The organism is Bacillus sp. AR2-1, from assembly GCF_008368755.1.
In the GTDB taxonomy this organism is placed as follows: domain Bacteria; phylum Bacillota; class Bacilli; order Bacillales; family Bacillaceae_G; genus Bacillus_A; species Bacillus_A wiedmannii.
In genome coordinates, this window is record NZ_QORY01000006.1 from 173,015 (window position 1) to 395,118 (window position 222,104).

Below are 222,104 nucleotides of genomic sequence, written 5' to 3' on the forward strand. Positions count from 1 at the left end.
AGGGAAAAAAAGCGAAAGAAATTGCTAGAGAACTTGTACTAAAATCTACAAGTCAAAAAAACGAAGCACTTGCTGCACTTGCTGAAAGGCTAATAGTAGAAACAGCCTATATTTTAAAGGAAAACAAACGGGATATTGAAGAAGGTAAGGCGAAAGGATTTTCCGATTCTCTCATTGATCGACTTATGCTAACTGAACAACGAATTGTTGATATGGCAGAGGGGATTAAGCAGTTAATCGAATTACGTGATCCAGTTGGAGAACGTGTAAGTGAATGGGAGCGACCAAATGGACTATCTATTCAGGAGATGCGTGTACCACTTGGTGTTGTTGGGATGATTTATGAGGCAAGGCCAAATGTAACAGTAGATGCTGCTACGATTTGCTTGAAAACAGGAAACGCAGTTATATTACGTGGTAGTTCTTCTGCTATTAATTCTAACAAAGCTATTGTTGAAGTTATTCACCGAGCGCTTAAACAAACAAGCTTGCCAGAAGAAAGTGTACAGCTTATAGAAGACACAACACGGGATAGCGCAAAGCAGTTGTTTACAATGAATGATTACCTAGACGTTCTTATTCCAAGAGGTGGCAAACAATTAATTGATACGGTAGTGAGAGAAGCTTCTGTTCCAGTACTTGAAACAGGTGCGGGAAATTGTCATATTTTCATTGATGAAACAGCGGATAAGCAAATGGCAATTGATATTATTATAAATGCAAAAACGCAGCGTCCATCTGTATGTAATGCCATTGAAACGATTGTACTTCATGAGAAGTGGGCGCATCAATTTGGTAGCGAGCTGTTTTCAACTTTGAAGGAAAAAGGTGTGGAGCTACGCGGTGATCAGAGAGCATTGGCTATTGATTCTTCAATTGTACTTGCTTCAGAAGAAGACTGGGAAACAGAATTTTTATCTCTCACACTGGCAGTGAAAGTAGTTTCTTCTATAGAAGAAGCGATTCATCACATAAATACGTATGGTTCTATGCATTCCGAAGCGATTATTTCAGAAAACGAGGAAAACGTCAATAAGTTCTTCACATCTGTTGATGCGGCTGCACTGTATCATAATGCATCCACTCGTTTTACTGATGGATCTGAATTCGGATTCGGCGCAGAAATTGGCATCAGTACACAAAAACTACACGTAAGGGGACCGATGGGACTTCCTGCATTAACTTCTACAAAATATGTGATTCGTGGAAATGGTCAGATTCGAAAATAATAATAAAAGACACTCAATTCGATTGGGTGTCTTTTATTTTAAAGAATATTTACCATACAAATAGTCCAACAAGCATAGCGCTTAATAAGGAAACTGCCATCCCGCTAACGAGAAGCTTCCACACATTTTTACCGATTATGGCTGATTTTTCTCCGCCAAATAATGAATTGTAAGTTCCGTAAATCATACCTACTGTACTAAAGTTAGCAAAAGAAGCTAGAAATGTAGTTGCAACTGCAACTGTATGTGGTTGTAAAGACTTTAGGTTCGATTTTAAATCCATCATTGCAACAAATTCATTCGTCGTTATTTTGATCCCCATTAATTCAGCTACATACATCGCATCACTGCCCGATAAACCGAGTAAAAAAGCAAAGGGGCTAAAGATAATGGAGAAGATTTTTTGAATTGTTAAACCTGTGACGAAAAAGCCTAAAATTCCATTTAAACATGCAGTTAATGCCACATAACCAATTACCATAGCTAAAATAACGATAACCATATTCATCCCGACTAACATACTGTTTGAAATAGTAGAAAAGAAATCTTTTTTTTCATCTTTTGAAGGTGTATATATGACATCTTCTTCTTTCGTAATTTCTACAGGATTTAAAACATTGGCTAAAATTAATGCGTTAATACAGTTTAAAGGGATTGCGCTGAAAATATATGTTGCTGGAACCATAGATAAATAAGCGCCAAGAATGGAGCCGCTAACGCTACTCATACTCATAATTCCAAAAGTTAATAAACGATTATCTTTTAAAACAGATAACTGATCACGAACAACCGCAAGTGCTTCGGTGTTTCCTAAAAACATCATTTGAATCGAAAAGAAGCTTTCTAACTTTGGTAAACGAGAAATCTTTGAAATAACTGCACCTACTTTATCAATAATCCAAGTTAAGATTCCGAAGTACGAAAGAATATCAAAGAAGGTGATAACGAAAATGATAGGAAGTAATGCGCTAAAGAAGAAATCAATTGTTTGATTTTCCATAGCGGAAGGAAAGGCAAACCGAATACCTTCATTCGCGCATGACAGTAGCCAACTGAAAAATGACGCAATTTTATTAATGATAATACTACCGAGCTTCGTACCTAACATAAACCACGTAATAAAGAGCTCTAATATGATTAGAATAACGATTGGTCTCCATTTTATATGTTTTTTATTAGGCGAACAGAGGAAAACGATTAAGATTACAATGAAAATCCCTAACATATTTAATATAAAATACATGTCAACAACTCCTTGAAAGTTATTATTTGTATATAAAAAAGCTCCTATTCTTCTTAATTTAGAATGAATGTATTTCAACTTAAATTTCATTAATTCTAAAAATATAGAAGGTATAATTCGATAAAAATAGAATTTAATATATAGTAAACAGGGAGGGGATAAAATGGAGGTCTATCACATAACGAGTAGAAAGAGGGAAACTTACCATGTTCAAGTGAAGTATTCGATACTTTTCGAATGCGCACTTGGCATTGCGGCAATCACTCATAAAAGGTTAATCGATACCCTTGAAAAGAGTCAAAATGAATGGGAAGAAATTAAGGAATCATTAACAGAAGAAATGAGAGAGCACTTACAGTTTGTAGAAGAACATAATACGTGGAAAGCGTTACTTCAGTTGTTGTATAAAGAGGATTTTCAGGACTTAGCACAGTTTTATGCTAAAATCGATTCGCTTTCAGAAGTAGATTTGAAATATATATGCTTACCGTTTTTAGGCGAGAAGTATGAAAAGAAAAGATATTTAGCAGCAAGTGGAGACGTAACTGCAATATATGAACTAGAGGAGCTGACACAAGATCATCAGTTTTTCTCTACGTATCTTCGTTTTATATGTAATATCGATGTGCAAAAACTAAAGGACCATTTAGTAGCCGTTATGACAGGGTGGTATGAGAGTGTTATTCAGAAAGAGGAGGAGCAAATACTTTCTATATTACAAAGAGATTATGAAGCGAAAAATGAAATGAATAAAAAGATGAAACCAGAAGAGTTTGTCGAGTGGGCGACTGGCGGTGTGAACTATATGCCAGAACCAAGTGTTCATTATGTACTTCTTATCCCGCAAATGACGTACAGACCGTGGAACATTGAGGCGGATATTGAAGATACGAAAGTATTTCATTACCCAGTCGCAAACGAAAGCATCCATCCTGAAGATCTATATGAACCGAATTATTTTTTAGTTCAAAAACATAAGGCACTTGGGGATGAAGCGAGGTTACGCATTGTAAAAATGTTGTTCGAACAAGAACGGACTTTGCAGGAAATTACAGAAAGACTGCAACTCGGTAAATCGACTGTACACCATCATTTGAAATTGTTACGTGCAGCGAAGTTAGTAGATATACATGACGGGAAATATGTATTGAGAAAGAAAGCAGTACAGTCGTTAGCGAAAGAATTAGATGCGTTTTTAAATAGATAATATGCAACTAGAATGCACATAGAGGGAGGAATCTAGTAGAAAAGTTGGTGTGTGAAATTGAAAAATGTATTGAAAAACCGTTCGTTCTTTTATATGTGGATTGGCAGTGCAATTTCAGAGTTAGGCGGGGCTTTCGGAACGTTATGTAATTCGATTCTTGTTTACGAATTAACAGGATCAAAAACAGCATTAAGTAGTATGTGGCTACTATACTTTATCCCATCTCTTATACTACAACTAATAAGTGGCCCATTTATTGATAAATGGAGCCGGAAGTGGATTATGATTTTTTCGCAATGGATGCGGGCTTCGGTTTTCTTACTGCCGTTAGTCATGTTACTTACTAACAGTATAGAAGTATGGCATGTGTATGTCGTACAAATAATAATCGGGCTTATTACGCCGCTGTATACACCTGCAAGTCAAGCAATTACACCGAGTATTGTAAGTAAAGAACAGCTTCAAGACGCAAATGCGTATATTGATGGAATGGCTCGTCTTATGATGTTTCTTGCGCCCGTATTAGCCGGAGTAATCATTCATTTGATTGGAACAGAACTTACATTATCTTTCGTATGTATTTGTCTATTTGTTAGTGGCGCATTATTACTTAATATAAAAGAAAAGAGAACAAAACAATCTATTCGGAAAACGTGGTTAGAACAGTTTCTTCACGGTTTTACATATTTTTTTACAAAACCAGTTATCGTTTGGCTCGGTATTTTTCTTACTTTCGTGCAATTTGGAGTTGGGGTTACGCTAGTTACAAATCTTCCTTATATAAAAGACGAGCTGTCAGCCGAGTATGCGGAATTTGGTTATTTTATGGCCGGATTCCCATTTGGCTATGTAGTTGGATCTATACTAGTCGGAAAAGTAACATATAAAAGCCGGCGTATACTTATGCTTGGTGGATTGTTTATAGGAGGACTCACATATATTTCTCTAGCATTCAATCATAGTATAGTAATTGCAGTGTTCATTGAAGTTGTTGCAGGCATTTGCATTGCCTTTTTCAATGTTCATAACACGACAATAAGCCAACAAACAGTACCAAACAATATGATAGGGCAAGTATTTTCAGTGCGGTTATTTTTCATACGATCCGCTATGCCGTTAGGTGTGTTATTAGGAGGCATACTGAGTGAAATGTGGGGAGTGAGAGCACTATACTTTATCATCGGTGCGATTATATGTACCACTTCTTTAATAGGAATATTACTTCCGTATTTCAAATTTTTAGATGAGGCGATAGAAGAGAAATCAGCATAATTCAAATAATTATAACTTTTTAATTGAAAATAATTATCATAATCAACTATAATAGAAGAATACTAGTATTCGTATTACAAAGAGGGAGTGGGATTATATGTTTATCGAAACGAAAACATTTACAGTAAAAGAAGGTACATCAAATATAGTTGTAGAACGTTTCACTGGAGAAGGTATTATTGAAAAATTTGAAGGCTTCATCGACTTAAGCGTTCTTGTGAAAAAAGTAAGACGCGGCGACGAAGAAGTTGTCGTTATGATTCGCTGGGAATCTGAAGAAGCATGGAAAAACTGGGAAACAAGTGAAGAACATCTAGCAGGACATAGAGCGAGTCGTGGTAAACCAAAACCAGATCATATCATTAAAGTGGATCACGCAGTTTATTATGTAAAATCATCGAAAGCGGCTTATCAGCAGTCGTAAAATATAATTAAAGGTAGAGGATATTTGTTTATTAATAAACAAATATCCTCTTTTTTTGACTTATAGTAAAATATGGATGTGATATATGTTTTATTGTTTCGTTATAAATGGAGGTAAATGAAGTGAAAAAAATGTTTGGAGGTTACAAATGTTAGAAGCACAAATATCTGTTAAACATGAACAACATAAAAAATTAGTGCAAACCATAGTAGCTGAAATCTTATCTATAAATAAGATAACTGGATGTATGCTTATCGGATCTGTCGCAAGAGGTGATGCATATCCTGATTCGGATTTAGACTTCTATGTTCTTTTAGAAGACGGACAAAATAAGAAATTTCATTCTGAAACGAGAGAAGAAATTTTAGTTGAATATAAGTATGCAGACGTTAATCAAATACTAGAAAACTTCAAAAACAATCCGATGGAATTATACTCATTTTTAGAAGGGAAAATTTTATTTGATAAAAGCGGCGAGTTGAAAAAGTTAAAGGAAATAGCTACATATGAATTTGAAAACTATCGTGTTTCTAGTGACAAAGTGAAAGGCATTTCTCATTGGTTGCATAGTTCGCTCATTAAAATTCAGTCTGCTTTAAAAGCAAATGATGAGTTAAAAGCTTCATACATTGTTCATACGTCAACTTGGACATTGTTAGAAGGGATATGGGCTATTAATAACAAGCCTACACCGCCAGCGGGATCTGTTTTAAGGTATATACAAGTGTTGCCTAATAAACCAATTCATTTGGAGGCATTACTTCATAAACTATTTGTAGGGGATACAATAGAACGTACCTCTTCAGCAATTTTCTTGATTGAGTGGATTTTACACAATTTGAAAAGTAAATAATTTGACCATTTTATATAGGTAAATTAAAATTTCATGTCGAATGATTCATGTAATTGCATGCATTAAAAAAGCGTTCTAAGCTATAGAGAAAAGTATTAGACTATAAAGCATAGTCTTAGACGGAACGCTTGAATATCTTGCTTTACATATTTAGGTGTTATGGATATGAGTCTATATAACTTCTGTTTAATAGGAGATGAGTAAATGAAGTTAAATCATTTGAATCTATGTGTTGATGATTTATCAGAAGCGAGACATTTCTTTGAAACATTTTTTGATTTTCAATTTTTGGAGCAAAAGGGGAAGGCACTAGTAGTGATGAGTGATGAGAGTGGATTTATACTTGTGCTAAGCGATCCAAAAGCATTTAAGGGAAATAAGGAAGTTATGTACCCTGAAGCTTTTCATATTGGTTTTTTAGTGGATACTTCAAGTGAAGTTGATCAAACATATAATCGTTTAGTAGCTGGTGGCATTGAAATAGACAAGGAACCGTATGCAATGAGAGGTAGTAGTTACGGTTTTTATTTTTCAATGTTTAATGGATTGTTAATTGAAGTGTCCTGCCTTGACTATAAAGATGGTAAGAAAATTTAATAATAAATTTACAATAGTAATTGCATGAAGATGTAACTATACCCCTTATCCAGTTTGGAAAGGGGCTTAATTATTTTAAGGGACATAAAAGTAAAAATAAACGAATTTTAGTCAGGAAAAGGGTTTGTGAGACAGCCTTTTTATTAATCTATCTGAATCTCAAATTCAATCACAGCTTGATCTTTCCTAAACGGTATATTAAGTTCTTTAAATCGTAATCTAATTCCAGACGAATTATCAGGAAGGGCAGGAGATACAACGAAATGATGACTCAAATGTCCATCAGTACCGCCACCACCTTCAGGCCAGCAGTCATATGTATCATCTATTGATAATTGGAAGAAACTATGAGGCTTATTTTCATTAAAAACTTTATCAGTGGAATCCCAATCGCTATATAAATAAACTACACTAGCATTTGCATATTGCCGAATAAAAGTTACGGTATACATGATACCATCATGTTCATAAGATTTAAAAACAGGTAAATGTTTTTTGAATGTAGTTGGTTCGACGCGAGGTTTAAATTCACCTTCGTCCATCATGGAAGAGAATAGTGAATTTAAATAGTCTGGATAGAATCCGTATTGCTTTGCCCATTTATAAATGGCTTCATCATGTGGAAAACCTGGATCACCATCTGAAAGTTCTTTTCGTTCTTTTAATAGGGCACAAATTTTTTCATCGATAGTATATAACCTTTCATCGTAATAATCAGTAGGCCGTTCAAAACCCATTCGTTTCATAATCATTCCTCCTTTTCTTTATTTTAACAAAAAAGAAAGTGCGATACATTTTTAAATGTAAATTTAAACTCATTCATAAATCAAATATTGTAGACTTAAAATGAAGTTTGATAACAAGGTCTATTTAGCAGAGGAATTGCTTATGCATAAAATAATAATAATGTATGAATCAAGCAGGTTTCCCATATGGTAAAGTACGAAACTATTATAAGTAGTACAGTGAAATCAATAGGAGGTTACCGCTATGACAGCTGTTTTTAAAGATATGGCGTTCCAGTTAAAAACGGAACGACTCGATCTGAATATGTGGGAGGAATCTGATGCAGTCTGGCTGAGACAATTAATTGGTGAACGTGGTGTGGACATGCCAACCATTGAATCTGTTCGTAGCTCTCTTATCGAAATGCGCAAGAAAGCAACTGAAAATGGTATTTCTCTTCTTACTATACGTAGGCGAGAAGAAGGGGATTTCATCGGATACTGTGGTTTAATCATCGGTCGTTCCACGCTTGAAGAGCCAGAGATTGCATATGAGTTGTTCCAAAGTGCTCATAGAAAAGGTTATGCGACAGAGGCAGCATCAGCAGTGCTTGAGGCCGCGATCGCTACGGGGCGCCAAAGACTTTGGTCAACTGTAGGTGCTTGGAATACAGCGTCTTTCCGGGTATTAGAAAAGATAGGGTTTCATCGGCATCACAGTACGTGGGGGGAGCGCGGTGAGATTGTTTGGAACGTACGCGATCTGTAGAAATCTGACTAAATCCGGAACAAAAAAATGTAAAAGAAAACCTCTATGCTAGGTTACTTAGTAATCTAACATAGAGGTTTTTCTTTATAGTAAATATTAATTTTGTATATATTTAAGAGTAATAGTCTGTCGTTTATTTTAATTTTTTACATCGTCGAATAATTGGAGTGCCTCTTTCACATTCAATCTATTCTTCACAATGCCATGAATCGCTTGAATCATCGCAGCAGGATGTTCAGATTGCCATATGTTTCGCCCCATATCTACGCCGATTGCGCCTTCTTGCAGTGCATTGTACGTAATGTTTAATGCGTCTTCAATTGAATCGAGTTTTGGACCACCAGCGATTACAACTGGGGCAGGGCAAGTGCTGGTGATTTTTTCGAATCCTTCGCAGTAATACGTTTTAATAATGTCAGCACCCATTTCAACACATACGCGGGAAGCGAGTGCTAGAAAGCGTGCTTCACGTTTTTGTAATTCTTTCGCAACAGCGGTAATACCGAGTACTGGTAGACCGTAATCGTGAGCTTCTGAAACTACATTTGCGAGATTTGAAACAGTTTGTGTTTCATAGTCTGATCCGACGAAAACAGAAACACCGACGCCAATTGCGTTTTGTTTTACTGCTTCTTTTACTGGTGTAACAATTGTTTCATTCGCTAAATCTTTACCGACGACAGTAGCTCCACCTGAAACACGCATAACCATCGGTGTGCTGCAGTTTTCAGGAATACAGGAGCTAAGTACACCTCGAGTTAAAAAGAGGGAATCTGTGTAAGGAAGTAAGTTTTTAACTGTTTCAAGTGGCTGTTCTAGCCCGTGAATGGGTCCTAAAAAGTAGCCGTGATCTATCGCTAACATAACCGCTCTTCCATCAGGCAAAATTGTATTTAATCGATTTTTAAATCCCCAAGTCATTAGAAATCACTCCTTCGTTAATGTTGGATTTCCCGTTTGTACCGTATCTTTATTTGGTAAATGTGGTGACTTAATAAAAACTGCTTTAAAAGGTTTGTCAGAATGGTTAATAAGATAGTGAGATTCATGAGGGCGAACTTGCAATACATCGCCTTGTTTAATCGGAACTTTTTCGTTATTCACATAGAAATCAATTTCACCTTCTAATGCATAAAAGACTTCCTCGCACGTCGTATGGTAGTGATTTTGAAACTCTTGCCCAGGCTGAATGACAACAAGGCCAAGATCAATATTCGGACCTTGTATTAAATATTTCGGCCCATTATCACCGAAGCGATAGGAGAAGTCATTTTCATTCGCTTTTAACATACTTTTTCACTCCTTTATGTAATGTGTTACAGAGCACCAGGCGCAATCCACATATGTGAGGTGAGCCCTTTATCAGCTAAAGCGAGTTGACTGTTATACACAGTTTTCCATGTTTCATAGAATTCTTTATATAGTTCATGATTTTCAGTAACTGGTTCAAATGTGTGCTCCCACTGTACAAACTGTTCAGCAGTTTCTTCCATAGCTGAATATATGCCAGCGCCAACTCCAGCAGCAATCGCAGTTCCTAAAGCAGCTGCTTCTTTCACAACAGGTACTTTTACAGGAATGCCAAGGACGTCCGATAAAATTTGTGGCCATAGTTTTCCTTTAGCAGCACCGCCAGCAAAAATGACTTCAGAAGGGAATGTCCCTGTTAGATTTTCTATTAATTTTAAGTTGCCAAGTGTAACGAAGGCAGCATTTTCTTCAATAGCACGGAACAGTTCTTTTTTTCCGCATTTGTCTGCATCTAAACTTAAATTTAAAAAAGAAGGTGCGGCATGACGCCAAGAAATGTAGTTCATAACATTTGAAAAGGTAGGGATAATGCCATGTGAACCAACAGGTACGTCTTTCGCTTGTTCTTCTAATAATGTATAAGCATCTACACCGAGTTTGTCAGCAAGTTTCTTTTCCTCATGGCAAAAAGCGTCTCGAAACCAGCGCATAACAAGGCCTGGGAAAAAGGCAATCGTTTCATATTGCCAAAGGTTAGGTACGACGTGACAATTTACCCGAATGGAAGCATGTGGATCTGTTTTTGGTTCTGTAACATTGACTTCTTGTTGCCAAAAACTACCTCCGCATATTAACGTTTGATTAGGTTTCACGACTCCTGTTCCAAGTGAGGCCATTTGTGCATCTCCGCCCCCGGCGACGACAGGAATTCCTTCACATAATCCAGTTAATGCTGCACACTCTTTTGTGACGTTGCCAATTACTGTACCCGCTTCATTTACTGTTGTTGAAAATGGTAACGTTAAACCGCACTCGATAGCGACATCGTTATCCCATACTCTATTTTGCAGGTCAAAAATACCGGACGTACATCCATTTGATGGATCGATTTGCAGCACGCCGCTTAATTTATATAAAATCCAATCGTTTAACATCGTAAAAGAGTGAATAGCATTATAGACGTCTGGTTCATGTTTTTTAATCCAAAGTAGGCGGGGTAAAGCACCTAATGAAAAAGTTTGACCAGATCTTGTATATAATTCTTCTTCAAGATGTGACCGAATTTCTTTTAGTTCACTAACTTCGGCGGATGCGCGCCCATCAACATTTGCACAAGCCCAAATTTCTTGCCCATCTTTATCATATAAAACAAAACCTTCTCGCATACTAGTAGCGCTAATAGCTTGAATAGAAGAGGGCGAGACATTACTTCTTTGTAAAACTTCTTTCGTGCATTGTTGTACAAGTTGCCAGTTTTCTTTTACATCAAAATTCATAGAGCCTGGATAACAAGGATCCGTTTTATGAACCCATTCTTTTTGACTGACCGCAATTTGATTACCTAGTAAATCAAAAAGAACAGCTCGAATGCTTCCTGTACCAGCATCAAAAGCTAATAAATGAGACATTAACAATCACCATCCTTTCGTAATAAGGAGAGGGCCGTTTCCTCATCGGTAATTAATGTATGAATGAACTTTCCTTTTAAGGCACCATAAATTGCATCTATCTTTTCTATACCTCCAGCAACACCAACGACATGTTTCATTTTGCGCAGAATCGAGAGCGGCGTACCAATTAGTCGATTATGATGTGGGAGCTTTAATAAATCACCATTCGTATTATAAAACTGCCCTAAAATATCGCCAGCACCGTTTTGACTACGAATATATGTCATCTCACGTAGTGTTAATTTTTCTTCTTTTACAATAGTTGCGTCTTGGGATAGCCCGCCAATGCCAACAACTGCTGTATGAGCAAGTGAAGCGACATGAAGCATATCTTTTACACTCGGTTCTGATAGAATACTTTGTGCCATTTCGGTTGTAGATGCTAGAAACGGCGTAGGGATAATGTGAAAATCGCCTTGCATGTAGTGAAAATAGTTTTGTTTTCTCGGGAGATAGTGATTTACTCCGCCTGTTAGCGTTACAATTGAAAGATTAATAGAAGTTTCAAAATGAATGTTTTCTAGCATTTTGCTAATCGTTTCACCCCAGCCAATGCCGAGTAAATCGCCTTGTTGGAGCTGAGTTTCTAAATACTGTGCAGCAGCTTTTCCGAGAGAAGCGTGATAATTGTTTATTGGAGTAGGGATAATGAAAGCATCTTTTAAATGGAATTTTTTCATTAGGTCACGCTCAATACTTAAACAGTGTAAACCAGTCCCTTTTACGTGAAATGTAACGATACCTTCACTGCGCGCCTTATCTAATAATCGGACAACTTTATTTCTTGAAATGTGAAGAAGTGAAGCAATTTCCTGTTGTGTTAATTGGTCTTTATAATAGTACCAAGCTACTTTAGTTAATAAATTCTCTTCAAAGTTCAGCTGTGTCATACGCGTCATCCCTTTCAACAATTGACCACTGCTTAAACATATGTGCCATGTATTTTGTTTATTCCAGTTGAAACGATTAATTGTCTGATGAAAAAAGTGTTCTAGATATGAAAAAAGAAATATACAATGCTACAAAACAAGTAGAACAAATAATCATTTTCTCAAAAAATGTTCTGGATGAAGGCAGGTGACATCATGTGGAGAACGTACCTTTATTACATGTAAAGAAAATGAGTAAGGCGTTTTCAAATCAACATGTGTTAAAAGAGGTGAACTTACAAGTAGAGCGTGGCGATATATACGCTTTAGTTGGAGGAAATGGTGCTGGAAAATCAACATTAATGAAAATATTAACGGGGTTATATTCGTATGATAGTGGAGAAATGTATGTAAAAGGAATGAGGAAACAGTTTGTAAATCCGGAAAAAGCACACCGAGAAGGGATTTACTTAATACCACAAGAACCACTCATTTTTCCGCATATGACCATTGAAGAAAATATATGTATCGGACTAAAAGGGAAGAAAAAGGAATTAAAAGTAAAGATTCAGCAATTGATTGACAGTTTAAGATGGGATATTGACCTTAAAGAATTAGGAGGATCACTATCCATTGCGCAGCAACAGTTAGTAGAAATCGTTAGAGGATTAATACGGCAAGCCGAGATTCTTATTTTAGATGAGCCAACATCGACATTAACAACTCACGAAATAAAGAGTCTTTTTGTGCTGATGAAAAGTTTACAAGAAAAAGGAATTGGAATGATATATATTACGCATCGCTTTCCAGAAATCTTTGAAATTGCCAACAAAGTAGCGATATTACGTGATGGAATGATTGTAAGCCAAGGTGATGTATGTGACTATACATATGACATGCTAATGGAGGGGTTATTGCCGAAAGGGTATAAACAAGAAGAGAAAAGAGAAATAGTGCAAGAGACAAAAGAAACGAAAAAAATATTAGAAGTAATTGATATAACGAGTCACGCATTCGAAAATATATCATTTACTGTACATGCTGGAGAGATTGTAGGAATTGCTGGCATTGTTGGATCAGGCAGAACGGAATTAGCAGAAACCATATTTGGATTGAAGTCTATAAAATCAGGTTCTATTTTATTAGAAGGAAAATCAATTGATTCATGCTCTTTGCATAAAAGACTTAGCGAGGGATTAGTTTATGTGCCAGAGGATAGAGCAAGAAATGGTATTTTCTCAATTGCATCGGTTAAAGAAAATATGACTGCAGCAAGTTTACATCAGAATAGTCGATTTTTCATTAACCAAGAAAAAGAAAGCGCTTTATTGAAGGCGTATATAGAACAGTTTCGAATTGTTGTACGAAGCATGGATGAAGTTCTAGCATCTTTATCGGGAGGTAATCAGCAAAAAGTCGTGCTTGCAAAATATCTTGCGTGTAATCCAAAAATTATTATTCTTGATGAACCGACTCGCGGAATTGATGCGAAAGCAAGGATTGAAGTATATGAGACGATAGAAAAAATGAAAAGGGAAGGACTCGCAATATTATTAATCTCTTCCGATGTTGAAGAAATTGTTCAATTAGTAAATCGTGTATATGTAATGCGAAATGGACAATTTGTTTCTCATTTAGAGAAACAAAATATGACTGTAGATGAAGTTACACGTCTTGCATACGGAGGTGTAACGGAATGAAACGTATGTATAAAATGCACGAAACATCTATCATACTATTATTACTCATTTACATTGCCATTGTCGGAATGATAAATCCAAGTTTCGTTCAGCTTAACTCGTTATCTTTAATGATGAAATCAAGCGTTATTTTAGTTGTGCTAGCAATTGGCCAATCGTTCGTCTTATTTACGAAAAATATAGACGTATCAGTCGGTTCAATTATGGGATTAAGCGCAGCTGTTTGCGGGATGTTGTTAACGGATGGATATCATGCATTTTTGTCCATACTTGCTGCTATTTTACTTGGCGCTATTCTCGGTTTTATAAATGGGATTGGCGTTGCGAAGTTTCGGGTACCAGCTATTATTATGACATTAGGTATGTTAGGGATCATTAGAGGTGCGATGTTAATTTTCACAGGCGGAAAGTGGATTGAAGACATACCAAACAATTTTAAGCAACTGTCATCGATCGTCATATTTGGTTTGCCGATAATTGTATGGGTTGTTCTTATTATTTTACTACTACTATACTTCTTTTTAAGGAAAGTGCCATTCGGAAGATACTTCTATGCGGTAGGTGATAATGAAGATGGCGCGAGACTCATTGGTATACCAGTTAATAAAGTGAAGATATATGCGTTTATTATATCTGGCATAAGCGCTGCTCTCGCTGGTTGCATATTTGTCATGAATATCGGGTTCGTACCAAATCAAACAGGTACCGGGATAGAACTACAGGTTATCGCAGCTGCTGTACTAGGGGGAATTCATTTAAAAGGAGGAACGGGTTCTATAGTTGGAGCTGCATTAGGAGCAGTATTTTTAGAGGCGATTAGTAGTTCACTTGTCTTTTTAAAAATACCTGCGTTTTGGAATAATGCTATTTCAGGGTTTTTATTATTAGTAATCGTTATATTAGATAGTGTTATGAAAAAGTGGAAGGCGGAAAGGAGGATGAATCTATGAAGTATTTGTACAGATGGGAAGGTGTTCTAATTGTATTACTTTTTATAGAATTCATTCTCTTTAGTTTTATAAGTAGTGATTTCTTAAATATTAGTAATCTCCTTTTTAGTACAAATGATTTTCTATTTATAGCAATCGTAGCGATACCAATGACTTTCGTTATTGTAACAGGAGGAATTGACGTTTCTGTAGGATCTATTATGGGGTTAACTTCGATTATAATTGGTGTACTTTGGATGAATGGAATACCTATTTTGCTAGCGGTCATATTAGCTCTTTTAATCAGCTGTTTAGCAGGAGCTTTAAACGGATTCATTATAAAAATGACAGACGTAGAGCCACTTGTCGTTACACTCGGAACAATGTTTTTATACGGCGGAATTGCACTCGTCATTTCAGGAGGGGCAGGTGCTTCTGGATATGAAGGGATAGGTGGTTTGCCTGACGCATTTGTACAACTGGCAAACGGTAGTTTTATAGGGATACCGAATTTATTATGGTTATTGATTATATTAACGATTTTATGCACTGTATTGTTTCACCGTACTATTTATGGGCGCCACGTCAAATTAACTGGTGCAAACGAAAATGCAGCAAAATACACTGGGATCAAAACGAAAAAAGTAGTCATCATCGCTTACATACTTTCCGGGTTAGGAGGTGGATTAGGAGGCGCTTTCTTAACTGCATATTTCAGCTCCGCACGTGCTGATATGGGAAGTGAAACGATTTTACCAATCATTACAGCAGTCGTATTAGGCGGGACACTTATTACAGGGGGAAAAGGAAGTATTATCGGTACTGTACTGGCGAGTATTTTTATTGGGTTAATGCAGTATGGCTTGCAAATGACGGGTTTAACAAATGAACAATCTAACGTAGTTATTGGTATTATTCTTATTCTTTCAGTTATTATGAGACATTTCAAATTACATCAATTCACACCGTGGAAAAGAAAGAACTTGCATAAGGGGGAAATGTCATGAAGAGAAAACTGGGGATTGTATTCATTGTATGCATTTGTTTAATCGGTTTAATCGCTTGTTCTAGTCAAACGGCAGATAAGAAAAGGGCAGATGATGTGAAATTTGCATTCATTCCGAAATTAACTGGAGTTGGCTTCTTTACATCGGGCGGTGAAGGAGCAAAAGAGATGGGAGATAAGTTAGGCGTACATGTGAAATATGATGGACCGTCTGAAGCAAGCGTATCAGGGCAAGTGAAATATATAAACAACTTTATTAATCAAAACTATGATGCACTTATGGTCTCATCTACTTCAGTAGATGGTCTATCGCAATCATTGCAACGAGCTAAGAAAAAAGGAATGACTGTTTTAACGTGGGATTCTGATGTGAATCCGAAAGACCGATCATTTTATATAAGCCAAGGAACACCAGATCAACTTGCTAATTTATTAATTGAAATGACTTCCAAACAAATTGGAGATAAAGGAAAAGTAGCTTTCTTTTATTCTAGCCCAACAGTAACGGATCAAAACCAATGGGTAACGAAAGCGAAAGAAATTATTAAAAAGAAATATCCAAGCTGGGAAATTGTAACGACGCAGTATGGTGAAAATAATGCGCAAAAATCTTTATCTGTAGGAGAGAACATTTTAAAAACATATCCAGATATTAATGCAGTCATTTGCCCGGATGCAACGGCACTACCAGCGATGGCACAAGCAGCTGAAAACTTAAAAATGGATAAAAAAGTAGTCGTAACTGGTTTTTCCACACCAAACGTTATGCGTGATTACGTAAAACGTGGAACAGTACAACAATTTGGATTATGGGATGTAAAACAACAAGGTGCACTCGCAACGTATGTAGCAAATGAAATAGTAGTAAAAGGGAAGAAGTTAAAAGTAGGGGATAGTTTCGAAGTAAAAGGAATCGGAAAAGTGAAAGTAGAGCCAAACTCCATCCAAGGTTATGATTATGAAGCAGAAGGAAATGGAATTATAGTATTACCAGAGCGGGTTGTATTTACGAAAGAGAATATTGATAAATATAATTTTTAGTAACAAAAAAACGTCCGAATAAATCGGACGTTTTTTAATAACTTCTTTAATTATGAACCGTTTCTTTTTCATTTAATCCAAGCGTACGACCTGTAGAAGTGTGAAGGTCTTGGAACAATCTTGGATTTTCAGTTAGTGAAATGCCATAAGAAGGAATCATTTCTTTTATTTTTTCTTCCCATTCTACCATGCGGCTCGGGAAACATTTTTCTAATACTTCAAGCATGACGTGAACGGCAGTAGAGGCACCTGGTGAAGCACCTAGTAATGCAGCGATTGAGCCGTCAGCTGCACTAACAACTTCAGTACCGAATTGAAGTGTACCTTTACCGCCAGCATCAGTATCTTTAATTACTTGTACACGTTGCCCAGCAACTACAATATCCCAATCTTCACTTTTCGCGTTCGGAATGAATTCGCGTAATTCTTCCATACGTTTTTCGTGAGATAACATAACTTGCTGAATTAAGTATTTTGTTAATCCCATTTCTTTTACACCAGCAGCTAACATCGTTAAGACGTTATTTGGTTTTACAGAACCAATTAAGTCAAGGTTTGAGCCAGTTTTTAAGAACTTAGGAGAGAACCCTGCGAACGGTCCAAATAGTAAAGCTTTTTTATTGTCTATATATCTCGTATCAAGGTGAGGTACAGACATTGGCGGAGCGCCAACTTTAGCTTTACCATATACTTTCGCATGATGTTGCTCGACAACTTTTTGGTTTTTACATACCATAAATAGTCCACTTACAGGGAATCCACCAATATGTTTTGATTCAGGGATACCAGTCTTTTGTAGTAGAGGTAGACTACCGCCACCGCCGCCGATAAAGACGAATTTTGCAGTGTGATGCTCAATTTTACCACTATTCATATCGTGTACTTTTACTTCCCACAAACCATTCTTTGTGCGTTTAATATTTTCGACACTATGTTTGTAGTTTAGCTCGACATTTTTCGTTTGTAAGTAATCAAACAACATACGTGTTAATGCACCGAAGTTAACATCTGTTCCAGAATCAATCTTCGTTGCAGCCATTGGTTCGTTAGGTGTACGTCCTTCCATAATGAGTGGAAGCCATTTTTTTAATGTTTCAGGAGCATCGGAAAATTCCATACCTTGAAACAGTGGATTTTTTGAAAGCGCTTCAAAACGGTTTTTTAGAAACTCAACATTTTTTTCACCTTGTACTAAACTCATATGAGGTAGAGGCATAATGAAATCTTGTGGATTACGAATTAATTTACTTTTTACAAGATATGCCCAAAATTGTCTTGAAAGCTGGAATTGCTCATTCACTTTTACAGCCTTACTAATATCTATAGATCCGTCAGATTTTTCGGAAGTATAGTTCAGTTCGCATAGCGCAGAATGCCCTGTACCTGCATTATTCCATTCATTAGAGCTTTCTTCCCCGGCACTTGCGAGTTTTTCAAAAACTTTAATTTCCCATTCAGGTGCTAATTCTTTTAGTAATGAGCCTAACGTTGCACTCATAATTCCTGCACCAATTAAGATAACGTCTGTTTTTTGCTGCATGTTGCTCATGATAATCTCTCCATCCCCTATATTGGCAAAAAAGAGTAGGTGTTTTCTATGTCTAAGCCGTAAAAGAGAAACACCGCCTAGGCCCCACCTAGGTATTTACCTTTTTTGTCTCAATTGTATAACCATCTCATACTCTATTATAATAATTAATAGACTAAAATATCTAGTGTTATCTGATAATTTTAAACTATTTAACGTTTTATTCGCCAAAAATCTTATTTAACAAGCTCTTTTAAGGTGATAAATAGAAAAAAATTACAGTTTGAAATTATCCCGAAAAAGCTTACGTATCGTAGAATGGGTAGAAAAGATACCTTTTTATGGAATTTTACCTCTGATAATAGTATGGTTATTCTGTAAAATGAAAAGGAGGGATACCAATGCGTACACAAGAACAAATCGCAAACTTATTTCGAAATTTTTCAATAAAGGAATGTAAAGGGTCAAGTGATTTATATGAATACTTATCAATAAAAATTGCTGAAGATGAGGAAGTACTTACACTATCTTCCTACGCTCAAGTAGGCCAACCAATTCCAAACTTATTATTAGGTGCTGTACATTATTTATTACTATCAGGGAAAGAACATCATTTAAAAATGTATTACAGTAGCTTAGTTGAAAATGCTAATACGGATTTAAATCAAGCTTTTGATTATTTTAAAGATTTCTGTAAAACGTATCGAGAAGAAATCATTACCTTATTACAAACGAAACTCGTTCAAACGAATGAAGTAAGGCGATGTGCGTACTTATACCCAAGTTTTTGTTACATATTTAATAAAGTGAAAAAACAATTAGCGTTAATTGAAATTGGGACAAGTTCTGGATTACAACTGTTCTGGGATCAATATAGCTATTCGTATGGAACAGATGTAACATACGGAAATATAAACTCGAATGTGCATGTAACTTCTGAAATAAGAGGAGAGAATGTGCCTCATTTTCTAAAAGAAAGTCCATCTGTCGCAGAAAGAATAGGACTAGATTTACATGTAAATGATTTACATAGTAATGAAGATTATTTGTGGCTACGTGCACTCATTTGGCCAGAGCATAAAGAAAGACTTGAAATGTTTGACCAAGCAGCATCTTTAGTGAAAACTGAATCTGTTCAATTAATAGAAGGAGACGGTGTGGAGCTATTGCCATCTATCATCGAACAAATAAGTAAAGATGCTATAATCTGTATTTTCCATACACACGTCGCAAATCAAATACCTGAACAAGTAAAACGTAAGTTAGAAAAACAAATCCAAGAAATCGGTGCAAAACGTGATGTATTCCACCTATATAACAACATGTGGGACCGGGACCTTCATATTGATTATTATATTAACGGAAACGAATATCGTGAAACGGTTGGAGAAACCGAAGGGCATGGGAGATGGTTTAGCTGGAAAATTGGAGACCGAACTTTATGCTAAAGGAAACCTAACAATTATGGGTTTCGTCACCAATATTCGTAATAAAAACAGTTGACAGAAGGTAATCCGTCAACTGTTTTTTATTTTTATTAAACTTGCTTTATGTATCCAATTAAGTGTTAAACATGTCCCTGCTGCATGTTGCAAATAGCCCATGAAATAATCTTCTCTCAAAAGAAGCTAAAGAAAGTAGATTATAAAACTCTTGCTAGTGCCAAAAAAAGAAGCCACTGGTTAATGGGCTATATTACTAGTTTAATAATTTATAACTTCAAATGGAAAAACCAAGGGAAAGTAAATATTTAAAATGAATATATAATACATGCGAGAACGAGCGCAATTGGATAGGGGGCTTTCAAATGCATATGGACGAACGAATGAATTTGCAGGTAACTAGTCAGGCTCTTCAGGTAATGAATAACGGAATTGCTGTTATAAGTCATGATGGAATCATCACATATAGCAACAAACTATTCTGTAGCATGCTACAGAAAAAAGAAAATGAAATAATAGGTGAGCATATATCAACGATTATTCCTGATCGTAAAAAGTTAGTAGTGAATCAAAAGGATAGTTTGTACAGGTATGAATGTAGGAGTGGCAACCAAGTTTTAATTGTGAATGAATCCCATGTATATCGGAATGAGACAGAATACGGATCAATTGCCATTCTGGAAAGTAAGGGGAAAAGTATACAGTCTTTGGAAAGCATCATAAGTCGATATGAAAGTGCCCTAAATTTACTGTCTGAATGCATTCTAGGGGTAAATGAACAAGGAATTGTCAATTTTTTAAGTGGTTCTTATGCACAATTTTTAGGGATTGATGATCCGAAGGAAGCGATTGGTAAGCATTGTACGGAGGTTGTTGAGAATACGAGGATGCATATTATCGTAAAGACGGGACAGATGGAAATTGGGCATATCCAGCGTATAAGTAATCGGAATATAATCGCAACGCGCATACCTATCATCAAGGAAGGCAAGATTATTGGAGCAATTGGTAAAATTATGTTTCATGATATACAGCAGTTTAAAGCTTTGGGAGATCAAATTAGTGAAATGGAATCAAAGTTATCTTACTATCAAACTGAATTACAGCGGCTGCAAGAAAGGCGACTTTCCTTTCAAAGCATTATAGGAGAGAGTGCAAAAATGAAAGAAGTCAAAATGATGGCTTTAAAGGTTTCTAAAAGTCGGTCTACCGTTTTGATAAGAGGAGAAAGTGGTACAGGAAAAGAGCTCTTTGCACATGCGGTACATCGTGCAAGTCCGCGTGCTAGTGGCACATTTATTCGCTTGAATTGTGCTGCGATTCCGAGGGATCTTTTGGAGGCTGAATTGTTTGGATACGAAGAAGGGGCTTTTACAGGAGCAAAAAAAGGCGGTAAGCCTGGGAAGATTGAGTTAGCTCATAAGGGAACATTGTTTTTAGATGAAATTGGTGATATGTCATTGGACATGCAGGTGAAGTTGCTTCGTGTATTGCAAGAGAAAGAGATTGAAAGAATTGGAGGTACAAAAATTCAAAAGATTGATGTCCGTTTCATTGCGGCTACACATCGAAATCTCCGTGAAATGGTGCAAAGTGGGGAGTTCAGGGAGGATTTATATTATAGGCTGAATGTGTTTGAAATTGATATCCCTCCGTTGCGAGAGAGAAAAGAAGATATGATACATATAACGGAATTTTTAATTAAGAAATTGAATGGTGAGCTAGGTAGTAACGTTATTTCATTGGATGAGAGAGTAAGAGATTTATTTATGGAGCATGATTGGCCAGGGAATATTAGGGAGCTAGAGAATGTATTAGAACGAGCGATGAATGTTATAGAAGGAATGATTATTCAAGTGCATCATCTTCCTGCCTATTTACGAAAAAAAGATTTGGAAGAAGAGTTAATCCATGAAATATTTACGATGGGCCATGAGAACCATGAGATGAGTTATTTACTGAAGGCGGAAGTGGAATCCGCTGAAAAACGTGCGATTACGAGAGCTTTGGAAAAAACAGTTGGAAATGTAAAAGAGGCAGCCGAGCTTTTAGGAATTCATCGGGCCAGCTTATATCGAAAAATAGAGAAATACGAAATATCGTGAAGGAAAGTAAAGGGCAAATAGGCCCTTTTTTTGTTTGTAGTAATAAACACTGTCTCTTTTTTGCGACATTTTCTTATAGATGCGACATGGTTGCTAATGTTTGTAGCGCAAATGCGACATGTGAGGTTAGAAAAGTAAGGGAGATTACGAAGGAATAAGGGAATAGGTAATGAGTCGATTTTTGGCATGTTTCTTGCTATATAAATAAAAAAAGATTTTAGTAGGAAGGGGATGGAATTAAATGCTAGAAAATCATAGCTTACCGCATTTTATTATGCAAAGTATCGAAAAAACACCAAGTAAAGTATATTTACAATTTGAAGAACAAAGGGTTACATATGAGGAACTTTATCATCGAATTACAAGAGCTATAGCGGGGTTTTGTGAGCTCGGTATTCAAAAAGGAGACAAAGTTTGTATTATGCTTCATAACACTCCTGAATATCTGGATGTATGGTTTGCTTTATCTTTTATGGGAGCAATTGCGGTGCCTCTGAATGTGCATTTAAAAGGAGAAGGCTTGCAGTATATTATATCTCACTCTGATTGTAAGTTAATTATCGTTGATAAGGAATTTGTTCCTCAAATTGCCTCTTGTTTGTCATTTATACATAGGGACATTCAAATTGTTGCTTACGGAAAAAATGAAAGCGTAGTCATTGCAGGTGATGGCAAAGAGTGGTTAGTAATCGAATTGAAAGATGTACTAAATACAAATAATCATCACCTTCCAACTGCATTTGTTTCCTCCACTTCTATTAACAGTATCCTCTATACCTCTGGGACGACTGGTTTACCTAAAGGGGTTATGTTAAGTCATTCTGCTTATGTAAATTCTGCGCAGTCATTTGCCAACTATATGGTTGGCGCAAGTTCAAAAGATGTCTTATTTACAGCGCTTCCGTTATTTCATATAAACGCCCAGGCCCATACAGTACTTGGATCCATTTCTTCCAATGCTACGATTGCTCTAGGTAAGCGGTTTAGTGCTTCTAGATTTTGGTATGAAATTCGCAGTCATGGCGCAACCATTTTTAATTCTTTAGGATCTATGATTCCTATTCTCTGTAAGCAGCCGGAAAAGGAAGATGATAATGAAAATTTAGTAAGGGTGACAGCTTGTGCTGCTACGCCTAAGGAATTTTGGAAGCCGTTTGAGGAGAGGTTTGGCGTTCGGATTGTAGAAGGTTACGGATTAACGGAAACAACGGGTTTTTGTGTAACGAATCCATTGTATGCCAATAAGCCACCTTCTATAGGAAAACCATATTCTTACGTAGAGACGAAGATTGTTAATGAGGATGGAAATGAAGCACGGACTGGTGAAATTGGAGAGATTTTTATTCGTTCCTTACAGAGACAAGCATTCATGGAAGGTTATTATAAAATGTTTGATAAAACAGAGGAGGCAATGAAGGAGGGATGGTTCCATACAGGAGATCGAGGTTATCTAGATGAGGAGGGTTACTTATATTTTTGTGATCGAATTAAACAGTGTATCCGAAGACGTGGTGAAAATATCTCCTCTTGGGAAATCGAAAAAGTTGTGAATAATCACCCGAAAGTACTTGAATCGGCGGCCATCGGTGTCCCATCAGAAGTGGGAGAGGAGGATGTTAAATTATATGTGATTGTAAAGAAAGATGAAACGATGTCCCATGAAGAGATTATAGATTGGTGTCAAGAACGTATGGCTTATTTTATGGTACCTCGATATGTTCAGTTCAGTGAAACCTTCCCAAAAACAGCGACGGAACGGATCCAAAAGTTCAAGCTGAAGGAGGAAGGGATTGGTAGCGCTTGGGATCGCGAACAGGCCGGTTATGTAATTAAAAGAACGAGTTGATGTGCTGATTTTACTTTATTACATATTAGAAAGAAGGGATTGAATTGGAAAATAAGCGGGTTGTTACATGGTCCAAAGAAAATGGAGTCGCAACGATTATCATTGATAATCCTCCTGTGAATGTACTGAGCAGTGTTGTGATAGATCAACTGACGGTAGTAGTCGGTGAAATAGAACAGGATGATGAAGTAATTGTTGTACTTCTAACTGGAGCTGGAGAAAAGGCTTTCGTTGCAGGAGGAGACATTAAGTCGTTTCCGGAATGGATTGGAAAAGGGAGTGAATATGCAGAGGGAAAATCAATGTGGCTTCAGAATCCGTTAAATAAAATAGAAAGATTGCCCAAGCCTGTAATTGCTGCTATTAACGGATTAGCGCTTGGGGGCGGGTGTGAATTAGCTTTATCATGTGATTTACGGATTATAGAAGAACACGCCCAAATCGGGCTTCCAGAAGTGAAGTTAGGTTTGTTTCCAGGTGCAGGAGGAACGCAACGTTTACCGCGATTAATTGGAACTGCAAGTGCGAAAGAAATGATGTTTACTGGTGAACCACTCACTGCCGAAGTAGCTTGGCGAGTTGGTTTGGTGAATCATGTTGTTCCGCGTGGCGAATCGCTGAATAAGGCGAAGGAACTAGCTGTGAAGATGGCTCGGTTTTCTCTTCCTGCTTTATCCTTGATGAAGCAATCTATCAATAAGGGATTATCTGCTTCTCTTGAGGAAGGATTAAAAATAGAAGCTGAGAATTTCGGACATGTGTTTCAAACAAGTGATGTAAGAGAGGGAGTGGAGGCCTTTATAGAAAAGAGGGCACCAATCTTTCATCATAAATAAAAAGCTATAACTATAATATGCAAAAAAGTAATGCCTGCCTCCGGCAGGCATTACCAAAATATATACAAACAGAAAAGGATACAAAGTTAAAAAATCCATATTATTGAGGGGGATTGGGGTTATGGATTTATTGATTGTATTGTTAGCGCTTGGCTTGCTTATTTTTGTTGCTTACCGAGGATTCTCAGTCATTTTATTCGCTCCGTTATGTGCGTTGCTCGCTGTGTTTTTAACAGAACCGGCAAATGTTTTACCATTCTTTTCTAATGTTTTTATGGCGAAGATGGTCGGATTTATAAAATTATATTTTCCTGTCTTTTTGCTTGGAGCGATATTTGGTAAAGTGGTAGAAATCACTGGAATAGCAGAAAAAATCGCGAAAATTATTATCCGCTTTATAGGCGTGAAAAGAGCAATTCTTTCCATCGTATTAATGGGAGCGATTCTTACATACAGTGGTGTCAGTTTATTTGTCGCAGTATTTGCGATTTATCCATTTGCAGCGCAATTATTTCGTGAGGCGGATATTCCGAAACGTCTCATTCCTGCAACAATCGCATTCAGCGCATTTACGTTTTCGATGGATTCACTTCCTGGATCGCCTCAAATTCAAAATGTTATTCCAACTACGTTCTTTAAAACAGATATTTATGCCGCTCCTACATTAGGAATTATAGGAGCACTGTTTATCTTCATATGTGGTATGTTGTATTTGGAAAGATGTAGGAAGAAGGCTGCTGCTAAGGGGGAGGGGTACTTCGGAAAAGGCGATGCTACTTCTGAGATGGCTGCTACAACTAGCGCGCAATTGGTGCAAAATCCGATTGCTTCGGGCGATGTAATTCCAATTAGTTACTGGATAGCATTTCTTCCGCTTGTACTGGTTGGAGTGATGAATAAAGTCTTTACAGCATTCATTCCTGTTTGGTATACAAAGGGATTTGATTTTGCATCCATAGGTTTGAAGGAGTACGGAACAATTGATATGGGACAAGTTGTGGGGATTTGGTCAGTGGAAATGGCACTTCTTATCGGAATATTATCTGCTATATTATTAAACTTCCAAGCGGTAAAAGATCATTTTCAATCAATTACAAGCGTTGGTGTGAGTGGTTCAATCTTAGCAGCTATGAACACTGCAGCCGAGTATGGATTTGGTGCCGTTATAGCAGCTTTACCTGGATTTGTCATGATTCAAAACTATTTAACGGGGACTTTCTCAAATCCATTAATTAGCGGAGCGGTCATGACGAATATATTATGCGGGCTGACGGGATCAGGCTCGGGTGGAATGAGTATTACATTAGGTTTAATGGCTGAAAAATATATTGAAGCGGCAGCGAACTTTGATATTCCGTTAGATGTGCTGCATCGTGTAATTGCAATGGCGGCAGGAGGGATGGATACTTTACCTCATAACGGAGCAGTTATAACTTTACTTGCGGTTACAGGATTAACGCACCGGGAAGCTTATAAAGAGATATTTGGTATTACGATAATTAAGACCCTTGCCGTATTCTTCGTTGTTGGAGTGTATATGATGTTTTCTATTGTATAATAGGTAACTTGATCGTCAGTTAAAAAGAATGTATCTATCAATTAATTATGAATAATAGTAATCAGAAAAAGCCGTCATTCCATGAAATGATGGCTAAGAGAAAAAGGCAATACTACTAGTAGTATTGCCTTTTATTTAGTTAAATATATATACTCAAAACCTCCCTAGGCAATCCATCAATCTCACAAACTTTTTCAGAGGTAAAACCGACGTTTATTAAAATTTTGCGAGAGGGGATATTATTTGGATCAATAATTGCTTTTAGTACCTTTATATCTGTCTGCTTCGCTATATTCATTAGTTCCTTTGCAATCCTACTACTATACCTTTTTCCCCAGTGCTCTGGCAAAAGCATATAACCAATTTCAGCCTCTTTAACATTATCCTCGTTTACCGTAACATGTCCAAGATTGATATACTCATTTGTAATAGAATCATATACTTTATAAGAGCCGAATAGTTGATGATTTTCATTGCGCTTTACCAGCCTTGTAAAGTCATTTTTCGCTTCATCTAACGGAATAGCGCGTTCGGTAATTTGCGCCATTACTTCTTTATTGAATACGAGTTGGAAATATAAATTAAAATCTGTTTCTTCAAATTTAGCTTTTGTATAATATTCCTCCAAACTAATTTTCATTTGTTCTTCAGAAAAAAGATAAATTAAATCGTAATTTCAATTTGATTACCTTCAGGATCGCTTATCACACTTTCGTAATAGCCATCTCCAGTGAAACGTGGTCCATTTAATAAAGGATAACCATCATTTTTTAATGTTGTAGTTAATTCATTTACACGTTCTTCACTACCGACAGAGAAAGCCATATGAGCATAGCCAGTTATGTTGGGGTTCGGCTCTTTTTCTATACCTTTTTTACGCATAATTTCAAGTCTTGCACCAGATTCGAACGTAATAAAATAAGATTCAAATTGTTTTGCTTTATTATGATATAAAGAGTTCGCTTTACCATTAAAGTACTTTGTATAAAAAGAACGCATTAATTCTAAATCATTTACCCATATTGCAATATGTTCTATTTTCATAGTTTTCACCAATCCTTACTTAACTAATTTGGCTTTCACTTTATAAAAATTGTTTTTGCATTGCAAGAATTTTGATTGGGTGTTAAAGGTGTTATTAATTTTTGGTTATTTGTGAGCATACAATATGTAATTAAGTAAAGGAGAAGCATAGTAATTAAAGAAAAAGGTGAATGAAGCATATGAATCCATTTGAGCAAATGATGTACGTTGGTGTCATTATGTCTATTGTACTATCTGTAATGATTTTAGGATCTTTATATTATAATCCTCGTCTTTCGTTAACTGAATATCCGAAAGATATTCAAAAGGTAGTTTTTCCAAAATCGATTCATGAAAAAAAGCAAACAATCTACTTTAATATTGCATATAATGCTATTCTTTTCGGTACGCCTGTCGTTTCTACATATATACTACATAAACATGAAAAATTATTATATGTTGATGCCTATTTACATACTTTTGGTATTTTAATGATTTTCAATTTAGTAGATTTGTTTATAATTGATTGGCTAATCTTTTGCTGGATTACCCCAAGATTTGTTGTTATTCCTAGTACAGAAGGCATGAAGGGATATAAAGATTATAAGTTTCATTTAAGAGGGGCTATAGTCGGCACAAAATTTTTAGCAATCGTAAGTTTGTTTTTGGCAGGAATTGTGACAACTATTTAGTATGAAGAGTTTATAGAAGATAGTGAGATTTATCCCGCGTTAACGGACAGTAAAACTCCCACCTCAAAATTCAGTTGGAGCAAAGAAGTTAGGTGGGAGATCAACTGTCCGTAAACGTCCGATTGGTTCAACTAACAATCATTGGGGGATGAACAAAACCCCCAATGATTAAAGTTTCACTTTATAATATATAGAATTAAAAATGAGAATTTGATAGTATTGGAGTAAGGAGTTTTAATAGCAGTATATTAAGTCGTATTAATATACTGTTACAAATGCTTTCCTAATTTTATGGAAGTATTTGATAGAATTCAAAAAAATAATGGAGGCTAATATGAAAAAAATAATTGGCGCAGCAACAGCAACTGTTTTTGGATTGGGAGCATTTACTACAACTGCTACCGCAGAAACAATCGTAACAGCAGATGTACTCAACGTACGTGAAAAACCGACTACTGAATCAAAAGTTGTCAAAAAAGTAAAAGAAGGAGAAAAGTTAAAGGTTATACATACGGAAGAAGGATGGTCCAAAATTGATTTAAATGGTAAAGAAGTGTTTGTAAGTGCGGAGTTTACAAAAGATGTGTATTATGTAACAGCGAATTTGTTAAATGTCCGTTCTGATGCAAGTACAGAATCAGAAATACTTGGCAGACTAAAAACAAATGATGTAATTGAATCAACGCATCAAGTAAAAGACGGTTGGTTACAATTTGAGTATAAAGGAAAAACAGCTTATGTTAATGTTTCTTTCCTATCAAGTACAGCACCAGTTGAAAAAACAGCTAAAGAGAAAACGAAGCAAGTAGCGAAAGTATACAAAACAGCTAAAGCTAAGGATGAAGTTAAAGCACAAAAGATAGCAAAGCCTAAGGAAGAAGCGAAAGTACAAAAAGTAACAAAGCCTAAGGAAGAAGTGAAAGTACAAGAAGTAGTAAAGCCGAAGTGAAAATACAAGAAGTAGTAAAGCCTAAGGAAGAAGTGAAAGTACAAGAAGTAGTAAAGCCAAAAGAAGAAGTGAAAGTACAAGAAAGAAAAGCCAAAAGAAGAAGTGAAAGTACAAGAAGTAGTAAAGCCAAAAGAAGAAGTGAAAGTACAAGAAGTAGTAAAGCCAAAAGAAGAAGTGAAAGTACAAGAAGTAGTAAAGCCTAAGGAAGAAACGAAAGTACAAGAAATAGTAAAGCCTAAAGAAGACGTGAAAACCCAAGAAGAAGCAAAAGCTAAGGAAGAGGCCGAAGCAAGGGAAATAGCAAAGGCTAAAGAAGAAGAGAAAGCAAGGGAAATAGCAAAGGCTAAAGAAGAAGAGAAAGCAAGAGAAATAGCAAAGGCTAAGGAAGAAGCAAAAGCAAGAGAAGAGTCTAAAAATAACATACAGTCTGCTAAACGTGAATTAACGGTAGTTGCGACAGCATATACTGCTGATCCAAGTGAAAATGGTACATATGGTGGACGTGTTTTAACTGCGATGGGGCATGATTTAACGGCTAATCCGAATATGAGAATTATCGCAGTAGATCCGAAAGTAATCCCATTAGGATCTAAAGTATGGGTAGAAGGTTATGGCGAAGCAATTGCTGGTGATACTGGAAGTGCTATTAAAGGAAATCGTATTGATGTTTTAATGGGCTCAAAAAGTAAAGCTATGAATTGGGGAAGACAAACTGTTAAAGTTAAAATTCTTTAATAAATAAAGTTATCTAGATAGAAGTCAGTTCTCTTTATTGAGACTGGCTTTTATTTTTGTATCGCAACATCAGTAAGAATCGCATTAAATATATCTTTTTGCGTGAATGTATCTGTAAAAATAGTTTCTCGAGCAACTTCAATTGTATCGTGCGGATTATACCATTTTTGTAGGGAACCCTCACCAAATTCATATCGTTTGTCCCTTGTGTTATGTCGTCGAATCGTTTCTTTTAATGATAAATCAAAGTAATATGTATATGCCTTTCCTTCAAAAAAATGTATTAACTCTTTTAGCATTTCACCGTATCTACGACTGTTTAAAATACCTTCTAAAATAACAAACTCACACTTTCCTTTTCCGTACTTCGTAATTTCAAATAGTAGATCATGAGATAAGTTCCCCATCGTATCATGTACGCTAAGCATATCTCTACGTACAACATCCTGCGATACTAAAAGTGTACCTTGTCCGAAATGTTCTTGTAGTTGCTTTGCGATTGTTGTTTTACCACTTGCGGAGTTTCCTCTAAGAATGATTAAAGTTGATTTAAGTATAGAATTAGACATAATGTATTCCTCCAACACGAATGATTATATAGAAAATTTTAACAAATGAAGTAAAGAAAGTGTATACTCAATATGATGGATATTTAAAGGAGGGGGCTAGATGGAAGATACATTAAAGAATACACACCCTATATAGAAACGGACATGGTTTCGTTATTTAGGGGCATTTATAATTGTTCAATTACTATTTATTATGTTTGAGAGTACAGGATGTGCACCAAACTTTAAACCTAGTGGGAAAATTTCAAATAGAATTTTACATTCCCAATTTTTCACGGAATGGTTCACTCCATATGAAATCCCTCATTTTAATGTGTTTACAGCTCTTTTTGCGATTACATTGTTACCATACGCACTAATAGGTGTAATGAAAGATTTCACAACAAGAAAAAATATAAATAATTAAAAAGAGGTATTATATGCTATTTCAAAAAGATAATATATCGATTAGATACGTAAAAGAAGAGGATGCACCAATCATTTCAAAATGGCTAACAGACCCAGAAGTCTTGCGGTATTACGAAGGACGCGATAATCCGCAATCTGTAGAAATGGTACTGAATCATTTTATACATAATCCAAATAGTCATGAAAAAAGATGTTTAATAGAGTTTGATGCTGTTCCAATTGGTTACATACAAATGTACCCAATTGATTCTGAGTGGAAAACATTATATGGCTATGAAGAATCACAAAATGTATGGGGAATGGATCAATTTATCGGAGAGCCGACTTATTGGGGAAAAGGAATTGGAACGAAACTCGTTCAGGCTGCAATTACATATATTATGGAGAACACGAGAGCAGAAGCAATCGCAATGGATCCGAAAGTAAATAATGAACGTGCGATAAAATGTTATGAAAAATGCGGCTTTAAAAAAGTGAAGATATTAAAGGAACATGAGCTGCATGAGGGGAAATTAGAAGATTGTTGGATGATAGAATACAAACAAAGGGAGCTGCGCGAAATGAAAAAAGCTTTATTAGTAATTGATGTGCAAGCAGGTATGTATACAGCGGGAATGCCAGTACATAACGGGGAAAAGTTTTTAGAAATATTGCAAGAGCTTATTGGGGAATGTCGTTCTAATGATATTCCAGTTATTTATGTACAACATAACGGACCAAAAGATCATCCGTTAGAAAAAGGTACAGAGGGCTGGAAAGTGCATGAGGCGATTGCTCCGCAAAAAGGGGATCGTATCGTTGAAAAGACGACGCCAGATTCTTTCCATAAGACAAACTTAAACGAAGTATTACAAGAAAAAGGCATTGAACACGTTATTATTTCAGGAATGCAAACAGAGTACTGTGTGGATACGACAACGCGAAGAGCGTTTAGTGAAGGTTATAAAGTAACGTTAGTGAGTGATGCACATAGTACGTTTCATACAGACGTGTTACGTGCGGAAGACATTGTAAAGCATCATAATGTAGTGTTTGGAGCGTTTGCTAATGTTGTTGCGTTAAAAGATTTGAAAGTGACTGCCTCTAAATAAGAGGCAGTTTTTTATTATAAGATATATTAAAAAAATTGTTCGTATAATTTCACATACCATAATGAAAATACACAAAAGGAGCACCACATAATTAAAAGAGGCGCTCCTGCATCAAAATGTTACTTCTTCTTATCTTTATCCAACACATTCTGCTCTTCAGCAAATTCCGTACCATATGCAAAGCGGCGATTAATATGAATGTTATCATTGTTGTGCCTTGTGTGTGAGTGAGAGAAGCGATGAACGATTACTTCAGATAATGTAAAGACAGTAGCGGAAAGGAAACTCCCCCATGCAATTTGCATGTAATTGTCTAATAAAATATTACCGAAAATCCATACGCTTAAATACGTTAGTAAGAAATCCGACATAATGGCACCGGTATTACCTATTCGGTTTAATATGATTTTATCGACGAACATATAGGAAACGATTGTAACAAAGAGACTAAATGAAATAATTTGGACGAACGTTGCAGGGAAAAATAAAGCGAGTCCAATACTAAATGCGATAATGCACGATATAAATTTGATAAGTACTACAGTAAAACCATTCAATATTTACACCTCCGATTTATACATAGTTTTACAATAAATTTAGGAGTTCATACATTGTAACGAATATATTTACATAAAACTTTTTCATGTTCGTTTTTTTGTCTAAATATTAAAAAAACAAAGAAAAAATGTTATAGTAAAATGAGAGTATATGACATTTTTAGGTAAGGGGGAATCCATGATGTGGATTACTTCAGAAGTAGAAATTCCAGAGGAGTTAATTGATCATCTTGAACAAGGAAAGTTAGTACTATTTGTTGGAGCGGGAGTTTCTATGAAAGGGAAATCAAACTTACCGAATTTTGATGATCTAGTTGATGAGATTGCGAAAACGTTATATGTAGAAACGCGTGAAATAACAGAACCTCATGATTATTATCTTGGTAAAATTGCGAAAACAAAAGATATACATCAAGTTGCAAGAGATTTAGTTCATATTGAAAAATCAAAGCCGAATCCGCTTCATTATGCGATTCCGAGGTTGTTTCCTTTAGATACGGAAGTCCGCATTGTCACGACAAATTTTGATCGGCATTTTACAACTGCGATGAAAGAAATGAATAGAGAATTAAACGTATATTACGCACCTGCGTTACCTACAGGTAGAGCGTTTAAAGGACTCGCTTACATACATGGCAATATAGAACAAGAGAAAGAAGCTTTAATTTTAACAGATGGTGATTTTGGAAGGGCTTACTTGACCGAAGGCTGGGCAAGAAGGTTTTTAGTTGATTTATTCTCGAATTATACTGTTTTATTCGTTGGATATAGCCATAATGACCCAGTAATGAAATATTTGGCTACTGGTTTACCGCCAAGTACAAGGCGTTATGCATTTGTTGCACAAGGGGAAAATACGTACCATTGGGAGCATTTAGGAATACGGCCGATTGTATACCCGAATAAAGGTAATAATCATCAATCTCTTGTTAAAGCAGTGAAGCGATGGGCAGAATTAATGGGAGATAATTATATTACAAAACGAATGCGAATTCGTGACATAGTAACAGTTCCACCGTCAGTAGAGCAGGAACAATTATCATACATAAAACAATCCATAAAAAAAATTGAAACAGTCCGCTACTTTGTTGAATTTGCTCATGATTATGAATGGGTGGAATGGCTTGAAGCAGAAGGGAAATTACAAAATTTATTTTTAGTTACATCAAACGATAATGAGGTAGATGAATTACTTGCAGAATGGTTGGTGGAACAATTTCTTTTTAGTCATCAAAAAGAATTATTTCAATTAATTTTTAAAAATCATTCTAAAATATCTCCGTTATTATGGAGAACAATTTGTAGCTACTTATACGAAACGAAAATTAAAATGGACCCGTTGTTGTTTGCAAGATGGACACTTCTTTTATTAGAAACAGCTGAAAAAGATAGTAAATCTATTGAAAAAATTTCTTGCTTACTGCAAAAATGTTCTTTTCCTGAGCATAAAGAAATTGCTTTATTATTACTAACGTTTATTTTGGACGGAAAACTGAAATTGAAGCGGGAAAGAAAATGGGGAAATGATACGCAAGAATCAATAGAACTTGAGGAATCGAGTCGTTTACCAGTGTCTACATTTTCTTATGTGGAGCAAATTTGGAATGAGAAGATGAAACCTCATATTTCCTATTACGCCGTACCAATTATGATGATGGGAATAGAGAAGATGCGAATGTTATCACTACGACAAACGGCACTGAAAAAAAAGGATAAGGAAAATGTTGAAAAAGAGTTTCAGCAAAATGATCTTGCATTTTTAATTCAAATTGTAAAAGAGTGTTTAGCTTATTTGTGTGAAAATAATGAAAAAAAAGCAAATTATTATATTACAGAAATGATAGAAGCAAACAGCATGCTTCAGAACCGAATTGCAATTGATGCGATGAATAAAAATAGATTCGTTAGCGCTGATGCCAAAATGAAATGGTTGTTACAGGAAGGACTTTTTTTAGATATCACGTATAAACACGAAGTTTTTCAACTTATAAAAAATCATTTCGCACTCTCTTTGGAAAAAACAAAGGAAGAGGTTATTCAAATTGTATTGAAGGACCTTGCAGAGGAGAGAGCATTTGATGCTTGTTTAGTTTTAGATTTATTATTCACTTGTGATTCGAATAGTCCATCTACAGCAAAAGGTTATGAGTTAATGAAGAAAAAACATCCTCACTTTCATTCTGATCGATATAGTGTACAAAAGAAAGAGACGGCAGATCAAAGTATTACTTGTAATGTAACTGCTGATGGATTATTGCAGTTGAAAGACGATGAAATTATGAAGCAAGTTCGTCAATTTTCTCAAGATGGTGTTTTTGAACAACGCCATTTTTTAGAGATGTTATCGAAAGCATGTAAGTTGAATACAGAATGGAGTATTTCATTTGCCTATCAATTAGTTGGTATGCACGAAATAAGTAATGAAGTATGGTTTGTTTGTATTAGAGAGTGGCGAAATAATCGAGGATTGACAAATGAACAAATCCAAAAAGTAATTCCGCTATTACAGAAATTTGTTAGAAATACTTCTTTTCATTGGTTAATTAGTAGCTTTCTATATGAAATTAGTAATCGATTAGAAGAGTTAGAGGAAAATAGTATACGCAGTGTGAAACGTTTTGCTTTTTCGGTATTCCCTCAAGTAATGAAAAGTGATACAGATTTTAAGCTTGGAAAACAAGACTTTTACAATGAATCGATCCAACATCCTGTTGGGAAAATGACAGCTGTATTATTAAAACTGTTATCATATGATCATTTATACGATCGTAATGTATATGAATATTTATTTTTATTTGAAGAACAAGTAAGAGTTAGTAAAGTACGGACAAATTTTATGTTAGCTCGTTTAGTAGCAGATGTTACATTTCTTTATCATATTGAGAAGCAATGGTGCCGAAAATATTTGTTGCCATGCTTAGATTTAAAGAAAGAAAATGAGATTACGAAATATGCATGGGCAGGCTTATGTTACACGCAAATCAATTTACCTTTATTTACAGAAATGAAACGATTTATTAAGTATGCAGTAGAACATTTGGAAGTATTACATCCGCATACGAGGGAAGCTTTCTTGAAATGGCTCAGTTTTGTATTTATTAAATGTGTACTGTATTGGGAGCAAAAAACAGATTGGTTATACCCGTTACTTATACAAGAAAATGAAGAAAATAAAATTAAATTTATGCAGTTTTTATGCTATTACGTCAAAACGTTAAGTGCAAAAGAACAACAAAAATTTTGGGCATCTTGGCTCAGTGTATTTTTGCGAGAGCGACCGAAAATGGGTGAAATCACAGCTAGAGAATATGTAATGCTTTTGCGTATTATTTTATTTATGGATGAAATAGTAGAAAGAGGATTATCTATAATAAAAACATTTTCAGGTTTGGTTGGAAAAGGGAATCAAACGGAGTTAAAACAGTTGTTTAATGAAATACTTGAAAAGACAGAGAGTATAAAAATGTATAAAGAATTGTATGCAAATGTATTTTTCACTTTACTACAAACGCTTCAAGAAGCCGATTTACTTGAAACTGAAATCATTCAAATAAAAGAAATATTAATCCAGTATGGAGTAGAAAAATATGTATTAAATGCAATAGATAATGAGATAATTCGCATCGGAATTGTTATGGAGAATTTACAAGAAGAAATGTAGGGCGGAAGTGGAATTTTAAAAAAAATATAAAAAGTTGTTGACAGTGTTTTGAAAAGCGTTCTATAATACGAATCATACTTATTCAATTTCAAAAACATTTGAATAAACAAAGTGCAATGAAGAGATCACAGTAGTGGTTAGTCTTACTGTAACAGAGAGCTGGTGGTTGGTGTGAACCAGTACAGGGATAATCATGAATTACAGTCTTGGAGCATCTTTTTCGTAGTAAAGATAGTATTGTCTTTATGAAGAAAAAGCGGTCAATTGATCGTTAACAGTGAAGAGAGGTAGACGGAAAGTTAGTCTACAACTAGGGTGGTACCGCGATAAATATCGTCCCTACTGATTTATTCAGTAGGGACTTTTTGTATTTTAGTGGTCTAACTTGAAAATTAAATATATATGCGTTGAAAGGAAAAGCAGTAGTTGTTGTTTCCCTGTAACAGAGAGCTGGTGGTTGGTGCGAACCAGTACAAAAACAAGAGCGAATTACAGTCCTAGAGCATCTTTTTCGTAGTAAAGATAGTATTGTCTTTATGAAGGGAAAGACGGTCAGATGATCGTTAACAATGAAGAGAGGTAGACGAAATAAGTCTACAACTAGGGTGGTACCGCGATAAATATCGTCCCTACTGATTGAATCAGTAGGGATTTTTTGTACAAAAAAGTGGGTTTTGATTGAGTTGATAGTGTCCTTATAGTAAGTATTCGTTTAAAATAAGAAGAGGTATCGATTCCACTTAAATTTTGTATAATTTATCAGTTCAGAAAATAGAGAATTTTTCATTCTCTTACTATACTTTTAAAACATTAGAGGAGGATTTCCAAATGGCAAATCATGAATTAGATCAATTACGTAAACAGGTAGATGAAATTAACTTACAACTATTACACCTTTTAAACAAACGTGGTGAAATCGTTCAAAAAATTGGGGAGCAAAAGCAAGTACAAGGTACGAAACGTTTTGATCCAGTACGTGAGCGTGAAGTACTTGATATGATCGCAGAGCATAACGAAGGACCATTCGAAACGTCAACAGTTCAACACATTTTCAAAACAATCTTCAAAGCTAGCTTAGAATTACAAGAAGATGATAACCGTAAAGCATTACTAGTATCACGTAAAAAGAAACAAGAAAATACAATCGTTAATGTAAAAGGTGAATTGATTGGAAACGGAACACAAACGTTCATCATGGGACCTTGTGCGGTAGAAAGCTTAGAGCAAGTTCGCCAAGTAGGGCAAGCGATGAAAGACCAAGGTCTAAAATTAATGCGCGGTGGTGCTTTCAAACCAAGAACATCTCCATACGATTTCCAAGGTTTAGGAGTAGAAGGATTACAAATTTTACGCCAAGTAGCAGATGAGTTCGACTTAGCGATCATTAGTGAAATCTTAAATCCGAACGATGTTGAAATGGCGCTAGACTACGTTGATGTAATTCAAGTCGGTGCACGTAACATGCAAAACTTCGATTTATTACGAGCTGTAGGTAAAGTTAACAAGCCAGTATTATTAAAACGTGGATTAGCAGCAACAATTGATGAGTTCATTAACGCAGCTGAGTACATCATTGCACAAGGTAACGACCAAATTATTCTATGTGAGCGTGGTATCCGCACATACGAAAGAGCGACACGTAACACATTAGACATTTCAGCAGTACCGATTTTAAAGAAAGAAACACATTTACCAGTAATCGTTGATGTAACGCATTCAACTGGACGCAGAGATTTATTATTACCAACAGCGAAAGCAGCACTTGCAATTGGCGCAGATGCAGTAATGGCTGAAGTACACCCAGACCCAGCGGTTGCATTATCAGATTCTGCACAACAAATGGATATTCCAGAATTCCATAGATTCATGGATGAGTTAAAAGGTTTCAAAAATAAATTATCTTAATTCCATATCATATATGCGCTGAAGAGGAAACAGTAGTACTTATCTCACTGTTAAAGAGAGCTGATGGTCGGTGTGAATCAGTACAAAGATAAGTATGAATTACAGCCTTGGAGCATCTTTTCCGCCAACTTTTGGAGGGAAAGACGGTCAAACGATCGTTACAGAAGAAGAGAGGTAGACGATAGTTGTCTACAACTAGGGTGGTACCGCGATAAACATCGTCCCTACTGAGCGCTCAGTAGGGACTTTTTTGTACAAAAAAATAGTAAAGGGGCAAGAGAAATGAGATACATTACAGCTGGAGAATCACATGGACCGCAGTTAACAGTTATTTTAGAAGGCGTACCAGCAGGTTTAACATTAACATCGGAACATATTAATAAAGAATTACTAAGAAGACAAAAAGGGCACGGACGCGGAAGACGCATGCAAATAGAAACTGATACAGTTGAAATTGTAAGTGGTGTTCGTCATGGGATGACACTTGGCTCACCAATAACGTTAATCGTTAAAAATGATGATTTCAAACATTGGACGAAAGTAATGGGTGCAGAGCCAATTTCGGAAAAAGAAAGTAAAGATATGAAACGTACAATTACAAAACCACGTCCAGGACATGCAGATTTAAACGGTGCAATTAAATATGGACATCGTGATATAAGAAACGTATTAGAGCGCTCATCTGCAAGAGAAACGACAGTTCGTGTAGCTGCTGGTGCAGTTGCGAAACAAATTTTGAAAGAATTAGGCGTAGAAATTGCAGGGCATGTTCTTGAAATTGGTGGGGTACAAGCGAAACGAATTTCAAACTTACCAATAGAAGAAATTCAAACGATTACTGAAAATTCACCAGTTCGATGTTTAGATAAAGAAGTAGAACAAGAGATGATGGATGCGATAGATAACGCTAAAAGTAGTGGGGATTCAATCGGCGGTATTGTTGAAGTCATTGCAGAAGGTATGCCAATTGGTGTTGGTAGTTACGTTCATTACGATCGTAAATTAGATGCAAAACTTGCTGGTGCAATTATGAGTATTAATGCATTTAAAGGTGCTGAAATTGGCGTTGGTTTTGAAGCAGCAAGACAGCCAGGAAGTAAAGTACACGATGAAATATTATGGGATGAAGAAAATGGATACACGAGAAAAACGAATAATGCCGGCGGTTTAGAAGGCGGTATGACAACAGGAATGCCAATTGTCGTAAGAGGTGTTATGAAGCCAATACCTACATTATACAAACCGTTAGCAAGCGTTGATATTGATACGAAAGAAGCATTCCAAGCGAGTATTGAAAGATCTGATAGTTGTGCAGTACCAGCAGCAGGTGTAGTAGCTGAATCTGTTATAGCATGGGAACTTGCACATGCACTAGTCGAACAATTCGGAAAAGATCGTATGGATTTAATTCAGCAAAACATTACGCAACATAATAAATACGCAAAAGAATTTTAATAAAAAGGTGGTTTTAACATGCAAGTAAAAGATCAACTATCATCATTACAACCATATAAACCAGGTAAATCACCTGAACAAATGAAAGAAGTGTACGGAGATCATTCATTTGTGAAATTAGCATCAAATGAAAATCCATTCGGCTGCTCACCACGTGTTTTAGATGATTTGCAAAAATCGCGTTTGGAACATGCTTTATATCCTGACGGAGGTGCTATAGCGCTTCGTCAGACAATTGCAAATAAGTTACATGTTCAAATGGAACAAATACTTTGCGGTAGTGGTTTAGATGAAGTCATTCAAATAATAAGCCGTGCAGTACTTAGAGCAGGAGATAACATCGTAACGGCTGGTGCAACATTCCCGCAGTACCGTCATCATGCAATTATTGAAGGTTGTGAAGTGAAAGAAATCCCTTTAAATAACGGTGTATACGATTTAGACGAAATTTCGTCAGCAATAAATAATAATACGAAAATCGTATGGATTTGTAATCCGAACAACCCGACAGGCACATATGTGAATGATCGAAAATTGACTCAATTTATTGAAGGTATTAGTGAAAATACGTTAATTGTCATTGATGAAGCGTACTATGAATACGTAACAGCAAAGGATTTCCCAGAGACATTACCGCTTTTAGAAAAACATAAAAACATTCTTGTACTTAGAACATTTTCTAAAGCGTACGGATTAGCTTCTTTCCGCGTTGGATATGCAATTGGACAGGAAGAGCTAATCGAGAAATTAAATGTCGTACGTTTGCCATTTAACGTATCTTCATTAGCGCAAAAAGCAGCGACGATTGCTTTTGGTGATGACGAGTTTATTGAGGAAATAGTTCGTGTGAATACAGAGGGATTACAACAATACGAAAGCTTTTGTAAGGAAAATGAAATTCCGTTTTATCCATCGCAAACAAATTTCATCTTCTTGCCAGTTGAGAATGCTGGGGAGATTTATGAAGCTTGTGCACACGCAGGATTTATTATTCGTCCGTTCCCAAATGGTGTCCGTATTACAGTCGGAACAAGGGAGCAAAATGAAGGAGTGATTTCAGTGTTAAAACAACACTTTGAAAATAAAAAAAGAAAGTCTCGAGATGAGGAAAATGCGTAAAAAGGTAGTTTTAATTGGAACTGGTTTAATCGGAGGCTCTCTCGCATTAGCAATTAAGAAAGAGCACGATGTAACGATAACAGGTTATGATATATTTCAAGAACAAGTAGAGCGTGCAAAAGAATTACATGTAGTAGATGAAGTAGCAGTAGATTTACAGCATGCATGTGAAGAGGCGCATTTAATTGTGTTTGCTTCTCCAGTTGAAGAAACGAAGAAGTTATTACACAAATTAGCGTCATTTCATTTACGAGAAGATGTTATTGTAACAGATGTTGGTAGTACAAAAGGGACGATCATGAATGAAGCGGAAGCTTTATTTTCAAAGGAAGTTTCTTTTATTGGTGGACATCCGATGGCAGGTTCTCATAAAACGGGAGTTGAAAGTGCAAAAGCACATTTATTTGAAAATGCATTTTATATTTTAACGCCGATGAATCATGTGCCAAATGAACATGTGGAAGAACTGAAGCGTTGGTTACAAGGAACAGGGTCTCATTTTCTCGTTCTAAATACGGAGGAACATGATTATGTAACAGGGATCGTTAGTCATTTTCCGCATCTTATCGCAGCTGGATTAGTAAAGCAAGTGGAGAAACATGCAGGAGATAATCCGCTCATTCATCAATTAGCTGCCGGAGGGTTTAAAGACATTACACGTATCGCATCTAGTAGCCCAAAAATGTGGAGTGATATTGTTAAGCAAAATCGCGAGCATTTAATGGTATTATTAAAAGAGTGGATCTCTGAAATGGAAGATTTATATGATACAGTTTCTACCGGAGATGCAGGCGAGATTCAAAACTATTTTGCAGACGCGAAAGAATACCGTGACTCTTTACCAGTACGAAAGAGAGGGGCAATTCCTGCCTATCACGACTTATACGTCGATGTTTTAGATAAAGTAGGGGCATTGGCTCATATTACGAGTATTTTGGCACGTGAAGAAATTAGTATTACGAACTTGCAAATATTAGAAGCACGTGAAGGGTTGCTTGGGGTATTACGTATTAGCTTCCAAAGAGAAGAAGATCGTATGAAAGCAAAGCTAGCGCTTAGAGAAGAAAAATACCAAACTTATGAAACAATTTAAATGAGAAGGTGAAAACATGAAGGAAAGAACAATAGAACCTGTTAATAACGGATTAAATGGTATTATTACAATTCCAGGAGATAAATCCATTTCACACCGCGCTGTCATGTTCGGCGCGATTGCAGAAGGAAAAACAACAATTAAAGGTTTCTTGCCCGGTGCAGACTGTTTAAGTACAATTTCTTGCTTTAAAGAAATGGGAGTAGAAATCGTGCAAAATGGTGATGAAGTCACTGTAGTTGGTAAAGGATTAGAAGGCTTACAAGAACCGAAAGCAGTATTAGATGTTGGTAATTCTGGTACAACAATACGTTTAATGTCAGGAATTTTGGCAAATACACCATTTTTCTCTTGCGTACAAGGTGATGCATCTATCGCAAAAAGACCGATGAAACGTGTTACAAATCCATTAAAACAAATGGGTGCAAACATTGATGGCCGCGAAGAAGGGACGTTTACACCGTTAACAATACGTGGTGGAGATTTAAAAGCAATTGAATACACTTCACCTGTAGCAAGTGCGCAAGTAAAGTCAGCTATTTTACTTGCAGGTCTTCGTGCAGAAGGTGTAACAGCTGTTACAGAACCACATATTTCGCGTGATCATACGGAAAGAATGCTTGAAGCATTTGGTGTTAACGTAACTCGCGAGGGAAAAACAGTGAAACTTGCAGGTGGACAGAAGTTAACAGCGACAGACGTTCAAGTACCAGGTGACGTATCATCAGCAGCATTTTTCTTAGTAGCAGGTGCAATTATTCCAAATAGTAAACTAGTATTACAAAATGTAGGAATGAACCCAACTCGTACAGGTATTATTGATGTTTTAGAGAAAATGGGTGCTACTTTTATTGTAGAGCCAATTAACGAAGGAGCATCAGAACCAGCTGCAAATATTACAATTGAAACATCTTCATTAAAAGGAATCGAAATTGGCGGAGATATTATCCCAAGATTAATCGATGAAATTCCTGTTATCGCCTTAGCGGCAACGCAAGCAGAAGGAATTACAGTAATTAAAGATGCGCACGAATTAAAAGTAAAAGAAACGAACCGTATTGATACAGTCGTTGCGGAGTTAACGAAACTAGGAGCGCACATAGAAGCAACTGATGACGGGATGATTATTTACGGGAAATCAGCACTAAAAGGCAATACAGTAAATAGTTACGGTGATCACCGCATCGGAATGATGCTTGCAATTGCCAGCTGTCTAGCAGAAGGAAAAACAACAATTGAAGACGCAGAAGCAGTAGGCGTATCATATCCTACATTCTTCGAAGAACTTCAAAAGTTAGCCAAATAAAGTAATAAAAAGCAGATACGGGATGTATCTGCTTTTTATATTGGATTCGTGTCGTTAAGTCCATATAATTTCATTCACCGCACTGGAATATTGAGAATTATGGTACAATTCAAACAAGGAATGGAGGAGAAATATATGAACGTTATACGATTAAAAGAAGATATATTTAGAGAAGCATTACGCTTATCGGAATACGCTTTTCAATATAAAGTTGATGAGGAACGATTGCAACAACAACTTACAAAGATGAAAGAAAGTCATGAAATATACGGTATTATGGAAGGGAAAGATTTAGCAGCAAAACTGCATCTTATTCCGTTTCATATATACATAGGCAAAGAAAAATTTAAAATGGGAGGCGTTGCAGGGGTAGCGACGTATCCAGAGTATAGAAGAAGCGGGTATGTAAAAGAATTGCTTCAACACTCACTTCAAACCATGAAACATGAAGGATATACAGTATCAATGCTACATCCATTTGCTGTTTCATTTTACCGTAAATACGGCTGGGAACTTTGTGCGAATCTCTTTGTATGTCATATGACAAAGAGTGATTTAGTTATGAAAAAACAAGTAAATGGTACTGTAAAACGTTTCAATAAAGAAAATCACCCAGAAGAGGTCGAAAAGATTTATGAAACATTTGCAGAACGTTTTTCCGGTATGCTAGTTCGCGATGAAAAATGGTGGTTACAAGCTGTTTATGATGATTTAACATTAGCGGTTTATTACGATAAAAATAAAACGGCAGCTGGCTACATGCTATATAAAATAGAAAACTATAAAATGACAGTAGAAGAATTTGTTCCACTGCATAATGAAGCGCGAAATGGTCTGTGGAACTTTATTTGTCAGCATGATTCTATGATTAAAGAATTTGAAATGACAGTAAGTGAAAATGAACCGTTATTATATACACTAAAAGAGCCACGCGTGAAAGCAGAAATAAAACCATATTTTATGGGCAGAATTGTAGATGTGGAGCAGTTCTTAAAACAATATGAGTTGAATTGGAACAATGCACAGCAAGAAGTGATTTTACATATTATAGATTCATTTGCACCGTGGAATAACGTTACAGTGAGGCTTGCAAATCATGAAATAACAATTATAGAAGAAGAAATAAAGGATAAAGGAATTAGGCTAGATATAAATGCATTATCTACTATAATGTTTGGATACAAACGTCCGTTAGAACTTAATGAACTAGAATTAATTAGAGGAAGTGAAGAGGAAATACGAGCGTTTGAGAATATAGTTCCGGTACGTAAAGCATTTATTTATGATTTCTTTTAAAAAATAGGGCTGTCCAAAATCAAATTTTGGGACAGCTTTCTCTTTGGTTGTCGGTTTTTGTCGGTAAGTCGATATATTTTGAAAAACGCTGATATAATTGGAGATGCGCCGATATATCCTGAGAATCGCTGATATAATTAGATTTGCGCTGATATATTCTAATAATCGTTGATATAATTTTTTCACTAAAACGCAACCATACTTTGTCACGCACTTGACTTTTATTCCCTGTAATTTATAATTAAAAACGGAATGAATTTTCATTCCTGGAAATAGAGGTGGAAAAAATGGCTAAAAACAAACAAGAGGATATTTTTGATGCTGCGATGCAACTTTTCGCAGATCGTGGTTACGATGGTACGACAATTCCAATGATCGCTGAAAAGGCAAAAGTCGGTGCGGGTACTATTTATCGCTATTTTGAAAATAAAGAGGCACTTGTTAACTCATTATTTTCAAAAAGTATGTTAGAGCTTTCTGAAATGATAAAAACGGATTTTCCTGTTGAAGCAAATATTCGTGAACAGTTTAGTCATACGTACAACCGTTTATTTGAATTTGCGCGAAACAATGTGGATGCTTTTTTATTTACAAATTCTCACTGTGATAGTTATTTTCTTGATGAACAGAGTAAGAAAATATTTGATGATTTTATAGGCTTCTTTATGAAGATTATTGAAGATGGAATCGCAAAAGGTTTTCTTCGTCCGTTGCCTCCAGTTGCTTTAATTATTATTGTATATCAACCGCTAGAAAAACTAACGAAGGTAATTGCAACGGGGCAATTAGAATACTCAAAAGAATTAGTAAAAGAATTGGAAGAAAGTTCTTGGAACGCTATTAGAATCATTTGATTCTATAGCTTATAAGTATAGGAATGAATATTCATTCCTGAATATATTTAAAACATGTGAGTAGGAGAGGATATTTGTGTAACAATAGGAATGAACATTCATTCCGGAAAAGTCAGTTTAATAGGATTTAAAAAATAATATAATAGAATGATAGGAATGAATATTCATTCCTTTTAAATTTTCAAAACGGGAGATGATTAAAATGAGTAAGCTGAAAAATTGGAGAAGTTTATCTTTTCTATTATGGATAGTTATTACTATTACAATGATCGTAACGATGCCTAATATGGATAAATTAGTGAAAGAAAAAGGGCACATTACGATTCCTAATACAGAACAAAGTAGTATTGCTGACAAGATGATAAAAGAGATGGATAAAGACGGGACTGAAAAGTATGAAATTATAGCTGTTTTTAATAGTGGAAGTAAAACACCTTTAACAACTGAGCAAAAAGAGGAGATAATAAAAACAATCAATGCTTTACAAAATGAAAAAGTGAAATTAGGAATTAAGGAAGTTGTTTCACATTTAGATAATAAAGATTTGGAAAAACAATTGATATCTAAAGACAATACGACCATTATAACGCAAATCTCTGTAGATAAAAAAAATGGTGAAATATCAAAAGTTGCAAATGGGCTTCATAAAAAAGTGCAAACGAAAGGGGTAAAAACGTACTTAACAGGAAGTGATTTAATAGCGGGTGATTTTCTTACTTCCTCTCAAGAGGGAGTGAAGAAGACAGAAGTTATTTCTATCATTTTCATTCTAGTTGTATTAATCATTGTATTTCGTTCACCAATTGTTCCGATTGTTTCCCTTCTTACTGTTGGTGTATCATATTTAGTTTCAATGGGGATTATTGCCCATTTAGTAGATCAATTTAATTTTCCGTTTTCTAACTTTACACAAGTGTTTGTAGTTGTTGTCCTGTTTGGAGTTGGAACAGACTATAACATTTTATTATATACAAGATTTAAAGAAGAATTAAGTAAACAAGAAAATGCATTTTTGGCTACGAAAGAAACGTTTAAATCAGCAGGGAAAACCGTTTTATATAGCGGGATAGCAGTACTAATCGGTTTTGCATCTCTTGCTTTAGCAAGTTTTAAATTATATCAATCTACTTCAGCAGTAGCAATTGGTGTCGCAGTATTATTACTCGTATTAACTACGTTAAATCCATTTTTCATGGTGCTTTTAGGAAAAGGAATGTTTTATCCAGTTAAAACATTTAAAGGTCATGAGGATAGTCGATTATGGGGATTTCTTGCGAAAAACTCAGTAGCAAGACCATTTGTCGCTTTAATCATTGTATTTGTGATATCGATTCCTTTCGTAATGAAATACTCTAACACACTAAATTACAATGATTTATTTGAAGTAGATAATAAATATGAGTCGAAAATGGGGATTAACGTAATAGAAGAGCATTTTCCACCAGGTTTTTCTTCACCAAGTACGTTAGTCATTCAATCAGATAACAAGTTAGATGAGGCGAGTTCGCTTCAAACTTTAGACGAACTAACTGATAAGATTTTGAAAGTGAAAGGTGTTTCAGAAGTATATTCACCGACGCGTCCAACCGGTGAAAGGATAAAAGAACTATATATAAATAAACAAGCGGGAGAACTAAATACAGGATTAGGAGATGCCAATGGTGGTATAAAGGAAATTAATGATGGATTAACTACTGCGAAAGATAAAATGGGTAGTAAAGATTCAAATAGTCTTGCAAACGTTCAAAAATTAATTGATGGAACAACGGAAGCGAAAAATGGTGTAACAGCATTAGGAACAGCTTTAGATCAACTTTCAAATGGCATAAATGACGGAGCACAAGGTGCGCAGCAAATTGAGAGTGGGTTAACTTCAGTAAATGAAAATATTAGTGTATTATCTAATGCAACTTCACAACTTCATGCTGGTTATTCGCAGTTAGAAAAAGGTTTAAGTTCTTACGATCAATACTTCGGAAGTATTTCTCAAGCGATTGATGGTGCGAAAAAAGGCTATGAACAAATTGAAATGTTAATGACGAATTTCATTCAAACGAAACCAGAATTAGCAAATGATCCGAACATACTGCAAACGATAGGGATCGCTAAAGAGGCTCAAAAGCAATTAGGTGAGCTTTCAAATGAATTAAATAAATTAGCAACGCAACATAAAGCGGCAATGGGTTCATTTAAAGAAGCGAATCAAGCGTTATCGAAAGTGGATAACGGCTTAAAAGGCATGAGCGATGGAGTTACTAAGTTACAAAAAGGAGCAGCTGATCTTAAAAATGGATTAAATGAAGGTGCTACAGGTTCAAAACAAATTGCGAACAAGTCATCTGAGTTACAAACCGGATTAACAAAAATAAACGACGGGCAAGGTCAGCTATTAACCGGGCTGAAAGACTTGCAAGAACAGATGGGGCAATTACAATCAGGATTATCTAAAAGTACAGAAGGGCTTGAAAAGGTAAGTAACGGCCTAGGAGATGCTCAAAAATATTTAGGGGAACTAAATGAATCAAAAAGCTCTGAGAAATTTTATATCCCAAAAGAAGTGTTAGAGGGAGAAGATTTCCAAAAAGCATTGAATACGTACATGTCACATGATAGAAAGACTGCCAAAATGACAATCATTTTAGACGTAAATCCATATTCAAAAGAAGCGATGCCAATCATTGAAGAAATTAATAAAACGATAGACGGTACGTTAAATGGTACAGAATTAAAATCGACGAAAAAAGCAATCGGCGGCACAACAGCTAGAAACGTTGATTTAAAAGAAGTAACAGGCCAAGATTTCTTACGTACAGCTACAATTATGTTAATTGGAATTGCGATTGTATTAATCATTATTACACGGTCATTTTTAAATACAATCTTTATTATTGGATCTTTAATATTAGCTTATTTTGCATCACTTGGCATAAGTGAACAAATTAGTACACACGTATTAAACGTAGAGTCATTAAGCTGGAATGTGCCATTCTTTAGTTTTATTATGATTGTCGCTTTAGGTGTGGATTATAGCATTTTCGTAATGATGCGATACAATGAGTTAGAAGGGGATCCCGCAACGAAAATTGTAAATGCATCTGGTCACATAGGAGGAGTTGTATTATCGGCGGCACTTATTTTAGGCGGTACATTTGCTGCATTAATCCCTTCAGGTGTATTGACGCTTATACAAGTAGCATCTGTTGTTGGTGTTGCACTGTTACTACTAGCTATCATTGTGATGCCAATATTACTACCTGCTTTAATAGGATTAACGAGTAAAATGAAGAATTATACGAAGAAATTAAGTAAAAGAAAATAAGAAGAATCCCCTTTTAAAAGGGGATTCTTCTTATTTAATAAACTTTTCCATCACGTCTTTATATTTTGCAAACTTTTCATCTTTCATTTCGCCATTTATTTGTATAGGAAGTGAGCGATAAACATTATGCTCCAATTATAAATATTTTGTTCAAAATAACTCCTCTTTAAATTGTGAAATTTGCTTCTATATAATATTGTTTCGTTAAAAAACAAACATTTTATTCAAGGTAGAAAAGGGATGAATAGCAATCAACCGTTGCTATTCATCCATCTTCTACTATATAATAGCTATAGTCTACAATAATTGAGTCGTAATATGCGATTTTTTAAGACAATCGGTGAGAAAACGCTGAAATAAGCGGTATTAGTAGGAGGACACAAATGATTACAGTAAGTAACGTTAGTTTGCGTTTCGCGGATCGCAAATTGTTTGAAGATGTTAACATAAAATTCACGCCAGGTAACTGCTACGGTTTAATCGGAGCAAACGGTGCGGGTAAATCAACATTTCTAAAGATTTTATCTGGAGAAATCGAACAATCAACAGGTGATATACATATTACGCCAGGTGAGCGTCTAGCAGTGTTAAAACAGAACCACTTCGAATATGAAGAGTTCCCAGTATTAGAAACAGTAATTATGGGTCACACGCAACTTTATAAAGTAATGCAAGAGAAAAATGCCATTTACATGAAAGAAGATTTTAGTGATGAAGATGGTATGCGTGCTGCTGAACTTGAAGGTGAGTTCGCTGAGCTTAACGGTTGGGAAGCAGAATCAGAAGCTGCAATCCTTCTTAAAGGTTTAGGTATTGGTGAAGATGTTCATGATAAGAAATTGTCAGAATTAACTGGGGCAGAGAAAGTAAAAGTATTACTTGCTCAAGCATTATTCGGTAAACCTGACATTCTATTACTAGATGAGCCTACCAACCACTTGGACTTAAAAGCGATTCAATGGTTAGAAAACTTCTTAATGAACTTTGAAAATACAGTAATCGTTGTATCCCATGACCGTCACTTCTTAAATAAAGTTTGTACGCATATGGCTGATCTTGATTTCGGTAAAATTCAACTTTATGTTGGTAACTATGACTTCTGGTATGAGTCAAGCCAATTAGCTTTAAAATTAACACAAGATGCTAATAAGAAAAAAGAAGAGAAAGTAAAAGAGTTACAAAACTTCATTGCACGCTTTAGCTCAAACGCATCTAAAGCGAAACAAGCAACTTCTCGTAAAAAATTATTAGATAAAATTACATTAGATGATATTAGACCATCATCACGTCGTTACCCATTTGTTGGCTTTACACCTGAGCGTGAAATAGGAAATGACTTATTAACTGTTGAAGGTCTTTCTAAAACAATTGATGGTGAAAAAGTGTTAGATAATGTGTACTTCACTTTAAATAAAGGTGATAAAGTTGCATTTATCGGTCGTAACGATATTGCGATGACAACATTATTTAAAATCCTTATGGGTGAAATGGAGCCAGATAGCGGTTCATTCAAATGGGGCGTTACAACATCTCAATCTTACTTCCCAAGAGATAACTCTAAATACTTTGAGAATAGTGACTCCAACTTAGTTGATTGGTTACGCCAATTCTCTCCACAAGATGAGTCAGAAAGCTTCTTACGTGGTTTCTTAGGCCGTATGTTATTCTCAGGTGAAGAAGTTAAGAAGAAAGTTTCTGTATTATCTGGAGGCGAAAAAGTTCGTTGTATGCTATCTAAAATGATGTTAAGTGGTGCGAACGTAATCACACTTGACGATCCAACGAACCACTTAGACCTTGAGTCTATCACTGCATTAAACAACGGTTTAATCGCATTTAAAGGTACAATGTTATTTACATCTCATGACCATCAGTTCGTACAAACAATTGCAAACCGCATTATCGAAGTAACGCCAAACGGTGTAATCGATAAAGAGGCTACTTACGATGAGTTCTTAGAAAATGAAGAACTTCAAAAACAAGTAGAAGCAATGTACAAAGGTCAATAATAAATGATGAAAAACCTCGCTCTCTTTATGAGAGCGAGGTTTTTTTATAATCTTTTATTTTATGAATTGTGAATAATTATACAGAAATAACTTTAGAGAAGAAAAGACCTTTTGATGTTACATATAGAGAAAGGACTGTATTAAGAATAAACTTGAAATATATGAAGGAATTTAATATACACCGAAAAAAACAAATACTATCTATTGTGAATTTCACTATATTACATTAATGTTCCAAAACTGGAGACATATTTATTTGCGAAGCAGTAAATAAAGGTTTATAGTATGTGGAGTCATAATTAGTGGATGAGACTTGGGAGAAAACAGAAAATGTTACAAATTTATTTTATTAAATAGAAACCAAGGTCAAAATGTCTAGAAAGAAATAGTTGAATAAATACTAGCTTCAAATTATAATTACTAATATTCTTCATTTAGTTAAACAAACAAAATCTATTTGAAGATAAAAAATTGAATAGAGACAGACTTATAAAAAAATAAGCCTTGGATGATCAAAAGAGGTGGAGAGATGAAGCAATTACTATTAAAGAGTAAGCGAGTGTTAAGCAATCACTTTGGATTTTTCGTGTTTGCCATTATTTTATTCTGGTTAAAAACATACGCAGCATATGTGACAGAATTTAATTTAGGGATATCCAACACAATCCAAAAGTTTTTACTGTTTTTCAACCCGTTAAGCTCAGCAGTTTTATTTTTAGGGCTCGCATTATTTGCAAAGGGGAAACGTGCTTACATTTGGTTAATTGTTATTAATTTGTTAATGTCTATACTGTTATACGCAAACGTAGTATATTATCGCTTTTTCAGTGACTTTATTACGTTCCCGACATTAACACAAACGAATAACTTTGGAGATTTAGGTGGTAGTATTTTTGCATTGCTACACGCATATGATCCACTATATTTCCTAGATACAATCATTTTAATTGTTTTAGTTGCAACAAAATTTGCAAATCCAAAACCAATTCGTGTTGCGAAACATAAATTATCACTAGTATTTGTAGCAGGTATTTTATTATTCAGCATTAACTTAGGTCTTGCAGAATCTGATCGTCCTGAATTATTAACAAGAACATTTGACCGTAATTATATTGTGAAATATTTAGGGGCATACAACTATACGATTTATGATGGCATTCAAAGTGCGAAAGCATCAACAGAACGAGCGTTAGCTGATGGAGATAATATGACAGAGGTTAGAAATTATCTTGCATCAACATATGCAAGTCCAAATCCTGAGTACTTTGGTAAAGGAAAAGGAATGAACGTAATTTATATTCATTTAGAATCATTCCAAAACTTTTTAATTGATTATAAATTAAATGGGCAAGAAGTTACACCGTTCTTAAACTCATTTACAAAAGATGCGAATACGCTATACTTTGATAACTTCTTCCATCAAACAGGACAAGGTAAAACATCTGATGCTGAGTTCATGCTAGAAAACTCAATGTATGGGTTACCGCAAGGATCTGTTTTTACAAATAAAGCTCATAACACGTATCAATCAGCACCAGCTATTTTAGGTCAACAAGGATACACATCAGCTGTATTCCATGGTAATTACAAAACGTTCTGGAACCGTGATGATATTTATAAATCATTTGGTTTCAATAAATTTTTTGATGCGTCATACTATGATATGAATGAAAAAGATGTAGTAAACTATGGATTAAAAGATAAACCGTTCTTTAACGAATCAATTCCGTTATTACAAACATTGAAACAACCGTTCTATACGAAGTTCATTACGTTATCGAACCATTTCCCTTATCCAATTGATAAAGCGGAAGCAACAATTGAACCAGCGACTACAGGTGATTCATCAGTAGATACGTACTTCCAAACAGCACGTTATTTAGATGAGTCTGTAAAAGGATTTTTGGATTACTTGAAACAATCTGGTTTATATGATAACTCAATTATCGTTATGTACGGTGATCATTACGGTATTTCAGATAACCATGGCGCAGCAATGTCACAAATAATGGGTAAAGAAATGAACTCATTTGAAAATGCACAACTGCAACGTGTACCATTAATCATTCGTGTTCCAGGAATGAAGGGCGGCGTACAACATCAATACGGCGGAGAAATTGATGTTCTTCCGACACTATTACACTTACTAGGTACAGATACGAAAAATTATGTCCAGTTCGGATCAGATTTATTATCACCAGAGCATAAACAAGTCGTTCCATTCCGTAACGGTAACTACGTAAGTCCAACAGTGACTGCACTAAACGGCAAATACTATGATACAGCGACTGGTAACGCTGTTGAATTAACAGACGAAATAAAACAAAATGAACAAATGGTTCAAAAATCACTAAAATACTCTGACCAAGTCGTAAACGGAGACTTATTACGATTCTACACACCGGAAGGTTTTAGACCAGTAGATCGTTCGAAGTACAACTATAACCATCGTGATAAAAATAAAACGAAGGTAAAGACGACTGAAGACGGGGAAACGAAATAAATATTAAAGAGCGCTACTCATTTGAGTAGCGCTCTTGTTTGTACATATAACGTTGTCATTATATAGAATTATCTTTCGTTTTTTGTTTTTTGTTTCATCTTTCCAAAGAATACTACACCGGCAATGATAATAATGATAAATGCCCATTTTATGAAAGGATTACTTTCGAAAAATCCAGCGAACCATTTCTCATCTACAATCATTTTTGCAGCAGTATAAGCTAAAACAGCTGCTCCAATCGTAATGATGACAGGGAATCTATCCACCCATTTTAAAATTAAGGTACTGCCCCATACTACTACTGGAATAGATACTAATAGTCCAATGATTACTAAAGAAAAATTACCATGCGCAGCTCCTGCAACAGCGAGAACATTATCAATTCCCATTAATGCATCAGCTATAATAATAGTTTTAATAGCAGACCAAAATCCTTCTTCTGCCTTAATATCATGATCTTTACCTTCAGCAATTAATTTGTAAGCGATCCATATAAGGAGTACACCACCAATTAGAAGTAGCCCTGGTATTTTTAATAACCAAACGACAACTAAAGTAGCGAGGGCTCTAATCGCGATTGCCCCGATAGTTCCCCAAATAATAACTTTCTTTTGCTGATCTTTCGGTAATCGCCTTGCTGCTAACCCAATTACAATGGCATTATCACCGGCTAACACTAAATCAATTACAATGATGGCAAGTAAGGCAGATAAATATTCGGTTGTAAGAAAATCCATATACACATCACTCCTTAAGAGTAATATGTGCTAAAGTGTTGATAATATAAAAAATAGGATTGAATTTGTATACTCAATCCATAATTTCTTACTGTATTTTGATATATATGTTTTAATTCCGTATAAGTCGCTTTTGCAATTTTTTTTGCTTGTCGTTTCTTTTTCTTAATTTTCGATTCATCTTTTTGATACGATTTTCTTTTCTATTATCCCAGTTATCACTTCTGATTTCATTAATAGATTTATCTTCCTTAGCACGAAAACGTCTGACTTTTTTTACAAAGGAAAGGGGGATTTTGCCGATAACACCTTGTTTTTCTAATGAGGCCTCTTTACCTTTATACCAATCAGGATGAGATAATAAATAGTCGAAGTCGAATATTAATCTGTACTCTTCATCCATAAAAGTAAACCAGTCTTTTAATGTTCGTTTATTTGTTTGATGAAAATACATAGAGCTAGCAGTCATGGCACAACACCAGTAACTAATATCACTCCATAGTACCCATTTATTCGGCACATCAAGTGTTAAAATTACCATTTTTAAATTTTCTCTACCCCAGGCTTTAGCATTTCGATCTGGATAATTATTTGCTTCCCAGACCCAAATAGGATAGTTACCTTCGTAGTGGGGTAATCTTTTTTTAGCTACACGTACCATCCAATCGTATGAATATATAAAATCGGGATCGATGTTTTCTTTACTTCCTTCTAAATAACCAAGTTTTTTAAATTGTTTCCATGCTGTTTCAGTTTGAACTGTATATACTATCATGTGACACCTACTCATTTAAACTAGCCTATAGTATAACATGATATGTTTTTAAGTTAAATTAATGTGATTCTTAATTTCTATTCATATAAGGGAAGGAGGGAGTTGAATTGAATATACGAGAAGTAATACCCAATGCGATAAAAAAAGACTCAATAACCTACTAGAGGAAATAGAGTCTTTTTCATTACATACGATTATCGTGCCAGAAGTTTAATGGGAAGTGTTCGTTCTCACTATAACTTTCTAATTCATATCCTTTTTCTTTCAGCCCCTTAATAATTCCAGGTACTGCTTTAACGGATTGTGGATGAATGTCGTGCATAAGAATAACTTCTGTCGGTTTGTTAGCACCATTTAGAACGTTTTCGACAATTTTAGCTGATGCAGCGTCAACAGGCATTTTGTTATATTTCCAGTCTAAAGAATCAATTGTCCAATCCCAAACTTTCAAGCCATTTTCTACAACTTTGTTACGAAGAGCTTCGTTTAATCCTGGCATTGAACCGTAAGATGGACGAGTTAATACTGGTGATTTACCTAGAACGCCAGCGATTAAGCCTTGGTCTTCCTTCATTTCATCTACGTAATGACCTTCTGTGTAAAGTTTCTTGTAGTTATGAGTCATACTGTGCATCCCAACGTAGTGGCCTTCAGCATCTTCACGTTTTACAAGATCAGGGAATGCTTTTACGTTTGAACCAATTAGGAAAAATGTTGCTTTTGCATTTTCTCTCTTTAACATATCTAAAAGCTCAGCTGTGTATTTTCCAGGACCATCATCAAATGTTAAATAAGCGACTTTTCTAACTTGCCCGTTATATTGTTTTGGAGCTTCTTTCGGTGCAAGAGATGATTGAATTTCGCTTACAAGTTGAACAGATTTTGCTTCATCCTCTGTACTTGCTAGAGCAATATGTGCTGATCCTAAAGCTGCTTCGTATGTAAATAATACCCCCGCGCAAATCAACATAGCCCTTTTTACTAAAGTTGTCATTCGAATTCCATTGTGCATAATTTTCCTTCTCTCTATAAAAGTTCTACTCTACTATATTAGCAATTATAGGGAGGTAATTGCAAAAAAACTTTTTTACAAGTGCAAAAAAGTTTGTTCAAAAATATGCAAGATTTTGTATCAATTGCAGTCTTGAAAAAACAGGGTGATTTTAATGTTTATTATGAAAATTTTCAAGAATCAAATTTGGTTCTTCTAATAATGATGTAGGTGGTTTTTAGGGGAATCGATATCAAAATGAAAGGGGACTAATCATACTTTCGTAGCATTTCATTTTCATTCCAATTATTGATTCGAATATTTTTGTTTTCTATTAAAATATTGGTATAGAAAAAATTAAATTTTGGTCTGGGGAACATTTGATATTATCGGAAGAACTATTTATTTCATCTCAATATTTACATAACTACTTTTATATGAATTTAATACTAAAGACCTACTATTTATAAACTAATAGGTCTTTCAACTTAGGTAGTTCTCACACTAATGAGGGATATGAAAGGAAATATATGTAACCTATAATGATTACTATAAAGCTTTGGAAAATGAAAAGGAGGAGTTTTGCATGAAGAATTGGGTTCAATTTAGAATGGCAAGACCAACAGATAAATTTGAAGAAGTTATAAGTTTTTATGAGACGGGGTTAGGATTAAAGCGTATAGGAGAATTTCACAATCATGAAGGATATGATGGAGTTATGTTTGGATTACCGGATGCCGAGTATCATTTGGAGTTTACAACGCATGTTAATGGAAGTCCATGTCCGGCACCGACAAAAGATAATTTACTAGTTTTTTATATGCCTAATAAAGATGAAATTGAAAAAATAGTGAATCGATTAAGTAATATGGGCTATCATGAGGTAGAACCAGAAAATCCGTATTGGATAGAGAAAGGGACCACAATAGAGGATCCAGATGGTTGGAGAATTGTACTTATGAACGCATTTGAATAAAGAAGCTCTTTTTGTATGAAATAGCACGTTTTTATAATGAAACTGGTATGAAAATAGGGACGTCTGCGGCAGCGAATTTATTAGCTGCTAAACAAATTGGAAAAGAAAAAGGTGCGAATTTTAATGTAGTTACAGTTTTTCCGGACGCAGTGTCTATAGAAGAGTGGTCAGATGTAAAGAGCTTACAACAAATATAGAGAAAATCGAATAAATAAAAGTTCTTTCATATTCTATTTCTTATACTTTGGAAAATTGATGAAATGAAAACCTGTATATGTAAAATGTACAGGTTTTTCGTGGTTGTGTTAGTTATCTGTAGAAACTTTAAAATTTCACATACCGTATTTAAAGAAATAAATATAGGAAAACTAAAAAGTAATGTAGAATATATCGTACATACATATATGAAGTCAACATAAAAGATAAAGAGGTGGGCATATGTTACTTGAAGAAGTAATGCAGCAACTAGAGAAATATGGAACAGAACAAAATCGTAAAACGTATAAAAACCACGGAGCGAAAGAGCCACTATTCGGAGTTAGTTTTGCCAATTTAAAATTGTTAAAAAAGAAGATAAAAAAAAATCATGATTTAGCAATTTCATTATGGAAAACAAAAAATATGGATGCAATGACTTTAGCAACAATGATTTTAGAACCAAAGCAAGTTACGACAGAACAGCTAAACAAATGGGTACAGGAAGTTGATTATTATTGTTTAATGGACGTTTTGATGACGGCTATTTGTACGTCGCCAATCGCGATAGAAAGAATGGAAGAATGGACAAAGTCTGATGATGAATGGATTGGAAGAGCAGGATGGTCTCTATTAGCAAATATAGCGATTAAAAATAAAACGTTACATGATGAATTCTTCACTCCGTATCTAGAAGAGATTAAAGCAAATATACATAATGAAAAAAATAGAAAAAAAGAAGCGATGAATAGTGCTTTAATCGCGATAGGAATTCGTAATGAAGACTTTGAGAGAAAAGCGATTGAAATTGCACGTGAAATTGGGAAAGTACAAGTTGATCACGGGGCAACGTCATGCAAAACACCAGACGCAGAACCGTATATACAAAAGGCGAGAGAAAGAGCTGAAAAAAAGAAAGTGAAATAAGAAAAGGGGAACGGTTATGAAACCAATGGAAGCAGCACAAAGTATAATTACATCACAATTTCCGAATTGTGATGTAGCTTTACTGGGAGGAAGCGTTGTAAGAGGAGAAGCGACAAAAACATCTGATCTTGACATTGTTATAGTTGATCAAAATTTACCGTCTTGTTTTAGAGAATCTTTCTATAGTAATGGATGGCCTGTTGAAGTGTTTGTACATAATTTTGAAACGTGTAAAACCTTTTTTAAAATGGATTGTGACCGAGGGAGACCTTCGTTACCACAATTAGTTTCAGAGGGTATTGTATTAAAAGGAGAAAATGAAATTGTTGAGAAATTAAAAAGAGAAGCAAATGATTTACTAAATAAAGGGCCAGCTAAATGGACTGAAGAAATGATGAAGCAAAAACGGTATTTTATTACGGATACTTTGGACGATTTTATTGGTGCATCAAAAAGAGAAGAAGAATTGTTTATCGCGAATTTATTAGCTGATTTATTACATGAATATATATTAAGAGTAAATGGGAAATGGCTTGGAAGTTCAAAATGGTTTATAAGGGTACTTAGAAAATATGATGAACATTACGCAGATCAATTTGTAGAGGCGTTCGATCATTTTTATACAACGGGTGAGAAAAGAAACTTAATTACTTTTGTAGAAAAAACGCTAGAACAGTATGGAGGAAGAATGTTCGAAGGGTTTTCTATAGGAAAATAAAAAGGGGATAGCATAATGAATGTACCAATCGTTCAATTAAGAGAACTGACACTAGATGATGTAGAAGAGCGATATCAATGGTCATTAGATAAAGAAGTGACAAATCATTTAGTTGTACCGGATCAATATCCACCGTTCACTCGTGAAGATACGAAAAAGTGGATTGAAGCATGTATAAATCGAAAAAATGGTTATGAACAAAGAGCTATCACTACAGAAAACGGCATACATATTGGATGGGTAGATCTTAAAAACTTTGATAAAACAAATAAAAATGCAGAACTGGGAATCGCAATTGGTAATAAAGAGTATTGGGGTAAAGGATATGGATTAGCAGGTTTATATAGTATGTTACATCTGGCATTCATTGAATTTGAATTAGAAAAAGTTTGGCTACGTGTAGATGAAGATAATTTTCAAGCTAGAAAGAGTTATGAAAAGGCTGGTTTTGTTTGTGAAGGATTAATGAGAAATGATCGATTACGTCAAGGAAAGTTCATTCATCGTTATCGTTATAGTATGTTAAGAGAAGAATACGAATCTATAAATAGTAGTTTATAAAAATATTATGTTAACTTAAAGGGGCTGGAGAAATATGATTCGATTACTTACGAAAGAAGATGCAAAACAATATTGGGAGTTACGTTTACAGGCATTACAAGTAAATCCAGAGGCATTTGTAACAACTTATGAAGAGGCGATTCGTCAAGAAAATCCTATTAAGCGAGTGGAAAATAATTTAACAGCTACTACTAGCTGTACATTCGGTGCTTTTAATGAAAAGAATCAATTAGTTGGAGTGGTTACTTTACTAACAGAAGAGAAAGAGGCGTATAAACATAAAGGTCATATCGTTGCGATGTATGTAGATGCAAGCAATCGAAGAAGTGGTCTTGCACGTGAGTTAATACGAAAGGGAATTGAAAGAGCAAGAGAAATGAGCTTAGAACAATTGAACTTAGGTGTTGTATCTACAAACGAACCAGCAAAAAAATTGTATGAATCAATGGGCTTTAAAACGTATGGGATTGAAAAGAGAGCTATAAAGATGAATGGTGTGTATAGTGATGATGAACATATGGTCTTGTTCTTTTAATAGAGGGAGTTTAGTATGAAAGATCTCCATTTAGAAAAAAATATGAACCCGCAAGTAGCGATTTTGTATGCGACGGTTACTGATACATTTATACGATTGCAAAAGTTAGTAGAAGGTACTGATGTGAAAGAACTGTCCTTCAAAAGGTCAGAAAATAATGAAAATAGTATTGGGCAACTACTTCAGCATTTAGCAATAGTCGATTTACACTGGGTGTACCGTTTAAAAGGAGAGGAAGTTCCACCGACACTTGAAAATAAATATGGACCAATGTTGAATGAAATGGGAGTATTGCCTAGTTTAAGAAAGTATAAATTACAAGAATTAATGCAAGATTATGAAGCGGTGCAACATATGTTTTATGAGGAGTGTATGAAACTAACAGAAAATGATTTAACAAGGGAAGTTTTTTATGAGAAGGGAGAAACTGCGACTATAAGGTGGGGAATATGGCATATAGCCGATCATAATCGGTACCATCAAGCTCATATTAGTCAGTTAAGAAAACTATATAGAGCTAGAATAGATGCGAGATAAAGATTTCGAATTTTAATTATATTTAATTTGTTGTATAGTATAAGAAGAAACTAAACAAGGGGTTTTATAATGAAAGCTATTGCAGTAGGGATATTGGCATCATTTTTCTTTGCCTTTACCTTTGTTTTAAACCGGGCGATGGACTTAGAAGGTGGAAGCTGGATTTGGAGTGCTTCATTACGGTACTACTTTATGGTTCCAATGCTTTTACTTATTGTCATGTATAGAGGGAACTTAAAGCAACTCTTTCAATATATGAAAAATAATCCGAAAGAATGGTTAGTGTGGAGTATCGTTGGATTTGGTCTCTTCTATGCACCACTTAGTTTTGCCGGAGCTTTTGGACCTGGTTGGCTTGTTGCATCAACTTGGCAAATTACGATTGTCGCAGGAATTTTGTTAACACCATTTTTTGCAGTAGATCCATTACATAAAAAACTTCCAATAAAGGAATTAGTTATGTCTGGGGTTATTTTATGCGGTGTTGTACTCATGCAAGTAGAACATGCTTCTTCATTAGGAATTCGAGAAACCGTTTTATGTGTAGTTCCTGTACTTATTGCAGCGTTTGCGTATCCTCTTGGAAATCGAAAAATGATGCAAGTTTGTAAAGGCGAATTAGATGTATTCCAGCGAGTTCTCGGTATGACATTAGCAAGTTTACCATTTTGGTTTTTACTATCTGGTTATGAAGTATCAACAGGCGGATTACCGTCAAGTAGCCAAGTTTTCCAATGTTTTATTGTAGCAGTTAGTTCTGGTTTAATCGCGACAGTACTATTCTTCTTTGCGACAGATCTTGTAAAAGATGATCCACAAAAACTAGCAACAGTAGAAGCAACACAGTCCGGTGAAGTTTTATTTGCGCTAGTCGGAGAGCTTATCTTACTATCTGCGCCAATTCCGTCATCTTTATCTTGGATCGGAATGAGTCTTGTTATTGTCGGAATGATACTACATAGTTATGTAGCGGTCGTTGTGAAAAAAGAAGAAAAAATAACAGCGTAATGAGATTAGCTCTTTATAGAAAGAGCTAATCTTTTTTCATGGAAAGGAATGTAGAAATGAATTTGCAACGCGTGGAACAAATTGTGAAAGATCCAATTTTAAATGTGTTACAGTATGCAGTCGGGCCAAGTGAAACTAGCTTAAAGAAAGCAGTTTTATATTATGAGAGTAATAAAGGGACTTTGTACAGATATGAAGAAGAGGCTTGTATAGGTATTGAAATAATCGGAGCAAATAAAGCGAGAATATGTCACATAGCAGTCGCTCCACAATATCGTAATAAAGGAATTGCGTTACAAATGATAAAAGAAGTAGTAAAAATGCTTCAATTAACTTATATAGAAGCAGAGACAGACAATGAGGCAGTAGAATTTTATGAAAAAATTGGTTTTCAGGTTAAAAGTTTAGGAGAAAGATATCCGGGGATTGAAAGATTTCATGTGTATTTTAAAAATAAAACATATTAAAATCATCTTAGAATATAATATCCGGAATAGGATTTGAAGAAATAGTTCGTTTTATATGTATCCTGCTATTTGTGGACAGTAAAACTCCCACCTCAAAATTTGGCTGGAGTAAGGAAGCTAGGTGGAAGCCCTGAAGCTCGTAAAAGCCCGATTGGTACGGAATAATAATTAGTGGGTGATGAACGAAACCGCCACTGCTTAAAGTTTCACTTTATTTGTTTTAATTTTAATAGCAACTAGTTATTAGTTTTTGACAAAAATGTAAGAAAGGTCGGAATGGTTAGTTGATGCTAAGGAAGGAAGTAAAATATGAGTAAATCAATAAATAATGTAACAATTGAGAAGAAGCGTGCAGTCTCATTAGATTTAGCAAGAGGTACTATGTTACTATTAATCGTACTTGCCCATGCACCGCTTTACTTGTATGCTGCAGATCCTGGAATTATGCATAGGGTGGAAAGCGGAAGTTTCTTTGATCAAATTGTAAACCTTTTTGGTATATTCATAATTGATAACCGTGCAAGAGCGATGTTTGCCGTATTATTAGGCTACGGTTTGGTTCTAGCACTCGAAGGGCAAATATCAAAAGGGAAAAATGAAAATCATGCTGTAAAAATAGTAAGAAGACGCTCTTGGTATTTAATACTGTTTGGGGTTGTGTTAGCAGTATTAATTGGAGGACAAGATATTCTTATGGCCTATGGTATAGCCGGGCTTCTTGTTAGCCCGCTATTAAAGTGTAAAATGAAAACATTAATTCGAACATTTACGATTATCACTATATTGTATATCATTTTTATCCCAATAATATGGGGATTTAATATGCAAGCAATAGGCGATTACGGTTTTTCACCAGATGTTTCAGCAAAAGACACGTATCTAAGTACTACAATGTTACGATTACTTTTCTTTCCTGTTATACCTGTTCTCATCCATTTTATGTTCCCAATTCTTCCTTCGGTAATTCTTGGTTTGTGGATTGCTAGATATCAGTTATTAATAAAACCAGAGCAAAATTTGAAAAAATTATATTATATAACAATTATAGGATTAGCAATTTCCTTAATAGGTGCTTTGCCTCTATCTTTTATAGGGACTTTATGGTATCCAAGTGTATTTACAGCTGGAATGATAAATGGAATCCATATTTTAACTGGAATTGTTGGAGGATTAGCATATGCAACGGGTTTCGGTATAATAGGGAGTAGATTGAAAAATCTAGGGTACTTTAGCCTTTCATTAATTGCTTTGGGAAAGCGCTCATTAACATTTTTTGTTTTGAATGAGGCACTGCTTGTTATACTTTTATCACCTGTAGCATTTGATTTAGGAGGGCATGTAAGTAACGCTCTTGCTGCATTGATAGCTATAAGTATTTGGATATTGTCTGTCATATTAGCTACAATAATGGAGAAAAACAATCTGAATGGACCATTAGAGATTTTATTGAGACGTTTAATATATAAAAATAAAACAATTGAAAGACGACCCAGGTATTAGGTTGTCTTTCAATTTATTATAGTCTATAAATAAAATTATAATCTAATGATAGTTTGTTTTTATTCATGGAATAAAAAGCATAAAATATGCAAATGTGCATCTAAGGTATAGTTTGAAAAAAGTAAGATTTACATTATATAATAAAGGTATCTGGAAAAATATAGATAAAAGAAATTAGGTGTATAACACATGAGAATGGATAAAAGTAAATTTATAAAAATTGCTACTTCAATAGGGGTATCATCTTTTTTATTAACTGGATGTGGCGATTATGAAGAAGATACTGCTCAACAAGAAAGTACTGCTGTTAAAACGGATGGTGGAAAACAAGGAAATGAACAAGAAACTTTACATTGTGATGATAAAACTCCTACCAATGAAAATGTAGAAAATGATGAGTTATGCAAGGAAATTAATCCATCGTTTTCATCGTATAATGAAAACTCACATTTACCGATACTGCCATTCGTAGCGGGATATTTATTAGCAAGCAGAACTTCAAATATGAATTATTCAGCAAAACCCAATGTAATGAAAAAAACGTATGCAAATAATATTATTCCATATCGTGAAAAAGACCAAAGTAGAACTGGTGGCAGCGGTGGTGGAGGATACTACGGTGGAACTAACAGTAACAACAATAATTCTTCCAATAAAGTAGATTTAAACAAACAACAGCCCAATTCCTCAAATAAGGTGACGCCAGATACAAATACGCCGAAATCATCTACTACTCAAACGCCGAAAGTGAATTCTGGTTCAAGTGGAATTGGAAACGCAAAAGCGCCAGCCGGATCATAACACGAAAGGATAATAGGATCATGTATACAGAACAAGAGCAGAAAGAGTATATGAAAGTATGGTTTTCACTTGCGGAAGAGGCTGGTCGGAATGGTTTTACATGGCCGAGTCTATTAGAAAATGAAGAATGGAATCAATATATGGCAACAGGTATGTATCGTATGCCAGTAAAAACTTATACTGCTATTTCAAAAGCGACAGAGGAAGTTATGTACGTGTTATATAGAACGTATCAATATATTGTCAATACAACAGAAGATTTTCAAAAACTAGGATTTCCAGCTGAAACGTGGGAAATTGCGAGAATGAAACATATTGGTTTGTTTTCATATTTTACAAGGTTTGACTTTATCGTAAATGGTGAAGATATAAAGTTAATAGAAGTAAATTGTGACACACCAACAGGTTATTTAGAGCCGTCTGTCGCAAATGAAGTGTTATGCCGTTATCACGACGTGAATCACCCAAATCATATAGAAGAGCATATTGTGCAGGCGTGGGAACAAATTAAACATGACTATAATATAGGTCCTGAAGAGACGATATATTTTACTAGTTATGATTGGCACGATGAAGATCATCAAACAGTTCAATTTTTAAGAAGCTATTGCTTAGATCAATCAACAGACTATATAGGAATACAAGATATCGTCGTTACAGATGATGGTATATATACGCCAAGTGGCGAACGAATCCATTATTTATATAGACTATATCCAATTGAATATTTAGTTTCAGATACCGATAAAAATGGGAAAAGAATTGGACTTCAGCTTTTAGATCATATAGCGCAAGGAAGAGTGAAAATTATTAATCCACCTGCTGCTTTTCTTATGCAAAATAAAAGTGTACTCGCATTAATTTGGCAACTGTTCGAAGAGGGAGTTTTCTTTGAGAAAGAAGAGCGAGAAATCATTCAGAACTACTTCTTACCAACATATTTTACAAATAAACCGTTTATAGAAAGAAATGAATCATATGTTTCTAAACCTTTATACGGCCGTGAAGGCGGAGGAGTATCTATATACGAAAATGATGAACTATTGGCTGAAGATAAAACGAAGTATTACTTTGAACAACGAAAAATATATCAGCAATACATAGAAATGCCTGACTATACAATTGACACATGGGATGGTCCGTATACTGGTAAACTATTAATTGGTTCACACTGTATTAGCGGGAGAGCCGCAGGGTTATTTTTACGTGTAGGCGAGAAAATAACGGGAAACTTATCGATGTTTACAGGGGTTACAATTGAAGGGTAAATGAAACGGAAGAGCTTATCAGTTGTGATGGGCTCTTTCGTTTATATATAGTGTTTGTATTGTTTTGACGTATCACTTTTATTTTTCTTCATACTGAAAAAACGTATGTAATTAAGCAAATTAGTTCAAATAGTAGAAAAGAGAATAAAGTTTTTTTATTTATCTGCTATTATTATTTGAGATCGATATATTGTCATTTGATTATTATGCATGTGAATTTATAACCTTTTTTTGAAGTGACAGAAATGATTAAGTTAAAAATTAAGAAAAATATGATAATATATGTATGTATTAGTTTTAAAAAATGGGGGAACAATCGTGAAAATGAATGACATAGTGGCAAGTACACAATTGCCAAATACAATCAAAACAATTACAAATGATTTAAGAGAATTAGGGTTAGAAAAAGGAATGACGGTTATTGTGCATTCTTCGCTCAGTTCTATTGGCTGGGTATCTGGCGGAGCCGTTGCGGTAGTAGAGGCGTTAATGAAAGTTATTACGGAAGAGGGAACAATTATTATGCCAACTCAATCTTCGGATTTATCTGATCCGAAACATTGGTCAAGACCACCTGTACCTGAAGAATGGTGGCAAATTATTCGAGATAACGTCCCGGCGTTTGAGCCACATATAACACCAACAAGGGCAATGGGAAAAGTAGTTGAATGTTTTCGTACATATCCGAATGTAGTACGTAGCAACCATCCATTAGGAAGTTTTGCTGCATGGGGAAAACATGCGGAAGAAATAACGATGAATCAGTCGCTATCAATGAGTTTAGGAGAGGAATCTCCATTAAGAAAAATATACGATTTAGATGGATACATATTATTAATTGGTGTTGGATATGATTCCAATACGTCTGTACATTTATCTGAAGTACGTACTGGTGCATGTGAGTTAATAAAAGTAGGGGCACCAATTATAGAGAATGGTGCAAGAGTATGGAAAGAGTTTGTTGATATGGATTACGATTCTGATAAGTTTTTAGAAATCGGTGTAGAGTTTGAGCGAAAAGGAACTGTAACAAATGGAAAAATAGGAAATGCAACGTGCCGTCTTATGAAGCAACGAGATATAGTTGACTTTGGAACAGAATGGTTTCGTAAGAAAAATCAGTAAGGGATGGTTACAATGAAGGGGAAAAAGGTATTAATTACGAGTGGTGGTTGTTTAGAGAAATGGGACCAAGTGCGTGGTCATACGAATATGGCAAAAGGAACAATTGGTAGAATAATCGCTGAAGAGTTTATAAGTAAAGGAGCACATGTTATATATTTACACGGTTATTTCGCTGAGAAACCGAACGATGTAAACAATCAATTAGAATTACACCCATTTGAAGGAATTGTTGATTTACAAGATAAAATGAAAAGTATAATTACACATGAAAAAGTCGATGCGGTCATTATGGCAGCGGCTGGATCAGATTGGGTTGTAGACAAAATTTGTGATCAAGATGGTAATGTTCTTAATATGAATGGGAAAATTTCAAGTGATATAGCGCCAATTATTCATTTTCAAAAGGCTCCAAAAGTATTAAAGCAAATAAAAGAGTGGGATCCAGAAACCGTACTCGTTGGCTTTAAACTTGAAAGTGATGTAAATGAAGAAGAATTGTTTGAAAGAGCGAAAAATAGAATGAAAGAATCTAAGGCAAATGTAATGATTGCAAATTCACCACATTCTTTATATTCACGTGGAGCGGTGCACTACGTAATTGGACAGGACGGTAAAGGGAAGTTATGTAATGGGAAAGATGAAACGGCGAAAGAAATTGTCAAAAGGTTAGAGGTACTATGTAATCACATTACTGCTTTATAATTTTAAGTATTTGGATAAGAGTGAATCCGCATAGTATATATAGGTAAGCGAAACTTTAATTTATGGGAATTTTACTTTTACACAAACGTTAACCATTCAAGATGGATACATAAAATAATTGGTGAGGAGTGGATTCTATGGAACATTTATTAAAGCAAGCGATTAAACTAAGAAATGAAAAGAAATATGCGCAATCTAGAGAGATACTAATGGGGTTAACCAATTTTACGCGGGATGCAGAAGTGCTTTTTCAATGTGCCTGGATACATGATGTAATGGGACTTGAAACAGACGCTGTGCCGTATTATGAACAGGCAATTGCAAATGGTCTTGATGGTGAGTCACTTTGCGGTGCATATATCGGTCTTGGAAGTACATATCGTTGTATAGGTGAGTATGACAAAGCAATTACAGTTTTAGAAACAGGTTTGCAGCAGTTTCCGGATAATGACGTGATAAAAGTATTTTTATCATTAGCAAAATATAACGTTAACGATCATGAATCCGCGATGAAATTATTACTTGAAACGGTTATAAAAGTAGACGAAGTTAAAGAATTTGAACGTGCGATTACATTTTATAAAGATCATTTAAACGAGGTTTTTAAATAGAGGAGTGAACGTATGAATGCCACACTATCACGAAGGCGAAAAGGCATTTGGATTGGACTCGTATCTTTCATCTTGTTATCAAACTATTTATTGTATGCCCTTCCGATTGTACCAGCCGCTCCGAAAGAAGTAGTGCTTGGTTCTTTGTTAGATTGTATGTTTGTAATTCCGATTATTACATATTTCTTTATTATTCAAAAAAGATACTCGCTAACGTATATATTTCCTGTCGTAATAGCTGGATATATATTTGCGAGATTTATTATTCCAAGTGACTATTTACAAGCTTTTTCAAACGTTTCTTATATTATAGTTGCGGGAGAAATTGCTTTTGTAGGTCTAGAACTATTCCTGTTGTATAAAATCGTTAAAGTGCTTCCTAATACAATCAAAAGATATAAAGAATATAGAAGAGAATATTCTTCATTTTCTTATGCGATTGATGCAGCGTTTGATGCTACTATAAAAAGAAATAAATTAGTAGATATCATTGTAACAGAGTGTAAGTTAATCTATTATGCATTTTTATCGTGGCATATAAAAGTACCGGAAGGTGAATCCGTATACTCATATCACAAAAAGACCGGTGCAATAGGTGTATATATCATGATCATTCATGCGACCATAATAGAAAGTATTGGTTTTCATTATTTACTTCATCAATGGAATCCAGTAGTAGCATGGATTTTACTTATTTTAAACGCATACGCAATGTTTTATTTTTTAGCTGAAATACAAGCAATGCGTAAAAATCCAATTATTGTTACAGAAGAACGAGTAATCATTCAAATCGGATTAGGAAAGAAAATTGTTATACCATTTACACAAATTGATAAAATTGCGTTTTATAAAGGCAAACCTTTAAAGAAAGAAGAAGAGAAAGAGGTTCTTGACGCAACTGTGATGGAATTTATAAAAGAACCTCCAACATTTGAAATAACGCTAAAAGAGCCAGTGAAAGCACAATTGTTATATGGATTTTCTAAAACAGTAAGTCATGTTCACTTAAATGTTGATGAGGAACGGAAATTTTATGATGCGGTTATAGAGAAGTTGAAGCATGAATAATGCTACTAATTTTCATCGTGCGTTTGGTGTGTATGGCATTTGTATCGAAAACAATAATTTATTAGTAATTGATAAAATTAAAGGTCCATATAGAAATCGTAATGATCTACCTGGTGGTAGTTTAGAAGATGGAGAATCATTATTAGCTGGACTTCATAGAGAGATTAAAGAAGAGACTGGGCTAAATGTAACGGTAGTAAAACAAGTAGGTACAATTGATTTTCAATTTCCATCAAAATTTAATGAGTACACACATGTACATCATATCGCAGTTTTTTACTTTGTAGAAAGGTGCGGAGGTGAATTCAAAGTACCGGAACAATTTGAAGAGCAAGATTCATTAGGAGCTAGATGGATTCCAATAGAAAGTATTACTGAAGATAATTCATCTCCTCTTGTATGTAGTGCTGTAGAGTGGTTAAAAGAATCTAAGTTCAGTTTAGAAGTAAAGGCTTACAAATCATGGGTTATAAAATAATAATAATACTGGAGTTCCTTCTAATTTAGAAGGGGCTTTTTTGTGAAGTAGAAAATGAGATTATATAAATATTAACTTAAAAAAATGAATGAATTGACTGGACGCTTTCTTAGTGGAAATATAAAGGGATATAATGAAAGAACTAAGATAAAAGGGGAAATAAAAAATGAGTTGCTTACGTACGTCAGACATTGAAATTATTGAAAGAAAAATCCGATATGATGGTACAACCATAGATCATGCTTGTTTACTAATAGAAGCGCAGCAGGACAAAATTATTTTATATCATGAAGTACAGTATTCTTTTACAATGGCAGCAAACGATAAGAAGTTAACAATCCCGAAAGGAAGTTATACAGTTGCATATTACTGGGTAAATCTTCCATATAATTTATACGTTTGGAGAGATCAGGATGGGGGGTATCTAGGTTCGTATTTTAATATTGTAAAGAATACATGTATAACGGATGAAGTGGTATCCTTTGAAGATTTAATCCTTGATATTATGATACTTCCAAGTGGAGAATTTTTTATATTGGATGAGGATGAATTACCTGAGTCGTTAGAACAATTTGAAGACGGGTATGTAGAAAAGGCTCTTCATACAGTCAAAAACACAATTCAAGAGTCAATTCCAAAAATCATTTCAGAAACTGCTACTCTTTATAAAAAAATAAATATCGTTCATTAAAACCTAGTTGACTTATCGGAAATATTTGTATAATATGTAGTTAATTCTATAACGTATTGCTGATTGGAGAAACCAAAGGCATTTTATCTATTGATAAAATGCCTTTGGTTTTTTTATTATACAAATGCTGAATCTATTCATTTAAATGAATCATTTCAAGGAGGGGAAGAAGTGACTGTTTCAATTGATGGGGTATCAAAATATTTTTCGAAACAAACTGGTACGGTTCAAGTATTAGAAGATATTAATTTTCAATTAGAGAAAGGTGATTTTGTCACTGTAATCGGACCGAGTGGTTGTGGGAAAAGTACGCTTTTGAAAATTGTTGCGGGGTTAGATAACGAATTTGAAGGTGAAGTTATCATCGATGGAGAGCAAATTGTAAAACAGAGTAAAAAACAAGGTTTTATTTTTCAAGAACATCGTTTATTTCCGTGGTTAACAGTTGAAGAAAATGTTGCTGCAGATCTGTCGTTAAAAGATAAGTATGTAAAAGACAAGGTAAAGGAATGGGTTGAAATCGTTCGATTGGATGGTTTTGAAAAATCATATCCGAAAGAAATTTCAGGCGGAATGTCACAACGTGTTGCGATTGCGAGGGCTTTATTAAGAGATCCGAATGTATTATTACTTGATGAACCATTTGGGGCACTGGATGCTTTTACTCGAAGTCATTTGCAAGAAGTGCTGCTGAACATTTGGGAACAAAAGAAAACGACAATGATATTTGTTACTCATGATATAGACGAGGCGATATATCTTTCAAACCGAATTATCATCATGAGTGCAAAGCCTGGGAAAATACATAAAGTTATTGAAAATAGTTTGCCTTATCCGCGAAATAAAACTTCTCAATCGTTCCAACAACTTCGAACGAAGGTGCTACATCAGTTTGAACACGGGGGACTGATTCAAACAAGTATATAGGAAAAGGGTGGATTATATATGTATAAAAAATGTAAGGTTCTTTCTTTTGCATTAGTTATATCTTTATTTTTATTAGGATGTGAAAAAAACACTGCAAGTAGTAAGAAAGAAGAGGTAACAATACAAATTGGTATACAGCAAGGAATAAGCCCGCTCTTACTGGCACAGAAAAAAAGGTGGTTTGAAGAGGAGTTAAAAAAAGAAGGAGTTAAGGTGAAATGGACAGAGTTTCAAAGCGGACCTCCTTATTTTGAGGCAATCGCATCAAATCGGTTGGATTTTGGTGAAGTGGGGAACTCCCCAGTTATTTCAGCGCAAGCTGCAGGTATTGAATTTACTGCAATTGCTAATACAAGTTATGCGAGAAAAGGAACAGGGATTCTTGTACAAAAAGATAGCAAGATTACGAGTGTAAAAGATTTAAAAGGTAAAAAAATTGCAGTAGCAAAAGGAAGTAGCGCATTTAATTTATTATATCGAGCATTAGAAAAAGAAGGTATAAATGCGAAAGATGTAAATGTCATTCAACTGCAACCAGATGAAGCGCAGCCGGCATTTGAATCCGGATCAGTAGATGCATGGGCCATTTGGGATCCATTCATTTCACTACATACGTTAAATAAAGGGGCAAAGGTTATTGCAGATGGTGAACGATTAAATGTTTCTTCACCAGAGTTTTTAATTGCGAGAACAAAATTTGCGAAGGAACATCCAGAATTAGTTGAGAAATTCCTTAAAGTTTATGAAAAAGCACGTGTATGGCAAGAGTCAAACTTAGATGAAGCGATAAAAATATATACTTCTGCAAAGAAGATAGATGAAGAAATTGTAAAAGAAGTGTTTGATCACGACAAACCAATTTTAGTTCCGGTAACGAAAGAAATAATAGCCGAACAGCAAAAGACAGCGGATTTTCAATATAAGCTCGGCTCTATAAAGAAAGAAATCAAAACAGATAAAGTTGTAGATAATTCTTTCGTAGAAAAAGCATTAAAGGCGAAATGAAAAGAGGTTTTGTAAATTGGAGAATACGAAAGCTGTTATGAAAAGGGCGAGTATAACGATTGGCAAAAACAATGTAAAGAAAGTGCGAAAGACGAATGTAAAAGTGCTAGTAAGACCGATTACTATACCGATTATCGTATTAATTATTTGGCAGTTAGCCGGCGTATTCGATTTAGTTTCTAAAACAGTTTTACCAACGCCATTAGATATATTACTAGCTTTTCAAGAACTTATTAAAACAGGAGAGTTATTCGGTCATTTAAGTATCAGTGTATTTAGGGCTGCGGCTGGTTTCTTTATCGGCGGGAGTTTAGGAATTATTTTAGGAACGATTGTTGGATTTTCAACGAAAAGTGAGCAATATTTAGATCCATCTGTACAAATGTTAAGAACTGTACCTCATTTAGCTGTTGCGCCACTTTTCGTATTATGGTTCGGTTTTGGAGAAACATCGAAAGTATTATTAATTGCGGACGGTGCATTTTTTCCTCTATACGTAAACGCGTTTTTAGGGATACGAGGTGTAGATTCAAAGTTATTCGATGTTGCCAGAGTGTTAGAGTTTAGTAAAAGAAAATTAATTACAAAATTAATTTTACCAGCAGCATTGCCGAACCTATTACTCGGAGCAAGATTATCATTAGGAGTTGCATGGGTGAGTTTAGTAGTAGCAGAACTTATGGGGTCTACAGAAGGTATCGGCTATATGATTATGGATGCTAGGCAATTTTCAAATACAGATATCGTATTTGTCGGCATTATTATTTTTGCATTCGTTGGAAAGTTTTCTGATTCACTCGTACGTTTACTAGAAGTGAAGTTTTTAAGATGGCGAGATAATTTTAAAGGAGAGACAGGGAATTAACATATAAAGTGAAACTTTAATCAGTAGGGGACATCCCCCACTGATTATCAGCCCTCGCCAATCGGGATCTTACTGCCCGCAAATAGTGGGGTAAATTATTAGGGGTAATTTATATAGAGTATGTTAGTATACGTTTCAAAATAAATAAGGGGTGTGTAAAGATATGGAATTATTATGGTTTATTCCGGCTTATGGAGATGGTCGATATTTAGGAACGAAAAAAAGAGGAAGAGCAGCTGAATATGGTTATTATAAGCAAGTTGCACAGGCAGCTGATTATTTAGGATATACTGGTGTATTACTTCCAACTGGTCAAGGTTGTGAAGATCCATGGGTGTTAGCATCAGCTCTTGCGGCTGAGACAGAGAAATTAAAATTTTTAGTAGCAGTTAGACCAGGGTTAATGTCACCGACAGTTGCAGCGAGGATGGCATCTACATTTGATAGAATTTCAGATGGGAGATTACTTATTAATGTAGTAGCTGGAGGAGATCCTGTTGAATTGCAAGGTGATGGATTGTATCTTGAACATGATGAAAGATATGAAGTTGCAGATGAATTTTTAAAGGTTTGGAAGTCAGTATTACAAGGTGAAACAATCTCTTTAGAAGGAAAACATATTAAAGTTACGGAGAGTAAAGTTGTATTTCCTCCGGTTCAAACACCGTATCCACCAATTTATTTTGGCGGATCGTCCGCTGCAGGTAAAGAAGTTGCGGCTGAACATAGTGATGTATATTTAACTTGGGGAGAGCCACCAGAGCAAGTGAAAGAGAAAATAGATGAAGTAAAAAAACTTGCGGAAGAGAAGGGGCGTAACGTACGATTTGGTATTAGACTACACGTAATTGTAAGAGAGACAGAAGAAGAAGCATGGGAAGAGGCTGAAAGGTTAATTCAATATGTAGATAATGAAACAATTGAGCTCGCTCAAAAAACATTTGCAAGATATGATTCAGTTGGACAAAAACGAATGACACATTTAAATAAAGGAACGAGAGAGTCGTTAGAGATAAGTCCTAACTTATGGGCTGGAATTGGGCTTGTAAGAGGTGGTGCTGGCACTGCGCTTGTTGGAGATCCGCATACAGTAGCAGAAAGAATAAAAGAATATGAAGCGTTAGGAATTGATACGTTTGTATTATCAGGATACCCCCATTTAGAAGAGGCATATGAAGTGGCAGAACTGTTATTTCCTTTATTGAAAGACGAGAAGGAACAAGAAAATAAAATTGTTGGTGAAATGATAGCTGATGCATATGCATTAAAAAAATAGTGAGAAATAAAGTTGAACCAATCGGCTATTAACAGGCAGTTTCACCTATGTTTTGCTTCATTTTGTTTACTGCCTGTTAATACGGGATAAAAAAACTCGCAAGTATTTCACTTGCGGGTTTTAATCGTAAACTATTAGAAAATATGGTAAAATTAAATAGTAACTTAAGGTACGGTTGGTTGTTCAATTATCACTTCTCCAAATAGGAGGGGGGTGATAATACGTGAGTGAAATAGCGTTGCTACTGCAGGGTGGACTGTTTCTCGTTGCATTGTTAACGTTCGTCGTCGTTTTAATAGACAAGCTCAAAAAATAACAACCCACCTATGCCAATAGAATGTGGGTTGTTTTGTTTGTAAGAAACAAATAGGATAAATGAACAATCCAATCTGCTAAGTTACGTGGACTAGTGTGTAGCCGCACACTGGTCTTTTTTATTTATTTACAATTAATAATTGGTTTATGTGATTGTATTGTTCTTTTCATACTTATTATAACACAGTGTCTTTTCATCAAGAAAGGAGACCGTATGTTCTGATTTCGATTAAATAGTAGGTTTTTTTTCTTTAAATAGCCCATCCATATACTGTTTTAAAGTTTGGACATAAAATTCCTGCCTATTTACATCATTTACGCCGACAATTGGAGATGAAAGTTCATATCTCTTTTCTGATAAATGAACGACAACGTCAAATATATCAAATAGACGAATGAAACAGAACAGGCCATCTTTATCACTTAATAAAATAAAGTAATGGTTCTCGCTATTTGTATTTAATGTATTCCATAAAGAACTTTTACTTAAATCGCGAACTATACTTTTTTCTTTTAATTCCATAAAATCGGCATTTGATAGAATGTTAGAAATAACAATCGCATCTGGATCTTCAAAATAGCCATCAACAGCTTGGACAGCGAAAGTATAAGCTGTTTTTAATACACTCATTTTGTATTTACGGTTATCTAAAAGTAATTCACGTTGAATAGAGCTAGCTACTTTCGTTACACGTTCTTCTTTCCAAATTTCATTATGTAGCGAAATATCGTGCTTTTTACATAGTTTCATAATTAATGCATTGGAATAAAGTATTTCATCACTTACTTCAACAACATCTGTCTCAGCAGCCGCAAGTTCCTCACCATGTTCATTCGTATAGAGCGGGGAATCAATTTGTTTTTTCATTTGCTCAATCTTAAATTGACTTAATTTATGCCGAATTAAGGGGCGATCAATATTTGCTGTCATTTGTTCATGGCAAGTATCACAAATTGAGTTTGTGAAATAATATCCACATAATATTTCGGGGATGACATATTGTTCACTAAGTTCTTTCGTATCTTTTCTGCATATGATGCATTGTGTCATTTTTATCACCTTTACCTGCAAATTTGTATGTAATCTCATTGTAGTGTATTTATTGGTATTTTGGAATATTGTAAAGGAAAATATTATGTGAAATTCTTGCTTATTTTGGTACAATGAAGAGAAGTGCTAGTTTAAAGGAGGACGTTTTTTTGAAATCGAAAGTGCACTTTTGGACATTAGAAGTGCTAATGGTTGTAGCGATTATATTTATTTGCACAAAAATATCGTTTCTATTTCAACCGATTGGTATCTTCATATCAACGTTGTTTTTCCCAATCTTAATCGCGTTATTTTTATACTTCATATTTAACCCATTGTTAGTCTTTTTGGAGAATAAAAAAGTACCTAGAAATTTAGCGATTTTACTGTTATATCTTTTTATTATAACATTAACTGCAGTTGGAGTTGGGGTAGTTGTTCCAACGATCTCGCAACAGTTAATGGATTTAGTAAAAAATATGCCCGGTTATATTAAAGAGGGAAAACTATACATACAAGATTTATCCCATCATAGATTGTTTGAATGGTTATCTACACAAAACTATGTTTCCATTGAAACAATTGAAAAAAATGCAATTGAATACTTAAAGGATATACCAAACACAATTACGTCGAGTGCAACGGCTTTATTTGGTATTATAACGAACGTCGCATTAGTTATCTTTACAGTACCGTTTATTTTATTTTATATGTTTAAAGATGGACATGCGTTTCCAGGGAAAGCAGTTAGTCTATTACCTGAGTCTTACCGTGAAGAAGGACTTCGTATCATTAAGGAAACGAACGAAACATTATCTGCATATATTCAAGGACAAGCGCTCGTTTGTATATTTGTAGGTGCTTTTACTTTTATCGGTTATTTAATTATCGATTTACCGTACGCTTTCGTTTTAGGAATTATAGCAGCATTTACAAATATCATTCCTAACCTAGGTCCATTTATCGGTGCAGCACCAGCTGTTATTGTAGGTCTGTTCGTATCTCCGATGCAAGCGTTGTACGTAATTATTATCGTAACAATTGTACAACAGTTTGAAAGTAACATCATTTCACCGCGTATTATGAGTTCAAAATTAAATATCCATCCGTTAACAATTATTATTTTAATTTTAGGGGTAGGTAACTTTGCGGGAATTATCGGAATGATTTTGGCAGTACCAGTTTATGCAGTAACAAAAACAGTTGTATCGAACTTAGTGAGATTGTTTAAGACGAAACGAAGTAATCGAAAATAGTATAAGTTGAGAAAGATACACCGCTTTTTAAGTGGTGTATCTTTTGTTTGTTAATCAATGTAAAAAAGTGTATGCATAAACTTTTATTATATATTTATTACATATCAAATATAACGATAAACTTGTATGATATAGCCCCAATAAAACTATGTGGAATCCCTCTGAACTATCCAAATCATTTCCTTACAGCGTGCTAGCAACATCATAATCGACCCCTTTCAAATTTTATATTTTTAAAAGATTATAGATGAGAGTAGTACTTGCTTCTACGATCTCGAATTTCGTCTATAACCTGTTTATATTGTTGTTCTTGTTTTAATTCCGCATCAGAATAGTTTTTTTTCTGAATTGTAATTGTTAAAAAGAATAGGTGAAACTTCATGATACATTCCTCCTTTCGAAAGGAATTATAGATGGCTACAGTAGTGACTTTGACGTTCTTTTACATCCTCCATAGCTTTATTAATTTGATGGTCATGCAATATCTCACTGTCTGAGAACTTAGTTTTTTGAATCGTAATGGTTAAAAAGAATACTTTAAATTTCATTAGTTTTTCCCCCTTTAAAAGTTATTTAGAAAAGACGGCTGTAATAAGAAGCTTGGTGCTCTTTCACTTCGTCCATAATAGTTTGAATGTGTTGCTCACGCAAAATCTCACTTTGAGAAAGCTTACGTTTTTGAATGGTGATTGTTAAAAAGAATGCTTTGAATTTCATGAAGGTATTGCTCCTTTAAAATATATTTTTAATACATTTGCGTATAGTATGAACTTTTAATGTCAGTCATTTTATCAGTCAGTTGTTTTAATTGTTGTTTACGAATGATTTCATCTTCAGATAAAGTGTTTTTCTGAAGTACAGTTGTAAAAAAGAAAATATGAAAAGTCATAAATGAATTCCTCCTTTCGAAAAGGAATTACAGGTGATCACAATAAAGCGCTTGGCGCTCCTTAACATCATTCATAGCTTTTTCAATTTGCTCATTATGAAAAATTTCATCTTTGGAAATTGTATTTCTTTGAATCGTAATACTTAAAAACAATACGCTAATGGTCATCGAATGTTGCTCCTTTCTTTAAAAAATAATATAAGAGGCTAAAAAATCGCACAAAAAAGCCACAGGAAGATATAGTTCTCCTATGGCTGGGCGTCAAAAGGCCACAGGAAAGTATACGACCTCCTGTGGCGAATTTATGAATTAATAGAAATAAAGTGCGATTTTCAATTCTCCATTAGGGTGGTCGAATTCATATTTAATTGTCCGAAAAACAAAGGTGCAGTTAACGCTAAAGTTAAAGCATGTAATTGTAATTTCATCATTTCCTTCGACCTCCTTTTAGAATTTTTTCTTACGTTAGTAAGTATATACAATTAATGGATAATTGTAAACATAAAAATTGAAAATTTTTAATTTTGATTAAAATGCGTATATTTTAAAGGGTTTTGGAAAGAAGTATTGTAATGAACGAAATATCGATAAAATGGGGGATGCTAAATGAAATATATGCATCGTAATGTAGTTGTTATGCTAACAATTTTTTTATGTATTACTGCTTGTTCTAGCGGAGAAAGAATAAAAGAAATATCTGATGTTGAACCTAGTGACTTTAAGAAATATGCTGGGACATACGTTGGTAATAACTCAGATGTAGTTGCAATTGTTAATCATTTACCCGGTGGTGATACATTTCAAAGTATTAGTTTGGAGAATGAAAGTATAAAGGTAAACTATGGTGCAAATGGAACTCTGACAGAAGACATGGTTGAGACGTATTGGTTTGATGGCAAGGACACAATGGAGAAGAATTTTCTCTTTAACGTTATTTATCTAGCGATTTTAGTACCAAATGCGAAAAGTTACGAGTTTCAAGTAGAAAATAAAAATTTCACGATAAAAAGAGAAGATATACTATCAATCTTGTATGAAAAATTTGATGATTTTCCAAAAGAAAATGATATATGGGATAAAAAGAAAGTAGTAAAGTTCCTTAACGATAATAGCGAAAAAATTACAATGTTTATAAATGAGAAAGAGTTTCGGAAATCTATATTTGTTAAATATCCAGTGCAGTAGTTGAAATGATAGGAGGAGAATAGGTGGAGTTAGTATACAAAATTACTTATTATCGAATGCAAGATCATTATTTACCTAAGTTATTACAGGCAATTAGCCTCGTTAGTGAAGAAGATTTGTGGAAACAAAGGGACTCTATTAATTCAATTGGTGGAATCGTACTGCATATTAGTGAACATATACAGAGAAATACTAGTCGTTATAAAAATCCAAATATAGTTTTTGAAAAGGGAATCGAGGAGTATTTTCCAGTAAAGCGACAACGTACTGAAGTTTTGCTACAGTACGTTGAAGAAGTATTTGATGAATGGAGAAAAGCATATTTACAAGCATGCGAAGAAAAAAAGCATATGGATCTTCATAGCTTATTACATTTAGCGGAGCATACAAGTTATCATTTAGGGCAAGTAGTAGATCGTACAAAGTCCATAACGGAACAACAATTTAGCTTTTGTCAAAATGGAATAAATGAAAAGAATTTGAGAACAAGAGTTGAAACCTCGAAATTTTAGAAAGAGAGTCATTCTTAATAGAATGACTCTCTTTTTTTGTAAAAGAAATTTATGGAAATAAATATTTTTATGTGATATGGTTAATTACATAAGTAACGAACCTATGAACCTAAGGTGGTGAAATTGTGAAACCTACTCTGGAGCAAAATAAATTAATATACTTACAAATTGCAGAAACGATTGAATCTGATATTTTAAAAGACATATTACTTGAAGAAGAACAAGTTCCATCAACAAATCAATTTGCGAAGATGTTACAAATAAATCCAGCTACTGCAGCTAAAGGGGTAAATGTATTAGTGGATGAAGGGATTCTATATAAAAAGAGAGGGATTGGGATGTTTGTTGCAAAGGGAGCGAAAGAAGTCGTACTTAAAAAAAGACAAAATACTTTTATGACTGAATATTTACCTAAAGTGTGGGAAGAAGCAAAAGTACTAGAAATATCCAAAGATGAATTGATGGATATGATTCAAAAAATTACGAAGGAGGGGAAATAGGGATGATTGCACTTGAAACAAAAGCCGTAACGAAAAAATATAAAAAGAAAATAGCAGTAAATGAAGTAACGATTTCATTGGAAGAGCATAAAATATATGGTTTGCTCGGTAGAAACGGGGCAGGAAAAACGACACTATTAAATTTACTTGCAGGCCGAATTACTTCAAGTAGTGGAAGTATATCAATATTTGGCGAACATGTTTTTGAAAATAGTAAAGCGATGCAAAATATTTGTTTTATTAAAGTGAAAGAAGCTGCGTATCTAAATAATAAAATTAAAGAAATTTTTAATTTATGTAACATGTTTTATAAAAACTGGGATCAAGAGTTTGCTGAAGAACTTGCCAAGAAATTTCAACTTAATTTGAAAGAAAAATACCATAAACTATCACATGGAATGCAAACTGTTGTAGGAATTATTCAAGGATTAGCAAGTAGGGCGCCAATTACTATTTTTGATGAACCAACTACAGGTTTAGACGCAGCACATCGCGAGTTGTTTTATAGTTTACTACTAGAAGATTACGGTGAGTATCCACGAACAATAATATTATCAACACATTTAGTAGAAGAAGTAACCCATGTTATTGAAGATGTAATCATCATAAAAGCAGGCGCACTTGTTGTTCAATCATCGGTGGAAGATTTATTGCAACAAGCTCATATTATTTCAGGAAAAAAAGATAAAGTAGATGAGTTTTCGATAAATAAAAAAATAATAAATCGAGAAGTTTATGGAAATAAGGGGATTGCTGTTATATGGGAAGAACTTTCTAATGAAGATTATTACTCTCTTGAAAAAGAAGGGTTACTGATTGATAGAATTACATTACAAAAACTATTTATACACATAACTGGTGGTGAAGTGAAATGACGATGTTAATGAAGCAATTGAAGTTACATATAAATTTTCATTATAAAGCAATTATAATATTTTGGATTGTAGCTTTATTAATAAAAGGGGCTTTAAATGCTGCTCATTTAAATGGAGCGAACATTGGTTATTTACCTGAAATTATAAATAACCCTTCAATAGCAATTATGTTATTTATAGTAGGGAGTGTTTTCATCATACAAGATGAGCTATTTCGTTTAGCAGTTTCATTCGGTGTAACGAGAATACAATATTTTATCGGAGCAATTTGTTACATTGTACTTCAATCTGCATTATTTTCATTTCTTCAAGTTATGCTTTTACAAGATTTAAAATATAACTTAGTAAATGTTAGTTTTGGACAGCAATCGGTACAACAATTTATTTTGCAATTTTTATTTTATGTTACAACAGCATGTTTCTTTCAAGTGGTAGTAGTTTTTAAGCAACGATTTAAGTGGATTGGTCTTATGATTGGTGGAACACTTTTCTTATCAACAAATAGTGTGCTTTATGGGGAAGCAGGAGTAACCAGTTTATTATTTACGAGTGATGTATCCTCAGTAGATATTCCATATTTTACTGTTATTTCAATTGGATTAACTGTTCTTTATATCATAACTAGTAGTATATTTATTCGAAAAGTATCATTCGAAAAAACGATTTAAAATAGTATTAGATTACTATAGAGAGAAGGGTAGCAAATGGGAGACACATCTACACTCATTCCATTTTTTTTATGCATTGCACTAATAATATTCTGGCGTCGTTATCGATCTATGTATAAACCTATAAAGGGAACTGGGCTACGTATTTTGTGGCCATTATTATTTTTAACACCGGGTGTTTTATGGTTTTTTGGTCCCGTACATCCAGCTATAGTACAAGTAGTTATAGCAGTATCGATTGGAATTCTTCTCGCCGTACCACTTATAGTTTTAACAAATTATGAACGAAGAGATGATGGGAATATTTATACGAAAAAAAGTGCAGCTTTTTTAATTACTTTTATTGCACTTGTCTTTTTAAGATATGGTTCAAGACAATATATTGTTGACTTAGATCAACAAACAATTGGTTTATTATTTTATGTTGTTGCTGTCTCGTATATTATTCCTTGGAGAATTGCTTGTTATATAAAGTTTAGGAAAGTTTGGCGGGAAAATAATAATCATGCTTTATAAGAAAAAACTTTTCTTTTGAGAAGTTTTTTCTTTTTATATGTAATTGAAATCATTTGTTGAAGTGCAAGCTACCATACAATATGATGAATATAAAAAGAGAAAGTAGGGGATATAAAAATGCGTACAATTTTACTTTTTCTAAACGACATGTCTATTAATGAAATAGAGAACATTAGGAAAAAACATGATCCTTTATTTGGTTTAATCCCACCGCATATTACAATTGTATTCCCATTTGAAAGCTCGATTTCAAATGATGAGCTGAAATTACATATTTTAAAATTATCAAAAGGGATACAAGAGATAGAAATAGAATTTGCGAATCAAATTTCGGGTGAAGGGGAATATTTATTTTTACGAGTTGAAAAGGGGCAAAAACAAATAGAAGAACTACATGACTTGCTATATACAGGAGCCTTATTACAATTTTTGAAAGAAGATATTCCGTATATACCGCATGTAACAGTCGGGAGAAAAGAACGTACTGAGTTAGCTGCTGAAGTAGCTAAGGATATTCATAATTTCCCTGAAAAGTTACAATGTATAGTTGATAGAGTTAGTGTAGAGCGAATTGGAGAGAATGGGGAATCAATTATAGAATTTGAAGTACCGTTGCAAAAAAGCTGACAAGTGTCAGCTTTTTTTATCCGTAATATGAAGTAAAGCACCAATCGCACCGCTATTACCACCATCTCGTAAAAAGATTGGTGTTTTATTTTGATATTTTGTGTAGTTACTAATAATATTTTGAAGGTGTACGTTATTACATAGAGTGGAACCAATATAAATAATATGGTCAATGTTTTTTGTTTCGGCGAATTGAAGGCTTAATGCAGTAACAACTTCACCGACAAGTCCTTGCACAGTTGCTAGTATATCAGCACTACTAAAATTTGAATCTGTTTTGGTAGCTTTACCAAAATTGCTTGCAGTTAAGCTATTATCAATAGGAGAGAGAATGCCACCATAAATATCACCGACCGTAATATCTAGTTCTTTTCTAGAACCTAATTTTGTTAAAGGAATCACATCTTCAAAATGATCTATATTTGTTAACAATTTTGAAAGCCCCATAATAGTACCACCGCCAACACCCGTTCCACCAGCTCGAATATATTTTTCATTATAAACGTAATGAATGGAAGTACCTGTACCTATATTTGTTAAAATAAAGTTGTTTATATCATATTGCTCTTCTTTTAATATGTATCGGACACCTACAAGAGTAGCTTCAAATTCGTTTAGTTCTACTATATTATATGAGTCTGAAAGTAGTTGCTGTAATTGTTTTGCTTTACCACCTGTTATACATATTTGTTTTATACGAGTGCTTTTCTTAAGCCAATCTATTATTTTATCTTGTTCATTTGAATAAAATTTTTCAAAAGCTAATTGCTTTTGTTCGTTCAAATAAGCAATTTTCGTTAATGTTCCTCCAGCATCGATACCGATAGTACTTTCCATTTTCCTGCTCCTAACCAAGTAATTTGTTTACTCTGTTCATGTTGGCGAGACGAATTTGTAGGAGGGAGATATCCTGACGAATTACATCGTCTCTATTCTGCTTGATATATTAATAGCTTTTCTATAGTTACAATCGGCTGATCGTTAATAGTTGCAGTACCTTTACCGAGAATAAAACCTCGACGATTGCGAGTAAGCTTATAATGTAAATCAAGTTTATCACCGGGATATGCGTTTCCGTGGAATTCAACCCCATCCAACGAAGAGAGGAAGCCTAGCCCTTCAGAGTCACTTGTATTTACAAATGCACTAAGCTGAGCAAGTGCTTCTACAATTAACATATGAGGCATATGTTTTTGATTATCATTTATAAACCACTCATTATTTGAAATCAGTTTATATCCCGTAACGGATTCACCATGTTTTACATTTGTTACTTTATCAATCATTAAAAAAGGATAACGATGAGGAAGAGTGTCTTGAATATGCATATGAAAGTACCTCCAATAAATAATACCCCTGCTACAGTTAAGCAGGGGAGTTATCATTAATTTTTAACTAATTCATTTACTTTTTCAAGAGAAAAAATACCGCTATTTCTAATGTTTTCAACAACTTGTTGTAACACTTCTTTATCTTGAACAAGTGCAATACGTACAAAGCCTTCTCCATGAGGTCCAAATGCATGACCTGGTGTAACAACGACATTCGCACGATCCATTAATGCATAAGCGAAATCTATCGAAGTCCAGCCTTTCGGAATTTCGGCCCAGACGAACATACTACCAGCTGGTTTATCAACATTCCAACCAAATGTTCGGAATCCATCAACTAAAGTATCTCTACGTTCTTGATAAATACCGCGATTTTTCTCACAAAACGCAGCGCCATTTCTTAGTGCCGCTGATGCCGCTTTTTGAATTGGTAAAAACACACCATAATCTGTATTTGATTTAAATTGAGTAAGTGCACGAACAATTTCTTCGTTTCCAATCATATATCCAATACGGCTACCTGCTAAACTATAACTTTTTGATAAAGAGTTGATTTCTACTCCAACTTCTTTAGCACCAGGTACAGAGAGGAAGCTAATTGGTTTATTACCATCAAAATAAAATTCAGCATAAGCAAAATCATGGACAACAATAATGTTATGCTTTTTCGCGAATGCAATTACCTCTTTAAAGAAATCTGCATGAGCCATTGCTGGGACCGGATTCCCTGGGAAGTTTAAAATCATCATCTTCGCTTGATCGGCAATTTCTTCAGGAATTAGCTCTAAGTTAGGTAAGAAATCATTTTCTTTCTTTAATGGCATGTAGTAAGATGTTGCACCAGCCATTTGAATTCCAGTTTCATAAGCTGTATATCCTGGATCCGGAACTAATATAATATCTCCCGGATTTGCATAAACCATAGGTAAATGAACGAGTCCGTCTTGTGAACCCATTAATAATAAAACTTCTTTATCGGCATTTAATTTAACGTTATGAGTGTTGTTGTAATATTCAGTTACAGCTTCGTGAAATTCTGGAATACCACTTAATGTGTATCCATAGCTTTCTTTTTCACTTGCTGTATGTACCATTTCTTCTCTTACGAAGTCAGCAGGCGGCATATCAGGATTCCCGATACTTAAATCAATCATTTTGTGACCTGCTGCAATTTTTTCTTTTTTATAAGCCCCTAATTCACTAAATATAGAAGATTGGAATGCTTTCATTCTAGTTGCTAACGTGTAAGTCATCAAAACCCCTCCTAAAAACAGTGTTTTCTTTCTGCGTTTTTAATTATTCTGAAAACACATGTTTACATTTTATCATTTTTTTATGAAAATTAAAACGATTGACAAATTTAGAGGGAGGATAACAAGGAGAAACATATAAGACGCAGAAAATATTTTCTGCGTCTTATATGAAGTGTAATCATTTCTTTTTATATGTACATAACTTTTCCACTGCATAAAAGTATACATTTAATTTGCCATCGACAACTTTTAAAGTTTGATCCGATGTAAATGAGTTACCATAATCAATGTGATATACATTAGAATTCTTTACAAATGAGCCTTTGTATAAATCTTCTTTTTCCTTTGATGTTTGCATCTCCACTAAATATTGAACAATTTTTTCTTTCTTTTCTTCTTTTACAACTGTTTCAAATTTATAAGATGCAGGGCAAAGACCATTTTTGTTGTCAACGACTTCCCAAGAACCGTATATATCATTATTGCTACATCCGCTAAGTAGAACGATGAATATTGGAATAATTAATAGAACCTTTTTCATTTTGTACTCCTTTCTTTTCATTTTTAATAAACGTGCGAATACGATACGAATATTGTAATAAATAAAGTTTAAATTTTTATAAAGAATTATTTAATTTCACATAAAAATTTAGGCGGAATTGAAAAAGCATGAATCTAGTGTAAAGTCAGATCCATGCCGAGTACAGTAGCCTATGTTATGTCTCTTTTGAGGAAAATAGGATTACTATCCCATTTAAAATATATATAATTGCAACAATGAAGGCTAGCCCACCTGCGCCAAATCCAGCTTTATCAAATATAGAAGCGAATGCTACGGTAGCAAAAAAACAATAGGAGTTAGTAGTAAAAAAATGAAACCTGCGATAATTCTTCTTTTAAGGTTATGTCCAGATAAGGAAATTGCTAAAAAGTTTATGATGCTAAACAGAGCTAATACAAAAATAAAGATACTAAATAACTGCATACCATCAGACAATTTCGCACCTCCTGTATATATCATGTTAGTATACTGTATTCGAAAGTGAAAGAGGGTACTCCTTTAAATAATTATAATAAGCGTAATAAATAAGGCTTTATATAACAAAGACGCATGGATTAATCTAATATGATCCATGCGTCTTTATTTATGCTATAAATTCGCAGATTGCGAAGGTTGTTTTTCATATTGTTTCTGTTTAGATAATGAAATGAAAATAATTAATAATGAAATCACACCGAAAATGAGAACCATATATTGCAATCCAATCGTATCTAAGAAGAAGCCTGTGCCGAGTAAGACAATTTGGAACATAACTCTCTCAAACATATTACGGAATGAGAAGAGACGACCATGATAGCTTTTTTCCACTTTCGTTTGGAAAATTGTCGACATAATAGGGAAGAAGCAACCAACACTAAAACCAAATAAACCAAATGATGTAAGAGACATCCATTTTATATCGCTAAAGAACAAGGAAAGGTGTGCAAAAGCGGTACAAACAGCGAAGAAATATAATAATTTTTCAGGTTTGAAATGGTCAGATAAACGTTTAATAACGAAGGCCCCTAACATAAATGCGACACCTTCAATTGTATATATAAAGCCTTTAATCGTTGGATCATGTTGCATTTCACTAATGTTGATTACCATTAAATTAAATCCGGCTATAAATAATAGAGGGATAATACTTAATATAAGTGCTGTAAAAGCAATAGGAATTCCTTTTAAAATACGAAATACTTCCATAAAGCTATTATCTTTCGCAGCTTGTTTACTTGGTGTTGTTGATTTCTTATCTTCGAATTGTAGGAAGAAAGTTGAGAGGAATAATAAAGCGTATGCTGCCATTGAGAAGGCATACATATACTGTAAACTCATTACAACTAAAAGAATTCCACCTAGTGAAGTACCTGCAATACGAGCGATTGTACCTACATTCATATGTACACCGTTCATCTGTAATAACTCATGCTCACGTACGATGAGTGGAATTACAGATTGTAATGCAGGGAAGTAAAATGCTGCAGAAATTTGAAGAGCAACCATAAATGCAATCATGAAGGCAATGCTTTCAAATTGGATAGCGAAAAACATAAAAATAACACTAATAACGCGACCGAACCCAGCATAAAGAAGAACTTTTTTCTTTTCATACTGATCGATAATACGACCAGCCATAGGACCAACTAGTACACCAGCTAATAGTCCGATAAATAATATAACTGATTTCATGAAATCAGAAGGGACATATTTTTGCATAAATTCAAGGTTGCCAAGAATACCAAGCCATAGCCCTAGACCAGCAATAAACTCCCCAATTAATACAATCCAAACATTTTTATTACGCCACATAATGTAAAACCTCTCCGTCTTTTAAAATGAAAAACTCGTATATAAAACCTCCTTATTTTATGTATTATTTTTAACGAACTTTTTTAGAGTCAGAGTCTATATTACGTGTTTCATGAGTGGATTTCAATCTTTTTGATTTGTCAAAAATTTGATTTGTTAGTTGCTAAAATAAGCAATGAAAATGTAAAAATTTTATGATGAAGTGTCTATTAAAAATAAGGATAAATATAAAGAAATTAGAAAAGCAAGAACGCATATACTACGTCTTGCTTTTCTCAAGTACAAAATTAAATATTAGATTGGCTTAGCAGCATTTACGTTCTTGTCCAATAGCTAAAGCGCTAAAAGATAGAGGACCAATAACTTCTGCACTTGCACCACTAGTTAGGTTTTCTACAGTTAATGAGTATTCGTGTGTTCCACTACTAACATTTTGATCTATAGCTTGAAATGTTTGAGCATAGAATTGTTCAGAATCTGTAGATTCAATACCTACTTGTGTATTAAAAATTTCAATGTTATCACGGAAAATTCGGAATAAAATTTGTGAAATCTCAGTTATACCTTCTACACCAACTGTAGCTATTAATTCTACTCGATTATTACGTGAATCTCTACTTGAAATTCTTAATTTCAAATTTGCTAGAATTGCTTTATTTGGAGAAGCTGGGATTGCAAAAGTTGTTTCACCAGTTTTACTTATAGGCTGAGTAGCTTGATAATCAATGATATGAGTCATATTTGTCACCTCCTCATATACTAAAATATGAAATTTACGATAAAATAGCTTGGACAAATAATAGAATGTTTTAAGAGAATTGAGCAAAATTGATCAAAAGAGGGAGATTACATGAGGGCATCAAGAAATATATCACAATTACGTGATATATTTCTTGATGCTTTTTTTAATTAAGCAGAATATTCTTCTTTACGTACTTCGAAAAATTCATTACGACGTAAGTAATTATAAACTTTCTCGGAAACCTTTTCTTCTTCAGACATTAAGAAACGATGATCAAAAGCATAGAATGATTGACCTTTAATTAATTTTACGTAGTATATTTTACACACCTCCTCTAGCATAATTGGAACTTAATTAATATTATGATGGCCTATATGCTTGTTAATCATACTTGGAGTTTCAAAGGATAGAAACTAAACAAATTACAAAAGATTACAAAACTGTAATGTTGTTGTCACGTTTTCCGATAGTTAAAAATAACCAATCTCTTCTATACTACAAATAAGTTATATAAAATAAGGGGGAAAAAAGATGGATGAAGTAATTGGAGAAGTTGTAGCAGGTATGTGTGAATTTGTAGTTGAAGTAACGGCAGATGCTATTGGAAATTTAGTTTCTAGAAATAATGAGGAAAAAGAAACGATATAAAAATATAAAGGCTGATTTGAAATCAGCCTTTATATTTTTACATTATATTAATATTATTTAAATATTTGTTTGTTAGGAAGTAAAGGCAGACGCTATTGGAAATTTAGTTTCTAGAAATAATGAGGAAAAAGAAACGATATAAAAATATAAAGGCTGATTTCTAAAGGGAAATCAGCCTTTATATTTTTACATTATATTAATATTATTTAAATATTTGTTTGTTAGGATGGAGATGAAACCAATATTGGAGGTGATTAAAATAAATATGCCGAGTTTGGGATTAGATTTATCTAATTCTCGTTTAATTATGGCGAATGTAGACGAAAGGGAATATCATTTTATTATACGTGAACATCCGATTTTAGGGAAAATTATATCGCTACTTGAAAATGGAAAAGAATACGGCTTAATGGATAAACAAATCGCTAATAAAGATAAATTTATAAAATCGGAGCTTATTAAATTAGATTATTTTAACATAGATGTTCTACAGCATACACCTGGATGGATATGGATTGGTATGGATCAATTTGGTTTACATGCTCGTGAGGCTACTTATAACGAAGTAGACGTTATTATGAAGTTAAAAGAGGATTTATATTATATAGATGTATATGAAAAAGTAAAAATGTAATAAATATTTAGTCAGGTTAGGGGACAAGTTTCCGTAGCCTTTTTTGTTTAGGAATAAAACGTAAAATTTATATTATATTGATGATAGGAAAGCATGATAAGAAGTAAGCTGAAAAGAGGATTTGAAAATACATAAAGAGAACTTTAATTATTATATGAATCCTATATGTAAATAACAATAGAAAGCAGATGATAAAATGAGTAAAGAAGAGCTTGTGAAACAACAGTTTGGTAATAATGCTGAAAAATATGTAAAAAGTAAAATTCATGCTAATGGACCAGACTTACAATATGTAGTTCAACAAGTTGAGTCTCGTCATAATAATCGTCTTCTTGATATTGCTACTGGCGGTGGACATGTTGCGAATATATTAGCTCCATTGTTTAAAGAAGTAGTTGCCTTAGACTTAACAGAAAAAATGTTAGAGAATGCGAAAAATTTTATTATCAGTAATGGACATGAAAATGTATCTTTTATTGCTGGAAACGCTGAAAGTTTACCGTTTGCTGATGGTTTTTTTGATACAATTACGTGCCGAATTGCAGCACATCATTTTACGAATCCACCTCAGTTTATATATGAAGTAAATCGTACGTTAGAACATAATGGATTGTTTATTTTAATAGATAATGTTTCACCGGAAAATAATGAATACGATACATTTTATAATTTTATAGAAAAAAAGCGGGATCCGAGTCATGAACGAGCGCTGAAAAAAACAGACTGGATTTCCTTGTTAGAAAAAAACGGTTTGCAAATGCAGTCATGTCTTACTTTTGACAAGAAATTTGAATTTGACTGGTGGTGCGATATGATGAATGTACCTTTGCTGAAACGTATGAAATTAACAGAGTGTATGATGAAAACACCAGTTGAAATGCAAGAATTCTTTAATATTCAAATTGAAAATAATAAAATAAATTCGTTTTATACTGAAATGGCATTGTTTGTATGTAAAAAAAAGCGCGACATTAAAAAGATAAATTTCTTGCAGTCTTTTCAAAGTACGTTATACTTAGTACAGAGAAAATGAGAATTGAGGAAAAGTAATAATGATTCGCGTACGTATTGAAGGAACTGAAGAAGAAATGCTTGAATTTATGGAGAAAATGCCGGACATTCCTGGATTTGAAAAAACACATATGAGAGAACCGAGAAAAGGGAATAATCCAAAATACGATTCAAGTAAGAATGTATTAGCATATTTATCATATAAAAAGATTGAAGTCGCCAATAAATAGGCGGCTTTTTTAGTTGGCACTGTTTCACAGCCTTGTCTTTTTTACATAATAATAATAGTAGATTATGTTGAAGAGGGGTGAGGATAGTTAAAAAGAAAATCATCTTTTTTGGAGACTTTGGTATTGACGATGCTGTGGCGTTAATTTATGCAAATAAAACATGTAAATTAGATATTATAGGTATTGTTGCTGAATATGGGAATGTATCGCGAGAAATCGTAACAGAAAATGTGTATTTTTTAGAAAGATACTATGCTACAGAAGTGAAAATCATTGAGGGTGCAGCTAGACCAATGACAGCGGAAGAACCATTGTTCTTTCCCGAAATTCATGGGGAGCATGGCCTAGGCCCAATTATTCCACCTGATATGAGGATTTGTAAACGGGAAAATTTTTGTGAATTAATTAAATTAATTGAACCTTGTCCAGAAGATATTATTATCGTAGCGACAGGGCGTTTAACAACATTGGCAACGTTATTTTTATTATATCCAAATGTAATGGATAAGGTATGTTCATATTATATTATGGGCGGTGCGTTTTTATTTCCTGGTAACGTTACTCCTGTATCAGAAGCTAATTTTTATGGGGATCCAATCGCCGCAAATATTGTGATGAAGTACGCAAAAAATGCGACTATTTATCCGTTAAATGTAACGCAAGCAGCCCTCATTACTCCTGAAATGGTGGATATTATTAATAAAGAAGGAACAGGACAGGCGAAACTTATTAAACCGATGATCGATTTTTATTATGAGAACTTTTATAAAAAAGAATACCCGGGTATTGCTGGAAGTCCGATTCACGATTTACTTCCGTTCATTTCCTTTATTAATGATGATATTTTTGAATATAAAAAGTCAGCAGTTTGGATCAGTACGACAAATGACGTAACAAGAGGACAAAGTGTGGCAGACTTTAGAAAAATAGCCGAGCCAACAACATTTGATAATAGACCAATTCAAAAAATTGCAGTTGGTTTTGACTATCCTGCATTTAAAGAAGAGTTTATGCGGACAATATTAAAGCCTGACTGTCCTTAATATGTGTATTACGAATAACATCAACCTCGAGTCGAAAAACTGGCCGTTCATTATTTTGAAATAATCTAATAGTTGATCTGTATGAATAACTATTGAAAAATGTAACATAACTAATGGTAAGCAATTGTTTCTAATTATATTTTGATTGGTAAAATATAAAGGAGGTTATCATATGATTTGGTCTTTAATCGTCGGTGGTATATTAGGATGGCTTGCGAGCTTAATTACTGGAAAGGACGTACCTGGTGGTGTAATTGGTAATATTATTGCTGGTATTATCGGTTCATGGATTGGTTCGAAATTACTTGGTAGTTTTGGTCCAGTCATTGGTGGATATGCAATTATTCCAGCTTTAATCGGTGCGATCGTTTTAATTTTCATCGTAAGCTTCTTATTACGAGCAATGCGAAAATGAATGTAAGGACTGTTTACATTTGTAAGCAGTCCTTTTTATATGTTATGCTAGTATTATACAATCAGGAGGTGTCAGCATTGAAAACATTTACAGTAAATTTCCATCAAGAAGATAATGCTAAAGCGACAACAGTACATAAATTAAGTGAAGAGGACTTCAACAAAGCAACAGAAAAAGGCACTCGTCATCTATTTGATTTAGATACAAACGTTGGATTCTTCGTATTCTTTGACGCAGAAGATTCAGAAGGAAACGATCAATACTTAATGTTACAATACGAAGGTGATCATGAAGAGCCAACTGCGTGCTACGGATTTGATTTAAAACTATACTATCAATTTTTAGCACTGTACTTAAATGATCTTGAGTTCCAAGGTGAAACAGATGAAGAAGAGGAAGAGTATGGCCCAATTCATCATTTAGCTCACTTGCTTTATCATATTGTTGAAGATGGTAAGTCAATCGAAGTGTAAAAATACATATGTAAAGCTGTCCTTTTTGGGCAGCTTTTTTCATTTTCTTAAGCAAAATATACAAAATGTTTGCTATAATTTTATATATCTTGATAATTATATGAAATGAATAGGAAGTGAAGTCTTTGTTTACGATTGAGAACTATAAAAATTCTTTAGTAAATGGGCTCGAAGCAAAATCCTCGGATTTGATTGAAAGTTTAAAAGCGACAACACAGCTTAATTATTATAAAGAAATAGATTTATTAGATTTTACAGTTTTTGTTCAGTCATTTGAATTGTCTATCGTTATGTTTTCAATGGATGGAGAAGCGAATGAAGTTTTTTATGAAGGGACTGATAAAAGAATTTTTTCTGGTAGTTATAATGTAATGGATGACATTACATATTATACGTTTAGTGATGAAGAATCTGATGAGTTCTGGGGTTTTTATGAAAAAAATGATGCGAAGTTATCTGAAATTGGAACGAAAGCTATAGTAGAATGGTTTGCGGAATGCTGGAATAAAGCTGGTAGTATGAATGTAAAATTACCATCTTACGTTAGTTTTCATGACGATGATGAATGTTATGATTTGCATAATGGTAAATGGATTTCTGATGGTGATAAATGGTTTGATTAAACAGAAAAAGCAACAAGGAAGGCTCATCCCTCTTTGTTGCTTTTTCTACGTTTAAGGAAGGATTGCGGTGTATATGACGAGAAGGGATATATAAGGAGATGGGAAAAATGATAAATAATACAATTCCAAGTTTTTTGAAAGTATGGGAAAGTGATAATGTAGAATTAGAAGTTCTTAACCAATATTTCATTTCGCATCCAGAGATATTTGAAGAATACTTTAAGTATCATTGTCCACATACGAGAGAACGTCTTTCTACTGCCATTAAACAATATCCCGCAAAAATAGAAGGTATTCATATCATTGCAGAAACATTACCGATTATTATTCAAGAGATAACGAATGAATATCATAATAATTATAACTTTGATGTAAATATGAAGTTTCATTTATTTGTTGGAGCTTTTGGCTCTAATGCATTTGTAGAAAGGGAAATTATTGGAGACATCTTTTTTGCGGCAGAAAAATTATCTCCAGATGTAAATCACCTTCGTGTTATTGTCGCTCACGAAATAGGACATATATATCATAATGTTATGTTACAAAATGATGAAATGGATTGGACAAAAGCTGAGTGGACTGACGCGGCAGTTACTTTGTATCGTGAAGGTGTTGCAACATATTTATCAAAGCAAATTATAAAAGGCGTAAATGAATCAGTGTACTACTCATATAACAATGACGGTGAACGTTGGTTACAATGCTATATAGAAAATGAAAAACAAATAAAGAATCGTTTTTTGGAAGATTATATAGAAGGATGGACGTTCGAAAAAGAGAAAGAGTGGTTCCGGTTATCTGGCGGACAATACTTTGGATACAACCGAATTGGTTATTTTTTAGGAACAGCTTTTGTAGAGGATGTTGTACAAGCACTAGGAGAAAGTGAAGCATTTATTTTTTGAAACAAATATAATTTGAAAAGTAGCGTAATGGATTGGTTATCGAAAGGAATAAGATTATAATAGGGGGCTGAAATGTATGAAAGTGTATGTAAAGATAGCTATGTTATTTCTCGCTTTTACATGCCTATTGGCATTAGTAGCATGTAAAGGGACAGACGAAAAAAAGGAAACAAACCCAACCTCTGAAAATAGTAAAAACGAACAAAATAATTCTTCTGAAGAAAAGAAAGAGCCTGAAGCAAAATCAAATAATGAAGGATCAGCAAAACCAAAGACAGATTCAAGCACGAAAGATACAGTAATTAATCAAAAATCAATTAACCACATTAAAGATTTGTTTGAACTAGCGAAAGAAGGAAAAGTACCTAATGTTCCGTTCGCAGCTCATACAGGAGATATTGAAGAAATAGAAAAAGCGTGGGGGAAAGCAGATAAAACAGAACAAGCAGGTAACGGAATGTACGCTACCTTTACAAATAAAAATGTTAGCTTCGGTTTTAATAAAGGATCACAAGTTTTTGATGTACGCTCCTATCATGCTGAGCTAAAATCAATTACATTACAAGAAATAGAGAAAGCATTAGGAAAACCAGCTTCAGTTAAAGTAAATGGGGAAGATCAAATATATGTATATAAAGTAAACAATCAGTTTGAGTTAAAATTCATTATTCCAAAATCGACTGGTAAGGTAAATCATATTTCGGTATTTTCGCCAGAGGATAGTATTAATAAAATGGCAGGGTAATAAAAAAGGATGTCACAATAGTCTCAAGACTTTTGTGACATCCTTCTTTTTATAAAGAAAGCATCCTATAAAATATGAGTAGTATGCTCCGAAAGGTCTTTTTTCATTTTATTACGTTCTATATTTTGAATAAACATTGCTTGAATAATGCCTCCGACTACTAAGAAATAAGCACAAATATAAAATAGCATGCTACCGTTTAGTTGACTTAATAAAACCGCACCAATAACAGGACCGCACGTACGAGATATATCCCAATGTAACCCGTAAATTGAAAAATACAATCCACGCTTATCTGTAGGAGCGATTTCTGAAACGAATCGAAGTAAATGGTTTAAGGCGATACTTTCCCCAATGACTAAAAAGAGTAATGTGAAGAATAGTGACGTGATTGTTGTTGAAATCCCGTAGCCAATTGCAGCTATCGTAAAGCAGGTGTAAGAAATAAGAATAATTTTCGCCATAGAAAATCGTTCAGACCATTTCACAAGGAAAACTTGCAGGAAGATTTCCATTGTAGCCTTGCATGTTGAAATAAAAGCGAGCATGAATACGAAATCTGGAAATATATCTTTAGCGAAAATGCGATAATTTGTCTCAGTTTGAGCATAAAAAAAGCTAATAGGGAGTGTAGTAATCATAAGTCCTAAAACGGCGTAATGCTTGCTTACAAATTGTTTTGAAGATGATACTTCAACTTTTTGCTTTGGCTTTGTAAATACTGGAGCGGTTTCTGGAAGCTGCGTCCATACAACTACTGCATATACCATAAGTGTAATGCTTTGCATTATAAATAAATATTCAGGGTGAGTATGATAAAATATAGCACCAATTATTGGACCGATTACGGAACCAATTGCAGCAATCGTATGCAAAAGAGCAAAAATTTCTGCTTGTTGTTTTTGTTTTGTTAAATCAGCAATTTGTGCACGTTGAGCGGGAATATATAAGGAACGGCCAACCCCATTTATGACGTAAAGCAAAGCAAATATAAAAACAGACTGAGCAAAGATGAAGCTACCGATTGCAACGCCTTGTAGCAATAAGCCGATTAACATAATTTTCTTTCGCCCATATTTATCAGTCACCCCTCCAGCAATAAGTGTAAATACAATGTCTGAGAGAGGTTGTAGTCCGAAAATGAGCATAGTTATTATTATATTACCGTTTAACATTTTATTAACGTAAATAATCATAATGAGAGCTAACATAGATTCAGTCGTTCGGGTTAATAATTCGCCGCACAGTCTAATAATAATGGGTTTATTATAACGTAGTATGAGATTGTTCAATATTAATTCCTCCTTTCTATATTGAAATGATAAGATGAAAGGAGGAGTGGAAAAAGGGTAGAAACAAAAGGGGTTATTTTTCACCTTTTAGGGGGATTATGATGTTTATTTTAAATCAATATATTGAACTATGGTGTGCCTATGGTAAAGGTAGACAAGAAGGAGAACAATTAGAAGTTACCGTACAAATGATAGCAGAAACTTTATTTTGTACGGAGCGTAATAGTAAATTAATAATAAAAAAATTAGAAGAGTTAAATTGGATCGCTTGGTTTCCAGGGCGGGGGAGAGGGAATCGCTCTAAATTAATATTTCAAAAGCAACCGATGATATTAATTTTAGACAGAGGAAAAGAACTAACGAAAAAAGGGGATGTGAAAAGTGGAATCTCATTTGTGGAACGCTACAGCTCACAATTTCCATTAGTAAAGAAAGAGTATGAAGCTTGGATAGATTCCATATTTGGTCATAAAATAGAAAGGACACCAGAAGGAAGAAAAGATGTACTTCGGTTGCAAGTACAAATGAATCTAGACATCGCTTTGGATCCGGTTTACGCTACGATGCGCTCAGAATGTCATATGGTTAAACATATTTTTGATACACTCGTATATGTGAATGAGGAAACAAATTGTATAGAGCCAAGACTTGCTTTTCACTGGCAATATAATGACGCTGAAAAGGTTTGGACATTTTATTTAAGAAAAGGTATTCATCTTCATAATAGAAAACGACTTACCGCACATGATGTTATACATTCATTGAATCGATTTATGAAAGCGGAAAACAACCCACACGCATGGATGTTGCAACATGTTGAAAATGTCCGTGCAGTGGATGAATTTGTTGTTGAAATTCAATTACATACGGAAAATAGGATGTTTTTACATATGCTAAGTGCAGAACAGTGTTCTATCGTAAATGAAGATGAAGCAGGAAACTTTATTGGTACAGGACCTTTTATATTACGCGAGAAAGATGCACAATTATTTGTTTTAGAAGTGCATGATTTATATTATCGTGAAAGACCTTTTCTTGACCGAATTGAACTAATGAATGTAGAGCAAAATGTAAATACGTATGACGTGTTAGTAAAGGCGCAATATAAAGATAAAGAAAAGCCTAATAAAGAGTTGTCTCGGCTTGAATCGAACGTGACATATGTAACGTGCAATCTTGTAAAAGAAGGACCAATGCAAGATGAGCTGTTTCGAAAGGCACTACATAAAATCATTCATGGCGATAGGATTGTTCAAGAACTCGGCGGAGAACGTGGAGAAGTGGCTAAGAAACTAATATTAGCAAATGAAAGAAAAGTAGAGATTAAGGAAGAGATAGAATGTTTAGTGAAAAAGAGTATGTATCATCATGAAGTGCTACAACTCTACACATTTACAGGACAAGATCATGTAGAAGATGCACAATGGATTCAGAAAGAGTGTGCGAAGTATGGGATTCGTGTAGAAAATAATTTTCTTGAAGTTGAAGAGTTATTGGAAATCAGTACGATACAAAAGGCTGATATGATGCATGATAGTGCAACGATTAGCGAACGAATAGAAGATAGTCTGCTATATATGTTTCTTACAAAAAATAGTTTTATTCATGGGCAAAGCAGCATGGACTTTCATAAAAAACTCTTCCCTTATTTTAAAGAAGAAGATTTAGAGAATAGAGTTACATTGTTACGCGATATTGAGGACACTTTGTTACGTCACATTCATATTATTCCTTTATATCGTAACAAACAACAAGTAACTTCTCACGAAAAAGTACAAAATATAATGATTAATTCACAAGGGTGGATTGATTTTTATGAAATATGGTTTACATGTTGATAAATAAGGGCTTTTACGCATTTTACATGATGTGTAAGAGCCTTTTTTTCGTGTGTGAAACAGGTTTGTTTTACACATTGTTACGCTACTTACGATAAAAGTCTATTTACAGCGTAACAGTGTTATGTTACATTGTTATCGGGAAGGAGTGTTATACAGTTGAGTACAGATTTAATTTCAAAAAAAGATTTATTAGAACTAACTGGTATTTCATACGGACAGTTATATAGGTGGAAAAGAAAAAATTTAATACCGGAAGATTGGTTTGTACGAAAGTCAACATTCACGGGTCAAGAGACATTTTTTCCGAAAGAAAAGATATTAGAGCGTATTGATAAAATCCAAACGATGAAAGAAGATTTATCACTTGATGAACTAGCAAATATGTTTTCACCGAGTGTTAGAGAAATTCTTTTAACAAAAGAAGACGTCATACGTAAAGGAATTGCATCAGAGCCAGTTTTACAATTCTTCATAGAACAAACGAATAAAACAACAGAGTTTCAATTTGTAGATATTCTTTATGTGTATATGTTAGAAGAGTTACTACAATCGGGAGAGATTAGTTTAGAAGAAGGAAAAATGGTCTTGCAAGTTTTACGTGAAAATTATGAAGCGATTAAGCATAAAACTTGTGACTTAATCATCGTCCGAAAGTTAGGGATTTCTACATGTTTCTTAGTTTCAAATGTGGACGATTTAATTTTTGAAAAAGGTACCAAAATTGTTTTACGCGAAGCGATTATGAAATATACCGAAGCATTAAAAACGAAACTGTTGTAGTGGAGGAGAAAGTATGCGTACAGATAATTTGATTATAAATGGTTACGGTTCATCGAATGGCGGCGAGTTTCATAAAGTGCAATTAAATGGAAAAGGTACTGTTAATGGAAATATTGAATGTGACCAATTTGAATGTAACGGATATGGTGCTGTTACTGGAAATTTGAAAAGTAGCAATGCAAGAATTAGTGGATCAGGTAAAGTTGATGGTACAGTTATTGCGGAAACGATGCGAATTGATGGGAAAGCAACAATTACGCAAGATGTGAAGGCGAACAGTTTGAAAATTGCAGGAAAAGGTACGATAGGTGGAAATGTAACTGGTGAAGAGTTTAAAGTCAATGGTCAAGCGACGATTGATGGTAATTGTGAAGTGGATACTTTTTCTTCAGAAGGCCAATTTACAATTGGTGGATTATTAAGTGCCGATGAAATAAATATTAATATTCACGGTACATGTCGAGCGAAAGAAATTGGTGGTCAAACGATTAAAGTAAAACATAGACTAAGTACTTTTAGTAGACTGTTTAAATCAGTATTTGGTATGCAGTTAGAGGCTGAACTATTAGAAGGTGACAATATTGATATTGATTATGCTCACATAAAAACGGTAAGAGGAAACAATGTGACAGTAGGAGCGAACTGTGAGATTGAACTCATTGAATATACGGGTGTTCTTACTGTCGATAAAAGCGCAAATGTAAAAGAAATGAAGCAGGTTTAATGGGAGGGAGAAAGTAATATGGAACATCAACATAGTCTTACTGTCAATGGCTCTGGTAGTTCAGCAGGTGGGGATTATAACAAAGTGAATATTCGCGGTGAAGGAACGATTTCTAATGATATGAGCTGTAATGAATTTAAAACGTACGGCACGAGTGAAGTGCGCGGTAATATGAAAGTGAAAAATTATGTCGTGTATGGAGATAGTGAAGTACAAGGAAATGTAGATGCGGAATATGTAAAAGTATACGGAAATACACAAATGAATAGTGATGCCCATATTGAAAAAACGAAAGTAAGAGGTATGATAGAAGTTAAAGGGAAGTTTACTGGTGATTTCGTAGATGTGAAAGGCGCTTTAAATGTGAAAGGAGATATTGAAGTTGAAGAACTATCACTAACTGGTGGCCTTGAAAGTGATGGATTACTTAATGCTGAAAATATTGAAATTTCACTTCGTTATGAAGGCAGCAAAGTGAGAGAAATCGGCGGTAAAAAGATTACCGTTCGTAAAAAAGCGAGATTTATTCCATTTACAAGTCATGCTGGAAGCCTCCAAACGTCTATCATTGAAGGAGATGAAATTTATTTAGAGCATACGATTGCTGAAGTAGTACGAGGAAATAACGTTACCATTGGTCCAGGATGTGAAATTAGTGTTGTAGAATATCATACTAGTTTTAATCAAAAAGGTAATGCAGTTGTAAAAGAACATAAACAAATATAAGTAGTACGAGGGAGAGCAAGGTTATGGTTGAGAAGAATAATAAGCTCGGCTTTGTTGTGGCGGGCTTATTGCTAGGTATTTTAATGGCATCAATGGACAATACCATTGTCGTAACAGCGATGGGAACGATTGTTGGTGACTTAGGAGGCCTTGAAAACTTTGTATGGGTCGTTTCTGCCTATATGGTCGCAGAAATGGCAGGTATGCCGATATTCGGAAAACTATCAGATATGTATGGTAGAAAGAGATTCTTTATTTTCGGTTTAATCGTCTTTATGATTGGTTCGGCACTTTGTGGTACTGCTGAAAATATTACACAGTTAGGTATTTATCGTGCCATTCAAGGTATTGGTGGCGGGGCATTAGTGCCGATCGCGTTTACTATCGTTTTTGATATTTTCCCTCCTGAAAAGCGCGGGAAAATGGGTGGATTATTCGGAGCAGTATTTGGTTTATCAAGTATTTTTGGCCCGCTGCTTGGTGCGTATATTACAGATTACATAAGCTGGCACTGGGTATTTTACATTAACTTACCGCTTGGCGTTTTAGCACTTATTTTTATTACATTCTTTTATAAAGAATCACGAGTTCATAGAAAGCAAAAAATTGATTGGTTTGGCGCAATTACTTTAGTTGGTGCAGTAGTTTCGCTAATGTTTGCTTTAGAACTAGGTGGACAAAAGTATGATTGGGATTCTAACTTTATTTTAAGTTTATTTGGCGGATTCGCTATTTTAATTATTGCATTTATTTTTATTGAACGTAAAGTAGAAGAACCGATCATTTCATTTGAAATGTTTAAACAACGTTTATTCGGAATGAGTACCATTATTGCATTATGTTACGGTGCTGCGTTCATGTCAGCAACTGTATACATACCGTTATTCATTCAAGGTGTATACGGTGGTAGCGCAACAAACTCAGGATTATTACTTTTACCGATGATGTTAGGATCAGTCGTAACAGCGCAGTTAGGTGGATTTTTAACGACGAAGCTTAGCTACCGAAACATTATGATTATTTCTGCTGTTATTATGCTAATTGGACTATTCTTATTAAGCACATTAACGCCAGAAACAAGTCGTATATTATTAACGGTTTATATGATTATTATTGGATTTGGAGTAGGTTTCTCATTCTCTGTACTAAGTATGGCAGCTATTCACAACTTCGGTATGGAACAGCGCGGATCTGCAACTTCAACGAGTAATTTCATTCGTTCATTAGGAATGACACTTGGTATTACAATCTTCGGAATGATTCAAAGAACAGGTTTCCAAGATCAATTAGAAGAAGCTTTTAAAGGTATGAGCGGAGGAATGAATACAAACGCTTTAGGAGATTCAAGAGCTATTCTATCAGAATCGGCAAGATCTCAAATCCCGCCGCACATATTAGATAAAATTATTGACGCTCTTTCTAGCTCCATTGTTCAAACATTTATGTGGGCATTAGTACCAGCAGGTCTAGCATTCATATTTATTTTCTTTATGGGAAATGAGCGTATGGTAATTAAGAAACAGCAAACGAATAAAAAGAGTGAAACATCAAAAGCGTAATGAAAAAGCTCCTTTCCAATTGGAAAGGAGCTTTTTCGTATGTACGGATTTAGATTAGCCTTCGATAATTTCGTATTCTTCGTCTGCTAATAATAAAATTTGTGTTTTCTTACCTTTGTTTTGAACTTCGATTACATCGTATGCACCTAAGTCTCTTAGTTTGTTTTGAGAAGCGTTAACCATAACTTCCATAGAATCAATTAAGATATCTTCTTCAATGTATGATTCAGGCAATGCCATATCTTCTGTTTCTAATACACATGCATATAGATTTTGTAAGTTTTCAGTAGTTGGGTTTTGTTCCTCAACATCAATGATGTTCTTTACTGCATCCATATTTTCTTCTTTTGCTTGGTATACTTTAATTTTAGCCATTGTTTTATTCTCCTTTATAACGTAATCGTAGAGGCTACACCTTATTATAACGTTTTTTTCATGAAAGATGAAATTGTTATATGTATTTATAGGGAAATTTATGTGCTATTACTCATTATTGGCGTAATTTCATTATTAATGTGATAAGTAAGTACCTATATTCCTGAGTTAAAGTTATATTGTCCAAGCTTTTTTATACTCCGTTCATAGTATATGTATTAGATAAAACATATAGGGAAGGGATGGAGTGTAAGTGGATTGTGAGCCGAAACGAAATTATCAATGCTGCCAAAATAGTATTTGTGAATTTTTGCGAAGTCTAGAGCCTTTTACAAAAGTTGAGAGTATTGTAATCGCCGGAAACGAAATTGTAGTATCTTATTTTCTTTCATTTAATAAGAGGAATGGTATCGTATCCTTCGTACAAGAGGACAATGAGGTTATCTTTGTAGATTGCTCTAGGATTGATGCAATTCGAATAGGAAAAGTTTGTAGTTGTAAAACGAAAGTTAAATTTATTGAAGAGGATTTTAGTTTACTTGGAAATGTTTGTCCACAATGTTTAACAGAGGGTAGTACACTCTTTTTTGACTTTTACAATCCAGAATTGAATTTATCACTACAAGCAAAAACAATTGATGCACCTAGTTGTACTGAATTTATAGATGAGATGGGGAATGTCGTAAAGCAAATTACTATAATAGGTGAAGCGATTGTTTCTAAAGATTTTGTTCAAGTGCCGGAACTATTAAACTTTCTATTAGTTTTATCTGATACGACTACGAATCCTTTAAAGTTTGGAATACTGTTCATTAATTTCCCTGATCTTACGTTTATTATTCTTTTCGCATCGAGTGGATACCTCAACATTTCGAACTGTTTGAAAATCGAGAGTGGAACTGGTAATGCTGAAATAGAAGATATGAAAAAGATGGTGACGAATGACAATAATACGTACAAGTCAGTTGTTAAATTGACTAAAGTATATAAAAATGGAGGAACAGAATCATATATTTATAAGAATGAGTTATAACATACGTATTTAAATGAACCCTCAAACGAGTATTGAGGGCTATTACATAATAAAAGATGATAATCGGTTACATGTAGATTGTAAATTACTATTAAGTATATTTACTGTTAACCTTTATACTGGGCAGTCATTTACTATTCATTAGATGTTATAATAATTTTATATTTATGAATAATTTATAATTATATGGGGTTTAGTAGCCGTTTGCTTATATGTAGAATAAAAGGACTTATGAAAGAAGTAGAAGTACATTGATTCTAACGAAAGAAGGAATTTGAATGATATATGAAGCGAATATACATACGAGAGAAAAATTAGTTACTATGTTCGAAGATTTCAATAACGTTGTTTTACTTTCTTATTTACAAGGACATATGGGTACTGCTTGGGTAAATGATCTTGAAAATCCAACAGTAGCGCAAGTTAAGGTAGGGATTTTCACATTTTACGCTGGGGATCCAAATAGGAAAGAAACAGAAGAATTACTACGTAATATTCCTGATAGAATGTTAGTAATCGTAAATAGTGAAGAGTGGAAAAAGCGTTTAGAAACATTTTACGAAAGAAAAATAGATAAGTTTTTACGCTATAAATTCAAACGTAATGCGGAAGTTTTTAATCGTTCAAAATTACAATCTTTTATATCAGCGCTTCCAAAAGGATACGAGTTACGAAGAATAGATGAACATATCGTAAATATCCCTACACTACATAAGGTCTCTGAAGATTTTACAAGTCAATTTCAATCAGTAGAAGATTATTTAAAACGAGGTATAGGGTATAGTATTTTGTACCAAGGTGAAGTTGTATGCGGTGCATCATCGTATAGCATTTATGATAATGGGATTGAAATTGAAGTGGCGACTGATCACAATCATAGAAGAAAAGGGTTGGCGACTATAGTTAGTGCAGCGCTAATCTTGGCCTGCTTAGAAAAAGAGATATATCCAAACTGGGATGCTGCGAATACTACGTCTGCTAAACTGGCAGAAAAACTAGGATATGTTTTTGATAAGGCATATGATACGTATTTTGTGGATAATAGATGAAATCATTTTTAAATAAAAGAGCAGCTAGCAGAAGCTAACTGCTCCTCTCCAAAGCAGAATGGAGAAATACAATCATGTTACTTACATTATTGACAGAACAGTAATTTTTAATCAAATAACTATAAAAGTTTAGATAAAATATCTTTGATTAAACCTGAGGCACCGATAAAGAGTACTGATAAAAAAACGATTGAGAATATACTTTTTTTAGGTTTTTTAAATTCTAGGTAAATGTTAAAAATAGCACCAATTGCAACTACAATAAAGATAACGAGTCTTATTACATCTATCATGAATAACGCTCCTTTTAATTACTTAATTGTATTATATAGGAATTCACCTTCAGATTAGTTTATTGGAATACGAATTAAGGTAATTTTAAACAAAATAATCTTTTATACAAAAGTAAGGTTAGTGGAAAAAGGAAACGTATGTAGTAATTGTATAACTTGTAGAAGCTGATGGTGACCAAATAAAGTACGGTTATTATTTGAGTGGTCTAGTAATTTATATTTTTGTATACGCTCTCTTTAGGCATACTTACAACTTAAATAATAAAACATGCTTATCATAATGATCTAAACACCAATTATATTTTTTTAGAATAATTGGATGAACTACTTCTTTCGTAGTATCAACCTCAGTATAGCCATATTTCTTATAAAAGTTTTGTAATTCCTCAAAAGGAAGACAGTATACATGTTGTACTTGTAATTTCTTCGCAGTTTCTACTAAAAATGAAACAAGTTCCCCAGCTAATTGTAGGCCTCTAAATTTAGTGAGAATAAAAATCCCGCCCATTTCTATCGTATCTTCATCTATTTGGACTAATCGGCCAACACCTGCATACTCGTTGTTGTAAGTAATAATTGCAACTTTATCCCTTTTTAAATCACTTCTTACAAAACCTATTGAGTCATATTGATTATTAATCCATTCTAAATCATTAGATGTGGCTAGTTGAATACTCATATACACCCTCCTTCAGAATACTAGCTCTATCTTCAGTATATAGAACGTAAGATGCTATATCAAAAAAAACTAGCTATAGCACATTTGTTTAAGTTATTAGTTGAAGGTGTGGGTTTGTTGGTATTGAAATGATAGCTTCACCAAACAGAGGATAATAACCTTGTGAATTTAGTGTTACATAGTCAAAATGAAAATTAGTTCATGCGTTCGGTAACGCATTATTGTTTAAGCGTATAGAGTTTATAGGGTTAGTAGCTACTGTATTAATTGAAACTATTAAGGGAAAGTGGTAATCATCAGTCTGAGTGATAAAAATCCTCCAGAAAAAGAAAAGGGATATAAATATAAGAGCACTTCGAAAAGTGCCCTTCAGTAACGACTACTCATTCTAAAAAGAAAGGATGCAATATATCATATGAAGTTAAGTGTATTTAATTATGGGCCTTTATATAAAAGTTTTATTTTGTTTTAAATAAATAGGCGGTTGTTTCCTCAACTACCTTTCAGTAAAACAAAGCACTTTTTCTGAAATAAATTATGGATGTTTCCTCAAAAAGGCTATAGGATATACTCATATTTTTATAACTAAAGTGACGAGCTTAGGTTATAAGAAAGGAAAAATTATATTGTATGAAATCTATTCTAGAATAGTCACAAACAAAGCTGTCTTCCTATTAGAAGGCAGCTTTTTGTTATTAGAAAAAAGAATTAGAAATAAAATAAAAATTCAAGTTACTTGTCCAAACAATATTTTTTAAAATACATAAAATGCTAGTAGTTAGCCAATATTGTCATATTGCTAATTTTTTAGACTACAAGGGGTGATTTTATGTGTGATTGTGAAGTTTGTAGAAGAAAGAAAAACCGAGATCCATTAAATCGGGAGTTTGAGCCGAAAAAACGAGTTTCTGAGCCAATAAAACAGGATTGCGAACCAAAAAAAGGGGATTTTGCACCAATAAAACAGGATTGTGAACCAAAAAAAGGGGATTTTGCACTAATAAAACAGGATTGCGAACCAAAAAAAGGGGACTCTGAATCAATAAAACAGGATTCCGAAATATTATATTCTTATTCATTTAGTAAAAATTCAAATTTTTTAGAAGAAGCTATACAAGCAGATGAAATCGAACAAGTTTCTGAGGAATATATTGAAATAGTTGATTCAGCAGATGTACAAGTTACTACTACAGATACAAAAGCTGCGCTATCTATTCAAGCGGCATTACAAGCAGCTATTGTGGTTGTAGTAAGTATTTCTATAGCAGATAGTGAAAAGGCAGATAAAATAACACAAGAATTATTTCAAAAATCATCTATTAAACAAATTAATAGACAAAAAACATTTATTAAAAATTCCAGAAACGTAACCGTAACAACTACTGATACAGATATTGCAGTGAATGTTCAAATTCTCCTTCAAATTTTATTAGCTTTATTAGTTAAACTAAACATTTTATAATGTTTCTAATCTGTTTATATTTAGCTATAAGGGTTCACTCTAAGTAAATATTTTTTGTTGTAATATGTGGTACAAGCTTGGAATTCTTATTATGACTGAATTAATATTCAATATTAATGGGAAAGTAAGTGTGGAAAACTGCAAAATAGTAAAATTTAAATACATTATTTAACAGTAAATGAAACTTATGTTTATGTGAAGGAAAGCTGTCTTCTTATTAGAAGCCAGCTTTTTGATTTTATTAGTAAAAATAAGTGGAAATAGAAGATTGAGTTACTTGTCCAAGCAATTTTTATTAAATTACATATAATGCTGGTAGTTATTTAAAAATTTTATAGAAAATTGATTGGAGTGAATATTGTAAATGGATGATTTAAACAAATTTTCTTCCTTTAAGTTTGATAAGGATCAAAAGAATATAATCATAGACCTTTTACTCTCAGATATTTTTAATAGGCATGGGATAAATGAAGAAAGGTTAAAAAATTTATCGCCAGAAAAAAAACAGCAAATTAAAAGTATTGTTTCTGAAATACAATCACAGGTTAATAATTATTTAGATTGAAAGGGGGTGAACTTATGGACAAAGCATGCCATACAGATGAAAATAAAAAGTGGAGTGCATTAGATTCTTCAAATCCTCATCCATCTTTTAAAAATGCCAATGTTTCAGAAGCAGCTGCACAAGAAAGCAAAACTTATCAAATTTCTGAAGAGTCTATTACAATTGTTGATTCAGCAGATGTAGAAGTTACTACTACAGATACAAAAGCTGCGTTATCTATTCAAGCAGCATTACAAGCAGCTATCGTGGTTATAATAAGTATTTCTATAGCAGATAGTGAAAAAGCTGACCGTGTAGCACAAGAATTGTTTCAAAAATCATCTGTTAAACAAGTTAATAAACAAGAAACTGTCATTAGAAATTCTAGAAATGTTACAGTTACGACTACGGATACAGACATAGCAGTAAATGTTCAAATTCTTCTCCAAATTTTATTAGCTTTACTAGTAAAATTAAATATTCTATAAAATATTTGACCTGTTTTTTAAATATGGTGCTTCTTAGGGATAAGTATTCACTTTTTTAATTATAGTACAGGCTAAAATATTAATCATAATTGGACTAATATTTAACATTGCATGAATAATAAGGTTAACAAACAATGTGATGGAAAATAAAGTTTGGTTATTTTTTTAAAAATTAAAAAGCCGTTTCCTTTATTGGATTTGGCTTTTTAATTTTAAACAGTATAAATTTGAAAAGACCACATTAAATTAAGTAATTTAAATATAATAATGAAAAATCCCTAAAATTATTCGTGGTATAGAAAAAATAACAATAAACAATTGGTTAAATTGGAATGATTTTTATTAACAGTTCAACATTTGAAGAATAGTGCATACAATATAAAGTCTTTTCCTTTCTTCATTTAAGTTTTACGTATATAATTTAAAAGTACTATTTTTATTTTATATTTTTTATATTTATAACAGAATAGAGGTTTAAAAATGGGTGTTAAAATCATTACGGATAGTGCGGCGGATTTACCGGTAGAATTGCTGCAAGCATATGATATTGATTTAATTCCACTCCGTGTTTATGATGAAGCAGAAACAGAGTATTTAGATGGAGTTACATTAGAGTCAGTTACATTATTGCAAAACATGAGAGAAGGCGCTGTTTATAGAACGTCATTGCCTTCACTTGAAACTTTCCAAGAAAAATTTGTTTCTTATGCAAAAGAAGGTAATCCTTGTATATATTTAGCTTTTTCATCTGAACTGTCTGGTACATATCAATCGTCAGTTGTTATTAAAGAAGAAGTGAAAGAAACATATGCTGATTTAGATTTAGAAATTATTGATACGAAATGTGCTTCGCTTGGTCAAGGGCTTGTCGTATTAGAAGCTGCTAAAATGGCGAAAGACGGCGCATCAAAAGAAGATATTTTAAAACGTGTTGATTTTCTAATGAACCATATAGAACATATCTTCACAGTAGCTGACTTGCAGTACTTAGTGAGAGGTGGGCGTTTAAGTAAAGTAGCTGGTTTTATCGGTGGTTTACTAAACATTAAACCGATCTTAAACGTGCAAGAAGGAAAACTTGTACCACTTGAAAAGGTAAGAGGGAAAAAGAAAGTACTAAGCCGAATTGTAGATATTATGGAAGAGCGTGGAAAAGACCTTAAAGGTCAAACAATCGCTATGACTCATGGTGATGACATAGAAACAGCTGAAGCTTTAAAAGCATTAATTACAGAGAGATTTGGCTGTGAAGTATTTATCGTAAATACAATTGGAGCTGCAATCGGAGCGCATACAGGACCTGGTGCGTTAACATTGTTCTTCTTAAATGAAGTAGAGTAAAGGATTGATCTTTTGATCAATCCTTTTTTTCTTATTAATCAGTAATAATCGGTCGATATGGTATCGGTGAAGATAAAATCATCGAAGTTTTTACTGTACCAAATGGTATAACGATATCAATTAATTCCTCTAATTCCTTCATAGAGTGAACCGCTACTTTTAAGTAATAGCTACTTTCACCTGTTACTCGATGACATTCGAGTATTCTATATTCTTCGTAGATTTTCTCCTCAAATTTTTTACAAGGAATCTTTAGACTTTCAATTCTTAAAAATGCTTGAATTGATTTTCCAACTGCATCTAATGATATCCGTGCGGTATATTTTTCAATTATTCCAATATCTTGTAATCTCTTTAGTCTCTCGGTAACACTAGGGCGGCTGAGGTGTAAGTGTTCGGTCATTTCTGTAATTGTCATTCTGGCATCTTCTTGTAGTAATAACGTAATTTTCTTGTCAATTTCATCCATGAATTATGCTCCTTTACAAAATTGAAAGTAAATTTCTGAAATAAATACATAATATAAAATCTCATGTTAAATTACATGCACTTTTGTATATTGAATAGATTGATAACTTTCTATAATTAAAATATAAATGGAGGTGCATGTAATGTCTAATCATTTTGATGAAACAATTTCTATTAAAAAGGGAACAGCCTTATATGTCGGAGCGGTTTTAGGATCAGGAATTCTTATATTACCTGGTATGACAGCGAGTGTTGCAGAAGGGAATGCGATTGTTTCTTGGCTTATTATGATATTACTTAGTATTCCACTTGCATTCACATTCGCTTTTTTATCGATTGAGTACCCAAGTGCAGGTGGAATTGCCACGTTTGCAGAAAAAGCTTTCGGTAAAAATATAGGTGCTATTATAGGATGGTGTTTTTTTATTGCAGGTAGCGTTGGGCAAATTGTTGTCTCAATGACTGGTGGAATGTATATCGTGAAAGTGTTTGCTTTATCACCGTATTTCTCTTACGTAATAGCGTTTATTATTTTAAGTATTTCAATAGTTTTCAATTTATATGGATTAAAAATGAGTGGATTGTTTCAAGTATGTATTGGTTTATTAACTTTCTTTATTTTGCTAATAACAATTATTAGTTCACTACCTTATATTGAAATAAAAAATATAAATGTACATATTTCTATGCAAGAAATAAATCCGATTTTAGAGGCATCATTATTAATTTTTTGGTCGTTTTTTGGGTGGGAAGCTATTGCAAGTTTAGCTCCTGAATTTAAATCACCTAGAAAAAGAAATATTATTTTATCTACGGGATTTGCAATTGTTATTATTGGAGTTTTATATATAGGTATTGCATTATCAGTAATTGGAACGAAATCCTATCATATAAATGCTGATAATACTACAGCTCTTGTGCTTGTAATGAAGCAAGCATTAGGCGACCAATTTGCATGGATAATTGGATTTGTAGCTTTTATCATTTGTTTAGGGACGACAAATGCATTTATCGCAAGTATCGGGCGCTTAGGTTATTCACTAGGAAAAGAAGAAGTTGCACCGTGTTATTTAGCGCAGATTAATAAAAAAAGAGAAACACCAACAAATGCAGTAAAAGTTGTAAGTTTTATTGCAATAATAGGTTTGTTAATAAGTTTCGTTTTCCATATTAGCATAGATAAAATTGTTTTAATACCGAATTCGTTGGGGATTGTTACATACATAGTCGGTACTGCAGCTGGAATGAAATTAATAAAGAATAGGTTAGGTAAAATTTTTTCTATAGTAGCTTTTACATGTTGTGTGGTTGTTTATCCTTTTATTGGAGGAGTAATACTGATTCCAGTAGCTGTATCGTTTATCTGTTTATGCTATGTACGTTGCAGTAGCAGAAGAAAAGAATATAAATAAGAATGCGTTTGTAGAAATCTAAATATTTAAAGATATTAAATTTTTTACATTTCGTTTATAATTGTGAGGGTAAATATCTGTAACTATTTGTAAAAATAGGAGGCGGCTATAAAAATGCATGAAATTACTAGGTGGGATTTAGATCGATTGTATCCAATTGAGGATATTGTAACTCCAATATTGAGGTTGAAAGAACAATATTATGCGACAAAAGATGTAGAGATTCTTTCAAAACTTATACAATCTATTGAAAAAGCAGAATACTATTTGTATTGCCGATCTGCTGAAGAAAGTATTTCATCTGACCTTACTATATCGACTATGACAGTAAAAGATTTGAAAAAAGAAGTACAGCAAGTAATACAGAAAAGTGAAATGGAAACTTCCAATAATATTAATACTAATTTAATAAAAGATGAACTTGGTGCATGGGAAAATATGTACATACAATTAAGAAATAAGATAGAAATAGAGCACAATAATAAGCAAATATCATTTGGACAAGCAAATAATATTGCAATGAATAGTGATAATGAAAAGGAAAGAGTAGAAGTATTCGAGTTATTAACAAATGCCTTACATAAGGAAAAAGAAATTTTTGCTACTGTATTAAATCAAATAGGGAGATTACGTAATACAAAGAGTAATGAATTAGAAGATAGAGAGATTTTAACGCAATCTCTACATGCTAATGGTATTACTGAAACTGTATTATTACAAATGTGGAATGCGACAGAAGAAAATCTTGATACATTAGTAAGTGTTTTAAACGTGTATAAGAAGGGGGAAGCTTCGATTACATGGCATGAACTTATGACCGTAAAGGAAAATAATGAGATTCATATCCCTTTTTCAGTAGCAGTTCAAAACATATACGATGCGTTTGAAAATATAGATAAAGAATTAGCAGAATTTGCACGGAATGCAATAGAGAGTGGATGGGTGGATGCGGAACCGAGAGATAATAAACCACTTGGTGGATTTTGTGCTCCTTTTTTCAGTGAAAAAGAATCACGAATCTCTATGCGTTATGACGGAAGTATCGATAGTGTAAGAGTACTTGCGCACGAACTAGGACATGCTTGGCATTTTTATAATATGAGTTTTGAGCAATCTACTTCTTTTTTAGATGATTATTTGCCAATGAGTGCGGCTGAATCGGCGTCTATTTGCTTTGAAACGGTACTCTTAAACTATCTAATTCAAACAACAGATAGTATAGATATGAAAAAGTCATTGCTTAGTTGGAAAATAAGAAACTGTTTTAATTATGTAATGGCAATTCGAGCATCATTTGAATTTGAGAAGAATTTTTATGAAAAGTGTAAAGAAGGTCCATTAAGTGCTGATGAAATCGAGAAATTATCTATTATATCGCAAGAAAAAGCATATGGGCATGCGTTATCAGAATATCAGCCGTTTGTTTGGATGAAATACATTCAATTTTATATTGCAGATGTTCCTTTTTATAATTATCCATACACATTTGGGTATTTAGCTAGTTTTAGTTTATTAGAGATGGCTCAAGAAAGTAAAAGTACTTTTCATCCGAAATATAAGGAGTTTTTACGAGAAACAGGAAAAGCTCCAGTGGAAGAACTTATGAAAAAACATTTTGAAATCGATATAACAAGCTATGTATTCTGGTATAAAGCTTTTAGACAAATTTCGAAAGATGTTGATGAATATTTGAGGCTTATGTAAGGAGAGAGTATAGTGGATCACCAACTTATAAAGGGAATACCTTTTTCAACTTTAGAATATGAAAAAGCTATAAGTTTATTAAAAGGTTGGCTACATGAACAACAAGAGAAACCAAGGTTTGTAGTAACTGCAAATCCTGAAATTGTTATGTCTGCAGATTTAATAACAGCGGATGGGATTGGCGTCATAATAGGCTCGAAAATATTAAAAGGAACTTTGAAAGAACGTGTTACTGGGGCAGATATCACTCACGATTTAATAAAATATTGTAATGACAATGAATATCGTGTCTTTCTTTTTGGAGCTGCGCCAGAAAGTAATAAAAAGGCACTAAAAAAATTAAATGAGCAGTTCCCAGGAGCACAGTTTAAAGGACAGCATGGATTTGTAAATGGCGAAGAAATAGAAGAAGTAAAAATGAAAATTAAGCAATTCAAGCCGCACTTACTACTAGTAGGACTAGGTTCACCAAAACAAGAAGAATTCATCTATGAAAACATACAAACATTAAACGTGCCGCTATCTATTGGTATAGGAGGCATGATTGATATAATATCTGGTACTGTAAAAAGAGCACCAAAAATTATGAGGGATACAGGAACTGAATAGCTGTATAGGTTACTTTCGCAGCCGAAACGGTTAAAGAGACAACTCGTACTTCCGAAATTTTTAATTTCAGTTATGGTAGAGAGGATGAAAGGAACACCAAGTTAAGAAAGGATAAACAAGATGATAGAGCCGTTATCTAATGAAAAAGCTAAAGAAATTTTTCGAGAGCTGAAAGTAGAATGTGAATATTTATTTGAATTTAAAATTCAAAAAGCAATACCTATTCATCGTGGTTGGCTAAATTTGAAGTGGAAACTCGAAACGGATGCAGGATCTTTTGTATTAAAGCAATATAATAAAGAACGGTACAAAATGTATAACCCAGAACTTTTAATACAAGCATTACATCACCAGCAAAGACTACATAATAATGGTGTATGTTGCCCGAAGCTTCTAACTTATAAAAATAATGTAATGCATACATCAAAAAATAATGAAAGATTTATAGTTTTAGAACATAAAGAAGGTAATCTAATTTCACCAGGAAAAGTGAATGAAAAGGAAATCTACTCTCTTGGTAAGACAATAGGTCAAATGCATAATTTGTTAAATGATGGCTCTTTAATAGAAGGAGAAAACCCTAAATTTGTTCCGCCTACTAAAGAGGAAAGGTTGAAACATTGGGAAGATAAAAGGAAAGAAGCAGAACAGTTAGGAAAAGAACATATTCTCTCCCATATAAAATTGCAGCAAGAAGCAACACAATTAGTAAATATAGATCAATTTTATAGTAGTAAAAAAGGATGGGTGCACCGTGATCTATGGGTAGATAATTTCTTATTCCATAATGATGAAGTCTCAGCAATTCTAGATTTTGATCGTATGGATTATGATTATGTAGAGTTGGATATTGGGCGTGCGGTTATATCTTGTGCCTTACATGATGGAGTATTAAATAAGAGTCTTGTTGCATCATTTTTAGCCGGATACCGTAATAAATTAGACTTTCCAATAGGGAGTATTGTTCGGGCAATTCAAATGCTTTGGTATATGGAGAGTACATGGTGGATTCATACTAATATGGATCAGAATAGTGTACCACCTTCACGTTTTGCAGATGAAATGAATTGGATAGCTGAAAATTATAGTGCATTACATAATATATTGGCAGACTTATAAGAAAAAAGGAGATAACATTCATGAACAGAATCGGCATTATCGGAGCAATGCAAATCGAAATAGACTTACTTTTAGAAAAACTAGCTATACAAGAAGAACAGACGATTGCGGGAATGCCTTTTTACATTGGCGAATTCATGGGAACAAAAGTAATTATTACACGTTCTGGTGTAGGGAAAGTAAATGCAGCCGCATGTACGCAAACATTAATTCATAAATTTCATGTAGATGCTATCATCAATACAGGTGTTGCTGGAGGGTTACACCGAGATGTAAAAGTTGGTGATATCGTTATTTCAACGAATGTTACCCACCATGATGTAAGTAAAACTCAAATGAAAAACTTATTCCCGTTCCAAGAAGAATTTGTCGCAAGTATGGAATTAGTTGAGTTAGCACGTACAGCATGCAATAGTAGTAGTTTACATATGGAGGTTCATGAAGGAAGAATCGTCAGTGGTGAATGTTTTGTTGAAGATTCAAAACTAAAAGCGAGATTAATAGACGAATATGCGCCGCATTGTACTGAAATGGAAGGTGCAGCAATTGGCCATGTTGCTTACATAAATGAAGTACCATTTCTCGTTATAAGATGTATTTCTGACAGTGCAGATGATGAAGCGCAAATTTCTTATGACGACTTCGCGAAAACTGCCGCAAATTATTGTTCAGAAATTATCGTTGAGATGCTGAAAAATATATCGAGTAAAACTTATAGTTCAAAAGGGGAGAATGACATGTTACAAGCATTAATTTTTGATATGGACGGAACGTTATTTCAAACTGATAAAATTTTAGAATTATCGTTAGATGATACTTTTGATTACTTAAGATCACTACAATTATGGGATACGGTAACACCTATTGAAAAATACCGTGAAATTATGGGTGTGCCTTTGCCGAAAGTCTGGGAAGCTTTATTACCGAATCATTCTATTGAAGTAAGAGAACAAACAGATGCATATTTTTTAGAAAGATTAATTGAAAACATTAAGAGCGGAAAAGGTGCTTTATACCCGAACGTAAAAGAAGTTTTTACATACATAAAAGAAAATAATTGTTCAATATATATTGCTAGTAATGGTTTAACTAAATATTTACGAGCAATCGTATCTTATTATGATTTAGACCAATGGGTTACTGAAACATTTAGTATTGAGCAAATAAACTCACTTAATAAAAGCGACTTAGTAAAAAGTATTTTAAACAAATATGATATAAAAGAAGCAGCTGTAGTTGGGGACCGGTTATCTGATATACGTGCAGCGAAAGATAATGGCTTGATTGCGATTGGATGCAACTTTGATTTTGCACAAGAAGATGAACTTGCGCAGGCGGATTTAGTAATAGATGATTTACTTGAGTTGAAGGGAATATTGCCTACTGTGCAGAGATTATAAATTCATTTAAAAAATCATATAATATTTTAAAAATCCTTCTTCCACGAATGGAGTAGAATTCATTTGTGATAAATTAGTAATAGTTTGATTTTTAAAAAAACTGAGTAGAGGATTATAAAGTGTGTGCAGTTTTTTGCCAATTCCTATATATCTTATTCCACGGAGGAAATATGCTTAAAGATAATTTTAACATTAGTAATATTCCCGCGGTTTTGTGGGGAGATAAAAGTGAAAAAGTTTTTATTGCAGTACATGGAAATAGGTCAAATAAGGAAGATACAGTTATTCAAATATTAGCTGAAGAAGCTAATCAAAAAGGTTATCAAGTATTAAGCTTTGATTTACCTGAGCATGGAGACAGAAAAAATGATAATACTCCTTGCAAAGTACAGTTTTGTGTTAGTGAATTATCGATAATTATGAATTACGCAAAAGAACATTGGAAAAAAGTAAGCGTGTTTGCATGTAGTATAGGAGCTTATTTTAGCCTTTTAGCTTATCAAAATGATGTGATAGAAAAGGCATTATTTTTATCACCAGTAGTTAATATGGAACGAATTATCGAAAATATGATGAAATGGTTTAATGTAACACCAGAGCTTTTGCAAAAAGAAATGACTATAGAGACACCGATTGGTCAAAAGTTATATTGGGATTATTTATGTTATGTAAAAGAACATCCTATTAATACATGGAATACAGATACATATATTATGTACGGATCCAAGGATGAACTGTGCGAATTTGAAACTATTAACTATTTTACAAAAAAACATCGTTGTAAATTAGAAGTCATGGAGACAGGTGAACATTATTTTCATACTGAAGAACAGTTCAAGATATTTGAACAGTGGTTACACAAACGTATCGATTAACAAATTATAATTTATCTTGAACCTGTTAGAGAAGAATAGTGAATATATAAACTAATATTATATTTGAAAGATATTATAAATGTAAAAGTATTCACTTAAACAAACAATTGCCTTAGCTCAATAAGAATTAAACAACTTTATTAATGATTTTTGAGTACAAATATCTTTATATGTATAGAAATTAAACAACTTTAAAGAGCTTTACCACACACTAGAGTGTAGCAAGGCTCTTATATTTTCATAATAAAATAAAACAACTATATTATCGATTTACATCTGAAGTGAAGAATACGCACACTACGAATTAAATAAAAGAACAACCATAAAAATGCTCAGAATAAATAATTCTTGAGCATTTTTACGTATTTTTATATTAAGGGGGAATTTACTTGAAAGATATACATATTCAACAAATTGAAGATTTAATGAAATACGAGCACGATTATCTTGTTCAAGAAAGCAAAGAAGAAGGATTTAATTTCTTAATAAAACTAATAAGTGAATATGAAAATAAAATAAACATATTTAATAAAACTGGAGAATGTTTATATGGTATTTTTCAAGGGGAAAAGTTAATTGGAATAGGAGGGTTAAATGAGGACCCATATACAGAAAACAATAGGATTGGTAGGATAAGGAGATTTTATATTGCAAAAGAATACCGAAGGAAAGGATTAGGGAGGTTACTGTTAGTGCGAATTTTAGGCGAAGCGAAAAAATATTTTAATATTGTTGTCTTACATACAGATACAGAACAGGGTGACAAATTTTATACTTCGAGTGGATTTTTGAAAGGGATAAAATTTGTGGGAGCAAGCCATTATTTGAACTTACATAAAAGGATGTAGTGAATTAATATTTATCTCTCTAATAGAACTTTTGTTCGTTTTTGTATAGATTGATGGTATAATTTATTAGAATCTATTATTAGAATGGGGAATTAGATAATGGGAGAGAATAAAATTATTAATGATTTTAATGAATATTCAATTTGGTTAAATACATTGAAAGGTATGAAAGAGGAATTGTGGGTGGCTCCAATATCAGAGGGGAAATGGACTATTAGCGAGATCATATCACATATTATGAACTGGGATGACTATCTTTTATGTGAGACATTATTATCAGTGAGAAATGGACAGGGAATGGAGTTCCCTGATTTTGATACATATAATAAACTAGCATCTAATTATGCTAAATCAGGTATATCTAAGGTGAAACTTCTTGAAGAAGCAAAAGCTAAAAGAGAATTACTCGTAAAAGAACTTAGATTACTGCCTGATGAAAATCTAAAGACACCTTTAACAGCCAATGGGGTATCACATTGTCCTCATACTGGAACGCCGTATTCTCTTATATATATTATTAAAGAATTTATAGATCATGATAATCATCATAAAAGACAGGTTATTCATTTTTTAAATGAAAATGTAGTTGCTAACTGATAAATAAAAGATCCCGCAAATGATATTTGTGGGATCTTTCTTACATTATAATTTAACATTCATTTGTTTCAATAATCCCTTCGGATCACCTTTCACATAATAAAAATGCGGATTGTTTTCATCATCGTAAAGCATAATATAAGGTTTTTGATTAAGCGGGAGGAGAATAAGTACTTCATCAATTGTTGTATGTAACCATTGATTTGTAATAGAAATTGGTTTAGATAATGGGATTTTTATCATGTGACCATCTTTTGGAACGACGTTTAAGTTTTTGAACGGGCCAGTAATGGATTTAGCGTATTGAACAGCTTCTTTTTGAATAGCTGGATCTAAAGATTGTTTTTGAACGACCATTTCTTTTTGACAATCAAACACTTCAATTTGTTGATTTGTATTTGCGAACACATTTGTTGATAATAAGAAACAAAGAAGAGTAATAACCCCGATTTTTTTAATCATAATACAACACCTCGTTTTTACTATACCCTTAAAACGTTCAAATATTTTTCTGTCACATTGATGTAACAAAGAAGTTGTATAATACAATTGGTTTTTGTTTAATAGCAATGGAGGATAATGTATGAGAGTATTAATAGCAGATGATGAACAAGATATGTTAAGGATTTTAAAGGCTTATTTCGAGAAAGAAGGCTTCGAAGTTTTATTAGCAAAAGATGGAGAAGAAGCACTTCAAATATTTTATGATGAAAAAGTTGATTTAGCTGTTTTAGATTGGATGATGCCGAAACATAGTGGTATTACTGTCTGTCAGGAAATAAAAAAGAATTCAAGCGTAAAAGTGTTAATGCTTACAGCGAAAAGTGAAAGTGAAGATGAATTAGCAGCACTTCAAAGTGGTGCAGATGAATATGTAAAAAAACCATTTCATCCAGGCGTATTAATAACTAGAGCGAAAAAACTTATACAGCATGATGATGTCATTCAAGTTCAAGATTTGAAAATAGATTTCACTAAAAATAAAGTTTATAAAAATGACAAAGAGTTAGATATTACAAAAACAGAGTTAGAATTGATAAAGTGTTTTTTAAATCATAAAGGCATGATTTTAACTCGAAAAAAATTGTTAGATATCGTATGGGGATTTGACTATTTCGGAGAAGAGCGAACTGTTGATACACATGTAAGAAGATTACGTAAAAAAGTAGGAGAAAATATTATAAAGACGCATCGTGGTTTAGGATATAGTTTGGAGGAGCAGAGTGAATAAACTTGGAAAAAAGCTATTTCTCAGCATTTCTATAACTGTTATTCTTATTTTTACAATCTCTTTATTATTAATTAACTATCTTTTACCGAAATATAATATTTACAAAACGCGAGAAAGTTTAGAAGGTATTACAGCACAAATACAGTCCATACCGAGCAAACAACTGGATGAAGCAATTACTAGCATTGAAAATAAAGGAAATGTTACGATTGCGTATACATCAATTAACAATTCGGAAGATCGAATTAATGATGAGTTACGTATGCAACTTACAAGGAAAAGGGTTGCCCTTAATAAACTTTGGATTACAAAAGAAGAAGTAATGAAAGTAAAGAACTTCGGGCAAGCGAATAAAATATATGATCAAGAAAAGATTAAATCTAGTTTTTTTGTGAAATACATTGCGAAAGACGATATGTTAATTTTAGTAGGAGTTTCGATCGCACATTCTAATGAAATAATAAAAGTGTTAAATTCATTTTATTTTTACATTTTTGGCATTACGATTTTTCTCATTATCGTACTTGTATGGATACTTTCAACGACAATCACCAGACCATTGAAAGAATTAAGTAATGTTGCAGAAGATATTTCAAATTTGAAATTTGAACGAGCGAAAGTGAAAACAAATGATGAAATAGGGGACTTAGCTAATAGTATTAATATCATGAGTGAAAAACTAAATGAAGCGCATGAAGATTTAACAGATCGAAATGAACATTTAAAACGATTTATGGGTGATGTGACGCATGAATTAAAGACTCCAATCGCATTAGTGAAAGCATATTCTATGGGAATAAAAGATGGTTTAGATGATGGTACATACATAGATACAATCATTAAACAAACTGATCACATTTCAAACCTAATTGAAGAGTTATTACGATTTTCTAAACTAGAAAGAGATGTTTTAGAAAAAGAAGAATTCGATATTAAATCACTAGTCCAAAGTATATTAGATAAGCATAAGATTGAACTGGAATCGAAAGAAATCAATTTGCAAGTGAACTATAATGTTAGCGATGCAGTTGTTAATGCTGATGTAAATAAAATGAAAATGGTCTTTCAAAATTTAATATCTAATGCGATAAAATATACAGCAAATCAAAATATAAAAATTACTTTAGAAGATAGAAATGAAAATATATATTTTCAAATTCAAAATGGTATGAATGCTGAACAAATGAAAGATATCGATAAAATTTGGGAACCTTTTTACGTCTTAGAATCTTCTCGTAGTAAAGACCATTCTGGTACAGGACTAGGTTTAGCGATAGTGCAAAGTATTTTAGAAAGACATGGTTTTGATTATGGAGTCTCTACAATAGAGCGAGATATAAGATTTTATATTAATATGAAGAATGACTAATTCGAAACTATAAAAAGCATCGTCTATTATTAGGCGATGTTTTTTTTGATTATATGAGAGTAGTAAATCAGAATGTATAACCTCGAAAGCTCGTTTGAAGAGTGTTCTACAAATTTTTCAAGTTGTTGCATGAAATATAAACTGAATTTTCTGTTATTTTGTTGTATAGTAAAAGTAGACATATATGGGGAGGAAAAAGTATGGGGAAAAAGAAAATAGCAATTACATTATCAACAATCTTATCTTTATCAGTCACATCAGGAGTTTCTAGTATGACTGCTTATGCAGACAATAAAGAAACAAACTACATAAATGAGAATGACGTGAAGTTAAATGTGAAAGTTTCAGAAGGAGTACAATCAAATACGAAGATCGAATTAGAAAATGGGATGACAAAACCGATTTACTCGCTTGATGAAGCAATTATCGAAAATCTATTTGTAGAGACGGAAGTTGATAGTGATCGAGATGGAAAAAAGGATCGTGTATCAGTAAAAGTTATGCGTCCAAAAACTAATTCAAATGTGAAAGTTCCCGTTATTTATGAAATGAGTCCATATCGATCTGGCTTAAAAGATGTTCCTGTATATAATGTAGATGAAGAATTGTATGCGTATGAAGGGAAACCGTATGGAGCTGTTAATCTTGGTTCATATGGAAATTATTATGTGCCAAGAGGCTATGCAGTCATTTTAGGTGAAAGTATAGGAACTGGAAAATCAGACGGATGTCCAACTACTGGGGATGAGCAAGAAATATTAGGGACGAAATCTGTCATTGATTGGGTAAATGGGCGTGCGAAAGCATATACAGAAAATGGTGAGGAAGTTAAGGCTGATTGGTCAACAGGAAATGTAGGTATGACAGGCGTTTCTTATAATGGTACGTTACCAAATGCAGTTGCGACGACTGGCGTGGAAGGGTTAAAAACAATTATTCCAATCGCAGCGATTAGTAGTTGGTATGATTATTATCGTGCAAACGGTGCAGTCATTGCGCCTGGTGGATACCAAGGAGAAGATACAGATAACATGGCAGAAGCAGTTCTAACAAGAGAAAATCCTGAAGTTTGCGGACAAGTAATAAAAGAGCTAACAGCTGGACAGGACCGGAAAACTGGTAATTATAATGATTTTTGGGATAAACGTAATTATGTAAAAGATGCTAAAAATGTAAAAGCAAGTGTATTTGTTGTTCATGGTTTAAATGATTGGAATGTAAAGACGAAGCAGTTTGCGCAGTGGTGGGAAGCACTTGGAGAAAATGATGTCCCTCGTAAAATGTGGTTACATCAAGGTGGACACGGTGGAACATCAACAAATGATTGGCAAAGAACACAAAATAAATGGTTCGATTACTGGTTGTATGGAATTGAAAATGGGATTATGAATGAACCGATGGTGGATGTACAACGTGAAAATAAAACTTGGGATAAAATAAAAAATTGGCCGGATCCAGCAGCCGTACCGTCAAAAGTTCGTATGTATTTAAGTAACAAAGCAGTTAATTTGCCATTAAGTATGGGCTCTACAAATAAAGTTTTCTCATTCGTGGATGATGCAAAAATGAAATCAAATCAATTAATAGAAAACCCAGAATTAGAAGTAGCCAATCGATTAGTGTATACAATGCCTGTACTTCAAAAAGATACGCGTATAAGCGGTACACCAAAGATTTCAATTACAGGAAATATTGATCGATCTGTATCAAATTTAACTGCTTTACTTGTTGATTATGGTGGAGCAAAGCCGGAAATTGTAACGAGAGGCTGGATGGATCCACAAAACTTAAAGAGTATAGAAAATTCAACAGCGATTCAACCGGGCAAAGATTATACATTCACATGGGATATGCAGCCTGATGATTATGTATTTAAAGCGGGGCATCAAATAGGGGTCATTTTAATCGCTAGTGACTATGATTATACGATTAGACCGAAAGCGGGCACGAAGCTTACAGTAAAATTAAGTGAAGTAACATTGCCGATTGTGAAATAAATAGTTATGAATAAAGAGCTTACTGCATAGTAAGCTCTTTAAACTTTGAAATGGGGAGTTTAAAATGAGTGTATTAAAAGTGATAAGAAGAAAAATAAATCCAATTAATGAATTCATCATATCCTCCTTTCAATATAATTCTGAATTTTCATATGTTTATTTTGAATGGAATATTATACAATATAATTATATTGTATGGAAAGCGAGTGATATATTATGACAGTCAGCTCTTTCGAATTTTTATTAAAAATAAAGGTACAGGAAGATTAATTGAATGAAAATCTTCCGTACGTATAAAACGGAGGAGAAAATAAATGTTTAGTTTTTATAGTACACTTTGCACGGAACTTTATGATTTCACTAAGCCTGTCGGTTATTCTTTAAATGGTGATATTGAGTATTACGAAGAACGTTTAAAAAATTGTAGGGGAAGAATTCTCGAAGTAGCGGTAGGATCAGGGCGTGTCATTATCCCGCTTCTTGAAGCTGGTTTTACAGTAGATGGGATAGATTATTCACCTGAAATGCTAGAATCGTGCCGCGTGCGATGTAAAGAGAGAAACTTACATCCTAATTTATATGAAGGAAGCTTACAACAATTTTCACTGCCACATAAATACGAGGCAATTATCATTCCAACTGGATCTTTTTGTTTAATTGAAAATCGTACAGATTCTATAAACGCATTGAAATGTTTTTATGAACATCTTAATCCAGGCGGGCGATTAATCGTAGATATTATGCTTCCGCATGACTGGAAAACAGGAGAGATTCATACATCGACTTTTTCTTTGCCGAGTGGAGACGGAATTACATTAGAAAATAAATCAATTGAAATAGATTGGCTGAACCAAGTTACTCTATCATATTTAAAATATGAAAAATGGAGTAAAGGGCAGTTAGTACAAACAGAACTACAACGCTTTGCGATACGCTGGTATGGAATAGAAGAGTTTAAACTTCTGCTAGAAAGTATAGGTTTCTCTAACATTACTTACTCCGCTGACTATGTTTATGAAAAAGAACCGTCAAATGCAAGTCAAATGTTTACTTTTGAAGCTGTGCGAAACGAAAAATAAAGAACTATGTATGAAAATAAGGCAATCGATATAATATCGGCTGCCTTATTTCAATTGTATATTACTTACATGGTATTACGTTCCGGTTGTCCAAGCATTCTTCTACTAACTACATATACTACTTATATTAAAGGCAGTTACTATTTCAAATAGAAATGTTATTTTTCTATAAATGATATTTTAGAGAAGTAGGGGATAAATTTGGAAAACGTAGAACAAGACAGAATTGAAAATCAAGTGTATTCCAATCGTGTAGTAAGATCAGAATTTGATGCGAATTGGGAAACATGTATATCAAAAAGTGGCTATGTAATTTATGTAGCAACAAGTAATAGTACTTCTTGCAGATGGTTCAAGTAAACTATTAATTTTTGAAAAAGGCGGTAAAGTAGTAGTAGGCGGTGGTGGTACAAGTCATTACAGTAAGCCGCATATTGCAAGAAATATTTAAGGTAGTACATGTATTTGAGAAGAAGCTGGAAAACGGTTATTCATTCATGTTTAGAGTATGATAGACTAACCGTTTTTATTTGTTTATATTATTTTAGAAGAACTCGATTGATTACAAATACATCGGTATGACCAGCAAAAATTAGGAGGAAATTGTACGGATAAGAATTCGAAATATAATGTAAGTTTGGAAGAAACATATAAGCAATTTTAAAAAGTATTTCCTATTTCGGGAAATGCTTTTTCTATGTTATAGTATAATAGTGTTTCGAAACGATGTTATTTTAATATACTTCAAATCTTGTTGTGTATTATTTTTATATTAAATTAGTTGTGCAAGTATTTTTTTATATAAGGAGTAACAATTAGAGAAATGAAAAATATAGACTTTATACTAGAAAGTGATGAGGCATTAAAACCGTCGGAACGATTAGTACTATTATTATTAGAGAAGCATAGAATGTTATATACGAACGATTTATTAGCGTTATCTAATTTATCATATAAAACATTAACAGATTCATTAACAGCGCTTGTTTTAAAATCATATGTGTTAAAGGAAACAGGTAAGGGAAGAAGACAGAATTGTTATAGATTAGTATGATAAGACTGCTTATTTTAGAGAATTTATATTGATATTTTTCGAATGTAAGGAGAAATAGAATTTTAATTTTCAAATAAAAAACGAACCGCAATACGTACTTGAATATTTGAATTTCATTTTTGTTAATGATAATTTTATAATTATCGAAAATAGAAAAATAAAATAAACTGCATAAAAAAGAAATAAAAAACAATCCGTTTTTAAAATGGATTGTTTTTTATTGGAATAATATTATTTGATGAATGGAAAACAGGAATGATTATTCTACTTCACTTGTGTACTTTTCAGGTAATAATTCTATTACGTTACATTTTACAAGTTCACCATTATAAGAAAGTATAACGTTCGTATTTTTTCCGTAATCACTTATTAATTCTCGACACATACCACATGGAGCAACAACCCAACATTTTTCTATATCTTCATGAGGGTGTGGGTGAGCAACTGCGACAATGGTATCAAATTCATGATCACCTTCTGAAATAGATTTTCCGATCGCCATAGCTTCACCGCATACTGTTATTCTTCCAACATTCGCTTCAACATGCACTGCTGCATAAATATTACCTGCTTTAGTTCTTACAGCTGAACCGATATGATGACGACCGTATTTATAGTTTTTTTCGATTACTTTTTCAGCAGCTTTAATTAAATCATAGTCTTCACTATTTAAAGGCATTACTTGTAACATAATCTCTCCTCCATATTAAACATGATTAGTGTTATTTTAACGAAAAAATTTAATATTTAAAATAACAGATAATTATTGGAGAGATAATATTATTATGTAAACTGTAGTTTTAACAGGAAAATATCATAATCAATAGAACATATAGAAGAAGGGGAAACTTAAATATTTTGAAAGATGGGGGAACAGCATATTATATTGCATTAGAAAAAGAACATGATCACCTTTTACATCATTTAAAACAGGAAGTGAACGTATGATAAATAAATGGAGTGTGGGCATATTTTTATTTAACGAGGTAGAAGTGTTAGACTTTGCTGGGCCATTTGAAGTTTTTTCTGTAACCGAAGCGGATGAAGAAAAACCATTTACTGTGTATACAGTTAGCCAAAATGGAGAAATGATTACAGCAAGAAACGGATTAAAGGTAAAACCGGATTATAGTATTGAAGATTTCCCACCAGTTGATATTTTAATCATTTCTGGTGGTAAAGGCGTTCGGGAAAATGAAGTGAAAAATGATATTATAATAAATTGGGTTTGTCAGCAAATGAAAGAAGTAAAGCTAATGACATCAGTTTGTACGGGAGCGCTATTACTTGCGAAAGCCGGTTTACTAGAAGGCTTAAAAGCAACAACGCATTGGGCTAGTATTCAAACTTTCAAAAAAGATTATCCGAATGTAGAAGTAATGGAGAATGTGAAATTTGTAGATGAAGGACACATTATTACATCTGCAGGTATTTCAGCTGGTATTAACATGTCATTTCATATTGTAAAAAATTTGTTAGGTGTGGAGATTGCTGAGGAAACAGCTAAAAGTATGGAATATGATATTGATTTACAAAATTAAAAAGCCCAGGCCGGGCTTTTTTATATTGATTGAATATAGCTAATCTCCTCATCACTCAAAATAGGGCGAACAGACGCATTTGCATTTTCTTGTGCTTGTTTTTCTGTTTTTGCACCTGGGATTACAACACTCACTGCTGGATGAGTGAGTATATAGCGAAGTGCAAGTTGCCCTAAGGTCTGATTTTTATTTGAGAGCAACCGAAGTTTCTCTACCTTTTGTAAGTCTTCTTGAAACCAATTTTCATTTGGCCAATCTTTGCGTAAATCTCCATTTGGAAAAGTTGTTTTATTTGTGAATTTTCCAGTTAAAATACCCATTTTTAACGGCCCACGAATAACAGCTCCTAGATTTTTTTCTTGTAAGAATGGCAAAATATCATTTTCTGGTTTTCGATTCAATATATTGTAATCAAGTTGTACGATGTCAATTTCATTGTTTTTATTGAAATGACGAATGTATTGTAAATCATGTGTCGAAACACCGACTGCTCTTACTTTTCCATCACGTTTTAATACTTCAAATGCACGTAAAAATGCTTCTGTTTCTCTACGGTTATGCCACCAAATATGACAAAAATAAAGATCAATGTAATCTGTTTGAAGACGTTGTAAACTTGTTTCAAATACGGCGATGATTTTTTCGGGAGTATCATATACAGGTTCTCCATTCGGATCGTAGTGATGTCCGATTAAACCGCCTTTCGTTGATAGGATAATATCATTACGATATCCTTTAATTGCGGTAGACACTAACTTTTCACTATGTCCTAAACCATACACATCTGCAGTATCAATAAAATTCACACCACACTCAATTGCTTTTTTTATAGCGGTTATAGATTGTTTATCGTTAACAGGTCCCCATTCATCACCACCGATTGCCCATGCCCCAAAACCTATTTCAGAGACAGTTATTCCAGTTTTACCTAATGTACGGTAATGCATATTTTTCCTCCTTGTAAGCATGTTATAACATCGATATGTAGGGAAGGTATTTTGTGTGTAAAAAAACTCTTCTACAATAATAGAAAAAGAATAACAGAAACTACTATTTTATGGCAGCATACATAAAAAAATTCAAAGTAAATATGGAAATGTCGTCGAATGCTATCTTTAATTGGTTGATTTGTAAGATATTTTTGTGAAGGAGCTTATTTTATAAGAATAGAATTATAGTTAGTAAGGGATTATGCCGAGGGTAGTGAAAATATATGTGTTAGGGGGATTTCATAATGAGGAAACTCAAGCGAATAAATGTTCCTAATATAGAAGAGCAACTATCACAGCCTAATGAGAAGCGAGCAATTAATAAGAAAAAACTAAGACGATTTATATTCATGTTTATATTTATTGCGGCGGCTACTTTGTACCTTCAATTTATTTTAACGAAACAACAAGAAATAATAGTAGAAAAAAAAGATACAATAACGAATCAAAAAAAACAATTGGTCTCTTTAAAGAAAGACCAGGATTCTTTAAAGACTAACATAGAAAATTTAACAGACGATGAGGAAGAAATTTTGAAGTTTGCGAGAAAAGAATATCAATTTTCAAAGTCAAATGAAACTATATTTGTGTTGCCGAAGAAGTAGTGTAATAGAACAGTTAGCGATTGCTAGCTGTTTTTTTATGTATGAATGGCATGGTACAAGTAACAATCACATATTGTAAAAATGAAGAGTTTGAGCTGTTTTTATACTTATGGAATATACACTGAAATAAATGTTGTTAAAATTCTGTCAATTGTATTATAATACAAGGTAAGCGGATACATTTCTTAATCAACGTTGAGTTTATCACTCATACGACTATTAAGAAAACCGTTATCCCGTATTAGAAAGGAAGATAGCTGTGTACGCTTCAAATACAATTTATATCGTAGGGGATGCGAAAGCACCTCAAAATAATCCTATTACCGAAAAGTTCAAAAGTTATTTTGTAGCGTTTGTACTTGTTAAGGAGACAGGGGAAATTGTAGATGCAGATTGCTCAGCGACAATTGCATTAACATCTCAATTCGTTAAATATTTGTTTCTACATAAAAATATTAATGATCCACTATTGGTAACAGAAATAAAAAATAGATACTTTGGTTCGTCTCAAAAAGCACTACTTGTAGCATTAAAAGATGCGCAGAAAAAATATAATCAAATTGCTGCTTTGTCTACCCATTCCTAGACAAAATCCAGCCATAAGAATCTTCTTATGGCTGGATTTTTTTTATTTCACATTAACCTCCTATATGAAAAGTAAGCGAAAGAGGAGATTAATTGTCCGTAAAAAACTAATTTATTTTGTGGATTAAGGTTCCACTTTGTCAGACAACGAAAGGATGAACAATATGAAAATTACGGATGTAAAAGTAAAGCGTAGACGTGTAAATCTTCATACACCGTTTAAAACGGCGCTTCGTACCGTAACTGAAATAGAAAGTATAGATGTATATATTCATACAGACGAAGGAGTTATTGGCAAGGGGGCTGCAGCCGCAACACCAGTTATTACGGGTGATTTCGCTAACGGGATTGAAGAAGCAATTTTAGGACCGATGCGTTCCTGTTTAATTGGTCAAGATATCATTCAATTTCAGCAGTTACTGCAGCACATTCAAATGAGTTGTATTGGAAACCCAAGTGCGAAAGCCGCGGTAGATATTGCTTTATATGATGTGTATTGTCAACACCAAAACGTTCCACTTTACGCATTATTAGGCGGGAAGAAAGAAATTCATACAGATATTACGGTGAGTGTAGATGAGCCTTTTATTATGGCGAAAGAGGCAAAGCAACATGTAGAAAAAGGATTTCAAACTTTAAAAATTAAAGTGGGAAAATCTGCTCATTTAGATTTAGAACGTATTGAAGCAATTCGAAATAGTGTACCAAAAATTACGACGTTACGATTAGATGCAAATCAAGGGTGGAATCCAAAAGAAGCGGTTACGATCATTAAAGAGATGGAAAATCGCAATTTAAACATCGAATTTATTGAACAACCTGTTCATGCGAAAGATTGGGATGGGTTAAAGTATGTCAAAGATCATGTACAAACGCCCATTATGGCAGATGAAAGCATATTTTCAGCGAGTGATGCATTGAAAATTGTTCAAGGAGGATATGCAGACTTAATTAATATTAAATTAATGAAATGTGGCGGCATACGTGAAGCGTGGCGTATTGCCGATATTGCCGAAACAGCTGGTGTAAAATGTATGGTCGGAAGTATGATGGAATCTTCACTTTCTGTTAGCGCTGTAGCCCATTTAGCTGCTGCACATCCTAATATTCATTACTTCGATCTGGATGCACCGCTTTGGTTAATGGAAGAACCGGAAGGAATGACTTATTCTGGATCAAAGGTAAACCTTCAAACGACAGTGAATAGTAAATCTTAGGAGAAGAGACTAGTAAACTATCTTTTAAGGGGGATATTTATGAAAAAAGTAGGAACTGCATTTTTAACAACTTTATTTATATTTTCATCGTTTACATCAGCAAATGCTGAAGAGAAGAAAGATAGTAAAGCGTTTATCGATGTATCTGCCGCAACACTTTGGACTGCGCCTGATTCATTACGGCCAATTGATGCACCGAGCGCTACAAACCCAGTTGATTTGTGGAAGTGGACGAAATCAATGACGCTTGATGAGAAACTTTGGTTAACAAATGCAAATAAATTAGAAACGCAAGCGTTATTAGGTCAAGAAGTAACGGTTGTTGATAAAAAAGGGGACTGGGTTAAAGTGTTAGTCCATGGTCAGCCAACACCTCGAAATGAAGAGGGCTACCCAGGGTGGATGCCCGAAAAACAGTTAACATATAATCAAGAATTTGCTGATAAAACAAATGAACCTTTCGTATTAGTAACAAAACCGACAGCCATTTTATATATAAATCCTTCTGAACAACATAAATCACTTGAAGTGAGCTATAATACGCGACTGCCACTACTTAGTGAAGATACGATTTCGTACCGCGTGTTGTTACCAAACGGACAGAAAGCTTGGCTACGAAAAAATGATGGGACAGTTTACCGTTCGCAAAATGATATTCCAACTCCGACAGCTGATGATTTAATAAACACTGGAAAAATGTTTTTAGGATTACCGTATATATGGGCAGGTACAAGTGGCTTTGGATTTGATTGCTCTGGATTTACACATACAATTTATAAATCGCACGGTATTACAATTCCGCGGGATTCAGGTCCGCAATCGAGAAATGGAGTTGCAGTTGATAAAGAAAATTTACAAAAAGGAGATTTAATCTTCTTTGCACATGATCAAGGAAAAGGTAGTGTTCATCATGTTGCTATGTATATTGGTGATGGAAATATGATTCACTCACCGAGAGCTGAAAGGTCAGTAGAGATTATACCGCTAAATACACCAGGATATATAGAAGAATACGCTGGTGCTCGTCGTTACTTACCTTAAAAAATAGAGGGGGTTTTCAAATGAAAAAAGTTGTTCGTTACTCATTAGTTAGTACTCTATTAGTTTCTTCATTTTTAGTAGGATGCGCAAAAGAAAAAACAACGACAAAGCCGAAAGATGAGAAGAAAGTATTACAGTTACTAGAAACGGGTGAAATTCCGTCATTAAATTCAGGGAAAGTAACAGATGCGGTATCGTTTAACGTTTTAAATAACGTAATGGAAGGATTATTCCGTTTATCGAAAAATGATGAAGTGATTGAGGCTGGAGCACAAAAATATGAAGTAAGTAAAGATGGAAAAACATATACATTCCACTTGCGTGAAGCGAAATGGTCTAACGGAGATCCAGTAACAGCACAAGATTACGTATACGCTTGGAAGCAGCTGATTAATCCGGATACTGCTTCTCAATATGCATACATTGCTTACGATGTGAAAAATGCGGAGAAAATAAATAAGAAACAATTAGGTTTAGATGAATTAGGAGTAAAAGCGACGGATGATAAAACATTCGTTGTAGAACTAGAACATCCAGTGCCGTATTTTACGAAATTACTTATTTTACCGTCCTTCTATCCAATTAACGAAAAATATGCGAAAGAGCAGGGCGATAAGTACGGATTAGAAGCAAATAAAGCGGTGTATAACGGGCCATTTACATTATCAGAGTGGAAGCATGAAGCTAGTTTTACAATGAAAAAAAACGATAAGTATTGGGATAAAAAAGAAGTGAAGCTAGATGAAGTGAACTATCAAATTGTTAAAGAAATTTCAACTGCGGTAAATTTATATGAAACAGATAAAGTTGATAGAGCTGTCATTTCTACAGAATTTGTAGATAAATATAAAAGTAATAAAGAGCTAAAACAATATACAGATCCGGTTATGTACTTCTTCAGATTCAATGAAAATGTACCGATTCTTAAAAATAAAAACGCAAGGCTTGCGCTAAGTACAGTGTTTGATAAGAAAGGACTTGCGACTTCATTTTTAAATGATGGTTCGGTTGCTGCTAACTATTACGTACCAAAAGGATTTTTAAAAGGTCCAGATAAAAAAGATTTTAGAAGTACAGCAGGTGAGTTTAATAAAACTGATGTAAAACAGGCGAAAGAATATTGGGAAAAGGCGAAGCAAGAGACCGGTACAAATGAAGTGACGCTTGAGTTATTAAACTATGACTTAGAAAACTTCAAAAAAGTAGGAGAATACATTAAAGAAGAGCTAGAGAAAAACTTACCAGGCTTAAAAGTAAATGTAAAATTACAACCACACACGCAAAAACTAGCGTTAGAGAAGAAGAAAGAATATGAAATGTCATTATCACGCTGGTTACCGGATTATCCAGATCCAATGACTTACTTAGAAGTATTCCTTTCTGGAAGCAGTGTGAACAATACAGAATATGCAAACCCAGAATATGATGCGTTAATTAAGAAGATTAAAACAGAATTAGGTAATGATGAAAAAGCTCGTTGGAAAGCAATGCAAGATGCGGAAAAAATGCTGCTAGATGATGCAGTAATAGCGCCGGTATTCCAGCGCGGATTATCATACTTACAAAAGCCGCATGTGAAAGATTTATATGTACATCAATTCGGTCCAGCTACAAGTTTAAAATGGGCAGATGTACAAAAATAAAAGTATGGAGAAACAGACTTCACATGTGTGATAGTCTGTTTTTTTGTACAGTTTCAAATGTATAGACATTTTATATATTTTTTCATGTCTTAAAAATAAAATTATTAGTAAAATTCCAGTGTGAAATTTATGTAGAATCTTGTATAATTAACGTGTTTCTATGGAAACATTTTCTTGCGATATTTGTATAGAACTTAATAGAACAAGGAAAGAAATACATACATGTATATAATAGATAAATAGAATGGGACATGTATAGAGAAAAAGGAGAGAAATGATGGCGTGTCAAAAACAAGGGTTACAATTTAATAGCGATAGAAAGAGGAAGAGACGATGAAAATGAAGCATGCTTTTGGTCCCATAATTTTAGCGTGTGTGCTTTTTTTCATTATCATATTAATCCCATCGAAAAGTTTAGTATCACTTATTAGTGATAAGAAGGTAGAAGATGCGGCAACTTCCTTACAAAAAGAAAAACTACAAAGTGTTTTCTTACAGCAAAAAATGTTAGAGAATTCGCAGTATTTACCGATGTATGGTTCATCTGAATTTTTACGAATGGATGCATATCATCCGTCTAATTACTTTAAAGTAAATCCTGCAGGTTTTACACCATATTTAATGGGGATTGGCGGTACACAAAGTTTAGCTCATATATTAAATATGACGTCTACAATGGATGAGTTAGAAGGTAAAAAAGTAGTCTTTGTTCTATCACCACAATGGTTTACTAAAACGGGTGTATCACAAGGGGATTTTACTAACAATTTCTCCAAACAACAAGCATATCATTTTATTTTTAATGATACAATAAATGTTGAAATGAAGAAGCAAATTGCGAAACGATTATTAGACTATAAAGTTGTTCAAAAAGATGATATATTAAAAAATTCATTAGAAGGTATTGTATATAATGATACGAAACATAACATAAAAGCAGGTTTAGTTAAACCACTTGCTTATATGCATCGAAATATTTTAGATCATAGAGATGTATTTAACTCCTTATTTAAGATTGAACCGATGAAAGAAAAAACAAATATGGGACTACGTTCAATTTCTTGGGTAGATGCACGTAAACATGCGGAGGAAGAAGGAAAAACGGAATCTACTACAAACACATTCGGAATTGAAAATCCGTATTACTATAAACATAATTTAAAGAAAAAATTAAAAGGTTTAAAAAACTTTAGAGCAAATGAATCATATGAAGAATCACCAGAATATGATGACTTACAAATTGTTTTAAATATATTTAAAGAGAAAAATGTTAAGCCACTATTCATTTCTGTACCTGTAAACGGACCGTGGTATGATTACGCTGGTTTCCCTAAAGAACGCCGTGAAGTGTATTATAAAAAAGTTCGGGAACAAGTTGAGAAAGCAGGATACCCAGTAGTTGATTTTTCTGGCCATGAATATGATAAGTATTTCTTAAAAGATACAATTCATTTAGGTTGGAAAGGCTGGATTTACTTTGATGAAGCAGTACAAAACTTTTATACTGAAAAATAAGAGTGGAGAAGAAGGAACGGCTATAAGCTGTTCCTTTTTTAGTATAGAGTATTTTGATGTGGGCAATTCGGAAAGGCATGTATATCTTGAATTTGTCTAAAATCATAATGCTTCATTGCGAACTGCGCTTGATAAAGGTATTCATACACATATAATTGACCATCATGTGCTGAACATAATACACCAGAAGTTCCCTGCCCATTTATGAAGGAAATACCGATAGGGCGTCCGATTAAGTATTGTATTTTTTGTTGCCAATGCATAGGGAAATCACTCCTTTTAGAGTTAATATACGAAATGGACGAATGAATTGTTGCTTATCCACATAATTATGGAGGCTTTTTATACAATTTCTAGAAGATATTAATATGAATGAATTACAAGTGCGAGAAAGGAATGCATAATGAAGAAAGAAAATATTTTAGAAGAAAAGTTAAATATAATAGAATGGTGTCAAACATTGAAGGAAGTACCTGATGATATATGGTTTCAATCATTTAAAAATGGTTCGTGGGGGATTGCAGATGTGATTTCACATTTTAGTATTTGGGATGATTTTGTAATGAAGTATCGAATTCCTTATTTTCTTAGTACTCAATCAGTGCCGCATTTTCCAACAGATGTAGAGGAAATGAATAAGAGTGCAATTATATATGCAAGATCAGGTATTTCAAGAGAAGAGCTTATCAATCAGTTTAGCTATACTCGTAAACAATTAGTAGACGAAATTGAGCGAATTCCTGCCGATAATTTTTATAATGACTTTCAAATTGGTACTAAAAAAGTCATGCTGAATCATTATTTTTCATCACTCATTCAGCATGACTTAAAGCATAAGGAAGAAATAATCCAATTTTTAATACATAATCAAGTCTAATATAAAAACCGCTAACATTCGTAATGAATGTATAGCGGTTTTTATATTATCTTAAGCAAGATTTTTACGTTTTTTTGTCCATTTTTTAAGGATGAAGTATAGTAGGATAAGTATGACGCCGCCAATTGCGAAAGACTTCACATACGGTCCCGCAATATCGTTTATATTCTCCCAATTTTGACCTAGTTTTTCACCTAAATAAATGAAAATGATAGACCAAGGGATGATTGCAAGTGCTGTTAATGTAGTGAAACGTAATAATGGCATTTTTGTAATACCAGCAGGAATTGAAATCGCATGACGTACTACTGGAATAAAGCGTGCAGTGAAAATTACACCAGTCCCGTAACGGTTAAACCAATCTTCAGCTGCATCTATATGTTTTTTATGAATGAAAATATATTTTCCGTATCGTTCTAATATAGGTCGTCCACCGTATCGTCCAAGCCAATAAATAAAGATTTGAGCAATAACGCCGCCAATTGTACCGAATACAACGGCGCCTACAAATGAGATACTACCATTGAATACTAAGAATCCCGCATAAGCAAGGACGATTTCACTTGGAATAATCTCAATCATTAGACCAAGCATAATGCCCCAATAACCTAATCCTTCAAAAAACGTTAATACTGAATGAATAAAACTACTTACCATTGTTGCACCTTCTAGTTTATGTATTTTTGAATAGGTGAACCTTATACTTAATAACATAAAAGATTCACTATGTGTAGATTATACCTTATTTGTATAGGGGATTGCTATTTCAATTCTTTTATGTCTCTCATAAGTAGTATAGTACAGGATATGAGCTTAGTTTTCATGAAGAGAAAATGAAAAGATTATTAAAAATTTCTCATAAAAAAATAGAAGCATTTCTGCTCCTATTTTTTACGGTTTCACTTCTAAATTTTGTAAAAATAAAGTTGCTGTTACGTAACGTTTTGCTAACATTTGTACATAAGCGGTATGCACAGATAATGTGGCAATAATAATCGCATTACGAATTGCTTCACGTTGTTCGTTGTTAACCTGATCGAACTTGCTTGCAATTTTATCAGCTCTTTCTTTCACGATATTTTCAATTGTATGGATTGTATCTGTTGCATTTAGTTGTAAGCAGTTCCCTTGATTGAGTTCTTCAAATAGAGAAGAGTATGCCCCATATAAATGAACAGGATTGATTAAGTCATCACTTCGATCGGCTGGGTCATTTACAATAAGGCGTAATAGCTTACGAATGGATTCAAAATCAAGTGCTGTTTTTAAATCTTCAACAATGAATAGTAAGGCTGCTTGTTCAATTGAATATTTTTTTCCTTTTTGAGGAGAGCCAATCATTTCTTTTATATCTCGTTTCACCCAGTTTTGCATGGCTGTTACTGAGAAACTTGTATTTTCAATCTGATTTCCAAGCGCAACTATTTCATTTAATGAAAAACCGACGTCTGTATCATCAATTTTAATCAGTTTTTCAAAAATAGGTGAAAGTGCGGTAGTAATAAAAGCAGTTACGCTTTGTCCGCTTTCAATATCTTTTTTATGTGACTTCGCCCAAGCTTCTTGTAAAATACCGAGAGGCTTTTTCGTATTCCATCCTCTTAATGATAGAAGAAGGGTAGCCATTTCGTTTCGTGTGAGATGAAATGTTTCCATCTTTTCACCTCCAAAAATAATAAAAAGTTCTTATGAACCTATAATATGTTTTGTTTCATTTAAAGTCAATTCTGTTTTGCTTAATTTTTCCTTTGTCACCAAACTGTCGGAAGTAAATAATACTTGCATATTTCGACAAAAGTTCATATAATAAGTTCATAAGAACCTTTAAAATGTTTTTAAAAACAAATCTATCATTCTGAATTTACTAGAAAGGTAGATTTCACATATATCTATATAAAAGGAGAATGGATATAATATGTTGAAAAAACTTGTAGCAGTCATGACAGCATTCATGGTTATCTTTGGAGCTAGTAGCTTCATGTTTGTAGATCACGCAGCAGCGAAGGGTTACAAATCTGGTAAAAAATCATACACACCAAGTTCTGGTCAAAAGTCAAAAGTTGATTTGAACAAAAAAGATAATAACGTAAACTCACAAAAAACAACAACAGATTCAAAAACAAAGGCAACAAACACAGCACCAAAGAGTAATAAAGGAAGCTTTATGAAAGGTTTATTACTAGGTGGTCTTGGTGGTTTACTAATGGGTAGCCTATTTGCAAATATGGGAGCTCTTGGTTCTGTATTAGCGTTTATGGTAAATATGTTAGTAATGGCTGGTATCGTAATGTTAGCAGTTCGTGCATTTAAATACTTCAAAGATCAACGTAAGAAAAAGGAAGATGAAGTAGCATGGAAACAATAAAAATTTCTGAACAAGAACTTATCAATGCGCTTTGTGTATATATCGCTGAAAAAAGACAAGTTGGTCCAGAAGAAGTTTTAGTTGAACTAATGTATGATGATGACTACGGTTTCTCTGCTGAAGTAGAGGTAAATGGTCGCCAGCAAATTTTAATTCAAGCGAACTTAATTGAAGCATTACGCTTATTACTTGACAGAGAATATAATGTCAATTCATTTGCAGCAAGATTACAACTTGAATTAGATGAAGAAGAAGGCATTTACGCATTAGCAAAGTTTAATAACTCAGATGAGTAGAAAAAAGAGCTGTTGAGAGTAATCTTAGCAGCTCTTTTTAGTATGTGTATATGCCAGGGAATAATCACGCCAAATTTCATTCATTTTCCGTCTACCGAGATCAATCATCGGATTAAATTGAATGGCAGCTTGTTGTCGTACGATATGTACATGTTGGATCGCCTGTTGCAAGTGTTGTTCAACCGAATGGGATTTATTATTTGCCTGTTTTACGATTGAATATCCAGCAACAGTTCCTTGTGCCATTGCAATTTTCCCACTTTCAATGCCAGTTATATTGCCGGCTACAAATAAACCGGGAAGAGGGGTTTCCAGCGTTTCGGAATGCAGTGGAACATGGCCGCCTAATTCCGGAATGTAACGGAAAGGACAGCCAGCTACAGCAGCAAGCTCAGCAAGAGGGTATAAGCCACCGGCAATACAAACGAAGTCTGCCTCATATATTTGTTCCGATCCAGTTATGATGTTTCCTTTCGTATCAATATTAGCAACGCGTACACCTTCAACTTGATCTGTACCGATAATTTCAAGAGCTGCTTTTCGAAGGTGAAGTGGTGTTCCATTTATTTTCATACCTTTATTAGGATAGAAGTTTAATCCAGCTTGTTTCGCCCAATTATATTTCATCAATCGACTACCTATACGTAATAAAGGTGACGGGGCAAGGTGGGCAGCGTGTAAGAGTGAGTTTAATACTTCTTCTGGTTCACCAGCCTTTTGACTTAATTCATTTTTTTCAGGAAGTACGATATGTTCCACTTTAATTCCCGCTAATTGTAATTCATTTAAAATAGCGAATGACAAAATGTTAGCGCCAATAATTACTCCTTTTCGCCCAACTTGAACGCGATGTACATTTGTCATTACTTGGGCTGCACCAATCGACATGACTCCTGGAAGTGTCCAACCAGGAAGGGGGATGGAGTACTCAGCAGCGCCAGTAGCAAGTAAAACGAACGGCGCTTCTAACGTACCGATATTCGTATGTACGAACCAAGAACTTTCATCTTTATCTAAATTATAGACGGAAATGCCGCATCGAATATCAACTGAAAGTGATTTTGCTTCTTCGTGAAGGCGTTTTGATTCTTCTATTCCGTTCCACCATTCTCCAGTAGGTTCTTGATGTAATTGTCCGAGCAACCTTCCGCCAGGCTTCATAAATTCATCAATAACAAGTACATTTAGTCCAAAACGAGCACAAGAGATGGAGGCTGACAAACCTGCTGGTCCAGCTCCGATAATAATGACATCATTCATCGCTTTTTCACCATCTCTCTCACGATATTTGGATGCTGTTTGCCGCTATTAACTACCATATCTTTTTCAACAACAGTTAAGCATGCTCGTACGTTCGTTTGATTGTTTACTGTCACCCGGCATTCAGAACAATGCCCGATATTACAGTAAATACCTCGCGGCGTCCCGCTATCTTCATGCACTCTTAAAGTTCTTATTCCGTTTGCAAGTAAAGCGGCCGCAATCGTTTCATGTTCATATGCTTCATATTGTTGCCCGTTAAATTGGAAAGTGATGCGATTACTACTATTTAAACTCCCTAAAACAGGATGATGGGTAATTCTATTCATTTATTTTCACCTACCGCTCCAAAGGTAACTGCGCGCACTGGTGGTTGATATTTTAATGGAATTTCATTAGTAGTTACTTCAGGATTTGCACTTTCAATCATTCGATCTATCATCATTCTACATGTGCGGCCACCGCAAAATCCCATGCCAGCACGTGTTCTTAGTTTTAATTCTCTCGCCGAGCAATTATATTCAGCAATTGTCGATTGAAGTTGACCGTATGTAACTTCTTCACATCGACAAACAATTACATGATCTTTATTCGTCATATGTATTCCTCCTCTAGTTCGGTTTGCACAAATTATATAATGCAAAAACTATGCCAATATAGAGGAGGGAAACAGTTATTGTAAACCAAGTTTTTTTAAACGGTTATATAAAGTGGCTCTCGTAACACCGAGTTGTTTCGCGCACTCTAATTTATTCCCATTTAAAATGCGTAAAGCCCTCTCAATAACTTTCTTCTCATGTTCATCCATTTCTTCTTGTAAAGAAAGGATTGTATGATTGTTGCTGAGTAATAGGGAATGAGCCGTATGATTCTCTAACGTTTCAGTTGTATGAAATGGTAAATATTCTTGTTTTATAATACCGTCAGTCGCAAATACGACAAGTCTTTCAACAACGTTACGAAGTTCGCGAATATTACCTGGCCAATTGTAATGAAGTAACTCATGCATAATGCTGGAAGGTAAGTCACGAATTGGTCTGTTATAGTTGATTGAAAAATCGTTTAAAAAAGAATAAGTTAATTCAATAATATCCTCGCGTCTTTCGCGCAGCGGTGGAATATGCAAGCTAACTACATTTAGGCGATAGTATAAATCTTCTCGGAACGTGCCTTTTCTCATTTCCTCTTGTAAATCACGATTTGTAGCAGCGATAATGCGGAAATTAATATGAATCTCTTTTTCTCCACCAACTCGGTAATATTTTCGTTCTTGTAGTACACGTAAAAGCTTTACTTGCATATCGAGCGGCATTTCTCCTATTTCATCTAGGAATAATGTACCGCCTTGCGCGAGCTCTATTTTACCCTTTTTCCCTTTACTATTTGCACCAGAAAACGCCCCGCGCTCATACCCGAATAATTCACTTTCAAATAACGCTTCTGGAATGGCGCCGCAGTTAATTGAAATGAAAGGTGCTTTAGTTGCTTCACTTGCTTCATGGATTGCTTTCGCAAATACTTCTTTTCCAACACCACTTTCTCCGAGTATTAAAACTGTTGATTTCACCGAACACACCTTTCTAGCTAATTGTATCGTTCTTTGTATAACAGGGCTCTTTCCATTCATCGCAAGGAAAGGGTCTAATTCATCTTTATATTTTGCGACCTCTTGTTCTAATCGGTGCATTTCATGTGACATATTAAATAGTTTTTCATTTAAAGCAACTTGATTCGTAACATCAGTTTCTGAAACGACTGCTCCAATAATTTCATCGTTACAATACACTGGGTTTGAGTTAATTAATACAAATAAATCTGGACGAGGCTGATGGAACTGAGCAATTATGCTTTTTCCGTCATGTAATGATTGTAAAATTTCCAAATCTTTATAGTCAAAAAAGCGAGTGATGGGTTGTCCAATAATTTCAGTATGGTTGACTGAAAAAATCTTTTCGGCGCCATCTGTCCAAGTACGAACACATTCTTTATCATCGATAACTGTAACAGAAGAATCAGTTGTTTGTATTACGGTGTTATAGAAAGATTGTAGTTCATTGTAAGACTTAACAAGAAACGGAATGATTTGCTGAGCCGTTATACAGCATATAGGCTCTTTATTTTCGTTTATTACGATAACGGTCATTTCATGAGAAAACGCGTCAATTAAAGTGTTGAATGAATCATCTTCATCTATAACTGCACAGTTGTATTTTTCTGTAGTAGAAGGGCTGTAATAAAACTTTTCGTTAACTTGCTCAATATGTTGCAAATTGTTTGTGTGATCAATTAATAAAGTTTTTAGAAATTCTTGTATTGTGGGAAATGAGAATGCCATATTGTCCTCCTATTATGTATAAAAATTTTGACAGTGATAAAAAAATAATACACCTATTTATGATAAATTCAAAATATTTTTACAAATAAAAATATTATTTGTAAAAAGTGTATATATGTAGAGTTGGCACGTCAATTGCATAAAAGAAAGTGAGGGATTAAAAAGAAGGGAGGGGTGCTACGTGAGGCACTGTGACGTTTTAATAATAGGTGGTGGAATTATAGGATGTTCAATCGCTTATTACACTTCAAAATACGGAAGAGACGTAACAATCATTGAAAAAGGAGAATTTGTCAGTGGGACGTCTTCACGGTGTGACGGGAATATTTTGGCTATTGATAAAGACCCAGGGTTTGATAGTCAAATGTCGTTAGTAAGTCAAAAGTTAGTAACTGATTTAAGTGAAGAGTTAGAGCACTCATTTGAATATAGAGCACCAGGAAGTATTCTCGTATGTGAGTCGGACGAAGAAATGGAAGCAGCCCAGCAATGGGTGAATCGTCAAAAGGAAGCTGGTTTACCGTTTCGAATGCTTGATAGACAAGATATAAGAGAAGAATCGCCATTTTTTGCAGAAGATTTATTAGGCGGGTTAGAATGCGCAACGGATTCGACTGTAAATCCATATCTCCTTGCTTTTTCACTTCTTACAGAATCGAAGAAATTTGGTACGAAAGCTTTTAATCATACGGAAGTAAAAGAAATGAAAAGAGATATAGACGGTTCCTTTATTGTAGAAACGACTAACGGGACGTTTACTGCGAAACAAGTGGTAAACGCAGCCGGTGTGTGGGCTCCGAAAATCGGAGAAATGTTGGATGTAAATATCCCAATTGAACCGAGAAAAGGGCATATTATTGTAGCTTCAAGGCAACAACACGTTGGTTGCCGTAAAGTAATGGAATTTGGCTATTTAATTTCTAAATTTGGCGGAAAACGAAAAGTGGATGCTTTAACTGAGAAATATGGGGTAGCTCTTGTGTTTGAGCCGACAGAAAGCCAAAATTTTTTAATTGGTAGTAGTAGAGAGTTTGTAGGTTTTCATACGAAGATAAACAACGAGGTTATTAAATGTATTGCAAACAGAGCAATTCGTTTTTATCCGAAAATGGCGGATATGATGGTGATTCGTTCATATGCTGGATTACGCCCGTGGACAGAAGATCATTTGCCAATCATTTCACGCGTGCAACATATCCCGAACTACTTTATCGCAGCGGGGCATGAAGGGGATGGCATTAGCCTTGCAGCGGTTACTGGAAAAGTAATTGAAGAGTTATTAAATGAAAAAGAAACAATCATTCCTATTGAACCACTTCGTTTGAGTCGTTTTACAGAAAGGGTGTTAAATGGATGAGGTCACAAAGAGTCTTTACGACGATTGATACACATACGGGCGGGAATCCGACGAGGACATTGATAAGCGGACTTCCAAAGTTAATTGGAGAGACGATGGCAGAGAAAATGTTACATATGAAAAAGGAGTATGACTGGATTCGCAAATTGTTAATGAATGAACCGCGTGGTCATGATGTAATGTCAGGAGCACTATTAACAGATCCGTGTCATCCTGAAGCAGATATTGGTGTTATATACATAGAGACAGGTGGATATTTACCGATGTGTGGTCACGATACAATTGGTGTATGTACAGCTTTAATTGAATCAGGTTTAATTCCTGTAGTTGAACCGATTACTTCGTTAAAGTTAGACACGCCAGCCGGCTTAGTTGAAGTGGATATCTTTGTTCAAGATGGAAAAGCGAAAGAAGTCTCTTTCTGTAACATACCAGCTTTTTTATTGAAACATATTACTGTACAAGTTGAAGGGATTGGAACTGTAGAAGCAGATATTGCGTATGGAGGAAATTTCTATGCCATTATTGATGCGAAGTCAGTAGGTTTAGAGTTAGTACCGGAACATGCATCTACAATCATCGATAAGGCAATTCATATTAGAAATATCATTAATGAGGAATTTGAAATCATTCATCCGCAGTATTCATTTATTAGAGGGTTAACCCATATTGAATTTTATACAGATCCTACTCATGAAAGTGCTCATGTGAAAAATACAGTTGTCGTTCCGCCAGGAGGAATTGATCGTTCTCCATGTGGTACAGGAACATCAGCGAAGTTAGCTGTATTATACGCAAATCAAAAAATTGAAGTGGATGAAGAGTTTATTCATGAGAGTATCGTTGGCTCTTTATTTAAAGGGTGCGTCATAAATACAACATCTGTAGAAAATATTGAAGCTGTCGTAACGAAAATTACAGGTTCAGCTTGGCTTATGGGGATGCATAGATTTTTTTATAATGAAAAGGACCCACTTAAAGAAGGCTTTTTGCTAATTCCGCCGATGGAACATGAAACGGAGGATGTAAAATGAACATTCAAAAAATGTATACAGCAGTAGACGTACATGTAAATGGTGAAGCATTTCGTGTAATGAAAGATGTACCATGCAAATACTACTACAGTTTAGAGCAATTAAACGAACAATTTTCAGGTGAATTAGCAGAAGAAATGAAGCTTGTATTAAATGAACCACGTGGTTTTATCGGATTAAATGGATGTATTGTCGTTCCTTCTATTCATATGGAAGTCGATGCAGCTGTATTATTTTTTAATCATGAAGGATCCATTCCGCTTCATTATGGGGGGATTGTCGCAGTCATAACGATGTTACTAGAAAGCGGGTATTTAAAAAAGAGAGAGACGAACCAATACAAAATTGAAACGCTATCTGGTATATTTTCAATCCATGCGTATGTAGAGAATGATGAAGTTGTATCTGTTTCGTTTGAAAGTAAACTATGTTATATGATTGAGAAAAATTTACAAGTTGGTAATATAAGTTACTCTCTCATTCAGGCAGATAAAGTATATGCAGTTGTAGAAAAGGATGCATATTCACCAGAAATCAGTATTGAAAATATCTCTAAATTAAAAAAATGGAGTGAAGTTACACTTCAAGCGATACAAAAACAGTCATTAATAAAAAGACTTATTTTAGTAGAATCTATGCAAACAGAAAAGAACCATATAAAGTCGATTACATTTCATGAAGATAACTTTATCGTACGTTCGCCTGGTTTTGTTTCTACTATTGTATCTTATGTTCATACATTATTTAAAAATGATTATATAGCGGATAAACCTTTTAAAAATGAAAGTATATTTAATAGCTTTATAACAGTGGAACAAGTGAAGAAAGAAGAACAAGGATACATTTTTCGCTTTGAAAGTAGAGGATTTATTACAGGGATGCAGACGTTTCTATTAGACTCTACAGATCCGTTTCCGACAGGATTTTTATTAAAATAGTAAAGGGAGAGATAAATATGAAAAAAATTAAAGGGGCATTTCCAGTATTGATCACACCGATGGATGAGTTTCAAGAAATTAATTGGAACGGTGTAAAACAAAACGTAAACTATTTTATCGATCAAAAGGTAGCTGGCATTATTATTAATGGAAGTACAGGTGAGTTTGTTAGTTTATCAAAAGAAGAACGATTTAAAATGGTAGAAACAGTATTAAAAGAAGTTGATGGCCGTATTCCAGTTATTGTAGGAACTGCAGCAGAAACGACGAAAGAAACGATTGAATATACGAAACATGCAGAAGCACACGGAGCGGATTGCGCATTAATTATTAACTCGTACTATTGTAAGCCGAAAGAAGAGGAAATTTATTTTCATTTTAAAGAAATCTCAAACGCTGTAAATATACCAATTATGTTATACAATAATCCGTTTACATCTGGTGTTGATATGAGTACAGAGCTCCTGCTACGTATTGGAAAAGAATGTGAAAATGTTACACATATTAAAGAATCTAGCGGAGATATTCGTAAAGCAAGAGATTTAGTACGACAAGGCGAAGGTGCTTTTCAAGTCTTCTGTGGATCTGAAGATTTAGTTATGGAATCTTATTTAGTAGGTGCAACGGGATGGGTTTCAGTAGCAGGAAATATCGTGCCGGGGCTTGTTACGAAAATGTATGAGCATTTCCAAAATGGTGAATTAGAAAAAGCTTGGGAAATAAACGATGCTATTTTACCTCTTTGCGAGTTTCTTGAAGGATCAGGAAAATATGTACAAATTGTTAAACGCTCAATGGAATTACACGGGCAAGCAGGGGGACCTTCTCGTTATCCGAGACTCGGATTAACTGAAGAAGAAGATCAAAAACTTCAAACGATTATTTCAAAAATTGCAGCTCATGCAGCTGTTTAAATAAGGAGGAGAGCATATATGTTAACGACAAACATTGAGCTGAGACCAAAAGTGAAAGCGTTTTTAAATGAAGAAATTAAAATGTTTATTAATGGTGAATTTGTACCTTCCATTAGCGGGAAGACATTTGAGACATACAATCCAGCAACAGAAGATGTTTTAGCTGTCGTATGCGAAGCGCGAGAAGAGGATATTGATGTAGCGGTAAAAGCTGCAAGATCTGCATTTGAATCAGGACCTTGGGCAGAAATGACTACCGCTGAAAGAGCGCACCTAATTTATAAATTAGCAGACTTAATTGAAGAGCATGGAGAAGAATTAGCGCAGTTAGAAGCTTTAGATAATGGAAAACCATATCAAGTAGCACTGGATGATGATATTGCAGCGACTGTAGAAAATTATCGTTATTATGCGGGATGGGCTACGAAAATTATCGGGCAAACAATTCCGATTTCAAAAGATTACTTAAATTACACACGCCATGAACCTGTTGGCGTTGTAGGTCAAATTATTCCTTGGAATTTTCCACTCGTTATGTCTTCTTGGAAAATGGGAGCTGCACTAGCAACAGGTTGTACAATCGTATTAAAACCAGCAGAGCAAACGCCTTTATCGTTATTATATACAGCGAAGCTCTTTAAAGAAGCAGGTTTTCCAAACGGTGTTGTAAACTTTGTTCCAGGTTTTGGCCCTGAAGCAGGAGCTGCAATCGTAAACCATCATGATATTGATAAAGTAGCCTTCACAGGTTCAACAGTTACAGGGAAATATATTATGCGTCAATCTGCAGAAACAATTAAACATGTAACGTTAGAACTTGGTGGTAAATCACCAAATATCATTTTAGAAGACGCTGATTTAGAAGAAGCGATTAACGGCGCATTCCAAGGTATTATGTATAATCACGGCCAAAATTGTAGTGCTGGATCTCGCGTATTCGTTCACCGAAAACATTACGAAACAGTCGTAGCTGAATTAGTAAAAATGGCGAACAACGTAAAACTTGGAGCAGGTATGGAGAAGGAAACGGAAATGGGGCCACTCGTATCTAAAAAGCAACAAGAACGTGTGCTACATTACATTGAACAAGGAAAAGCAGAAGGAGCTACTGTTGCTGCTGGTGGTGAACGGGCATTTGAAAAAGGGTATTTTGTACAGCCAACAGTATTCACAAATGTTACTGATGATATGACAATTGTGAAAGAAGAAATTTTTGGACCAGTTGTCGTTGTACTTCCATTTGATTCAACAGAAGAGGTTATCGAAAGAGCAAATCGCTCTTCATACGGACTCGCTGCGGGCGTATGGACACAAAATATTAAAACAGGACATCAAGTTGCCAATAAATTAAAGGCAGGAACAGTATGGATTAATGATTATAACTTAGAAAATGCAGCTGCACCATTTGGTGGGTTTAAACAATCTGGTATCGGTCGTGAGTTAGGTTCATACGCGCTTGATAATTACACAGAAGTGAAAAGTGTTTGGGTAAATATAAAGTAATAGAGAATCTAACTGTTAATAAATAGAGGGATGGAATAATAAGAGATGCGGACAACTGTAAGGTTTAATAATAGTTGTCCGTTTTCTTATATATAAAATAGTTTTCAAAAGAATGTTAAGGGGGATTTGGATGGAGCAATTAGTAGAGTGGTTAGTAGGGCAAGTATGGAGTATTGGGTTAGTTGTTTTTGCATTAGGGGCAGGTGTGTATTTTACAATTGCCACTCGTTTTCTGCAAATTCGTTATTTTAAAGAGATGATAAAACTATTATTTGAAGGGAAGAGCTCGGAGACGGGAATTTCATCCTTTCAAGCATTTTGTTTAGCCTTATCAGGTAGGGTTGGAATAGGTAATATCGCAGGGGTCGCGACAGCTATCGCTTTTGGCGGACCAGGAGCTGTGTTTTGGATGTGGGTAATGGCTCTTTTAGGAGCGGCGAGTGCATTTGTTGAATCAACATTATCTCAAGTGTATAAAAGTAAAGTTGGGAATGAATACCGAGGTGGTACACCATATTTCATTGAAAAAGGCCTGAAAATGAAATGGTTTGCAGTCATTGTAGCGGTTGTTGTAACACTTTCATATGGCGTTTTATTACCAGGTATTCAGTCTAGTAGTATCGCAGTTGGATTTGAAAACTCTAATGGCATTAGCAAATATATAACTGGAATATTATTAGTTATATTATTAGCATCAATCATTTTTGGTGGCGTAAAGAGAATTGCGGGCGTTTCGCAAATGCTTGTTCCATTTATGGCAATAGGTTATGTAATTGTTACATGTATTGTATTAATTGCGAATGTAACAGAAATTCCAAGTATGTTCGCTTTAATTTTCTCTAGTGCTTTTGGTGTAAATGAAATGTTTGGCGGAATCGTTGGTGCAGCAATCGCATGGGGCGTAAAGCGTGCTGTATTTTCAAATGTTGCTGGTGTTGGAGAAGCGACGTATAGCTCCGCTGCTGCTGAAGTATCCCATCCTGCAAAACAAGGGTTAGTTCAAGCGTTTTCTGTATATATCGATACAATTGTTGTATGTACAGCGACAGCTCTTATGATTTTAATAACAGGTATGTATAATGTTATACCTGAAGGGAAAAGCGCTATAGTAAAGAATATAGGGAATGTTGATGCAGGTCCAATCTATACACAACAAGCAGTTGAAACTGTTATGACAGGGTTTGGTCCATTATTTATTTCAATCGCAATATTTTTCTTCGCATTTACAACTTTACTCGCATACTACTATATCGCTGAAACGACACTTACTTATTTAGATCGTGAGCTTAAACATAGCTGGTTAAAACCAGTTTTAAAAATTGGATTTTTAATTATGGTTTACATCGGTAGCGTAGAATCAGCGTCGCTTTTATGGAATCTTGGAGATTTAGGAATCGGTAGCATGGCATGGTTAAACTTAATTGCGATTCTACTATTAAGTAAAATCGCATTAAAAGTGTTAAAAGATTATGAAGCACAGAAAAAGGAAGGGAAAGATCCAGTATTTGATCCTAAAAATGTGGGAATTGAAGGTTTAACGTTTTGGGAAGAAAGAAGTAAAGAAATTGAAAGGAAAAACTATAAAGAACAAACGGTAGAGGATGATAGTCTGAGATTTTAGTTATAATAAACTGAATATTCATTCTATTTAATGAGGTATATTACCTTCTTTTCATCACATACTACAATAGGTACACATAATTTGAATGGGGGTAATAATAAGATGGAACACGAACAACATAGTTCAGTAAATGACGTTCTACATCATTATAAAGAAGGTATCGGTAGTTTTACAAACCAAATTCCTGAAATTGCAGAAACATATAATGCATTCACGCAAGCTTGTTTTCAAGAGGGCGCTTTAACAAAAAGGGAAAAACAACTTATCGCATTAGGAATTAGTCTAGCAACGCAAGATGAATATTGTACCATTTATCATACAAAAGGTTGTCTTGATCAAGGATGTTCAGATAAAGAGATTCTGGAAGCATGTGGTGTATCAGCAGCATTTGCTGGCGGAGCTGCAATGAGTCAAGCGGTAACATTAGTACAAGAGTGTTTAAGTGAACTGAAAAATCAGAAGCATTGAATGTAAAAGAACGTTTTAAACTTTATGTTTAAAACGTTCTTTTACGTGAGATTAAATTTGAGTATAAAAATTATCTGGTATGTGATGTATTAAAGTAAGAATTTTAAATTTAGTCGGAATGAGAAATAACAACTATTTATTTAGTATTAAGATTTTCTAAAAAGTTTCAATTGTTTCATATAATCAATAGCTTTTGTTTTGTTCTTTTGTTTACATACATATTCGAATTCATTCTTATCTCGATAATAACAATTCATTATTTCTTCTGTAAGAAATCCATCGGAGATAGCTTTTTTAATTGCGCAATGTGGTTCATTTGTATGAGTGCAGTTAGAGAATTTACAGCTCATAGATATCTCTTCGATATCTTCATAGCCAAGATTAAAGTTGTCCTCATGTTTTATTAAGTCAAAACCTGTTTTACTAATGGTTAATCCCTCCACTTGCCATACATTATATAAGTATGTTTTATCTAAATATATATTTCCTTTTAGTAACCTGTTATTCCTTCCTTAAAACTTGGTACAATGAAACAAAAGGGGGATTAGTAATGCAAAATTTAGTAATTGAAGAGATTAAGCAAATAAATGATGATATGGAAGAGCTTTCTAAACTTTTGAAAACGGTTGTAGATGATGGGGCGTCAATTGGTTTTTTACCTCCACTGGAACAAATAGAATCAACAAAGTATTGGGAAACTGTTTTAGCACCAGAAGTGATCTTGTATGTTGCTAAAATAAATAATGAAGTGGCAGGGAGTATTCAATTACATTTAGTTACAAAGCCTAATGGGATTCATAGAGCTGAAATTTGCAAGTTAATGACTCACCCGAACTTTAGACGTAACGGTATTGGACGTTCGCTTATGCAAAAAGCAGAGGAAAGAGCAAAGCAAGAAAATAGGTCTCTTATAGTGCTAGATACGAGAGAAGGAGACCCTTCTAATAGATTGTATAAATCATTAGACTATAAAGAAGTTGGAAAAATACCAGAATACGCAATATCTCCAAATGGTAATTTAGATGCAACGGTTATTTATTATAAAATGATTTAGTATTTTTATTTGAAAAGAGGGATATTTTTAAACGGAAAATCTGTTATTAGGTCTGAGTATTGATTTGTAAAAAGATTGATAACCCCCTGTATAATAGGGGGTTTCTTTTCATTCATTAACTTCATATTGAATGTTCAATTTGAGGGCCAATTTGTATAAGGTTTTAACAGTTGTATAAGAGGTATTACTTAAATAGGAATTTTGAAGTCTTTTGGTGAATATTAAATGTTAATCTAAAAGATGGAGGTTGCTGTGATGTTGAAACTGTTTCAATATAACTGGCAAGTTCGTGATGATTGGTTTACATGGTGCGAAGGCATATCGGCCGAAGAACTGGTAAAGAAACGGGTCGGTGGATTCGGCAGTATACTACATACCCTATTTCATATAGTAGATGTGGAATATATGTGGATCTTAGGGTTGCGTGGTGAATCAGTGCCTGAGGAGCCAGTGTTTGAAGAGTATGCCAGCTTACAAAAAGTGAAAAATCTTTCAGCTCAATACCACGGGAAAGTGAAGCCATTTGTGACCTCTTGGACAAATGAAATGGATTCTCGGAAACTTTCAAAAGCTGACTTCAATGAAGAGCCGATTAGCTCAAGAGACGCACCAATTAGGCGCCGAGTCATTGAATGTACACACGGAGAGTTAATACGTCATGTCATTGTCCACGAAATCCATCATATCGGCCAGTTATCTATATGGGCACGTGAAATCGGAAAGGAGCCAGTTTCCGCAAATCTGAGAGGGAGAGGGCTATTTGATAACTAGACTAACTTTGCCAATTTCGTAATTTATTTATAAACGAATAGTTTAATTGAGTATATTTAACACCGTCTATATTTCTCTAGCGGTGTTATTTGAATGTATCAATAAAATTTATATAATGTACTAAATGAATTTGAGAAAGTTTTTAGAGGGTTCTTTTCGTTATACTCCTTGACTTATAATGGATGTAGAGAAGATGACTAGCCGACTATAGTTATTTTCGCTTTATTATGGGAAAGGGGATGACGGGATGAGAACGAAAGGTTTACAGAAGGTGAAGAAAGTTATATTAAGTGGTGGTATATTACTTACGGGATTGTTAACTTTCGGTTTTTCAGAAAAAGCTTCAGCTCATGGATATGTTGAATCACCAGCGAGCCGTTCTTATTTATGTAAGCAAGGGGTAAATGTAAATTGCGGACCGATTCAATACGAGCCGCAAAGTGTAGAAGGAATAGGTGGATTCCCGCAATTAGGACCTTCTGATGGACAAATCGCAGGAGCAGGCCATTTTCCTGCTTTAGACGTTCAATCAGTTGATAGGTGGAAGAAAGTTACGTTAAATGGCGGGACGAATACATTCAAGTGGAAACTAACCGCACCTCATAGTACGAAAGAATGGAAATACTATATTACGAAAAAAGATTGGAATCCAAATAAGCCGTTAACAAGGTCTGATTTAGATTCAGTGCCATTCTATGTGAAAAATGATGGGGGAACAAGACCAGGAACTTCAGTAACTCATGAAGCGAATGTACCTACTGATAGAAATGGATATCACCTTATTTTAGCTGTTTGGGAAATTGCAGATACTGGGAATGCATTTTATCAAGTTATAGATGTTAACCTTGTAAATAACGGTTTAGCATCAAATTTCCCGCTAAATCATGTAGTGCAAGCTCCTAGCTTATTTTAAATAAAATATACATTTTGATCATCTAATTCATTTTAGATGATCTTTTTTTACGAAAAACGATGAAAAATATAGAAGAAAGTGCAATTATTTATAAAAAATTATGCTTTAAATATTGTCATAGTTGCTTCTTTAAGATATCCTTTTCATGAAGAGGTGGAAAACATGGAAAAAGTACTAGTTTTCGGGCATAAAAACCCAGATACAGATGCAATTTGTTCTGCAATTGCTTATGCAGAATTGAAAAAAGAATTAGGAATGAATGCTGAGCCTGTACGTTTAGGCGAAATCAGCGGTGAAACTCAATTTGCGTTAGACTATTTTAAAGTAGAAGGACCGCGTTTTGTTGAGACAGTTGCAAGCGAAGTGGACAACGTTATTTTAGTTGATCATAACGAGCGTCAACAAAGTGCTAACGATATCGAATCTGTTCGTGTGTTAGAAGTTATTGACCATCACCGTATTGCTAACTTTGAAACAAGCGATCCTATTTACTACCGTTGTGAGCCAGTTGGTTGTACAGCTACAATCTTAAACAAAATGTACAAAGAAAATGGCGTTACAATTCGTAAAGAAGTTGCAGGTTTAATGTTATCTGCAATCATTTCGGATTCTTTACTATTCAAATCTCCAACTTGCACAGAGCAAGACGTAGCAGCAGCTCGTGAATTAGCGGAAATCGCTGGTGTAGATGCTGATAGCTACGGATTAGAAATGTTAAAAGCTGGTGCTGACTTAAGCGGAAAAACAATGGAGCAATTAATCTCTCTTGACGCTAAAGAATTCCAAATGGGTAATGCGAAAGTTGAAATCGCACAAGTAAACGCTGTTGATACAAACGACGTTCTTGTACACCAAGCGGAACTTGAAAAAGTTATCTCTGCAGTAGTAGAAGAAAAAGGTTTAGACCTATTCTTATTCGTTGTAACTGATATCTTAACTAACGATTCTGTCGGTCTTGCGATCGGTAAAGCAGCAAACGTTGTTGAGAAAGCATACAACGTATCTCTAGAAAACAACACTGCTACTTTAAAAGGTGTTGTATCTCGTAAAAAACAAATCGTACCAGTTTTAACAGAAGCATTCCAAGCTTAATTTTATTGAGTACAGATACACAGCAAGGACAAGTAGTCGGATTGGCTACTTGTCCTTTTCTATCTCTAAAAAACAGAAAATTAAAACTTTAAACCAGGAGGATTGTGTATGCTTAATGATTTGGAGAGTAAATTACAGTCACTTTTAGAGCGGAATATTACTTCTGTTTCAGAATTAGAGAGTTGGCTTTTGGATGAACTGCGTGTAACCGCTGAAATAGAAGAGGAGATAACAAGTAGTTTAATTGCCACGTATAGAGATACAAATGACAGAAATAAACGTAATTTACATATGTATAATCAAAATACAATTCAACCACTTTTAAAAAGATACAATGCGAAATTTGACCAGAAATTTAGAGAGTCTCCGTTTTCCGACTTATTAAATGAGCAGAAATACGGTTTTATGAAAAAAGCAAGATTGGTAAAAAGTAAAATGTTTAATGACAAGAACATTGCTCTTTCCATTAAAGAGCAAAAGCTTATTACGAAATATAGAGAAATAATGTCTAACATATTTATTAATTGGGAAGGAGAGCAAAAGACGTATGCATACGTAAAAGCAAAACTAGATAACCCCAATAGAGCTATTCGCGAAAAAGCTTGGTACGCTTTATGTGAAGCAAGAAGTATAGTGAAAATAGAAATAGATTGTATTATGAATGAACTCATACAATTGCGGAATGAGATCGCTTTAAATGCAGGATTTAATAATTATAGTGAGTATGCTTTTAAACAAAAAAATAGAGATTATAGTATTGAAGAGTGTTATAAGCTTCATGAATCTATAGAAAAGTATGTTGTACCAATATGGGAACAGTTGGGGATGCTTTCTAAAAACAATCTCGGTGTAAAAAAATATCGCCCTTGGGACCTTACTCCATGTAAATTACCAAAAGCTCCATTCCAAAATGCCATTGATTTATTGAATGGGGTGGAAGAAATATTTCGGAAGACAGATTTATATTTTTATGAGAAATTTATTCATATACGAAAAATGGGATTAATTGACGTAGAAGAACGTGAAAATAAAGCACCGGGAGCTGCTTGTTTTACCTTTCCTCATAGTAAAGAGGTTTTTGTGTATTCTAATTTTAGTCCATCATTTTATGCAATTAACGCGCTAATACATGAAGTGGGGCATGCAATTCATTTTTATAAACAATTTAACAATGATAGTACCATGCAAGAAAGATATCTTCGTGAAGAGGTGGCTGAGCTTTATTCCCTCGGTCTTGAGTTGGTAGTAATGGATAAGCTCAATATCTTTTATAAGCAAGAGGATGAATATAAAGAAGTACAGCGCGTACAATTATATCGTGCTTTGTCTTTGTTAATGTCGTCAGTTGCAGGAGATGTATTTCAGCACTGGCTCTATACAAATCCAAACCATACAACAGAAGAACGTGATACGAAATACGCTGAAGTATGTAAAAGGTATCAATATTCACCAGTCTATATTGTAGGATTAGAAGATGAAATCGGTGAAAGCTGGTTAGAGTCATTTCACTATATTCAGTTCCCTTTTTATCAAATTGAATACGCAATTGCACAAATAGGAGCAATGCAATTGTTTCAAATTTATCAGGAAAATCCACAAAAAGCGATTGCTTTCTTTAAAGAAGGAGCGAATGCAGATTGGAATTTATCCATACAAGAAATATATGAAAAAACAGGTGTCACGTTTGATTTTTCGGAAGAAAGGATAGAAAGTACTGCAAGTGTAATTTTTAATCTGATTAATGAATTAAAACAAGGATAGCAGTAGCTATCCTTATAACTGTTTGTTCGTAGATTTTTTCTTGTTTATATAAAATGTAATAATTGCAGTAATGAGGAAGATAGGTATAGCATACGCTTGCCCAACAAACAATTTCCAGCCAATATGATTATAGCCTTGAGATGTTGGAGCAATCATAGCGATTACGCAAACGATAATATAGAGTACTAGTGCAGGGATTATATTTTTCATTTGTTCACCCCCTTTTCATAAAATCATCACATGTATATTTACATAATACATTATAAATTGAGATAAGATATAGGTTTATCTAATATTTATGTGAATAAAAGGGTTGTTTTTAAGTGGAATAGAATAGGTGTATGTAGAATGATATAGGGGTGTTATATATAATGAACAATATATTAAATCGAATAAAGAAAGATATAAATATAGAATTATTGAATGGGCTATGGCCTGGTTTTAAGAGGGCTGCATTTGCATTATATAATGATGAGCATGTGTATGTATTTCATCATCCATTATATTTGAAAGATGATGGTGAGTATGCCGTTTTAAAGCGAGATGACCAATTTAAGGCTGATACATGTATCTTATTAAAAGATTATCCAACTGCCATCGTGAATATGAATAGGCATAAAGATTATGAAAGTTTACTTGCGATTGTGGTGCATGAACTTTTTCATTGCTATCAATATTTGAATAAAGAAAGTAGATTTCCAAATGAATCTCTAGGATTTCTATATCCTATATTAGAAGAAAATATACAATTGCGAAATAATGAACGAATGTGTTTATATGATGCTGTGCATTGTAAGTCACAAGCTGAGAAATATAATTATATTAAGCAATTTATTGAACTAAGAGAGCAAAGAACTAGTTTTATGAAAGAAGAGTTTATAACATATGAGTGTATGGTTGAAAGTATAGAGGGGCCTGCTTGGTATGTAGAAATGAACGCTTACAATGCAATATGTGAAAAGGAAGAAAGCGAAACATTACGAAAATATAGCGGATTTATTTTAGATGCATATGAAGCTAATTATAACATTAGGAAGAGCTGCTATAGCTCAGGAATGCTTTTATGTTTATTATTAGATGAAATCCTTCCTAACTGGAAAACGAGCTTCTTTAATAGTGATAAATCGTTATATGCCTTTTTAAAACAAAATATAAATGTGGATTTGAGTTTTAATAATGAAATTGCAATAAGTAAAGAAACGAAGCAAATCCTTCATTTTGTTCAAAACGAAAGAGACAAGGATTTTAAACAATTCTATAAAGAAAAAGGGTATCATCTGTATATTGTAGGTAATATGAAATTAAACATGTTTAATCCAATGAATGTAAATTTAAACGGAAATAAAGCATTACATAAAACCTTTTTAATTGTGAGTATACATAATAAAACATATATGATAGATCAACCTGTTTTAGCATCTTTTGAAGAAGATTTTAAAAATATGACACAAGTTCATATTATAATGAATGAAAAACCGATAAAAACAAATAATGGATGGAACGTAGTGGGTATTGGTGATATAGAAGCTGAATATGAAGAAGAAGAGAATTCTATATTTTTATATTTAAAAAATTAGAAGTGAGGTAAGAAATAACAATGAAGAGGTTATGCATAATTCCATGCGGAAAAAAGAAAATTTGGGATAAGTATCCAGATTACGGACCGATGGAGGCAAAAGAAGTATATATTAGTCCATTCGGAAAAGCATGTCAGGCATATGCAACTATGTTTTTCGAGAATTGGGTTATATTATCGGCGAAGCATGGATTTTTAAGACCAAATGATATTGTACTAGAAAACTATGATCTTGCCTTTGATTCAAAGAGCGATGAGATTATTAGCATGGAACAATTAAAACAACAGATGATTGAAAAAGACTTGCTTCAGTTTGATGAAATCGTTTTACTTGCAGGCAAGAAGCATAAGAAAGTAGTGACACAATTATATGCAGAAGAAATTATTACGTATCCGTTAGCAGGATGTAAAGGAATTGGATATATGTTACAGAGGTTGAAAGGGGCTGTGGGGGATGGGAAGGAATTATAGTTAACTATTTGTTTGAGCTTTTCAATTTATATATATTGTGAGCGAGAAGAAAGAAAATACATAGGAATTTAAAGCCCAACTATTGGGCTTTTTTTGTAGTAGTTCCTATAAATATATAAAGTACAACTAATAGAAAAGTATAACATTTATAACTATACTTATAAAACTAGAATATAGACTAGTAAACAAGCATTTTTACTCTTTTAAACATAGAATATGATGAATTCTATTTAGGAGGAGGCATATTTATGGGGAATCATTGTAATTGCAGACGTTCATTTTGGGATGATTTAATGTTCGGAAGATGTGGATGTAAATGCAGGGATTGTCACGAATGTCGTTGCAAAGAGAAACCGAAGTGTGATTGTGAAAAATGTAATTGTAAAGAGAAACCAAAATGTCATTGTAAACATGAAGGGTATTAATAATAAAAAAGAGTACGTTAAGTACTCTTTAATTTTCTAATGTTATATTCCATCTTGAACAGATTTTTTTACGATTTCCCACGAGTCTTGTTTTTTGATTTTTAAAGCAACATTAGTTCCGGTAGACTCCTTATAAAAGATATATCCATCGTTTGAGTTTACATATGCCAATGGTTCACCTATGCAATCTCGTGAACAAGATGTATTGATAATCTCAATTAAAGATAGTTCGCTCGGATCGGTTTTACTTGCATCTATAATAGTATCAACGTCTGTTTTACGGTAACCTTGTAAGTTTACATGGAAACTTTGTTCAATTTCACCTGTAATACTAGTATTCATTACTTCAACTGAAAGTTTCTTTTCTTGAAGAAATCCGTTTTCATAAAGTAATTTTGTATATCCAAGCCATCCAATTAAAACTAGCATAATAAATATACTAGATATTTTAAGTGTTCGAAGCCGTTTACTAACAATCGTTTCTGAGTATTTCATTTAGTTTAATCCTCCAATGTTTTTAATTAAAAGTATGCCTAGATACATACTTTTAGAAGAAGGATAGAAGTTAATGAGTTCTGGATTCAAAAAAGAAAGCATCCGAAGTTAGATGCTTTCTTTTTTTAGTATTTTTTGCTATCTGTTCGTTACTTGTTTCATAAGTGGCCTAATTTCTTTAACGGGTGGTTTTTTATCATAGGCATCAACGTAAGAGAAATAGTAATTTAAGTTTCTGAGAAGACCTTTTCCTATTTTAGCGCTCAAGAACGGAAATACTTGTCCAGTATAATCATCGAGAGATTTACAGTAATATTTTTCATCTAGATAAATACTGTATTTACATGTTAGTTCTACTAGTGAGTTCCCTTCATCATCAATTACTTCTTTAGAATCAATAATGTCTATTAATGCGAATTTTTCATTCAGATAAACTTTCTTCTTTTTCTCGTGTTTATTTGTGAGGATAAATACGAGACCAATGGCGTTAATCAAAAGATTTCCTCCTATAAAAAACGGATATTAATAAAATATATCGATATACGTTAAATGTAAAGAGGAGAGGTGAAATTTCATTGATAGAAAGTTTTATAAGCCGATTTGTTTTTTCAAATCGGCTTATTATTATTGAAACACTTGTGGGAATTGTTTTACGATTGCATTTGTTAGCATATCAGCCATTTCTAATGCTTCTTTTTCAATTTTATCGTATAGTTTTACGCTTGCTTCAAAATCTTTATTTAGGAAGGCAAGCGCTTCTGCTTTCGTAAGTGCTAAATGTTCATAAAACATTTTTCTGAATTCTTCTTTTTCTATATATGGGTTGATGCTAGTAAGAAACGCCACAATTTCATCACCATTAGCGTACCATTTTTTCTCTATAGCGGCAGCTGCATTTTGATCACCTGCTTTTGCGGCTTTAACTAGATCCGCTGCAATGACTAAGTGATCTTTAATTAGTGCACTATATTTTTTTACAGCATCTTCACCATAGAATGGTTCAAGTGACAGTCCCATATGTGTTGCATTTTGAAGAAGTCGCCCAACTGTAACGTTTACGTCTGGTAAATTAAAGACAATGCTAATAATAGCTAATCTCGTCCAAGCGACATGTTGTTCCCATAAAGAACGCATATAACCTTTTAAAAAGTTCTCGTTTTTACTAATTCGGTAATTACGTACAGATGTATCAAAGTGTACATAAGGGTTATGATAGGGGGAGTAATACGATTGCCAATAAGAATACATAAACGGTAACACTCCTTTGAACATGTATAACTCAAAGTATGATGGGAATTTATTTTTAGTTACGTGTCCTAAATTAATTTCAGAAATTGATATGGAAAAAGATGCAGAATTTTATTGTGGTATATACAAATAAAATGAATATAAAAATAAACAAGGCTCTGCAAGGGAAGTTGCAGAGCCTCAAAAGGGTATTGCCGAGATGTCGGACTCGACTAAGTAATGTTATCATAAAATTCTATTTAAAAAACCTGGTAAATGTGTCCAAATGAAAGTGGATCTTTAATAAAGTCAATGGGATCAGCTTCCCGCAGCAGATCCCGTTAACTAGATAATGTTGATGAGCAAAAACTCATCTGGAGTACTTTTATAGTAATAAGTGAAATTCGTTTTGTGTATTGAGAAAAAAAGAATTACTTCAATAAATGTTAAGAACTTATATTTTACATCTCGTTACTATTATCATTTGTTGTGAGTGGAGTATGGTTATAAAATAGAGAAAAGATATACAAGTGTATCTAAAAGTGTACTGAAATGTATAATAATCAAAAAAGACCTGCTTTTATAAGCAGGTCAACTTAAGGGGTTTATCCAACAGAATATTTCATATGATAACAGCTGTATTATAGTAAGTCTATAAGGTATATATTGAGAAAATTATTATGGATAATATATCACATACACATTAACGTTTAAAAAGTTGAGAAAGAAAATGGAAAAGCTTTCTATAAGAAAATAATGGCTGGTATTTATAATACGATTCATATTTCCACGCATCATGATTCGAAAATTGGAGTTGGTTCGGTACTGTTTTCTGCTTGATGGAACTAATATTCTGCTGCTTCATATAGTAACCTCCTGAATTCATATGTATAAGATTAGTAGTATTCAAGGAAGAGTAATAAAATGTATATTTATTTTGTAATTCATTTTATATGTGCTTTATTTATGTTTTAAAATTTATAAACATAAATAGCCATTAAAACACCGTTGTTAAACAACCTTTAAAACGTAGAAAAGCATAAAAAATGAAAAAGCAAGCTGTTAGTCATGTATTCATCACTTTCATGACGCATAAGTGATGATATAATAGGAATAGATGAAAGATATAGAAAAGCAGGTGACTCTTTTTTGTTTACAAAAGCACAAGAACTTTTAGCGTCTTATTTCGGTTATTCGTCATTCCGAAGAGGACAAGATGAAACAATTAAAAATGTATTAGATGGGAAAGATACGGTTTGTATTATGCCTACGGGTGGTGGTAAGTCAATTTGTTATCAAATTCCCGCATTAGTATTCGAAGGAACGACATTAGTTATTTCACCCTTGATTTCACTTATGAAAGACCAAGTAGATACATTAGTACAAAACGGTATTTCAGCTACTTATATTAATAGTTCTATTTCAATTACAGAAGCGAATCAACGCATTCAATTAGCGAAACAAGGACATTATAAGTTACTTTATGTAGCGCCTGAGCGTCTTGATTCAATGGAGTTTGTTGACCAACTTATCGATATGAAAATCCCGATGATTGCAATTGATGAGGCGCACTGTATTTCGCAGTGGGGACATGATTTCCGTCCAAGTTATTTACATATACATCGCATACTAGATTATCTTCCAGAAAAGCCGCTTGTATTAGCTTTAACTGCGACGGCAACACCACAAGTTCGTGAAGATATTTGCAACACGCTTGGAATTAATCAAGAAAATACGATTATGACAACGTTTGAGCGCGAGAACTTATCATTTACTGTTATTAAAGGACAAGATCGTAATGCATATTTAGCGGATTATATTCGTCAAAATCAAAAGGAATCTGGGATTATATATGCCGCTACTAGAAAAGTAGTTGATCAGTTGTATGAAGATTTAATGAAAGCGGGAGTTTCGGTATCAAAATACCATGCTGGTATGAGTGATACCGATCGAAATGAGCAGCAAGAACTCTTTTTACGTGATGAAGTGAGTGTAATGGTAGCGACATCTGCATTCGGGATGGGGATTGATAAATCGAATATTCGTTACGTTATCCATTATCAACTGCCAAAAAACATGGAAAGTTATTACCAAGAAGCAGGACGTGCTGGACGTGACGGATTAGATAGTGCGTGTATATTGCTATATTCTTCTCAGGATGTGCAAGTACAGCGCTTTTTAATTGATCAATCGACAGGTGAATCTCGATTTTCAAATGAACTTGAAAAACTGCAAAATATGACTGATTATTGTCATACAGAACAATGTTTACAATCATTTATTTTGCAATACTTTGGAGAAGAACCGAAAGAAGATTGTGGCCGCTGCGGAAATTGTACGGACGACCGGGAAAGTATCGATGTGACGAGAGAATCACAAATGGTTCTATCTTGCATGATTAGAACGAACCAACGATTTGGAAAACAAATGATTGCACAAGTTTTAACTGGTTCGAAAAATAAGAAAGTTATTGAATTCAATTTTCATACTTTACCAACATACGGGTTACTATCAAATCGTAGTGTAAAAGAAGTTAGTGAATTTATTGAGTTTCTAATTTCAGATGAGTTAATTGCAGTAGAACATGGTACGTATCCGACATTAAAAGTTACGGAAAAAGGGAAAGAAGTATTATTAGGTAAAGAGAATGTTTTACGTAAAAAACGAGTAGAGACAAGACAAATTGTTCAAGATCATCCTTTATTTGAAGTACTTCGCGAAGTACGTAAAGAAATTGCGCAAGGAGAAGGTGTACCTCCATTCGTTATTTTCTCTGATCAAACGTTGAAGGATATGTGTGCAAAAATGCCACAAAGTGACTCTGAACTTTTAACTGTGAAAGGGATCGGCGAACATAAACTTGTGAAGTATGGTTCTCACTTCTTACAAGCAGTTCAGCACTTTATTAAGGACAATCCAAACTATGCTGAAACAGTTAAAACAGAAGTGGTGACAGAGCGGAAAAAGTCAGGGAAAGCTTCAGCAAATTCTCATTTAGAAACGTATGAAATGTATAAACAAGGCATTGATCTAGATGAAATTGCGAAAGAACGTGGCTTATCAAGACAAACAATTGAAAATCATTTAATTCGCTCTTTTGAAGATGGAATGGAAATAGACTGGAACAGTTTTGTTCCTGCAGAATATGAATCACTGATTGAAACTGCCGTGCAAAATGCAGAAGGTGGTCTGAAATCAATTAAGGAACAACTTCCAAATGAAGTGAGTTACTTTATGATTCGTGCATATTTACAATTTAGAAAGTAGAGATATATAAAGGGGATAGTGGATATATGTATCACGTTTTCGTGTATGGCACATTAAGAAAAGAGCAAACGAATGCTCATTTTATGCAAGGTGCAATATGCATCGCAGACGGAGCATGGACGTATGGTAAATTATTTGATACAAACGAGGGGTATCCGGCAATGATTTGTTCAAATGAGGACAAAGTATACGGAGAAGTTTATGAGGTAAATGAGGTTGTTCTGCAAAAATTAGATGAACTTGAAGAATATACAGGTAATGCAGAAAGTGATTTATATGACCGAATCACCGAAACGATTTATTTAGGAGATAGAGAAATACGTGCATTTGTGTATGTCGCTCAAGATAAAGAGATGTTAAAGAAAGTTATCATTTCTGGTGATTGGGTAGAGTATCAACAAGAAAAATAATAGCAGCCATAGAGCAGATAGTGGGATCATTCATTATCTGCTTTTTATATTGTTACTTTAAAAATTCTTATTATTTTGATAAAATTGTAAATATAGAGAATAATAACCTTTTTTCATGGGTGTCAGAAATTTAGTTTCTCACCTGTAGAAGAAAAATCTATTGCAGGAGGAGAATAATAATGAATGAATTAGATGTGAGAGAATTTTACGAAAAACAATTCGAACTATCCAATTACGATATTAATACAGAAAGCTGGTTAGAACAGGTTGCGAAAGAAGTTCAAGAACAAATTGGACATCCATTTCAGTCAATGTTAGAACTAGGAGCAGGAAATGGTTGATTTGCAAGGGCGATGTCTAAGTTACAAGTAAAAATGACTACTGTTGAACTTGTACCAGAGTTAGTTACGTTTGCAAAAGAGCATTCTACTAATGATATTGTTATTCATTGCGCTGACTTTTATAAAATTAATTTTGAAGAAAAGTTTGATGTTGTTAGTTATTTAGACGGATTTGGTGTAGGATCAGATGATGAGCAATTGATTCTATTAAAACGGATTAAAAACTGGATGAAGGATGATGGATGTGCACTTATTGATATTTATCAACCACTTTATTGGAAAAAGGTAAGTGGACAAGAAATGTCTTTAAGCTCAGCTATGCGAAAATACGAATATGATCGTATAAATGAAAGAATGTTAGATCATTGGTGGCATCCTAAAAATCAAAATGATATAGTTACACAGTCTTTACGATGTTATACGGTAGATGAGATTAGTAATCTATGTGCTGAAGCTGGTTTAAGTATTGTAGGATTCTTCCCAGGAGGCGCATATGATTTTGAAAAAGAGAAATATAAAGAATTAACAACTTTAAATGAATGTTTGGCGTATCGAATTAAAGTAAAGAAGAGTAGGGATTAATCTCTACTCTTCTTTATTTTAGAAAATTCTTACTAAAACTATTGACTTTATAAATGGATTTTTAATACAATTGTATTTCGACTGAAAAATTAGAACGGACAGGAGGGAATCATCAAATGAACAACATTTTTGAAGAAGAGTTACAAAGGATGAAAGATACATTACGTACGATGGATGATCAATTAGAACAGCTTGAAAACATTCCGGTTTATTATGGAGATGATTTTAAAGAACAAATTCTAGAAAGTATGAGAGAATCTAATAGGCAAAATTTACGTATCGGTGTACAAGAACCATACTTTGGAAGATTAGATTTTCAAGAGGACGGCAAGAAAGATGTTATGCCGATCTACATCGGTAAAGTAGGTGTTTCACATAAAGACACAATGAAACCCATTGTAATAGATTGGCGGGCACCTGTTGCAAGTATGTTTTATTCATTTACCGGCGGTGATGAATTAGCGTTTTATCAATCTCCAGACGGATTAGTAGAAGGTGATGTGTATTTAAAGCGAAACATCTCTATTCGAAAAAGAGAACTAGAACGTGTTGTTGATACATATGTAAAAGGAAATGAAGATGTCTCACATGCCGATGATTTTCTTCTATATCGATTAGGTGAGAATAAAGATAATAAACTAAAGGATATTGTTTCGACAATACAATCGGAGCAAAACGATATTATTCGTGCGGAAAGAAACTTACCATTATTAATTCAAGGGGTTGCAGGAAGCGGAAAAACAACGATCGCTTTACATCGCCTTGCTTTTTTAATTTATGAATATCGTGAACAATTAGAAGCTGAGAGAATGATTGTATTCGCTCCGAATAGTCTGTTTTTAGACTATATTTCGAGTGTGCTTCCTGAATTAGGTGTAGGGAATATTAGTCAAACAACATTTCCAGATTGGGCATTACGTACGTTAGATGATTCTGTGAAACTAAAGCAAACAGAAGAAAAGTTGAAAGAAGCCTTTTCTATTAATCGTGATGAAGAAAAGGTTATGCTCGGTAAATTGAAAGGCACGCTGGAATTTAAGTCCTTTATTGAAGAGAGAATGGTTCAATTTGAAAAAGAATTAATACCAACAAGTGATTTTGAGGCATGGGACAAAGCTATTATTCCAGTAGAAGACATAAAAAAATGGATGCAAGTTGAATATAAACATTATCCATTAAAGAAAAGAAGAGAAAGATTAGTCGGCCGAATGAAGCGCTGGATTGAAATTGAACTGAAAAAGTATGGAGAAACAAACGAGAAGAAATTATTAAAAAAAGAAGCGACAAAGAGATTGAACACATATATGAAGTTTTGGCCGAAAATGAGCCCACTTTCACTTTATAGTTCAATTTTGAAAAGTAAAGAAATACTCGAAGTATTGCCTGAAGAACTTGTGAAAGAAACTGAAAAGAGTTGTCGTAAAAAAGAAGTGTATGTAGAAGATTTACCAGCTTTAATTTACTTACATCACCGCATAACAGGTATTGAAATCGGACAGAAATTCCATCACGTCGTTATTGATGAAGCACAAGATTTCTCACCATTCCAAGTGTATGTATTAAAAGAAATTACACTAGGTAATTCTTTCACTATATTAGGTGATTTATCTCAAGCAATTTATGATTATCAAGGGATTGAAGATTGGGGTGCTTTTAAGGAAGTATTCCAAGAAACAGGTTATTATGAACTGACGAGAAGTTATCGTTCTACAAAAGAAATTATAGAATTTGCGAACGAAATAATTAAAAACGCAGAGATTCCAGTTGGGCTCGCAACACCAGTTTTTCGCAGTGGTGAAAATGTTAAGGTAATCCATGCAGAAGATCAATTTAATGAGATTATGAAGACGTTTAAACATCTACAAAACGAAGATGTGAAAACAATTGCGATAATAGGAAGAACAGAAGATGAATGTCGCGATATATATGAGAAATTAACAAAAGCAGGATTGGCCGTAAACGTCATTGAAGCAGATCAAAGTAAATATGAAGGTGGTATTTCAGTAGTACCTGTATACTTGGCAAAAGGGCTAGAATTTGATGCGGTTCTATTAATCGATGTTGATGAAGAACATTATAAAAATATGAAACGTGATGCGAAGTTACTATATGTCGGATGTACAAGGTCACTTCATGATTTATGGATTTTCCATAGCGGGGAAGCATCGCCTTTAATTAAAGGAATAAAATAAATATGAAAAACAAGAGGCGTTTCTAGTAACAAAAAGAAGAACCTCTTGTTTTTCTATATAAAGACATGGAGAGAAAATAACAATGATCACAAAAGTAATAACAAAAAGAAATTGGGAAATCGCAAAGATAAATGGAGAAATTAATGAAACTTCACTAAAAGAAGAAGGATTTATTCATTGTTCATTTTTAAAACAAGCTTTAGAAGTTGCTGAAAAATATTTTAGTCATGAAGAAGATGTTTTATTACTTACAATTGATCCATCATTAATAAAAGCAGAAATAAAATATGAACTTGCTTTTAACGGTCAAGAATATCCGCATGTATACGGAGTAATTCATATTGAATCAGTTGTAAATGTTACCCCATTTATTAAAGAAAAAGGAGAGTTTATATTACAAGAGGTACAAAATTAAAATTGTTATAAGCATTTAAATTAGCCAGAAAAGCACAAAATATATAGTTTGTGCTTTTTTATTTTCTATTTTTTGTAAATACGTATTGTTTTTATCACATTAATACTGTACGATACATAGTATAAAACACATACTGTATGACATATAGTAATGAAAATGAGGTGAGTGAATGGATGCTTTATTAAATTCGTTAATTACTGAACTAAGAAGAGGTACATTAACATTAGCGGTTTTAAGCCAGTTAAGAACACCGCAGTATGGGTATTCACTTGTCCAATTATTGGAGCAATCAGGGATTACAATCGATCAAAGTACGTTATATCCACTACTTCGCCGATTAGAAAAGCAGGAGCTAGTGACGAGTAGTTGGGATAAAACGGAGAGTAGACCGCGTAAGTATTATATTTTAAGTGAATACGGATTAGAGATATTTTTGCAGTTGAAAAAGGAATGGATAAAGGATTCGAAAGAACTTTATAAATTATTAAAGGAGGAGGACAAGAATGAATTTGATTGATATTTACGTCGAGGAAGTAGCGAAGAGATTACCTGAAAAAAATCGTGAAGATATTATTCTTGAACTACGGTCAACAATCGAGGATATGTTACCTGATGATTATAATGAAGATGATGAAAAAAGAGTTCTTGAAAAATTGGGGAGTCCAGTTTCATTGGCAAATGGGTATTTAGATAGGCCGATGTATTTAATTGGACCACGTTATTTTGATGTATATACGACATTATTAAAAATGATCATACCGATTGCAGCTGTTATCGCACTCATTGCAATGGTTGCAGAAAATTTTGTAGGATATGATGGTGAGCAAGCGGTATTAAATGTTATTTTAAATCTGATAGGTAAAGGAATTGGGGAAATTATCGAAGTAGGCCTCCATGTATTTTTCTGGTTGACACTTGTATTTGCAATTTTAGAAAGAACAGATAAAGATAAAGGTACCCAACCGTTGACGACAAGTTTAAAAAAGTGGACGCCTGATGATTTGAAAAATACTTCGTATATTCCAAAGAAAAAGTCGATCTCAAAGTTCGAAGTATTTGGCGGGTTAATGTGGACGGCAATATGGGCAACACTTTATTTTTATGCGAACCATCTTGTAGGTGTATATCATGGTACAGAAAGCGGATTGAAGTTTGTCGCGGCAACTTTTAATCAAGAGGTGTTACTTCAGTATTGGCCAATCGTTGTAATTGTGATTGTGTTTGAACTAGGTATATCTCTTTATAAGTTAGTACAAGGACAATGGACGAAAAAGCTGGCAATCGGGAATGCTATTCTTCAAATAGTTGGAACAATAGTATTCATTGTAATTATAGTAAATCCGCACTTATTTAATGAAGGATTTATTACGTATGTGGCAAATGTGTTTACTACTTCTCCAGAGGAAGTTAAAAAGTGGTTAATTGGTGGAGGTATTATCATTTACATTTTGTCTGCTGCGTTAAATATATTTGATAGTTTCCGAAAAGCTCGTATTCGTATATAGGAGTGAAATTAGAGGAAAGGAAGAAAGTGATGATAAGGGAAGCAAGGAAACAAGATGTCACATACATTTTAGATATTTATAATGATGCTATATTGAATACAACAGCCGTCTATACGTATAAACCTGTAACCCTTGAAAATAGAATAGATTGGTATGAACAAAAAAAGGCTAACGGCTATCCGATTTTAGTATGTGAATTAGATAATAAAATAGTAGGATTTGCGACATTTGGCCCGTTTAGAGCTTGGCCTGCCTATAAATATTCAATTGAGCATTCTGTGTACGTTCATAAGGAATGTAGAAAAAATGGGATAGGAACTTCATTAATGAAAGCATTGATCACAGTTGCAAAAGAAAGGGAATATATGACCTTAATTGCTGGAATTGATGCAGAAAATGAGAAAAGCATTGCCTTACATGAAAACTATGGATTTGTTCATGCAGGGACAATTAAGAAGGCTGGTTATAAGTTTAATAGGTGGTTAGATTTAGCTTTTTATCAATTGGAGCTTAATGGTCCTAAAAAGCCTACGGAAGAGTAAATGTTTGCGTTATGCGAATTATGTATTTTAGAAAGGTAGCATGGGGAAATTTCATGCTATCTTTTTTATTGTATGCATAAATATCATGTAACAAAAAAGGTTTTTAATATTCTATATCGAAATTTAAGAATGTGATAAAACAATATAAAAAGAGGTATGAAAATTGAAACGAAACTTAAAAACTTCAACAATTATCATATTAATTTTAACAATTATCGCTTTGGAAGTTGGAATCGCGATTTATGATCATAATCTGTCATTAGATACGATTTACTTTGCAGCAATCCTCATTTGTATAGTATTGCTTTTTGGCACACGTATTTCTAAAGAGAAAGAAAGTACATCGAAACAGAGAGGAAGCAAAACAGCTCTTATATTTTGGCCATCTATTTTATTGTCTATCGCTAGTTTTGCAATTATAAGTTATATAAGAATAGGCTATGTTTCAGTGCCAAGGATAATTGGTTTTTCATGCTTTGTTACTTATGGTGGATTCGTGTTTATTACTATTTTAAAGAGAAAAAATAAAAATTAAAGATAGCTTACTAAGTTGAAATGGAGAAATATATGAAACACATAGAGAATGGTACTCGTACTGAAGGAGAGTACATAAAAAATAAAGTAATTCAATATAACATGTCGATTTTAAGGGATGAAGCAAAACAGCCGATGGAGCAAGTAAGTTTTGTAGTAAAAGATGAGGATGGAAAAATATTTGGTGGGGTAACAGGAACGATGTATTTTTATCATCTTCATATAGATTTTTTATGGGTTGATGAAACAGTTCGTCATGATGGTTATGGCAGTCAACTGTTACATAAAATCGAAGACATCGCGAAGGAAAAAAGGTGTAGATTAATATTATTAGATTCATTTAGTTTTCAAGCACCAGATTTTTATAAAAAGCACGGCTACCGAGAATATGGTGTTGTTGAAGATCATCCTAAAGGACATAGTCAACACTTTTTAGAGAAGCGGTTATAGTAATAGTATTCGTGCTCTAGAAGAAAAATTGATTTTAAAAGCATCACCAAACAAGGTGATGCTATTTTAATTTTAAAGCAACTACTCAAGCTGATGTAATTATGGGGACAAATAGTACGATTCGTATAGCTATGATTTTCTTTTTTAATGGAAATGAGTTACTGTCTTTGTAGAAGACACTTGTCGTATTTACTATATGTACTAGCAAATACTATTGAATTTTTAGGAGAGGAAGAGCAATAAGACGAGCTCTGAATATAATACTAATAAAGGAGGTGTTAAGCAATGGGTTACATTGTAGATATTTCAAAATGGAACGGTAACATTAACTGGGATGTAGCCGCTCCACAACTAGATTTCGTAATTGCTAGGGTACAAGATGGATCAAATTATGTAGATCCTTTATATAAAAATTATGTCCAAGCAATGAAAACTAGAAATATTCCATTTGGTAACTATGGATTCTGTCGCTTTATTTCAATTGCTGATGCGAAGAAGGAAGCGCAAGATTTTTGGAATCGCGGTGATAAGAGTGCTACAGTTTGGGCTGCTGACGTAGAAGTGAAAACAATGGATGATATGAGAGCTGGTACACAAGCTTTTATCGACGAGTTACGCCGATTAGGTGCTAAGAAAGTTGGCTTATATGTTGGGCATCATGTATATGAGCCTTTCGGTATGGCGAACGTAAAAAGTGATTTTTTATGGATTCCTAGGTATGGCGGTAATAAACCAGCATATCCTTGTGATATTTGGCAATACACTGAGACGGGTAATGTACCAGGTATCGGTAAATGTGATTTAAACCAATTGATAGGAAATAAGCCCCTTTCTTGGTTTACTGAATCGGTACCAAAACAAGAAAACATACAAGCACAAGTTTCTAAACAAAATATTATTCAATCTGGAGCCTTTTCACCTCATGAAACTCCAGGTGTTATGGGAGCATTAACTTCTTTAAAAATGACTGCTACCTTCATTTTACAATCAGACGGTTTAACGTATTTTGTTTCCAATCCAACTAGCGATGCGCAATTAAGCGGTATGAAAGGTTGGCTTGATCGGAAAGGTTGGTGGTATGGAATTAAATAAAGATAAAAGCCGTCCTATTGGGCGGTTTTTATCATTAGCCAACTTAATATATTACGTGCTATTTTTAATATAGAAGAAATAGGAAAGGATGAGAGAGAGACTGTTTATATTGCAATTGTAATATCTATATTATAAATTAATTTTACAATGGGTTTAATAACCGGTTGGATTCAATAGCTTATATTGAAGGAAGTAAAGTAAGACAAAATAAATATAATGAGTAATTTGATGGGAGAAAGAAAATGTACACGTATAAATTGCAACATGAACAACCAATCTGCGTAGGCAAAATAAAAAAACTTTATGACTCTGTCGGTTGGTGGCCAGAAAGAAAAGAAATCGATATTCAAAAAATGTTAAAGCATAGTATAGCAATTGGAGTATGGGAAGAAAATGAATTAATCGGATTTGCTAGAGTTGTTTCTGATGGTGTTTTTCGAGCGTACATAGAAGATGTTGTTGTGCATGAGATTGTAAGAAATAAAGGGATTGGGGAGAAGATGCTTACAATGTTACTTCAAGAAATATCTCATGTTCATATTGTTAGTCTATTTTGTGGAGAGAAATTAATAAAGTTTTATGGTGAACACCAATTTCAAGCGACGAAACAAATTGTAATGCATCGTAATCAAATAGTGAAAGAATAAGAGGTGCAAAGTAAAATGAATGCAACAAGAACATATTGTTTATCAAAAAGAAAAGCGACTGAAGATTCTCCTGATGGTTGGAATGCAACATGTATGAGGCTTAATAATAAAATATTTGCGATAATAAACCATGAAGAAGGAGAAAAAGCTGCGATTACATTAAAATGTGATCCAGAACTTGCATTAAGATTAAGAGAAGAGTATCCAGAAGCAATCATTCCCGGGTATCATATGAATAAAAAACATTGGAATACAGTGTATATACATAAAGATGTAGAGCAAGAGCAAATTAATAAGATGATTGATTGGTCATATGATTTAGTTCTACAATCATTTTCAAAGAAAAAGCAGCAAGAGTTATTAGATTAATATGTATAAGGGGTGGAAGTAATGAAAGACACGATCAAAGATACATATGATAAATTAGCGAGTACATATAAAGAAAATCTAGACTTGGCAAATCCATATAACAGTTATTATGAAAGACCAGCGATGATGGAGATGATTCCAAAGAATTTAGAAGGGAAGAGTATATTAGATGCTGGATGTGCAGCTGGATGGTATACTACTCAATTTGTAGAAAGGGGAGCAAATGTTACTGCAATTGACGTAAGTTCTGAAATGGTAAAAGCTGCAAAGGAAAGTACGGGTAATAAAGCAACGTTTCTTTGTCATGATTTGCAAGAAGTATTACCATCTGAAGATAATGCTTTTGATGTTATTGTAAGTTCGTTAACGCTTCATTACTTAGAAAATTGGGATAAAGTATTTCAGGAGTTTCATCGAGTATTGAAGCCAGGTGGCGAATTTATATACTCCATTCATCATCCTTTTATGGATTTTACAAAGTTTACTAGTGAAAATTATTTCGAAAAACAATTATTAGTAGATACTTGGGTTAAACCAAATATTACAATAGAAGTTAGCTTTTTTAGAAGATCACTCCAAGACATAATTAATGAAACAACAAATTATTTTGTGTTAGATAAAATGGTGGAACCGAGGCCGGTTGAAAAAATGAGAGAAGTAAATGAAACATCATATCATTATCTAAATACAAATCCACATTTTCTTATTATGAAAGCCATTAAAAAATAGGTAGTAAAATAATTATATTTTACTACCTATTTACAGTTTTTAATTACATATTAGGAGATTTTGAGATGAATAAGAAACGAAATAGATTATTATATGCGCTATTTACTATAGTTATAATTATTTTAGGTCTTAGCTCAAGAAAGTTAGCTTTTGCGTTACCTCATCTATTAAACGCGTACTTAGGCGATGCTTTATGGGCACTCATGATTTTTACAGGGCTCGGTTTTTTATTTCCTAAAATAGAAACGAAGAAATTGGCTTTTATAAGTTTACTGTTTTGCTACGGGATTGAAGTAAGCCAATTGTATCATGCTGAATGGATAGATAGCATTCGTGCAACGACTTTAGGTGGCCTCGTATTAGGTTACGGATTTTTGTGGAGTGATTTAGTTGCTTATACAATTGGTGTTGGGATTGGAATGTTTTGTAAGTTTATGTTACAGAAGAAATAATAGATTTAAAAAGGGGTATGTATGAAAAAAATAATATTAATAGGTTCTGGTGGTTCAGGAAAATCTACATTAGCAAGGCAGTTAGGTAATAAATTAAATATTAAAGTACATCATCTTGATGCGTTATTTTGGAAACCGAATTGGGAAGGTGTACCGAAAGAGGAGCAAAGAAAGGTTCAAAATGAATTAGTTAAAGAAGATGAGTGGATTATTGATGGGAATTATGGCGGGACAATGGACATAAGAATTAACGCTGCTGATACAATTATCTTTCTTGATATTCATAGAACAATATGTGTTTATCGTGCTTTTAAAAGGGTTGTACAATATCGGAATAAAACAAGACCGGATATGGGTGCTGGATGTGAAGAAAGGTTTGATTTGCAATTTTTTAAATGGATATGGCAATATCCTAAAACGAAACGACCCTCAATTTTAAAAAGGCTAAATCAATTGAGTAAGGAAAAAGAGGTTATTATTTTAAAATCTTCAAATGAAGTAAGACTATTTTTAGAGAAATACGATACCATAGATAGTTAGACTATAAAAAGAAGTAACATGGGGGGATAGGATTGAATAGATTCATTGGCCCGGTTGATTCTAATATGGTGAAAATTCCAGCAGGAAAAGTAGAATTAAGAGATGATCGAATAAAAAAACAATGGCAAGTTCAAGTTAAACCGTTTCTTCTTGCAAAGTATGTTGTAACAGTGGAATTATATTATGCTATTATGAATCTTGCACTAAATGGTAATGAAAATAGTAATAAACCAGTTGTAAATATTTCATGGAATGATGCTATTATATTTTGTAATTTACTTTCCAAAAAAGCGGGATTAAAAGAATATTATTCTATTAATGATGGTGGTCAAATTGTTAGTTGTAATTTAGATTCAAATGGGTACCGATTACCTTTTGAAGCAGAGTGGCAATATGCGTGTAAGGCAGGAACTACCGGATACATATATGGAGAACTGAAAGAGATTGCTTGGTACAATGAAAATTCTAGTGGACATATTCATGAGGTCGGAAAAAAAGAACCGAATGCATGGGGACTTTACGATATGTTAGGAAACGTTTGGGAATGGTGCTATGATTTATATGATGAACAAGTGTACGGATCATACCGAATTTTCCGCGGCGGTAGCTGGGCTGAAGCAGCTAGAGGTTGCGGTGCGACTTGTCGTCGCCGTAGCCATCCTACATTTCATATAGATGACCTTGGATTTAGGCTTGCTAGGTCCATTTAGAAGAATAAGACAAAATACCTGTAATACTAATGACAACATAGAAAAGATTTTAATGAAGGAGTGTTTTAAGTGGCACGTGTTTTATTCATTAATACTGGATCAGAAGGACATATAAATCCTACATTGCAAGTTGTAGAAGGATTAGTCTCACGCGGGGAAGAGGTAGTTTATTTTTCAATAGAATCTTTTAGAGAGCGTATTGAGAAGACGGGTGCTACTGTACGAACAATTGACGATCAAAAATTTATAAATGCTTTTCTTTCCGGTGGTCGAAATTATTTACCAGAGAGAATAAATGGTCTTTTACATACGGCAGATGTTATTATACCAAATGTTCTTGAACAAATTGAAGGGGAACAGTTTGATTACATCATTCATGATTCAATGTTTGGCTGTGGCCGTTTAATTGCTCAAATTCTAAATCTTCCGGCAATAAATTCTTGTACATCTTTTGCACAGAATGAAAAATCATTTGAACAAATGTTGGATTACTTGTCTAAAAGTATCCCAATGGAAGTTCAGGATAGGATACATAATGATTTTGAAAGATTAACTAAGGGGATTGCGGAAAAATATAGTATTGAAATAAACTCACCATATGAAGTTTTCTGTAATCCAGCGCCACTTACTATTGTGTATACAATAAAAGAGTTCCAACCTTTTGGAGATATGTTTAATGAAACATTTAAATTTGTAGGTCCATCCATCCCTGCACAAGTAAAAGATGAAGAGTTTGATTTTACTACAATTGAAGAAAAAAGCCCGATTTACATTTCACTAGGCACTGTTTTTAATGAATCGCTTGATTTTTATAAACTTTGTATGAAGGCGTTCGAGAATAGTGATCATACTATTGTTATGTCTATTGGTAATAAAACAAAAATAAGTGATTTAGGTAACATTCCTAAAAACTTCATTGTAAAAAACTATGTACCACAAACTAAACTACTTGCATATACAAAGTTGTTTATTACACATGGCGGAATGAACAGTACACATGAAGGATTAAATAACGGGATTCCACTCATTGTAATTCCTCAAAGTGCAGATCAGCCAGTAATCGCAAAGCAAGTAGAGAATCTAGGAGCTGGGATTAAGTTATCTATAAATGAATTAACTGTGGAACAACTACGTGAAAGTGTAGAATTTGTATTAAATAATCCATCATATAAAGAAGCTGCATTGAATTTGAAGGAGTCTTTCCGAAAATCTGGTGGCTATAAGAAAGCTGCTGATGAGATTTTTACATTTATAGGTCAGTAATAAATGTAAGATTATACATGAGAAGAGTGTCTATATGAAATGGTATAGACACTCTTCTTTTATATGAAGCGGAGAATTCGTTGTTTTGAAAGGTTAAATATTCTGTTTTATAAATTCGGACCATAGTTTTACGTGTTACTAATGCTTTCATCATTTCTGCACAACTTCTGCACATACTTTGATGATTTTTATCTCATGATATATTCATCAAGTGAAATATTTCACAAGAAATGAAATATATTTTCACTGCGGTGTATGCATAATTAACACATACATCGATACAAAATTGTCTCTTGTTATTCTTTTACATCGAAGCCCACATTACACTACAAAGTATAACAAGAAGGGGACAGGAACATGAATAATCGATTATTAAAACAACTACAAAACATGAAAATGAACAAAAAAAGTCTAGGAGCTGTTGCATTAACAGTTGGAATTATTGGCACGACACTTATTCCTCAAAACGCATACGCGCACGGTTTTGTTGAAAAGCCTAGCAGCCGATCTGCTTTATGTAGTCCAACCTATGGTGCACTAAATGCAAACTGTGGAAGTGTTATGTATGAACCACAAAGTTTGGAAGCTCCAAAAGGGTTCCCGCAAGCTGGCCCAGTTGATGGCCAAATCGCTTCTGCAGGTGGTAAATTTGGTGGTGTTTTAGATCAACAAACAGCTGATCGTTGGTTTAAAAATACAATCACAGGCGGGGAAAATACTTTTACTTGGAAATATACAGCGCCTCACTTAACAAGTAAATGGCATTACTATATTACAAAAAAAGAATGGAACCCAAATAAAGCGCTCACAAGAGCAGATTTAGAACCAATTGGAACTGTACAACATGATGGTTCTGCAGCCTCAAATCATTTAACTCACAAAATCAATGTGCCTACTGACCGTAGTGGATATCATGTGATTTTAGCAGTATGGGATGTAGCTGATACAGCAAATGCATTCTATAATGTAATTGATGTTAATCTTATTAATGATGTGAAACCGGACATAGAAGCTCCAAGTAGTCCAAATGGAATTCAGACACAAAACGTAACAGCGAATAGTATAGAACTAACGTGGAACGCTTCTACGGATAATGTAGGGGTAAAAGGGTATCAAATCTTCCGTAACGGAGAGATGATTGATACAGTACCAGGAACTCATTTTATTGATAAAAAATTACAACCAAGTACAGAATACTCTTATACTGTAAAAGCAATTGACTCAGCTGGAAATGTATCGAAAGAAAATGCAGCGCTTACAGTAAAAACAACAGTTGAGGCGCCTGATACAGAAGTACCAACACAACCAAAAGGATTACATAGTATGGGAACGACAGCGTCAAGTGTGGATCTAATGTGGAGTCCCTCTGACGATAATATTGGTGTAGACCATTACGATATTTATAGAGAAACAGAAGGATCATTGAAAAAAATTGCAACATCCAATACGACTTCTTATATGGATAAAAATTTACTTCCTAATACTACTTATAAATATGTAGTGAAAGCTGTTGATGTAGCTGGAAATGAATCTGTACAGAGTGATATATTCACAATTACTACAAAAACTGAAAGCGCTTCATATGAAGAGTGGAATGCAAAGAAAGCATATGAAAAGGGAGATAGAGTTCTACACGAGGGAAAAGTATATGAAGCTGTCCAGAGTTATCAAGGAAATGGGGATCCAAACTGGATTTATGCCTTATCATTATGGAAAACAGTGTAAGCTTTACCTAGATATGAACTAAGAGATGATGGGCTTTGATGCAAAAGAAAATCTTGAGAATTCACTTTTCTATTTATAAAAAAGGGTAGTATATAAATTCATATACTACCCTTTTTATTATGATAGTACTTTCGTCATAATAACGTGCGGAATACCATCTTCAATAAATACATCAGAAGAAGTTTGATAATCTAATTTTTTATAAAATCCTTCAGCTTGTGTTTGACCGTGTAGTTTTACTTTTGTAGCTTCTTTGTCACGAGCAATTTCTTCTAGCGCTTTGATTATTACTTTTCCTAATCCGTATTTACGATAGTCTTTTAAAATACAGATGCGTTCTAATTTTCCTGCACCGTCAACAAATCGTATACGACCTGTACCTACAGGAAGATCGTTATAATAAACTAAAATATGTTTGCATTTCTCACCAATTTTATCGAATGTATCGAATTCATCTTCAAGAGGGACATTTTGTTCTTTTACAAATACTTCTTTTCGAATATGAAAGGCAGTTTCTAAATCTGTAAGTTCTGTTATGATTTTGGAGTGCAAATTGTTCAGCCCTTTCTAGAGTGATGTTCTTTTGTTTTCATAGTATATCATACTTCAACATTATTTTATTTTTTGTGCTTGAACAATAAAAAAGATGGAAGTTAAATTTTTCATAAAATAAATGATTTTGAGTTTCTGATGTCAAAAAGAATATATTATGAACTAACGCCTGCAATCAATATGGAAAAGGAGAGGCTGTATAATGTCATTATTAATAACTACATTATTTCTTATTTTCCTTTCTAATTTCATTATTCATATTCTGTTAAAAAGCAAAATAAATAAAATTACCCTCAATTTTGTTAGTGGTGTAGTAATGTTACCTGGTATACCTATATTTTGGTTCATTATATATAGCCTTAAAACAACATCTAATGATTTTTACTTTCCGTTAATTGTTACAGTAATTTTTATTATAATGTTTGTAATTCATACAATTAGATTCGTTACCAATGACATGAAAAAAGGATGAGGAAGCACCTCATCCTTTTTAACTACACGGAATAAAGCGGATTTATAATTCCTCTATTCCGTTTTCAGTTCCAATAATCGCCTTGCTAGTCATATTAACAAACAACCCTGTTTCAACTACACCTGTAATCATTTTTAATTGAGTGTGTAAATTGGCTGGATTAGATATGTTATGAGGGAATATACAATCGATAATCATGTTTTTGTTATCGGTAATAAACGTTTCGTTATTTTTTAAACGTAACGTTGTTTGACAACCTAAAGATTGAATTTTACTTTCGGTTTGTTTCCATGAAAAAGGTATAATTTCAACAGGTACTGGGAAAGTACCTAAATGTGTTACAAGTTTCGATTCGTCAGCAATAATAATTAGTTCTTTGGAGGAAGTGGCAACAATTTTCTCGCGAAGTAATGCGCCACCACCACCTTTTATAAGTTGTAAATTAGCATCAATCTCATCCGCTCCATCAATTGTAAGATCAAGGCTTTGTACGTCGTTTAACGAAATTAGAGAGATATTTAGTTGTTTAGCTAATACTTCCGTTTCTTTTGACGTTGGTACAGCTTGAAATGATAAGCCTTCTCTTACACGCTCACCTAATTTTTGTATCGTCCAATATACAGTAGAACCTGTGCCAAGTCCAACTTTCATCCCATCTTTTACAAAGTTTGCAGCATATTCACCAGCGAGCTGTTTTAAATTCAGCATATTATTCTGCTGGACGTGGGCCTGCATCAAGACCTGAATTTTCTACTGTAAGTATAGGGCGAACGACTATATCTTTATGTACGTGCATTTGGCATGATAAACGTAAGTGATCTTCAATTCCTTTTTCCGTAATTGCATTTTTTTCATTAGAACTTGCTTCACAAAACTCACCTGCTATAATTTCTACTCTACAAGTTGTGCAGCGTGCTTTCCCACCGCAGCGATGGAGAATGTGTACACCGTTATCTTCGATCGCTAATACTAACTTTGTGCCTTCTTTTACATCAAAAGTTCCCGCACCTTCAATTGTTAATTTTGGCAAATTTGTTCCTCCTCACGTAAAATTGTACATAACATATTTATGACCGCGAATTATTGAACATAAACATAATTTTTTTATATGCCCCGTAACTTTTTTATTTGTTTAATCGTTAATTAAGTAAGCGCTGAAAAGGAGTGGTTATTTTGTGCACAAAAGTAACTCATATTTTAAAGAATCATATCGATATGAATCATTCAAATATAAACTTTTTAATTGAGCAATATGGAGAATTGAAAAGGTACTGTACATTTTTAACGAAAAACAAATGGGACGGCGAAGATCTTGCTCAAGAAACAGTTTGTAAAGTTCTTCAAAAATATAGTAATAAAGATATTTGTATGACGCTTGTATATAAAATAGCTAGAAATCGCTGGATAGACCAGATGAAATCAAAATCAGTCCATGAAAAAATAAAGGAACAAATTATTTTTGATGCCCCACAAGAGAACATTGCAGATTTGCATGAAATGGTAGGGAAAGTATTATCGTCATTAAATGTACAACAATCCACAATTTTATTTTTAAAAGATGTTTTTCAATATAGTATCGCTGATATTGCTAAAGTATGTTCCGTATCAGAAGGTGCAGTAAAAGCCTCTTTATTTCGGAGTAGAAATAGGCTGAAAACTGTAAGCGAAGAAGGGATAGAGATTGTCGAATTCACAGATGATATTGAAGTTGTAGTAACGTCTATTCGTGAGGAGAGACCAGAATTATTAACGAAACTCCTTCCGACAATAGATTTTACTAAGTTACCATCTATACAGCCAGTCTTATTGTTTTATGCGAAAAACCCTTCTTCCTACAGTTGTATGCTTTGCGTTGCATAACAATTATTGGAGGGATTTAAAATGAATGCAATTCCATATGTAGTAGAACAAACGAAATTAGGAGAACGTTCCTATGATATATATTCAAGGTTATTAAAAGATCGTATTATTATTATCGGTTCAGAAATAAATGATCAAGTAGCGAGTAGTGTCGTAGCTCAATTATTATTTTTAGAAGCGGAAGATGCAGAGAAAGATATATATTTATACATCAATAGCCCAGGTGGTTCAACAACAGCGGGTTTTGCCATATTAGATACGATGAATCTCATTAAACCAGATGTACAAACGCTATGCATGGGATTTGCAGCATCATTTGGTGCATTGTTATTATTATCAGGTGCAAAAGGAAAACGGTTTGCGCTCCCTAACAGTGAAATTATGATTCATCAGCCACTTGGTGGTGCGCAAGGCCAGGCAACAGAAATTGAAATAACAGCGAAAAGAATACTAAAGTTAAAGCGTGATATTAATAAAATGATTGCAGAAAAAACGGGGCAATCGATTGAAAGAGTAGCACATGATACAGAAAGAGATTATTTTATGACTGCTGAAGAAGCGAAAGAATATGGGATTGTAGATGATGTTGTTACGAAAAAATAAGATAAAACAGGCTAGAGGAATAGCATATCCTCTAGCCTGTTTTATTAATCTTTTACCCATTCATCAACTAGCGCTTGATTCTTTTCAATCCATTTGCGCGCCGCTTCTTCAGGGTCTTTCGTTTTATTTAACATGACCATTAATGTACCAAGTTGTTCATCTTTCATTTTCCATTTGTCAAAGTATTTCACGATATCTGGATAATCTTTTTCGAAACCTTTACGAACAGAGTAATAAATATCATCTTTTTCACCATATACTTTCTTAGGGTCTTTTAAATATTTTAAGTCAAATTCTGAAAAGCCCCAATGCGGATTCCAAAGCGTAACAGCGATTGGTTTCTTTTTCGTATATGCTTTCTTTAATTCACTCATCATCGCAGCTTCAGAAGATTGGACAAGTTTTAGTTTAATATCATATTCCTTCATCGCTTTATTTGTTAAATTCATAAGACTACTACCGGGTTCGATACCGACAATTTTGTTATCTAGTTCATCTTTATGAGCATTTAAATCCTCAATACTGTTAATGTTTTTCATATAAGAAGGGACGACAAGGCCAAGTCCAGTACCTTCATACCATTTTGATTTTAAGACTATATCATCTTTATAACGAGCATTTAGCGGTTTATCCGTAACAGGTAGCCATACTTCTAAATTTGCATCAACATCACCGCGAGCAACGCCAGTCCAAATTGCAGCTTTTTCTAAGTACATGAGCTCAACTTTGTAACCTTTTTGTTCTAATAAAACTTTCCACATGTTTGCCGTTGCAATGTTTTCTTTCCAACTTGTTACACCAAGTTTAATTTTTCCTTTCGAATTTGCATTTGTTGCATTACATGAAGAGAATATCATAGTAATAAATAATGCAAGGCATATAAGCCATATTTTCTTTTTCATCGAAACCCTCCTAAGAAATGTTTGCCTTTTTAAATAAATGTATAAGTAAGCATTCTTATTATGAACGGAAACGCGAATTTTAAAGAAATCTTATGAATGTCATTTTTATGTAATATTTCTTTGTAAAATCGCAACACTATATGAATAGATGGGTAGAAAAGGAGTAGTGACATGGATAATACAAAGGTGCGTGTTGAAAACGTAACAAAAGTATTTGGGAAACACCCGCAAAGAGCGCTGTCTTTATTAAAAGAAGGAAAAAGCAAATCGGAAATTTTGAAAGAGACAGGAATGAACGTTGGTGTAAAAAAGGCAACCTTTGAAGTATATACTGGAGAGATTTTCGTTATTATGGGTTTGTCTGGTAGCGGGAAATCTACGTTAGTTCGGATGTTAAACCAATTAATTAAACCAACAGCGGGGCATATATACATAGATGGTGAAGATATCGCAACGATGGGAAAAGAAGAGTTGCGAAGAGTGAGAAGAACGAAGATGAGTATGGTGTTTCAAAAGTTCGCTTTATTTCCACATCGTACAGTGATACAAAATGTTGCGTACGGGTTAGAAATTCAAGGAGTTCCAGTAGAGGAACGAGAGAATAAAGCGTTAGAATCGCTACAGTTAGTAGGACTTGATCATCATAAAGATAATTATCCAAGTCAACTTAGTGGCGGTATGCAGCAACGTGTTGGAATCGCAAGGGCATTAACAAATAATCCAGATGTATTGTTAATGGATGAGTCATTTAGTGCATTAGACCCACTGATTCGAAAAGAAATGCAAGATGAGCTGTTAGAATTACAAGATAAAATGGAGAAAACAATTATTTTTATTACACATGATTTAGATGAAGCTCTTCGAATTGGAGATCGTATCGCATTAATGAAAGATGGAGAGATTGTCCAAATTGGAACACCGGAAGAAATTATGATGAGTCCTGCCAATGAATTTGTAGAGAAATTCGTAGCGGATGTAAATTTAGGAAAAGTAATCACGGCGGAATCTATATTAAAACGACCGGAGACTTTATTAATTGATCGTGGACCGCGTGTAGCACTTCAAATTATGAGGAACGCTGGCGTTTCTACTGTGTATGTTGTTAACAAAAAGTATGAGTTTTTAGGGATATTAACGGCAGATGATGCGAGTAAAGCCGTTCAAAAACAGTGGCCAATTGCTGATTTATTACTTACCGATATCCCGCATGTGTATTTAGATACTTTACTTGAAGAAACGTATGCGAAAATGGCGGAGATGAAATATCCGTTACCAGTAATTGATGAGAAGAAAAGGCTTAGAGGAATTATTAAACGCGAAAGTGTCATTCAAGCTCTTGCAGGTAATATTGAGGAAGAGGTGAAAGACGATGAGTAGTATACCACGTATTCCATTAGGGGAATGGGTCGATTCATTTGTTGCAAGTTTATATGAGCACCTTGAAGGCTTATTCCGAGGATTCTCTTATATTATCGGTGGATTCGTTGATTTACTCACTAATTTTTTAACAATAATACCGGCCATATTGATGATTATTATCCTTTGTTTCCTCATTTGGTACACAACGAGAAAGGTATCTTTAATTATTTTTACACTGATCGGTTTATTATTTATTTTAAATATTAACTACTGGGCACAGACGATGCAAACATTAGCACTTGTACTTACGTCTGTTATTATTTCAATTATTGTAGGAATCCCAATCGGAATTTTAGCTTCTCAAAATGAACGATTCTCAAAATTTTTAAAACCGACATTAGACTTTATGCAAACAATGCCGGCTTTCGTATATCTTATTCCTGCAATTACATTTTTCGGAGTAGGTGTAGTGCCTGGGATTATCGCATCCGTAATCTTTGCAATGCCACCGACAATTCGTTTTACTGACTTAGGAATTAGACAAGTTCCAGAAGATTTAATTGAAGCAGCGAATGCATTTGGATCCACAGCATCACAAAAACTATTTAAAGTACAATTACCACTTGCAACCGGAACGATTATGGCTGGAGTGAACCAAAGTATTATGCTTTCGTTATCGATGGTTGTAACAGCATCACTTGTAGGAGCTCCTGGTCTTGGAGTTGATGTATACCGTTCTGTAACACAAGTTAATATTGGAATGGGATTTGAAGCCGGACTAGCTATTGTTGTCATTGCGATTATATTAGACCGCATTACACAAGGATTTCATCAAAAAAGAAGATAAAAGGAAAACACACTTTATTATACAAAGTGTGTTTTTTTGTTCAAAAAGTTACATACGAACGATAACAGAACCGCCAGCTGGTGTGCAAACTTGGTTTTGTTGTTGTTCCATTGATTTAATTAATTGATTATTTTCGTCGATTAATGAGATTAGTTTCGCTAATTGACTTTCAAGACTTGCAATACGCTGCATCATATATTCTGAATCTTGATGCAATGTATTCCTTACAGGATGGGGGGAATGTACATATTGTTGATTTATATTTGGATTCCAATGAGGATGCATTTGAATCGTTCCTCCTTAAATAACTTACTGATATTTCTTATAGTAAATGCCTATATATATTTAATGGTTACTTGAAATTTTTTCATTATAAAGGAGTATGCACAGAAAATGGAAAATATTATATGTGAAGTTATAGTTCATTTTTTGGAAATATTCAAGTGAGATAGTGAATATATTAATACATTCAAGTAAATGTATGTTATTTAGGGAGAAATGATGGGAGGAGATGCAATTTTGGCTAAAAATAATAAAAGGAATGATGCCTTGGCAATAGGTGTCGGTATAGGGGTTGTAATCGGTGTATTTCAAGGTTTTTTTACTAATAATTTAGTAATCGGAATTGTGATTGGAATCGTAATTGGGATTGCGTTTTTGAAGAAATAATAAGGTGCAAATTTATTTCAAAAATTGCCGAATTGAAAGAATGAATTTTCGGAATATAAATCCTATTTTTCCTTTTTTTATGATATTATTAATAAAAAGGATGGTGATGGATATGTCAACAAATAATCAAGTAGAACGAAAATGCTTTATTTGCGAGAAACATAAAGGAAATATTACAGTTCCAGGTGGAGCTATTTATGAAGATGAATTCGTTTATGTTGGACATGTCCACTGGGATAGTGAAGAAACATACCTTGGTTATGTAATGATAGATATAAAAAGACATATACCTGGTCTTGCTGAACTAACAGATGAGGAAGCGAAAACGTTCGGACTTATAACAAGTAGAGTAAGTAAAGCGTTAAAAGAAAGCGAAGGTGCAGAGCATATTTACACTTTTGTTTCAGGAAATGGTGTACCACATATGCACATGCACATCATACCGCGTTATCCAAATACACCCAAAGAATTTTGGTCACCAACTGAAGTAGCGAAATGGACTGATGCGCCATATGGTGACGAAGAGAAAATTAAAAAAATATGTGAAAGAATACGAAAGTATATGGTAAATGAGTATGCATACAACAAATAATAGACAATATTCATGGGTTGGAAATACAGAAATGTGTTTAGGAGAAATTTCAGTTAAACAATATGGTGACATTGTACTTGGAAAATACGGCGGGAATATAAGCGCCGGAGCAAAAAAGAACGAAGATGGTGCGTTAGTTTGGTCAAATGGTGATTGGGAAATAGCAGCTATTTTAGATGGACATAATAGTGCGGAAAGTGTTGATTTAGTAGTAAATACAATCCAAAAAGAATATGAAAATATAAAAGTAATGATGAATGAATCGATTGATACAGTATTTCGATCTGTTGAAAATCATCTACTTACAATCTTTCAATCCCTCTCATTTAAAGAAAAGTGCAAAAGAGTAAAAGGGGAAACAGCGTGCTTAATATGTGTAAGAAAAGAAAACTACATATGGTGGTTATCTATTGGTGATTGTTTAGTTTATGTATTTCATGAAGAGTTACATAAGTTAGGACAATATGCATTAAATCAACGTCATTTTTACGAATGGATTGGAAATATAAACACATTTAATTTACCAGTCCCTTGCTATTCAACAGGAATTCGTGAATTACGTGCTGGAAAGAATCGAATTGTAATAGTCACAGATGGGGTATTAGAATGCGGGGAACGTCATTATGAAACACCATTGAATCTGTATAATGATATGAACGAAAGTAATGTAGAACTAAAAGAAAATGTTCATAATGTTTTAGAACACGTTCATCAGCAATTAGGGAGAGATAGTGCGACTATTATTAGTTGGGACGTAGAGAACAAAATGAGTACTACGTATCCGAGTGATCAGCCGGAGAAAATCCAGACGATAAGATAAAGGAGGTGATCTCTCTAATGCATGTGAAAGTAATTGTATTAGTTTTATGGATCATATTCTTATTTGTTTTAGAAAATATAGTGAGAAAAAGGCTAAATATACCGAAACAAAAAGGATGGAATAATAAATATGTAAATAAGCTGCATAAATGGGGAAACAGGATTATTATTTTTTCGTATATAGTAGTTATAATTATATGTTCTTCTCTTTCGAACCCTCTATACATGGGCTTCCTACCCTTTCTGTTTTTAATTACGTTGTATAGTTTCGAATCATATATGGAATGGAAATATGATAGAGAATCAAGGGAGTTTTTGATGTCCTTAGGCGGAGTTGTATCACTATTGATAACGGGGATAATTCTATATTTCCTTATTTAATACGTATTGATTAAGACACTATGGCAATATCACAAAATGAGCAATTATAGGGAGAGAAGAAATGAAAAGTCCTCGATTACGTGCTGAAGTAATGATTTTAAATGAAGATCATTCTAACGTACTTGTACAATGTGATTTAAGAGAAACATTTTATCGTTTTCCAGGAGGTTACATTGAATTTGGTTAAACAGCAAAAGAAGCAATAGTAAGAGAATTAATAGAAGAATACAATTTGAAGATTGATGTTCAAGAATTGGCCGTAGTAAATGAACATATTTTCGAGTGGGACAACGAAAAAGGACATCATTGTACATTGATACATAGGGGAATTGTTAAAGACAGGGTAATAAATGAAATTAGACATAAAGAATATGAGGATATTATATTAATTTGGAAAAGTATAAATGAATTAAAGGAGAGGTCCACATATCCTGAAGGAATTGTAAGTTATTTAGAAGAGAATAAACGTAATATAGTCCACTCTATTTCTAAAAATAAATAAAGTAATAAGAGGGGGGATAACAATGGGTATTTCTACAATCTTGATTATTATTATTGGACTGGCTATAGGTGGTTACTTTTTAGAACAGTGTTTAAGAATAAAATTAAATATGGAGAAAAGAGGCTTCTTCGGATATAAGCATGTGAATAGTTTACATGTAAAAATAGAAATAGGACTTATTATTATTTATATAATAGGTAGTTGTTATTATATGTTTAAATTTGAAAACTCTAAAATGGCTTATGTCATGTTCATTTATTTAGGGATATCATCGACTTTAAGAGCATGGATGGAATGGAAGTATGATAGAGAATCAAAAGAATATATACTCTCGATAACGGGAATGGTTGCATTTATATTGATGCTCTCAATACTAGTTTATTTCGTTCCACCTGCTGCATAATAAGGTGATTATTGATGGTACAAATCAAGAGTTAACTAATAAATAAGAAACCATTGAGTAGTAAATGGTTTCTTATTTAAATTCATCATTTATTTTAGCTAATATGGATGTAACGAAATTTGTTTTATCCTCAGCATATTTATGTTTATCATTAGGATTAGCTTGTGAAAGTTGAATCTTTAACTGTTCATACTGAATACGAGAAGTTTTATTGTCTATTAAGTAATCTCTGAATTGTAATTGTTCTATTAAATATGTATTCCTTTGTTCATACATATGAATTTGATGAGTTCTTGACTCTCCTTTATTAAAATAATATCGTTCAGGCAATACATCTTTTCTGTATTTATAGTTTAGCAGTTCTAACTTTTTAATACATGTTAAGCCGTCCGTATAATCTTCTAATTCGATTGCAATATCAATAATTGGCTTTGCACTTAAATGTGGAATAGAGGTACTACCAATATGGTGTATTGCTAAAATATGTTCGCCAATTTGTTCCTCAATGAATTGTTTCTCTTTCATAAATTCAATTTGCCATTCTTCAGTCCACGGAACTAAAAACACTTTTCCATACGGTAAACCTAACATTTAATTAGCACCTCTTTCAAAATGTTTATCAAAAAAGTTAACTACATTTTCTTAAAGGTTCTCAATACAAGGTATTCCCACAATCTCCAAGGAAGAATCCTCTTCGCAAAGATCATAAATTTTACACCTTTTCCAATTGGATATCGTAAATTCGTACGCTTAAATTCAGCAATTTCTACAATTTTATTAGAAACATCTATCGGATTACCAAATGTATCGCTGCCGCTATTAATATGTTTTTGTATTTTATCCATATATTCTTTGTAAGGAGAAGTAGTTTCAGATTGGTTTGTAGCTAGTTGTTTACCCACTTCCCATATGTTTGTGTTATAAGAACCTGGTTCCACTAATACAACATCTATTCCGAACGGTTTTACTTCTAAACGAAGTGATTCACTCCAGCCTTCTAACGCATATTTTGAAGAAACGTAAGGAGATAGACCAGGGAATCCAACTTGACCACTAATGCTGCTTATATTTATGATTTTTCCACTTTTTTGTTCTCTCATATAAGGTAATACAAGTTGAGTAATTGATATAGCTCCAAAAAGGTTCGTTTCAAATTGTTTACGGTATTCCTCTACTGGAATTTCTTCTACAAAGCCCCCATTTGCATATCCTGCGTTATTAATAAGTAGATCTACTCTATTTATTTCTTTTATATATAATTGAAAGTTATGTATAGAGTTTTGATCGGTTACATCTAATTGTTGAACTGTTATGTTTTGTTGTAAGTTCAGTTTAGTAGCTTGAGACATTAAATCTTCTTGTTTATTAAGGTTTCGCATTGTAGCTATGACTAAATAGTCTTTTTTCGCAAGCTCAAGTGTTGTTAAAAGACCGAAACCACTTGAAGCCCCGGTTATAACTGCGATTTTTTTATCCATTTTCCGCCAGCTTTCTTTTTCTTTTATCATAACGAGTTATGATAAGAAAATCTATTATTCTTACATTCGTATTGAGAGCAATACCCGTTAATTCTATATTCTATGGGATTTTTAAAAAAGGGAATTATAAAGACTCAGCGTATATAGAGAAGTGAGTATGAATATGTTAATGAAATGAGGGAAAAAAATGGCCCATGTGAAAGATGTTTTAGCAGATCAATTATTAGCAAATGCAAACGATCCTAGTTGGTATATTCCATTTTCAGATGCAGTGAAAGATCTACCTGAGAGAGAAGCTTTCTGGAAACCGAATGAAGAGAGTAATAGTATAGCTGAAATTGTACAACATTTACTGTATTGGAATTCAACGTGGCAAACTAGGTACAAAGAATCGAATGTGGATGCCGTGCCCGCTATTGGTGATAATAACAAAAGTTTTATGCTTTCAAATAATCAAACCTTCGATGAGTTAAGAGAAAAACTACTAGAGAAACTGTTACAATGGCAAAAGCTTATAAATGAAGAGAAGGTTGAAAGTGATGTAGTTGGATTTCCTGTTTCTGCAAAGTGGTGGGAAATATTAGCAAATGTAACAACTCATAACGCTTATCATATTGGTCAAATTATTTACATCCGGAAGTTACAGAAGAGTTTTGATAATGAATAAGATAATCATTCTAACATTAAGTGAACAAAAGTGGACAAAACGAGACATATGTCTCATTTTGTCCACTTTTTTATTTCTAAAGGAAAGAGAAAACCGATGAAATCAATGATTAGAATTTGGCACAGTACTTGCAATATAAAAGATGAACAAGAAAATAGGAGGGCTGGACATGTTAAAAACAACTGAAAGTAAAGGGAATGAAATTACGAAAGAACAAGCTCGTTGGATGTATGGAAAAATGTTAGAGATTCGTAAGTTTGAAGATAAGGTGCATGAATTATTCGCCCAAGGCGTTCTGCCAGGTTTCGTTCATTTATACGCAGGTGAAGAAGCGGTAGCAGTTGGTGTATGTGCCCACTTAACGGATCGTGACAGTATTACAAGTACGCATAGAGGACATGGACATTGTATCGCAAAAGGCTGTGATTTAAACGGGATGATGGCTGAACTTTTTGGGAAAGTGACAGGGTTATGTAAAGGTAAAGGCGGTTCCATGCATATTGCCGATTTAAATAAAGGAATGCTTGGTGCAAATGGGATTGTAGGCGGAGGTTTTCCACTTGCTTGCGGCTCAGCATTAACAGCTAAATATAAAGGAACGAAAGATGTGAGTGTTTGCTTCTTCGGTGACGGAGCAAATAATGAAGGGACATTTCACGAAGGGGTTAACTTAGCAGCGATTTGGAAGTTACCAGTTATTTTTATCGCCGAAAATAACGGTTACGGTGAAGCAACGACATTTGAATATGCGTCAAGTTGTGATTCCATTGCAGATCGAGCAAAAGCTTACAATATTCCAGGTGTTCAAGTGGATGGAAAAGATTTACTTGCAGTATATAAAGCCGCGGAAGAAGCAGTAGAACGTGCGCGTAATGGTGGTGGTCCAACAATAATTGAATGTATGACATATCGCAATTACGGTCATTTCGAAGGTGAAGCACAAACGTATAAAACTTCAGAAGAAAAAGAAGAACATTTAAATGAAAAAGATGCGATTGTGAATTTCCGTAAGCATTTAATTCATGAAGCGCTATTAACTGAATCTGAACTTGTCGATATGGAAAAGGCAGTAGATGAAGCAGTGCAAAGATCAATTGAATTTAGTGAAAATAGTCCATATCCAGAGGATGAAGAATTATTAAAAGATGTATACGTTTCTTACAAATAAGAGGAGGGTGAAAAATAATGACTAGAACAGTAAGTATGTCAACTGCAATTAATGAAGCGATGAAAATATCAATGCGTCGTGATGAAAATGTAATTTTAATCGGAGAAGATGTTGCAGGCGGTGCACAAGTTGATCACTTGCAAGACGATGAAGCATGGGGCGGTGTGCTTGGTGTTACGAAAGGCCTTGTACAAGAATTTGGTCGAAATCGTATTTTAGATACACCTATTTCAGAAGCGGGTTATATGGGAGCGGCGATGGCAGCTGCTGCAACAGGATTACGTCCGATTGCTGAATTAATGTTTAATGATTTTATCGGTAGTTGTCTTGATCAAGTATTAAACCAAGGCGCAAAGTTCCGCTACATGTTCGGTGGTAAAGCGAAAGTGCCAGTTACAGTACGTACGATGCATGGTGCTGGTTTTAGCGCAGCGGCACAGCATTCACAAAGTTTATATGCGTTATTTACGAGCATTCCAGGTATAAAAGTTGTCGTTCCTTCTACTCCGTATGACGCAAAAGGCTTATTATTAGCAGCAATTGAAGATGACGATCCAGTTATCTTCTTTGAAGATAAAACACTTTACAATATGAAAGGCGAAGTACCAGAAGAATACTATACAATTCCATTAGGGAAAGCAGATATTAAACGTGAAGGTTCTGATGTAACAATCGTCGCAATTGGAAAACAAGTTCATACAGCACTTGCAGCTGCTGAGCAATTATCGAAAAAGGGACTTGAAGTAGAAGTAATTGATCCACGTTCTTTATCACCACTGGATGAAGATACGATTTTAGCATCTGTTGAAAAAACGAATCGCCTAATTGTTATTGACGAAGCAAATCCAAGATGTAGTATCGCAACGGATATTGCAGCAATTGTAGCGGATAAAGGATTCGATTTGTTAGATGCACCTATTAAACGAATTACAGCACCACATACACCAGTTCCGTTCTCACCACCACTTGAAAAGTTATATTTACCAACGCCGGAGAAAGTAATTGAAACTGTATCAGAAATGATCGGAGACCAATCTTTATTACATGTGTAATGAAACGATGAGAAGGGAGAGAGAAACATGGCTGTAGAAGTTGTAATGCCAAAGTTAGGTATGGCGATGAAAGAAGGTATTATTACGAGCTGGAATATTAAAGCAGGTGATAATGTAGAAAAAGGTGAACTAATTGCTAGCATTAACTCGGAAAAAATCGAAACTGAAATAGAAGCACCGGCTGATGGAACTGTTCTTGATATAGCTGTAAGTGAAGATGAGGGAGTGCCGCCGGGTACTGTAATTTGCTATATCGGTAAGCCGAACGAAATAGTAGAAGTCTATGAAAATACAAATGTTGTAGAAGAAAAAACACCTAATGCAGAACCTAAAAATATACAACATCCAGAACCATATGCGAAAGAAGTAGCGAAGCAAAGAATCAAAATATCTCCGGTTGCGAAAAAGATTGCAAAAACTGAAAATCTTGATATTAGATCATTAATTGGTACAGGACCTGGAGGAAGAATTACAAAGGTAGATGTTTTAAAGGCACTTGAGGAAAGAGTTGCAATTCCAGAAGTACTTGAACAAGAAGAAAGTAAAGTCATTCCTGTGACTGGTATGAGGAAAGCAATCGCAAACCGTATGCATGCAAGCCTACAAAATAGTGCGCAATTAACATTAACGATGAAAGTAGATGTGACAGATTTAGTAGCTTTACATAAAGACATAGTGGAAGTTGTACAAAAACGATACGATAACAAACTAACCATTACGGATTTCGTTTCTCGTGCTGTTGTATTAGCACTTGCGGAGCATAAAGAAATGAACAGCGCTTATATAGATGATGCAATTCATCAATTTGAACATGTTCATTTAGGCATGGCAGTCGCGTTAGAAAAAGGATTAGTCGTTCCGTCTATTCGCTTTGCTAATAATTTATCTTTAGTAGAGTTATCTAAAGAAATTAAAATTGTGGCACAAAAAGCAAGAGAAGGTAATTTAAGTAGTGACGATATGCAAGGGACAACCTTTACAATTAGTAATTTAGGTAGCTTTGGGATTGAATATTTCACACCAGTATTAAATACACCTGAAACTGGTATTTTAGGTGTTGGTGCAATTGAACATGTTCCTGTATATAAAGGGAAAAAATTAAGAAAAGGAAGTATGTTACCTTTAAGTTTAACATTCGATCATCGTGTATTAGACGGCGCACCAGCAGCTGCATTTTTACGCACAATTAAACGTTATTTAGAAGAACCTGTAACAATTCTTTTATAAAGAGAAGGTGAGAGAATGAGTAAATTAGTCGTTATTGGAGGCGGACCTGCTGGCTATGTAGCGGCAATTACCGCGGCTCAAAATGGGAAAGATGTCACTCTTATTGATGAAGCTGATCTTGGCGGGACTTGTTTAAATGTTGGTTGCATGCCTACAAAATCATTGTTAGAAAGTGCGGAAGTGCATGACATTGTGAGAAAAGCGAATAATTACGGAGTTACGCTTAACAAAGGAAGTATATCAATTGATTGGAAGCAAATACAGGCGAGGAAATCACAGATCGTAACGCAGCTTGTCCAAGGAATTCAATACTTAATGAAGAAAAATAAAATAAAAGTTATACAAGGTAAAGCGAAATTTGAAACGGATCACCGTGTACGAGTTACACACGGTGATAAAGTAGATGTAGTAGATGGAGACCAGTTCATTATAGCAACAGGTTCAGAACCGACTGAATTACGTTTTGCTCCATTTGATGGGAAGTGGATTTTAAATAGTAGCCATGCAATGTCCCTAGAAAATATACCGAAATCATTATTAATCGTTGGCGGTGGTGTAATAGGTTGCGAGTTTGCAAGTATTTATAGTCGTCTTGGAACAAAAGTTACGATTGTTGAAATGGCACCGCAATTATTACATGGTGAAGATGAAGATATCGCACATATTTTAAGAGATAAACTAGAAAATGATGGCGTAGAAATATTTACAGGAGCTGCTTTAAAAGGATTAAATAATTATAAGAAGCAAGCTTCATTTGAATATGAAGGAAGTATCCAAGAAGCCAATCCGGAATATGTTCTCGTTTCTGTCGGCCGAAAACCACGTGTACAAAAATTAGATTTAGAAAAAGCAGGTGTTCAATTTTCAAATAAAGGAATTTCTGTGAATGAACATATGCAAACAAATGTATCACATATTTACGCAGCAGGTGATGTGATTGGTGGAATACAACTTGCTCACGTTGCTTTCCATGAAGGAACGACAGCAGCGTTACATATGAGTGGAGAAGATGTGAAAGTTAACTATCATGCAGTACCTCGATGTATATACACATCCCCAGAAATCGCAAGTGTTGGTTTAAACGAAAAAGATGCAAGAGAACAATACGGTGATATTCTTATAGGAGAATTTCCTTTTACAGCGAACGGAAAGGCGCTTATTATTGGAGAACAAACGGGTAAAGTAAAAGTTATCGTGGAACCTAAATATCAAGAAATTGTTGGGATTTCTATTATCGGTCCTCGTACAACCGAACTAATCGGACAAGGAACTGTAATGATTCATACAGAAGTTACCGCTGATATTATGAGAGATTATATTGCAGCGCATCCAACTTTATCTGAAGCGATTCATGAAGCGTTATTACAAGCTTTAGGGCATGCTGTACATGCTTAAATAGAAAATTAATAAACCACTATTCTCTAAATGAATAAGAGAATAGTGGTTTGAATTTTTACAGGGAAAATTGAATATCTTATTATTTTTTTACGTCAATCGCTGAAGTAATATCGTTCCAATCAGCAGCTAAATTAGCAGTTTTACCGTACCAATCAGCATGTTTGAATACAACACCTTTTCCATAGCCTTGTGTTGAAGTATGCTCCCAAAGTGTCGTTGAATAACTTGCTGAAGGCGATGCTGTACTTACAGAAGAAATTCTGTCATTCCAGCTAGAAGGTAAGTTTTTAAAACCGCTGCTCCAGTAAATATATTGGCCACCTTTATCTTTATGTTCATAAAAATCAGTACTACCAGCACCGCTACCTAAAGGATTAATTTTATTTTTAAGTACTTTTTTATCCTTTTCAATATAAGCATCTAATGTTTCGCGGCTAGTAAAACCGTAAGCTAACCAATCTCCATTTTCATTTTGGTCTGGTAATACCATAGTAATTTGGATATCTTTCTTGTCCTGATCACTTAATTTTGTAAGTGAATTAACATTCTGTTCATCCACTTTTAAATAATCAAAAGACTTAATTGTGTTAGTTTTTTCTTCAGCACTTGCTACTCCAAGTCCTCCAGTGAATGCAAATCCCGCTACTAGTGTACCTGCTACTAATTTCTTCAACATATAACCATCCCTTTTTGTTTAGATTTTGTACAGGTGAAACTTTGTACTAGTAAAATGTATTCTAATTATCAACTATTGTAAATATTCTGAAATTTTAGAAATAAAAGGCGGAATATTTATAGTTTTGCATTTTTTCTTTAGAAAAAATAGTTATTGGAATGATATAATAAATAGATGTATTGCTTTTGTGGGATGTTAAAATGTTTTAGGGGTGGTGCGATTGAAGAATTTCACTGGAGATTGGTATAAAGAAATGCAAATTATAGAATTTGTAAGTTTTATAGAGTCTATAAAAGAATGGTCAGAAATGGATATACAAAGTTTAATAGAGGAAATAAAGGAAAGGAAAACAGATTTATTAAAATCCCTTCCTGAATCCATACACCCATTTATTCATAACACCATAATTAATTCAGAATATCCTTCTAGTGAATTGAAAAAACTTATGAAAGAATGGATAGAGGATTGTGAGAAAAGAAGGGCTCATTTAGATCGATTCTACTTAGAGCAATTCCATTCGATTAAGAAAAAACTCCCAACAAATGTTATTCAGTTACATGATTACTCACTACATGACAGTGTAGTCAAATCAGTAGAGAGAATATCAAAAGATACGCTAATTATTATATTAGATTGCAGTGGTACTTGCAGTGAATTTGATAAACTGGAAGTAACTTTTACAGGCGTAACGAAATGTTCTATTCCGGAAGATTTTGAAGGTGCTTGGTGGTTATGTCATGAAATAGATCTTACTAATGAAGGGTTCGAATTAGGTGTATTATTTGATGGCCCATTTGAAGAAGTGACAATTTGTGCAAAAGACGTATTGCTTGAGATAGGTAACTAGTAAACTTTATAACTTTACAAACAAAAAAACAGTCTTATAAGACTGTTTTTTATTTAGATGCTAAATTATCAAGTTTCCAATATATATCTGTTAAAGGGCAGCTTTGCTATATATATATTATTTAATTATTTTGGTGAAGTTTTCAAGTTAAAAAGGATAGAAAGAGGGAGAATACTGTATAAAACGGAATAAATAAGAATTGAAAATATTGTAAAACGGAAGAGGCGTGCATATAATTAAAATAAAGATTAAATTTCTGAATCTTCAATAATGGTGGTGGGAACATGTTTACTGAAGAGCGTAGAGAAAAAATTTTAGAGTTACTGAAGAAAGATGGAAGGGTAATTGCTAAAGATCTTGCGGAAAGTTTCGATATGTCTATTGATTCTATAAGAAGAGATTTATCTATTATGGAGAAGGATGGCTTGTTAAAAAGAACACATGGAGGTGCAATCGAACTTACTAGAGTAAGGAATTTAACTGCTGAACCATTGAAACGTTATCGTGATAGTTCACTAGGTGAAGAAGCGATTGCGAAAGTTGCTGCATCCTACATACAAGAAGGAGATTCCGTTTTTATTGGCGGGGCTTCTATTCATTATGCCATGTTAAAATACTTACCTGAAATGTCATTTACAGTGATTACGAATGCTTTAGAAATTGCTAGTACCTTACGGGAATATAAGAACATTGATACATACTTAATTGGTGGAAAGGTGAAACCATCAGGGAATATGACAGATACACTTGCCTCTGAAATGATAAGTAGATTATCTATTGATCTTTATTTCTCTACAGGTGGTGGCATTTCATTGAACGGTATAAGTACTGCAACTCCGGAAGTTGCTTATTTTGGAAAAAGAGTAAGTAAAATTGCTAGAAGAAATATTTGTTTAGCTCCTCATAAGAAACTTGGAAGAGACTGCTTTATAAAAGGAGAGTCACTGATAGAAATTGACCTTATAATAACAGATGAAGAAGCTAGTAAAGAAACGATTCAACAATTTGAGAAACAGGGTAAAGAAATTATAATCGCATCAATAGACTGCATTTAAAAGGAGTTTGTAATGATTATAAAAGGACAAGAGTTTCATATAAATGGATTAACTTATACAATTCGTTCTGCATCTGAAACGGATGCTGAGCAGTTATCAGAAATTAGAGTTCAGATCGATGGCGAAACTGAAAATATGGATAGAGAAGCTGGAGAGGGATTTATAAATAAGATAGGGTTTCAAAAAATAATAAAAACAGATAGTGAAGAGATAAAGAATCTGTTTTTAGTTGCAGAAGTGCACAACCAAATCGTAGGATTTTCAAGATGTGAAGGATCAAATTTGAAGAGATTATCCCATAAGGTAGAATTTGGTGTTTGTATTTTAAGAGAGTTTTGGGGATATAGAATCGGTAAGAGTCTCTTGCAACAATCTATTCAGTGGGCTGATGAAAATGAAGTGAAAAAGATATCATTACAAGTGCTAGAGACAAATGAAAAAGCTATTCAACTTTATAAAAAATTAGGTTTTGAAGTAGAAGGTATTTTGAAAAATGACAAAAAGCTGTCGGATGGGAAGTATTATAATACGGTTGTAATGGGAAGATTCATAAAAGAGGTGTAGTGGGATGTTTTACAGAAGAAAGTACTATATAGTAAAAAATGAATTTGTAGAAATATTTAATGAGCATTTTACTAACACAAACTTACCTAACCAGTTAAAGCATGGTTCCAGGCTAATAGGACGCTGGATGAAAGATAATAATGATGGTACAACAGAAATATTCGCCATATGGGAATATGACAGTTATGAACAGTATAAAGACATTGAATCAAAAATTAGAAGTGACGAGATGCATGTTAAAAGAATACAGGATTGGTATGAAAAACATGGTGGAAGAGAATATGTTTTACAAAAGTACATATTAGAGTTAAAACATGAAGAGTTAATATGTACTGTAAAGTGATAGAGGAGTGAGGGATAGTGGGAATTAAAACAAAATTATATTTTAGTTTAGCATCCACTACTTTATTTGCAATAGCGTTGATAGTTTTCTTTATAAACGGCAATCCACAAAAGTGGTTTTGGTTATGTATTTTCTTTGCGTCTATTATACAAAATATAGTTTTACTAAAAAAGAATAAAGAAGTGCATTAAGATATTCAAATTATTAACATATTTGTATCGTCTTTCTAGTTTTATTGAAAACGCTTTTATTTGGTTTTATAATAAAAGTATGTTTTTACAGATCTCCAAAATAATGAATAGGGAGATGATACAATGTTAGCTTCACCGTTTTACTTACATACATGGAAAAAGTTTATTGATGAAGGAGTCCTTGATTCGAACCGTATGAACGAAAGAATTTCAGAGTCATGGCATCGATGTAAACAAGCAAATGTGAATCCTCATATGAATAAAGGTCAGAAAATTTTGTCTTCTAATATTTTTCAAGATCAAAAGAAAAAGAGTGAAATCTTCCTTGATATAGCAATACCTCAATTACAAAATATGAGGAAAACCATTGATGAACTGCAAATGATGGCATTATTAATTGATCCAGACGGTTACGTTCTATCGTTAAGCGGAAATCAAAAAACGTTAAAACGAGCAAAACATATTAACTTCATTGAGGGTGTGAAATGGACGGAAGCAGCTGTTGGTACAAATGCGATAGGAACCGCGTTACAGATTGAAGAGGCTATTATGATAAGTGGTACAGAGCATTATTCTGTCGCATCTCATAGCTGGAGTTGTGCGGCCGCTCCGATTCATAACGATGATGGGAAATTAATTGGTGTTCTAGATTTCTCCTGTCCAATTGAATTTTCACATCCGTATATGCTAGGGATGGTAACTTCAATTGCACATGCGATTGAACGTGAATGTAGTATTCGAGTGCATCAAAATGAACTACATTTAATCCATCGTTTTTTAGATGTAATTGACAGTGATGAACAAGTTGTCATTTGTAATCATCGTGATGTTATCGTTTCTGCAAGCAAGAAGGTTCGAGAACAAGTTTCTAATTGGTCACGAATGAAACTTGAAGATTTAATACAAAATGGATTGAAACCTAAATTAGAAGTACCAGTATATAGTAATGATAGAATGATCGGGAAATGTATTTATGTAAAAGAAAATAAACGAGAGAATTTATTTTCTACTTCCAAATTTATTAACGGAATTACTTTCCATGGAGTTATTGGGACAAGCAATGCATTTCAACATACGTTAGAAGAAATTAAGCTTGTATCTCCAACTGACGCTAGTGTATATGTTTGTGGTGAAACAGGTGTAGGGAAAGAATATGTAGCGAGAGCGATTCATGAAAATAGTCCAAGAAAAAATGGCCCTTTTATAGCTGTTAATTGTGGTTCGTTGCCGAAAGAATTAATGGAAAGTGAATTATTCGGTTATGCTGAAGGTGCGTTTACAGGTGCGCGGCGCCAAGGATATAAAGGGAAATTCGAACAAGCAGACGGTGGAACAATATTTTTAGATGAAATTGGTGAAGTGCCGCCGGAGATGCAAGTAGCATTATTGCGTGTTTTACAAGAACGAACAGTAACCCCGATTGGCAGTTCAAAAGAAGTACCAGTAAATATTCGTATTATTACTGCGACACATAAAGATTTACTGCGATTAGTAGAAGAAGGGAAATTCCGTCAAGATTTATATTATCGGTTACATGTTTATCCGCTTTATGTTCCATCGTTAATAGAAAGAAAAGAGGATATTCCGTACTTCATACAAGATTTTTGTGAACGAAAGAATTGGAATGTTGTATTTCCAAAGAGTATTTGTAATCAATTTTCACAACATACATGGCCCGGAAATATTCGGGAATTATTAAATGTATTAGAACGGATTTACATTTTGTCGCAAGGACGGGAAATATGCGAAAAACAAATCTCTTTTTTATTACAAACAATGATGGGAAATCAACATCAACTTGAATTGCAAGCAGAAAATAAAACGGAGCATACATTAAATTTTCGTGAAAAAATACAGCGTGATAGTATGATTGAAGCGCTAGAAAAGACGAATGGAAATGTTTCTTTAGCTGCAAAACTGTTAGATGTACCTCGAAGTACATTTTATAAACGAATGCAAAAATATAAGTTATAAAGTAGATTTTTGTAATCTACTTTTTCTTTATGGGCTCATGTTCTGTCGGAATGTGCGCTTACCGGGGAAATAATTGAATAGTTGAAAATTAATTTCCGAAAGGGGAACTTATGTGAAGTATATTGAAATTGGCATCGGAAATAGGTGGTTCGTTCGAACAGAAACTGAAAATAAAGATGGAACTGAATTTGAGGAAAGAGGAATTATAAAACCTATTTACTTTGAGTCTTTATATGTACGGATTTGGTTTCGGAAAACGTGTTTTATTTTTGATACGAAAGAAGGGTTTAAGAAAGTAAGAAAAAGTAGAGCTGAGTATAAGTTTATTGTTGGGATTGTAAGTAGGTTAACACAATAGAATCAAATAGGGGGTGTTTTTATAATTAGAATTACCACATTTATACTCGCTATTATTGTAATGGGCTATTCTATTTACAGGTGGAATGATGATTCGAAGCAAAGTATGCTTATTTTGCAATTATTGTTAAGTTTTATGCTTGCTGGAATGGGGATACAAAATGTTAAGAAGGATGAAAAAGAGAATAAGAATATGGGACTTTTGTTTTTACTTACATCGCTAATTTGTATTATTGTATCGGTAATAAAATATTTAAAATAACCTGGTACTTAATTTGTTGAGTAACAGGTTATTTTTTTGAAGTTTGCTCATTAAAAATTTTAATAGCTGTTTGGTACATCTCTTTATCAATACAAAATCTTTCTGTTATCCAATAGGCAAGGCTATGTTCGCTTTTCTTACCTTGGAAATATTGCTAAGACATTCCCGTTATTTAAAAAAACACTTTTAGCATCACCATAACCAGATAAAATATTTTTATAGACCATACAATAGCACACCTATATAAATGAGTGTGCTATTTATATAGCCCAGTCGTATACATTTCCGTCAATGTATGCACAATTTCTCCTAACTCTAATTCTTTATCATTTTTCACAATTGCCCAAAGAAACATCTCATTCATTGCGAACCAAGCACGTGCTACAATTTCTTTATTTAATTCAGGCTGTGCTAATCCACCTTCTTGAGAGTATGTAATATCCTGCGTAATACTGTTTATAAAGCGTTCCCGTATCTCGTCCCATTTTTGACGTATCTCTTTTGATAATCCAATTGCTTCCTGCACAACTTGTAATATAGCTCGTTCTTTTTCTGCTAGTTGTAGGAATGCTCTAACTTGATTTTGAATCATTTTATGTGCTTCTTCTTTCGTTTGAGGGGAAAAGGAGCGCTCAGCAATATCATAAAATTGATTCATGACATCTTCCATTAAAACGATAAGGAGATCATCTTTGTTTTTAAAGTATACATATGCCGTTCCATAACCAGTTTCTGCATGTTTAATAATTTGTGTAATAGTCGTTTTTTGAAATCCGTTACGTATAAAAATAGTGTAACCAGCGTGTAATAGTTTCTTCTTTGTTTCTAAGGAGCGGTGTTTTCTTGATGAAAGAGTACTGTTTTTCAAAGAACCACCTCTTTATACTGAAATATCTGAAAATATAACTGTATTGTAAAAGGAATTCATATATAAAGTCAACTGACATAATATCATTGACGTTATATCAACTAAGGTGATATATTTCAATTAGTTAGAATAAAAAGAAAATTAAAAGAAGGTGACACCATGTATAAAGAACCATTTCAACCGAATTATGAATATGCGCTTGAATGTGATAAACATGATGAACTGAAAGATTTTCAAACTGAATTCTATAAAAAAGAAGGAACGATATATTTAGATGGAAACTCATTAGGGCTACTTTCAAAAAGAGCAGAGAAATCATTACTTACGTTGCTCGATTCATGGAAGGAGTATGGAATTGACGGCTGGACTGAAGGAGAGTATCCGTGGTTTTTCCTTTCGGAGAAATTAGGTGAATTGACTGCGCCTCTTATTGGAGCTTTACCGGAAGAAACAATTGTAACCGGTTCCACAACGACGAATATTCACCAAGTAATTGCGACGTTTTATGAGCCGAAAGGAATACGTACAAAAATTCTTGCTGATGAATTAACATTTCCGTCAGATATATATGCACTTCAAAGTCAAATTCGTTTAAAGGGTCTAGATCCAGATGAGCATTTAGTAAGAGTGAAGAGCCGAGACGGTAGAACACTTTCTGAAGATGATATTATTCAAGCAATGACAGATGATATCGCGTTAATTTTATTGCCTTCTGTACTATATAGAAGTGGACAAATTCTTGATATGAAACGTTTAACAGCGGAAGCTCATGAGCGTGGTATTCATATTGGATTTGATTTATGTCATTCAATCGGTTCTATTCCGCATCATTTCAAAGAATGGGATGTTGATTTCGCCATTTGGTGTAATTATAAATATTTAAATGCAGGACCTGGTGGAGTTGCGGGCCTTTATGTAAATAAAAAGCATTTTAATAGACTTCCAGGATTATCAGGTTGGTTTAGTTCTAGAAAAGATAAGCAGTTTGATATGGAACATACATTAACAGCTGCTGATCATGCAGGTGCCTATCAAATTGGTACACCGCACGTATTAAGTACTGCACCTTTAATTGGTTCTCTTGAAATATTTAAAGATGCTGGTATAGAACGTTTACGTGAAAAATCGCTACATATTACAAGATACATGCTGGATTTAATTGATTATGAATTAAAAGATTACGGATTTACAATTGGAAATCCATTAGAGGATGAAAAACGAGGCGGGCACATTTATTTAGAACATGCAGAAGCAGCACGCATATGTAAAGCGTTAAAAGCAAATGGAGTTATCCCTGATTTCCGTGCACCTAATGGAGTAAGACTTGCGCCGGTCGCTTTATATAACACATACGAAGAAGTGTGGAAATCTGTACAAATATTAAAGAAAATTATGAAAGATGAAGAGTATAAGCAGTTTGAAAATAAGCGAGAGGTTGTGGCATAAGTATGAAAGCTTCAGAGTGGATTGATATTTCACAACCGCTAAATAATGATATTGCTACTTGGCCAGGTGATACACCGTTCTCGTATGAAGTTTCATGGTCAAAAGAAGAGAGTGGCTCAGTAAATGTCGGAAAGTTAACGATGAGTATTCATACAGGTACTCATATTGACGCACCGTTTCATTTTGATAATGCTGGAAAGAAAGTAATAGATTTAGATGTTCAAGTTTATGTCGGTCCAGCGCGGATCATTGATGTTTCTAATCTTGAAAGCATTGGGAAAAAGGAATTAGAAACCTTTCATTTAGAAGGTATAGAACGCTTGTTGTTACGCACATCTTCACATGGTAAAGCGAATGAATTCCCGAATGTAATTCCGCATTTACGTGCTGATATCGCACCATTTCTTTCTGAAAAGGGAATTCGTTTAATTGGGGTAGATGTACCATCAGTAGATCCATTAGACGATAAAGAATTGGCAGCGCATCACCAATTGTTTAAACATGGTATACACATTTTAGAAAATGTCGTACTAGATCATGTAGCAGACGGCGATTATGAATTAATCGCATTACCACTTGCCTTAACAGATGCAGATGGAAGTCCAGTTCGAGCAGTTATTAGACCAATATAAGTAGAATTACATAAAAGGGGCGTTTGGCTAATATGAAAGAAAACGAAAAGGTAATTATGGAAAAAGGAATTCATACGGATTTTAAAGAGAATATGACGTACGGGGAGTATTTACAATTAGATAGTTTACTATCTTCTCAAAAGAGATTATCAGATCATCATGATGAAATGTTATTCATCGTGATTCACCAAGCAAGTGAACTTTGGATGAAGCTTATTTTACATGAGTTAAACGCAGCGATTGAATCTATTAAACAAGATAAATTACAACCAGCTTTTAAAATGTTAGCACGTGTATCAAAAATTCAGTCGCAAATTATTCAATCTTGGGATATTCTTGCGACATTAACACCATCAGAGTACATTGAGTTTCGTGACTCACTCGGTCAAGCTTCAGGTTTTCAATCGTATCAATATCGTATGATTGAGTATGCGCTTGGCTATAAAACGCCGCACGCATTAAAAATTTATGAAAAAGATCCAGAATTACACGCTCGACTTCATACAGCGCTACACGCACCAAGTTTGTATGATGTGGCAATTCAAGCACTTGTAAAAGAAGGATTCCCTATTCATAAAGATGTGTTAAATCGTGATATTACGCAGCCTTATGAAGAAGACGCAACAGTAGAAGCAGCATGGATAGAAGTGTATGCCGATGTGAAAAAATATTGGAACTTATATCAGCTTGCTGAAAAATTAATTGATATCGAAGATTGGCTACAACAATGGCGTTTCCGTCATATGAAAACGGTAGAACGTATTATTGGTCATAAAATGGGAACAGGCGGATCTTCTGGTGTATCGTATTTAAAACGAGTACTTGATCAATGTTTCTTCCCAGAGCTTTGGAATGTTCGTACGAAATTATAAAAAACAAACCTGTCAGTTTATTACTGGCAGGTTTGTTTTTTATTTGAACACATTTATGTTTTAATTAAAGCTACAAGATATAATAAATAAGGTAATGATTTAATTGGAGGTAAAGTTTTGGATTTCAAGCAACTAGAAAATAAATTTGAAAAGAAAAAAGTAAATACATTTCTCGTTTATCAAAAAGGTGAGCTAACCAATGAATATTATAAAACGATAGAATGTGCAAGTAATTTATATAAAATAAACTCGATTACAAAAAGCATTGTATCTATATTAATTGGTATTGCAATTGATAAAGGATATATAAATGATATACATACACCGATTATAGAGTGGATTGAAAATGTATCTAATGAAAAGCGGGATTTGACTCTTTATCATTTATTAACGATGACTACAGGTGAGGATTGGAAAGAGTTCGGAAATGGAGTAGTGTTCCCAAATGATTTTGTAGAATCGGAAAACTGGGTGCAGTATATATTAGAAAAACCAATAATGGAAGAACCAGCTACAAAAATGAATTATAACTCAGGGTCTTCTCACTTGCTTAGCTATATTGTTCAAGAAGTTACCGGAATGTCGACAGAGCAGTTTGCGAAAGGATATTTATTTGATCCATTAGAAATTACCGAATATGAATGGCAACAAGATCCGCAAGGCATACATGTCGGCGGTTTCGGTATGAAAATGAAATCTAAAGATTTATTAAAGCTCGGAATATTATGTTTGCAGAATGGATATTGGCAAGGGAATGAAATTGTATCATCGAAATGGTTAGAAGAATCTAGTAAAGCTCTATTTGAAACGTATGAACATGTGGGGGCTTATGGATATCACTGGTGGGTTTTGAATAACGAAAGATTTCACATACCGTATTGTATGTATTTTGCTATGGGATATGGCGGACAATACATCGTTATCATTCCACAGTTAGAACTTGTTGCTGTAATAAGTAGTCATATGCCAAAACGTGGACTTGTTCCATTGAAATTGTTTATTGAGCATGTACAGGAGCATTATAAGTTTATATAAGAAGAGAGAATGTTTGAAAGGTGTAAATTTAGGAATGGATTATAGAAATGAAAGAACCCGCACTGTTTAAAATATAAACAGTACGGGTTCTTTCATTTTATCTACTCGTCTTCTGAAATGTCATCTTTATAAATTTATCTGTCTTCGTTTCAAATTCTACATCAACAAAAACACCATATTCTTTTCCATCTTCACGTAGCCACAATTTAAATTTTTCAACCGTTATTTGAACGGTTTTCGGTTTTCTACCTATATGAAGGTAATCAATAATCTCCGCTTTTGGGTATTGTTCTTTCGTCTTTTCTACAGCAAGTTTCCCCCATTTGGCATACGGAGGCTGCGCATGAACAATTGATGGGACAGTATATATATTTGAACATGTAGTTATGAACAAAATGACGAGTGCGATACGCTTTAACAATTTTTTCATGATGAACTCCTTTTATATTTTTTTATATTGTTTACATATTTTTTCAACGATATGAGTTTGGATTTTTTTGTCTTCTTTACATAAAAGCGAGGCTTTTACAAAACATAACCAAGAAATCATTTCCGTAATTAAGGAGGGAAAATCATGCGTCAAAAAGCTATTTTTAAAATAGCAATTTTACTTGCATTCATAGGACTATCTTTGATGGTAAGTAGTATACAACTAAAAAATGTTGAAGCTTTTTCTAATCAAGTTATTCAAAGAGGAGCATCTGGCGAAGATGTCATTGAACTGCAATCTCGTTTGAAATATAACGGATTTTATACGGGAAAAGTGGATGGTGTTTTCGGATGGGGTACATACTGGTCACTTCGAAATTTTCAAGAGAAATTCGGATTACCTGTTGATGGTTTAGCTGGAGCTAAAACGAAGCAAATGCTAGTAAAAGCAACGAAGTATGACAAGTCAACAGCTAATAAAGGAACGACAACGAATAAAGGAAATAGTGGTGGTACTGCACAAGAAAATAAACCATCTCAAAATAAAGGGACAAATGTTCCAAATGGTTATTCTCAAAATGACATTCAGCTTATGGCAAACGCAGTATATGGAGAATCTCGTGGTGAACCGTACTTAGGGCAAGTTGCAGTAGCTGCGGTTATTTTGAATCGAGTTACAAGTGCATCATTCCCAAATACCGTTTCGGGTGTAATCTTTGAGCCAAGAGCATTTACAGCGGTAGCAGACGGACAAATATATTTAACGCCAAATGAAACAGCGAAAAAAGCTGTATTAGATGCAGTTAATGGATGGGATCCAACAGGAAATGCATTGTACTATTTCAATCCAGATACCGCAACAAGTAAATGGATTTGGACTCGTCCACAAATTAAAAAGATCGGGAAACATATTTTCTGTAAATAGAGCGGAGGTGGAACTATGTTACGAGGTATTATAATCGTATTATTAACAGTCGGTGTAGTTGGAACAGGATATTGGGGCTACAAAGAACATCAAGAGAAGAATGCAGTATTAATTCGAGCAGAAAATAGCTATCAACGTGCGTTTCATGATTTAGCATATGAGGTTGATTTATTGCACGACAAAATTGGAACAACGCTCGCGATGAATTCACGTGCATCTTTATCACCTGCATTAGCAGACGTATGGAGAATAACATCTGTAGCTCGTTCGGATGTAGGACAACTGCCTTTAACATTAATGCCTTTTAATAAAACGGAAGAATTTTTAGCAAATATCGGTGATTTTAGTTACCGTGCAGCCATTCGTGATTTAGAAAAAGAGCCGTTAAATGATCAAGAATACAAAACGTTGGAAACTTTATATTCAAATGCAGGCAATATACAAGATGAACTAAGAAAAGTACAACATCTTGTTTTGAAAAATAATTTACGCTGGATGGATGTTGAGATGGCACTCGCATCAAATCATGATCCTGCAGACAATACAATTATTGATGGATTAAAAACAGTAGAGAAAAACGTAACATCGTATTCGTCTACAAACTTCGGACCGACCTTTACTAGTGCGCAAAAAAATAAAAAAGGCGGATTTGAAGCAGAAGGAAAAGCAATTTCTAAAGATGAAGCGGCGAAAATCGCAAAATCATTTTTGAATTTAAAAGGAAATGAAAAAGTAGATGTTGAGAAAAGCGGAAAAGGTGCGAAAGAATCTTTCTATAGTGTGAAAATTAAAGATCCAGCAACGAATAATGAGTTTTATATGGATATTACCGGAAAAGGCGGATATCCAATTTGGGTTATGAATAACCGAGAAATTAAAGAACAGAAAATTAGTTTAAACGATGCAGGAAGTAAAGGTTTGAAATTTTTAAAGGACCACAAGTTTAATAATATGGAGCTTTTTGATAGCTCACAATATGATAACGTTGGTGTATTTACGTATGTAGTAAATGAGAATGGCGTACGAATTTATCCAGAAGCAATTCAAATGAAAATTGCTTTAGATGATGGTTCTATCGTTGGTTTTTCTGCAAAAGAATATTTAGCATCACACCAAAAACGAACAGTTCCCTCAGCAAAGCTAACTGCAGCAGAAGCAAGAAAGAAAATCAATCCAGATGTTAAAGTTATGGAAGAACGTAAAGCCGTAGTTGTAAATGATTTGCATAATGAAGTACTTTGCTATGAATTTGTAGGTACTTTAGGGAAAGATACGTACCAAATTTTCATTAATGCAAATAGCGGAGCAGAGGAAAAAGTGAAGAAAATGCAAGCTGTTGAAAAAATTTATGATTAAACTTTAATAGTAAAGTGGTGAGAATAATGAAGATCTTAATATATATGTTGATGCTTTGCTTTTTTATAACAGGATGCAGTATTGGAAAAAAGGACAATCCAAACGAAAAACCAGAGCAAAAAAATGTTTCGACGAAAAATGTTAATTATACAAACAAACCAAATAAGCCAAATGAAAAAGCGGCGGACCATTTAGCATCTTTAGCCGCAAGTGTGCCAGGTGTGAATGATGCAACAGCGGTAGTTGTGGGGAAATATGCTATTGTAGGTATTGATGTAAAAGCGAAACTCGATCGAACTCGCGTGGAGTCCATTAAATACTCTGTAGCAGAAAGTTTAAAAAACGATCCGGATGGTGCTAATGCAGTCGTTGTAGCGGATGTTGATACGTATGAACGACTCAAACAAATTGGAAAGCAAATTAAAAAAGGAAAAACAGGTGAAGGTATACTTGATGAGTTAGCAGCAATTGTTGGCCGAGTAATGCCACAAGTTCCAAATGACATGATTGAAAATCGAGAAACGAATCCAATTAAAGATAATGATAAACAATTACCAAAAGATGAAGAACAAGAACTAAGAAAAGAACAGAATGACCAATCAAATAATCATTTGAATAAATAAAGTTAACCCCGTACTTAATTGTACGGGGATTTTTCAATATAATATTTAATATTCAGTTTATTTTTAAGGGAACATATGGTTTAATTATGGTGGGAGGGACAACTGTTATGATGAAAAAAAGCGCATTAATAGTATGTAGTTTATGCTTAGGTTTCAGTATGACAGCGTGTGAACAGAAGAAAGAAGTAAAAAAACAAACAGCGACTTCTTCTACTGTGTTGGAAAGTGAGAAGAAAGAGTCTATCAATATAAATCATTTCTCGAATATAAATGAAGGAATGACTTATATTGAAGTGAAAGATGTAATTGGTTTTGATGGTAATTTACTTATAGAAGAAGGTGTAGAAGATTCTACACAAATTAAACAAATTTTTTCATGGAAGGGAAGCGATCCAACTTCATTAATTGAAATTACCTTTTTAGATGGAAAAGTGCATTCAAAAGCGCAGCAAGGTTTAAGTTAATAAGTTGAAAAATGGGAGAGTTTAGCATGAACATACATACAGGGGAAATTCGATTAGTTCCGTATAAGGAGAAGTATAAAGAAGTTATACAAACATTTACTTTACCAAGTGAACAAGTTCAATTCACATCAGATCCAGGTGAATTATTGGAGAAAGTAAAAAGTGATCGAACAAAAAATGTGATTGTTATTTTAGATTACAATGGGGTACCTGTTGGTCTTTTCGCACTGCAAACAGGGGATAGAGTACAGGAGTTCACAGACAATCAAGATGCTTTACTTTTAACTTCGTTTTCTATAAATCACAATAGACAAAGAAAAGGATATGCTAAAAAATCATTGGCATTATTACAAGAGTTTGTAAAACGTTATTTCCCGATAAAAAATGAGGTTGTACTTGCTGTGAATGAAAAAAATATTCCTGCACAAAATTTATATGAAAAAGTCGGCTTCCAAGATAAAGGCTTTAGAAGAATGGGACCAATTGGTCAACAAATTATAATGCATTTACCTATCATGAAATAACGAGAAGAAAAACTTACTCTTGCATAACAAAGTAGTAAGTTTTTTATTTAGTACGATATATAATGTAGAATATATATATAAATGAAATAGAAATGAAGGAAATACAAAATGAATCAAGTTAGAAAATGGAATATTGTTGGAGGAAGGGTGATAAAAACCGGAATAGCAGTTTTTCTTACAGTTCTAGTTTGTGAATTTTTCAATATACCCACTATTTTTGCTGTCATCACGGCTATTGTAACGATTGAGCCAACTGCAACGGATTCTATAAAAAAAGGGCTAATTCGTTTTCCAGCTTCAACAATTGGATCGGCGTATGCAATGACTTTCACATTTTCCCTAGGTCATCAGGCTCTTTCTTATGCGTTAGCAGCGATGTTTACAATCGTTACATGTCAAAAACTAAAGTTACATGCGGGAACGTTAGTCGCAACATTAACTGCTGTTGCAATGATCCCTATTACGGCAGATCATTATTTCACTGCATTTTTAATTCGATTAGCTACTACATCTACTGGTATTATAGTATCTACTTTAGTGAATTTTTTCATTTTGCCACCACACTACCTTAAAACCATTTCGGGATGTACAGAGGAGCTATTTGTTAAAACAGCAAATATTATGGAGGAATGGCTTAATGCATTAATTGAAGGGAAAGTTATAAAGAAAGAGACAACTCATAATCTATCTAGTTTAAATTTATCATTACATAAAGCGGTACAATTTGTTCAATATGAGCAAAAAGATTGGAAATATCATCGACATACAAAGAAGGAAATGAGAAGCTTTTTAGCCATGCAGAAGCAACTCCATATATTGTAGCAAATTATTTACCATATAGATAATTTAGCTCGAGCACCAATTGAAACATGGGACTGGTCACAAAATAAAAAAGAGATATTACAGCGAACGGTTCATTACAATTATTTCTATATTAAGAAATAATTGTAATGAAATAGATGAAGAACATTTTAAACTGATTGATGAATTAGACAAAAAATTTTGGGATTATAAAAATGATTTAGGACATTGTAAACCAAATCAATATCATCATCACTTTTCAAGCGAATCTATCATTTTGTTTGAGGTATTATCTATACATGATATGTTAGAGGAATTAAAACAAATATCCGAGAAATATGAGAGTGAAAATCAACTCAATTGTTCGGCTCATTTAAATGGGGAGGATTGATATGACAATTTATATTACATTACTAAGAGGAATCAATGTAGGCGGGCATAAGGTAATCAAAATGGCGGATTTAAAACAAATGTTTGAATCAATAGAGTTAAAACAAGTAAAAACATATATTCAAAGCGGTAATATCGTGTTCGAATCTGAAAATGATGTTGATTTTTTAAATAAACGAATACAATCGGAAATTAAAAACGTTTTTGGTTTTGATGTTCCAGTCATGTTAAGAACACATGAGGAATTTATAAATATGATAAAAAGATGCCCCTATGAAGCCGATTCATTGCTAGAAGGTGAAAGTATACATGTTGCTTTCTTAGCAAACGAACTTTCTGAAAAAGAAAAAGATCAGCTGCTTATGCAAAAAAATGAGACTGAAGATTGCTATATTCATGAAAAAGTTGTGTATTTATTTTTCAAAAATAGCATTCGAAATTCTAAATTAATGAACCAGTTTCAGAAGTTACATACACCAGCTACAGTAAGAAATTGGCGGACTGTGAATAAATTAAAAGCGATAGTTGAGGGTATATAAATATAAAAAGGTGAGATTTTCTGTATATAGAAAATCTCACCTTTTTATTTATATTGTTTTGCGACTATAAGTTCGACGATAGGATAAATAAAGTATGAAGAACAAAGGGCGATAAAAAGAGGAAGATTCTTTATTTCATCGAGTAATAGGAATGCAAATCCTTCTGATAATAGTAAAACAAAAAACATAAGACATATAAGTACAAAATAAGCAATTTTAAAACTTTTATATTGTATTTGCTGTCCCATTTCATCTTGGCTTTCTTCCGATACTCCGTTTGGATCTCCCCACGTAATATGATTGATGAGGTAGCTAATTATTATTGCACTTGCGAAGATTGTTCCACCTAAAATCGCACCTTCAGAGATGTATTTATAGACTCCATGTATAAGTACTCCAAGTAACGATAAAACGATTGTTAGTAAAATGTAATTTTTGCGATTCATATTAGAAATGACACCTCCATAGTTGTAAAAAACTCTTTACATCTATAGTATAAAATTGGAAAAATTTTATGTCAAATACTTTTTACACAAATGGTGTAAGAACATGATATTTTGTTTTTATGATTAATAAAAAATTACATTACATTTGAATGTAAAAGAATGGGCTCGCATATATTTGGAAGGGATGTCAGATTAATTTAGGGGGTAGTTATGTCTATTCTATTAAAAGCTGGTGCTGATGCAGGAAATAACGGTTTGAAGTTAATGGTGAAAGGGCAAGACCCTATTTTTATTCCGAGTATATATTCTTTATATATAGGAGAGCCTACAGGATTGTTAGATGAGAGTGATGTTTCATTATCTGAATTAGAAAATCACATTGACGTGACCATTAGTTCTCCATCGCTAATGTTAAATAACGTGCGGTATATCGTTGGGGAAAAAGTCATTCAAGATCAATTAAAAGGCACTGAGGTTGAGAAGAAATCAAATAAGTCAACTGATGAGTTAATGGTTATTACAATTCTATCTGGTTTAGCAGTAAGTGCTATGCGTCAAAGTCCAACTTCTAGTCATATTAATATTCGTTATGATTTATCTGTTGCTCTTCCTATGCAGCTTATTACACAAGAAATAGCTGCGGAAAATGCGAAACGTTATATGGGCAATCATAAGGTTGTGTTCCATTATCCAAACGGACGTGATGTGACAATTAATATTTCAATCGAATATTGTAAATGCCTACCTGAGGGCGCTTCTGGTACGTGGGGCATTGTATATGATGAAGAAGGAAATGTAGTGAAACATAAAATAGAATGTGAACAAAATCAAGTTTCAGAAATTGATTTTGTTGATAAAACTTTATTGTCTTTTGATATTGGTGCAGGGACGACAGAAGAAGTAGTTTCACTAGGTGTGAACTTTAGACCACAACTAAGTAAGGGCTTATCATACGGTGTGAAAGAAACGTTACTACAAATTATTACAAGATGGAATCGGAAGTATCCAACAAAGACGATTGATAGTATTACAGAGTTTAACCAAATTTATTTAAATGAAAAGCACCCAAGAAATGCGTTACTAGTTGAAGAATCACAACCAGCATTATTAGGTTTAGCAGCGCGTGTCGCAACAGATATCATAAACAAAATTGATGACATGAAAGACGATCCATACGTATTTATTTATGGCGGGGGCGCAGTAATTATTAAAAACAGTTTAAAAATGATTTTAAAACAAAAAGGACGACTAACAAATGTAATCTTTGTAGATAATCCATTATTTACAAATGCACGTGGATTATTAGTCTACACTTGTTCGCCAAAATATAGAGAGCATAAGCAAAAAGAGTTAGGATTTACAAACTTAACGATAAGTTAGTTGGTGGAAGTATGCGATCTAGGCGATATAAACGTGGTGATCGAGTAAAAATCAATATTCATAAATCAGTATCACCTGAAATGATTGCATGGCTGAATAAACAATCAAACCCAACCAATTTCTTTTTCTTTGCAGCGCAGCAACTCTTTAAACAAGTAGGAGATATTGATGTGTCAAAAGCTATACCAAGTAGCCATGTTTTCTCATTATACGTGGAGCCATCATCTTTATTAAAGGTCGAAGTAAATCCCTTTAAAAACGTGCCACTAGAAGCTAATAAATCCACCGATAATATAAAAAAAAAATCATGGGAATCTGTTGATCAATTAGATTGTCCGTTTTTTTAAACATAGAAAAAATAAGTATTGCCCATCACTATACATACGGATACAGTGATGGGCTTTTTTACATGTAACGAATAGAAGGGGCACAAATTATGGTGTGCCCCTTCTATTCGTTATTTATCTATATTTTAGATGTATGTTCAATAACTGCATGAATGATGTCTTCCCAGTCATCAGGATGATTTTCATGTCCTGCGCCTTCAAGGGTTAGTAGGACTGAGTTAGGAATTTCATCAATAAGTGCGAGACCATGTTCAAAAGGGAGTGCAGTATCGTCTGTTCCGTGAATAACTAATGTAGGTGCTTGTATGGAGTGAAGCACACCTTCATAAGCATCATCACCTTGAAGTAAAGCGTGATTAAACATACTTAATAGATTGTTTGCGCGTACTATTTCTTGTTTTACTTGATTATAGACTCTTTTTTCATCAAATGTTCGTTTGGACCCACATAATAGGCGAGATCCGGAAACTAAATATTTTGCTACAACATTTTTATTTGTCCAATCTAAATGCGTGCCATTTGCGTGATGTGTTAAAATTCTTTCGTCCATCGGAGGTAAATCGCGCGTGTTATCGTCAGAGCCTATCACACTTGTAGCCAGTAATGTTAACGTTAAAATTCTTTCGGGATGTTTTACAGCAGCAATTTGAGCGATCATTCCACCTAATGACATACCGAATAGATGTGCTTTATCAATATGATAAGCATCGAGGACCCCAATTGCATCTTCAGCCATATCTGTAACTGTATAATTGGAAGTTCCAGGCTCATATGTAACAGAGCATCCCACATCACGGTTATCAAAACGAATAACAAATTTCCCCGTGTTAGCTAACTGTTCACAAAACTCTTCATCCCAATAAACCATTGAACACGTAGCACCCATAATTAATAAAATAGCTGGGTTTTTAGGGTTCCCAAAGCTTTCTGTACATATATCAATCCCGTTTATTTTAAATATCTTTTCAGTCATAGAGTTCTCCCCATTTCTTTTGAATGTAATTGAAAATACAGTTTTGAGTGATTCTAAGGTGAGTGTACGTTTTCTTACGGAATTCATAACGCTTCTTACGTAATTACCCCCAAAAATAAGTTTATGATAATTCAAGGCAAAAAATTTTGAGAAATATTTGTATGTTATTAAAATAAATAGCAAGGAGGAATGGAAATGAAAGCAATTGTTATAGATCAATATGGTAATGTTGAAGAATTAAAAGAAAGAGAAGTTATAAAACCAATTGTTAAAGGTAACGAGGTATTGATACGTATTCTCGCGACATCTGTTAATCCTGTTGATTGGAAAATAAGAAAAGGAGACTTACAAGAACAGTTGCGATTTTCATTTCCAATTATTTTAGGGTTGGATGTAGCTGGGGTTATTGAAGAAGTTGGGGAAGAGGTAGAGTGCTTCAAAGTAGGAGATAAAGTATTTACGAAACCTGAAAATATAGGGAAGGGCTCTTATGCTGAATTCATTACAGTAAAATCGGATTTAGTATCTTATATGCCTACTAATCTAAGTTTCGAAGAGGCAGCTTCTATTCCTCTTGCAGGACTTACAGCGTGGCAAAGTCTTGTAGATTACGCAAAAATAAAAGAACATGACCGAGTACTCATTCATGCTGGAGCTGGTGGAGTTGGAAGTTTGGCAATCCAAATCGCAAAATCATTTGGAGCTTTTGTTGCGACAACTGCAAGTAGTAAGAATGAAGAGTTTTTAAAGTCTTTAGGAGCAGATCTCGTTATTGATTATAAAAAAGATAAATTTGAAGAGTTACTATCAGATTTCGATATTGTATTAGATACAATAGGTGGCGAAGTACAAGAAAAAAGCTTTCAAATTATAAAATCTGGTGGTGTGTTAGTTTCGATTGTTCATGAGCCAATTCAAAAAGTAAAAGGGATAAAATCAGGGTTTTTATGGCTAAAACCAAACGGAAAGCAATTAGAAGCATTATCAAAATTAATTGTACACGGAAAAATAAAACCAATTATAAGTAAAGTTGTGCCGTTTAATGAAGAGGGGGTTAGAGAAGCTCATATTTTGAGTGAAGGTCAACATATTAGAGGTAAAATTGTAATGAAAGTCGGAGGATAATGAAAATAGTGGCTTGTAGAGAAAGTGAAGTTGAACTACAAAAAACGCAGAAAAAAATACTATCCAAAAAGTCACATTTTCATTTTGGATAGTATTTCTTATTGGATATGTAATGTTATTTCTATAATATACAGTTTCGTATTGTATCATGTAATTTCTCTAAACCAATCAACATATCTTTTTCATTTAACATCGAGTAGCTAATCCGTAATTGGTTATTACTTATATCTGTATTTAATAGACAAGCTGTTCCTGGTAAAAAAGAGACATCTACTTCATTTGCTTTTTGTAATAAGGTAAAGGGATCTATCGAATCAGGAAGTGTAATCCATAAATTAAAGCCACCATTTGGTATTTCAAATCGTAATTCTTTAAGTGGTGATAACATATCAATAGTTATATCACGTCTAATTTGTAAAGCCGTACGTAATTTTTCTAAATGATTTTTCATACGTTCTGCACGTAAAAAAGGAAGGAGTGCTTTTTGCGTTAATAAAGGACTACCGATATCCATTGAACCTTTTACAGCATATAACCATTCAAAAATAGGCCCATCGGCAATAAGAGATGCGATACGCAATCCTGGTGCTAACGTTTTACTAAATCCTTTTATATATATTACATGACCATTCGTATCAAAATTTTTGATAGGAGAGGAAATAGTAGCACCCTCAAAATATATTTCTCCGAAAGAATCATCTTCAATTATAAAAAACTCATATAGCTCTGCTAGTTCTATAAGTTCCATTCGCCGTTCATTACTCATTACTGTACCTGTCGGGTTCTGGAAAGTTGGATTCGTATACAATAATACGGGATTTTTACTTTGACAAATATCATCGATTAAGTCGGAGCGAACTCCATGATTATCAAGAGAAACTGGTATAATTTTAGCACCTTTATTGATGAAAATATCAAGCGCAGCACTGTAACAAGGACTTTCCACTAATACAATATCACCAGGTTTTAATAATGTTTGAGCAATTAAATCAATTCCTTGTTGTGCTCCGCTTGTAATTAATAATTTAGATGGATCGGTCACTAAATTCTGGTGTTCACTTAAGTAATTTGCTATTTCAACTCGCAGTTCATAATCACCCTGTACTGGCCCATAAGTTGCTAGGATCATCTGGTCTTTATGAAGTATTTTATGCATTTCGTCTGCTAAGAATGGATTTGGCAATAAACGAGGATACAAAATCGCTTGTGAAAAATCGTAATATTTTCGGTGCTGATTCATTGCATATTGAGATCGCATAACATTAATCGTTTTCGTTTGTTGCCATTTGTACGGAATTGGTTTGAAATCTTTCTTTACATGTTTATGTATATAAGCACCTTTTCCTTGCTCAATGCGTATATATTCTTTCTTTTCTAATTGCTTGTATGCTTTACGAACAGTTAATAGGCTAATCTGCAAATCTTCGGCCATAGAGCGTAAAGATGGAAGGAGGTCACCATGCGCAAGCATGCCACTTTGTACTCTTTCAACGATTTGCATATATATTTGTTGGTAATACGGTATGTTGGATTCTTTACGAAGGACAATCTTCATGGTTTCACCTTTTTCGTTTTTATTTTATTAAAGCGAAAAATATAAAGAGAATCAACTACAATTTTAAGTAACTGTTATATACATAGATACACTGTTATACACCATACCTTCTATACTCATGTTAAGAGTAAAAAGGAGGAAGAAAAATGGTCATTTTCAATTATATTTTAGTATGTATTATTTTCGGAACAACATTTTTAACGATAAAAATCGGAATTGAAGCAGGAGCGCCCCCATTATTTTCAGCAGGAATTCGTTTCTTTTTAGCAGGCGTCATTCTGATGATTATATTTAAGTTAAAGCGAAAGGAAATTATGCCACATGTATTTTCAAAACGTATTATATATGCTGGTTTTTGCTTAACGTTTATGACATTTGCTACATTGTACTGGGCGGAACAATATATTTCTTCAGGATTAGCTGCTGTACTTTCTGCTACGGGGCCGATGATGATTTTATTATTACAGGCAAAGAGAAATAAGGAAAAATTACAAAAAGAGCAACTTTTTGCTTTAATTATCGCACTAATAGGTGTTGTTTTTGTTTCTTTACCAGGAACGCACCAAGAAGTAAGTCTCATATGGAGTATCGCTTGTTTTGTTTTAATAATAGGAGAGTTATTTTACGGAATAGGCTCTATTCGCTCAAAAGAAATACTTTCGGATTTACAAAGTGTATCACCATTTCTCATTAATGGTATTCAAATGTTTTACGGAGGGGTATTATTACTAATCGCATCCGTCATAGTAGAACAACCGAATGTATCTGTATTAGCTTCATGGAGTGTACAGTGGCCTATTTTATATCTTATCTTTATCGGATCAATTGGTGGGCACGGATTATATTATTGGCTCTTATCAAAAACAAATCCTGTATTCCCGTCAACGTGGTTATATGTATCACCGTTAATTGCTATTATTGTAGGATATATCATATTAGGAGAACCTTTAAACCCTACAATGGGAATAGGTGCTTGTTTTATTTTGGTTGGTGTATTTTTAGCTAATCGATCCACACTCCGGAGCTATTTCAAACAAGGGAAATTATTTGAGAAGGAAATGTAGTTGTATAAAGAAGCAGCCCTGTATATAACAGGGCTGCTTGAATTTTATTCATGATACGGATTGACTTTATTTATTGGAAAGGCGTAATATTATTAAGCTATATGAAAGAGAACTATAAAAAGAGGGGAGTTATTATGAAAATGAATTGGACTGAAGTAAAGGAAAAAATTCGACCGCAAATTTCAAAACCATCATATGAAACTTGGTTTACTAATACTACTGTTTATTTAGAGGATGATATATTAGCAATTTATTGTCCAAATGAATTTGCTCGTGACTGGTTAGAATCTCACTACAAAGAATTAGTATTTCATACATTAAGAGAAATGTTTAATACGACGTTTGAAATTCAGTTTGATCTATGTAATGACGAACCATCAAAGTTGAAAGATGTTCCAAAAGAAAGGCTAAATAGCTGGGATGAAGTAAAGAAAGCGTTAAGGCCAAAATTAGCAGAGAAAACATTTATAACCTGGGTTAGAAATACAAATGCTACTATAGAAGATAATACATTAATAATCTTTTGTGAGGATGCGTTTCATCGTGATTTGCTTGAAGGTGAGTATAAAAATATAATTTCAAGTACCGTACAGAAACTTACTAATGAAGAATATCAAATTTGGTTCGAAATAGAATCAAAAACCACTCCTATCACACATATTCATCATATGCAAAATAATCCACTCACTTCCGGACAAGAAGAACCCAATACAATTTGGAATGAAATAAAAGGTAAAATGCAATTAATAATTTCAAGACCTTCATATGAAACATGGGTTAAAGAAACGACAGCCAGAATAAATGAAAATTCATTAATCATTTATTTTGAAAACGAATTCCAACAAGGATGGGTTGAAAAGTCTTATAAAGATTTAATTGCGGAAATAGCTAAAGAGTTAACTGGAAATACATATGAACTTCAATTTGAATTAGAATCAAATAAAGATGCAGCCAGTAGTGGTGAAAAATCAAAATCACCTACTGAAAATACTATTTTTGAATTATGGGAGCAGTTCAAATCTTCCAATGATGAGTTAAAATATAATAATGTAGAGGATAGCGAAAAACGCATCCAAGCATTAGATGAAAAAATTGTGAACTTAGAAAAAGTGATTGATACATTAGTGGGAAAATTAGAGGTAGTAGAATCAAAAACACAGTTGGAAAAATAACCAACTGTGTTTTTTACTTAATTTACTTTTTTTATAAACCCTTTATAATGACGTTTCACAAGCTGACTTTCTAACGTCTTCATTGTTTCAAGTGCTACACCGACGATGATAAGTAAGCTTGTACCACCAATTTGTGCAGAAGGTGGTAATGTAGCAATTTTTGTGAATACGAGCGGTAAAATTGAAATGGCACCTAAGAAAATTGCACCGATAAATGTTAAACGGTATAAAATTTTCGTTACATATTGTTCTGTTGATTTACCAGGACGAATACCAGGCACATAGCCATTTTGTTTTTTCAAATTCTCAGCCATTTGTTCAGGGTTTACTTGAATAAATGCGTAGAAGTATGTGAAAGCAACGATCAGACCGACATAAAGCGTCATTCCAAGTGGATGTGCGAAATCAAGATTTGCAACTAACCATTGCGATACGCTTGAATCAGGGAAGAGCTGCGCAATTGTACGCGGCGTCATTAAAAATGCGGAAGCAAAGATAACTGGAATTACACCAGCACTATTTACTTTAAGAGGTAAATGAGTGTTTTTTGCTCCTTGATATTGATTGTTTCCTGAAACAGCTTTTGCATATTGAATCGGTATTTTACGCACAGCTTGTTGAATGTAAATAACACCAACAACTATCGCTAAAATTACGAGACCAATTAAGACCATCTTTATGATGTGCATGAATAATTGATCGCCTGCATTTTGAAATTGTTGCAAATAAATTTGATTCGCAACATTTGGAATCGCCGCAACAAGTCCTGCGAAGATAATCATCGAAATACCGTTACCAACGCCATTAGCGGTAATTTGTTCACCTAACCAAAGTAAAAATGCAGTACCTGCAGTTAAAACTGTCGCAATAAATAAGTATGTAGTCCAGCTTTGATCTGTAATTAATTGTCCACCTGCTATATTATTAAAACCATAAGACATCCCAATGGCTTGTATGAATGCGAGAATGATTGTAAAGTATCGAGTGAATTGAGCTGATTTCTTTCGGCCCATTTCTCCTTGCTTTGCCCATTCCGAAAATTTAGGTATAACGTCCATTTGTAGTAATTGTACTATGATGGAAGCTGTAATATATGGTGTAATACCTACAGCAAAGATTGAGAAGTGTTGCAGTGCTCCTCCGCCAAATACGTTTAGCATACCTAAAACGTTAGCTTGATCTTGTACTTTTAATACCTCTGCGTTAGTATGAGGAACTGGAATAAACGTGCCAATTCGAAAAACAATTAGCATCGCTAGTGTAAAAAGAATTTTGTTTCTTATCTCAGCTACTCTCATGAAATTTGAAATCGTACGAAACATTATGTCGCCTCCTATATTTTTATCAGTTCAAAACTGATGGTTATATCCCGATGAAGTAACCACAAACCTCCTTCCGCATTAAATTCATTTGACAAATGGAATTTTATACACTTTGTAGTTTTCTCGGATATAAAAATATAAGGTGTTTTTTAGCGACCAATAAGCTTTTCGTAATCATTCAATACACATAATATATCGAATAAATTAACAAATGTACATACATACGCATGAAAAATGAATGAATAGGGGCATTTTTTACATTTATTTAATGCTAGATTGATAATTAGGAACGTTTTATGTAGTTGTATTGAAAGGATTCGGTGGAAAGTATTATGGTGTAGCTGCAGCGCATGATAACTTCAAGGAAATCTTCAAGGATGTTGAGAAAACTCATATATTTAGTCGTGAATTAGAGAAACAGTAGTGAAGGAAAATCTTTCTTCTATAGAGAATATTTCTAACGCAGGAATCTAAGTATATAGGTTCTAATGAAAGGAGAATTCACATGAATACATTTGTAAAGGACAAGTTTTATGAAACGAGAAATCAATTATTTGAGGAAATTACTTTGTTAAGTGATACTCAATTTAATAGAAAACCAGATAAGGATAAATGGAGTATAGCACAAGTTTGTCATCACTTAGTTTTATTAGATGAGAGAGTTATAACGGTTATTTTGTCAGGATTAAAAAAGATGGATAGTTTCCAAAATGAGCGTAAAGAAATTCATACTATTGTATTAGATAGATCAATAAAATTTATAGCACCAGAAATGATTGAACCAAGTATAGAACCATTTGAAGTGCTGCAAATGGTTGATTTGTTAACCGACTCTAGAAAAGCATTGATGCGTTTTCTGAGTACAATAGAAGATGAATCTAAATTGGCAAAAAAATCAGTGATGCATCCAGCTCTTGGAGAATTACTTCTTGATCAGTGGATAGAATTAATCTATTTGCATGAACAACGTCATATAGAACAAATCAAAGAGGTAAAATTGCTTTGTGAAGTTGAAAAGTAAAAATTATTATCTATTTATTGAGCGATTTAGGAAAGCATCAAGGGTTCGAGTGATAAAATATAAGTCCTGATAAGCAGAAGAAAATACGAAACTAGCAGATCTTACTCTTGAATAGGAAACGAATATTCGAAAAAAAACTGAATCCGAATTGTTGTATAAGTGGAACCCCGTCTTAAATGAAGAACGGGGTTATTATTTTTGGAAGTGATCTCAGCATTTTCATTTAGAAGGAAATAAATTAGCAATGAAATCCGAAAATGTAATCAGCATTACACACTATATCTTTAAGTTATAATGATTTCCGGAAATGAGTTATATGTCCATAATTTTGACAGTACATATACATCTACCGTTGGTTTAGCGCTCTTCACACGTTGGAGGAAGAAGTAAATACTATTCTGCTAGGGGGTATATGCATTTTATTCTCTATATTTTCACAGCAGAACCACCTCCAAAATTTTCTTTTGCAGTTGAAGTTTTCTGAATAATAAGTTACATTTTTAAAGTTCAAGCAACTTTATGAAAGTACAAAAAGGGGAGAAATATTGTTATTATGCAAAAAATGAAATGGAAGAACTATTTATGTTATTTTGTTATTTTTATACTTCTTGGAACAGCAGTAACAGTCAAACCATCTATCTCAAAAGCTGAGGAATCTGATGTTAATATTACACTGTTAGGTACTGCCGATATTCATGGTAGATTTATGCCCTGGGATTATGCGCTTGATGGTGCAAATACTAGCGGAAGTTTAACACAGCTTTATACGGTTATAAAGAAGGTACGTCAAGAAAATCCAAATACCATATTAGTAGATGCTGGGGATACAATTCAAGGAAATTCAGTAGAGTTATTCAATGATCAGCCACAATCGCCAATGATGGTAGCGATGAATGCAATGGAATATGACGCCTGGGCATTTGGAAATCATGAATTTAACTTTGGATTAGATACATTGAAAAAAGTTAGTGAGCAATATAAGGGCAAGACATTGGCAGGAAATATTTATAAGGAAAATGGAGAGCGTTTTCTTCCTGCATATACAATTGTTGAAAAAGATGGAATTAAAGTCGGGATTATTGGTATGAATACACCAATGATTAGTGATTTTGAAAAAGGGACAGATCATTTGGATGGTTTGGTAGTGAAAAATCCAGTAGAAGAGACAAAGAAGGCCATTAAAGAATTAGAAGGTAAAGTAGATGTAATGGTAGGCGTTATGCATATGGGATTAGAAAATGAGAATGGAATCCCTGGTACTGGTGTTCAAGATATTGCGAATGCTTGTCCGGAACTAAGTGCTATTTTTGCAGCTCATATGCATAAACTTGTTAAAAAAGAAGTTGTAAATGGCGTTATTATTACAGAACCAGATAAATATGGAACACATATCTCACGTATTGACCTTACTTTTACAAAGCAAGATGGAAAGCTGGTTTTAAAAGATAAAACTGCTACCGCTATACCTGTAAAAAATACTGATGGAACAACAGTAGTATCTGATCCTACACTTGAAGACACACTGACACCTTTTCATGAGTATGCGAGGGGAGATGCAAATGTTGTAGTCGCTCAATTAAAGGGTAGAAACCTTGTTCCTGAAAATGAAATAAAGGGTATTCCAAGTGTGCAGATTCAAGAGACACCTTTATCTGATTTCTTTCATGAAGTCATGCTCTACTACAGCAAAGCAGATGTAGTCGCCCATCAAATTGATAACGATAATGCCCGTTTGGATGTAGGTCCTATTAAGAAGAAAGATATTGCGTATAACTATCAATATGCTTTGGGAGAAATTACAGTATA

At 33.9% G+C, this 222,104-nt stretch carries 233 protein-coding genes, 11 pseudogenes and 3 other annotated features (1 of these 247 cut by a window edge); of the genes and pseudogenes, 181 read left to right on the forward strand and 63 right to left on the reverse strand.

What is annotated here, in order from left to right; genetic code table 11:
• Positions 1-1,229 carry the 3' portion of a glutamate-5-semialdehyde dehydrogenase gene (locus DT250_RS05510; protein WP_088609168.1) on the forward strand. The gene continues 19 nt to the left of window position 1, outside the view, so only the last 1,229 of its 1,248 coding nucleotides appear in the window; the start codon falls outside the window, past its left edge; it ends in the stop codon at positions 1,227-1,229.
• Between the two features lie 49 nt (positions 1,230-1,278).
• Here DT250_RS05510 and DT250_RS05515 read toward each other — a convergent pair whose 3' ends face one another.
• Positions 1,279-2,472 (reverse strand): nucleoside transporter C-terminal domain-containing protein, encoded by a 1,194-nt coding sequence (locus DT250_RS05515; RefSeq protein ID WP_088609167.1) that lies wholly within the window; start codon positions 2,470-2,472, stop codon positions 1,279-1,281.
• Between the two features lie 163 nt (positions 2,473-2,635).
• Between DT250_RS05515 and DT250_RS05520 the strand changes: the two genes are divergently transcribed.
• The 5 genes from DT250_RS05520 to DT250_RS05540 all read left to right on the forward strand — a co-directional run bounded on the left by DT250_RS05520 (position 2,636) and on the right by DT250_RS05540 (position 6,825).
• A complete protein-coding gene (locus DT250_RS05520; RefSeq protein ID WP_098134090.1) occupies positions 2,636-3,679 on the forward strand; it encodes an ArsR/SmtB family transcription factor in 1,044 nt (347 codons plus the stop codon).
• A gap of 57 nt (positions 3,680-3,736) precedes the next feature.
• Positions 3,737-4,951, forward strand: coding sequence for an MFS transporter (locus DT250_RS05525; RefSeq protein WP_142293494.1), 1,215 nt, complete (start codon positions 3,737-3,739; stop codon positions 4,949-4,951).
• Positions 4,952-5,048: 97 nt separating this feature from the next.
• The gene (gene hmoA, locus DT250_RS05530; RefSeq protein WP_088609164.1) at positions 5,049-5,375 is read left to right on the forward strand and encodes a heme-degrading monooxygenase HmoA; all 327 of its coding nucleotides are present in this window, start codon (positions 5,049-5,051) and stop codon (positions 5,373-5,375) included.
• 148 nt (positions 5,376-5,523) lie between these two features.
• On the forward strand, positions 5,524-6,228 hold the full coding sequence (locus tag DT250_RS05535; RefSeq protein WP_088609163.1) for a nucleotidyltransferase domain-containing protein: 705 nt from the start codon (positions 5,524-5,526) through the stop codon (positions 6,226-6,228).
• Positions 6,229-6,432: 204 nt separating this feature from the next.
• Entirely contained in the window at positions 6,433-6,825 is a 393-nt protein-coding gene (locus DT250_RS05540) for a VOC family protein (RefSeq protein WP_046959774.1), read from the forward strand.
• Positions 6,826-6,968: 143 nt separating this feature from the next.
• Here the strand turns inward: DT250_RS05540 and DT250_RS05545 are convergent, their stop codons facing one another.
• Positions 6,969-7,571 carry a chorismate mutase gene (locus tag DT250_RS05545; RefSeq protein WP_141542741.1) on the reverse strand — a complete coding sequence of 201 codons (603 nt, stop codon included), beginning with the start codon at positions 7,569-7,571 and terminating at the stop codon, positions 6,969-6,971.
• A 244-nt stretch (positions 7,572-7,815) separates the two neighbouring features.
• Here DT250_RS05545 and DT250_RS05550 point away from each other — a divergent pair, with 244 nt between their 5' ends.
• Positions 7,816-8,319, forward strand: coding sequence for a GNAT family N-acetyltransferase (locus tag DT250_RS05550; RefSeq protein ID WP_088063795.1), 504 nt, complete (start codon positions 7,816-7,818; stop codon positions 8,317-8,319).
• Between the two features lie 138 nt (positions 8,320-8,457).
• Here the strand turns inward: DT250_RS05550 and lsrF are convergent, their stop codons facing one another.
• From lsrF to DT250_RS05570, 4 genes are read right to left on the reverse strand one after another with little or no spacing between them, the layout of a single operon-like run.
• Positions 8,458-9,240 (reverse strand): 3-hydroxy-5-phosphonooxypentane-2,4-dione thiolase, encoded by a 783-nt coding sequence (gene lsrF, locus DT250_RS05555; protein WP_088063794.1) that lies wholly within the window; start codon positions 9,238-9,240, stop codon positions 8,458-8,460.
• 6 nt (positions 9,241-9,246) lie between these two features.
• On the reverse strand, positions 9,247-9,609 hold the full coding sequence (locus DT250_RS05560; RefSeq protein ID WP_088609161.1) for a cupin domain-containing protein: 363 nt from the start codon (positions 9,607-9,609) through the stop codon (positions 9,247-9,249).
• Between the two features lie 26 nt (positions 9,610-9,635).
• A complete protein-coding gene (lsrK, locus tag DT250_RS05565) occupies positions 9,636-11,198 on the reverse strand; it encodes an autoinducer-2 kinase (protein WP_142291763.1) in 1,563 nt (520 codons plus the stop codon).
• On the reverse strand, positions 11,198-12,130 hold the full coding sequence (locus tag DT250_RS05570) for a sugar-binding transcriptional regulator (protein ID WP_087984656.1): 933 nt from the start codon (positions 12,128-12,130) through the stop codon (positions 11,198-11,200). The genes lsrK and DT250_RS05570 overlap by 1 nt, the downstream gene beginning before the upstream one ends.
• A gap of 197 nt (positions 12,131-12,327) precedes the next feature.
• Here DT250_RS05570 and DT250_RS05575 point away from each other — a divergent pair, with 197 nt between their 5' ends.
• The 4 genes from DT250_RS05575 to lsrB are packed head-to-tail and all read left to right on the forward strand — an operon-like array spanning position 12,328 to position 16,785.
• Complete coding sequence (locus tag DT250_RS05575; RefSeq protein ID WP_097890221.1) at positions 12,328-13,809, forward strand: sugar ABC transporter ATP-binding protein; 1,482 nt, start codon at positions 12,328-12,330, stop codon at positions 13,807-13,809.
• Positions 13,806-14,759 carry an ABC transporter permease subunit gene (locus tag DT250_RS05580; protein WP_060487174.1) on the forward strand — a complete coding sequence of 318 codons (954 nt, stop codon included), beginning with the start codon at positions 13,806-13,808 and terminating at the stop codon, positions 14,757-14,759. The genes DT250_RS05575 and DT250_RS05580 overlap by 4 nt, the downstream gene beginning before the upstream one ends.
• Positions 14,756-15,745: an ABC transporter permease subunit gene (locus tag DT250_RS05585; RefSeq protein WP_149212752.1), complete on the forward strand. Its 990-nt coding sequence runs from the start codon at positions 14,756-14,758 to the stop codon at positions 15,743-15,745. The genes DT250_RS05580 and DT250_RS05585 overlap by 4 nt, the downstream gene beginning before the upstream one ends.
• Positions 15,742-16,785, forward strand: a complete 1,044-nt coding sequence (gene lsrB / locus DT250_RS05590; RefSeq protein ID WP_087984658.1) for an autoinducer 2 ABC transporter substrate-binding protein LsrB — start codon at positions 15,742-15,744, stop codon at positions 16,783-16,785. Before DT250_RS05585 ends, lsrB begins: the two co-directional genes overlap by 4 nt.
• A 46-nt stretch (positions 16,786-16,831) precedes the next feature.
• On the opposite strand, the gene DT250_RS05595 is transcribed toward lsrB, so the two are convergent.
• Positions 16,832-18,334, reverse strand: coding sequence for a malate:quinone oxidoreductase (locus DT250_RS05595; RefSeq protein WP_000069156.1), 1,503 nt, complete (start codon positions 18,332-18,334; stop codon positions 16,832-16,834).
• A gap of 380 nt (positions 18,335-18,714) precedes the next feature.
• Between DT250_RS05595 and DT250_RS05600 the strand changes: the two genes are divergently transcribed.
• From DT250_RS05600 to DT250_RS05620, 5 genes are all read left to right on the forward strand, one after another.
• Positions 18,715-19,761 carry a DUF2332 domain-containing protein gene (locus tag DT250_RS05600; RefSeq protein WP_088063790.1) on the forward strand — a complete coding sequence of 349 codons (1,047 nt, stop codon included), beginning with the start codon at positions 18,715-18,717 and terminating at the stop codon, positions 19,759-19,761.
• A 359-nt stretch (positions 19,762-20,120) separates the two neighbouring features.
• Positions 20,121-21,860 carry a sigma 54-interacting transcriptional regulator gene (locus DT250_RS05605; RefSeq protein ID WP_088609156.1) on the forward strand — a complete coding sequence of 580 codons (1,740 nt, stop codon included), beginning with the start codon at positions 20,121-20,123 and terminating at the stop codon, positions 21,858-21,860.
• A gap of 241 nt (positions 21,861-22,101) precedes the next feature.
• Positions 22,102-23,706, forward strand: coding sequence for an ATP-dependent acyl-CoA ligase (locus DT250_RS05610; RefSeq protein WP_088063788.1), 1,605 nt, complete (start codon positions 22,102-22,104; stop codon positions 23,704-23,706).
• Between the two features lie 44 nt (positions 23,707-23,750).
• Positions 23,751-24,542, forward strand: a complete 792-nt coding sequence (locus DT250_RS05615) for an enoyl-CoA hydratase (RefSeq protein WP_088063787.1) — start codon at positions 23,751-23,753, stop codon at positions 24,540-24,542.
• Between the two features lie 121 nt (positions 24,543-24,663).
• Positions 24,664-26,100 carry a GntP family permease gene (locus DT250_RS05620; protein ID WP_088063786.1) on the forward strand — a complete coding sequence of 479 codons (1,437 nt, stop codon included), beginning with the start codon at positions 24,664-24,666 and terminating at the stop codon, positions 26,098-26,100.
• 139 nt (positions 26,101-26,239) lie between these two features.
• Here DT250_RS05620 and DT250_RS05625 read toward each other — a convergent pair whose 3' ends face one another.
• Together DT250_RS05625 and DT250_RS05630 are read right to left on the reverse strand one after the other, a co-directional pair.
• Positions 26,240-26,740, reverse strand: a complete 501-nt coding sequence (locus tag DT250_RS05625) for a GNAT family N-acetyltransferase (protein WP_370513117.1) — start codon at positions 26,738-26,740, stop codon at positions 26,240-26,242.
• Between the two features lie 23 nt (positions 26,741-26,763).
• On the reverse strand, positions 26,764-27,144 hold the full coding sequence (locus DT250_RS05630; RefSeq protein ID WP_060487169.1) for a VOC family protein: 381 nt from the start codon (positions 27,142-27,144) through the stop codon (positions 26,764-26,766).
• Between the two features lie 179 nt (positions 27,145-27,323).
• Between DT250_RS05630 and DT250_RS05635 the strand changes: the two genes are divergently transcribed.
• Together DT250_RS05635 and entB are read left to right on the forward strand one after the other, a co-directional pair.
• Positions 27,324-27,815, forward strand: a complete 492-nt coding sequence (locus DT250_RS05635) for a nitroreductase (protein WP_075307578.1) — start codon at positions 27,324-27,326, stop codon at positions 27,813-27,815.
• Between the two features lie 334 nt (positions 27,816-28,149).
• A pseudogene (gene entB / locus DT250_RS05640) lies at positions 28,150-29,499 on the forward strand (cell wall-binding protein EntB).
• A gap of 50 nt (positions 29,500-29,549) precedes the next feature.
• Here the strand turns inward: entB and DT250_RS05645 are convergent.
• Entirely contained in the window at positions 29,550-30,068 is a 519-nt protein-coding gene (locus tag DT250_RS05645) for a kinase (protein ID WP_088122419.1), read from the reverse strand.
• Between the two features lie 100 nt (positions 30,069-30,168).
• Between DT250_RS05645 and DT250_RS05650 the strand changes: the two are divergent.
• From DT250_RS05650 to DT250_RS32175, 3 genes and pseudogenes are all read left to right on the forward strand, one after another.
• Positions 30,169-30,474: pseudogene (locus DT250_RS05650) on the forward strand (YfzA family protein).
• Positions 30,475-30,487: 13 nt separating this feature from the next.
• Positions 30,488-31,021: pseudogene (locus DT250_RS32170) on the forward strand (GNAT family N-acetyltransferase); the annotation flags it as partial.
• 15 nt (positions 31,022-31,036) lie between these two features.
• On the forward strand, positions 31,037-31,567 hold the full coding sequence (locus DT250_RS32175; RefSeq protein ID WP_033662720.1) for a cysteine hydrolase family protein: 531 nt from the start codon (positions 31,037-31,039) through the stop codon (positions 31,565-31,567).
• 119 nt (positions 31,568-31,686) lie between these two features.
• Here the strand turns inward: DT250_RS32175 and DT250_RS05660 are convergent, their stop codons facing one another.
• A complete protein-coding gene (locus tag DT250_RS05660) occupies positions 31,687-32,124 on the reverse strand; it encodes a YndM family protein (RefSeq protein WP_060487163.1) in 438 nt (145 codons plus the stop codon).
• 181 nt (positions 32,125-32,305) lie between these two features.
• Here DT250_RS05660 and DT250_RS05665 point away from each other — a divergent pair, with 181 nt between their 5' ends.
• The 11 genes from DT250_RS05665 to ltaS all read left to right on the forward strand — a co-directional run bounded on the left by DT250_RS05665 (position 32,306) and on the right by ltaS (position 52,644).
• Positions 32,306-35,785: a DUF4020 domain-containing protein gene (locus DT250_RS05665; protein ID WP_255450038.1), complete on the forward strand. Its 3,480-nt coding sequence runs from the start codon at positions 32,306-32,308 to the stop codon at positions 35,783-35,785.
• A 107-nt stretch (positions 35,786-35,892) separates the two neighbouring features.
• Positions 35,893-36,129: a binding site (T-box leader), on the forward strand.
• Positions 36,130-36,183: 54 nt separating this feature from the next.
• Positions 36,184-36,419: a binding site (T-box leader), on the forward strand.
• 194 nt (positions 36,420-36,613) lie between these two features.
• Positions 36,614-37,690: a bifunctional 3-deoxy-7-phosphoheptulonate synthase/chorismate mutase gene (locus DT250_RS05670; RefSeq protein ID WP_001273578.1), complete on the forward strand. Its 1,077-nt coding sequence runs from the start codon at positions 36,614-36,616 to the stop codon at positions 37,688-37,690.
• 9 nt (positions 37,691-37,699) lie between these two features.
• Positions 37,700-37,919: a binding site (T-box leader), on the forward strand.
• Between the two features lie 53 nt (positions 37,920-37,972).
• Complete coding sequence (aroC, locus tag DT250_RS05675) at positions 37,973-39,145, forward strand: chorismate synthase (protein WP_061673330.1); 1,173 nt, start codon at positions 37,973-37,975, stop codon at positions 39,143-39,145.
• Positions 39,146-39,163: 18 nt separating this feature from the next.
• Positions 39,164-40,264: a histidinol-phosphate transaminase gene (hisC, locus tag DT250_RS05680; RefSeq protein ID WP_149212754.1), complete on the forward strand. Its 1,101-nt coding sequence runs from the start codon at positions 39,164-39,166 to the stop codon at positions 40,262-40,264.
• On the forward strand, positions 40,257-41,357 hold the full coding sequence (tyrA, locus tag DT250_RS05685) for a prephenate dehydrogenase (protein WP_001228146.1): 1,101 nt from the start codon (positions 40,257-40,259) through the stop codon (positions 41,355-41,357). Before hisC ends, tyrA begins: the two co-directional genes overlap by 8 nt.
• Positions 41,358-41,373: 16 nt before the next feature.
• The gene (gene aroA / locus DT250_RS05690) at positions 41,374-42,663 is read left to right on the forward strand and encodes a 3-phosphoshikimate 1-carboxyvinyltransferase (protein ID WP_149212755.1); all 1,290 of its coding nucleotides are present in this window, start codon (positions 41,374-41,376) and stop codon (positions 42,661-42,663) included.
• 135 nt (positions 42,664-42,798) lie between these two features.
• Entirely contained in the window at positions 42,799-43,959 is a 1,161-nt protein-coding gene (locus DT250_RS05695; protein WP_149212756.1) for a GNAT family N-acetyltransferase, read from the forward strand.
• Positions 43,960-44,246: 287 nt separating this feature from the next.
• A complete protein-coding gene (locus DT250_RS05700) occupies positions 44,247-44,813 on the forward strand; it encodes a TetR/AcrR family transcriptional regulator (RefSeq protein WP_149212757.1) in 567 nt (188 codons plus the stop codon).
• 202 nt (positions 44,814-45,015) lie between these two features.
• Positions 45,016-48,132: an MMPL family transporter gene (locus DT250_RS05705; RefSeq protein WP_149212758.1), complete on the forward strand. Its 3,117-nt coding sequence runs from the start codon at positions 45,016-45,018 to the stop codon at positions 48,130-48,132.
• Between the two features lie 383 nt (positions 48,133-48,515).
• A complete protein-coding gene (locus DT250_RS05710) occupies positions 48,516-50,141 on the forward strand; it encodes an ABC-F family ATP-binding cassette domain-containing protein (protein ID WP_000633870.1) in 1,626 nt (541 codons plus the stop codon).
• A 529-nt stretch (positions 50,142-50,670) separates the two neighbouring features.
• The gene (gene ltaS / locus DT250_RS05715) at positions 50,671-52,644 is read left to right on the forward strand and encodes a lipoteichoic acid synthase (protein WP_149212759.1); all 1,974 of its coding nucleotides are present in this window, start codon (positions 50,671-50,673) and stop codon (positions 52,642-52,644) included.
• A gap of 68 nt (positions 52,645-52,712) precedes the next feature.
• Here the strand turns inward: ltaS and DT250_RS05720 are convergent, their stop codons facing one another.
• The 3 genes from DT250_RS05720 to DT250_RS05730 all read right to left on the reverse strand — a co-directional run bounded on the left by DT250_RS05720 (position 52,713) and on the right by DT250_RS05730 (position 55,168).
• Positions 52,713-53,381, reverse strand: a complete 669-nt coding sequence (locus DT250_RS05720) for a TerC family protein (RefSeq protein ID WP_149212760.1) — start codon at positions 53,379-53,381, stop codon at positions 52,713-52,715.
• 112 nt (positions 53,382-53,493) lie between these two features.
• On the reverse strand, positions 53,494-54,156 hold the full coding sequence (locus DT250_RS05725) for a DUF3841 domain-containing protein (protein ID WP_149212761.1): 663 nt from the start codon (positions 54,154-54,156) through the stop codon (positions 53,494-53,496).
• 184 nt (positions 54,157-54,340) lie between these two features.
• Complete coding sequence (locus DT250_RS05730) at positions 54,341-55,168, reverse strand: peptidoglycan-N-acetylglucosamine deacetylase (RefSeq protein WP_060487153.1); 828 nt, start codon at positions 55,166-55,168, stop codon at positions 54,341-54,343.
• 565 nt (positions 55,169-55,733) lie between these two features.
• Here DT250_RS05730 and DT250_RS05735 point away from each other — a divergent pair.
• The 23 genes and pseudogenes from DT250_RS05735 (at position 55,734) to DT250_RS32180 (ending at position 73,704) form a co-directional block, all read left to right on the forward strand.
• Positions 55,734-56,123 (forward strand): VOC family protein, encoded by a 390-nt coding sequence (locus DT250_RS05735; RefSeq protein WP_046954377.1) that lies wholly within the window; start codon positions 55,734-55,736, stop codon positions 56,121-56,123.
• 11 nt (positions 56,124-56,134) lie between these two features.
• A pseudogene (locus DT250_RS05740) lies at positions 56,135-56,320 on the forward strand (cysteine synthase family protein); the annotation flags it as partial.
• A gap of 241 nt (positions 56,321-56,561) precedes the next feature.
• Positions 56,562-57,245, forward strand: coding sequence for a DNA alkylation repair protein (locus tag DT250_RS05745; RefSeq protein ID WP_149212762.1), 684 nt, complete (start codon positions 56,562-56,564; stop codon positions 57,243-57,245).
• Positions 57,246-57,261: 16 nt separating this feature from the next.
• Positions 57,262-57,963: a nucleotidyltransferase domain-containing protein gene (locus DT250_RS05750; RefSeq protein ID WP_147787709.1), complete on the forward strand. Its 702-nt coding sequence runs from the start codon at positions 57,262-57,264 to the stop codon at positions 57,961-57,963.
• Positions 57,964-57,978: 15 nt separating this feature from the next.
• The gene (locus DT250_RS05755) at positions 57,979-58,524 is read left to right on the forward strand and encodes a GNAT family N-acetyltransferase (protein ID WP_137015566.1); all 546 of its coding nucleotides are present in this window, start codon (positions 57,979-57,981) and stop codon (positions 58,522-58,524) included.
• A gap of 34 nt (positions 58,525-58,558) precedes the next feature.
• Complete coding sequence (locus tag DT250_RS05760) at positions 58,559-59,059, forward strand: GNAT family N-acetyltransferase (RefSeq protein ID WP_097908584.1); 501 nt, start codon at positions 58,559-58,561, stop codon at positions 59,057-59,059.
• 15 nt (positions 59,060-59,074) lie between these two features.
• Positions 59,075-59,596: a DinB family protein gene (locus DT250_RS05765; RefSeq protein WP_149212763.1), complete on the forward strand. Its 522-nt coding sequence runs from the start codon at positions 59,075-59,077 to the stop codon at positions 59,594-59,596.
• Between the two features lie 69 nt (positions 59,597-59,665).
• Entirely contained in the window at positions 59,666-60,604 is a 939-nt protein-coding gene (locus tag DT250_RS05770) for a DMT family transporter (RefSeq protein WP_087980770.1), read from the forward strand.
• A gap of 56 nt (positions 60,605-60,660) precedes the next feature.
• Positions 60,661-61,071, forward strand: coding sequence for a GNAT family N-acetyltransferase (locus tag DT250_RS05775; protein ID WP_088063933.1), 411 nt, complete (start codon positions 60,661-60,663; stop codon positions 61,069-61,071).
• Between the two features lie 309 nt (positions 61,072-61,380).
• Positions 61,381-62,571: a DUF418 domain-containing protein gene (locus DT250_RS05780; protein WP_147787705.1), complete on the forward strand. Its 1,191-nt coding sequence runs from the start codon at positions 61,381-61,383 to the stop codon at positions 62,569-62,571.
• Positions 62,572-62,760: 189 nt separating this feature from the next.
• Positions 62,761-63,372 carry a hypothetical protein gene (locus DT250_RS05785; RefSeq protein ID WP_137015480.1) on the forward strand — a complete coding sequence of 204 codons (612 nt, stop codon included), beginning with the start codon at positions 62,761-62,763 and terminating at the stop codon, positions 63,370-63,372.
• Between the two features lie 20 nt (positions 63,373-63,392).
• Entirely contained in the window at positions 63,393-64,640 is a 1,248-nt protein-coding gene (locus DT250_RS05790) for a glutathionylspermidine synthase family protein (protein WP_149212764.1), read from the forward strand.
• A 324-nt stretch (positions 64,641-64,964) separates the two neighbouring features.
• The gene (gene aacC / locus DT250_RS05795; RefSeq protein ID WP_149212835.1) at positions 64,965-65,765 is read left to right on the forward strand and encodes a BA2930 family N-acetyltransferase; all 801 of its coding nucleotides are present in this window, start codon (positions 64,965-64,967) and stop codon (positions 65,763-65,765) included.
• A gap of 12 nt (positions 65,766-65,777) precedes the next feature.
• A complete protein-coding gene (locus DT250_RS05800) occupies positions 65,778-66,467 on the forward strand; it encodes a phosphopantothenoylcysteine decarboxylase domain-containing protein (protein ID WP_048566190.1) in 690 nt (229 codons plus the stop codon).
• Positions 66,468-66,604: 137 nt separating this feature from the next.
• A complete protein-coding gene (locus tag DT250_RS05805) occupies positions 66,605-67,078 on the forward strand; it encodes a tetratricopeptide repeat protein (RefSeq protein ID WP_137036125.1) in 474 nt (157 codons plus the stop codon).
• Between the two features lie 12 nt (positions 67,079-67,090).
• Positions 67,091-68,146: a hypothetical protein gene (locus tag DT250_RS05810; protein WP_149212765.1), complete on the forward strand. Its 1,056-nt coding sequence runs from the start codon at positions 67,091-67,093 to the stop codon at positions 68,144-68,146.
• Positions 68,139-68,624: an NUDIX hydrolase gene (locus DT250_RS05815; RefSeq protein ID WP_098091684.1), complete on the forward strand. Its 486-nt coding sequence runs from the start codon at positions 68,139-68,141 to the stop codon at positions 68,622-68,624. The genes DT250_RS05810 and DT250_RS05815 overlap by 8 nt, the downstream gene beginning before the upstream one ends.
• Before the next feature lie 166 nt (positions 68,625-68,790).
• Entirely contained in the window at positions 68,791-69,315 is a 525-nt protein-coding gene (locus tag DT250_RS05820) for a ribonuclease FAU-1 family protein (protein WP_149212766.1), read from the forward strand.
• 171 nt (positions 69,316-69,486) lie between these two features.
• Complete coding sequence (locus tag DT250_RS05825; protein WP_149212767.1) at positions 69,487-70,242, forward strand: ABC transporter ATP-binding protein; 756 nt, start codon at positions 69,487-69,489, stop codon at positions 70,240-70,242.
• Positions 70,243-70,260: 18 nt separating this feature from the next.
• Positions 70,261-71,247: an aliphatic sulfonate ABC transporter substrate-binding protein gene (locus DT250_RS05830; protein ID WP_149212768.1), complete on the forward strand. Its 987-nt coding sequence runs from the start codon at positions 70,261-70,263 to the stop codon at positions 71,245-71,247.
• 16 nt (positions 71,248-71,263) lie between these two features.
• Complete coding sequence (locus tag DT250_RS05835; RefSeq protein ID WP_149212769.1) at positions 71,264-72,112, forward strand: ABC transporter permease; 849 nt, start codon at positions 71,264-71,266, stop codon at positions 72,110-72,112.
• A gap of 163 nt (positions 72,113-72,275) precedes the next feature.
• Positions 72,276-73,388 carry an FMNH2-dependent alkanesulfonate monooxygenase gene (gene ssuD, locus DT250_RS05840; RefSeq protein WP_149212770.1) on the forward strand — a complete coding sequence of 371 codons (1,113 nt, stop codon included), beginning with the start codon at positions 72,276-72,278 and terminating at the stop codon, positions 73,386-73,388.
• A gap of 223 nt (positions 73,389-73,611) precedes the next feature.
• Positions 73,612-73,704: a putative holin-like toxin gene (locus tag DT250_RS32180; RefSeq protein ID WP_001289320.1), complete on the forward strand. Its 93-nt coding sequence runs from the start codon at positions 73,612-73,614 to the stop codon at positions 73,702-73,704.
• 228 nt (positions 73,705-73,932) lie between these two features.
• Here the strand turns inward: DT250_RS32180 and DT250_RS05845 are convergent, their stop codons facing one another.
• Positions 73,933-74,754 (reverse strand): HNH endonuclease, encoded by an 822-nt coding sequence (locus tag DT250_RS05845; RefSeq protein ID WP_060487133.1) that lies wholly within the window; start codon positions 74,752-74,754, stop codon positions 73,933-73,935.
• A 149-nt stretch (positions 74,755-74,903) separates the two neighbouring features.
• On the opposite strand from DT250_RS05845, the gene DT250_RS05850 reads away from it, so the two are divergent.
• Positions 74,904-75,989 (forward strand): AI-2E family transporter, encoded by a 1,086-nt coding sequence (locus DT250_RS05850; protein ID WP_000837880.1) that lies wholly within the window; start codon positions 74,904-74,906, stop codon positions 75,987-75,989.
• Between the two features lie 241 nt (positions 75,990-76,230).
• On the opposite strand, the gene DT250_RS05855 is transcribed toward DT250_RS05850, so the two are convergent.
• The 5 genes from DT250_RS05855 to DT250_RS05875 are packed head-to-tail and all read right to left on the reverse strand — an operon-like array spanning position 76,231 to position 77,046.
• Complete coding sequence (locus tag DT250_RS05855; RefSeq protein ID WP_064473550.1) at positions 76,231-76,371, reverse strand: YrzI family small protein; 141 nt, start codon at positions 76,369-76,371, stop codon at positions 76,231-76,233.
• 25 nt (positions 76,372-76,396) lie between these two features.
• Positions 76,397-76,537 (reverse strand): YrzI family small protein, encoded by a 141-nt coding sequence (locus tag DT250_RS05860; protein ID WP_000669812.1) that lies wholly within the window; start codon positions 76,535-76,537, stop codon positions 76,397-76,399.
• A gap of 25 nt (positions 76,538-76,562) precedes the next feature.
• Positions 76,563-76,706, reverse strand: a complete 144-nt coding sequence (locus tag DT250_RS05865; RefSeq protein ID WP_017560126.1) for a YrzI family small protein — start codon at positions 76,704-76,706, stop codon at positions 76,563-76,565.
• 28 nt (positions 76,707-76,734) lie between these two features.
• Positions 76,735-76,878: a YrzI family small protein gene (locus DT250_RS05870; protein WP_000142721.1), complete on the reverse strand. Its 144-nt coding sequence runs from the start codon at positions 76,876-76,878 to the stop codon at positions 76,735-76,737.
• Between the two features lie 27 nt (positions 76,879-76,905).
• Complete coding sequence (locus DT250_RS05875; RefSeq protein WP_000156189.1) at positions 76,906-77,046, reverse strand: YrzI family small protein; 141 nt, start codon at positions 77,044-77,046, stop codon at positions 76,906-76,908.
• A 438-nt stretch (positions 77,047-77,484) separates the two neighbouring features.
• Here DT250_RS05875 and DT250_RS05880 point away from each other — a divergent pair, with 438 nt between their 5' ends.
• From DT250_RS05880 to DT250_RS05910, 7 genes are all read left to right on the forward strand, one after another.
• The gene (locus DT250_RS05880) at positions 77,485-78,063 is read left to right on the forward strand and encodes a DUF4825 domain-containing protein (RefSeq protein ID WP_088608858.1); all 579 of its coding nucleotides are present in this window, start codon (positions 77,485-77,487) and stop codon (positions 78,061-78,063) included.
• Between the two features lie 23 nt (positions 78,064-78,086).
• Positions 78,087-78,575, forward strand: a complete 489-nt coding sequence (locus tag DT250_RS05885; RefSeq protein ID WP_149212771.1) for a DinB family protein — start codon at positions 78,087-78,089, stop codon at positions 78,573-78,575.
• Between the two features lie 125 nt (positions 78,576-78,700).
• Complete coding sequence (locus DT250_RS05890) at positions 78,701-79,075, forward strand: GntR family transcriptional regulator (protein ID WP_000805192.1); 375 nt, start codon at positions 78,701-78,703, stop codon at positions 79,073-79,075.
• Between the two features lie 2 nt (positions 79,076-79,077).
• Positions 79,078-79,950, forward strand: coding sequence for an ATP-binding cassette domain-containing protein (locus DT250_RS05895; protein WP_149212772.1), 873 nt, complete (start codon positions 79,078-79,080; stop codon positions 79,948-79,950).
• Positions 79,947-80,618 (forward strand): DUF4052 family protein, encoded by a 672-nt coding sequence (locus tag DT250_RS05900; protein ID WP_149212773.1) that lies wholly within the window; start codon positions 79,947-79,949, stop codon positions 80,616-80,618. The genes DT250_RS05895 and DT250_RS05900 overlap by 4 nt, the downstream gene beginning before the upstream one ends.
• A 36-nt stretch (positions 80,619-80,654) precedes the next feature.
• Positions 80,655-81,134, forward strand: a complete 480-nt coding sequence (locus DT250_RS05905; RefSeq protein WP_149212774.1) for a CcdC family protein — start codon at positions 80,655-80,657, stop codon at positions 81,132-81,134.
• 117 nt (positions 81,135-81,251) lie between these two features.
• Positions 81,252-81,761, forward strand: a complete 510-nt coding sequence (locus DT250_RS05910; protein WP_098133252.1) for a 2'-5' RNA ligase family protein — start codon at positions 81,252-81,254, stop codon at positions 81,759-81,761.
• A gap of 6 nt (positions 81,762-81,767) precedes the next feature.
• On the opposite strand, the gene coaW is transcribed toward DT250_RS05910, so the two are convergent.
• The 8 genes and pseudogenes from coaW to DT250_RS05950 all read right to left on the reverse strand — a co-directional run bounded on the left by coaW (position 81,768) and on the right by DT250_RS05950 (position 87,760).
• Positions 81,768-82,598 carry a type II pantothenate kinase gene (coaW, locus tag DT250_RS05915; RefSeq protein WP_088063757.1) on the reverse strand — a complete coding sequence of 277 codons (831 nt, stop codon included), beginning with the start codon at positions 82,596-82,598 and terminating at the stop codon, positions 81,768-81,770.
• A 92-nt stretch (positions 82,599-82,690) separates the two neighbouring features.
• On the reverse strand, positions 82,691-83,089 hold the full coding sequence (locus DT250_RS05920; RefSeq protein WP_087983795.1) for a 3-hydroxyacyl-ACP dehydratase FabZ family protein: 399 nt from the start codon (positions 83,087-83,089) through the stop codon (positions 82,691-82,693).
• Positions 83,090-83,145: 56 nt separating this feature from the next.
• The gene (locus tag DT250_RS05925; protein ID WP_142310746.1) at positions 83,146-84,345 is read right to left on the reverse strand and encodes an LL-diaminopimelate aminotransferase; all 1,200 of its coding nucleotides are present in this window, start codon (positions 84,343-84,345) and stop codon (positions 83,146-83,148) included.
• Positions 84,346-84,523: 178 nt separating this feature from the next.
• Positions 84,524-84,886: a hypothetical protein gene (locus DT250_RS05930; RefSeq protein WP_061673347.1), complete on the reverse strand. Its 363-nt coding sequence runs from the start codon at positions 84,884-84,886 to the stop codon at positions 84,524-84,526.
• Positions 84,887-85,061: 175 nt separating this feature from the next.
• Positions 85,062-85,342, reverse strand: a pseudogene (locus DT250_RS05935) (hypothetical protein).
• Between the two features lie 153 nt (positions 85,343-85,495).
• On the reverse strand, positions 85,496-86,698 hold the full coding sequence (locus DT250_RS05940) for an MFS transporter (RefSeq protein WP_000269247.1): 1,203 nt from the start codon (positions 86,696-86,698) through the stop codon (positions 85,496-85,498).
• Positions 86,699-87,002: 304 nt separating this feature from the next.
• On the reverse strand, positions 87,003-87,437 hold the full coding sequence (gene exsC / locus DT250_RS05945; RefSeq protein WP_088063754.1) for an exosporium protein ExsC: 435 nt from the start codon (positions 87,435-87,437) through the stop codon (positions 87,003-87,005).
• A 170-nt stretch (positions 87,438-87,607) separates the two neighbouring features.
• Positions 87,608-87,760 (reverse strand): YqbF domain-containing protein, encoded by a 153-nt coding sequence (locus DT250_RS05950; RefSeq protein WP_071723536.1) that lies wholly within the window; start codon positions 87,758-87,760, stop codon positions 87,608-87,610.
• A 593-nt stretch (positions 87,761-88,353) separates the two neighbouring features.
• On the opposite strand from DT250_RS05950, the gene DT250_RS05955 reads away from it, so the two are divergent.
• The 9 genes from DT250_RS05955 (at position 88,354) to DT250_RS05995 (ending at position 94,167) form a co-directional block, all read left to right on the forward strand.
• Entirely contained in the window at positions 88,354-88,722 is a 369-nt protein-coding gene (locus tag DT250_RS05955) for a hypothetical protein (protein WP_060487118.1), read from the forward strand.
• A gap of 196 nt (positions 88,723-88,918) precedes the next feature.
• Positions 88,919-89,755 carry a class I SAM-dependent methyltransferase gene (locus DT250_RS05960; RefSeq protein WP_149212775.1) on the forward strand — a complete coding sequence of 279 codons (837 nt, stop codon included), beginning with the start codon at positions 88,919-88,921 and terminating at the stop codon, positions 89,753-89,755.
• Between the two features lie 19 nt (positions 89,756-89,774).
• Positions 89,775-89,963 (forward strand): DUF3970 family protein, encoded by a 189-nt coding sequence (locus DT250_RS05965; protein WP_000621879.1) that lies wholly within the window; start codon positions 89,775-89,777, stop codon positions 89,961-89,963.
• Between the two features lie 77 nt (positions 89,964-90,040).
• The gene (locus DT250_RS05970) at positions 90,041-91,006 is read left to right on the forward strand and encodes a nucleoside hydrolase (RefSeq protein ID WP_087983800.1); all 966 of its coding nucleotides are present in this window, start codon (positions 90,041-90,043) and stop codon (positions 91,004-91,006) included.
• 172 nt (positions 91,007-91,178) lie between these two features.
• Positions 91,179-91,421, forward strand: coding sequence for a GlsB/YeaQ/YmgE family stress response membrane protein (locus tag DT250_RS05975; RefSeq protein WP_000638305.1), 243 nt, complete (start codon positions 91,179-91,181; stop codon positions 91,419-91,421).
• A 77-nt stretch (positions 91,422-91,498) separates the two neighbouring features.
• On the forward strand, positions 91,499-91,894 hold the full coding sequence (locus DT250_RS05980) for a cytosolic protein (protein WP_149212776.1): 396 nt from the start codon (positions 91,499-91,501) through the stop codon (positions 91,892-91,894).
• A gap of 125 nt (positions 91,895-92,019) precedes the next feature.
• Positions 92,020-92,517, forward strand: a complete 498-nt coding sequence (locus tag DT250_RS05985) for a hypothetical protein (RefSeq protein ID WP_137014773.1) — start codon at positions 92,020-92,022, stop codon at positions 92,515-92,517.
• A 107-nt stretch (positions 92,518-92,624) separates the two neighbouring features.
• Positions 92,625-93,422, forward strand: a complete 798-nt coding sequence (locus DT250_RS05990) for a gluzincin family metallopeptidase (protein ID WP_149212777.1) — start codon at positions 92,625-92,627, stop codon at positions 93,420-93,422.
• A 76-nt stretch (positions 93,423-93,498) separates the two neighbouring features.
• The gene (locus DT250_RS05995) at positions 93,499-94,167 is read left to right on the forward strand and encodes a YjgB family protein (RefSeq protein ID WP_149212778.1); all 669 of its coding nucleotides are present in this window, start codon (positions 93,499-93,501) and stop codon (positions 94,165-94,167) included.
• Between the two features lie 65 nt (positions 94,168-94,232).
• On the opposite strand, the gene DT250_RS06000 is transcribed toward DT250_RS05995, so the two are convergent.
• Positions 94,233-95,459: an MDR family MFS transporter gene (locus DT250_RS06000; RefSeq protein ID WP_149212779.1), complete on the reverse strand. Its 1,227-nt coding sequence runs from the start codon at positions 95,457-95,459 to the stop codon at positions 94,233-94,235.
• A 101-nt stretch (positions 95,460-95,560) separates the two neighbouring features.
• Between DT250_RS06000 and DT250_RS06005 the strand changes: the two genes are divergently transcribed.
• From DT250_RS06005 to DT250_RS06025, 5 genes are all read left to right on the forward strand, one after another.
• Positions 95,561-97,297 carry an ABC transporter substrate-binding protein gene (locus tag DT250_RS06005; protein ID WP_149212780.1) on the forward strand — a complete coding sequence of 579 codons (1,737 nt, stop codon included), beginning with the start codon at positions 95,561-95,563 and terminating at the stop codon, positions 97,295-97,297.
• A 159-nt stretch (positions 97,298-97,456) separates the two neighbouring features.
• Positions 97,457-98,080 (forward strand): YhbD family protein, encoded by a 624-nt coding sequence (locus DT250_RS06010; protein WP_060487111.1) that lies wholly within the window; start codon positions 97,457-97,459, stop codon positions 98,078-98,080.
• A gap of 13 nt (positions 98,081-98,093) precedes the next feature.
• Complete coding sequence (locus DT250_RS06015; RefSeq protein ID WP_149212781.1) at positions 98,094-98,804, forward strand: bactofilin family protein; 711 nt, start codon at positions 98,094-98,096, stop codon at positions 98,802-98,804.
• Positions 98,805-98,822: 18 nt separating this feature from the next.
• Entirely contained in the window at positions 98,823-99,530 is a 708-nt protein-coding gene (locus DT250_RS06020) for a cytoplasmic protein (RefSeq protein WP_088063743.1), read from the forward strand.
• A gap of 23 nt (positions 99,531-99,553) precedes the next feature.
• Positions 99,554-101,089: an MDR family MFS transporter gene (locus DT250_RS06025; RefSeq protein WP_087983806.1), complete on the forward strand. Its 1,536-nt coding sequence runs from the start codon at positions 99,554-99,556 to the stop codon at positions 101,087-101,089.
• Between the two features lie 54 nt (positions 101,090-101,143).
• Here DT250_RS06025 and DT250_RS06030 read toward each other — a convergent pair whose 3' ends face one another.
• The gene (locus DT250_RS06030; RefSeq protein ID WP_046954336.1) at positions 101,144-101,464 is read right to left on the reverse strand and encodes a hypothetical protein; all 321 of its coding nucleotides are present in this window, start codon (positions 101,462-101,464) and stop codon (positions 101,144-101,146) included.
• Positions 101,465-101,717: 253 nt separating this feature from the next.
• Here DT250_RS06030 and DT250_RS06035 point away from each other — a divergent pair, with 253 nt between their 5' ends.
• Positions 101,718-102,497, forward strand: a complete 780-nt coding sequence (locus tag DT250_RS06035; RefSeq protein ID WP_088608843.1) for a BC_2878 family exosporium-associated protein — start codon at positions 101,718-101,720, stop codon at positions 102,495-102,497.
• A gap of 278 nt (positions 102,498-102,775) precedes the next feature.
• A complete protein-coding gene (locus tag DT250_RS06040; protein ID WP_149212782.1) occupies positions 102,776-103,546 on the forward strand; it encodes a GNAT family N-acetyltransferase in 771 nt (256 codons plus the stop codon).
• A gap of 119 nt (positions 103,547-103,665) precedes the next feature.
• Here the strand turns inward: DT250_RS06040 and DT250_RS31610 are convergent, their stop codons facing one another.
• Both DT250_RS31610 and DT250_RS06045 read right to left on the reverse strand, forming a co-directional pair.
• On the reverse strand, positions 103,666-103,839 hold the full coding sequence (locus tag DT250_RS31610; RefSeq protein ID WP_088122379.1) for a hypothetical protein: 174 nt from the start codon (positions 103,837-103,839) through the stop codon (positions 103,666-103,668).
• Between the two features lie 247 nt (positions 103,840-104,086).
• Positions 104,087-104,518: a GNAT family N-acetyltransferase gene (locus DT250_RS06045; protein WP_060487105.1), complete on the reverse strand. Its 432-nt coding sequence runs from the start codon at positions 104,516-104,518 to the stop codon at positions 104,087-104,089.
• 829 nt (positions 104,519-105,347) lie between these two features.
• Between DT250_RS06045 and DT250_RS06050 the strand changes: the two genes are divergently transcribed.
• The 4 genes from DT250_RS06050 to DT250_RS06065 all read left to right on the forward strand — a co-directional run bounded on the left by DT250_RS06050 (position 105,348) and on the right by DT250_RS06065 (position 108,353).
• The gene (locus tag DT250_RS06050) at positions 105,348-105,980 is read left to right on the forward strand and encodes a spore coat protein (protein ID WP_149212783.1); all 633 of its coding nucleotides are present in this window, start codon (positions 105,348-105,350) and stop codon (positions 105,978-105,980) included.
• Between the two features lie 364 nt (positions 105,981-106,344).
• The gene (locus tag DT250_RS06055) at positions 106,345-106,545 is read left to right on the forward strand and encodes a hypothetical protein (RefSeq protein ID WP_060487103.1); all 201 of its coding nucleotides are present in this window, start codon (positions 106,345-106,347) and stop codon (positions 106,543-106,545) included.
• A 14-nt stretch (positions 106,546-106,559) separates the two neighbouring features.
• Entirely contained in the window at positions 106,560-107,012 is a 453-nt protein-coding gene (locus DT250_RS06060; RefSeq protein WP_088063739.1) for a spore coat protein, read from the forward strand.
• Positions 107,013-107,492: 480 nt separating this feature from the next.
• A complete protein-coding gene (locus tag DT250_RS06065; protein WP_088122376.1) occupies positions 107,493-108,353 on the forward strand; it encodes a DegV family protein in 861 nt (286 codons plus the stop codon).
• Positions 108,354-108,387: 34 nt separating this feature from the next.
• Here the strand turns inward: DT250_RS06065 and DT250_RS06070 are convergent, their stop codons facing one another.
• Positions 108,388-108,822 carry an Lrp/AsnC family transcriptional regulator gene (locus tag DT250_RS06070; protein WP_098857879.1) on the reverse strand — a complete coding sequence of 145 codons (435 nt, stop codon included), beginning with the start codon at positions 108,820-108,822 and terminating at the stop codon, positions 108,388-108,390.
• A 142-nt stretch (positions 108,823-108,964) separates the two neighbouring features.
• Between DT250_RS06070 and DT250_RS06075 the strand changes: the two genes are divergently transcribed.
• The 8 genes and pseudogenes from DT250_RS06075 (at position 108,965) to DT250_RS06110 (ending at position 117,385) form a co-directional block, all read left to right on the forward strand.
• Positions 108,965-110,233, forward strand: coding sequence for an APC family permease (locus DT250_RS06075; protein ID WP_088063735.1), 1,269 nt, complete (start codon positions 108,965-108,967; stop codon positions 110,231-110,233).
• A gap of 114 nt (positions 110,234-110,347) precedes the next feature.
• Positions 110,348-111,937 (forward strand): M3 family metallopeptidase, encoded by a 1,590-nt coding sequence (locus DT250_RS06080; protein ID WP_149212784.1) that lies wholly within the window; start codon positions 110,348-110,350, stop codon positions 111,935-111,937.
• Between the two features lie 12 nt (positions 111,938-111,949).
• Positions 111,950-112,651, forward strand: a pseudogene (locus tag DT250_RS06085) (WecB/TagA/CpsF family glycosyltransferase).
• Positions 112,652-112,666: 15 nt separating this feature from the next.
• A complete protein-coding gene (locus DT250_RS06090; protein ID WP_088063732.1) occupies positions 112,667-113,665 on the forward strand; it encodes a phosphotransferase in 999 nt (332 codons plus the stop codon).
• A 20-nt stretch (positions 113,666-113,685) separates the two neighbouring features.
• Positions 113,686-115,065, forward strand: coding sequence for a 5'-methylthioadenosine/adenosylhomocysteine nucleosidase (locus DT250_RS06095; RefSeq protein WP_088063731.1), 1,380 nt, complete (start codon positions 113,686-113,688; stop codon positions 115,063-115,065).
• Between the two features lie 170 nt (positions 115,066-115,235).
• A complete protein-coding gene (locus DT250_RS06100) occupies positions 115,236-115,940 on the forward strand; it encodes an alpha/beta hydrolase (protein ID WP_142291759.1) in 705 nt (234 codons plus the stop codon).
• A 389-nt stretch (positions 115,941-116,329) separates the two neighbouring features.
• Positions 116,330-116,788 (forward strand): GNAT family N-acetyltransferase, encoded by a 459-nt coding sequence (locus tag DT250_RS06105; RefSeq protein WP_088063729.1) that lies wholly within the window; start codon positions 116,330-116,332, stop codon positions 116,786-116,788.
• A gap of 99 nt (positions 116,789-116,887) precedes the next feature.
• The gene (locus tag DT250_RS06110; protein WP_088063728.1) at positions 116,888-117,385 is read left to right on the forward strand and encodes a DinB family protein; all 498 of its coding nucleotides are present in this window, start codon (positions 116,888-116,890) and stop codon (positions 117,383-117,385) included.
• 45 nt (positions 117,386-117,430) lie between these two features.
• On the opposite strand, the gene DT250_RS06115 is transcribed toward DT250_RS06110, so the two are convergent.
• A complete protein-coding gene (locus tag DT250_RS06115; protein ID WP_046954155.1) occupies positions 117,431-117,847 on the reverse strand; it encodes a hypothetical protein in 417 nt (138 codons plus the stop codon).
• A gap of 121 nt (positions 117,848-117,968) precedes the next feature.
• Between DT250_RS06115 and DT250_RS06120 the strand changes: the two genes are divergently transcribed.
• The 6 genes and pseudogenes from DT250_RS06120 (at position 117,969) to DT250_RS06145 (ending at position 124,115) form a co-directional block, all read left to right on the forward strand.
• Positions 117,969-118,616, forward strand: coding sequence for a response regulator transcription factor (locus DT250_RS06120; RefSeq protein WP_046959692.1), 648 nt, complete (start codon positions 117,969-117,971; stop codon positions 118,614-118,616).
• The gene (locus DT250_RS06125) at positions 118,609-119,985 is read left to right on the forward strand and encodes a sensor histidine kinase (RefSeq protein WP_088063727.1); all 1,377 of its coding nucleotides are present in this window, start codon (positions 118,609-118,611) and stop codon (positions 119,983-119,985) included. Before DT250_RS06120 ends, DT250_RS06125 begins: the two co-directional genes overlap by 8 nt.
• Positions 119,986-120,185: 200 nt before the next feature.
• Entirely contained in the window at positions 120,186-121,982 is a 1,797-nt protein-coding gene (locus DT250_RS06130) for a Xaa-Pro dipeptidyl-peptidase (RefSeq protein ID WP_149212785.1), read from the forward strand.
• Between the two features lie 314 nt (positions 121,983-122,296).
• Positions 122,297-123,061, forward strand: a complete 765-nt coding sequence (locus DT250_RS06135; RefSeq protein WP_149212786.1) for a class I SAM-dependent methyltransferase — start codon at positions 122,297-122,299, stop codon at positions 123,059-123,061.
• A gap of 201 nt (positions 123,062-123,262) precedes the next feature.
• A pseudogene (locus DT250_RS06140) lies at positions 123,263-123,512 on the forward strand (hypothetical protein).
• 372 nt (positions 123,513-123,884) lie between these two features.
• On the forward strand, positions 123,885-124,115 hold the full coding sequence (locus DT250_RS06145) for a hypothetical protein (protein ID WP_000789031.1): 231 nt from the start codon (positions 123,885-123,887) through the stop codon (positions 124,113-124,115).
• 259 nt (positions 124,116-124,374) lie between these two features.
• Here the strand turns inward: DT250_RS06145 and DT250_RS06150 are convergent, their stop codons facing one another.
• On the reverse strand, positions 124,375-124,806 hold the full coding sequence (locus tag DT250_RS06150; RefSeq protein ID WP_149212787.1) for a cytidine deaminase: 432 nt from the start codon (positions 124,804-124,806) through the stop codon (positions 124,375-124,377).
• A gap of 173 nt (positions 124,807-124,979) precedes the next feature.
• Here DT250_RS06150 and DT250_RS06155 point away from each other — a divergent pair.
• Positions 124,980-125,063, forward strand: a pseudogene (locus DT250_RS06155) (ankyrin repeat domain-containing protein); the annotation flags it as partial.
• The gene (locus DT250_RS06160) at positions 125,060-125,656 is read left to right on the forward strand and encodes a DJ-1/PfpI family protein (protein ID WP_149212788.1); all 597 of its coding nucleotides are present in this window, start codon (positions 125,060-125,062) and stop codon (positions 125,654-125,656) included. The pseudogene DT250_RS06155 and the gene DT250_RS06160, both read left to right, overlap by 4 nt.
• Positions 125,657-125,676: 20 nt before the next feature.
• Here DT250_RS06160 and DT250_RS06165 read toward each other — a convergent pair whose 3' ends face one another.
• Positions 125,677-126,603: an aldo/keto reductase gene (locus tag DT250_RS06165; protein ID WP_048547451.1), complete on the reverse strand. Its 927-nt coding sequence runs from the start codon at positions 126,601-126,603 to the stop codon at positions 125,677-125,679.
• A 287-nt stretch (positions 126,604-126,890) separates the two neighbouring features.
• On the opposite strand from DT250_RS06165, the gene DT250_RS06170 reads away from it, so the two are divergent.
• From DT250_RS06170 to dltD, 6 genes are all read left to right on the forward strand, one after another.
• Positions 126,891-127,250, forward strand: a complete 360-nt coding sequence (locus DT250_RS06170; protein WP_149212789.1) for an FtsB family cell division protein — start codon at positions 126,891-126,893, stop codon at positions 127,248-127,250.
• A gap of 259 nt (positions 127,251-127,509) precedes the next feature.
• On the forward strand, positions 127,510-127,836 hold the full coding sequence (locus DT250_RS06175; protein WP_000271317.1) for a DUF3870 domain-containing protein: 327 nt from the start codon (positions 127,510-127,512) through the stop codon (positions 127,834-127,836).
• Between the two features lie 154 nt (positions 127,837-127,990).
• Positions 127,991-129,052 carry a dipeptide epimerase gene (locus tag DT250_RS06180; RefSeq protein ID WP_142310462.1) on the forward strand — a complete coding sequence of 354 codons (1,062 nt, stop codon included), beginning with the start codon at positions 127,991-127,993 and terminating at the stop codon, positions 129,050-129,052.
• Positions 129,053-129,091: 39 nt separating this feature from the next.
• Entirely contained in the window at positions 129,092-130,093 is a 1,002-nt protein-coding gene (locus DT250_RS06185) for a C40 family peptidase (protein ID WP_088063721.1), read from the forward strand.
• 20 nt (positions 130,094-130,113) lie between these two features.
• Positions 130,114-131,736: a peptide ABC transporter substrate-binding protein gene (locus DT250_RS06190; protein WP_149212790.1), complete on the forward strand. Its 1,623-nt coding sequence runs from the start codon at positions 130,114-130,116 to the stop codon at positions 131,734-131,736.
• Between the two features lie 333 nt (positions 131,737-132,069).
• Positions 132,070-133,251, forward strand: a complete 1,182-nt coding sequence (gene dltD, locus DT250_RS06195; RefSeq protein ID WP_088063719.1) for a D-alanyl-lipoteichoic acid biosynthesis protein DltD — start codon at positions 132,070-132,072, stop codon at positions 133,249-133,251.
• A gap of 38 nt (positions 133,252-133,289) precedes the next feature.
• On the opposite strand, the gene DT250_RS06200 is transcribed toward dltD, so the two are convergent.
• Positions 133,290-133,514 carry a hypothetical protein gene (locus DT250_RS06200; protein WP_000558704.1) on the reverse strand — a complete coding sequence of 75 codons (225 nt, stop codon included), beginning with the start codon at positions 133,512-133,514 and terminating at the stop codon, positions 133,290-133,292.
• Between the two features lie 140 nt (positions 133,515-133,654).
• Here DT250_RS06200 and DT250_RS06205 point away from each other — a divergent pair, with 140 nt between their 5' ends.
• Positions 133,655-134,128, forward strand: a complete 474-nt coding sequence (locus tag DT250_RS06205; protein WP_149212791.1) for a DinB family protein — start codon at positions 133,655-133,657, stop codon at positions 134,126-134,128.
• 51 nt (positions 134,129-134,179) lie between these two features.
• On the opposite strand, the gene uptA is transcribed toward DT250_RS06205, so the two are convergent.
• Together uptA and DT250_RS06215 are read right to left on the reverse strand one after the other, a co-directional pair.
• On the reverse strand, positions 134,180-134,785 hold the full coding sequence (gene uptA, locus DT250_RS06210) for an undecaprenyl phosphate transporter UptA (RefSeq protein WP_061664652.1): 606 nt from the start codon (positions 134,783-134,785) through the stop codon (positions 134,180-134,182).
• 234 nt (positions 134,786-135,019) lie between these two features.
• Positions 135,020-135,784, reverse strand: a complete 765-nt coding sequence (locus DT250_RS06215; RefSeq protein WP_000447225.1) for a DUF1836 domain-containing protein — start codon at positions 135,782-135,784, stop codon at positions 135,020-135,022.
• Between the two features lie 259 nt (positions 135,785-136,043).
• Between DT250_RS06215 and DT250_RS06220 the strand changes: the two genes are divergently transcribed.
• Both DT250_RS06220 and DT250_RS06225 read left to right on the forward strand, forming a co-directional pair.
• The gene (locus DT250_RS06220; RefSeq protein WP_000914471.1) at positions 136,044-136,493 is read left to right on the forward strand and encodes a hypothetical protein; all 450 of its coding nucleotides are present in this window, start codon (positions 136,044-136,046) and stop codon (positions 136,491-136,493) included.
• Positions 136,481-136,789, forward strand: a complete 309-nt coding sequence (locus DT250_RS06225) for a YxcD family protein (RefSeq protein WP_060487081.1) — start codon at positions 136,481-136,483, stop codon at positions 136,787-136,789. The genes DT250_RS06220 and DT250_RS06225 overlap by 13 nt, the downstream gene beginning before the upstream one ends.
• A gap of 24 nt (positions 136,790-136,813) precedes the next feature.
• On the opposite strand, the gene DT250_RS06230 is transcribed toward DT250_RS06225, so the two are convergent.
• The 4 genes from DT250_RS06230 to DT250_RS06245 form a co-directional block, all read right to left on the reverse strand.
• Positions 136,814-138,049: an NAD(P)/FAD-dependent oxidoreductase gene (locus DT250_RS06230; RefSeq protein ID WP_149212792.1), complete on the reverse strand. Its 1,236-nt coding sequence runs from the start codon at positions 138,047-138,049 to the stop codon at positions 136,814-136,816.
• Positions 138,046-138,378: a (2Fe-2S)-binding protein gene (locus DT250_RS06235; RefSeq protein WP_088063715.1), complete on the reverse strand. Its 333-nt coding sequence runs from the start codon at positions 138,376-138,378 to the stop codon at positions 138,046-138,048. The genes DT250_RS06230 and DT250_RS06235 overlap by 4 nt, the downstream gene beginning before the upstream one ends.
• Positions 138,375-138,647, reverse strand: a complete 273-nt coding sequence (locus DT250_RS06240) for a (2Fe-2S)-binding protein (RefSeq protein WP_088063714.1) — start codon at positions 138,645-138,647, stop codon at positions 138,375-138,377. Before DT250_RS06240 ends, DT250_RS06235 begins: the two co-directional genes overlap by 4 nt.
• Positions 138,648-138,722: 75 nt before the next feature.
• A complete protein-coding gene (locus DT250_RS06245; RefSeq protein WP_088122355.1) occupies positions 138,723-140,384 on the reverse strand; it encodes a sigma-54 interaction domain-containing protein in 1,662 nt (553 codons plus the stop codon).
• Between the two features lie 181 nt (positions 140,385-140,565).
• Between DT250_RS06245 and DT250_RS06250 the strand changes: the two genes are divergently transcribed.
• From DT250_RS06250 to DT250_RS06280, 7 genes are all read left to right on the forward strand, one after another.
• Complete coding sequence (locus tag DT250_RS06250) at positions 140,566-141,741, forward strand: NAD(P)/FAD-dependent oxidoreductase (RefSeq protein WP_098189805.1); 1,176 nt, start codon at positions 140,566-140,568, stop codon at positions 141,739-141,741.
• Positions 141,738-142,775 (forward strand): proline racemase family protein, encoded by a 1,038-nt coding sequence (locus DT250_RS06255; protein ID WP_060487075.1) that lies wholly within the window; start codon positions 141,738-141,740, stop codon positions 142,773-142,775. The genes DT250_RS06250 and DT250_RS06255 overlap by 4 nt, the downstream gene beginning before the upstream one ends.
• Positions 142,772-143,713, forward strand: coding sequence for a proline racemase family protein (locus DT250_RS06260; RefSeq protein ID WP_088063711.1), 942 nt, complete (start codon positions 142,772-142,774; stop codon positions 143,711-143,713). Before DT250_RS06255 ends, DT250_RS06260 begins: the two co-directional genes overlap by 4 nt.
• 17 nt (positions 143,714-143,730) lie before the next feature.
• Positions 143,731-144,627 carry a 4-hydroxy-tetrahydrodipicolinate synthase gene (gene dapA, locus DT250_RS06265; RefSeq protein ID WP_149212793.1) on the forward strand — a complete coding sequence of 299 codons (897 nt, stop codon included), beginning with the start codon at positions 143,731-143,733 and terminating at the stop codon, positions 144,625-144,627.
• A gap of 18 nt (positions 144,628-144,645) precedes the next feature.
• Positions 144,646-146,130 (forward strand): aldehyde dehydrogenase family protein, encoded by a 1,485-nt coding sequence (locus tag DT250_RS06270; RefSeq protein WP_147787670.1) that lies wholly within the window; start codon positions 144,646-144,648, stop codon positions 146,128-146,130.
• A gap of 130 nt (positions 146,131-146,260) precedes the next feature.
• Positions 146,261-147,751 carry an alanine/glycine:cation symporter family protein gene (locus DT250_RS06275; protein ID WP_149212794.1) on the forward strand — a complete coding sequence of 497 codons (1,491 nt, stop codon included), beginning with the start codon at positions 146,261-146,263 and terminating at the stop codon, positions 147,749-147,751.
• Between the two features lie 30 nt (positions 147,752-147,781).
• Positions 147,782-148,219 (forward strand): carboxymuconolactone decarboxylase, encoded by a 438-nt coding sequence (locus tag DT250_RS06280; protein ID WP_133058557.1) that lies wholly within the window; start codon positions 147,782-147,784, stop codon positions 148,217-148,219.
• A 146-nt stretch (positions 148,220-148,365) separates the two neighbouring features.
• Here DT250_RS06280 and DT250_RS32185 read toward each other — a convergent pair whose 3' ends face one another.
• On the reverse strand, positions 148,366-148,662 hold the full coding sequence (locus DT250_RS32185) for a hypothetical protein (RefSeq protein WP_088063706.1): 297 nt from the start codon (positions 148,660-148,662) through the stop codon (positions 148,366-148,368).
• Positions 148,663-148,769: 107 nt separating this feature from the next.
• Between DT250_RS32185 and DT250_RS06290 the strand changes: the two genes are divergently transcribed.
• From DT250_RS06290 to DT250_RS06315, 5 genes are all read left to right on the forward strand, one after another.
• On the forward strand, positions 148,770-149,273 hold the full coding sequence (locus tag DT250_RS06290; RefSeq protein ID WP_088063705.1) for a GNAT family N-acetyltransferase: 504 nt from the start codon (positions 148,770-148,772) through the stop codon (positions 149,271-149,273).
• Between the two features lie 255 nt (positions 149,274-149,528).
• Complete coding sequence (locus DT250_RS06295; protein WP_149212795.1) at positions 149,529-150,044, forward strand: DinB family protein; 516 nt, start codon at positions 149,529-149,531, stop codon at positions 150,042-150,044.
• Between the two features lie 247 nt (positions 150,045-150,291).
• The gene (locus DT250_RS06300; protein WP_149212796.1) at positions 150,292-150,957 is read left to right on the forward strand and encodes a lytic polysaccharide monooxygenase; all 666 of its coding nucleotides are present in this window, start codon (positions 150,292-150,294) and stop codon (positions 150,955-150,957) included.
• Between the two features lie 162 nt (positions 150,958-151,119).
• Positions 151,120-152,049: a manganese-dependent inorganic pyrophosphatase gene (gene ppaC / locus DT250_RS06305; protein ID WP_000416871.1), complete on the forward strand. Its 930-nt coding sequence runs from the start codon at positions 151,120-151,122 to the stop codon at positions 152,047-152,049.
• A gap of 108 nt (positions 152,050-152,157) precedes the next feature.
• Entirely contained in the window at positions 152,158-153,810 is a 1,653-nt protein-coding gene (locus DT250_RS06315; protein WP_149212797.1) for a M3 family oligoendopeptidase, read from the forward strand.
• 12 nt (positions 153,811-153,822) lie between these two features.
• Here the strand turns inward: DT250_RS06315 and DT250_RS06320 are convergent, their stop codons facing one another.
• Positions 153,823-154,020, reverse strand: coding sequence for a DUF4017 family protein (locus tag DT250_RS06320; RefSeq protein WP_098047709.1), 198 nt, complete (start codon positions 154,018-154,020; stop codon positions 153,823-153,825).
• A 161-nt stretch (positions 154,021-154,181) separates the two neighbouring features.
• Between DT250_RS06320 and DT250_RS06325 the strand changes: the two genes are divergently transcribed.
• A complete protein-coding gene (locus DT250_RS06325; RefSeq protein WP_149212798.1) occupies positions 154,182-155,387 on the forward strand; it encodes a peptide ABC transporter permease in 1,206 nt (401 codons plus the stop codon).
• 20 nt (positions 155,388-155,407) lie between these two features.
• The gene (locus DT250_RS06330) at positions 155,408-155,857 is read left to right on the forward strand and encodes a DUF6884 domain-containing protein (RefSeq protein ID WP_149212799.1); all 450 of its coding nucleotides are present in this window, start codon (positions 155,408-155,410) and stop codon (positions 155,855-155,857) included.
• Between the two features lie 467 nt (positions 155,858-156,324).
• Here the strand turns inward: DT250_RS06330 and DT250_RS06335 are convergent, their stop codons facing one another.
• The 4 genes from DT250_RS06335 to DT250_RS31615 all read right to left on the reverse strand — a co-directional run bounded on the left by DT250_RS06335 (position 156,325) and on the right by DT250_RS31615 (position 158,869).
• Positions 156,325-156,777 carry a hypothetical protein gene (locus DT250_RS06335; RefSeq protein WP_000877594.1) on the reverse strand — a complete coding sequence of 151 codons (453 nt, stop codon included), beginning with the start codon at positions 156,775-156,777 and terminating at the stop codon, positions 156,325-156,327.
• 138 nt (positions 156,778-156,915) lie between these two features.
• Positions 156,916-157,272, reverse strand: a complete 357-nt coding sequence (locus tag DT250_RS06340; protein WP_000606238.1) for a hypothetical protein — start codon at positions 157,270-157,272, stop codon at positions 156,916-156,918.
• A 129-nt stretch (positions 157,273-157,401) separates the two neighbouring features.
• Positions 157,402-158,025 (reverse strand): hypothetical protein, encoded by a 624-nt coding sequence (locus tag DT250_RS06345; RefSeq protein WP_048547385.1) that lies wholly within the window; start codon positions 158,023-158,025, stop codon positions 157,402-157,404.
• A 682-nt stretch (positions 158,026-158,707) separates the two neighbouring features.
• Positions 158,708-158,869: a hypothetical protein gene (locus tag DT250_RS31615; RefSeq protein WP_000813318.1), complete on the reverse strand. Its 162-nt coding sequence runs from the start codon at positions 158,867-158,869 to the stop codon at positions 158,708-158,710.
• Between the two features lie 284 nt (positions 158,870-159,153).
• Here DT250_RS31615 and recQ point away from each other — a divergent pair, with 284 nt between their 5' ends.
• The 19 genes and pseudogenes from recQ to DT250_RS06445 all read left to right on the forward strand — a co-directional run bounded on the left by recQ (position 159,154) and on the right by DT250_RS06445 (position 175,769).
• The gene (gene recQ / locus DT250_RS06350) at positions 159,154-161,271 is read left to right on the forward strand and encodes a DNA helicase RecQ (protein WP_149212800.1); all 2,118 of its coding nucleotides are present in this window, start codon (positions 159,154-159,156) and stop codon (positions 161,269-161,271) included.
• A 26-nt stretch (positions 161,272-161,297) separates the two neighbouring features.
• A complete protein-coding gene (locus DT250_RS06355) occupies positions 161,298-161,681 on the forward strand; it encodes a gamma-glutamylcyclotransferase family protein (RefSeq protein WP_149212801.1) in 384 nt (127 codons plus the stop codon).
• A 179-nt stretch (positions 161,682-161,860) separates the two neighbouring features.
• Positions 161,861-162,604 (forward strand): annotated as a pseudogene (locus DT250_RS06360) (class I SAM-dependent methyltransferase).
• 116 nt (positions 162,605-162,720) lie between these two features.
• Complete coding sequence (locus DT250_RS06365; protein WP_149212802.1) at positions 162,721-164,796, forward strand: HelD family protein; 2,076 nt, start codon at positions 162,721-162,723, stop codon at positions 164,794-164,796.
• A gap of 82 nt (positions 164,797-164,878) precedes the next feature.
• The gene (locus tag DT250_RS06370) at positions 164,879-165,211 is read left to right on the forward strand and encodes a DUF952 domain-containing protein (RefSeq protein ID WP_048547376.1); all 333 of its coding nucleotides are present in this window, start codon (positions 164,879-164,881) and stop codon (positions 165,209-165,211) included.
• A 169-nt stretch (positions 165,212-165,380) separates the two neighbouring features.
• Positions 165,381-165,728 (forward strand): PadR family transcriptional regulator, encoded by a 348-nt coding sequence (locus DT250_RS06375; RefSeq protein WP_048547374.1) that lies wholly within the window; start codon positions 165,381-165,383, stop codon positions 165,726-165,728.
• Positions 165,715-166,716, forward strand: a complete 1,002-nt coding sequence (locus tag DT250_RS06380) for an HAAS signaling domain-containing protein (RefSeq protein WP_149212803.1) — start codon at positions 165,715-165,717, stop codon at positions 166,714-166,716. The genes DT250_RS06375 and DT250_RS06380 overlap by 14 nt, the downstream gene beginning before the upstream one ends.
• A 29-nt stretch (positions 166,717-166,745) precedes the next feature.
• Positions 166,746-167,258, forward strand: a complete 513-nt coding sequence (locus DT250_RS06385; protein WP_098856925.1) for a GNAT family N-acetyltransferase — start codon at positions 166,746-166,748, stop codon at positions 167,256-167,258.
• Between the two features lie 163 nt (positions 167,259-167,421).
• On the forward strand, positions 167,422-167,793 hold the full coding sequence (locus DT250_RS06390) for a hypothetical protein (RefSeq protein WP_149212804.1): 372 nt from the start codon (positions 167,422-167,424) through the stop codon (positions 167,791-167,793).
• A gap of 32 nt (positions 167,794-167,825) precedes the next feature.
• Entirely contained in the window at positions 167,826-168,242 is a 417-nt protein-coding gene (locus DT250_RS06395; protein ID WP_149212805.1) for a GNAT family N-acetyltransferase, read from the forward strand.
• A gap of 285 nt (positions 168,243-168,527) precedes the next feature.
• On the forward strand, positions 168,528-169,334 hold the full coding sequence (locus tag DT250_RS06405; protein ID WP_149212806.1) for a GH25 family lysozyme: 807 nt from the start codon (positions 168,528-168,530) through the stop codon (positions 169,332-169,334).
• Between the two features lie 242 nt (positions 169,335-169,576).
• Positions 169,577-169,981, forward strand: a complete 405-nt coding sequence (locus DT250_RS06410) for a GNAT family N-acetyltransferase (RefSeq protein WP_000288955.1) — start codon at positions 169,577-169,579, stop codon at positions 169,979-169,981.
• Positions 169,982-169,996: 15 nt separating this feature from the next.
• Entirely contained in the window at positions 169,997-170,350 is a 354-nt protein-coding gene (locus tag DT250_RS06415) for an MmcQ/YjbR family DNA-binding protein (RefSeq protein ID WP_088063687.1), read from the forward strand.
• Positions 170,351-170,371: 21 nt separating this feature from the next.
• Positions 170,372-171,079, forward strand: coding sequence for a class I SAM-dependent methyltransferase (locus DT250_RS06420; RefSeq protein ID WP_149212807.1), 708 nt, complete (start codon positions 170,372-170,374; stop codon positions 171,077-171,079).
• A 65-nt stretch (positions 171,080-171,144) separates the two neighbouring features.
• On the forward strand, positions 171,145-171,531 hold the full coding sequence (locus tag DT250_RS06425) for a ribosomal maturation YjgA family protein (protein ID WP_149212808.1): 387 nt from the start codon (positions 171,145-171,147) through the stop codon (positions 171,529-171,531).
• 21 nt (positions 171,532-171,552) lie between these two features.
• Complete coding sequence (locus tag DT250_RS06430) at positions 171,553-172,071, forward strand: DNA topology modulation protein (protein WP_088063684.1); 519 nt, start codon at positions 171,553-171,555, stop codon at positions 172,069-172,071.
• Between the two features lie 65 nt (positions 172,072-172,136).
• Positions 172,137-172,781, forward strand: coding sequence for a formylglycine-generating enzyme family protein (locus DT250_RS06435; protein ID WP_149212836.1), 645 nt, complete (start codon positions 172,137-172,139; stop codon positions 172,779-172,781).
• 69 nt (positions 172,782-172,850) lie between these two features.
• A complete protein-coding gene (locus DT250_RS06440) occupies positions 172,851-174,044 on the forward strand; it encodes a macrolide family glycosyltransferase (protein ID WP_149212809.1) in 1,194 nt (397 codons plus the stop codon).
• Positions 174,045-174,401: 357 nt separating this feature from the next.
• Entirely contained in the window at positions 174,402-175,769 is a 1,368-nt protein-coding gene (locus tag DT250_RS06445) for a lytic polysaccharide monooxygenase (protein WP_149212810.1), read from the forward strand.
• 117 nt (positions 175,770-175,886) lie between these two features.
• On the opposite strand, the gene DT250_RS06450 is transcribed toward DT250_RS06445, so the two are convergent.
• From DT250_RS06450 to DT250_RS06460, 3 genes are all read right to left on the reverse strand, one after another.
• Entirely contained in the window at positions 175,887-176,321 is a 435-nt protein-coding gene (locus DT250_RS06450; RefSeq protein ID WP_060486723.1) for a GNAT family N-acetyltransferase, read from the reverse strand.
• A gap of 514 nt (positions 176,322-176,835) precedes the next feature.
• Complete coding sequence (gene rpiA, locus DT250_RS06455; protein ID WP_149212837.1) at positions 176,836-177,498, reverse strand: ribose-5-phosphate isomerase RpiA; 663 nt, start codon at positions 177,496-177,498, stop codon at positions 176,836-176,838.
• Positions 177,499-177,502: 4 nt separating this feature from the next.
• Positions 177,503-177,823: a 2Fe-2S iron-sulfur cluster-binding protein gene (locus DT250_RS06460; RefSeq protein WP_001125375.1), complete on the reverse strand. Its 321-nt coding sequence runs from the start codon at positions 177,821-177,823 to the stop codon at positions 177,503-177,505.
• A gap of 143 nt (positions 177,824-177,966) precedes the next feature.
• Between DT250_RS06460 and DT250_RS06465 the strand changes: the two genes are divergently transcribed.
• Both DT250_RS06465 and clpP read left to right on the forward strand, forming a co-directional pair.
• Positions 177,967-178,653 carry an RNA polymerase subunit sigma-70 gene (locus tag DT250_RS06465; RefSeq protein ID WP_149212811.1) on the forward strand — a complete coding sequence of 229 codons (687 nt, stop codon included), beginning with the start codon at positions 177,967-177,969 and terminating at the stop codon, positions 178,651-178,653.
• A 21-nt stretch (positions 178,654-178,674) separates the two neighbouring features.
• Positions 178,675-179,256 carry an ATP-dependent Clp endopeptidase proteolytic subunit ClpP gene (gene clpP, locus DT250_RS06470; protein ID WP_000991621.1) on the forward strand — a complete coding sequence of 194 codons (582 nt, stop codon included), beginning with the start codon at positions 178,675-178,677 and terminating at the stop codon, positions 179,254-179,256.
• Positions 179,257-179,300: 44 nt separating this feature from the next.
• Here clpP and DT250_RS06475 read toward each other — a convergent pair whose 3' ends face one another.
• Positions 179,301-180,158: a glycine betaine ABC transporter substrate-binding protein gene (locus DT250_RS06475; protein WP_149212812.1), complete on the reverse strand. Its 858-nt coding sequence runs from the start codon at positions 180,156-180,158 to the stop codon at positions 179,301-179,303.
• Between the two features lie 171 nt (positions 180,159-180,329).
• Between DT250_RS06475 and DT250_RS06480 the strand changes: the two genes are divergently transcribed.
• Both DT250_RS06480 and DT250_RS06485 read left to right on the forward strand, forming a co-directional pair.
• Positions 180,330-181,535 (forward strand): quaternary amine ABC transporter ATP-binding protein, encoded by a 1,206-nt coding sequence (locus tag DT250_RS06480; protein WP_000370614.1) that lies wholly within the window; start codon positions 180,330-180,332, stop codon positions 181,533-181,535.
• Positions 181,528-182,364: an ABC transporter permease gene (locus DT250_RS06485; protein ID WP_000095064.1), complete on the forward strand. Its 837-nt coding sequence runs from the start codon at positions 181,528-181,530 to the stop codon at positions 182,362-182,364. The genes DT250_RS06480 and DT250_RS06485 overlap by 8 nt, the downstream gene beginning before the upstream one ends.
• A 48-nt stretch (positions 182,365-182,412) precedes the next feature.
• On the opposite strand, the gene DT250_RS06490 is transcribed toward DT250_RS06485, so the two are convergent.
• Complete coding sequence (locus DT250_RS06490; protein ID WP_142293467.1) at positions 182,413-182,649, reverse strand: hypothetical protein; 237 nt, start codon at positions 182,647-182,649, stop codon at positions 182,413-182,415.
• Positions 182,650-182,865: 216 nt separating this feature from the next.
• Between DT250_RS06490 and DT250_RS06495 the strand changes: the two genes are divergently transcribed.
• The 6 genes and pseudogenes from DT250_RS06495 (at position 182,866) to DT250_RS06520 (ending at position 185,730) form a co-directional block, all read left to right on the forward strand.
• Positions 182,866-183,033, forward strand: coding sequence for a glycine zipper domain-containing protein (locus tag DT250_RS06495; RefSeq protein ID WP_048547350.1), 168 nt, complete (start codon positions 182,866-182,868; stop codon positions 183,031-183,033).
• Between the two features lie 40 nt (positions 183,034-183,073).
• The gene (locus tag DT250_RS06500; RefSeq protein WP_149212813.1) at positions 183,074-183,625 is read left to right on the forward strand and encodes an HIT family protein; all 552 of its coding nucleotides are present in this window, start codon (positions 183,074-183,076) and stop codon (positions 183,623-183,625) included.
• The gene (locus DT250_RS06505) at positions 183,603-184,445 is read left to right on the forward strand and encodes a PP2C family serine/threonine-protein phosphatase (RefSeq protein ID WP_149212814.1); all 843 of its coding nucleotides are present in this window, start codon (positions 183,603-183,605) and stop codon (positions 184,443-184,445) included. The genes DT250_RS06500 and DT250_RS06505 overlap by 23 nt, the downstream gene beginning before the upstream one ends.
• Before the next feature lie 17 nt (positions 184,446-184,462).
• Entirely contained in the window at positions 184,463-184,825 is a 363-nt protein-coding gene (locus DT250_RS06510) for a DUF4181 domain-containing protein (protein ID WP_000558206.1), read from the forward strand.
• A gap of 61 nt (positions 184,826-184,886) precedes the next feature.
• A pseudogene (locus tag DT250_RS06515) lies at positions 184,887-185,327 on the forward strand (NUDIX domain-containing protein).
• Between the two features lie 22 nt (positions 185,328-185,349).
• Complete coding sequence (locus tag DT250_RS06520; RefSeq protein WP_060486726.1) at positions 185,350-185,730, forward strand: DUF4181 domain-containing protein; 381 nt, start codon at positions 185,350-185,352, stop codon at positions 185,728-185,730.
• A 72-nt stretch (positions 185,731-185,802) separates the two neighbouring features.
• Here DT250_RS06520 and DT250_RS06525 read toward each other — a convergent pair whose 3' ends face one another.
• Both DT250_RS06525 and DT250_RS06530 read right to left on the reverse strand, forming a co-directional pair.
• Positions 185,803-186,321, reverse strand: a complete 519-nt coding sequence (locus tag DT250_RS06525; RefSeq protein ID WP_149212815.1) for a GrpB family protein — start codon at positions 186,319-186,321, stop codon at positions 185,803-185,805.
• 41 nt (positions 186,322-186,362) lie between these two features.
• Positions 186,363-187,208 (reverse strand): oxidoreductase, encoded by an 846-nt coding sequence (locus tag DT250_RS06530; protein WP_218951294.1) that lies wholly within the window; start codon positions 187,206-187,208, stop codon positions 186,363-186,365.
• Positions 187,209-187,395: 187 nt separating this feature from the next.
• On the opposite strand from DT250_RS06530, the gene DT250_RS06535 reads away from it, so the two are divergent.
• The 5 genes from DT250_RS06535 to lpdA all read left to right on the forward strand — a co-directional run bounded on the left by DT250_RS06535 (position 187,396) and on the right by lpdA (position 192,717).
• On the forward strand, positions 187,396-187,875 hold the full coding sequence (locus tag DT250_RS06535; RefSeq protein WP_060486729.1) for a DinB family protein: 480 nt from the start codon (positions 187,396-187,398) through the stop codon (positions 187,873-187,875).
• A gap of 169 nt (positions 187,876-188,044) precedes the next feature.
• The gene (gene acoA, locus DT250_RS06540; protein ID WP_147787640.1) at positions 188,045-189,043 is read left to right on the forward strand and encodes an acetoin:2,6-dichlorophenolindophenol oxidoreductase subunit alpha; all 999 of its coding nucleotides are present in this window, start codon (positions 188,045-188,047) and stop codon (positions 189,041-189,043) included.
• Positions 189,044-189,060: 17 nt separating this feature from the next.
• A complete protein-coding gene (gene acoB, locus DT250_RS06545) occupies positions 189,061-190,095 on the forward strand; it encodes an acetoin:2,6-dichlorophenolindophenol oxidoreductase subunit beta (RefSeq protein WP_147787639.1) in 1,035 nt (344 codons plus the stop codon).
• A 27-nt stretch (positions 190,096-190,122) separates the two neighbouring features.
• Positions 190,123-191,322 carry a dihydrolipoamide acetyltransferase family protein gene (locus DT250_RS06550; RefSeq protein ID WP_149212817.1) on the forward strand — a complete coding sequence of 400 codons (1,200 nt, stop codon included), beginning with the start codon at positions 190,123-190,125 and terminating at the stop codon, positions 191,320-191,322.
• Positions 191,323-191,337: 15 nt separating this feature from the next.
• On the forward strand, positions 191,338-192,717 hold the full coding sequence (lpdA, locus tag DT250_RS06555) for a dihydrolipoyl dehydrogenase (protein WP_149212818.1): 1,380 nt from the start codon (positions 191,338-191,340) through the stop codon (positions 192,715-192,717).
• 82 nt (positions 192,718-192,799) lie between these two features.
• Here the strand turns inward: lpdA and DT250_RS06560 are convergent, their stop codons facing one another.
• A complete protein-coding gene (locus tag DT250_RS06560; RefSeq protein ID WP_149212819.1) occupies positions 192,800-193,396 on the reverse strand; it encodes a hypothetical protein in 597 nt (198 codons plus the stop codon).
• 220 nt (positions 193,397-193,616) lie between these two features.
• Between DT250_RS06560 and DT250_RS06565 the strand changes: the two genes are divergently transcribed.
• The 7 genes from DT250_RS06565 to DT250_RS06595 all read left to right on the forward strand — a co-directional run bounded on the left by DT250_RS06565 (position 193,617) and on the right by DT250_RS06595 (position 198,989).
• On the forward strand, positions 193,617-194,243 hold the full coding sequence (locus DT250_RS06565) for a DUF4085 family protein (protein ID WP_149212820.1): 627 nt from the start codon (positions 193,617-193,619) through the stop codon (positions 194,241-194,243).
• Between the two features lie 284 nt (positions 194,244-194,527).
• Positions 194,528-195,298 (forward strand): DeoR/GlpR family DNA-binding transcription regulator, encoded by a 771-nt coding sequence (locus DT250_RS06570; RefSeq protein WP_149212821.1) that lies wholly within the window; start codon positions 194,528-194,530, stop codon positions 195,296-195,298.
• A 12-nt stretch (positions 195,299-195,310) separates the two neighbouring features.
• The gene (locus tag DT250_RS06575) at positions 195,311-195,862 is read left to right on the forward strand and encodes a GNAT family N-acetyltransferase (protein ID WP_088063670.1); all 552 of its coding nucleotides are present in this window, start codon (positions 195,311-195,313) and stop codon (positions 195,860-195,862) included.
• A gap of 4 nt (positions 195,863-195,866) precedes the next feature.
• Positions 195,867-196,205: an NIPSNAP family protein gene (locus DT250_RS06580; protein ID WP_088063669.1), complete on the forward strand. Its 339-nt coding sequence runs from the start codon at positions 195,867-195,869 to the stop codon at positions 196,203-196,205.
• A 314-nt stretch (positions 196,206-196,519) separates the two neighbouring features.
• Positions 196,520-198,370, forward strand: coding sequence for a sigma-54-dependent Fis family transcriptional regulator (locus tag DT250_RS06585; RefSeq protein ID WP_149212822.1), 1,851 nt, complete (start codon positions 196,520-196,522; stop codon positions 198,368-198,370).
• A gap of 112 nt (positions 198,371-198,482) precedes the next feature.
• On the forward strand, positions 198,483-198,728 hold the full coding sequence (locus DT250_RS06590) for a DUF3977 family protein (RefSeq protein ID WP_088063667.1): 246 nt from the start codon (positions 198,483-198,485) through the stop codon (positions 198,726-198,728).
• 21 nt (positions 198,729-198,749) lie between these two features.
• Complete coding sequence (locus tag DT250_RS06595; protein WP_088063666.1) at positions 198,750-198,989, forward strand: DUF3953 domain-containing protein; 240 nt, start codon at positions 198,750-198,752, stop codon at positions 198,987-198,989.
• Positions 198,990-199,245: 256 nt separating this feature from the next.
• Here DT250_RS06595 and DT250_RS06600 read toward each other — a convergent pair whose 3' ends face one another.
• Positions 199,246-199,857 (reverse strand): TetR/AcrR family transcriptional regulator, encoded by a 612-nt coding sequence (locus DT250_RS06600; RefSeq protein WP_149212823.1) that lies wholly within the window; start codon positions 199,855-199,857, stop codon positions 199,246-199,248.
• A gap of 159 nt (positions 199,858-200,016) precedes the next feature.
• Here DT250_RS06600 and kynU point away from each other — a divergent pair, with 159 nt between their 5' ends.
• From kynU to DT250_RS06620, 4 genes are all read left to right on the forward strand, one after another.
• The gene (kynU, locus tag DT250_RS06605; RefSeq protein ID WP_149212824.1) at positions 200,017-201,303 is read left to right on the forward strand and encodes a kynureninase; all 1,287 of its coding nucleotides are present in this window, start codon (positions 200,017-200,019) and stop codon (positions 201,301-201,303) included.
• 2 nt (positions 201,304-201,305) lie between these two features.
• A complete protein-coding gene (kynB, locus tag DT250_RS06610; protein WP_149212825.1) occupies positions 201,306-201,935 on the forward strand; it encodes an arylformamidase in 630 nt (209 codons plus the stop codon).
• A 32-nt stretch (positions 201,936-201,967) separates the two neighbouring features.
• Positions 201,968-202,807 carry a tryptophan 2,3-dioxygenase gene (gene kynA / locus DT250_RS06615; protein WP_087983895.1) on the forward strand — a complete coding sequence of 280 codons (840 nt, stop codon included), beginning with the start codon at positions 201,968-201,970 and terminating at the stop codon, positions 202,805-202,807.
• Positions 202,808-202,924: 117 nt separating this feature from the next.
• Complete coding sequence (locus DT250_RS06620) at positions 202,925-203,842, forward strand: serine hydrolase domain-containing protein (protein ID WP_149212826.1); 918 nt, start codon at positions 202,925-202,927, stop codon at positions 203,840-203,842.
• Positions 203,843-203,939: 97 nt separating this feature from the next.
• Here the strand turns inward: DT250_RS06620 and DT250_RS06625 are convergent, their stop codons facing one another.
• Positions 203,940-204,272 carry a DUF3889 domain-containing protein gene (locus DT250_RS06625; RefSeq protein ID WP_048547304.1) on the reverse strand — a complete coding sequence of 111 codons (333 nt, stop codon included), beginning with the start codon at positions 204,270-204,272 and terminating at the stop codon, positions 203,940-203,942.
• 144 nt (positions 204,273-204,416) lie between these two features.
• Here DT250_RS06625 and sleB point away from each other — a divergent pair, with 144 nt between their 5' ends.
• The 7 genes and pseudogenes from sleB to DT250_RS06660 all read left to right on the forward strand — a co-directional run bounded on the left by sleB (position 204,417) and on the right by DT250_RS06660 (position 209,893).
• Positions 204,417-205,196, forward strand: a complete 780-nt coding sequence (sleB, locus tag DT250_RS06630; RefSeq protein WP_149212827.1) for a spore cortex-lytic enzyme — start codon at positions 204,417-204,419, stop codon at positions 205,194-205,196.
• A 15-nt stretch (positions 205,197-205,211) separates the two neighbouring features.
• Entirely contained in the window at positions 205,212-206,552 is a 1,341-nt protein-coding gene (gene ypeB / locus DT250_RS06635; protein WP_088063660.1) for a germination protein YpeB, read from the forward strand.
• A 26-nt stretch (positions 206,553-206,578) separates the two neighbouring features.
• Complete coding sequence (locus DT250_RS06640; protein WP_048547299.1) at positions 206,579-207,175, forward strand: YhcN/YlaJ family sporulation lipoprotein; 597 nt, start codon at positions 206,579-206,581, stop codon at positions 207,173-207,175.
• Positions 207,176-207,282: 107 nt separating this feature from the next.
• Entirely contained in the window at positions 207,283-207,639 is a 357-nt protein-coding gene (locus tag DT250_RS06645) for a hypothetical protein (protein WP_149212828.1), read from the forward strand.
• A 26-nt stretch (positions 207,640-207,665) separates the two neighbouring features.
• Positions 207,666-208,163, forward strand: coding sequence for a GNAT family N-acetyltransferase (locus tag DT250_RS06650; protein WP_149212829.1), 498 nt, complete (start codon positions 207,666-207,668; stop codon positions 208,161-208,163).
• Between the two features lie 108 nt (positions 208,164-208,271).
• A pseudogene (locus DT250_RS06655) lies at positions 208,272-209,355 on the forward strand (aromatic acid exporter family protein).
• Between the two features lies 1 nt (position 209,356).
• Positions 209,357-209,893 (forward strand): DUF1697 domain-containing protein, encoded by a 537-nt coding sequence (locus DT250_RS06660; RefSeq protein WP_087983901.1) that lies wholly within the window; start codon positions 209,357-209,359, stop codon positions 209,891-209,893.
• Positions 209,894-209,937: 44 nt separating this feature from the next.
• On the opposite strand, the gene DT250_RS06665 is transcribed toward DT250_RS06660, so the two are convergent.
• A complete protein-coding gene (locus DT250_RS06665; RefSeq protein ID WP_088063657.1) occupies positions 209,938-210,339 on the reverse strand; it encodes a DUF2178 domain-containing protein in 402 nt (133 codons plus the stop codon).
• A 210-nt stretch (positions 210,340-210,549) separates the two neighbouring features.
• On the opposite strand from DT250_RS06665, the gene DT250_RS06670 reads away from it, so the two are divergent.
• Positions 210,550-211,719, forward strand: coding sequence for a ParM/StbA family protein (locus DT250_RS06670; protein WP_000025617.1), 1,170 nt, complete (start codon positions 210,550-210,552; stop codon positions 211,717-211,719).
• Between the two features lie 11 nt (positions 211,720-211,730).
• Complete coding sequence (locus DT250_RS06675) at positions 211,731-212,066, forward strand: hypothetical protein (RefSeq protein ID WP_001257747.1); 336 nt, start codon at positions 211,731-211,733, stop codon at positions 212,064-212,066.
• 118 nt (positions 212,067-212,184) lie between these two features.
• Here DT250_RS06675 and mle read toward each other — a convergent pair whose 3' ends face one another.
• Positions 212,185-213,039: a BCA family alpha/beta fold macrolide esterase gene (gene mle / locus DT250_RS06680; RefSeq protein WP_149212830.1), complete on the reverse strand. Its 855-nt coding sequence runs from the start codon at positions 213,037-213,039 to the stop codon at positions 212,185-212,187.
• A 195-nt stretch (positions 213,040-213,234) separates the two neighbouring features.
• On the opposite strand from mle, the gene DT250_RS06685 reads away from it, so the two are divergent.
• On the forward strand, positions 213,235-214,164 hold the full coding sequence (locus tag DT250_RS06685) for an NADP-dependent oxidoreductase (protein WP_048547280.1): 930 nt from the start codon (positions 213,235-213,237) through the stop codon (positions 214,162-214,164).
• Positions 214,165-214,285: 121 nt separating this feature from the next.
• On the opposite strand, the gene pdxR is transcribed toward DT250_RS06685, so the two are convergent.
• Complete coding sequence (gene pdxR / locus DT250_RS06695; RefSeq protein ID WP_087983905.1) at positions 214,286-215,719, reverse strand: MocR-like pyridoxine biosynthesis transcription factor PdxR; 1,434 nt, start codon at positions 215,717-215,719, stop codon at positions 214,286-214,288.
• Positions 215,720-215,865: 146 nt separating this feature from the next.
• Here pdxR and DT250_RS06700 point away from each other — a divergent pair, with 146 nt between their 5' ends.
• Together DT250_RS06700 and DT250_RS06705 are read left to right on the forward strand one after the other, a co-directional pair.
• Entirely contained in the window at positions 215,866-216,783 is a 918-nt protein-coding gene (locus tag DT250_RS06700; RefSeq protein WP_060486758.1) for a DMT family transporter, read from the forward strand.
• A 134-nt stretch (positions 216,784-216,917) separates the two neighbouring features.
• Positions 216,918-217,955, forward strand: coding sequence for a DnaA N-terminal domain-containing protein (locus DT250_RS06705; RefSeq protein WP_149212831.1), 1,038 nt, complete (start codon positions 216,918-216,920; stop codon positions 217,953-217,955).
• A 17-nt stretch (positions 217,956-217,972) separates the two neighbouring features.
• Here DT250_RS06705 and secY read toward each other — a convergent pair whose 3' ends face one another.
• Positions 217,973-219,277 (reverse strand): preprotein translocase subunit SecY, encoded by a 1,305-nt coding sequence (secY, locus tag DT250_RS06710; RefSeq protein ID WP_048547274.1) that lies wholly within the window; start codon positions 219,275-219,277, stop codon positions 217,973-217,975.
• 505 nt (positions 219,278-219,782) lie between these two features.
• Between secY and DT250_RS06715 the strand changes: the two genes are divergently transcribed.
• Together DT250_RS06715 and DT250_RS06720 are read left to right on the forward strand one after the other, a co-directional pair.
• Positions 219,783-220,298 carry a DinB family protein gene (locus tag DT250_RS06715; protein WP_060486760.1) on the forward strand — a complete coding sequence of 172 codons (516 nt, stop codon included), beginning with the start codon at positions 219,783-219,785 and terminating at the stop codon, positions 220,296-220,298.
• A gap of 553 nt (positions 220,299-220,851) precedes the next feature.
• The coding region (locus DT250_RS06720) for a metallophosphoesterase (RefSeq protein ID WP_179952835.1) at positions 220,852-222,104 on the forward strand (1,253 nt) is incomplete at its 3' end.

Bases quoted from the DNA above. Each gene is read 5' to 3' on its own strand.
- DT250_RS06050 (WP_149212783.1), top strand. From the start codon at position 105,348: ATGTGTGATTGTGAAGTTTGTAGAAGAAAGAAAAACCGAGATCCATTA.
- DT250_RS06715 (WP_060486760.1), top strand. From the start codon at position 219,783: ATGAATACATTTGTAAAGGACAAGTTTTATGAAACGAGAAATCAATTA.
- DT250_RS06080 (WP_149212784.1), top strand. From the start codon at position 110,348: ATGCATGAAATTACTAGGTGGGATTTAGATCGATTGTATCCAATTGAG.
- DT250_RS05560 (WP_088609161.1), bottom strand. From the start codon at position 9,609: ATGTTAAAAGCGAATGAAAATGACTTCTCCTATCGCTTCGGTGATAAT.
- DT250_RS05585 (WP_149212752.1), top strand. From the start codon at position 14,756: ATGAAGTATTTGTACAGATGGGAAGGTGTTCTAATTGTATTACTTTTT.
- DT250_RS05605 (WP_088609156.1), top strand. From the start codon at position 20,121: ATGCATATGGACGAACGAATGAATTTGCAGGTAACTAGTCAGGCTCTT.
- DT250_RS05760 (WP_097908584.1), top strand. From the start codon at position 58,559: ATGATTCGATTACTTACGAAAGAAGATGCAAAACAATATTGGGAGTTA.
- DT250_RS05855 (WP_064473550.1), bottom strand. From the start codon at position 76,371: ATGAAGTTTCACCTATTCTTTTTAACAATTACAATTCAGAAAAAAAAC.
- DT250_RS31615 (WP_000813318.1), bottom strand. From the start codon at position 158,869: ATGAAGCAGCAGAATATTAGTTCCATCAAGCAGAAAACAGTACCGAAC.
- DT250_RS06330 (WP_149212799.1), top strand. From the start codon at position 155,408: ATGAAGAGGTTATGCATAATTCCATGCGGAAAAAAGAAAATTTGGGAT.
- DT250_RS05750 (WP_147787709.1), top strand. From the start codon at position 57,262: ATGAAACCAATGGAAGCAGCACAAAGTATAATTACATCACAATTTCCG.
- DT250_RS06660 (WP_087983901.1), top strand. From the start codon at position 209,357: ATGACAATTTATATTACATTACTAAGAGGAATCAATGTAGGCGGGCAT.
- DT250_RS06345 (WP_048547385.1), bottom strand. From the start codon at position 158,025: ATGTATTCTTATTGGCAATCGTATTACTCCCCCTATCATAACCCTTAT.
- DT250_RS05830 (WP_149212768.1), top strand. From the start codon at position 70,261: ATGTATAAAAAATGTAAGGTTCTTTCTTTTGCATTAGTTATATCTTTA.
- DT250_RS06220 (WP_000914471.1), top strand. From the start codon at position 136,044: ATGTTGAAAAAACTTGTAGCAGTCATGACAGCATTCATGGTTATCTTT.
- DT250_RS06300 (WP_149212796.1), top strand. From the start codon at position 150,292: ATGAGAACGAAAGGTTTACAGAAGGTGAAGAAAGTTATATTAAGTGGT.
- DT250_RS05620 (WP_088063786.1), top strand. From the start codon at position 24,664: ATGGATTTATTGATTGTATTGTTAGCGCTTGGCTTGCTTATTTTTGTT.
- DT250_RS06365 (WP_149212802.1), top strand. From the start codon at position 162,721: ATGAACAACATTTTTGAAGAAGAGTTACAAAGGATGAAAGATACATTA.
- DT250_RS06500 (WP_149212813.1), top strand. From the start codon at position 183,074: ATGAATTTTCGGAATATAAATCCTATTTTTCCTTTTTTTATGATATTA.
- DT250_RS06055 (WP_060487103.1), top strand. From the start codon at position 106,345: ATGGATGATTTAAACAAATTTTCTTCCTTTAAGTTTGATAAGGATCAA.
- acoA (WP_147787640.1), top strand. From the start codon at position 188,045: ATGTTAAAAACAACTGAAAGTAAAGGGAATGAAATTACGAAAGAACAA.
- DT250_RS05710 (WP_000633870.1), top strand. From the start codon at position 48,516: ATGATTACAGTAAGTAACGTTAGTTTGCGTTTCGCGGATCGCAAATTG.
- DT250_RS06510 (WP_000558206.1), top strand. From the start codon at position 184,463: ATGCATGTGAAAGTAATTGTATTAGTTTTATGGATCATATTCTTATTT.
- DT250_RS05755 (WP_137015566.1), top strand. From the start codon at position 57,979: ATGAATGTACCAATCGTTCAATTAAGAGAACTGACACTAGATGATGTA.
- DT250_RS06030 (WP_046954336.1), bottom strand. From the start codon at position 101,464: ATGGCTAAAATTAAAGTATACCAAGCAAAAGAAGAAAATATGGATGCA.
- DT250_RS05545 (WP_141542741.1), bottom strand. From the start codon at position 7,571: ATGAAACGAATGGGTTTTGAACGGCCTACTGATTATTACGATGAAAGG.
- DT250_RS06260 (WP_088063711.1), top strand. From the start codon at position 142,772: ATGAACATTCAAAAAATGTATACAGCAGTAGACGTACATGTAAATGGT.
- DT250_RS06095 (WP_088063731.1), top strand. From the start codon at position 113,686: ATGAACAGAATCGGCATTATCGGAGCAATGCAAATCGAAATAGACTTA.
- DT250_RS06130 (WP_149212785.1), top strand. From the start codon at position 120,186: ATGGGGAAAAAGAAAATAGCAATTACATTATCAACAATCTTATCTTTA.
- DT250_RS06355 (WP_149212801.1), top strand. From the start codon at position 161,298: ATGTATCACGTTTTCGTGTATGGCACATTAAGAAAAGAGCAAACGAAT.
- DT250_RS06495 (WP_048547350.1), top strand. From the start codon at position 182,866: ATGGGAGGAGATGCAATTTTGGCTAAAAATAATAAAAGGAATGATGCC.
- DT250_RS06410 (WP_000288955.1), top strand. From the start codon at position 169,577: ATGTACACGTATAAATTGCAACATGAACAACCAATCTGCGTAGGCAAA.
- lsrK (WP_142291763.1), bottom strand. From the start codon at position 11,198: ATGTCTCATTTATTAGCTTTTGATGCTGGTACAGGAAGCATTCGAGCT.
- DT250_RS05925 (WP_142310746.1), bottom strand. From the start codon at position 84,345: ATGACTTACACGTTAGCAACTAGAATGAAAGCATTCCAATCTTCTATA.
- DT250_RS06550 (WP_149212817.1), top strand. From the start codon at position 190,123: ATGGCTGTAGAAGTTGTAATGCCAAAGTTAGGTATGGCGATGAAAGAA.
- DT250_RS05860 (WP_000669812.1), bottom strand. From the start codon at position 76,537: ATGAAATTTAAAGTATTCTTTTTAACCATTACGATTCAAAAAACTAAG.
- pdxR (WP_087983905.1), bottom strand. From the start codon at position 215,719: ATGAAGATTGTCCTTCGTAAAGAATCCAACATACCGTATTACCAACAA.
- DT250_RS06115 (WP_046954155.1), bottom strand. From the start codon at position 117,847: ATGATTAAAAAAATCGGGGTTATTACTCTTCTTTGTTTCTTATTATCA.
- DT250_RS06475 (WP_149212812.1), bottom strand. From the start codon at position 180,158: ATGAAAAAGAAAATATGGCTTATATGCCTTGCATTATTTATTACTATG.
- DT250_RS05635 (WP_075307578.1), top strand. From the start codon at position 27,324: ATGAATCCATTTGAGCAAATGATGTACGTTGGTGTCATTATGTCTATT.
- clpP (WP_000991621.1), top strand. From the start codon at position 178,675: ATGAATGCAATTCCATATGTAGTAGAACAAACGAAATTAGGAGAACGT.
- DT250_RS06185 (WP_088063721.1), top strand. From the start codon at position 129,092: ATGAAAAAAGTAGGAACTGCATTTTTAACAACTTTATTTATATTTTCA.
- DT250_RS06280 (WP_133058557.1), top strand. From the start codon at position 147,782: ATGAGGTATATTACCTTCTTTTCATCACATACTACAATAGGTACACAT.
- DT250_RS06160 (WP_149212788.1), top strand. From the start codon at position 125,060: ATGATAAATAAATGGAGTGTGGGCATATTTTTATTTAACGAGGTAGAA.
- DT250_RS06700 (WP_060486758.1), top strand. From the start codon at position 215,866: ATGGTCATTTTCAATTATATTTTAGTATGTATTATTTTCGGAACAACA.
- DT250_RS05940 (WP_000269247.1), bottom strand. From the start codon at position 86,698: ATGTGGCGTAATAAAAATGTTTGGATTGTATTAATTGGGGAGTTTATT.
- DT250_RS05765 (WP_149212763.1), top strand. From the start codon at position 59,075: ATGAAAGATCTCCATTTAGAAAAAAATATGAACCCGCAAGTAGCGATT.
- DT250_RS05990 (WP_149212777.1), top strand. From the start codon at position 92,625: ATGATAAATAATACAATTCCAAGTTTTTTGAAAGTATGGGAAAGTGAT.
- DT250_RS05730 (WP_060487153.1), bottom strand. From the start codon at position 55,168: ATGCACAATGGAATTCGAATGACAACTTTAGTAAAAAGGGCTATGTTG.
- DT250_RS05520 (WP_098134090.1), top strand. From the start codon at position 2,636: ATGGAGGTCTATCACATAACGAGTAGAAAGAGGGAAACTTACCATGTT.
- DT250_RS05880 (WP_088608858.1), top strand. From the start codon at position 77,485: ATGAAATATATGCATCGTAATGTAGTTGTTATGCTAACAATTTTTTTA.
- dapA (WP_149212793.1), top strand. From the start codon at position 143,731: ATGAAAAAAATTAAAGGGGCATTTCCAGTATTGATCACACCGATGGAT.
- DT250_RS06145 (WP_000789031.1), top strand. From the start codon at position 123,885: ATGAAAAATATAGACTTTATACTAGAAAGTGATGAGGCATTAAAACCG.
- DT250_RS05820 (WP_149212766.1), top strand. From the start codon at position 68,791: ATGAGTTGCTTACGTACGTCAGACATTGAAATTATTGAAAGAAAAATC.
- aacC (WP_149212835.1), top strand. From the start codon at position 64,965: ATGAATGACATAGTGGCAAGTACACAATTGCCAAATACAATCAAAACA.
- DT250_RS05905 (WP_149212774.1), top strand. From the start codon at position 80,655: ATGGGAGACACATCTACACTCATTCCATTTTTTTTATGCATTGCACTA.
- DT250_RS06225 (WP_060487081.1), top strand. From the start codon at position 136,481: ATGGAAACAATAAAAATTTCTGAACAAGAACTTATCAATGCGCTTTGT.
- DT250_RS06025 (WP_087983806.1), top strand. From the start codon at position 99,554: ATGGTTGAGAAGAATAATAAGCTCGGCTTTGTTGTGGCGGGCTTATTG.
- DT250_RS06665 (WP_088063657.1), bottom strand. From the start codon at position 210,339: ATGAATCGCAAAAATTACATTTTACTAACAATCGTTTTATCGTTACTT.
- ppaC (WP_000416871.1), top strand. From the start codon at position 151,120: ATGGAAAAAGTACTAGTTTTCGGGCATAAAAACCCAGATACAGATGCA.
- DT250_RS06675 (WP_001257747.1), top strand. From the start codon at position 211,731: ATGCGATCTAGGCGATATAAACGTGGTGATCGAGTAAAAATCAATATT.
- coaW (WP_088063757.1), bottom strand. From the start codon at position 82,598: ATGGAAAGTACTATCGGTATCGATGCTGGAGGAACATTAACGAAAATT.
- DT250_RS06230 (WP_149212792.1), bottom strand. From the start codon at position 138,049: ATGAATGATGTCATTATTATCGGAGCTGGACCAGCAGGTTTGTCAGCC.
- DT250_RS05735 (WP_046954377.1), top strand. From the start codon at position 55,734: ATGAAGAATTGGGTTCAATTTAGAATGGCAAGACCAACAGATAAATTT.
- DT250_RS06670 (WP_000025617.1), top strand. From the start codon at position 210,550: ATGTCTATTCTATTAAAAGCTGGTGCTGATGCAGGAAATAACGGTTTG.
- DT250_RS06205 (WP_149212791.1), top strand. From the start codon at position 133,655: ATGAAGAAAGAAAATATTTTAGAAGAAAAGTTAAATATAATAGAATGG.
- lpdA (WP_149212818.1), top strand. From the start codon at position 191,338: ATGAGTAAATTAGTCGTTATTGGAGGCGGACCTGCTGGCTATGTAGCG.
- DT250_RS06505 (WP_149212814.1), top strand. From the start codon at position 183,603: ATGAGTATGCATACAACAAATAATAGACAATATTCATGGGTTGGAAAT.
- DT250_RS05845 (WP_060487133.1), bottom strand. From the start codon at position 74,754: ATGACACAATGCATCATATGCAGAAAAGATACGAAAGAACTTAGTGAA.
- DT250_RS05770 (WP_087980770.1), top strand. From the start codon at position 59,666: ATGAAAGCTATTGCAGTAGGGATATTGGCATCATTTTTCTTTGCCTTT.
- DT250_RS05580 (WP_060487174.1), top strand. From the start codon at position 13,806: ATGAAACGTATGTATAAAATGCACGAAACATCTATCATACTATTATTA.
- DT250_RS06240 (WP_088063714.1), bottom strand. From the start codon at position 138,647: ATGACGAATAAAGATCATGTAATTGTTTGTCGATGTGAAGAAGTTACA.
- DT250_RS06020 (WP_088063743.1), top strand. From the start codon at position 98,823: ATGGAACATCAACATAGTCTTACTGTCAATGGCTCTGGTAGTTCAGCA.
- DT250_RS05705 (WP_149212758.1), top strand. From the start codon at position 45,016: ATGAGTAAGCTGAAAAATTGGAGAAGTTTATCTTTTCTATTATGGATA.
- DT250_RS06275 (WP_149212794.1), top strand. From the start codon at position 146,261: ATGGAGCAATTAGTAGAGTGGTTAGTAGGGCAAGTATGGAGTATTGGG.
- DT250_RS06530 (WP_218951294.1), bottom strand. From the start codon at position 187,208: ATGGATAAAAAAATCGCAGTTATAACCGGGGCTTCAAGTGGTTTCGGT.
- DT250_RS06270 (WP_147787670.1), top strand. From the start codon at position 144,646: ATGTTAACGACAAACATTGAGCTGAGACCAAAAGTGAAAGCGTTTTTA.
- acoB (WP_147787639.1), top strand. From the start codon at position 189,061: ATGACTAGAACAGTAAGTATGTCAACTGCAATTAATGAAGCGATGAAA.
- DT250_RS06370 (WP_048547376.1), top strand. From the start codon at position 164,879: ATGATCACAAAAGTAATAACAAAAAGAAATTGGGAAATCGCAAAGATA.
- DT250_RS05630 (WP_060487169.1), bottom strand. From the start codon at position 27,144: ATGAAAATAGAACATATTGCAATATGGGTAAATGATTTAGAATTAATG.
- DT250_RS05610 (WP_088063788.1), top strand. From the start codon at position 22,102: ATGCTAGAAAATCATAGCTTACCGCATTTTATTATGCAAAGTATCGAA.
- DT250_RS05540 (WP_046959774.1), top strand. From the start codon at position 6,433: ATGAAGTTAAATCATTTGAATCTATGTGTTGATGATTTATCAGAAGCG.
- DT250_RS05815 (WP_098091684.1), top strand. From the start codon at position 68,139: ATGAATAATGCTACTAATTTTCATCGTGCGTTTGGTGTGTATGGCATT.
- DT250_RS05960 (WP_149212775.1), top strand. From the start codon at position 88,919: ATGAGTAAAGAAGAGCTTGTGAAACAACAGTTTGGTAATAATGCTGAA.
- DT250_RS06375 (WP_048547374.1), top strand. From the start codon at position 165,381: ATGGATGCTTTATTAAATTCGTTAATTACTGAACTAAGAAGAGGTACA.
- DT250_RS06335 (WP_000877594.1), bottom strand. From the start codon at position 156,777: ATGAAATACTCAGAAACGATTGTTAGTAAACGGCTTCGAACACTTAAA.
- ssuD (WP_149212770.1), top strand. From the start codon at position 72,276: ATGGAATTATTATGGTTTATTCCGGCTTATGGAGATGGTCGATATTTA.
- DT250_RS05955 (WP_060487118.1), top strand. From the start codon at position 88,354: ATGCCGAGTTTGGGATTAGATTTATCTAATTCTCGTTTAATTATGGCG.
- DT250_RS05550 (WP_088063795.1), top strand. From the start codon at position 7,816: ATGACAGCTGTTTTTAAAGATATGGCGTTCCAGTTAAAAACGGAACGA.
- DT250_RS06430 (WP_088063684.1), top strand. From the start codon at position 171,553: ATGAAAAAAATAATATTAATAGGTTCTGGTGGTTCAGGAAAATCTACA.
- uptA (WP_061664652.1), bottom strand. From the start codon at position 134,785: ATGGTAAGTAGTTTTATTCATTCAGTATTAACGTTTTTTGAAGGATTA.
- DT250_RS06200 (WP_000558704.1), bottom strand. From the start codon at position 133,514: ATGCATTGGCAACAAAAAATACAATACTTAATCGGACGCCCTATCGGT.
- DT250_RS32175 (WP_033662720.1), top strand. From the start codon at position 31,037: ATGAAAAAAGCTTTATTAGTAATTGATGTGCAAGCAGGTATGTATACA.
- DT250_RS05895 (WP_149212772.1), top strand. From the start codon at position 79,078: ATGATTGCACTTGAAACAAAAGCCGTAACGAAAAAATATAAAAAGAAA.
- DT250_RS06135 (WP_149212786.1), top strand. From the start codon at position 122,297: ATGTTTAGTTTTTATAGTACACTTTGCACGGAACTTTATGATTTCACT.
- DT250_RS06435 (WP_149212836.1), top strand. From the start codon at position 172,137: ATGGTGAAAATTCCAGCAGGAAAAGTAGAATTAAGAGATGATCGAATA.
- DT250_RS06290 (WP_088063705.1), top strand. From the start codon at position 148,770: ATGCAAAATTTAGTAATTGAAGAGATTAAGCAAATAAATGATGATATG.
- DT250_RS06075 (WP_088063735.1), top strand. From the start codon at position 108,965: ATGTCTAATCATTTTGATGAAACAATTTCTATTAAAAAGGGAACAGCC.
- DT250_RS06570 (WP_149212821.1), top strand. From the start codon at position 194,528: ATGTTTACTGAAGAGCGTAGAGAAAAAATTTTAGAGTTACTGAAGAAA.
- ypeB (WP_088063660.1), top strand. From the start codon at position 205,212: ATGTTACGAGGTATTATAATCGTATTATTAACAGTCGGTGTAGTTGGA.
- DT250_RS06405 (WP_149212806.1), top strand. From the start codon at position 168,528: ATGGGTTACATTGTAGATATTTCAAAATGGAACGGTAACATTAACTGG.
- DT250_RS06110 (WP_088063728.1), top strand. From the start codon at position 116,888: ATGGGAGAGAATAAAATTATTAATGATTTTAATGAATATTCAATTTGG.
- kynA (WP_087983895.1), top strand. From the start codon at position 201,968: ATGAAAGAAAACGAAAAGGTAATTATGGAAAAAGGAATTCATACGGAT.
- DT250_RS05695 (WP_149212756.1), top strand. From the start codon at position 42,799: ATGAACGTTATACGATTAAAAGAAGATATATTTAGAGAAGCATTACGC.
- DT250_RS06005 (WP_149212780.1), top strand. From the start codon at position 95,561: ATGTTTATTTTAAATCAATATATTGAACTATGGTGTGCCTATGGTAAA.
- DT250_RS06235 (WP_088063715.1), bottom strand. From the start codon at position 138,378: ATGAATAGAATTACCCATCATCCTGTTTTAGGGAGTTTAAATAGTAGT.
- DT250_RS05780 (WP_147787705.1), top strand. From the start codon at position 61,381: ATGAGTAAATCAATAAATAATGTAACAATTGAGAAGAAGCGTGCAGTC.
- kynU (WP_149212824.1), top strand. From the start codon at position 200,017: ATGTATAAAGAACCATTTCAACCGAATTATGAATATGCGCTTGAATGT.
- DT250_RS06325 (WP_149212798.1), top strand. From the start codon at position 154,182: ATGAACAATATATTAAATCGAATAAAGAAAGATATAAATATAGAATTA.
- hmoA (WP_088609164.1), top strand. From the start codon at position 5,049: ATGTTTATCGAAACGAAAACATTTACAGTAAAAGAAGGTACATCAAAT.
- DT250_RS06100 (WP_142291759.1), top strand. From the start codon at position 115,236: ATGCTTAAAGATAATTTTAACATTAGTAATATTCCCGCGGTTTTGTGG.
- DT250_RS06180 (WP_142310462.1), top strand. From the start codon at position 127,991: ATGAACAATATGAAAATTACGGATGTAAAAGTAAAGCGTAGACGTGTA.
- DT250_RS05805 (WP_137036125.1), top strand. From the start codon at position 66,605: ATGGAACATTTATTAAAGCAAGCGATTAAACTAAGAAATGAAAAGAAA.
- DT250_RS05515 (WP_088609167.1), bottom strand. From the start codon at position 2,472: ATGTATTTTATATTAAATATGTTAGGGATTTTCATTGTAATCTTAATC.
- DT250_RS06480 (WP_000370614.1), top strand. From the start codon at position 180,330: ATGGATAATACAAAGGTGCGTGTTGAAAACGTAACAAAAGTATTTGGG.
- hisC (WP_149212754.1), top strand. From the start codon at position 39,164: ATGCAAGTAAAAGATCAACTATCATCATTACAACCATATAAACCAGGT.
- DT250_RS06685 (WP_048547280.1), top strand. From the start codon at position 213,235: ATGAAAGCAATTGTTATAGATCAATATGGTAATGTTGAAGAATTAAAA.
- DT250_RS06705 (WP_149212831.1), top strand. From the start codon at position 216,918: ATGAAAATGAATTGGACTGAAGTAAAGGAAAAAATTCGACCGCAAATT.
- DT250_RS05745 (WP_149212762.1), top strand. From the start codon at position 56,562: ATGTTACTTGAAGAAGTAATGCAGCAACTAGAGAAATATGGAACAGAA.
- DT250_RS05595 (WP_000069156.1), bottom strand. From the start codon at position 18,334: ATGAGCAACATGCAGCAAAAAACAGACGTTATCTTAATTGGTGCAGGA.
- lsrF (WP_088063794.1), bottom strand. From the start codon at position 9,240: ATGACTTGGGGATTTAAAAATCGATTAAATACAATTTTGCCTGATGGA.
- DT250_RS06315 (WP_149212797.1), top strand. From the start codon at position 152,158: ATGCTTAATGATTTGGAGAGTAAATTACAGTCACTTTTAGAGCGGAAT.
- DT250_RS06645 (WP_149212828.1), top strand. From the start codon at position 207,283: ATGATGAAAAAAAGCGCATTAATAGTATGTAGTTTATGCTTAGGTTTC.
- DT250_RS05625 (WP_370513117.1), bottom strand. From the start codon at position 26,740: ATGAAAATTAGTTTGGAGGAATATTATACAAAAGCTAAATTTGAAGAA.
- DT250_RS06190 (WP_149212790.1), top strand. From the start codon at position 130,114: ATGAAAAAAGTTGTTCGTTACTCATTAGTTAGTACTCTATTAGTTTCT.
- DT250_RS06165 (WP_048547451.1), bottom strand. From the start codon at position 126,603: ATGCATTACCGTACATTAGGTAAAACTGGAATAACTGTCTCTGAAATA.
- DT250_RS06560 (WP_149212819.1), bottom strand. From the start codon at position 193,396: ATGTTGAAGAAATTAGTAGCAGGTACACTAGTAGCGGGATTTGCATTC.
- DT250_RS06040 (WP_149212782.1), top strand. From the start codon at position 102,776: ATGATATATGAAGCGAATATACATACGAGAGAAAAATTAGTTACTATG.
- DT250_RS06070 (WP_098857879.1), bottom strand. From the start codon at position 108,822: ATGGATGAAATTGACAAGAAAATTACGTTATTACTACAAGAAGATGCC.
- DT250_RS05570 (WP_087984656.1), bottom strand. From the start codon at position 12,130: ATGACACAGCTGAACTTTGAAGAGAATTTATTAACTAAAGTAGCTTGG.
- DT250_RS05910 (WP_098133252.1), top strand. From the start codon at position 81,252: ATGCGTACAATTTTACTTTTTCTAAACGACATGTCTATTAATGAAATA.
- ltaS (WP_149212759.1), top strand. From the start codon at position 50,671: ATGAAGCAATTACTATTAAAGAGTAAGCGAGTGTTAAGCAATCACTTT.
- dltD (WP_088063719.1), top strand. From the start codon at position 132,070: ATGAAAATGAAGCATGCTTTTGGTCCCATAATTTTAGCGTGTGTGCTT.
- DT250_RS05800 (WP_048566190.1), top strand. From the start codon at position 65,778: ATGAAGGGGAAAAAGGTATTAATTACGAGTGGTGGTTGTTTAGAGAAA.
- DT250_RS06245 (WP_088122355.1), bottom strand. From the start codon at position 140,384: ATGGCATTCTCATTTCCCACAATACAAGAATTTCTAAAAACTTTATTA.
- lsrB (WP_087984658.1), top strand. From the start codon at position 15,742: ATGAAGAGAAAACTGGGGATTGTATTCATTGTATGCATTTGTTTAATC.
- DT250_RS06490 (WP_142293467.1), bottom strand. From the start codon at position 182,649: ATGCATCCTCATTGGAATCCAAATATAAATCAACAATATGTACATTCC.
- DT250_RS05775 (WP_088063933.1), top strand. From the start codon at position 60,661: ATGAATTTGCAACGCGTGGAACAAATTGTGAAAGATCCAATTTTAAAT.
- DT250_RS05600 (WP_088063790.1), top strand. From the start codon at position 18,715: ATGCGTACACAAGAACAAATCGCAAACTTATTTCGAAATTTTTCAATA.
- DT250_RS05865 (WP_017560126.1), bottom strand. From the start codon at position 76,706: ATGAAATTCAAAGCATTCTTTTTAACAATCACCATTCAAAAACGTAAG.
- DT250_RS05785 (WP_137015480.1), top strand. From the start codon at position 62,761: ATGAGAATGGATAAAAGTAAATTTATAAAAATTGCTACTTCAATAGGG.
- exsC (WP_088063754.1), bottom strand. From the start codon at position 87,437: ATGACTCATATCATTGATTATCAAGCTACTCAGCCTATAAGTAAAACT.
- DT250_RS06065 (WP_088122376.1), top strand. From the start codon at position 107,493: ATGGGTGTTAAAATCATTACGGATAGTGCGGCGGATTTACCGGTAGAA.
- DT250_RS31610 (WP_088122379.1), bottom strand. From the start codon at position 103,839: ATGATAGATGTAATAAGACTCGTTATCTTTATTGTAGTTGCAATTGGT.
- aroC (WP_061673330.1), top strand. From the start codon at position 37,973: ATGAGATACATTACAGCTGGAGAATCACATGGACCGCAGTTAACAGTT.
- DT250_RS06585 (WP_149212822.1), top strand. From the start codon at position 196,520: ATGTTAGCTTCACCGTTTTACTTACATACATGGAAAAAGTTTATTGAT.
- DT250_RS05535 (WP_088609163.1), top strand. From the start codon at position 5,524: ATGTTAGAAGCACAAATATCTGTTAAACATGAACAACATAAAAAATTA.
- DT250_RS05875 (WP_000156189.1), bottom strand. From the start codon at position 77,046: ATGACCATTAGCGTATTGTTTTTAAGTATTACGATTCAAAGAAATACA.
- DT250_RS05965 (WP_000621879.1), top strand. From the start codon at position 89,775: ATGATTCGCGTACGTATTGAAGGAACTGAAGAAGAAATGCTTGAATTT.
- DT250_RS06380 (WP_149212803.1), top strand. From the start codon at position 165,715: ATGAATTTGATTGATATTTACGTCGAGGAAGTAGCGAAGAGATTACCT.
- secY (WP_048547274.1), bottom strand. From the start codon at position 219,277: ATGTTTCGTACGATTTCAAATTTCATGAGAGTAGCTGAGATAAGAAAC.
- DT250_RS06580 (WP_088063669.1), top strand. From the start codon at position 195,867: ATGTTTTACAGAAGAAAGTACTATATAGTAAAAAATGAATTTGTAGAA.
- mle (WP_149212830.1), bottom strand. From the start codon at position 213,039: ATGACTGAAAAGATATTTAAAATAAACGGGATTGATATATGTACAGAA.
- tyrA (WP_001228146.1), top strand. From the start codon at position 40,257: ATGCGTAAAAAGGTAGTTTTAATTGGAACTGGTTTAATCGGAGGCTCT.
- DT250_RS05700 (WP_149212757.1), top strand. From the start codon at position 44,247: ATGGCTAAAAACAAACAAGAGGATATTTTTGATGCTGCGATGCAACTT.
- DT250_RS06535 (WP_060486729.1), top strand. From the start codon at position 187,396: ATGGCCCATGTGAAAGATGTTTTAGCAGATCAATTATTAGCAAATGCA.
- DT250_RS05665 (WP_255450038.1), top strand. From the start codon at position 32,306: ATGTGGATTACTTCAGAAGTAGAAATTCCAGAGGAGTTAATTGATCAT.
- DT250_RS05995 (WP_149212778.1), top strand. From the start codon at position 93,499: ATGAAAGTGTATGTAAAGATAGCTATGTTATTTCTCGCTTTTACATGC.
- aroA (WP_149212755.1), top strand. From the start codon at position 41,374: ATGAAGGAAAGAACAATAGAACCTGTTAATAACGGATTAAATGGTATT.
- DT250_RS06640 (WP_048547299.1), top strand. From the start codon at position 206,579: ATGAAGATCTTAATATATATGTTGATGCTTTGCTTTTTTATAACAGGA.
- DT250_RS06385 (WP_098856925.1), top strand. From the start codon at position 166,746: ATGATAAGGGAAGCAAGGAAACAAGATGTCACATACATTTTAGATATT.
- DT250_RS06425 (WP_149212808.1), top strand. From the start codon at position 171,145: ATGAATAAGAAACGAAATAGATTATTATATGCGCTATTTACTATAGTT.
- DT250_RS06090 (WP_088063732.1), top strand. From the start codon at position 112,667: ATGATAGAGCCGTTATCTAATGAAAAAGCTAAAGAAATTTTTCGAGAG.
- DT250_RS05720 (WP_149212760.1), bottom strand. From the start codon at position 53,381: ATGGATTTTCTTACAACCGAATATTTATCTGCCTTACTTGCCATCATT.
- DT250_RS06415 (WP_088063687.1), top strand. From the start codon at position 169,997: ATGAATGCAACAAGAACATATTGTTTATCAAAAAGAAAAGCGACTGAA.
- DT250_RS06295 (WP_149212795.1), top strand. From the start codon at position 149,529: ATGTTGAAACTGTTTCAATATAACTGGCAAGTTCGTGATGATTGGTTT.
- DT250_RS06420 (WP_149212807.1), top strand. From the start codon at position 170,372: ATGAAAGACACGATCAAAGATACATATGATAAATTAGCGAGTACATAT.
- DT250_RS05645 (WP_088122419.1), bottom strand. From the start codon at position 30,068: ATGTCTAATTCTATACTTAAATCAACTTTAATCATTCTTAGAGGAAAC.
- DT250_RS06485 (WP_000095064.1), top strand. From the start codon at position 181,528: ATGAGTAGTATACCACGTATTCCATTAGGGGAATGGGTCGATTCATTT.
- DT250_RS06320 (WP_098047709.1), bottom strand. From the start codon at position 154,020: ATGAAAAATATAATCCCTGCACTAGTACTCTATATTATCGTTTGCGTA.
- DT250_RS05900 (WP_149212773.1), top strand. From the start codon at position 79,947: ATGACGATGTTAATGAAGCAATTGAAGTTACATATAAATTTTCATTAT.
- DT250_RS05790 (WP_149212764.1), top strand. From the start codon at position 63,393: ATGTATACAGAACAAGAGCAGAAAGAGTATATGAAAGTATGGTTTTCA.
- DT250_RS05670 (WP_001273578.1), top strand. From the start codon at position 36,614: ATGGCAAATCATGAATTAGATCAATTACGTAAACAGGTAGATGAAATT.
- DT250_RS06255 (WP_060487075.1), top strand. From the start codon at position 141,738: ATGAGGTCACAAAGAGTCTTTACGACGATTGATACACATACGGGCGGG.
- DT250_RS06015 (WP_149212781.1), top strand. From the start codon at position 98,094: ATGCGTACAGATAATTTGATTATAAATGGTTACGGTTCATCGAATGGC.
- DT250_RS05920 (WP_087983795.1), bottom strand. From the start codon at position 83,089: ATGCATATTCAAGACACTCTTCCTCATCGTTATCCTTTTTTAATGATT.
- DT250_RS05725 (WP_149212761.1), bottom strand. From the start codon at position 54,156: ATGATAGTATATACAGTTCAAACTGAAACAGCATGGAAACAATTTAAA.
- DT250_RS06520 (WP_060486726.1), top strand. From the start codon at position 185,350: ATGGGTATTTCTACAATCTTGATTATTATTATTGGACTGGCTATAGGT.
- DT250_RS06395 (WP_149212805.1), top strand. From the start codon at position 167,826: ATGAAACACATAGAGAATGGTACTCGTACTGAAGGAGAGTACATAAAA.
- DT250_RS06445 (WP_149212810.1), top strand. From the start codon at position 174,402: ATGAATAATCGATTATTAAAACAACTACAAAACATGAAAATGAACAAA.
- kynB (WP_149212825.1), top strand. From the start codon at position 201,306: ATGAAAGCTTCAGAGTGGATTGATATTTCACAACCGCTAAATAATGAT.
- DT250_RS06045 (WP_060487105.1), bottom strand. From the start codon at position 104,518: ATGAGTATTCAACTAGCCACATCTAATGATTTAGAATGGATTAATAAT.
- DT250_RS06150 (WP_149212787.1), bottom strand. From the start codon at position 124,806: ATGTTACAAGTAATGCCTTTAAATAGTGAAGACTATGATTTAATTAAA.
- DT250_RS06120 (WP_046959692.1), top strand. From the start codon at position 117,969: ATGAGAGTATTAATAGCAGATGATGAACAAGATATGTTAAGGATTTTA.
- sleB (WP_149212827.1), top strand. From the start codon at position 204,417: ATGCGTCAAAAAGCTATTTTTAAAATAGCAATTTTACTTGCATTCATA.
- DT250_RS05930 (WP_061673347.1), bottom strand. From the start codon at position 84,886: ATGAAAAAGGTTCTATTAATTATTCCAATATTCATCGTTCTACTTAGC.
- DT250_RS06625 (WP_048547304.1), bottom strand. From the start codon at position 204,272: ATGAAAAAATTGTTAAAGCGTATCGCACTCGTCATTTTGTTCATAACT.
- DT250_RS06060 (WP_088063739.1), top strand. From the start codon at position 106,560: ATGGACAAAGCATGCCATACAGATGAAAATAAAAAGTGGAGTGCATTA.
- DT250_RS05810 (WP_149212765.1), top strand. From the start codon at position 67,091: ATGAATGCCACACTATCACGAAGGCGAAAAGGCATTTGGATTGGACTC.
- DT250_RS06170 (WP_149212789.1), top strand. From the start codon at position 126,891: ATGAGGAAACTCAAGCGAATAAATGTTCCTAATATAGAAGAGCAACTA.
- DT250_RS06650 (WP_149212829.1), top strand. From the start codon at position 207,666: ATGAACATACATACAGGGGAAATTCGATTAGTTCCGTATAAGGAGAAG.
- DT250_RS06215 (WP_000447225.1), bottom strand. From the start codon at position 135,784: ATGGAAACATTTCATCTCACACGAAACGAAATGGCTACCCTTCTTCTA.
- DT250_RS05870 (WP_000142721.1), bottom strand. From the start codon at position 76,878: ATGACTTTTCATATTTTCTTTTTTACAACTGTACTTCAGAAAAACACT.
- DT250_RS05975 (WP_000638305.1), top strand. From the start codon at position 91,179: ATGATTTGGTCTTTAATCGTCGGTGGTATATTAGGATGGCTTGCGAGC.
- DT250_RS06575 (WP_088063670.1), top strand. From the start codon at position 195,311: ATGATTATAAAAGGACAAGAGTTTCATATAAATGGATTAACTTATACA.
- DT250_RS06525 (WP_149212815.1), bottom strand. From the start codon at position 186,321: ATGTTAGGTTTACCGTATGGAAAAGTGTTTTTAGTTCCGTGGACTGAA.